Genomic DNA, 222543 nt, shown 5'->3' with positions numbered 1-222543 from the left:
TCGAGGCCTTGCCGGGGGCGTACAGCACCGCCGCGTCCTGGAAGTACTTCACCGCCTCGGGAGTGCACGGCATGTTGGCACCCTCGGCTACCAGCTGCACGCCGTTCTCGATGAGCCTGCGGGCGTCCTTGCCGTCGAGCTCGTTCTGCGTGGCGCACGGCAGCGCGACCTGGCAGGGCACCTCCCAGATCGTGCCGTCGGTGACCTGACGCGCTCCGCCACCGCGCTCCTGGACGTACTCGGAGAGCCGGCCCCGCCGGACCTCTTTGATCTCCTTGAGCAGTTCGAGATTCAGGCCGCGTTCGTCGACAAGGTAGCCGTCGCTGTCGGAACAGGCGATGACCTTCGCGCCCAGCTGCTGGGCCTTCTCGACGGCATAGATCGCGACGTTCCCCGCGCCGGACACCACGACCGTCTTGTCGGCCAGAGATTGCGCACGCATCGCGAGCATCTCCTGCGCGAAAAGTACGACGCCGTAACCGGTGGCCTCGGTACGCACCTGAGATCCGCCCCAGGGCAGCCCCTTACCGGTCAGCACGCCCGATTCGTAGCGATTGGTGATGCGCTTGTACTGCCCGAACAGATACCCGATCTCACGCTGACCCACGCCGATATCACCGGCGGGCACGTCCGTGTATTCGCCGATGTGCCGGTACAGCTCGGTCATGAAGGACTGACAGAAGCGCATGATCTCGGCGTCGGAACGCCCCTTGGGATCGAAATCGGATCCGCCCTTGCCGCCGCCGATCGGGAGGCCGGTGAGCGCGTTCTTGAACATCTGCTCGAAGCCGAGGAATTTGACGATCGACAGGTTCACGCTCGGATGAAAACGCAGACCGCCCTTGTACGGGCCCAGCGCGGAGTTGAACTCCACCCGATAGCCGCGGTTGATCTCGACAGCACCGTCGTCCCTGATCCATGGGACCCGAAAGATGATCTGCCGCTCGGGTTCGCAGATGCGTTCCAGGATCGACCAGCGGTCATAGTCCGGCGTCTTGCCGACCAACGGGGTAAGACTGGCCATCACCTCGTAGACAGCCTGCTGAAATTCCGCCTCCCCCGGGTTACGTGCGAGGACGGTCTGGAAACGCGGCTGGAAGACGGGGTGCAGAGCCTCAGGCATACCTAATAGAGTGCACCACAGCGCATTTGGCTAACCAAGCGGCATAAGACCGCGAGGCTAGGCCGCAGGTGCGGGCGCGGTGGCCAGTGCGTTGCCCTTGATCGTGTAGAAGAACGTGCCCTGTTCGGTCTGCGTCCTGATCAGGCCCGGTCCGGCAGCCTCGGGATGCCCGTCGACCACTCCGACACGCGACAACTTGGGGTTGGTGCCCACCGCGTGCCAGATCGCCCATTTTCCGTCCTTGACGCGCGCATCCACCTGAACCAGCAGATCGTCACGCCCGTCCTGGTCGATGTCGAGCAACTCGACATCGGCGTTGCCGAGGAAGCCCTTGAAGGGCTCGGAGATCGTCTGCACGACCTTCCCATCCGCAGCACGCACTGTGACGGTGGTGGTTGCCCCTTCGGGCTGAGGTGTGCTGCTCGTCTCGAAGCGCAGCCCCAGCTGATCAGTGGACTGCAGCACCCCGGGATCCGCGCTGGCCACACCGGGAAGCGCCACAAGCGCCAGCGCTGCGAGCGCCGCGACGCCGGTGGTGCGCAACCGCGCCTTGCTGATTTCTCGTCGACCCTGCGAGACCTGCATCGGTGTGTCCATTCGTCATATTTGCTCAGACATGATTTCTTCGACCCCTCTCGCTAACCAACCCTCCAGATCAGCGAGTTTGTCGAGCCACTGCCGGACTATCAGCAATGTGGCCTCACAAAGGTATACCAGCTGGACCGCCGCCGCTAACTCAGCCATTCGTTGCGAGATGCGCAACACTGCGCAGAGAACTCCAGCACAGGCCACAGCCCTGCAACGTTCCTGGCCTGCTGACACACACCAGGCGCTGAATCGATAGCAAAGTGTCCGACTACCCGGGCCGCATTCGACAGAGGCGTGAGCGCCGGTTCACCGGAACTCGCTGGCACAGCGGCGAAGGTTGCTGAGTCAGAATCGGACGAGCCGCCGAAGGTGTGCCGGGACACCACCGGTGACGGCGCGCGTGTCGACTCACGGGCGGGCGCGTTCAGCGATGAGACGCGCGAATTCCGGCTGCAGCCGTTGAGCTTCGCCCACGGTGATGTGTCCGCCGTCGCGCGCCACCCACCGAGAATCGATGTTGGTGCGACATACGCCATCCGGACAGACCACCGGCCCCAGGTCGATGGTGGACACCCCGACGAGCCCCTGGGCGGCACGCTGCTCGGCGGTCGCAGCCGTGTTCTGCTGGCGCTGAACTTCTGCCAGCGCCTCGGAGCGACCGCACCGGGTGGGCGACAGCCAGACCTCGTACCCCGGGCACTTGTACAGATCCCAGTTCACGAAATGCGGCAAGGTACGCACCACCACGACGGGGACACGCGCCCCGGACAGCTTCTGCAACACCGCGGCCATGCCCAGCTGCCACAACCGGCCCTTACCGGCGTCATCAGTGATCCATTCCTGCGTATCCGGAAGCCGGAACCGCACATGTTGATCGGCCAGGAAGTAGTCACTGGAGGCGGAAGCGATCACCACCAGGCCCGGGCGGACGTCTGCCAGCGCACTCGTCCAACGCTGTACGAAGTCGGTGCAGCCGGGCGGCGACGGATCCAGCACGAGCTCCACGAAAGGGCAGGCGGCGTTTGTCGCGAGAAGCATCGACCGGTTTTGCTGCGTCGCCGCCGGGACGAGTGCCTCGGCGAACTGTCCGGCATTGGAATCGCCGACGAGGACGACCGACCGCGAATCGACATCCGCGCCTTGGGGCCACAGACAGTCCAGACGGGTCTTTTCGGCATCCGGCATGTTGCCGACGCACCCTCTGCCGACATCCAGATGGGCTGCCCGCTGCGCGCGCGCGTCGCGAATCTCCGGTGTGGCTATCTGCGCGGCACCGAATGTCACAGCCGAAACGAAGACCGCCACGCCGACCGACGCCGCCGCGAGTCGCGGCGCGCGAAGATCGGCCAGTTTCCGTCCCGTCCGGATCGGGTCCTCGACATACCGTTTGGACAACCAGGCCGGAAGCAACGAGAGCACGCCCACGCAGGGCACCAGCCATCGGTGCTCGGCGCCGAGCAGATTGTTGGCGAAAACGATGAGCGGCCAGTGCCACAGGTACCAGCTGTAGGACAGATCCCCGATCCATTGCATCGGCGCCGACGACAGCCACCAGCCGACAGGCTGGTGCGACGGTACGGTCCCAGCGATGATCAGCAGGCCCGCGCCCAGCACCGGGACCAGCGCATTAACTCCCGGAAAGGGGTCTGCCGCGGATATCGCAACGGCGCCCCAGGTGACGCTGGCCGCGCCGAGCGCCGCTATCGGTACCGCGACTCGGGTATCCCATCGGCGTATCCGGCTCTCCCCCAAGGCGATCAGCGCACCAACCCCGAACTCCCATGCGCGCGTAGGCGAGCTGTAGAACGAGAAGGCCGCATTGTGCGCATGGAACGGGAGACCATCGCTGGCCGTCAGGTAGATCGCGAGCAGCAGCGATGCCACCGACAGCGCCAGAAGCAGTGAGAAGGTGACAACCAAGCGACTTGCCCGCCGACGGGCCGCCACGTAGGCGGCCAACGCCATCGTGGCCGGGAAGATGAGATAGAACTGCTCCTCGACCGCCAGCGACCAGGTGTGCAGGAACGGATTCATCGCCGCCGGCGCCGCGAAGTATCCGGAGGGCTCCAGGAAAAGCACCGCGTTCGAGACGAATAGGGCCGCGGCGGCGGCCGTTCGTGCCGCGACCTGCATTGACCCCAGCGGACTTTGGATGACTGCGGCGATCGGCAGCACCACGACGATCAACAGGGCGAGCGCGGGCAGCAGACGGCGTACCCGGCGCGCATAGAAGCGACGCAGATCGATGTGGCCCGTCCGGTCAGTCTCGCGCAGCAGCAGACGGGTGATCACAAATCCGGAGATGACGAAGAAGATATCGACGCCGATGAATCCACCGGGAACCGGCAGACCGCTGTGATAGGCGACCACCAGCAGAACGGCTACCGCCCGCAAACCTTGAATATCTCGCCGGCGGTCAACCACCGGCTGAGTCTAGATGACGAGCGTTCCCAGATCGGCCTGCAGCGGCGGCTACCGCCAGTACCCGCACTGATGGCTGTCGGCGAAGCCCGCCATCGGCTTGGGCGCCGGTGGCGCCAGACGCAGGAACGCACCTCCAGGCACATATTTGGGCCATTCCGGCTGACCGCTGCCGTTGGGATTCCCGGTCTTCACGAACTGTGCCCAGTAGGTGATCATCTGCGTAGACAGGGCCGCCGATTCCTGACTCAACGGTCTGGACAGATCGAACAGATAACCCAATTCCGAACCGTGCGAGGCGCCCAACGGCAACGGCGCGCCTTGATACTGCTGCTCTACCGGTGCGGCGGGGTCAGCGAATTCGTAGGCGTACACCGGCGCCTTCCTGACCAGGGCCTCGGCCATGTCGAGGGTCGGGCACGCGTAGCTGTTGTCGGTGTCGATCGCCGCCAGCGCGGCGAGCACGTTCCCGCCGTAGGCAGACAAGGGATATCGCCGTCCGAGTTCGGTGGCACGGTCCGCGTACTTGCTTTCCAGCGCACGTTGATACTCCTCGGCGCCGGGCACGGGCTTGTGCTGATACTGCTGGGCCTCGAACACCGTGGCCTCGTTGGCGTTACTGCCGATGAGGACGGGCACGGGAGACGACAGGCCGCTGGTGAACGCGTCCAGTGGCGGCGCCGGAAGCTCCGGTGTCCCGGTCACCGGGCTCACCGGCAGTCCGATGCCGGTGAACTGTGGCGAATCCCGCAGCGCATCAACCGATAACGCGCGCAAGCACGCGGCAAAACCGGGCCCGGCCGGGCAACCCACGTCGGCCGCATAGGCGGTGCTGTCACGGACGGCGGACGAGACGGGGGCCTGAGCCTGGCACGGTGCACTCTCCATGATGGCCGACCGGAACAGCCCGGAGGCCTTCGGCGCCACCATCAGATCGCATACCGATACGCCGCCCGCCGATTGGCCACCGATGGTTACCTGACCGGGATCACCACCGAACGCGGCGATGTTGTCACGCACCCAGCGCAGCGCCGCCTCCTGATCCAGCAATCCGTAGTTGCCGATCACCTCGGACAGGCCCGGCGCGGCCAGGAATCCCAGCGTCCCCAGCCGGTAATTGATGGTGACGACGGCAATCCCGCCCTGGGCGGCCAGTTTTCGCGCGTTGTAGCCGACACCGTTACCGGCGATGAAGGCACCGCCGTGAATCCACACCAGCACCGGCACCTTCCCCTGGGTGTGGCGCGGCATCGTGACGTTGAGGACCAGGCAGTCCTCGCTCTGGGTCAGATCGCTCTCGGCCCCAGGCTGCGGGCATTCGACGCCCGGGCCCGTCGCATCGCGGGTGTCCGACCACGGCTCGACGGGTTCTGGCTCGGTGAACCGTCGCGGGCCGACCGGCGGTGCCGCATACGGAATAGCGGTGAAGACACGCACCTCGTCGTCGATGTGGCCACGCACCGCGCCCGCACGGGTGTTGACGATCGTCGGGTCCGCGGCTGTGGTGGGACTGCATGCCACGACGGCTGCCAGGAGCATCAGCACAGCCAATAGCAACCGCGTCATGTCTCGCTTCTCGGGCACGGGCGCAAGCGTAATGGCCTGAAGGTCCGGACCGCCGGAGAGACGACAATAGGCCGGGACTCGATGAGTCCCGGCCTATTGATCAGTGGCTTACCAGCTGCTCTTGTGAATGCCTGGCAGCTCGCCGGCGTGTGCCATCTCCCGCAGGCAGATTCGGCACAGGCCGAACTTGCGGAACACGGCATGCGGACGGCCACACCGGTTGCACCGGGTGTACGCGCGCACGGCGAACTTGGGCTTCTTGGCGGCCTTGTTGACCAGAGCCTTCTTTGCCATATCAGTTCTCCTTGAAGGGGAAGCCGAGCTGGCGCAGCAGGGCCCGTCCCTCGTCGTCGTTGGTCGCCGAGGTGACGACGGTGATGTCCATGCCCCGCGGGCGGTCGATGGAGTCCACGTCGATCTCGTGGAACATCGACTGCTCGGTGAGACCGAAGGTGTAGTTGCCCTTGCCGTCGAACTGCTTGGGCGACAGACCGCGGAAGTCGCGGATACGCGGCAGTGCGATGGACACGAGACGGTCCAGGAACTCCCACATGCGGTCGCCGCGCAGCGTGACGCGGGCACCGATCGGCATGCCTTCACGCAGCTTGAACTGTGCGATGGACTTGCGAGCCTTGCGGATCTCCGGCTTCTGGCCGGTGATCGCGGCCAGGTCGGTGACGGCGCCGTTGATGAGCTTGGCGTCACGCGCAGCGTCGCCGACACCCATGTTGACGACAACCTTCACGACGCCCGGGATCTGCATCACGTTGGCGTACTTGAACTCGTCGTTCAGCGCGGTCTTGATCTCTTCGCGGTAGCGAGTCTTCAGACGGGGCTGTGCGTTTTCGGTAGTGGTCATCAGATGTCCTTCCCGTTGCGGCGGGAGATGCGGACCTTCTTGCCGGTCTCTTCGTCGATGCGGTAGCCGATACGAGTGGGCTTGCCGTCGGAGTCGATCACCATCACGTTCGACACGTGGATGGCGGCCTCCTGGGTAACAATCCCACCGGACTGCGCGCCACGCTCATTTGCCGACTGTGCGGTGTGCTTCTTGATGCGGTTCACGCCCTCGACGAGGACACGGTTGCGCTCCGGGTAGGCCGCGATGACCTTGCCCTTGGCGCCCTTGTCCTTGCCGGCGATGACGAGAACGGTGTCGCCCTTGTGCACCTTCATTTACAGCACCTCCGGGGCGAGCGAAACGATCTTCATGAACTTCTTGTCGCGAAGCTCGCGACCGACGGGCCCGAAGATGCGGGTACCACGCGGGTCATTGTCGGCCTTGATGATGACGGCGGCGTTCTCATCGAACTTGATGTAGCTGCCATCCGGGCGGCGACGCTCTTTGACGGTACGGACTACGACGGCCTTGACGACGTCACCACGCTTGACGGTGCCTCCGGGGATGGCGTCCTTGACGGTCGCCACAATGATGTCCCCGATCCCGGCATAGCGTCGCGACGAGCCACCGAGCACGCGGATGCACAAGATTTCCTTGGCACCGGTGTTGTCGGCGACCTTCAGCCGTGACTCCTGCTGAATCACTGGTCTCTCCTACGTGACCTGGAAGTGGATGTGTGCCGGATTCCGACCCGACACACGCGGTCATGTTGTCTTCAGGGCGCGCGCCATCCCCGGGTTTTCACCTGGTGGGAATGCCTACCTGCCCCGGGGCGCCAAGCACCCACAAGACAACCGCCCTAGTGTAGGTGAACCCGCAGGTCGGATACAAATCCGAGCCACCGCACCCGCTCCCCTCGCCGACTCCCTTCGCCGAAACCTTGGTTCTGGCGGATTCGTCTCGCACATTCTCGCCACAACCTCGGTCTCGACGGGGTGCTACCGATTGAAGGCCGAGCCCTGCTCGCGGTCCAGATAGGTATCGCCCTTGTTCTTCAGGAAGACCAGGTACACCACCAGCGATATCGCGATGCACACCGTGACGTAGGCGATGAACAGCGGCACCTGACCGTGCTCCTTGAGCGCCTGATAGATCAGTGGCGCGGTCCCGCCGAACACCGAATTCGCCAGCGCATAGCCGACCCCTACGCCGAGCGCGCGCACATGAGACGGAAAAAGCTCGGATTTCACCAGCGCATTGATCGAGGTGTATCCGGTCAGGATGACGTAAGCCCCGGCCACCAACAAAAACGATGCGATCGGCGACCGCGTCTGGGGCAGATACGTGATGAGGACATACGTGTAGACCACTCCCCCAAAGCCGAACCACAGCAGCAGCGGCTTGCGGCCCACCTTGTCGCTGATGAGTCCGCCGATGGGTTGTAGCAGCATGAGGAAGATCAGCCCCGCCAGATTGATCCAGGTGGCAGTCATGGCCTGGTCCTTATAGGCGGTCTTGACGATTGCCGGTGCGTTGACGCTGTACGTGTAGAACGCGAGAGTGCCGCCCATGGTGATGAGGAAGCACAGCAGCAGCGGTTTCCAGTACCGGGTGAGCAGCTCGCGCATCGACCCGGAGCTGGTGTCGGCACCGGCCTTGATGGCCGCGAGCTGCTCCTCGCTGAGCGATTCGTCCATGGTGCGCCGCAGCCAGTACACGACGATCGCGGCCACACCTCCTACGGCAAAGGCTATGCGCCAACCGAATTCGTGAACCTGATCCTTGTCGAAGACGGTCAGGATGATCAGCAGCGTGAACTGGGCAAGCACATGGCCGCCGACCAATGTCACGTACTGGAACGACGAGAAGAACCCGCGCCGTTCGCGGGTGGCCGCCTCGGACATGTAGGTGGCCGACGTGCCGTACTCGCCTCCCGTCGCGAAGCCCTGGACGAGCCTGCACAGGATCAGCACGATCGGTGCGGCCATTCCGATGCTGGTACGCGAAGGCACCAGGGCGATCACCATGGAGCACGCCGCCATCAGCGAGACGCTGATGGTCAGCGCGGCACGGCGGCCGTGCCGGTCGGCGAACCTGCCGAAGAACCACGACCCCAGGGGCCGTGTGATGAAGGTGACCGCGAAGATCGCGTACACGTAGACCGTCGAGTTCTCGTCGGTCTCATCGAAGAACTGCTTCTCGAAGTACATCGCGAAGACGGTGTAGACGTAGACGTCGTACCACTCGACGAGATTCCCGGAGGATCCTCTGACGGTGTTCCAGATGGCGCGGCGAGTGTCGGCCCGGCCCGATGGAGTTGGCGTGTGGGTACTCGAAACAGTCATGCAGGCTTACTGACCACCGGATGCCGGACCCGGCGGAGGGCCGTGGCGGGCGGGATCGGGCGCGGTGATGCTGCTGGTCGACGCCACCGCAGCCGGAGCGTCGGCTGCCGGACCATCGGTCGACGGCATCATCCACGCCGGCGCCTTGCGCGTCGGCGATGCCGCCACCGGCTTCGGCGTGGACGATGAGGGTTGCGGTGCCGATGTGGTGGGCGATGGCGTCGTGACAGCGGGCGAGGTCGTCGCGCTCAACGGATTGGCGCTCTTGGACGTCGACGCCGGGCCGCTCGTCGAACTGCCGCTGGGTGTCGTGGCGCTACTGCTGGCGGCCACCGCGTTGAGCCGGCCGATGACGAAATCGGCGGCCCGGTCGGCCGATCCGTCGGATTTGTACTGCATGTGCGGGCCGAGTCCGCCGCCTGCCGGATCACAGATCCCGTCACCGGGGTTGCAGATGTCGATGACCTTGCTGCGCAGATCGTCCCGGATCTCCAGGTCCAGATTCATGCCGGCAACCTGCCAATTTTTCGGATTCCCGATCAATACGATTGCGGGGACGCGCTTTTCGAGGTCGGCCGGGAGCGGGTTGTTGAAGGTGAGACCTGTTCCGTTCTTGCCGAACAGCACATCGACGACGGCTGCGCCCTGAGAGAAACCGCCAAGCACGAACTGAGTGTTCGGGCAGTTTCGCGCGACTTCCTGGACGTGGAAGCTCATGTCATTGGCGCCGTCGCCGGCACGGACCCAATCGAAACTGGCCGGGTAATTGACCGCATAGATGTCGACACTCTTGCCCGGGAGCCGCTCGACGATCTCGTCGGTGACGGCCTTGCCGACATCGCCGAGGCCCGGCGAATCGTTGGTCCCGCGCGCGAAGGACACATCCACATCCGGACAGCCCGCCGCTCTGGCGGTGGGAGAGCTCTCCGTTTGTGCGGTGAGCACCGCGGCGGCTGCCGCGGATACCGCGAATATCGAAACCCCGACCGATCCACGCTTGACGTATCGGTTCATTCGTCCAGCGTAGACAGGTCGGCCCACACATTTACAGAGGTTGGCACCATCCGAAATGACTCTTACCGGGCCCTTACTCACTCCTGATCCGCGCCCGGACGGCACGTGCGCGGATCACCCACTCAGCGGGCACCGCCGTCACCGGAAACTGAAACACGTTCTACTCTTATGTCGTGGACGTGACATACGAGGGCACCAAGAAGGAACTGGCCACCGATGAGGGTGTGCTGCGCTACCACGAGGCCGGGGAGGGCGAGCCGCTGATCCTGCTGCACGGCTCGGGGCCCGGCGTGACCGGGTGGCGCAATTACCGCGGGAACCTCGAGGTTTTCGCGAAGCATTTCCACACCTACGTCTTGGAGTTCCCCGGGTTCGGCGTCAGCGACGCCGTGCAGGGGCACCCGGTCCTGACGGCCGGCGCCTCGGTCATCCGGTTCATGGACGGCCTCGGCATCGAATCCGCCGCCATCGTCGGGAACTCGATGGGCGGGGTCGTCGGCATCAACCTGGCGATCAAGCACCCCGATCGCATCGCCAAACTCGTCACCATCGGCGGCGTAGGACCGAACATCTTCAGCCCGAGCCCCAGCGAGGGCCTGCGCCTGCTACAGGAGTTCACCGACAACCCCGATCGCAACAAGTTGGTCCGCTGGCTCAACTCGATGGTGTGGAATCCCGCCGTGGTCACCGAGGAACTCATCGAGGAGCGTTGGGAAGCGGCGATCAACCCGGACGCGCACAAAACCGCGCAGCTGATGTACGGCTCCAAAGCCTTTGCCATGCAACAGCAGTTCCTCGCGAACGCCGACATCGCGCCGTACTGGGCGATGATGCACAAGATCAAGTGCCCGACCCTGCTCACCTGGGGCCGCGACGACAGGGTCAGCCCGCCGGACATGGCGATCGTGCCGATGCGGCTCATCCCCAACGCCGAGCTGCACATCTTCCCCAACAGCGGCCACTGGGTGATGATCGAAGCCAAGCAGGCCTTCGAGCAGACGGTCGTGGACTTCCTGCGGCGCTAGTCGTCGAACGCATACCGCACGCAGACAAATCGCCGGATTCACCTGCGTGCGGTATGCACTCGGCGCAATGCACCCCAACGCAAAAGCGCGCCGCCCCTTTCGGGAACGGCGCGCTTTATGCGTATCTGCTTACTTGGCCTTCTCGAGAACCTCGACCAGGCGCCACCGCTTGGTGGCGGAGGTCGGACGGGTCTCCATCAGCGAGACGCGGTCGCCGACACCGGCGTCACCGTTCTCGTCGTGGGCCTTGACCTTCGACGTGGTGCGGATGATCTTGCCGTACAGCGAGTGCCGGTTACGGGACTCGAGCTCGACCACGATGGTCTTCTGCATCTTGTCCGACACGACGTAGCCGATGGCGGTCTTACGACGCCCACGCGGCTGCTCGGTGGCCGGGGTGTGCTTAGGCCCGGCGGCCTTCTTGGTCTCGCTCACTTGCTGTCCTCGCTATCGGGTCCTGCGGCCAATCCGAGCTCGCGCTCACGCATCACCGTGTAGATGCGCGCGATCTCCTGGCGCACCGCACGCAGCCGACGGTTGTTGGCGAGCTGACCGGTGGCCATCTGGAAGCGCAGGTTGAACAGCTCTTCCTTGGACTCACGCAGCTTGGTGATCAGCTCGTCTTCGGTGCTTTCCCGCAGTTCGCCAGCGGAAATTCCCACTGCCATCAGAACTGCTCCTCTCGTGTGATGATGCGCGCCTTGATCGGCAGCTTGTGGATCGCGCGCGTCAGGGCCTCGCGCGCGGTCTCCTCGTTCGGGTAGCTCAACTCGAACAGCACACGACCGGGCTTGACGTTCGCAACCCACCACTCCGGCGAACCCTTACCGGAACCCATGCGGGTTTCGGCGGGCTTCTTGGTCAGCGGGCGGTCCGGGAAGATGTTGATCCACACCTTGCCGCCACGCTTGATGTGCCGGTTGATGGCGATACGAGCGGACTCGATCTGCCGGTTCGTGATGTATGCGTGGCCCAGCGCCTGGATGCCGTAGTCACCGAAGGCAACAGTGGTACCGCCCGAGGCGGTGCCCTTCTTCTTCGGGTGATGCTGCTTGCGGTGCTTGACCTTACGGGGAATCAGCATGTTCAGCTCTCCGTGCTTGTCTCGGCCGGAGCATCTCCGGCCGGGGTTTCAGCGGCGGCACGGCCGGCCTCGGTGCTCGTCGCGGTGGTACCCGAGGCGCCGCTACGACGCGGACGGGCACCGGCCGGACGCTCACGGCGCGGACGGTCACCGGCAGGCGCGGCCACCGAGGCGGCGAGCTCGCGCTTGCCACCGACGATGTCGCCCTTGTAGATCCAGACCTTCACACCGATACGGCCGAAGGTCGTCTTGGCCTCGTACAGGCCATAGTCGATGTCGGCGCGCAGCGTGTGCAGTGGCACCCGGCCTTCGCGGTAGAACTCCGAGCGGCTCATCTCAGCACCGCCAAGACGACCGGAGCACTGCACCCGGATGCCCTTGACGTTCGGCTGACGCATGGCCGACTGGATGGCCTTGCGCATCGCGCGACGGAACGCCACACGATTCGAGAGCTGCTCGGCGACACCCTGGGCAACCAGCTGCGCCTCGGCCTCGGGGTTCTTCACCTCGAGGATGTTCAGCTGCACCTGCTTCTTGGTCAGCTTCTCCAGGTCGGCGCGGATGCGGTCGGCCTCGGTGCCACGACGGCCGATGACGATGCCGGGACGTGCGGTGTGGATGTCAACGCGAACCCGGTCACGGGTGCGCTCGATCTCCACCTTGGCAATGCCAGCGCGCTCCAGGCCAGTGGCCAGGAGGCGGCGGATCGCCACGTCTTCCTTCACGTAGTCCGCGTACTGCTTGTCGGCGTACCAGCGGGACTTCCAGTCGGTGGTGATACCGAGCCGGAAACCGTGCGGATTGATCTTCTGGCCCACTAGCGCGAGCCTCCCTTCGCCTCAGCGGTGGTCTTGTTGGCGGCAGCCTTCGAGCCCTCGGCCCGGCGGGCGCGAGCGGCGGCCTGTGAGGTTCCGCCCTTACCACCCTTCTCGGACTTGGGACGGCTCTCCACCACCACGGTGATGTGGCTGGTGCGCTTGCGGATCCGGAATGCACGACCCTGCGCGCGGGGACGGATGCGCTTAGCGGTCGGGCCCTCGTCGGCGAAGATCTCCGTCACCACAAGGGTGGAGGGATCCAGGCCGTCGTTGTTCTGCGCGTTGGCAGCAGCGCTGGCGATGACCTTGGAAACCGGCTCGCTGGCTGCCTGCGGCGCCCACCGCAGGATGTCGATGGCGTCGGTTACCGACTTGCCGCGCACCAGGTCGATGACCCGGCGTGCCTTGGTCGGCGAGACCCGCACGAACCGTGCAACGGCCTTGGCCGATGGGTATTCAGTCGTTGTAGTCATTAGCGCCGCTTGCTCTTTCGGTCGTCCTTGATGTGACCCTTGAAGGTCCGCGTCGGGGCGAACTCACCCAGCTTGTGACCGACCATTGCTTCGGTGACGAAGACGGGGACGTGCTTGCGCCCGTCGTGCACCGCGAAGGTGTGGCCGATGAAGTCGGGGATGATGGTCGACCGACGCGACCAGGTCTTGATGACCTGCTTGGTGTTCTTCTCGTTCTGTACGTCGACCTTCTTGAGCAGATGGTCGTCGATGAACGGGCCCTTCTTGAGGCTGCGTGGCATCGCTTACTCCTAGCGCTTCTTGCCGGTGCGCCGGCGACGGACGATGAGCTTGTCGCTCGCCTTGTTGGGCTTGCGGGTGCGGCCTTCGGGCTTGCCCCACGGGCTCACCGGGTGACGACCACCGGAGGTCTTACCTTCACCACCACCGTGCGGGTGGTCGACCGGGTTCATCACGACACCACGGACGGTGGGGCGCTTGCCCTTCCACCGCATACGGCCGGCCTTACCCCAGTTGATGTTGGCCTGCTCGGCGTTGCCGACCTCGCCGACGGTGGCGCGGCAGCGCACGTCGACACGGCGGATCTCACCGCTGGGCATACGCAGGGAGGCGTAAGCGCCTTCCTTGCCCAGCAGCTGGATTCCGGCACCGGCAGAGCGGGCCATCTTGGCTCCACCACCGGGACGCAGCTCCACGGCGTGCACGGTGGTACCCGTCGGGATGTTGCGCAGCGGCAGGTTGTTGCCGGGCTTGATGTCGGCGTTGGCGCCCGACTCCACCACGTCACCCTGCGACAGCCCGACCGGCGCGATGATGTAACGCTTCTCGCCGTCCAGGAAGTGCAGCAGCGCGATACGCGCGGTGCGGTTGGGGTCGTACTCGATGTGCGCGACCTTGGCGTTGACGCCGTCCTTGTCGTGGCGACGGAAATCAATCAACCGGTAGGCACGCTTGTGGCCGCCACCCTTGTGACGAGTGGTGATGCGGCCGTGGGCGTTACGGCCACCGGTGCCGTGCAGCGGGCGAACCAGCGACTTCTCGGGAGTCGAGCGAGTGATCTCCGAGAAATCGGCGACGCTCGAGCCGCGGCGACCGGGGGTCGTCGGCTTGTACTTGCGAATAGCCATGTCTTCTCTAGTCCTCTACTCCCCGACTACGCGGGGGCTCCAAACAGGTCGATCGGCTTGCTACCCGGTGCCAGGGTGACGATGGCGCGCTTGGTGCTCTTGCGCTGTCCGAAACCGGTGCGGGTGCGCTTGCGCTTGCCCTGCCGGTTGGCGGTGTTCACCGAGGAGACCTTGACGCTGAAGATCTGCTCGATGGCGATCTTGATCTGCGTCTTGTTCGAGTCCGGGTGGACGATGAAGGTGTACACGTTGTCTTCGATCAACGAGTACGACTTCTCCGAGATCACCGGGGCCAGGATGATGTCGCGGGGGTCAGCGATGGTTGCCATCAGGCCGACACCTCCTCTTTCTTCTTGGCGTTGATGAAGCCGTTGAGGGCCTCGACGCTGAACACCACGTCATCGGCCTTCAGCACGTCATAGGTATTGAGCTGGTCGTAGGCCAGCACATGCACGTTCGGCAGGTTCCGGACGCTCTTGACCGAAGTCAGATCGTCGCGGCCCAGCACCACCAGTACCTGCTTGCGGTCGCTGATCTCGGCCAGGAACGACTTGGCGCTCTTGGTCGAGGGCTCTTGTCCGGCAACCAGTTCGGTGATCGCGTGGATCCGGCCGTTGCGAGCCCGGTCAGACAGCGCACCGCGCAGGGCGGCGGCGATCATCTTCTTGGGCGTGCGCTGGCTGTAGTCACGCGGCTGCGGGCCGTGGACGATGCCACCACCGGTGAACTGCGGGGCACGGGTCGAACCCTGACGGGCACGGCCGGTTCCCTTCTGGCGGTACGGCTTCTTGCCACCACCGGACACCAGGCCACGCGTCTTGGTGGAGTGGGTGCCCTGACGGCCTGCGGCCAACTGAGCGGTCACCACCTGGTGCAGCAGCGCGATATTGGCTGGGGCGTCGAACAATTCGGCCGGCAGCTCGATGGAGCCGTCCGTCTTGCCGCCCGGAGCCTTGACTGCGATCTTCAAAAAATCCTCAGACACTACTTCTCACCTCGCTTGACAGCGGTGCGGACCACAACCAGGCCACCCTTACGTCCGGGGATGGCACCCTTGATCAGCAGTACGCCGTTCTCAGCATCAACCTTGTGCACCACCAGGTTCTGCGTGGTGACGCGATCGCTACCCATACGTCCGGACATCCGCGTGCCCTTGAAGACACGACCCGGGGTGGCGCAGCCACCGATCGAGCCGGGACGACGGTGCACGGCCTGCGCACCGTGGCTTGCGCCCTGACCACTGAAGCCGTGACGCTTCATGGTTCCGGCGAAGCCCTTACCCTTCGAGGTTCCGGTGACGTCCACGTACGCGCCGTCACTGAAGATCTCGGCGGTCAGCTCCTGGCCGACCTCGTACTCGGCGGCAGCGGCCTCGTCGTCCAGACGCAGCTCGGCCAGGTGGCGACGGGGGTTGATACCCGCGGCAGCGAACTGACCGGTGACCGGCTTGGTCACCTTGCGCGGGCTGATCTCACCGAACGCCAGCTGAACGGCGCTGTAGCCATCCTGCTCGGGGGTGCGGATGCGGGTCACCACATTGGGTCCGGCCTTGACGACGGTCACCGGGACAACCCGGTTGTTGTCGTCGAACACCTGTGTCATACCCAGCTTGGTGCCCAGAATTCCTTTTCTTGCCATGGTTTCTGGTTCTCCTACTGGATGTTCACGTCGACGCTGGCCGGCAGGTCGATGCGCATAAGCGCGTCAACCGTCTTCGGCGTCGGGTCGAGGATGTCGATGAGCCGCTTGTGGGTGCGCATCTCGAAGTGCTCGCGCGAATCCTTGTACTTGTGCGGCGACCGGATAACGCAATACACGTTCTTCTCGGTTGGCAGCGGCACAGGTCCAACGACACTCGCGCCGGTACGGGTCACCGTCTCAACAATCTTGCGCGCAGAGGCATCAATGGCCTCATGGTCGTAGGCCTTGAGCCTGATGCGGATCTTCTGTCCCGCCACGCTTCCTACCTCTACTATCACTGGTCCGGAGCGCGCCGAAGCGCACCACCCGATACCGCCGCTGTTTACCTGTCGTAGTTCACCGACCCCCGCGGTCGGGCGTGTCGCCCTCGCGCGCAGTCGTCCGCGTCGAAAATTCTCGTCGCTTGGACTGGGCCGACGCGCCCGTAAGGGCGCTTGTGGTTCGCCGTCCCCGTTCGCAGCGCACCATGGTCGACCCAAGGCACTGCAACCGGTTCACGGCAACCCGAACAGTATGCCTTATCCCGCGGCTGCGGCCAAATCCCTGGTTCACCCACCCGGCAGCGGCAACTGCGAGCCCCTGACCTGCGCATCCGGGGACCTCTGGAACGCTAGTACAAGATCCGTTGAGGAGGTCGTGACGTGCGCTGGTCAGAAGCCCACGGAGGGCGTTCATTTCTGCGGGCACTGCCCGTCCTCTCCGGCAGTGCCCCACCGTTCAACATCGACGGCGCCCCTGACGAACCGCTCCCCTTGTTCGCCGAATGGATCGAGCAGGCGGCGCAGGCAGGCGTTCCCGAACCGCACGCGATGACGATCTCGACGGTCGACGCGCAGGGTGCACCGCGCGCACGGGTGCTGATCGTGAAGGCCATCGACGAGAACGGCTGGCACTTCGCGGCGAGCTCGGCGAGTCAGAAGGGCCGCGATCTGTCATCGCATCCTGTCGCGGCGCTGACCTTTCACTGGCCGGCGGTGGTGCGGCAGGTGCGAGTGGTGGGCACGGTTGTCGACGACGGTGCGCAGGCGAGCGCTGCCGACTTCCTGAGCAGGCCCATGGGATCCCGCGCCATGGCCTTGACGCTGCGGCAGAGCCAGCCCCTGGCGGACGCCGCGGAAATCGACGCCGAGCTCGACAAGGCCCACCGGAAGTTGGCAGACGACCCGGAGCTGGCACCGGTTGAGTGGGTGTCGTACTCGGTACGGCCCACGCAGGTGGAGTTCTGGCAGGGCTCCCCCGACCGGAAACACCTGCGGCTGAGTTACCAGCGCACTGACGACGGATGGGAGCGCACCCGGCTCTGGCCGTGAATCGAGGAGGAGTCGGCGGCCGGGTTCGCAGTCATCTTACTTTCGAGTAAGGTACGTGCTGTGAGTGCATCTCCGACCTATAAGGCCTGGCAGCGTCTGCAGAACAAGCCCGGCGGCTCCGCCCTGTTCTCCGCCGCCATGATGGCCCGTGTCCCCTACTTCGCCTCCGTGGTGCCGCATGTGCACCGGATGGAGCCGGGCTACTGCGAGGTGACCGCCCCCAAGTGGTACTTCGTCTACAACCATCTCAAGACATTCCATGCGATCGCCGCATGCAACCTGGCCGAGGTCGCGATGGGCATGTTGATGGAGGCCACCACCCCGTCCTCACATCGGTGGATTCCCAAGGCGATGAATGTGCAGTACCTCAGTAAGGCGACCACCTCGCTACGAGCCGTCGCCACGTTGGAGGGCCTGGACTTCGCCTCGATCACCGAAGGCACCGATGTGGTGGTGCCGATCAGCATCACCGATCGTGACGGCAAGGAAGTGGTGAAGGCAGAGATCACCACCTGGGTGACCCCCGCCTAAACACCTTCGGCGGCCAAATTTTGCCGTTATAGACAAATCTATGGTGTGCCGCGCGCACACTCCGGCTATGGCCACCGCACTGTCTGAAATCGAGGAAGCCGGCCGAGTATTGGCCGATCCGACCGCCTATGCCGACGAGCCCCGCCTGCACGACGCGCTGACCCTGTTACGGCGTGAACAACCCGTGGCGAGAGTTGTCACCGACAACTATCGACCGTTCTGGGCGGTCACCAAGCACGACGACATCATGGACGTCGAGCGCGACAACACGCTCTGGATCAACGAACCGCGTCCGCTGCTGATGAACCTCGAGCAAGAGGCCGAGCTGGACAAGCAGGCGGCCATGGGGATCGAGCTCAAGACCCTGGTGCATATCGACGATCCCAAGCATCGAGTGTTGCGCGCCATCGGAGCCGACTGGTTCCGGCCAAAGGCCATGCGCGACATGAAACTCCGCACCGACGAACTGGCCACCCGCTACGTGAACAAATTGATGGATGCCGGCGGCACCTGCGATTTCGCACAGGACGTCGCGGTGCACTTCCCGCTGTACGTCATCATGTCTCTGCTCGGGATTCCCGAATCGGACTTCGACCGGATGCTCAAGCTCACCCAGGAGCTCTTCGGCGGCGATGACACCGAGTTCCAGCGCGGCGCCACTCCGGAGGAGCAGCTGCTGGCCCTGCTGGACTTCTTCGGATACTTCAGCGGTCTGACCGCGTCCCGCCGCGAGAACCCCACCGATGACCTGGCATCAACGATCGCCAACGCGAAGGTCGACGGTGAGCTGCTCAGCGACGTCGACACCGCCTCGTACTACACGATTATCGCCACCGCCGGGCACGACACCACCAGCGCCACCATCGCCGGTGGGCTCGAAGCCCTGCTGCAGCATCCGGACCAGCTGGCACGGCTGCGCGAGAATCCCGATCTCATGCCGCTGGCAGTCGACGAGATGATCCGATGGGTGACGCCGGTCAAGGAGTTCATGCGAACCGCGACGGCCGATACCGAGATTCGCGGCGTCCCCATTGCTGAGGGTGACTCGGTGCTGCTCTCTTACCCCTCGGGTAATCGCGATGAAGACACCTTCGGTAATCCGTTCACCTTCGATGTGAGTCGAGATCCCAACAAACACTTGGCGTTCGGATTCGGCGTGCACTTCTGCCTGGGTGCCGCGCTGGCGCGGATGGAGGTCAACAGTTTCTTCTCGGCACTACTGCCCCGGCTGGAATCCATCGAGATCGACGGGGATGTCGAGCGGATGTCCACCATATTCGTCGGGGGCATCAAGCACCTGCCCATCCGCTACAGCTTGCGGTAGCGGCCGGTGCTAACTGAGCCGGGCCGAACCGTCTGTCGCGACTTCGATTGACGCGCCTGCGATATCGGTATCCGCGATCTGCGCCGCCGCATCCCGGTCTTCGATCTTGGCGAAGGTACGCGCCCCCGCGGGCGTGCGGACGCTCACGAACGTCTGGAATGGAGATCCGTCTCGTCCGTAGTTGACTGTCCAGGCCTCGACGGTCGCCGCCCCCGAATACCCGTCGGCTGCCTCAGTTTTGGGCTCCTGATCGACCTCTGCCTGCACGTCCTCGTACCTGAACCCGGATGCGGGCGGCTCGGTTCCGTAGATTCCGAACGCGTGTTTGGTCAGGTATCCGCCGTTGGCCGTGATCAGCCCTTTCGCACCCGGGAGTTCACGAAGCCGCTCTGCCATGGTGGCGATGGAGTGGGTGACGTAGTTGCACCAGGGACCACCGGCGAACGTGAGCCCACCGGTGACCGTCAGCGGCCGCGCGGGATCATCGAGCGCCAGCCCCAACTCGGTGGCTGCAACCTGCACCGCCGAGGGGAAACACGAGTAGATGTCGATCAGGTCCACATCGTCTGTGCTCAGCCCGGCGATGTCGAACGCACGTCTTCCCGCGAGGCGGATGGCCGGAGACCGGTGCAGCTCATCGCGTTCACTGAGCGCGAAGGTGTCATTGGCCTGGCTGCCCGCGAGCGGAAATATCCAGCGGTCCTCCGGAATTCCGAGCCGCCGCGCTGTTTCTACCGAGGTCAGCAGCAGCACCGCACCCTGCTCGACCATGTTGTTGGAGTTCATCAGCTTGGTGTAGGGCGAGCTGATCCACCGATTGTCGGGACCCGGTGTAGCGATCTCCTCGGCGGTGTACGCGTCGTTGGACCAGGCGTGAGCGTTGTGTACGGCCACCGCGTTGAACCGCTGCCACAGCTGAGAGATGGCGGTCCGATGTTCCGCGACGGACACACCATTGGCAACCCGGATCGCCTGCTCGAACAGTGGGTACACGTGGCCGGGAGAGATGAGGCCGATGGTGGTCTCGGCGCCGCCCACCTGATCCATCCGGCCGCCGAGAATGGTTGGTTCGGCGATGGATTCGTCTTGAGTGGTCCACGACGGTTGCACTCCCGTGGCCATCATCTTGTTGCGTGAGCGCCACATCTCGGCCCCACCGATGAGAACCACATCGGCGTCCCCGGCCAGAATGTCGGCAGCCGCGTGGTTGACCAACAGCTGCGGCGAGTTGCCGCTGGGACCGGTGTAGAACGTCCGCTTGGGCGCCGCACCCAGACGTTCGCCGAGGAGCGCACCGGGGTCGCGGTACTTCCACGAGAAGATGTTCGCCACCGACACCGTGTCGACGGCCGTGAGCAGGTCCAGAGCCCCTGCGTCCTCGGCGGCCAGCCGGGCCGCTCGCTCCATGAGATCGATGGGCTCGGGGATCTCGGAGAACGGGCTGTCGGCGTCTGTGCGCTGGTTGACCTGTCCGGTACCGACGAGGACCGGCGTGCGAGGGTCGAGGGCCATCAGCCGATGGTAACCAACCACCCGGTTGGCCCCGGAGGGCCTCCCGCTACGTGGGCAATGCGGGACCGGCCCCCTCGATCTGGTTACCCGCGCCCGTCATGTCCTTGAGGTCAACGCCGGAACGGCCGATCTCACGCGCCCCCGCCACCAGAGCGGCGACGACCTGCGCCGCCTGGTCATAACCCAGCCCCTCCGGAGGATGAATATTGGATACACAATTACGTTGTGCATCAGTGCATCCCACCATGGGATTGTGCGTGAGGTAGATCCCGACGCTGTCGGCCACCGACAGCCCCGGACGTTCGCCGATGAGCACCAGCACCGTATCGACGCCCAGCGCGGCACCAATGTGATCCCCCAGCGCCACCCGCGCCTGCGTCGCGATGACGAGTGGCGCGATCGAGTACCCGCGAAGCCGCTGGTGCAGCGCCTGTAATAGCTGCACCCCGTGGTCGTCGAGGGCTCGCGGCGATAGACCGTCCGCGAGCACGATGCCGATATCGGCGTTGGAATCGGAGAGCACATCCAGTGCGCCGTCGGCGGGCGCCCGCCCCAGGTCGGGGCGGCGCAGGTACTCGGATCGATCGCCGGCCCGGCTGGTCACCAACAGCGGCGTACCCAACCCGAGTCCGTCGATGCGTCCTGCCAGGGCGCGCGCATCCAGGGGCGTGTGCACCGCGTCCCGGGCGGCCGCGTGCGCGGTCCCGAACTCCAGCACTCGAGTGGTCGGCAACGCATCACCGCTGCGCCCCAACCCGATTCGAGACTGCGTGGATCGACGCAGCGTGTCCCAGATATCGTGTGCGGCACCGTTGCTCGCGACATCGTTCATAACAGCGCTCGCAATGGCGAGTCGCTGACCGCGATTTCACGCAGCCCACCGTCACGCTCCAGCATCCCCATGCGCTCAAGCCATTCGTTGAACTCCGGCGCCGGCCGCAGGCCGAATGTACGGCGCGCGAACAGCGCATCGTGGAAGGACAGGCTCTGATACCCCAGCATGACGTCATCGGCTCCGGGCACGGCGATGACGAATGCAACCCCCGCGGCGGTGAGCACCGTCAGCAGCACATCCATGTCATCTGAATCGGCCTCGGCGTGATTGGTGTAGCAGACGTCCACCCCCATCGGAAGTCCCAGCAGCTTGCCGCAGAAGTGATCCTCCAGCCCGGCCCTGATGATCTGCTTGCCGTCGTAAAGATATTCCGGCCCAATGAATCCCACGACGGTATTAACCAACAGCGGCTCCACCTCGCGCGCGACCGCGTATGCCCTGGCCTCCAGTGTCTGCTGATCAACGGCAACGCCGCCCACCCCGATATGGGCTCCGGCAGAGAGCGCCGATCCCTGCCCCGTCTCCAGGTACATGACGTTGTTGCCCACGGTGCCGCGCCCCAACGACCGCCCGGCCTCGTTCGCCTCACGCAGCAGTGCAAGGTTGACCCCGAAGCTCTCGTTGGCGCCTTCGGTCCCGGCAATCGACTGGAATACCAAGTCCACCGGTAGATTTCGTTCGATGAGTTCCATCGTGGTGGTCACATGTGCCAGCACACACGATTGTGTGGGGATATCGAATCGCAATCGGATGTCGTCGATGAGGCGCAGTAGGTCGGCCGCGGCGTGCGGGGAGTCCGTCGCGGGGTTGATGCCGATGACGGCATCACCGCATCCCAGCAGCAGGCCGTCGAGGGTGGCGGCGGCGATACCCCGTGCGTCGTCGGTGGGATGGTTGGGCTGCAATCGAGTCGCCAAAGTGCCCGGTAGACCGATGGTGGTGCGGAAGGCGCTGTGGTTACGTACCGCAGCGCCGACTGCGATGAGGTCCTGATTACGCATCAGCTTGCTGACGGCTGCCACCATCTCAGGGGTCAGTCCAGCGGAAACATCTTTGAGCGACTGTGCCCCATGCGGTTTGGTGATCGTCTCCAGTAGCCAGTCGCGGAAATCGCCGACAGTGAGGTGTGAGATGACGGCAAAGGCCTCCGCATCATGGCTGTCGATGATGAGCCGGGTGACCTCGTCGGTGTCGTACGGGACGATCTCCTCGCAGAGGAACGTCGTCAGCGGCACCTCGGCAAGCGCCCAGCGTGCGGCGGCCCGCTCGGCATCCGACTGCGCCGCACAGCCCGCGAGCTCGTCGCCGGATCGGGGCGGCGAGGCCTTCGCGAGAACCTCGGCGAGCGATCCGAACTGGTAGGTGACCGGCCCTGCGGTGTGGCGAAAAGTGCTCATAATGTGCCTATTTCAATTCGTTCTCGGCTTCTGCAAGCGCCGCGAACTCTTCGTCCGGGGAGTTTGCGACCAAGTGGTGTCGGCTATAGAGCCCAAAGTACGCCATAAACAGGATGAACACCCCGAACGTGGCAAAAGCCGCGGTGGTATCGACGATGAAAGTCGCCACTACCGCCGCACACGCGATCACCAGTGCGAACCCGCTGGTGGCGATGCCGCCTGGGGTTCGGTACGGCCGCTGCATCTCGGGCTCGCGAACACGCAGCACAATGTGACTGACCATCATCAGCACATAGCTCAGCGCTGCACCGAAAACCGCCATGTTGAGCAACATCGCGCCTTTGCCACTGAGCGACAAGAGGAATCCGATGACTCCCGGCACGATCAATGCCAGCACGGGAGCCTTCCGGCTGTTGGTGACCGATAGCCGGGTCGGCAGATAACCGGCACGGGACAACGCAAAGGTCTGCCGACTGTAGGCGTACACGATCGAGAAGAAGCTGGCGATGAGGCCGGCCAGCCCGATGTAGTTGACCGCCTTAGCGACCGTGGTGGTTCCCAGCGCCTCGACCAAGGGATTACCCGACTGTCCCATCGCCTCGGCACCGCCCGCGCCGGGCACCAGGAACAGCACGACCGTCCCGGTGACAACAAGCACCAGCATCGCCATCACGATGCCGCGTGGGATGTTCTTCGCGGGATCTCGCGCTTCCTCGGCCGCAAGCGGCACGCCCTCGATCGCCAGGAACAACCAGATCGCGAACGGCACCGCCGCCCAGATTCCTAAATACCCATAGGGGAGTAATGCCGATGTGCCCGTTGCCGTTTCATCCACAGGAATGTTGGTCAGGTTTTTCGCGTCGAATCGGCCGACGGCGCCGATCGCAAAGGTGATCAGGCCTACGAGCGCGATCCCGGTGATGATGAACATCGTCCTGAGCGCCTCGCCCGCACCACTGAGATGAATCCCTATGAAGATCGTGTACACAGCCAGGTAGATCCACCATCCGTCCTTGAGCCCGAACAGATGCAGTGATTGGACGTAACTTCCGATGAACGTGGCGATGGCGGCCGGAGCTATCGCGTACTCAATGAGAATCGCCGTCCCGGTTGCGAATCCACCCCATGGGCCCAGGGCACGCCGGGCGAAGGTGTAACCACCACCCGCGGTGGGTAGCGCCGACGACATCTCTGCCATGCTGAGCACCATCGACAGATACATCGCGGCGATCACAACCGCCGCGATGGCCATGCCACCGAAACCTCCCTTGCTCAAGCCGGTGTTCCAGCCCGCGTAATCGCCGGAGATCACGTAGCTCACGCCGAGCCCGGCCAGTAGCACCCAGCCGGCGGTCCCCGACCTCAGCTGCCGCCGCGCGAGATAGTCGGCACCCTCGAGATGCGATTGGACACCCGCATGATCGTGCGCGGCCTCCGGATGTGGACTGACGGTGTCATCGGGAGTTGACATCGTCCAATTGTGCGACCGATGGCGTGTACATGTGCGGTAGACGCCAAGATTCGCACCCTCGTTACGACCACGCAACAAACTGGGCCGCCCGATGCCCGATCATCGCAATCGTGGCCGCCGGACCGCGGCTCGGAATGGTCGGCATGATTGACCCGTCGATGACGAAGAGCCCGTCGATTCCCCTGACACGACAGTACTTGTCGACGACCGCGTACTTGTCCTCGTCATTACCCATGGGTGCGGTCGCACACAGATGCTGCGACGTGGACCACCGCGGACCACCGAACCGCCGACCATACAGCTCGGACACCAGACGGACTCCGTCCCGCAAGCGATCCATATCTGCGGTCTCGCTGTCATACCTCAAGTCGATATACACCGGCGCTGCAGGATCGGCCGAACGTAATTCGACTCGACCCCGGCACCTCGGGGTCATCAACGCTACGCCGATCTGCCTGGCATCGGCGCCATTCACCTGCGCACCTGCCATGGCGGCGAATCCTGTTGTGTACGGGCGTATCTCGAGGCCCGTCTGACGGTCGGTGTGCAAGACGGTGTCCAGTACGGGATAGCCCGGCTGCCCACCATCGCCGGTGTCGAGCACCCACTCCGCGTGGTCCATCACGCGGGTCCCCACACCGGGTAGGTCGACAGTGGGCTCGACCCCGACGGCGCGCAGGTCATCGGCCGGTCCAAGCCCGGAGAGCAGTAGCAGCTTGGCGCTCTCAATCGCACCCGCGCTCAATATGATTCGATCAGCAGTCAGAGTCCGCACCGAGCTCCCCACCGCCACCTGCACGCCGGAGGCGCGCCCGCCACCACACAGCACCCGCAATACACGAGTACCTGAGTACACCGCGAGATTGGGGCGCCAGCCCGCTCCCTCCAGATACGCACGCGCCGGCCCGATCCGCATGCCGCTGTCGATGTTGAGTGGCACCAATCCCACCCCGACACCGGCCTTGCCGTTGAGGTCTGCCACCGCCGGATAGCCGGCTTTGACGGCGAGATCCGCCAGTTCTCTTCCAGCGGTACTCTGTTCGTGCCTGCGCCCGATCGGTATGGGTCCCGATGAGCCGTGTAGCGGATCATCCCGAAAGTCGCGATCGGTCTCCATCGCGCGGAAGTCATCACGCACATCCACCCAGGCCCACCCCGGCACCGACCATCCATCGAAATCCGCGGGCCGGCCCCGCACGAAGTAACCGCCGTTGATCGCGCCGGAGCCGCCCACCACCGATCCGCGCACCAACTCAGCCTGATCACCGGTGGATGTCAGCGTGGCCCAGTAATAGGTGGCTATCTGACTGTCCGGGCCGATCGGCAGACGGTACCCATCGCGCACACCGTCCTCATCGGCGGAGGACGCCGGCCCGGCCTCCACGAGCACCACACGAAACGACGGGTCTTCGGAAAGGCGGCTGGCCAGAATCGAACCCGCGCTGCCCGCGCCCACAATGAGCGCATCCGCGTGGATCGGCCTACTCAGGGCCGTAATTCCGGTCGAAGCGCACCCAGATCGCGCTCCTGCACGATCCCCGACCACAAGCCAATCCCATAGGCGATGTCGTCAAGACGCTTCAGCAATACGTACTCGAGCAGACCGATGCGATCATCGGGAGACGCCGAGTTGTCGTTGCGCTTCATCCAATCCACCACGCCGTCGACAATGGCGGCCACCACGAGCACTTGGCGACTGCGCCGCGACAGCGCGGCGGCCACCAACGCCAATGGCCAGTAATGGCGGCACAACGCGGACGCGATCTGCAACGCGGCACCGCCCACGCCCTGGGTGGCCACTCGAAGGACATCACGCGGTGGGGTGTCCACTCCCCGCAATGTCCGCGCGACACGCCCGGCCGCGAGCGCGGCCATGCCCGCAGCAGCCAGATAGCCCATCCCAGAACCCACCGCCGCCAGAATCCACACCAGCAGTGTCCATCGCGAGATGACCATCGGCGCCACCTTGTCGGGGTGGCGCGTCGACAGCGGCGCAGCGCTCATTCCGTAAAATGCTTTGCGCGCGAACCATTCTCGAAGTGTCAGTCGATGATCATGAGCCACATGGGACACCGGTTCGTACCGAAGCCGAGACCCCGCCTCGATCAGCCGCCAGCACAGATCCACGTCTTCACCGCATCGCAGCGATTCGTCAAACCCACCGATCTCGTCTATCGCGGCCCGGCGAACCACGATCGCCGCACTGGGGACATACGACACCGGGCCGTACGGAACGACGGGCGCCTCGCGAAGGCCAAGGTCCAACGAGGACCTGACCGCCTCATAGCGAGCAATCGCGTTGTCGCTCAAGACCAATCCCACAATCCGGGGGGCGACCAGAGCAACAGCCGGATCACTGAAATGCCCCAACAGTGCCTCCAGCCAGCCGCGCCTGGGCACCACATCCGAGTCAAGGAAGGCGACGAAATCCGTGGTCGCCAGCTTCAGCCCCGTATTGCGGGCCGCTGCCGGGCCCTGACTCTCGTCGTGACGTACCACCGTCACGTCACAGTGCATGCCCTCCAGATCGCACTCCAGGATCGGAATGGTGGAACCGTCGTCGATGACGATCACGCGCATCCCGCGCAACGCCCGTAGCAGCCGTCGAAGGCCAAATCCATTGTTAAGGCAAGGAATAACGACGGTCACGTCTCGATATCCGGGTCCACCCGTGGGCCGGGGATGAGCGACGGTCGCATCCAGCAGCGTCCGGGCAAGCTGCGCGCTGGTCGCGTCACGGACCTCGAGCCGTCCACCGGAAAGCAGGGTCCGCGCGGCCGGAGCCAATCGCAGCAGCCGGGTTGGGGAGCCACCCAGTAGCGCCGAGCCCTCGTCGAGAACGCGAACGCGCCGATCCACCTGTACCGCGAATCCGTCGGGTAACCGTCCGTGCGGTGCGGACACGCCCTGCGCCGGCTCGTCACTGGTGGTCATACCAGCCGCCCGTCCGCGTCGGGTGTCCAACGGCGCACCGCGTCGGCGCATTGTCGAGTCATCGTCGCGAGCATCCGTGCGCCTTCCTGGCTGCTGGCGGTGGTCGGATCTCCGAGCACACCGATGGCGCTCACCGCCGCTACTCCGCCCGCACGCATAGGCGCCATCAGTTCGCGCAGCGGTGCCGAATTTCCGGCGAGCACTTCCTCACGACGCACGTTCTCTGGTGAAATATGCAGCAGCAGAGACGTTTCCACATGTCCCGCATGAGCGTCGCCGCCTTCGACCGCACACGCCCACCATGCGATATCGCGCCCCTCGGAACGCAACAGTCGCACCGCGGAGACCGTCGCCTCGATATTCCCGCCGTGACCGTTTACGAAAACGATGCGCCGGCACCACTGTGTGGCCGACCGGGCGTACTCAACGAGGACCCGAGTCAGCGCCTCGGTCCCTATCGAGATCGTTCCAGCGAAGGATTGATGTTCTCCGCTGGATCCGTACGCGATGGCCGGAGCGAGGGCGGTCCGACCGTCACCCGTATCGGCGGCCAGCTCCCCCGCCGCAGCGGTAGCCACAGCATTGGCAATGCGGGTGTCGGTGTCCAGCGGCAAGTGCGGGCCGTGTTGTTCGGTTGAGCCGAGCGGAGTGAACAGCGTAATGGCCTCGTCTGCGAGCTCCGGAGAGATGGCGGTGCTCAAGACAGTCGGAACAGCCACCCGCCGATGGTAGGCCGAATTCACGTCAAATGCATCCAAAGTTGGCGCACACGATCGAGGTCTTTACATCCTTGCTGGCCGTCGGCTTATGCGCTAGGCGCTATTTCGTACCGATTGTCACGCCAGTCCCTGCCGCCACATCGACGACGCCGTCACCGCGTTCGATTCGCGCTGCGCTGAACTAGTGCCGCCCGAGGCCCCGGGCAAATCCCTCGGGGATCAAAAGATCATCTGGCGATAGTTCGTGCACAGATTTTTTGCCAAGTCCCATCAGCGCCGAGTCGATGCCCCCGCGCATGATGTCCAGGACGTTCTCGACACCGGTCTGACCGGCGGCCGCGAGGCCCCAGAGATACGCCCGCCCGATCATCACCGCGCGCGCACCAAGGGCCAACGCCTTGACGACGTCGCTGCCCCGCCGGATGCCACCATCGAGCAGCACCTCGACATCACCGCCGACAGCCGCTGCGATGCCGGGCAATGCGCGGATCGAGGCAGGCGTTCCGTCGAGATTGTTACCACCGTGATTTGACACCGAGATCGCTGAAACTCCGCAATCCACAGCACGTTTGGCGTCATCGATGCGCATCACACCCTTGAGCATGAACGGACCGTCCCACTGCTCACGCATCCATCGCACGTCATCCCAGGTGGGCGCCGGGGTTCCCATCCACTGCCCGTAGGCATCGAAGAACGGCGGCCCGGCCTCGCCACGGGCCGCCTGGTTCGGCACCCGCAGGTCCGGGATGTTCATGCCCTTGCCGAACGACCACAGCCAGCCGGGCTTGGTCACCACTTCCGGCGCCAGCCGGATCATCGACCGCAGGTTCATCTTCTCGGGTATGGACGGGCTCCCCCAGTCGCGACCGTGCGAGAAGCTCCAGTCCAGGGTGGCGATAAGCCCCACCGCTCCAGCATCTTTCGCACGCTGGATGCGCTGAGCCACATCGTCGCGTCCGCCCAGCCAGTAGATCTGAAAGTGCGTCTTCGGATTGGCAGCCACCACGTCCTCGATGGGCTTGCTCGCAAAGGATGACAGCCCCATGGCGGTTCCACGCGCGGCGGCCGCCCGCGCCACAGCCACCTCACCATCGGGATCCACCGCTTGAACGCCGGTCGGCGAGATCATCACCGGCAGTGAAATCTCTTGCCCCAACACTGTTGTCGACAGTTCACGGTCCGGCTGAATGCCGACGACGTGGGGCTCGAATCCAAGCTCCCCAAACGCCTCGACATTGTCGCTGACCGTCAGCCCCTTCTCACTGGCCGAGATCAGTGAGCTGTAGACGGACTTCGGCAGCCGCTTCTTGGCCCGCTGCTGGGCAATCGCGACCGTCTCGAACCATGTGTTGCGCGCCATCTACCGTCCTGCTCGTACGTTGGAAAGGGGGTTCTCGTCGCACGCGCGCGATGGGGGCCGGCGAGTCAGGGTCAGCGCAACTGGGCCCGAGGCCGGGCCGCGCTTACCCTTCGAATGCGAATGGTCTCCACTGGGTTTGGGCACGACGCGATCTGCGGCCAGGGCCGCCTCGCCGTAGCCCTGTACGCATTCCGGGTCGGGCCCATCCATGGGCAACCCGGTAAAGAACTTCGCCGCCATACAGCCGCCCCGGCAGCTGTCATAATGCCCACAGCTACCGCACGCACCCGCGGACTGTGGCTCGCGCAACTCGTTGAACAACTGTGAGTGCTTCCACACCTCATCAAATCCACCATCGGACACCACATTTCCGGCCATGAACCGATCGTGGATGGCAAATGGGCACGCGTAGACATCACCTACCGGATCGATCAGGCACACCACCCGGCCAGCACCGCACATGTTCAGGCCTGGCAAACCACCGGAGCCATCACCGTACGCCGACAGGTGGAAGAAGGAATCACCCGTGAGCACCCGCTCACCATTGAGCACCAGCCAGTCGTACAGCTGACGCTGCTGCGCAGGGGTGGGGTGCAGTTCGTCCCATACATCGGCACCGCGCCCGGAAGGCCGCAACCGTGTAATCCGCAGCGTTGCACCGTATTTTGCCGCCAGATCCGCGAACTCGTCGAGTTGGTCCACGTTGTGACGGGTGACCACCACCGAGATCTTGGCGTCCTTGAAGCCGGCGGCAGCCAGATTCTCCAGCGCGCGTACCGCCATGGCGAACGATCCCGCGCCGCGCACGGCGTCGTTCACCTCTGCGGTCGCGCCGTCCAGCGAGATCTGCACATCGACGTAATCGCTCGCGGCCAGCCGCGCCGCCACCTCCTCGGTGATGCGCACACCGTTGGTCGAGAACTTGACCCCCACATGGTGCTCGGTCGCATAGTCGACAAGCTCCCAAAAGTCTGAGCGCACAGTAGGTTCCCCGCCACCAATGTTCACGTAGAACACCTGCATGCCTTCAAGCTCGTCAATGATGCCCTTGCACTGCGCGGTGGACAGCTCGCGCGGATCACGCTTGCCCGACGATGACAGGCAGTGCACACAGGACAGGTTGCAGGCGTAAGTCAGTTCCCAGGTGAGGCAGATGGGAGCATCCAGTCCCTGTTCGAACTGATCCACCAGGCGGGGTACAGCGGGAGCGCTCATCAAGCGTCCTCTCGGGTCACGATCATCGTCGAATCCGCCAGCACAGCCAGTGCCCGCTGGTACGCAGCGGCCTGGCCGTCTTCGACACCGGCGGCGCGCCAAGCATTCTCAGCGCTGGTGTGGTCGGGAAGCGATTGCACGATCTGCAGCAGGGTGCGGTTCTTCAGGAAGGACAGCTTGCGGGTGCCGAAGTGGTAGAGCAGCGCCCCAAACGGCTCGGGGCGCAACGACACCTGGGGATGCAACTGCCAGGGCCGGGTCCAATCGAAACCGGCGGGCGCCTCGTCAATCATGGCGCTCATCGAGGTAGGGCGTCTCAGTAGACGCCGCACATCCCGTCGATCGACACCTCTTCGACCAGCGATTCCTGCACCAACTCGGTGTCGGTGGTCTGTCCGGCGACAGTGGTGGGCTCGGCCATCTGTTCACTCCCTTGTGAGTCTGGACTGTGGCAACGATCACGATAATAATGGCATCGAGTGCAGAAAGGGAAGAGGGTGGCAGGAAATGGCACAGTTCTCGGCATGAGTGCGCAGCCGGCGCGCGTGGGACGGCGCCCTTCGACAACCCGGGATGAGATCACGGCAGTTGCCATGGCACTGTTCGCGCAGCGCAACTTCGACGACGTGAGCGTCGACGACATCGCCGCAGCGGCCGGCATCGCCCGGCGTACGGTGTTTCGTTACTACAGCTCCAAGAACGCAATCGTGTGGGGAGACTTCGACTCCCACCTTGAGGTGATGCGCGCACTGCTGGAGAAGACACCGGACACGGTGGATATCAGCACTGCCCTGCGCCAGGCATTGCTGACATTCAACGACTTTCCGGCCGATGAGACCCCGCGCCACCGCATGCGGATGCGGCTGATCTTGGAAGTCCCTGCGTTACAGGCTTACTCGATGCTGATGTACACCGGCTGGCGCGACGTCATCGCGCAGTTCGTGGCCGCACGCACCGGCACCGATCCCGGCACCCTCTTACCGCAGACCGTTGCCTGGACCCTGCTCGGAGTGGCACTCGCCGCTTACGAACAATGGCTCGCCGACGAGTCCGCCACGCTCACCACACTGCTCGGCAAGGGCCTCGATGCCGCCGAAGTGGGCCTGCGCGGGCTGGGCTGAGCTCGCGGGCGGAAGGAACAGGCGCTACTCCAGCACGTCGGCGATGGGCGTTCCCGCGGCGATCTTGGCCCGCATCTTCATCACCGGGCCGGCCATCCCGCAGCCGACGACGCCGGTGAGCACACCGTCGCGCTCCAGATATGCCAGGAATTTCCGGCCGTCATCGGAAATGAGATGCACGGTATCCGCGTCGCCGAGATGTCCGAGCGACTGGATCTTCACGTCGTACTGATCGCTCCAAAAGTACGGCACGGCAGCAGCATTGGCCGCTGGTTCCTGACCGAGTAAGGCGGGTACGAGCGCGCGGACTTGATCGGCGACATTGCTCCAATGCTCCACCCGGCTAGGGCGGCCGTCAGCATCCGCCCACGCGGCGACATCGCCCAGCGCCCAGACATGCGGGGTGCCGGTACGGCCCACCGCATCGCACACCACGCCGTTGTTGACCTCGACACCCGACCCGTCCAACCAGTCCGTGGCGGGCCGGCTCCCGATACCCAGCACGACGAGATCGGAGTCCAGGCGCGTGCCGTCGGACAAGGTGACGGACTGAACCCGTCCGTCTCCCTCGACCGCGTCTACGCCTATTCCCACCCGAACGTCTACGCCCTCATTGCGATGCAGCCGGGCAACCAGGTCGCCGAGCTGCTGTCCGATCGCCGCCAGCAGCGGAGCGGGTTGCGGTTCGACGAGAACCACGTCAACTCCGTTGGCACGCAATGTGGACGCGACCTCACACCCGATAAATCCGGCCCCGACCACCACCGCTCGCCGCGCCTTCGCAGCGTCGCCTCGCAGCGCGAAGCTGTCATCGGCGGTACGCAGGACGTGGATGCCGTCCAGCTCGGGGAAGGCAGCGATACGCCGGGGAACGAGGCCGGTCGCGATGACGGCCTCTCCGTACTCCAGGGTGCTGCCATCATCCAGCGTGGCCGTCCGGGCAGCAGGGTCCAGCGCGACCACCTTGGCACCGAGTCGCAGTTCAATCTGCTTCTCGTCGTAAAACTCTCGCGGTTTGAGCACTACCGCATCGATTGTCTTCTCCGCGTCGCGCAGGACGTCCTTGGACAGCGGCGGACGGTCGTAGGGCAAGTGCGCCTCGCTGCTCACGATGGTGATCGGCCCGGAGAACTCGGCGCGGCGTAACTGTTCGGCGGTTCGTACCGCCCCCAGCCCGCCACCGATGATCAGTACCCCTCGATCCGCATCGCTCATGGGTTTCTTCTTACACGACTGGACACGGGCGATGTCAGGCCTATCGCCTCTGCCTCTTACCCCTGGACCTGCGCCCGGTCCACCAGGTTGGAAAGCACCACGATGCTCTCGGTGCGGTCGATGTCCCCACTGGCACGGATGCGTTCCAGCGCACGCTCGAGATGCTGGATATCGCGTGCCAGCACCCGCAACATCGCATCGGAGGTTCCGGTCACCGTCGCGGCACTGACGACCTCGGGAATGTCGATCCACGCCCGCCGCAAGGCTTCCGGCGTGATGGTGCCCTGGCAGTAGACCTGGACGTAGGCCTCGGTGTTCCAGCCGACGGCAGCACGGTCCACCACGGTGGTGAATCCCTTGATCACCCCCGTCGCAACCAGCCGGTCGACACGGCGCTTAACCGCCGGGGCCGACAGATTGACCTCCTCACCGATCTCGGCGAACGTCGCTCGAGCATTGCGCATCAACAGCGTCACGATCCGCTCATCGGTAGCATCGAGCTCGGCCATTCACGTTCCTCCTCCAGCGATCCGCCTAGTCTGCAATAGAATGCCAAATTTCCGTTCTGGACGCAATGAATCGCGGCCTCCTACGCAACGCATAGAGATTGATTGCGGCAATTGCCTCTCCTACGCTCAGCGCATGACCGTTGTGCACGAGGGTGGACACCCGGCCGGCTCCCCCATCCAGCAGCCAGACAGAACACCGACGACGCGTCACTACGTGATGGTGCCGCCGACGTACTACACCGTCGAATACGCGATCAACCCCTGGATGGACATATCCAATCCAGTCGATCCGACGTTGGCCGCCGCCCAGTGGGATACGTTGCGCGCCACCTACGAACGCCTGGGCCACACGGTGGACATCCTGCCTCCCGTAGCCGGCCTACCGGACATGGTCTACGCGGCCAACGGCGGAGTCGTGCTGCGGGGCAACGCCGTTGTCGCACGGTTTACCCACCCCGAACGCGCCGGCGAATCCGCCGCACATGCCGAATGGATGCGTGTGCACGGACTGCGCGCCATGCATACCCGGTACACCAATGAAGGTCAGGGCGACTTCCTGCTGGCGGGCGATGTCATGTTGGCCGGCACGGGTTTCCGTACCGACGTCCGGTCTCATGTGGAAGTGGCGCGAATGCTCGACATTCCCGTGGTAACACTGGAGCTCGTCGATCCGCGGTTCTATCACCTGGATACCGCGCTGGCCGTACTGGATCCGCAGACCGTGGCGTACTACCCGCAGGCGTTCAGTGAGGCCTCGCAAGCCCGGCTGCAGTTCATGTACCCCAACGCGATCATCGCCAGCTCGACCGACGCCTACGTGCTCGGGATGAACGCGGTGTCCGACGGTCGCCACGTCATGCTGCCCGCCACCGCGACCGGGTTCGCCGAACAACTCCGCACCGCCGGATTCGAACCGATCGGTATCGATCTCTCCGAGCTTCTCAAGGGCGGCGGTTCGGTGAAATGCTGCACGCTGGAGCTGCACTCGTGACCGTCACGGAGGCCCCCGGCATGTCACCCGACTCATACAAGAGCGCCGAATACATCGAGTTGGCCGAGCAGTACGGCGCACACAACTATGCGCCGCTACCGGTCGTCGCCCACTGCGCCGAGGGCGCGTGGATCGAAGACGTGGACGGCAAGCGCTATCTGGATTGTCTGGCCGCCTACTCGGCGGTGAACTTCGGCCACGGCAACCCCGAGATTCTCGCGGCCGCCCACGCTCAGCTCGACACGGTGACCCTGGTAAGCCGCGCATTTCATTCGGATCGTCTCGGCAGGTTCTGTCGCGACCTCGCCCGCCTCTGCGGTAAGGGCATGGTGCTGCCGATGAACACCGGGGCCGAGGCGGTGGAAAGTGGCATCAAGGTCGCCCGTAAATGGGGCACCGACGTCAAGGGAGTGCCCGCCGGACAGGCCAACATCGTGGTGGCTCACAACAACTTCCACGGCCGGACCATCAGCATCGTAAGTTTCTCCTCCGACGAGACAGCCCGCGGCGGATTTGGCCCGTTCACACCCGGCTTCCGCATGGTTCCGTTCGGCGACATCGCCGCACTGGCACGGGCGATCGACGACAACACCGTCGCTGTCCTGCTCGAACCGGTTCAGGGCGAGGCCGGCATCATCATTCCGCCCGACGACTACCTGCCGGCGGTCCGTGCAATGTGCACCGAGAACAATGTGCTGTTCATCGCCGACGAGATCCAGGCCGGGCTCGCGCGCACCGGCAAGATGTTCGCGTGTGACCACTGGAACGTGGTCCCGGACGTCTACCTACTGGGTAAGGCGCTGGGCGGTGGCGTGGTCCCGGTCTCTGCCGTGGTCGCCGACGTCGACGTGCTTGGCGTGCTGCATCCAGGCGAACACGGCTCCACCTTCGGTGGAAATCCGTTGGCCGCAGCCATCGGATCGACAGTCGTGGCAATCCTCGAGCGTGGCGAGTTCCAGCGGCGGGCGGCGGTTCACGGTGGGCATCTGCGACGACGCCTGGATGCTCTGATCGGCCACGGCGTCACCGAGGTGCGTTCACTGGGGCTGTGGGCCGGGGTCGACATCGATCCGAATCTGGCAACCGGAAGACAAATCAGTCTGCGCATGGCAGAGTGTGGCGTCTTAGTGAAGGACACGCATGGCGCGACTCTCCGGTTTGCACCACCCCTTGTCATCACCGAGGACGAAATCGATTGGGCAATAGACCAGTTCGCTGATGCGCTGGCCAAAAGCCGGTAGGTTTCGCCCGGCCCCAGGAGGCACAATGGCACCCTCGTCACCCAGCCTTGCCCAGCAGCTGCTGCGGCGCCGTCCCACGTCGGGGGCCCCCACTGCCCACGGCGCCGGCGGGCATCTGAGGCAATCGATGGGGACATTCCAACTCACCATGATCGGCGTCGGCGCCACGGTGGGCACCGGAATCTTCTTCATCTTGGCCGAATCCGTGCCCAAGGCAGGCCCCGCGGTGATGGCCTCGTTCCTGGTCGCTGGTCTCGCCGCAGGACTGGCAGCGCTCTGTTATGCCGAGTTGGCCTCCGCGGTACCGGTATCGGGTTCCTCGTTCTCCTACGCGTACACCACGCTGGGCGAGCTGGCAGCGATGGTGGTGGCCGCCTGTCTGCTGCTGGAGTACGGCGTATCAGCGGCCGCGGTCGCGGTGGGCTGGAGCCAGTACCTCGACAAGCTTCTGGTCAATGTCTTCGGATCGCATCTGCCGCACGCGATCAGCGCCGCCCCCTGGGACAACGTCGATCCGGGAGTGCCGCATGCCTGGCTCAACCTGCCGGCCGTGGTCCTGATTGTCATGTGCGCGATCCTGCTCATCCGTGGAACCAGCGAGTCCGCACTCGTGAACACGGTCATGGTGCTGCTCAAACTCGCCGTTCTGACGGTCTTCGCGATCATCGCGTTCACCGCGTTTCAGGCGGGTAACTTCTCCGACTTCGCGCCGTTCGGCGTCAGCGGCATCGGCGCCGCGGCCGGAACGATCTTCTTCACCTATGTCGGGTTGGACACGGTGTCCACCGCCGGCGAGGAAGTGAAGGACCCGCAACGCACGATGCCGCGCGCGCTCATCGCCGCACTCCTCATCGTCACCGCCTTCTACCTCGTGGTCGCCCTTGCCGCACTCGGCGCACAGCCGTGGCGGGAGTTCGAGGGACAGTCCGCTGGCCTGGCCCTGATTCTGGACAAGGTCACCGGAAGTACCTCTGCCAGTACATTCCTCGCGGTCGGCGCAGTCATTTCGATCTTCTCGATCACCCTGGTCTCGATGTACGGCCAGACCCGCATCCTGTTCGCCATCGGCCGCGACGGCCTGCTGCCCTCGGTCTTCGCACAGGTCAATCCCCGCACGTTGACACCGGTGAACAACACGATCATCGTCGCGATCGTCGTGGGCCTCATGGCCGCCTTCGTACCGCTGAACAGCCTCGCGAACATGGTGTCGATCGGCACCCTCACCGCGTTCATCGTGGTGTCGATCGGTGTCATCATCCTGCGGGTCCGAGAGCCTGAGCTGCCGCGCGCCTTCCGTGTTCCCGGCTACCCGGTCACTCCGGTTCTGTCCGTGATCGCCTGCGGCTACATCCTGTTCAGCCTGCCCTGGGTCACCTGGATCGCGTTCGGGTCCTGGGTTGCCGTAGTGCTGGTGTTCTATCTGGCGTGGGGACGGCACCACAGCGCCCTGAACGACGCACCCAACGACCCAGCCGAACTGCCCGAGAAGGAACCGGTATGACCGTCGTCGTCGGATATCTCTCGGGTAAGGGCGGCAAGGGCGCCCTGCACCTGGCTGTCGAATCTGCCCGCGTTCTGGAGACCTCGCTGACGGTCACCACTGTGGTACCGAAGCCGTGGACCACACTGTCGAAAGCCAAAATTGACGCCGAGTACGCGCAATGGGCTCAGAAGCTCTCTGACGATTCGAAGTCCGAGGCCGCCGCGTACCTCGAAAAGATCAGCGCCGGAATCGATGTCACATTCCACAACGTGGCTCACCGCTCGGTGTCCGGCGGGCTGCTGGAAGCGGTGGAGGCCTCTGACGCGGATGTACTCGTCGTGGGCTCCGCCTCGGAAGGAAGCCTCGGGCAAGTGGTGCTGGGCTCGACCGGGGACCGGCTGTTGCACTCCTCCCCCGTGCCCCTGGCCATCAGCCCCCGCGGTTACCGCGGTTCGAAGGCCGGCACGGTCAGCCGGGTCACCTGTGGATACCCGGGCACAGAGGATGCGGTTGACGTTGTACACCAAGCGGTTCGGCTGACACAACGTCTGCACGCGCCGCTTCGCGTGGTCACCTTCGCCGTACGCGGCCGCACCATGCTGACGGCCGGGGTGGGCCCCGAGGCCGAGGACGCGGTGCTCGCCAGCTGGGTCGCCCAGTCCGAAGAGGCGCTGGCCGGACTGCGTCAGGACGGAGTGATCGAATCCGAGGTCGAGCTCAAGGTCGTCACCGGCGACAGCTGGGACGACGCCTTGGACAACGCCGAGTGGCTCGACGGCGAGCTATTGGTACTCGGCAGCCGCCCCCACAGCACGGTTGCCCGCGTCTTCCTGGGGTCCCGCGCAACCAAGATCGTCAGGCACAGCCCGGTTCCCGTCGTGGTGATGCCGGGCTAGAGCTGTCTCAGTAGGTCAGGTGTCCCTTGTCGACGGGCACCTGAGCACCGGCCAACGTGCCGGAGGCGTCGCCCGCCAGCCACACCACCACATCGGAGATCTCATCGGGCTCGAGCATCTTGGTGGGCGACAACGGCATCGGCGCAATACTCGGCAGATAATTGGGATGTTCGGCCAGTAACTTCATCATGGCGTCGCCGGTGATCATCGGCGTGGTCACCCCGTACGGATGGATCGAGTTGACCCGGATGCCGTACTCGGCCAGTTCGATCGTCAACGACTTGGTGAGTCCGGTCAGGCCGAACTTCGAGGCGACATAGGCGCCGTTACCCGGAGTGCCCTTGAGCCCGGACACCGAGCTGACGATCACGATCGAACCGCCGTTTCCGGCCTTGATCATTGTCGGCACAACGGCTTTCACGGTCTTCCACGTGCCGGTGAGGTTGGTGTCGATGACGTCTTCCCACTGCTGGTCGGGCATCTCCCACAACCTGCCCCAGCTGAGCACTCCAGCATTGGCGATGAGGATGTCAATGTGCCCGAACTGGGCAACGGCCTCCTCGACCACACTCTGCAGTGCCGCACCGTTGCGGACATCGGCCTGCTCGGCGATGATCGTGCGCCCGGCAGCCTCCACGAGCCGCACCGTTTCCTTGAGATCTTCCGGTGTCGCAGCCTCGTACCCCGCATACTCCGACACGGGGGCACACACGTCGATCGCAACGATGTCCGCGCCCGCCTGGGCCAGCCGGACGGCGTGCTGCCGTCCCTGCCCACGAGCCGCACCGGTTACGAAGGCCACTTTTCCAGCCAAGGGCTGATCCGCCATGTCTGCTCCTTTGCACTTGAAGCCAGGCTAGCAGCAGCACTAGAACGTGTTCCAGATTCAGGACCGCTCAGCGGACAAATGAACACTGTCATCAGGAAGCGTGAACCACCGCAAGGCGATCGAGGTGCGCGCCATCATCCCCTGGGCCGCGCCATCGGCCTAGAGATCGCCGAGGATCTCCGCACGTTTGGTGTTGTATTCCGCTTCGGACACCAGTGATGCCAGCTTCAACCGATCGAGCTCGGCAAGCCGGTCGGATACGGAGCCACCGGGGCCAGGGTCGGCCGACGAGGCCCGCTCAGCTCCCTCCGTCTTGCGTAGAATGGCGTCAATCTGTTGGCGGACAACCGGATTAGAACGGATGTCCACCACTCCATCGGTGCCAATGCCGTTGGCCTTGAGAACCTTCATGATCTCGAAGAGTGGGCCGGCCTGGCCGGTCAGGTCATACTCGCGACCCTGCGACGAGCTGGTGAATTTGGCCGGTACCTGACCGCTGAGTAACGCGGTGCGCTGCCAATCGATCTGAAACTGCTCGGTGCCGGGCGCGACGAGCACAACGAGCTTGCCGCGCGAGAGGGCAGGCACCTGCAGCACCGACACCCGGGTCCTCGTCTCGGCGCGGAACGGGCTGATCCCGTCCCCGTGCACCTGAAGCGTCAGCTTGATGACCGGCTGATCGTTCACCCTCATGCCGGTCTCATTGGCCGCAATTACGTCGGCAAGCGCGAGAATACCGTTGGCCTCCAACAGCTTACGAGCCTCATCGGTTCGAGTGAAGACCAATGTCAGCACGAACGCCAACACCACGATCCCGATGGTGATACCGACGCCGCTGTACAGCATCCAACTCGTCGCGGGTTGGTCGATCACGTAATACATCACGATGAATATCGGCCCGACGATCCCGCAGATCAACGAGAAGGCCAGGATTTTCAGAAAGCGTCCGACCACGTTCATGGCGCTCATCATCCTCCACCTGCGCGGCATCTTGTGCGGGATCCAGCCAGCCTCTAATATTGGCAATACATGTTGTCAACGATGCCGACATTGCTGGATAGGAGGCATTCACCATGCCCAAGCTCACCGCCGTCGACAGCCCGTCGGCCCGCGATCCCCATCCGTACGACTACTACCACAGGCCGGGCATGGATCTACGCCCAATTCCCGAGGGCAAGAACGAGTTCGGCTGGATCTGGCGTCACTGCCGACACGTGCTGTTCGACAACTGGTTCGACGTCGAAGACGATGTCACCCCCACGCCACTGACTCGCCTGTTCGACGATCACATGTGGCAGGGCGACGAGCTGATGGATGCCGTGGTGGCCATGTTCGAACGGATGGGCTCGGCACGCGCACGCCCCCTGTTCGAGCAGGCCATCACCGATGGCATTGATTCCCTGGACGACCCGCCGGACGAACTGCGCGCCCTTCTGGAGGACGCATACCGAGTGCCCGAATGGTGGGACCCCGCCAAGGCGGAACGCGGACGACAACGGCTGTATCGGACCACCGTCCCCACCTTCCTCATCATGGCCACATTCGGTGTATTCGACACCGTCATGAACTCCGATGTTTCGACATCGACAGGCGCCACCGGAAGATTCCGCGACCAGGGTCCGCAACGACAGATCGAGACCGGCAGGTTCTTCGCCACCCTGTTCGATCGGGATGCCATGCGGCCCGGGTCACCACAGATGAAGCTGACCCTACGCGTGCGGCTTGTACATTCGTTGGCCCGCAAGGGTCTTCGATCCGCATGGGGTCCAGATAACTATGCGAGATTTGGTGCGCCGATTCCCAACTCGTCAATGTGCGGATTCATCGAGGCCGGGGCACTGGGTGGATTGGTGCTCGACCAACGATTCGGCCGACCGTGCACACTCAAGGAGATCGATGATGTGTGGCACTACATGTCTCGATGGGCGTTGTTATTCGGCGTGACAGAGACGTTGTGCCCCAAGTCTGGCATCGAGGCGATGCACAACCTCGACTACCTGCTGGCACGATCCGGCGAAGCATCGAAATGGCGAGTGGAACTTGTGGAAGTCCTGTCCTCGCTGACTACCGGCGGGTTCCAGAACCGAATAGGCGACCTGCTGTATTCGACCGTCATTGGCGGTCCTGGTTCGGTTCTCATGGGGCCGCAAGCGATGGACGAATTCCTACGCGACACCCAGTTCGAACGGATACCCCATCGACTCCCGGGCACGATCGTCAAAGCCGTCGCAACAGCCGGCGGACATACCGCCGCCATCCGCGATCGGGTACCAGGAATCAACTGGGTCCGCCGTGTCACGTACGGAAGGCTGATACCGAACCCCAGCCTTCTCATCAACCCGGTCTTCGACGTTCTCGAGAAGCTCCACAAGGTCAGCTCCACCTACACGATGCACGACACCAACACTTCCGGGCACGCCTTCGCCAGCTAGCCGCGATGTCCGCTCTTGTGAGCTCTCCCCGCGCGGCCTAATATTGACAATGCGCGTTGTCAATGATGTCGACGTCAACAACCAGGAGGCGCCCGGATGCCCGAACTCACCGTGGTCGACAAACCACTGTCTGGCGATCCGCACCCGTTCGACTACTACTTCCGGCCGGGCATGGATCTACGCCCAATCCCCGAGGGCAAGAACGAATTCGGGTGGATCTGGCGCCACTGCCGACACTATTTGTTCGATCCCTGGTTCGACGTCGAGGACGAGGTGACCCCCACCCCGGCGACCCGCCTGTTCGACGATCACATGTGGCAGGGCGACGAGCCGATGGACGCCGTCGCCGAGCTGTTTCACGAGCTCGGGTCCGCTCGGGCCCGAGCACTGTTCGAACAGGCCGTCGAGCATGGCGTCGACAGCCTGGATGATCCTCCCGAGGCGCTGCGTGCACTGTTCGCGGATGCCTACCGCGTGCCACCATGGTGGGATCCAGCCAAGGCGGAACGGGGCCGGCTGCGGGCGCGCCAGGTGACCACCGCAACCACCGCGGTCATGGCGACCTTCGCGGTATTCGACACCGTCATGAACTCCGATGTGTCGGCAGCCACCGGTGCCACCGGCCGGTTCCGTTATCAGAGCGCCCAACGGCTGGCAGAGACGAATCGGTTCTTCTCCATGATCTTCGACCGTGACGGGTTGGTACCCGGCTCCGAACAGATCAAGCTGACGATGCGCGTTCGTCTGGTGCACGCACTGGCGCGGCGGGGCCTGCGCAGCGCCTGGGGCGAGGACAACTTCGCCGAATACGGCGCTCCCATCTCCAACGCGTCCATGTGCGGATTCATCGAGGCAATGCTCGGAGCGCTCCTTGTCGACTACCGACTCGGAAGATCTTGCACGCTAAGGGAAATCGATGACGTATGGCATTACCTGCTGCGATGGGCGCTGATGTTCGGCGTCACCGAAGACCTGCTGCCACGCACCGGCATCGACGCCATGCGCAATCTGGATTACCTGCTGGCCCGTTCCGGAGATGCCTCGCGTTGGCGCGTCGAGCTGATCGAGGCGCTGGCCACCGGCATATCCGGAGCGCGGACCGGACCCGTCCGGCGCATCTTCGCTGAAGTGCTCGCGGGCCCCGGCAGCATGCTGATGGGACCGGCGGCCATGGACGAATTCTTCCAGGGCACAACCTTCGAAGGGATCAACCACCGCTTGTCGGGCTGGCTGTTCAGCACGGCGGCCACGGTCAATGCCAACGCATCCGCGGTTTTCGATCGGCTGCCCGGAATCGGCCTGATGCGCCGGCAGTTGGACGCGTTCAATCCCAATCCCAGTGCGGTGAACAACCTTTTCTCGGAGCTGATCGAGAAACGCGCCAAGGTGGCCTCGACGTACACGATGCACGACAACAACACGTCCGGGCACGCCTTCGCCCGCTGACTAATTCCGCCGAGCGGGAATCTCACGAGGTAAATCAGGCCAAACCCCTCGCCAGATTCCCACTCGCCGAACAGAATACGAAAACGGCGCCCACCCCGAAGGGTGAGCGCCGTTTTCTTGGCGTCTTTAGATCACTTGAGGATCTTGGTAACGCGACCCGCGCCGACGGTACGACCGCCCTCACGGATGGCGAAACGCAGACCCTCGTCCATAGCCACCGGCTGGATCAGCTTGACGGAGATGTCGGTGTTGTCACCGGGCATCACCATCTCGGTGCCCTCGGGCAGCGTCACAACACCGGTCACGTCAGTGGTACGGAAGTAGAACTGCGGACGGTAGTTGTTGAAGAACGGCGTGTGGCGGCCGCCCTCGTCCTTGGACAGGATGTAGACGCTGCCCTCGAACTCGGTGTGCGGGGTGGTGGTGCCGGGCTTGACCACAACCTGGCCACGCTCGACGTCCTCACGCTTCACACCACGGACCAGCAGACCGACGTTGTCGCCAGCCTGGCCCTGATCGAGCAGCTTGCGGAACATCTCAACACCGGTGACGGTCGTCTTGGTGGTGGTGTCCTTGATGCCGACGATCTCGACGTCCTCGTTCACGTTGATCACGCCACGCTCGACACGACCGGTCACCACGGTGCCACGACCGGTGATGGTGAACACGTCCTCGACGGGCATCAGGAACGGCTTGTCGGTCTCGCGGACCGGGTCCGGGATCGACTCGTCAACCGCGTCCATCAGATCGGCAACGGTCTTGCCCCACTCGGCGTCGCCCTCGAGCGCCTTCAGCGCCGAGACACGCACCACGGGAGCGTTGTCGCCGTCGAAGTCCTGGCTGCTCAGCAGCTCACGAACTTCCATCTCGACGAGCTCGAGGAGCTCCTCGTCGTCCACCATGTCGGACTTGTTCAGCGCGACCAGGATGTAGGGCACACCGACCTGACGAGCGAGCAGCACGTGCTCGCGAGTCTGCGGCATGGGGCCGTCCGTCGCGGCGACCACCAGGATCGCGCCGTCCATCTGGGCGGCACCGGTGATCATGTTCTTGATGTAGTCAGCGTGACCGGGGGCGTCAACGTGTGCGTAGTGACGCTTCTCGGTCTGGTACTCCACGTGCGAGATGTTGATCGTGATACCACGAGCCTTCTCTTCGGGAGCGTTGTCGATCTGGTCGAAGGCCGACGCCTCGTTCAAATCGGGGTACTTGTCATGCAGCACCTTGGTGATAGCTGCAGTGAGAGTGGTCTTGCCGTGGTCAACGTGACCGATGGTCCCGATGTTGACGTGCGGCTTCGTCCGCTCGAACTTCGCCTTCGCCACTTGTGTCCTCCTGGACTCTTGTTGTTGTTACTTACAGTGTTGCGCCAGGGGCGCGGTGCTCCGGCGGACTATTCGCCCGTTGCCTTCGCGATGATCTCCTTCGACACGTTCGCCGGAACTTCGGCGTACGAGTCAAACACCATGGAGTAGTTAGCCCGGCCCTGGGTCTTCGACCGAAGGTCGCCGACGTAGCCGAACATCTCCGACAGCGGAACCTGTGCCTTGACGACACGAGCACCGCTGCGCTCCTCCATAGCCTGGATCTGGCCACGGCGGGAGTTCAGGTCGCCGATCACATCACCCATGTAGTCCTCGGGGGTGGTGACCTCGACAGCCATGATCGGCTCGAGGATGACCGGCTGGGCCGACTGGGCGGCCTTCTTCAGAGCCTGCGAACCAGCGATCTTGAACGCCATTTCCGACGAGTCAACGTCGTGGTACGCACCGTCGAGCAGGGTGACCTTGATGTTCACCAGCGGGTAGCCGGCCAGGATGCCGTACTGCATGGCGTCCTGTGCACCGGCATCCACCGACGGGATGTACTCGCGCGGAACGCGTCCACCGGTGACCTTGTTCGAGAACTCGTAAGTGGCGCCGTCCTCGGCATCCACCAGCGGCTCGAGGCTGATGATCACCTTCGCGAACTGGCCCGATCCACCCGTCTGCTTCTTGTGGGTGAATTCGACGTTCTCGACCGTCTTGCGGATCGTCTCGCGGTAGGCCACCTGCGGCTTACCGACGTTGGCCTCGACCTTGAACTCGCGGCGCATGCGGTCCACCAGGATGTCCAAGTGGAGCTCGCCCATGCCACCGATGATCGTCTGACCGGTCTCCTGGTCCAGCTTGACCTTGAAGGTCGGATCCTCTTCGGCCAGCTTCTGGATCGCAGTGCCCAGCTTCTCCTGGTCGCTCTTGGTCTTCGGCTCGATGGCCACCTGGATAACCGGATCCGGGAAGGTCATCGACTCCAGCACGATCTGGTTGTTCGGATCGCACAGGGTGTCACCGGTGGTGGTGTCCTTGAGACCGATGACCGCGTAGATGTGGCCCGCGGCGGCGGACTCGACCGGGTTCTCCTTGTTGGAGTGCATCTGGAACAGCTTGCCCAGACGCTCCTTCTTGCCCTTGGTGGAGTTGACCACCTGAGCACCGGAGTCGACCTTGCCCGAGTACACACGGATGTAGATCAGCTTGCCGAAGAACGGGTGGGTGGCCACCTTGAACGCCAGCGCACTGAACGGCTCGGAGGTGTTGGGCTCACGCGTAATGAGCTCTTCTTCCTTGCCCGGGACATGACCGGTGGTGGCACCGACGTCCAGCGGCGACGGCAGGTAATCGATGACCGCGTCGAGCATGGGCTGTACGCCCTTGTTCTTGAACGCGCTGCCGCACAGCACCGGGTAGGCCTCGGACGTGATGGTCAGCTTGCGGATCGCAGCCTTGATCTCGTCGATGGTCAGCTCTTCGCCGCCCAGGTACTTCTCCAGCAGCTCTTCATCGGTCTCGGCAACGGCCTCGAGCAGCGCTGCGCGGTACTCGTCGGCCTTGTCCTTGAGCTCGGCGGGGATCTCTACGGTCTCGTAGCTCTCGCCCATCTTGGTCTCGCCACGCCACACCTTGGCGTTCATCTCGACCAGGTCGATGATGCCTTCGAAGTCGTTCTCGGCACCGATCGGCAGCTGGATGGGCAGCGCGCGCGCACCGAGACGATCCTCGATGGTCTTCACGGTGAAGTAGAAGTCGGCGCCCAGCTTGTCCATCTTGTTCACGAAACAGATGCGCGGAACGTCGTAGCGGTCGGCCTGACGCCACACCTGCTCGGACTGCGGCTCCACGCCTTCCTTGCCATCGAAGACCGCCACGGCTCCGTCCAAGACACGCAGGTTGCGCTCGACCTCGACAGTGAAGTCGACGTGTCCGGGGGTGTCGATGATGTTGAGCTGGTTTTCTTTCCAGTACGCGGTCGTCGCGGCGGACGTGATGGTGATGCCGCGCTCCTGCTCCTGCTCCATCCAGTCCATGGTGGCTGCGCCGTCGTGGACCTCACCGATCTTGTACGTGATACCGGTGTAGAAGAGGATGCGTTCGGTCGTGGTGGTCTTGCCGGCATCGATGTGGGCCATGATGCCGAAGTTGCGGACCTTGTTCAGGTCGGTCAGCACTTCCTGTGCCACAGAAGTTTCCGCTCTTTCGCTTCGAATTGGGGATGGACGAACTGGGCGGGCCTCGCCGTGAAGTGAGGCCCGTCAGATCACCAGCGGTAGTGCGCGAACGCCCGGTTGGCCTCGGCCATCTTGTGGACATCCTCGCGGCGCTTCACCGATGCGCCCAGGCCATTGCTGGCGTCCAGGATCTCATTGGCAAGCCGCTCGACCATGGTCTTCTCACGACGAGCGCGCGAGAAGCTCACCAGCCAGCGCAGGGCCAGGGTGGTGGAGCGATCGGGACGCACCTCGACCGGCACCTGGTAGGTGGCACCACCGACGCGGCGGCTGCGCACCTCGAGGGCGGGCTTCACGTTGTCCATGGCGCGCTTGAGGGTGACGACCGGATCGGTGCCGGTCTTGTCCCGGGCCTGCTCCAGGGCGCCGTAAACGATGCGCTCGGCGATGGACTTCTTGCCATCGAGCAGCACCTTGTTGACCAGCTGGGTAACCAGCTGCGAACTGTAAACCGGGTCGTTGACCAGGGGGCGCGACGGCGCGGGGCCCTTACGCGGCATTAGCTCTTCTCCTTCTTGGCGCCGTAGCGGCTGCGAGCCTGCTTGCGGTTCTTGACTCCCTGGGTGTCCAGCGAGCCGCGGATGATCTTGTAGCGCACACCGGGGAGGTCCTTCACACGACCACCACGCACGAGCACCATCGAGTGCTCCTGCAGGTTGTGGCCCTCACCCGGGATGTAAGCGGTGACCTCCACCGCGCTGGTCAGCCGCACACGGGCCACCTTCCGCAGCGCCGAGTTCGGCTTCTTCGGGGTGGTGGTGTAGACGCGGGTGCACACGCCACGGCGCTGCGGGCTGCCCTTAAGGGCCGCGGTCTTCACCTTGGCGATCTTGTCCCGGCGACCCTTACGGACCAGCTGGTTGATGGTTGGCATGTACCGGCTTTCTGTCTCTAGCTACTACTGGGCTCTAGCACTGCGAGCCCATATGAAGGCCCTGTTGTCCTGCGGTTTTCGCCCGTATCGGTATCCCGAGGCCGGGCGTGTCGCACGCACCGCGGCCGCGAAGAAAAACTCCTTCACCCTCTGGGCATGCGAATTGACCTGGCGCCCTATCTGACCCCCGCTGGGTAACCCAGTGGTGGCCATCGGCCAGGCACAGCGCCCTACCATACCAGGGCTGATCACGGTGAGACAAACTCGCCTACCAGCGACAAAGCGCAGGTCATCGACAACTCACCGACGCGCGGGCAACTTGCCTACTTGCGCTCGGCAAGACCCGACGCGAAGCGGTGCACCATCTCCGTAAACGCGATATCGGGATCCATCTCGATGCCCGCCATGAAGCCCGTCATCTCCAACATGACGAAGCCGTGCATCGCGGCCCACAGCTCGACACCCGCATGGAAAGCGGTGTCCTCGTTGAGTCCGTAGACGCCGATGGCTTCGGTCGCCGGCTTGGCCAGCTCGCGTGCGTCGATGGTCGGACGGTTCACGGCATCCAGGAACGGCATCCGGGTCAGCGCCGCATATCTACCGGGGTGGTGGTGTGCGTAACTGCGGTACGCGCCAGCCATCGCCAGGATCGCGTCCTCGCTGGTGCGCCCCGAGCTCACGGTGTGCAGCATGCCCACGATCTCGGCCAGCACCCGGTCACGCACCTCATGGCGCAGATCATCAAGGCTGTCCACGTGGTTATAGAGCGAGGGCCCCTTCGTGCCGAGCTCGACGGCCAACGCATTGATCGTCAACGCATCCCAGCCGGCCCGATCCAAGAAGGACAACGCGGCGTTGATGACCGTGTCGCGGTTGAGCCGTGTTGCCCGCGCAGGGTTTCTGCGGTGCGCGGTTGCGGGCTCGGTCGTCACGTGTGGTCCACCTTCTGGGGGTGAGTCGTTCTAGTGCAGTGCTCTTTGGTGCGGCCTTGTGGAGCAGATGGCCTGCTATGACCCTATCTCCCCCACCGTCACCTTTGCGTTTGTCAGCCCATCGAGTCTGTCGTGGCGCCCGGTGGCTTATTCTCATCGAGTGACCTGGACGCTGAAATGACACACGTTCTAGTTTCCGTGGGGCAGCGAGCACTCGTCGCCGCCCTGGTGACCGTCGGCATCGCCGCGTTGGCGAGCTCGCCGGCGGGCCGTTCGGACCTCGCAGACAACATTCGCCTGGTGAAGAACGGCGACACCCACATCACCCAGTACGGGCTCGTGACCACTATCGATTGCAGCGATTCGACCGTCTTTGTGAACGGGTCGCAGAACGTCATCACCGCTCTCGGCAGCTGCTACGCCATCTCGGTGCAGGGGTCCTCCAACACGATCATCGCCGACAACGTGGTCAACGACATCACTGTCTACGGCTTCAACCAGAAGGTCCTCTACAAGTCCGGTGAACCGGCGGTCATCGATCGCGGGCGCGAGCTGGGCATGATGAATTTCATCGACCGCATTCCCGGCTAACCCCCTGCCGTCATCCAAAACTCCGGATAATCGATGTCATGTCCCGCCATCATGTGGTCCTGGCCCTGGCCCTCGTCGCCCTCGGACTGACGGGCTGCGGTGCCATCAAACCGGGTTCGAGCAATCCGACGCCCGGCACCTGGACTCCCCCGTCCACCTCGGCCTCGTCCAGCCCCTCCACACCGACCTCTGCCAAGGTCGATATCGGGGATGAGACGGTGATCGGGTATTTCGGCCAAACCACGACCGCCGCGTGCGACGAGGGCAAGCGCCTGAACATCACGGGCGCCAACAACACCCTCACCATCACCGGCGCCTGCGACAAGGTCACCGTCTCGGGTTTCTCCAACACCGTCACGTTCGACGAGCTGAAAACCGAAGTGACGGTGACCGGCTACGGGAACAAGCTGACCTACAAGACGGGCGAACCCAAGGTCAACAACTACGGAAGCAACAACACCATTCAGAAGGCTTCCTAGCCGCTGCTCACAACACCGTCTGCACGATGTGTTCGACCAGTTGGCGAGCCGCAGTGCAACTATCGCCGCCCTTGCGGTACTGAACCCACCAGGTCAACGAACCGGTACCGGCCGGAACCGTCACCCCGCAGCCCCCGCCGGGGCCAGTGCTGGTGAACCCCTTGCGGCCGTTGATCGTAATGTCGGCGGTCTTCTGTCCCATCCCGTCGGCAGACGTGCGATCGCGGTCGACGTCACCGCCCTCGTAGTAGGCGTACAAGAGGTCGATGAGATTTCCCGCATCATCGGCTGCGACCCAATAGCACAGTGCCCCAAAGAAATTCTGGTAGACCTGGGCAGCCTTGACGGTCTCCACGATCGTCTTCTCGTCGAGCGGACCACACTGGCCGTTAGCGAATCCGTAGGGGTCCAGCTTGTCGTTCTCACCTCGCTCGTTGGAGTTCAGTGACTCTCCTGGAGCGACGGCGGAACCGTCGACAGTGCGCGCACACCCGGTGGGACCGACAAGGAGCAGCGCCGCTGCGGCAAGCGCGCCGACAATCCTTTTCATTGCTTGCCTACCTTGCTGAGCAGTGAGTCCATCAGGGTCTCGACGGCCTTGCACGGGTCGTTCTTGACGTCTCCCGATTGCAGGGACCAATGCAGGAAATCGGGCCCGGATCCCGCGGACAGCTCACACAACCCGACATTGCTCACGCGGTAACCGGGATAGGACTTGGTGGTCACCGATTCCACCGTGTGTCCGAGGTTTCGCGCGACGGACGCCTCCTTCTGTGCCGAGCTGCCCCGATACCAGTACAGCGACAAAGACGTATCTCCGGTTCCGGGGCCGGTGGACCACCGGCAGCCAAGCAGGCTGTCCACATCGCGCTTGAGTGCTGGATTACCCACCGCTGCAGTGACTTCCGCATCAGTCATGCCACCGCAGTCGCCGAGTTTGAAACCCTTACCGGGCCCGTTGTTCACCTCGGGAACCGTGGTCACCTGCACATCGGGAGATCCGCCACCGTCGTCGTCACCGCCGGAGGACCGCGGCGAGCAGCCAGCCAGCACCACGGCGGCAACAACCAGGGCCGATACCGGAACCATCCGCACACTCACGGTGTCCACAGTACGTCCGTATCCCGTGGGTCTCCCTGAAGTCTGAGTGTGTCGGCGCTACTACCGCCCCGGGCTCAGACAGCTCAGACCCCGGCTCCGTGGCGGCCGGCACCCGCGGCGAACCGGCCGGCTCCCTCCAGCGCCTCGGCCGCCACCCGCTCGATGCTGCCGAACTCGTTGTCCAATGCCGCATCCTCGGCCATCCCCCACTGCGCGATCGCCGAATCGCGGTCTGCTCGCACACATTGCTGGGGGAATGCCGCGATCTCCGCCGCCAACGCCTCGGCAGCGGCGCGGGCCTGCCCACGAGGCACCACGCGATTGGCCAGGCCGATGTCCAGAGCCTCTGGTGCGGCGACGGGACGCCCGGTGAGGATGAGGTCCATGGCACGCGAGTGCCCGATCAACCGCGGCAATCTGATCGTCCCGCCGTCGATGAGCGGCACGCCCCAGCGCCTGCAGAACACCCCTAGGACGGCGTCCTCCTCGACCACCCGAAGGTCACACCACAACGCAAGCTCGATACCACCGGCGACGGCATGCCCCGATATCGCAGCGATCACCGGCTTGGACAGCCGCAGCCGTGACGGGCCCATCGGACCGGGGCCGTGCGGGTGCAGTTCATTTCCACGGTCGGTGCCCATGGCCTTGAGATCTGCTCCGGCACAGAATGTTCCGCCATCACCCCAGAGCACCGCCACGGACGCCTCCGGGTCGGCGTCAAACTCGGCGAACGCCGCGAGCAGCGCCGCGGCGGTTGGGCCGTCAACGGCATTACGAGCGTGGGGGCGGTTGAGAATGACCGTGGTCACCGGTCCTGCCTTCTCTACGCGAACAGCATTCTCACTCACAGGGAGGCCTCCTCCATCTCGGCATTGTCGCGCAGTGTCACCAGTTCATCCTTGAACTCCCGATAACGGGAACGTATTTCGTCGGCCGGCCAGTCCGTCGGCAACAACTCATCCGGCAGCACCGGGTCGGCGAGCAGGTGCCGCACCATCGCCGCAGCCAGCACAAATCGCGCAGGAATTGCCTCGGCCTGATCCCACCACCGCAACAGGGACGTCGCATAGAGCGACCACCCGGGCAAATCCCAGAGCTGAGCGGACAATGCTTCGGGGGTCGCGGTCCGGGTCTGCAACACCCAGACGTGGTCGGTAACCGACGGCGGCAGCTCGATGTCCAGATTGTCCGGACGCAGCCACACTCCCTCGCGCAGCTCTCCGAAACGGCTTTGTCGCAACGTAGTTCGCAGGTCATTGCGGTCACGCGCATCGCGCCCCACGCTGGTGATAACCAGCTGTGTCCAGTCTCCGTCCCAGGAGCGCCGATGCGGATCGCAGGCCTCGTCCTGCCGCAGCTGACGGGCCTGTAGACGCTCGGCGAGCCGATATCCCGATTCGGTTCGCGCAAGATCTCCCGCAGAGACCATCCGGGTCAGCGCCACCCTTACCGTCGTATCACTGATACCGAATAAGGTTGTCAGTGAACGTATTTCGCGCACAGACAGCTCTGCGGGGTGTGCGCCCAGCAGCAGGCTCAGGATGACCGAACGCGCGGTCATCGGGTGATGCTCGACCGGGTTAGTCATCGCTACAGATCGGTGGGCCTGCGGCCGTAATCACCGAAGGGCTCATCACGATGCCGGACCGCTTGCCGGTAACCGTTCGTCATGGCATCGAACGTGAACGCGTGGGCCTCCGCGGTGTGCCGGGATATGCCGTCGAAGACGGTGCCCACCATGGCGCTATTGGCAATGCCCTGGTTGATGAGCACCGAGTTGCATGCGAGCTTGACCATCATCAACTGGTTCAACGGCATCGCGGCGATCCGCGCCACCAATCGCTCGGTGCGCTCGTCCAGATCATCGGGCTCCGGCGCCTCGACCGCCAAACCCCACTCGTATGCCTGCTTACCCGACAGACAATCTCCGGTCAGCATAAGGCGTTTCGCCCGCTGATCGCCGAGCTTGTGCGCCCACAGCCCGGTGGCCGGCACACCCCATACCCGGGTGGGCGGGTACCCGATCTTGGCATCGGCAGCGACGATCAACTGGTCGGCGTGCAAGGCGATGTCGGTACCACCGGCCACGCAATACCCATGCACCTTCACCACGGTCGGCTTGTTGGCGTGCAACAGCGAGGAGAAGCCGCGGGTGAACCGGCTCATCATCTGGTAGTCGAGCATGGGGTCCCAGTTGATGTTCGGCAGGTGGTTGCGCAGCTGCACCTCACCGTCTAGTGCGGTGCCTGAATACTGCGCCGTGCCTTCATCGTTCGCCTCAGCATAGGCACTGAGGTCGAAGCCCCCGCAGAATCCGTCTCCCCTGCCCGACACGAGGATGACGTGAACCTGCGGATCCAGGTCGGCACGCTCCACCAGTGCCGCCAGTTCCAGTGGGGTCTCGGCGATGATGGCGTTGCCCTGCTCGGGCCGGTTGAAGGTAATGCGCGCGACGCGGTCGGTGACCTCGTAGGTCATCGTCTTGAGTGTGTCCACCGGCTAGCTACCCGACTTGACGGTCGCCCGCTCCAGAATGGGCGAAAGGTCCAGTCCGGTGGGGAGCGTGCCGAACGCACCACCCCAGTCACCGGCAAGCCGGGTCGCCAGGAATGTCTGTGCGACCGCCGGATGACCATGGCGGACCAGCAGCGCCCCCTGCAGCGCGAGGCAGATGTCCTCGGCGACCTTGCGGGCACGGTAGGTGACCGAATCCAGATCACCGAGCTGCGAATGCAATCCGTTGATATGGCGGTCCAGCCGTTCGTCCTGCCCCTGGGCGAGCGCAAGCTCCTTGAACAGCACCTCGATGCACTCGGGCTTGGTGGCCATGGCGCGCAACGTGTCCAGGGCGCTGACGTTCCCCGAGCCTTCCCAGATTCCCATCAGCGGCGCTTCACGATAAAGACGCGGCAGTCCTGAATCCTCGACATACCCATTGCCACCCAAACATTCCATCGCCTCACCGGCATGTGGGGTCGCCCGCTTACACACCCAATACTTGCTGGCGGCCAAGCCGATACGGCGTAACAGGGACTCGGTCTCGTCACCGCGCGTGGCGCGGTCCGTGGCACCCGCCATCCGCATCGCGACCATGGTGGCGGCCTCCGCTTCGATGGCGAGGTCCGCGAGCACGTTGCGCATGAGTGGCTGATCGATGAGGTACTCACCGAAGGCCTTTCGATGCTGAGCATGGTGCATGGCCAGCGCCACACCGGCGCGCATGCTGGTGGCCGATCCCAGGGTGCAGTCCAGCCGCGTCATGTTCACCATCTCGATGATGGTCTTGACGCCCTTGCCTTCCTCACCGACGAGCCATGCCGTTGCGTCGTCGTACTCGACCTCCGAGGATGCGTTGGAATGGTTGCCGAGCTTGTCCTTCAAGCGCTGCAACCGCATCCGGTTACGGGTGCCATCCGGCAGTATCCGCGGCAGGAAGAAACATGACAGGCCGCCGGGCGCCTGGGCGAGCACCAGAAACACATCGCACATCGGCGCCGAGGTGAACCACTTGTGCCCCACCAACGTATAGCTGCCGTCGGCGTTCGACGTGGCCGTGGTGGTGCCTGCGCGCACATCCGAGCCGCCCTGCTTCTCGGTCATGGACATACCCGCGGTCAGCCCTGCCTTGGTGGCGGGTACCGAAAGCACAGGGTCGTAGACACGACTGGACAGCAGCGGCTCGTAGATGGCCGCCAGCTCGGGATTGGCACGCAGCGCCGGTATCACTGCGTAGGTCATCGAGATGGGACACATGTGGCCTGGATCGGCAGTCCATACGCCGGTCTTCGCGGCACGCACGACGTGAGCGCCCGGCCGGTCGTCTGCCCACGGTGCCCCATGCAGTCCGTGAGCGACTGCTTCCCGCATGAGCTCGTGATAGGCCGGGTCGAACTCGATGTCATCGACGCGATGACCCCAACGGTCGTGGGTGTGCAGCACCGGACGGTTCCGGTTGGCCAACTCGCCGGCGCGCTGCATGCGGTCGGTGCCGTTGAGCGCACCGACCTCGACAACCTCGTCGACACCCCACTGACCACCTTCGCGAATGAGGGCTTCCATCAGCACGGGACTGGTCGCGGCGTTGTAGTCGCGCAGGGCGGGGACCTGATTGGTGACGACATGCGTATCGGCCATGCGTCCAGTGTTACATTTCTACGACAACCGCACAAGATCTGTTCACATGCCGTTCCGTGTGCCTCTCGTGCGCTACAAAGAAAGGCGTGGAGAAGGTCGTCTTCGTGCTGCGCCAACCGCCCGACGCCGCCACCGATGAGTGGTCCGAGCAGCTACGCACGAACGTTGTGGACAAGATCCGGGCCACGGGCCCGCATAGCCTGACCATATGCGTGCATGACGCCGCAGTGCGTGCCGCGAGCCTGCGTCTGGTAACCCTGGACCCGCCCTTCGCCGCCGCCGTCAGCGTGTGGGTTCAGCAGTCATATGGTCCAGCGATACGCGAGATCGAGGCAATCCTCGCCGCAGCATCGGCCAATGCACACGGATATCTAGTGACGGAGTCGGTGCCGCTGCCAGCCCCCGCGCCCGAACCGGGATTGCGCTCAACGGGTTTCACCAACATCGCATTGCTGCGCAGGCCCGCCGACATGCCCTTCGACACCTGGCGTCAGCAGTGGCAGGGCGTGCATACCCACAACGCGCTCGAGCTGCAGTCGACCATCGGATATGAACAGAACCTGGTCGTACGCGCCGTGACGGCCGACGCACCCGCGATCTCAGCCATCGTCTTCGAGCAGTTCCCCGCGGCGGCCCTCACCGACCCACTGGCCTGGTACGGCGCCGCGGATCAACAGCAGCTGAGCCAACGCGCGATGGCCATGCTCGAGAGCGTCAAAGCCTTTGGAGCCCATACCAACATCGACACCGTGGCCACCAGTCGATACGACGTAATTCAACCGTTCTCGTGACACCTGTCGCCCCCCCGCCGACATCACACTCTTGACATACAACCAAATGGTTGTAGATTGGAATAGTGACCGACTCGGATGAGGACAGGGCGGACGCCATGTTCCATGCACTCTCCGACCGCACCCGACGCGACATCCTGCGGCGAGTGTTGGCCGGCGAGCACTCGGTCTCGACGCTTGCGGCGAACTACGACATGAGTTTCGCCGCAGTGCAAAAGCACGTCGCCGTGCTGGAGAAGTCCGGGCTGCTGACAAAAAGGCGCAACGGCCGCGAACAGCTGGCCAGCGGCGATGTGGAAGCGGTTCGCTCGGTCGGCACCATGCTCACCGAGCTTGAGCAGTTCTGGCGCGGCAGGATCGCCCGCATAGACGAACTCATCGCATACCCATCATCGACGCTCGAGACACCAGGTAAGGACTGAATCATGCCCGTCACCAACGTCACTCACGATATCGATACCCTGACCATCACCATCGACGCGGAGTTCGAAGCGCCGATCAGCCGGATCTGGCAGATCTATGCCGACCCGCGTCAACTCGAAAAGGTATGGGGTCCACCAAGCTATCCGGCCACGTTCGTCGACCATGACTTCACGCCCGGCGGCCGGGTGAATTACTACATGACCGGACCGGACGGCGCACGGTATGCGGGCTGGTGGGAGCTCACGACCATCGATGAACCGAACAGCTTCGCGTTCAGGGATGGCTTCTCCGACGAAGATCTGAATCCGGTTGACAACATGCCGGTCTCGACGAACCTCTACACGTTCGCCGAAAAGGACGGCCGCACACTGGCGACCTACGTCAGCACGTTTGAGACTGCCGAGGCACTGCAACAGGTACTGGACATGGGCGTCATCGAAGGTGCATCGTCGGCGATCAACCAGATCGACGACCTCATCGGTTCGTAAGCGCCATGGTGCACTACCGCGACCCCGGCACCATCACCTTCGAGGCGACGATCGAGCAGCCCGAGGGCCCCGGTGCCTACGTCGAGTTCCCGTTCTCCGCCGTCGACACCTTCGGAGTCAAGGCCAGGGTGCCGGTGCACGCCGTGTTCGACGGCTCGGTGACCTACACAGGATCGCTGGCACCGTATGGCGGCAGGCACCTGCTCGGGGTGCGCAAGGACATTCAGAAACAGCTGGGCAAGGGGCCCGGGGACGCAGTGCGCGTCGAGGTCAGACTCGATAACGACCGCGCTTAGGCGTCTTGTTTCTCACGCTGGGCCGGCTCACCGTGGTGTACGAAGTACCCGAGCACCACGATCGCGAACCACACCAGGCCCACCAGGATCGCGGTACGGCCATCCTCCGTGAAGAACAGCAGCACCACGACCAGCGCAAGGAAGGCCAGCGCCAAAATGTTCGTCACCGGCGCCCCCGGCAGCCGGTAATCCGAGGCAGGCAGCTCGCCGGCCGCGACCCGCTTCCGGTAAATCAAGTGGGACACCAGGATCGAGCCCCACACGAAAATGATGCCGATGGTCGATACCGACGTGATGTAGGCGAACGCCTTGTCCGGTGACAGCCAGTTGACGAATACGCCAATGCCCATGGCCAGCGCGGAGAAGCAGATGGCCAACATCGGGACGTGCCGTGAACTCAGCGACTGCAGACCCACTGGGGCATCGCCACGTTGCGCCAGGCTGCGCACCATCCGGCCCGTGGAGTAGATGCCCGAGTTGCACGAGGACAGGGCGGCCGTCAGCAAGATGAAGTTCACGATGTTCGCCGCCTGCGGAATGTTCAGGTACTCGAACACCGCGACGAAGGGGCTCTCGCCCTTGTGGTAGTTCCGCCAGCCCTGAATCGACAGGATGACGATCAGCGCACCCACGTAGAAGAGCCCGATGCGGAACGGCAGGGTGTTAATCGCCTTGCGCAGGGTGACTTTCGGGTTCTCGGCCTCCCCCGCCGTCACACCCACGAGCTCAACACCGACATAGGCGAACACCACGATCTGCAGGCTCAAGAGCGCCTGGCTGAATCCGGTCGGGAAGAACCCGCCGTCGTTCCACAGATTGGCGACGGCAGGGCCCGACTCCGGGCCGAGGCCCGCGATGGGAAGCAGCACACCGATGCCGATGATGATCATGCCGACGATCGCCGTCACCTTGATCATCGAGAACCAGAACTCGGCCTCGCCGAAGATCTTCACCGATATCAGGTTGGCCGCGAACAGGATCAGCAGAACAGCCAGGGCGGTGACCCACTGCGGAATGCCGGGCCACCACCGCTGGATGTAGACCCCGGCGACGGTAATCTCCGCCATACAGGTGGTGGCCCACACCGCCCAGTACGTCCAACCGTTGGCGAATCCGGCGAAACGCCCCATGAATTCTTCGGCGTACTCGGAGATGCTGCCCGACACCGGCCGATAGACCAGCAGTTCACCGAGTGCCCGCATGATCACGAAGATGGCCAGACCTGCCACCAGGTACGCCAAGATGAGCGCCGGACCGGCCTTCTCGATGGCACCGCCGGCGCCGTAGAACAGGCCGGTGCCGATCGCACCGCCGATTGCGATCATCTGCACCGTGCGTGCGGATAGGCCACGTGAGTAACCGGCGTCGGGCGTCTCGGATTCGGAATTGGCAACGGTCATCGGAACATCATTGCGTGAGCAGACACTTATTGCACGGGAAACCCGGACACACCGTCCACAACTCGCGTGGAATTGCGTGGACTGGCTAGGTATTTATGCGCTGAGCCGACTTCTCTTACGTACATAGGCTTCTGGCATGCTCAACCCACAGTTCATTGGGCGCGTGGCATTGCCGATATTCGCCGCGGTACTTCCGTTCGTGATCATCGCCGGACAGCTCGGTCTGGACGTTTGTCGCTGGTGGATCGTCTACAGCACCGCAACCATGGTGGCTGCCCTGATGGGCATCACCACGTTCAGCATGTGCAATTCGAACGGCCCGGGGCTCGCGGTCAGTCGGTCCTGGGCGTTCTTTTGGATAAGCCTGGCGGCACTCACCGCGGTGCAGGGCTTCTTCTACGCGGAGCTCCGCCATCGGTGCCCGGCAGCCGGGCCGATCATCGCGATCGACGCGTTCCTCGAATGGCTCATCGCACCTGTGGTTCTCGTTGTCGTGGCCGGGAGTGCCTTGCGGCGCGCGTGGATCGCCGCAAGGCGAAAGGGAAAGGCCCCCGGGGTGTAACCCCGGGGGCCTTTCTCCTGCTTGCGATCTAGCGGTAGTCGCTGTATCCGTAGTCGTCCAGCGGCACCGCAGCACCGGTGTTGGAGCCGAAGTCGGGGCTGTAGTACTGATCCTCGTAAGACGGGATCGTGTACGCGGCGGCCCGCGCCTCTTCGGTCGGTTGCACCGAGATGTTGCGGTAACGGTTGATACCGGTACCAGCCGGGATCAACTTACCGATGATGACGTTCTCCTTCAGACCATTCAGTCTGTCGCTGCGGCAGTTGATGGCCGCATCGGTCAGCACGCGAGTGGTCTCCTGGAAGGACGCCGCCGACAGCCACGAGTCGGTGGCCAGCGATGCCTTGGTGATACCCATCAGCACCGGACGGCCGGCCGCGGGCTCGTTGCCCTCGGCCACCACGCGACGGTTCGCGGTCTCGAACTCGCCACGCTCGGTGAGCGAGCCGGGCAGGAATTCCGTTGCGCCCGAGTCGATGATCGTCACGCGACGTAGCATCTGGCGCACGATGACCTCGATGTGCTTGTCGTGGATCGACACACCCTGGCTGCGGTACACCTCCTGGACCTCGTTGACCAGGTGCACCTGCACCTGACGCGGGCCCATGACACGGAGCACCTCGTGCGGATCGGCCGCACCCTCCATGAGCTGCTGTCCGACCTCGACGTGGTCGCCATCGGCCAGCGGACGCTCCGAACCGTCCTCGTGCTTGAAGACGCGCAGGCGCTGACGCTTGGAGAGCTTGTCGTAGACAACTTCCTCGCCACCGTCATCCGGGATGATGGTGATCTTGTAGAAGCGCTCGCCCTCTTCCAGGCGGACCCGTCCGGTGACATCGGCAATTGGCGCCTTGCCCTTGGGAACTCGCGCCTCGAACAGCTCGGTGACACGCGGCAGACCACCGGTGATGTCGTCACCGACGCCACCCTGGTGGAAGGTACGCATGGTCAGCTGGGTACCGGGCTCACCGATCGACTGTGCGGCCACGATGCCCGCCGCCTCACCGATGTCGACAAGCTTGCCGGTTGCCATCGAGCGGCCGTAGCACATCGCGCAAACCCCGGTACCGGTGGTGCAGGTGAGCACCGACCGCACCTTGACCGTGGTGACGCCTGCGGCGAGAAGCTTCTCGATCGCCGGGTCACCCAGGTCGTGTCCACGCTCCACCAGCACGTTGCCATCGGCATCCACCGCGTCAGCGGCGAGAGTCCGTGCGTACGCGGAGGTTTCGATGTGCGCGTCGCGGATCAGCGTGCCGTCGTCCTGCTTCTCGGCGATAGTCACGTTGATGCCACGCTCGGTACCGCAGTCGTGCTCGCGGACGATGACGTCCTGCGAGACGTCCACCAGACGACGGGTCAGGTAACCCGAGTCAGCGGTGCGAAGCGCGGTGTCCGCCAGACCCTTACGGGCGCCGTGCGTGTTGATGAAGTACTCCAGAACGGTCAGGCCCTCACGGAACGAGGACTTGATCGGCCGTGGGATGTACTCACCCTTCGGGTTGGTCACCAGACCCTTCATGCCCGCCAGGTTGCGCACCTGGGTCATGTTGCCGGTCGCGCCGGACTTGGGCAGCAAGGTGATCGGGTTGTCAGCCGGGTAGTGCTCCTCCAGCGCCTTACCGACCTCGTCGGTGGCTTCCTGCCAGATCTTGACCAGCGCGTCGCGACGCTCCTGGTTGTTCAAAGCACCACGCTGGTACTGCTTTTCGATCCGCTCCGCTTCCTTCTCGTAGCGGTCCAGGATCTCCGCCTTCTGCGGCGGCACCAGCACGTCGGCCATCGAGACCGTGACACCCGAACGCGTGGCCCAGTGGAAACCGGCGTCCTTGAGCTTGTCGACGGTCTGCGCAACCACGATCATCGGGAACCGCTCGGCGAGGTCGTTGATGATCGCCGACTGCACCTTCTTGTGCATCTGCTTGTTCACGAACGGGTACCCGTGGGGCAGCAGTTCGTTGAACAGCACGCGGCCCAGCGTGGTCTCGGCGACCCAGGCATCGCCTGGCTGCCAACCGTTTTCGAACAGCTCGGCCTCAACCTCGGCCGGCGGACGCTGCTGCGTCAGCCGCACCCGGATCGGTGCACGCACGCTCAGCGCGCCACGATCCAGGGCCATGATGGCCTCGGCGGGCGAGCTGTAAACACCCGTCTCCGGCTGGTCCTTGGCGGCCGGAGCATGCGCACCGGTGTCGCCGGGGACCTCGGTGGTCAGGAAGTACAGACCGGTCACCATGTCCAGACGCGGCATGGCCAGCGGGCGGCCCGACGCGGGCGACAGGATGTTGTTCGAGGACAGCATCAGGATGCGAGCCTCGGCCTGCGCCTCCGCCGACAGCGGCAGGTGCACGGCCATCTGGTCACCGTCGAAGTCGGCGTTGAACGCCTCACACACCAGCGGGTGCAGCTGAATTGCCTTGCCTTCCACCAGCTGCGGCTCGAAGGCCTGGATACCCAGGCGGTGCAGCGTTGGTGCACGGTTCAGCAGCACCGGGTGCTCGGCGATGACCTCTTCGAGGACATCCCACACCTGAGCGCGCTGACGCTCCACCATGCGCTTGGCGCTCTTGATGTTCTGCGCGTGGTTCAGGTCGACCAGACGCTTCATCACGAACGGCTTGAACAGCTCCAGAGCCATCAGCTTGGGCAGACCGCACTGGTGCAGCTTGAGCTGCGGGCCGACCACGATGACCGAACGGCCCGAGTAGTCAACGCGCTTACCGAGCAGGTTCTGACGGAACCGACCCTGCTTACCCTTGAGCAGATCCGACAGCGACTTCAGCGGACGGTTACCCGGTCCGGTGACCGGACGTCCACGACGGCCATTGTCGAACAGCGCATCCACGGACTCCTGCAGCATCCGCTTCTCGTTGTTGACGATGATCTCGGGCGCACCCAGATCGATCAGTCGCTTGAGGCGGTTGTTGCGGTTGATCACGCGGCGGTACAGGTCGTTCAGGTCAGAGGTCGCGAAACGGCCACCGTCGAGCTGAACCATCGGACGCAACTCCGGCGGGATCACCGGTACCGCGTCGAGCACCATGCCACCGGGGCTGTTGGTGGAGTTCTGGAACGCAGCCACCACCTTCAGGCGCTTGAGGGCACGAAGCTTCTTCTGCCCCTTGCCACTGCGGATGGTCTCGCGCAGGTTCTCGGCCTCGGCATCGAGATCGAAGGTCTGAATGAGCTTCTGCACGGCCTCGGCACCCATGGCACCGGTGAAGTACTCGCCGTAACGGTCCACCAGCTCGCGGTAGAGCACCTCGTCCACGATCAGCTGCTTGGGAGCCAGCTTGGTGAAGGTGGTCCAGATCTCGTCGAGCCGGTCCAGCTCACGCTGGGACCGATCGCGCAGCTGACGCATCTCGCGCTCGCCACCGTCACGCACCTTGCGGCGCACATCGGACTTGGCACCCTCGGCCTCGAGCTCGGCCAGGTCGGCCTCGAGCTTCTGGGCGCGGGCCTCCAGGTCGGCGTCGCGCTGATCGGCGACAGCCTTCTTCTCGACCTCCATCTCGGCCTCAAGCGTCGAGAGCTCGTTGTGACGCAGCTCGTCGTCGACGGCGGTGATGACGTAAGCGGCGAAGTAGATGATCTTTTCCAGATCCTTCGGCGCCAGGTCGAGCAGGTATCCGAGACGCGACGGAACACCCTTGAAGTACCAGATGTGCGTGACCGGGGCGGCCAGCTCGATGTGGCCCATCCGCTCACGGCGCACCTTGGCGCGAGTCACCTCGACGCCGCAGCGCTCACAGATGATGCCCTTGAAGCGCACGCGCTTGTACTTGCCGCAGTAGCACTCCCAGTCGCGAGTAGGTCCGAAGATCTTCTCGCAGAACAGGCCGTCCTTCTCGGGCTTGAGCGTGCGGTAGTTGATGGTCTCCGGCTTCTTGACTTCGCCGAAGGACCAGTTACGGATGTCATCCGCCGACGCGAGGCCGATACGGAGTTCATCGAAGAAGTTGACGTCCAGCACGTAAACTCCCTTTCCCCTTGCGGGATAGAAATCGGTTAGGCGAAGTCCTCAATGGACGCAGATTCGTTGCGGGACAAGTTGATTCCCAGGTTCGCGGCAGCGCGCTCCAGGTCCTCGTCGTCGCCGTCGCGCATTTCGATGGCGGCGCCGTCCTTGGACAGCACCTCCACGTTCAGGCACAGCGACTGGAGTTCCTTGAGCAGAACCTTGAACGACTCCGGGATACCCGGCTCGGGGATGTTCTCGCCCTTGACGATCGCCTCGTAGACCTTCACACGACCGACGGTGTCGTCGGACTTGATGGTCAACAGCTCCTGCAGCGTGTATGCCGCACCGTAGGCCTGCATGGCCCAGCACTCCATCTCACCGAATCGCTGACCACCGAACTGCGCCTTACCACCGAGCGGCTGCTGGGTGATCATCGAGTACGGCCCGGTCGAACGCGCGTGAATCTTGTCGTCGACCAAGTGGTGCAGCTTCAGGATGTACATGTAGCCGACGGTCACCGGGTACGGGAACGGCTCACCGCTACGGCCGTCGAACAGCCGTGCCTTGCCGTCACCGTCCACCATGACCTCGCCGTCCCGGTTGGGCAGCGTCGAGGACAGCAGTCCGGTCAGCTCCTCCTCGCGGGCGCCGTCGAACACCGGGGTGGCCGTGCGGGTGTCGGCCGGGGCCGACTGCAGATCCTCGGGGAGGTTCTGCGCCCACTCGGGGTTGCCCTCGATGTTCCAGCCGGTCTTGGCCACCCACCCCAGGTGGGTCTCCAGGATCTGGCCGATGTTCATACGACGCGGCACACCGTGGGTGTTCAGGATGATGTCCACCGGGGTGCCATCGGGCAGGAACGGCATGTCCTCGACGGGCAGGATCTTGCCGATGACGCCCTTGTTGCCGTGGCGTCCGGCCAGCTTGTCGCCGTCGGAGATCTTGCGCTTCTGCGCGACGTACACGCGAACGAGCTCGTTCACGCCGGCGGGCAGGTCGTCGTCGTCATCACGCGAGAAGACGCGGATGCCGATGACCTTGCCGGACTCACCGTGCGGCACCTTCAGGGAGGTGTCGCGAACCTCGCGGGCCTTCTCACCGAAGATGGCACGCAGCAGGCGCTCCTCGGGGGTCAGCTCGGTTTCACCCTTCGGGGTGACCTTGCCGACGAGGATGTCGCCGTCGCGGACCTCGGCGCCGATGCGGACGATGCCGCGCTCGTCGAGATCTGCCAGCACCTCATCGGAGACGTTCGGGATGTCCCGGGTGATCTCCTCAGCGCCCAGCTTGGTGTCGCGCGCATCGATTTCGTGCTCTTCGATGTGAATCGAGGTGAGCACGTCCTCTTCCACCAGACGGTTGGACAGGATGATGGCGTCCTCGTAGTTGTGGCCTTCCCACGGCATGACAGCCACGAGCAGGTTCTTACCGAGGGCCATTTCGCCATTCTCGGTGCAAGGACCGTCGGCGATGACCTGACCGACCTCGACCCGCTGGCCTTCGTCCACGATGGGCTTCTGGTTGGCGCAGGTGCCGTGGTTGGAACGGGCGAACTTGCGCAACCGGTAGCTCTGGCGGGTGCCGTCGTCGGCCATCACGGTGACGTAGTCGGCGGACACCTCTTCGATGACACCGGCCTTCTCCGCAACGACGACGTCGCCGGCGTCGATGGCGGCACGCAGCTCCATACCGGTACCGACCAGCGGGGCCTCGCTGCGCACCAGCGGAACCGCCTGGCGCTGCATGTTGGCACCCATGAGGGCACGGTTGGCGTCGTCGTGCTCGAGGAACGGGATCATGGCGGTCGCGACCGACACCATCTGGCGCGGCGAGACGTCCATGTAGTCCACCTCGGTCGCCGAGACGAACTCGACCTCGCCACCCTTACGGCGGACCAGGATCTTGTCCTCGGTGAAGCGGCCGTCGGCATCCACAGGCGAGTTGGCCTGTGCCACGACGTGGCGGTCCTCTTCGTCGGCGGTCAGGTAGTGGATCTCGTCGGTGACGACACCCTCGGACACCTTGCGGTACGGCGTCTCGATGAAGCCGAACGGGTTGACCCGCGCGTACACCGAAAGCGAACCGATCAGGCCGATGTTCGGGCCTTCCGGGGTCTCGATCGGGCACATGCGGCCGTAGTGCGAGGGGTGCACGTCGCGGACCTCAAGGCCAGCGCGGTCACGGGTCAGACCACCGGGGCCCAGAGCCGACAGACGACGCTTGTGGGTCAGACCCGAAAGCGGGTTGTTCTGGTCCATGAACTGCGACAGCTGGCTGGTTCCGAAGAACTCCTTGATCGCCGCCACGACGGGACGGATGTTGATCAGGGTCTGCGGGGTGATCGCCTCGACGTCCTGAGTGGTCATGCGCTCACGCACGACGCGCTCCATACGCGACAGGCCGACCCGGATCTGGTTCTGGATCAGCTCGCCGACGGTACGCAGACGACGGTTACCGAAGTGGTCGATGTCGTCGACCTCGACCGGGACCTCGAGGCCGCCGGGGGCGGTCATCGTGGTCTGGCCCTCGTGCAGGCGCACCAGGTACTCGATGGTGGCGACGACGTCTTCCTCGGTGAGCGTGGTGGCAGTCACCAGAGCCGGGTTGGCACCGCCAAGACCCAGCTTCTTGTTCACCTTGTACCGGCCCACGCGGGCCAGGTCGTAACGCTTCTCCTTGAAGAACAGGTTCTCCAGCAGCGCCTGCGCGGACTCCTTGGTCGGCGGCTCGCCCGGGCGCAGCTTGCGGTAGATGTCCAGCAGGGCCTCGTCGGGACCGGCGATGTTGTCCTTCTCCAGGGTCCCCATCATGATCTCGGAGAACCCGAAACGCTCGACGATCTGCTCGTTGGTCCAGCCGAGTGCCTTCAGCAGCACGGTGACGGGCTGACGACGCTTGCGATCGATGCGCACACCCACGGTGTCGCGCTTGTCGACATCGAACTCGAGCCATGCACCACGGCCGGGGATGACCTTGACGCTGTGCAGGGTCTTCTCGGTCGACTTGTCGATGTTCTCGTCGAAGTAGACGCCGGGCGAACGGACGAGCTGCGACACGACCACGCGCTCGGTGCCGTTGATGATGAAGGTGCCCATGTCGGTCATCATCGGGAAGTCACCCATGAAGACCGTCTGGCTCTTGATCTCGCCGGTGTTGTTGTTGATGAACTCGGCCGTGACGAACAGCGGAGCCGCGTACGTCATGTCCTTGTCTTTGCACTCGTCGACGGGTGCCTTGACCTCGTCGAAGCGCGGGTCGCTGAAGGACAGCGACATCGAGCCCGAGAAGTCCTCGATCGGCGAAAGCTCCGTGAGGATCTCCTCAAGGCCGCCGGTCGGGTTCACCTCACCGCGAGCAGTCGCAACCTCACGCCAGCGGGGTGAGCCAACCAGCCATTCAAAGGACTCCGTCTGCACATCCAGCAGGCCGGGAACCGCGAGCGGTTCACGCAGCTTGGCGAAGGAAAGTCGGCTGGGCGCCCCAGGTACGGAGTTAGTAGTTGCGTTATCGGTCTTAGTCTGGCGAGAGACTGCCAAGATCGGTCCTCCAGTGTTGCCGCGCATCTGCGATGTTTTGCGCAAGCAACGACCAAACACACACCCGATCGATCACAACACGAATGAACACCGTCGTGGCGAGGGAAGGTGGGCAGGAGGCAGCCAGCGCAACGTCTAACAATAGCGTACTATCGCGCAGCCTTCAACTGCCCGGTCAATTACGCGGATCAGTGCTGGCTGGCGGCCTCACTGCATTCGCATACGTCCGTGCTGCCAAACAGAGTGACTCGTCGCACGCCGCCCGTCAAGAGATAGCGCCAGTATTTTCGGCGTTTCTTTCTCCGCAACGCCGAGCGCATACCGGGCGCAGGCAAATGACCGTGATGACCTGCATGCGGTATGCCCTCGGCAACGACGTCGGTGTCACGCGGGCGGCCTGCCTCGCACCACCATGATGTGGCCGTCACGGTCTCCCCGCTCAACGGCGCACTCACTCGATCAACCCGGCCATTGGCCGGGTTGCTACTACCCGCGTACGGGCGGGATCTGGCCCGTGGGAGCGTCGTCGTCGCTCGTGTCGATGGCCTGGGTGGACGGCTCGGCGTGCGGCGGCGCCAGCGTGGCGGTGGTGACACCGGTGGGCTCGTCGCCGAAGTCGTGCACACGGAACTGGTGGGTGCCGGCGAAGCTGTCCTGGATCGCGGCCTGCGCGTTGGGCGGCAGCTGGTGCATGATCTCGCGCACCCGGGCCTGGCGACGCCCGACCGCGGCCCGCTCGGGCATACCCGGGGTGGCCTGGATCTGAGGCGGCACGCCTTCGATCTCCTCGACACCACCGTCATGGTGTCCGGCGTCGAGGTGCGCCTGCTCCTCGGCCATGGTGGCTTCGTCCTTTTCCTCGGACATACCGATCGGACCGATACGGCGGCCGTTCAGGAACTGCTTGATCACCGGCTCATCGCTGGTCAACAGCACCTCACGGGGGCCGAACATGACGAGCTGACGGCGGTACAGCATGCCCATGTTGTCCGGCACCGTGCGGGCGATGTTGATGTTGTGCGTCACGATCAGGATGGTGGCGTCGATCTGCGCATTGATATCGATAAGCAGCTGGCTCAGGTAGGCGGTACGCACCGGGTCCAGACCGGAGTCCGGCTCATCACAGAGGATGATCTGCGGGTCCAGCACCAGCGAGCGGGCTAGGCCGGCACGCTTGCGCATACCGCCGGAGATCTCGCCGGGGAACTTGGTCTCGTGGCCGGTAAGACCCACCACGTCAAGCTTCTGCATGACGATCTCGCGGATCTCGGATTCCTTCTTCTTGGTGTGCTCACGCAAGGGGAAGGCGGTGTTGTCGTACAGGTTCATCGAGCCGAACAGCGCGCCGTCCTGGAACATCACGCCGAACAGCTTGCGGATCTCGTAGAGCTCCTTGGAGGAGCACTCCATGATGTTGGTGCCGTCGATGTAGATGGCGCCCTGCTCGGGGCGCAGCAGACCGATCAGCGACTTCAGGAAGACCGACTTACCGGTACCGGAAGGCCCCAGCAGCACGCTGACCTCACCCGGCGGCAGGGACAAGGTGACGTTCTCCCAGATTCGTTGTGAACCAAAGGACTTGGTCAAACCCTCAACGGAGACTTCTGCACCCACCAGGCGATCCTTCCGCAACACGCACACTTCACCACCAACCCGGCCAGGCTGTGGTTCGGATCACTTTAGCGTATGCCCAGGAGCTGCATCGCGTTTGTGTCCATACGAGTCCGTCGACTGGCTAACTGTGATAACCAGCCACTACGCGTTTAGTAGGCGCTGCGCCTGGATCACGCGCGAGTCCGTCCTCGAGGCCTTGCCGACTACTTGTCCGCGGACTCCCTGTCCGCCACGCCATGGCGCCGACGCTCCACGATGAGCAGCGCCCCGGCCAGCAGGGCGATGAGCACGACGATCAGACCGACGATATCGGCGAAGACGCTTGGATGGGTGAGGCCGTATCCGGTCAGCAGATCGATCTCCGCACGCTGCCGAACGAACTCACCGAGAACGGCCCCCAACGCGGATGCCGTGACGGCCAAGCCTCCGACCACGGTCAGTTGCACCGGCGAGACCCCGTGGAAGACCGCGTAGAAGAGGTAGACGGCCAGCGTCGCGATACCGGCTCCCGACAGCAGCAGGCCCAGCACCAATCCTCCCTCGGTGGTCGCGGACCGCAGTTCGATCACGATCGCCACCACTCCGGCCACCAGCAGCGCCACGCCCAGGGCCGCGACGAGGGTGCGCTTGCCCGTATCGATGAGATATCCGGCAGCCGGTGCCAAGACCAGTCCGGAGGCAAAGAGTGCGAACGCCGGCGTATCCGAAGGCGCCTGCTCACGATCGAGCGACCACCACATCGCCGCGTGGTCGAAGTCGGCGAACCGCACCAGGAACGTGAGCACGGTGATCGCCAGCAGTGCTGCCAGCACCACCGGCCGGGTGAGCACCTCGGCCGCGATCAAGGCCGCCGAGCCGCGGCGGCGGGTCTGCGCGAAGAGCGCACCGAAGGCTGCCAACGCGATGATCGCGAGGATTACCGCGCGCACCGGCGACGCCTCGTCGATCAGCAGCCAGGCCAGCGCGGACACCCCGACCAGCCACAGCAGGGCGCCGACGAGGTCGAAGGTGTCGAAGGTACCGACGAACTCACGGTGCGGCTGGGTGAGCACCACGATCAGCACCACGACGGTTGCCGCAAGAATTCCGTAGGTGATCGGGCGCCAGTTCTGCGGTGAGTTGATGTCCAGGATCTCGCCCGCCAGCATCGCCACCGGGTACATCGCCACCCAGAAGCCCAGAGACAGACCCCGGCCCTTTCTGGGGGTGGAATGCAGGACGATCAGCATGGACGCCACCATGGTCAGACCCGCACCCAGCGCCGAAACCAGCATCACCCAGGCAAGTAGCGTCGCCGACCCCGGTATCAACGATCCGGCTGTCGACAGCCCAAGGATCACCAGGCCCGCGGCCAGGAAGGTCGTCGGGCGAATGTGATTGCCCAGTCGGGCGAACACAAGCAATGTCACCACTGCCACGACGTCACCCGCGACAGTCGCCCACTCGATGGTGCCGAGGGCATCGTCACCCCGGTCTACTCCCCACACCGCCGCCAGACCGTGGTCCAGCATGGTCAGCCGCGCTACGAGTAGTGCGGCGCAAGCGATAAAGACGTGCCGAACGGCCAGATTCATGTCACCTTCATTCTCTCGTCCCCATCACTCTATGAGCCCCAGCCACATTCGTCCTGCGATAGCCGTTATCGCAAGGGCTACCTACGGGCTGGCGGTGCCGGTTCTGCGCTTGCCGCGCGCCCATCGAATCGCCCGGAAGGTCAACCAGCCGAGCGCGACCATGAGCACCAGCACCACGACAAACGCGAGAATCGGCAGTGCCAGGGCAAGGATGGTCAAGACCAGCGAGGTGCCGTCCTCGGCGGTCGAGACCAGTGGATTCCCCACGCCCGCAGTGGTGCCGGTGACGAAGGGGCGTGCAACTGTCCGGCTGGCGTGGACGCTGCCGGCGGTGATGGCCCCGAGTATCGCGGCCACTGCGGGTGGCAGGTGTGAGGAAAGACTTGTCTCGGCGGTGAACAAAATGGCCCCCGACGCCGGCGCGATGAACGTGCCGACCGCATGCAGGACCGAGTCCAGGGCCGGAATCTTGTCGCCTATGAGATCGAGCACAAAGATCACCGCGAGGACGATGAGCGCCGGGGTGGAGGACAGCCAGCCGTATGACGGGCCGAGTTCGATCCACCCGAGCCTGTCGGCGGCGCCGACCGCGAGCAGCGGCAGCCAGGCATTCAGCCCGGCAGCACCCGAGAGCCCGAATGCCCCGAGGATGGCACTGATGGCCGAGGTGATCTCCATGTCACGAGTGTGACGCCGTCACGCGGTTTCAGGTGCGATTTCCCGGCGCCGTCACGCTCGTGTGTCGAGTTCGACAACCAGTGGTGTCCCACCCTCGAACCAGGCGCGATGCAATTCGACAATCTTGCGGCGCGATGGCAGCCCCTTGCGGTGGAACACATTCTCGAGGTAGTCGAAGGGGTGTACGACACCACAGAATCGCTCGTGAGCCGCCTCGTACACCGGATCGCCGGGCGCTATCACCCGAGCGGCTCCGGTGTACGTCCCGTCGGTGAGCCGCAGACTCACCGACGGGTTGACCTGAATGTTCTTGACCCACAGGGTGTGCCGGCCGGTAATCGCAGCCAAGTAGGCCCTGTTCCCGTCGCGCACCGCTTTGACATAGGTAACGCGTGGGCTCCCTGACTTTCGCCCGATCGTGGTCAGTACGCCCACGCCGCGCGGTACTCGGATCGCGAACCATGGCCGGTGCAAGGCATGTAGCGCGTCGGCGAACCGACGGCGCTCAGCCAGCGGCGCCTTGGTCGTGTCCAGCCCCGGCCTTCGCTCGAAGACGTACCGCCCGTCCGTGTAGCGCAACGACTCCGGCAGCGGACCGTCCATGATCTCAGCGGGGAGCCCAATTGCCGTGGAAGCCTGCCGGAACACGCTGCGGCAGGTCCACCGTCGCCGCGAGTTCCAGCGTCTGTGCGTCCAGGACCACGAACTTGCCCTGCGACGTCCCGGCGCTCAGACCAAACCCGACGAGCACACCGTCGTCCTCAGCGGTTCCCGACGGATTCGGCACAAACGACATCTCACCTAACGCAAGAGAATCAAGGGTGGTCCGGATGTCGGCACCCGTCTGGTAATCGAACTTGACCAGGCTGCCGTCTACCTTGCCGTCGGACTCGAATGCCCCCGCGATGCAGGGCAGGTACCCGTAGCGGTGCTTCTTTCCGGTCAGCTCCTCGTTGATGCGGGGGAACTCGAGGTGGCGATCATCTCGGCGTTCCATGGTGACGGTGCCCTTGGTCAAGTTGATGACCCAACGGTCCAGCAGCCCACGCGCATCACTGGGGCCGAGTACATCGGCGGAGAACATGGAGTCGTAGCGGACCAAATCGATCACCACAACTTCCTGACCGTCACGCATCTCGGAGTACCCGTTGAGCGGGTGGAAGACATAGCACGGCTCGATCTCGAACCAACGCACGTCCGCATTGCCGCCCTCACGCGGCATCACACCAATTCTGGCCGGGTACTTGGGATTCCACGAGTAGGGAATGGAGGGAGACTTACCGGACAGTTGACTTGCCCTGGCTGCGATCGGACCCGGGATCTTGATCTTGCCGATCAGGGATTGCATGACCAGCTGGGCGGGCTTACGCAGAATCGGCGGCATCGGTACCGACTTGGTGATCATCGCGGTATCGAGGGTGACCGGCAGGTCGTAGAAGACGACGTACTTCTCGGTGAGCGTGAAGTCGTGCATCATCGGGGAACCCTGGACCTTGACGTCGACCGTACGGCGGGCCCGTCCCGAGGTATCGATAACCGAGTATTGAACGGTGTTGCCGCGAGCGAAAGAGTATGACACTGCATGCATTTCGCCGGTGTCAGGATCGATTTTCGGGTGCGCGGTGTAGCCACCATGCAGAGTCCCCTGGAAGTCACAGGGCCCCACCGTGTCGAGCTCGTCGTTGAGCTCGTAGTTGGCGATACCACCCTCCACCAACGCCAGCGTGCGGCCCGCATGACTGAGCGCATTGGTGTTGGGCCCGATCAACGATGTACCGGCCGAGCTGCCGGTAGCGATCGCCGGCTCACCGAGGGCCTTGCGTACCGCCGCGGTACGCACCCAGCGGTTGCGATACCACTGCGCCTTCCCATCCCGGAGCGACAGGCCGTGCACCATCGCATCGCCGCTGAACAGGTGATAGGTCGCGGGGTCCACCTCGGCGGCGGGGTTGGGGCCGTTGCGCAGGTAGCGCCCGTCCAGATAGTCCGGAATGGTCCCTTCGACCAACAGGTCGGTACTGGTCACTTCCTGCTGAACCGGTTCCCAGACTCCGGTCAGATAGACACTCTCGGTGGCGGTGGGCTGGACTGTGGCGGTCATCGTGTCCTCCAGGGCTGACTGGCTGGCATAACATCGTTATTACGCCGTTATGGTGAACCTACTCCCGTTGTGCGAACATGGCAAGACAATGAGCTCATCTATTCCGCGTAACAGTCAGGGAAACGACCGGGCCGTCGCCCGTAACCCCCGGGTCGATCTCGTCGCAGCGGCCGTACGGCTTCTGAACGAACAGGGGCCCGATGCACTGCAGACCCGGAAGATCGCCGCGGCCGCCGGCACCTCCACCATGGCGGTCTACACCTACTTCGGCGGCATGCGCGAGCTCATCGCGGAGGTGGCCGAGGAAGGGCTGCGTCAGTTCTCCGGCGCGCAGGCTGACGTACCCCAGACCGACGATCCCATCGCCGATTTCATGGTGACGGGCATGGTCTACCGCCAGTTCGCCATCGACCACCCCCACATGTACCGGCTGATGTTCGGTGTCACCAGCGCGCACGGCATCAACGCGCCCAGCCGGAACATGTTCAACACTGTGCACCTGACACCGCAGCACGCCAGCGCGACGCAGCTCTATCGCAGCGTGCAACGTTCGATGGCCGCAGGCCGGATCGACGGCTCCCCCGACGATGCTGCGAAGGTCGCCGCGACCGCCGCCAAGTTCTGGACCGTCATGCACGGGTTCGTCATGCTGGAGCTGGCCGGGTTCTGGGGCGAGAACGGTGAAGCCGTTGGCCCCGTGCTGGGCTCCATGACCACGGATCTGCTTGTCGCGCTGGGCGACTCCCCCGAACAGGTGAATAGCTCGGCCACCACCGCCGCCACCCGGATTGCCGCACTGATCTAGAGGGGCGCCCAGGACACCTCATCCGGTTCCCTCTCGGGCGTCGGGATTGCGGGCGGCGCCGGAAACGACGCCGCGGTGTCCCGCAGCGCGGCCACGGTGCGGACGGCCCTTGCCGCTGGAGCGCGCATATCCCAGGCCAGACGTGCCAGCAGTTGCCTGCGCCGGTCGTCATCGGTGCGCGCCGTCGTTCGCGGTGCGGGTGCGGGCGCCTCCGGCGCACGTCGACGCCGGACACGAACCACCATCAGGAGCAGCAACAGAGCGCCCAGGGCGATCAGCAGGTAGACAGCCACACCCCGAGTGTGCGGGCTGAAAACGAAACCGGCCCCCGGAAGTCCGAAGACTCCCAGGGGCCGGGATCCGAAACGTACTGCGAACTACTTGACGGTGATCGTCGCGCCGGCGGCCTCGAGCTTGGCCTTGGCGTCCTCGGCGGCCTCCTTGGCAACCTTCTCGAGCAGCGGCTTGGGGGCGCTGTCGACCAGGTCCTTGGCTTCCTTCAGGCCCAGGCCGGAGACGATCTCGCGCACAACCTTGATGACGCCGATCTTCTTGTCGCCGGCGCTCTCCAGGATGACGTCGAACTCGCTCTGCTCTTCGGCAGCCTCGGCGGCCGGGGCAGCGCCACCGACGGCGGCGACGGCGACCGGAGCGGCAGCGGTGACCTCGAAGACCTCTTCGAAGGTCTTGACGAACTCGGACAGCTCAAGCAGCGTCAGCTCCTTGAAAGCATCGATCAGTTCCTCGGTGCTCAGCTTTGCCATGATGTTGGTTCCTTCCTTGATTTACAACAGGTTTGGTTGGTACTGGCGTATCGAAGGGGCGCTTTACGCGGCCTCTTCGCTGGCCTTCTTTTCCTGCAGGGCGGCGGCCAGGCGTGCAACCTGGGACGCCGGGGCGTTGAACAGACCGGCGGCCTTGGCCAGGTTGCCCTTCATTGCGCCGGCCAGCTTGGCCAGCAGCACCTCGCGCGATTCCAGATCGGCGATGCGCTCAACCTCGGCAACTGACAAGGCGCGGCCATCCATGTAGCCGCCCTTGATGATCAGGGCCTTGTTGTCTTTCGCGAAGGTCTTGATGGCCTTCGCAGCGTCCACGGGCTCGCCCTTGATGAACGCGATTGCCGTTGGGCCGGTGAACAGTTCGTCCAGGCCCTCCACGCCAGCTTCCGAAGCCGCACGCTTGACCAGCGTGTTCTTGGCGACGGAGTAGGTGGCGGAAGCTCCGAGAGAGCGACGCAGGGTGGCCAGAGCGGACACCGACAGGCCGCGGTACTCGGTGATCACGGTCGCAGTCGAATCCTTGAACTGCTCGGTGATCTCGGCAACGGCGGTGACCTTTTCAGTCTTGGCCATGTATTGCCTCCTCATCTCGTTTCGGTCGCTGCACCTAAGACAAGACGGTCCAAGATCGAGAAGGCGTCTGGAAATGACGAACGCCCCGACGCAGACAGGTCGGGGCGTGAAAATCCGCGGACTTTTGGTCCGCGGGTTTAACCTCGTCCTCCTGCGTGGGCCGCCAGGACGAGTCCTGGACCTTCAACCTCATAAGAGGTGACCGACGGTCTTCGGTGGAGCCGGGCCAGATTACCGCAGATGAGGGCGATCATCCAAAACGGCGTGGTATCCAGGAATGGTGCCGCTGTCCTCCGAAGTCCTCACCCGAACAGGCGTCGCACGTAACGGCGATATCGAGCTCTTCTACGAAGACCTGGGGAACCCCGCCGATCCGGCGGTGATCCTGGTGATGGGAGTCGCGGCGCAGCTCCCGATGTGGCCGGACGGATTCTGCCGGCAGCTCCTCGACCGCGGCTATCGGGTCATCCGTTTCGACAATCGCGACTGCGGGCTGTCGACGAAACTCGATGGCCACAAAGCGCCGGGATCGGTTCAGCGCCGGGTCGTGCGCTATGCCTTCGGCCTGGGCAGCGAGGTGCCATACACCCTGATCGACATGGCCGAGGACGTCCGCACCCTCGTCGACCACCTTGAACTGGACACGGTGCATATCGCGGGCGCGTCGATGGGCGGCATGATCGTGCAGGTCTTCGCGGGCACTTACCCCGAGCGCGTCAATTCCGTCGGCATCATCTATTCGGCGACCGGCCGACCGTTCTCCCGACTGCCGTCCTGGGAACTGATCAAAACGGCCATGACCGCCCCCGGTAAGAACGCAACCGCCGAGGAATGGCTCGAGTTCGAGGTGAACAACGGCATCGTCTACAACGGGCCCGACAACCTGCCCTCCCGCGAGGAGCTGCGGCAGCGCATTCTCGCCCACAGAGCCCGCAGTGACTACAAGGTGGGCACCGTGCGTCAATTCGACGCCATTTTGGGTACCGGCAGCCTGCTGCGGTTCACACGGGCCATCACCGCTCCGACGGTGGTCATCCATGGCCGAAACGACCCACTGGTGCCGTATCAGAACGGCCGGGTAGTGGCCAAGAACATCAGGAACTCACGATTCGCCCTCATCGAAGGCATGGGCCACGATCTGCCTGAGCCGGTGTGGGAGCCAGTGACCTCAGAGTTGTTGGCAACTTTTGACCGGGGCGCCTCCCGCTCGCGGGGGACCGCGTGCAGGACTGACTAGGGCTGCACGGCCATGATGCGGCACACTTGCATTTCATGACTGCCCAAGAACGTTCCGGCCGGAGCGTAGGTGAAGGCCGTGGACGTCAGGTTGCGCCGCTCGGGCGCGTGGCGTTGCTCTCCGAGGCCGCGCGGCTGGGCACGACCGGCTGGCAGGTCGCCCGTACCGCGGGGCGAGTACTGGGCAAGATCGCCAAAAAGGGCAGCCTCGAGCAGAAGCTCATCGCCGAGCTTCCGCAGACCTTCTCCGACCTCGGCCCCACGTACGTCAAGCTCGGCCAGATCATCGCGTCCAGCCCGGGCGCGTTCGGCGAGCCGCTCTCTCGTGAATTCCGCGGGCTGCTGGACCGCGTGCCACCCGCCGATTCCGTCCAGGTCCGTGAACTCATCATCTCCGAGCTCGGAGATGAACCCGAAAAGCTCTTCGCCAGCTTTGACACCGAACCGTTCGCATCCGCGTCGATCGCCCAGGTGCATTACGCGACACTGCATTCCGGTGAGGACGTGGTGGTCAAGATCCAGCGCCCGGGAATCCGGCGCCGGGTGGCCGCCGACCTGCAGATCATGAAACGCGGCGCGGCCCTGCTGGAACTGGGCAAGGTGGGCCGGATGCTCTCGGCCCGCGATGTGGTGGACGACTTCTCCGGAAACCTGTCCGAGGAGCTGGACTTCCTCGCCGAGGGCCAGGCCATGCAGACCTGGGTGGAGCACCTGCACACCTCGTCGCTCGGCAAGAACATCCGGGTGCCGGATGTGCACTGGCATTACACAACCTCCAGAGTGCTCACCATGGAGCGGGTGCACGGCATCCGCATCGACGACGCCCCGGCCATTCGGAAGGCGGGATTCGACGGCACCGAACTGGTGAAGTCGCTGTTGTTCTCGGTGTTCGAATCCGGACTGCGTCAGGGCTTGTTCCATGGCGACCTGCATGCGGGAAATCTTCTGGTGGACGACGAGGGCCGGATCGTGTTCCTGGACTTCGGCATCGTCGGCTTCATCGACCCGCGGACCCGCTGGCTGTTGCGCGAGCTGATTCACGCGCTGCTGGTCAAGAAGGATCATCGCGCCGCGGGCAAGATCGTGGTGCTGTTGGGCGCCGTCGGCAATCCCGGCGACGCCGACAAGGGCACCCGGGACATCCAGGCCTTCACCACCCCGCTCACGATGAAATCCCTTGGCGACATGTCATATTCGGAGATCGGCAAGCAACTGTCGGCACTCGCCGAGCAGTACGACGTGAAGCTTCCCCGTGAGTTGGTGCTCATCGGCAAGCAATTCCTGTACGTCGAGCGGTACATGAAGCTGCTGGCGCCGCGCTGGCAGATGATGGAAGACCCGGAGCTCAAGGGCTACTTCGGCAACTTCATTGTCGATATCAGCCGTGAGCACAACCGCGAGGGAGATATCTGAGATGACAGCCAGCACCGCCAAGGTCGGCGATATCGAACTGTGTTTCGAGGAGTTCGGCAATCCGGCCGACCCCGCGGTACTGCTCATCATGGGCATCGGCGCGCAGATGGTCTTCTGGCGTACCGAATTCTGCCAGCAGCTCGCCGGCCAGGGTTACCGTGTCATTCGCTTCGACAATCGCGACTGCGGTCTGTCCACCAAGCTAGACGGGGTACGTGCCGGGGGCGGTGCACTCATTCCGACCATGGCGAAATTCCTTGCCGGCGTGAAGATCACCGATACCGCCTACACCCTGGTGGATATGGCGGCGGACGCCGCCGGTCTGCTCGATCATCTCGGCATCGAACAGGCACACATCGTGGGCGCCTCGATGGGCGGCATGATCGCCCAGGTTTTCGCCGCCGAGCATCCTGACCGGACGCAGACGGTCACCATCATCATGTCGAGCAACAACCAGCCCTTCCTGCCCCCGCCCGGGCCACGCCAGCTGATGGCGTTGCTGAAACCCCCGCCGGCCGGCGCCACCCGCGAGGAGATCATCGCCAACAGCGTGCAGGTGGGCCGGACCATCGGCAGCCCGAAATACCGCCAGTCGCAAGCGAAGTCATATCTGCACGCTGCCGAGTACTACGATCGCAGCTACTACCCCAAGGGGTTCGCCCGGCAGTTCGCCGCGATCATGGGAACCGGCAACCTGGCACCTTTCGACAACCGAATCACCTCCCCCGCACTGGTTTTGCACGGCAGGGCCGACAAGCTGATGCGTCCGTCGGGCGCGCGTGCCATCGCCCGGGCCATTCCCGGCGCACGTTTGGCGCTGATCGACGGAATGGGCCACGATCTGCCCGAACCACTGTGGGGCCGCGTCATCGCCAAGCTCACCGAGAACTTCGCCCGATCGGAACCGGCGCAGGACGAGACGGAATCTGAGGCGGCGGGTCGCTAATTAGCACCCGTAGGGAACGATCTCGCCCAGATCAAACCCCTTGCTAAATATGCCCATTTCCCTTGTACCTGCAACAATCTTGCTCTAGCCTCGGCACGGGACATCAGCCAGCACCAACGTCCACCAATCGCTCGCGCGCCGCTCGGGGCATCGCGCCATCCTCATGGGAGGTCGCCCTATGTCCAAATTGACCCCAAAATTCTCCGATGTACAAGCGCATTACGACCTGTCCGACGGCTTCTTCGCACTGTTTCTCGACCCCAGCCGAACCTACAGCTGCGCATACTTCGAGCCCGAGACCCTGACGCTCGAGCAGGCACAGCAGGCCAAGATCGACCTCGCACTGGGAAAGCTGGGCTTGGAGCCCGGGATGACCCTGCTGGACGTGGGCTGCGGTTGGGGTTCCACCCTGAGGCGCGCTCTCGAACACTACGACGTCAACGTCATCGGCCTCACCCTCAGCAAGAATCAATTTACGCATGTCACCAACCTTCTCGACTCCGTCGAGAGTTCGCGTACCCATGAGGTGCGACTGGCCGGGTGGGAGGAGTTCGATGGCACCGTAGACCGGATAGTCAGCATTGGGGCCTTCGAGCATTTCGGCCACGAGCGGTACGACAGCTTCTTCTCGATGGCGCACCGGATACTGCCGGATGACGGAAAGATGTTGCTGCACACCATCGTCAGCTATCACCCCGAGGAACTGAAGCGCATGGGCATTCCACTCCTGATGTCCCGGGTCCGATTCATGCACTTCATGATGACCGAGATATTCCCCGGTGGCCGTTTACCTTCCGTACCGATGGTGGATCAGCACGCCGCGCTGGCGGACTTCCACATAACGCGCCACCAGTGCCTCCAACCGCACTATGCGCGCACCCTGGACTGCTGGGCCGAGAACCTCGTAGCACATAAGGACGAAGCGATTTCCCTTCAATCCCAAGAGGTTTACGATCGATACATCAAATACCTGACGGGCTGTGCCGATGCCTTCCGGGAAGGCTGGATCGACGTCGTTCAGTTCACCTGCGAGAAGTAGGAGTCGACGAGACCCTGGACCGCGCCGGCCGCCAGTTCCTTGTCGGCGGGCACGAGCCCGATACGGGTACGACGATCAAGAATGTCGTCGGTGTCGAGCGCGCCCTCATGGGTGAGCGCGAACTCGACCTGCTCGCGGGTGATGCCGACACCGCTAACCAACTGGGCACCAACGGATCCCGGCCAGTCATCGACCACCGCCAGGTTCTGTGTCACACACTCCGAAGCCGCAAGCGGCCGGTGCTCCAGGCCCGCGTCCAACGCGTCCTGAGCCATCTTGCGATAGGTGGTCAGCTTGCCGCCCACCACGCTGACCACGCCCGAATCCGATACCCGGACCGCGTGCTTACGGGACAGGTCGGCGGTCGCGGAATCATCCCCGTCAAGCAGGGGCCGCAGCCCCGCAAAACGTCCCACCACATCGGATTCGGACAGCGAGGTCTGCAGCACCGTGTTCACGGTGTCGAGGAGGAACTGCTCTTCGGACGCAGAGGGTTCCGCCACATCCGGTATCGGTCCGGGTGCCGGTTCATCGGTGAGACCGAGATACACCCGATCGTGGATGGCCGGCAGCGCGAACACGAAACGATTGATCGTGCCGGGCACCGGAACGGTCAGGGCCGCGGTAAGTCCGCCGAAGCTGGCAGCCCGGAAGACCAGGTGCGTACCACGGCTGGGACGCAGCTTGATGTCATGATCGACTTGGCCGGCCCACACCCCGGCGGCGTTGATAACCAAACCAGCCTCCACCCGGACGGTATTGCCGGTCAGCTCGTCGCGAAGCAACGCACCGTCTCCGGTGACCTCCTCGGCGGAGACACGGGTGAGGATCCGGGCGCCCAATCCGGCCGCTGTGCGCGCGATCGACACCACCAGCCGCGCATCGTCGACGAGCTGGCCGTCGAAGGCCATCAGGCCACCGCGAAGCCCATTGCGCCGCACCGTTGGGGCACGGCGGATCACTTCACCCGCATCGATGGCGCGTGAGCGCGGCAGCACATCAGCCGAGGTGTGAGCGAGTTTGCGTAGCCCGTCCCCCGCCACGAATCCCACCCGCACCAGCGTCCGGCTGAACATGCTCACCGCAGGGTGCAACGGAACAACCTGCGCGAGAGGGTGAATGAGATGCGGGGCGGTACGCGTCATGAGGATGTGCCGCTCAATCGCACTCTCCCGGGCGATGCCCACCTGGCCCGAAGCGAGGTAGCGCAATCCGCCGTGTACCAGCTTTGAACTGAATCTGCTTGTCCCGAAAGCCAAGTCATGCTTTTCGACCAGGGTGACCCGCAGTCCTCGGCTCGCCGCGTCGAGCGCCACCCCGACGCCGGTAATGCCGCCGCCGATGACGAGGACATCAGTCGGAGCGCCACCGGTCAGCGCCGCAAGATCTGCGCCGCGGCGCATGCTGTTGAGCTGGGTTGTCATGAATTCTCCTAAGGGGCAGATCAAGCCGTGAGATATCCGTCGATGGCAGTGGCCAATTCGTGCACCAGCTCGTCCGGCGACATGATGTCGGTGACGATGCGCGCCGACTGGAGAACCGACTGTCCGATCAGCAGCACCATCGCCGCCATCTGCTCCGGGGCCCCGCCACGAATCGATCCGTCGCCCTGCCCCTCGGCGATGAGCATCGCTGTCCAGCCGATGAGCGCACGCTGACTGGTCCCCAATCGCCGCACGATGTAGGTCAGTAGAAGTTCGGGGTCTGATCGCAAGATCGCCGCGAAAATCGAATGCTCGCGCACCTGGGTGACCAGCCCTGTCACCGATTGGACCAGGCGATCACGTGCGTGCCCCTGTCCGGTCGCGGGAAGGATTGACGCCATTTCCCGCGTCAGCAGATCGGCGACCAGGGAGCGCACATCGGGCCAGCGCCGATACACCGACGGACGGCTGACACCGGCGCGTTTGGCGACCTCGACCAGCGTGGTGCGGCGCACTCCGAACTCGGTGACGCATGACAACGCCGCGTCCAGGATGCGTTCGGTGACGGCATCCGCCGGAATCTCCGCGACCCCGGCGATATCAGTGGTCTCGACCGTCATGTCACCTCACCCTCTCCCAGAAATCTGCGTTACAACTTGCCATCGTATGTAATACTGTAACGCATGATGGAGTGGGACGCCTGGGGCGTGGCGGAAAAACGACAGACTCTCTCACCTCAGGTGAAGGCGCTCTTGGCGTCGGCGCTGGGCATTCCCGAACGAGATCCGGTCAGCCGCGATGAATCGACCGTCGCGTTGTCCCCCAGCTCGCTCACCGAAGAACAGTTGGCCGCCCTGTCCGGACTGCTTGGCGCGGAGCATGTCCGGACCGATCACGGTGCCCGGCTACGGCACGCGGGCGGCAAAAGCACCCCGGACCTGTTACGCCGACGCTCCACCGACGTCCAGGAAGCACCCGACGCCATCGTCTACCCGGCGTCGCATGAGGAGGTCTCCACTCTCCTCTCACTGTGTGACGAGCGGGCCATCGCGGTCGTACCGTTCGGCGGCGGCACCAGCGTGGTCGGCGGGCTGGACCCCGAGCGCGGCGGATTCACCGCAGTCATCGCAGTGGATCTGCGAAGGATGTCCGGCCTGGTCTCCCTCGACGAGGAATCCGGAACCGCCGTGCTGCTGCCGGGAACAACAGGCCCCGAAGCCGAGGAACTCCTTGGCGCCAAGGGCTTCTCACTAGGGCACTTCCCCCAGAGCTTCCGTTTCGCGAGTATCGGCGGTTTTGCCGCCACCCGCTCCTCCGGGCAGGCCTCCAGCGGATACGGGCGCTTCGACGCGATGGTGGATGCGGTCCGGATCGCCACCCCGCGCGGAGATCTGGAGCTGGGCAGAGCGCCCGCGTCGGCAGCCGGACCCGACCTACGGCAGCTCTTCCTGGGATCGGAAGGAGCCCTCGGCATCATCACCGAGGTGACGGTGCGCGTGCACCGGCTCCCCGAGGAAACCTGGTACCAGGGCTGGTCCTTCCCCTCCTTCGATGCCGGGGCCCAGGCGCTGCGCACACTGGTTCAGTCCGATGCCGCACCCACCGTGCTGCGGCTGTCCGATGAAGCCGAAAGCGGACTCAATCTCGCACTGGCCAAAGACATCGGCGGGAAGAACCCTGCCGCCGGAGTGCTGGCGATCACCACGGTCGAGGGCACCCCGGGGCATGTCGCGGCCCGCTCGGCCGAAGTGGCGGCCGTTCTCAGCGCCGCCGGTGGCACCGCCCTCGGCGACGAGCCCGGCAAGGCCTGGGATCACGGCCGTTTCGATGCACCGTACCTGCGCGATGCCCTCATCGACGCCGGCGCGGTGGTGGAGACGTTGGAGACCGCGACCTCATGGCGCAACCTCGCCACCCTGCGTACGGCGGTCACCACTGCACTCTCTGAAACACTTGGCGCCCAAGGCACCCCGCCATTGGTGTTGTGCCATATCTCGCACACCTATCGCACCGGTGCCTCGCTCTACTTCACCGTGGTGTGCGCGGCCGCCGAGGATCCGATGACCCAATGGGGCAAGGCGAAGAAGGCTGCGGGTGACGCCATCGTCGCCGCGGGTGGCACCATCACCCACCATCACGCGGTAGGGCGCGATCATCAGCCGTGGCTTGTCGATGAGGTCGGCGAGCTCGGCATCGAGATACTGCAGGCGGTGAAGCGAACCGTCGATCCGCGGGGAATTCTCAACCCCGGCAAGCTAATTCCTGTCAGCGAGTAGTGCCGATGACCCACCTCACCGTCCTGACGAATCCGGCAGCCGGTCACGGCGCAGCGCAGGCAGCCGAGGCTGCCATCGCGCATCTGCGAGCGCGTGGGCTGACGGTGACGCATCACGCCGCGTCATCGGCATCGGAATCGCACGCACTGGCCCAGGAAGCCGCCCGCACGGGCGCCCGCGGGATCGTCGCCGCGGGCGGAGACGGTCTGGTGAGCATCGCGCTGCAGGCGGTCGCGTCCACCCCGGTAGCGCTGGGCGTCATCCCCATCGGTACCGGAAATGATTGCGCCCGCATGCTGGACATCCCGCTCGGCGACCCGGTTGCCGCCGCCGATGTGATCGCGTCCGGAAACACCCGGGTGATCGACTGCGGGCGCGTGCAATACAACGGACACACAACTTGGTTTGCCACCGTGGTGGCATCGGGATTCGACTCGTTGGTCAATGATCGGGCCAACCGGATGAGCTGGCCCCGTGGCCGGCGCCGGTATGACATCGCCATGGCGTTGGAAGCGGCGAAGCTGCGGCCGCTACCTTTCCGCATCGAATTGGATGATCAGGTGATCGAGACCGATGTCACCCTGGTCGCGGTCGGAAACGGAACCTCGTATGGCGGCGGAATGCGCATCTGCCCCAATGCCATTCTGGACGACGGGTTGCTGGATGTGACCGTGGTGGCCGCAGGCGGACGGCTGCGCCTGCTGCGGCTCTCCCCCACGGTCTACAAGGGCACCCATGTCGATCTGCCCGAGGTCAGCACCTTCCGGTCGCGGCGTGTCCGGCTGTCCGCCGCCGATATCACCGCCTATGCCGACGGCGATCCGGTGGCGCCCCTGCCGATCGATATCGATGTCGTTCCCGGAGCCCTGACCGTCTTCGCCTGACCGTTGCGCCGGATCCGGAAACTTTTTTCCCGCGAGGTGTCTGAACGGTGATGCGCGGTTCGTCAGACAGGTAGAGAGTGGATCGCAGAGTTCCGCTCACTGATACCGACGGAGGGCTCCACCATGCATTACCTCGCGCTACTCATAGGTCCCCAGCAGGAACGCACCCCCGACGAGGCTGCGCAGGAACTGACGGATTACTTGAACTTCCAGGCCAAGGCAGCGTCAGTCATCCGCGCTGGCGACGCGCTGTATCCCGAAACCGACAGCGTCCGGATCACCGGCGGACCCGATGCCCCCGTCATCACCGACGGTCCGTTCGCCGAGGGCGCCGAGGTCGCGAACGGCTACTACGTATTGGAGGCGGACAATCTCGATGATGCCCTTGCCTTGGCCCGGGACATCCCGGAGGCCAAGCGCGGCGCGGTCGAAGTGTGGCCACTGGTCCACTGCTCCCAGGAATTCGGAGGACAGGGGTCCACAAGCTGGCTCGCACTGCTGTTGGAGCCCGGAGAACACGCACATGTACCGGGCAGCCCCGAATGGGAGGCCGTGGCGGCCAAGCACGGGGCGTTCGGTGAGAAGGCAAGTGGGCACATCAAGATCGCGGGACCGCTGCATCCCCCGTCCACGGCCACCACGGTCCGGGTCCGCGACGGAGAGACTGTGCTCACCGACGGCCCGTACGTCGAGGGAAGTGAAATCGCGAACGGTTTCTACGTGCTCACCACCGATGACCGCGACCAAGCCATCCAGCTGGCCTCGCAGCTGCCGGCATCGGCGGTGCAGTTGCGGCAGCTCACCGGCGTCTCGGGTTTCTAACACCGGATGACCAACCTGGACGGCGTCTTTCGGCGGGAGTGGGGGCCAACGGTCGCCGCCATCGCACGGTGGTCGGGAGACCTCACCGTCGCCGAGGACGCCGTTCAGGAAGCGTGCACTGATGCTGTGCGCACCTGGCCACGCGACGGAATACCCGACAATCCGGGCGGGTGGTTGCTCACAGCCGCACGGAATAGGGCGCGCGACCGGTTGCGGCGCGAGACGCTGCGTCCGGGAAAGGAATTGGCCGCCGTGGTCGACGACATCACCGCCCGTACCGACGTCTCCGATCCCCAGTATGTGCACGATGATGAGCTGCGGATGATGTTCACCTGTGCCCATCCCGCGCTCGAGCGAGTCTCCCAGTTGGCCCTCACGCTGCGGCTGGTATCGGGGCTGACGGTCGCCGAGATCGCCCGGGCACTCCTGCACAGCGAGGCCGCGATTGGTCAGCGAATCACCCGCGCCAAGGCCAAGATTCGCACGGCGAACATTCCCCTGCGGGTGCCGCCTGCCGAGCTCCTGCCCGAACGCACCCCGCATGTACTCAGCTGCATCTATTCGGTCTTCACCGAGGGCTACTGGTCCACGGGCGGGCCGTCGGCGATTCGCGACGAGCTCTGCGACGAGGGGGTACGGCTGGCCGGTGAGCTGAGCAAGCTCATGCCGCAGGAACGAGAGGCCAATGCACTGGCCGCACTCGTACTGCTTCATGATTCACGACGACTGGTACGCATGGATCGTGACGGCGCGCTGGTGCCCCTGGACGAACAAGACCGGACCCGATGGGATAACGAGCGCATCGCCCGTGGATTGAGCCAGTTACGGCAGGCCGCCGGCTCGACCGGCCCCTATCTACCGCAGGCGGTGATCGCCGCCCTGCACGCCACCGCGCCCTCCTGGGAGGAAACCGACTGGCACACCATCTGTCAGGCCTACGACCGGCTCGCCCAGATGACGGGCTCACCAGTGGTGCTGGTGAACCGGGCGTTGGCCATCGGTCTGCGCGATACCCCCGACGCGGGACTGGCCGCGCTGGAGAAGGTGGCCCACGATCCGCGATTGGCGCGATCGAATCTGGCGGCCACCGTCCGCGCCGACCTACTTCGGCGCGCCGGACGAAACTCCGACGCCGCACAGTGGTACCGAACAGCATTGTCCACCAATGGTTCCGATCCAGGACGTGCATTCCTGCGCCGGCGGATAGCCGAGTGCGAAGGCTAGCGCCAACGGCTAGACGGCATCGAGAACACTCTCTAACCACAGGCCGATATCGCGGTGGACGCGATCTTTCTCCGGCTCGTTGAGGATCTCGTGACGTCCACCCGCGTAGAACCGGCACTCCAGCCGCCGGTGACCTTCGGCCAGGTAGCGACTGATGAGACCTTGAATGGTTTCGGTACGGCCGCCGACCGGATCTTCGCTTCCCGCGATGACAAGGATGGGCAGCTCGGACGGCACGCGGGATTCGTTCGCCAGTTCCCATAATGAGTGGAACCCCTTGATCACCGAATACGTCATCGCATTGGAGAAAGGCTTGCCACACAGGGGATCCGATTGAAAGATACGGACCTCTTCGGGGTCACAGGTCTGCCACTCCGACCCGGTGGGAGTGACACCTTCGACCACGAACGGCGCATTGAACCCCGCCAGGAGTGAGCCGAAGAACTCGCTGGGCGCCATCGCGTCCGGACCGGTCGCTACGGCCTCGAGCTGGACAATGGCCTGCTGGTAGGCCTCTTCGGTGAGGCCCGGCACCGCACCCAGCGTCCCGCACAGGACCGCCCCTGCGAGGAGGTTCCCGTGGTTCTGGATGTGCGACTGCGTCAATGCCGATCCCATGCTGTGCCCGAAGGCGATCAGCGGCAGGCCGGGGCTATCGGCACGTGCGATATCAGCGAGTTGCTTGATGTCGGCCGTCATATCGTCCCAGGCCGTGACTCCCAGCTGCCCCAGCCCGTCAAGACCGGCGGTCTGTCCATGCCCACGCAGGTCGAGGGCGTACACCACGCACCCGTGCGCGGCCAGGAATCGGGCCAGACGGTCGTAGCGCGCACTGTATTCGGCGATTCCGTGTGTGATCTGCACGGCTGCGCGCGTTTCGATCCCGCACGGCGGATGCCACGTCCGATACCAGATGGCCTTCTGGTCCACCTCGGATGTGAACGTGGAAAACTCCGGCCCACCATCGTATTTCGCGTTAACCCCGGACGAATTCTCAGTCATGCCAATCCTTATCTCAGTCGATTTCTCCGGCGTACTTGCGGACATAGATGGCGTACAGAAAGTGCCTTCGGCCATCTCCGATGGCCAAGATCGCAATCTCCACCGCTCAGCGCCCCCAAGCCCGTTCGACGATATTTCGGGAACTGATCGGCACCCGCGATCAGCCATACCGACGGGAGTTTCCAACCGCCCAAAATACAGTGAATCATCGTTCCCTGATTCCGGATGCATACACGTTTACATATCCCAGGAAGGTGCGACACCTACACACGGACAAATTATGGACTTGAATTTGCGGTCCGCACGGAACTCCACAGATACAACAATGCTGCCGAGCAACCCAACGAAGCAGTAGGCAAGCCCTGGGAGCGCCGCCTTCGTAGGGTGTTTACCCTAGTAAAGCCTAGATTTAGAACCTCTCAAAGAAGTAGAACAGCAAGTTGGTGCGCACCGCAGGCAAGCCCCTCGACAGTATTGCTAATTTCGACATACTGTATTGCGCACAGCGAGGCAGCGCCCCTGATAGGTATTCATTCCGGCACCGCCCGATATGCTTCAGCCGTGAGTCCCCAGAGCTTGGACGTATACGATCTTCGGTGTTTCGTCGCGGTGGCATCAACACTGAATTTCACACAAGCTGCGCGGGATCTACATATATCCGCTCCGCCCCTTAGCCGACGGATCCGCGACATGGAGCGGCTATTGGGCGCAAAACTGTTCCTCCGCGATACCCGCCGCGTCGCACTGACCGTGGAAGGCGCCCGGCTACTTCCCGCCGCGCGGAGCATACTTGCGCGACTCGACGAGTTGCCGTCCATCGTGTCCCCGGAACCCGCCATACCCACACGGTCCATCGCCTACGGCGTTCCACCCTGGCTGCACCCCGACCTACGTACGGCCCTGGCAGACCTGGAAGAGGTACACGCAGCCCGCCTCACGTTGAAGAAATGGCCACGCGGCAGCACCGAGATCATTTCCGCGCTGCAGCAGGGAGACATTGCGTTCGGACTGGCCCGCCCCCCATTTGATTCGGTTGGATTGGCCAGGGCCGTCGTGCATGAAGAACGTTTAGGCGCAGTACTTTCCAAGAAAAGGTACGGATCCAGGTCGTCGATATCGGTGTCCGAACTTGCCAATCTGAACTATGTGACCGCCCGGCGCGACACCGATACCGAGTATCGCCACCAAGTAGACAGTGCGCTGGAATCTGCGGGTGTGCCCAGGCGGGAGAACGTTGACGCCGGCGACTATTTGGGTGCCGCTGATGTGATCAGCGTCGGCGATGGTTTCGCAATCGCACCGCTTGCCCCGGTCAGTGGCGCGCGGACGTACAACCTCGCCGAGAACGTCTGCGTACCGATCAACGATCTCGAGCTCACTCTGGTCACCTGCTTGGTTTGGCAGGCAAATCTCGCTGAGCGAGACCAAGAAGTCCGCGACGTCATCGACACCGCCATCGCACTACTACGCAGATCCGCTGACGCCCACCAGCAAGCTGGCTAGCCGAAGAAACTCCATCCTGCCGCCCGGTCGCCTTCAACGTCACGACCGCAGCTCTTGCGCAAGCCGATATAGCACTCGTCATTTATGCCATATTCGGCATTCCTCCCCGGCGCATCTGCCGCGTGAAGCGAACTTGATAGCTGCGTAACCCGAGAGGACATTGACAGTTCCGGTCGGCTCCACTGCCACTGCCCTGCAAATTCTGACTGAATACGAAATGGCGCACCGGGCGGTGCAGATTTTTAACGACCGACCCTACGGCTGACTGAACTCGCACAGGATCGAACGGTAGAGCGCCAATTCACATTCTCCTGCTTAGGTCAGGATGGAGAAGCTGCGGCATTCCGCGGGAGAGCCCCTCGTAAGGTGTCCCGTCCCGGGATGTCGCGTTGCGAGCTAATCGAACAGAGACAGCCGAACTAGATGAGCAACGTTCCAGGACGGTTTAACGCGGCGGGTATCGCGCGAATCGATAACCGTTCCTGCAGTGTACTTTTCATGTCACCAATTTCGTCCACCCAACGATGACAGAGCCACGCAAAGCGCCTCGAAAGCCTGCGCGAAGCTCAGCGCATCGGCAACCGCAACAAAGTATCTGAGGCCACACACATCCGGGTGACCATGACTCAAACCGGCAGGAAATACGAGCGTTGAAAACGGTTGAGCAAGCTAAACAATCCATTCTTCTTGTTTGCGGAATGCAGCGTTACCAGATTAGCAACACTGTCGGAGAGAATGCCTTCGTGGAGCGTGATAGCTTCAGCATCCGGACCGGTTAGCTAATTAATTCGCGACAGAGCATAGGAGAGTCGATAGGCCGCGCTCTCCATCTATCTTTAGTTTCACCACGCGTCCAATTCACCTGGGTAGTGACGCCACCGATGCAAGCGCGAGAAACCATTCCGCCCATCACAGGGACATTCAGTTCAGGACATATAAGAAGGGGTAGGGAAATGACCGATACAGCAACTGATCTAGAGGATTCACCGATTAGGCGTTTTGCTCAGAACGCCTGGCTCTATGTTCTGGGCCTCGGTATTGCCGCGATTGCCACAGGCGCCGTTGTCTTGGCTTGGCCTGGACAAACCCTTCTTGTGCTCGGAGTCTTCTTCGGGATCTACCTACTGCTCAGCGGCCTCGTAGAGATCGTTCTCGCGTTCGCGCCGCACCTGCGGGGCTGGACCCGCTTCGTCAATGTCATCACCGGCATACTTTCCATCGTTCTCGGTGTGATCTGCCTGCGCGACCAGCTGGAATCCGTTCTGCTCCTGGCCGTTTGGATCGGCGCGGGCTGGATCATCACCGGCATCGGCCGCGTCGTTGCCGGCTTGGCCACCAGAGCACCCGGCAGCGGCTGGTCGGTCCTGCTCGGGGCGATACTCACCCTTGGCGGCATCGTCCTGATCGTTTATCCCGCCGATTCCATCGCAACATTGGCCCTGGTCTCCGGGATTTGGCTCATCGCCATCGGCGTTGCGCAAGTGATCGATGCCATTCAGCTCAAGCGCCGCACCGGACAGGTTAAGGACTTCATCCAAAGCCGGCTTGAGAACTAGCGGACCCGAGCACGTCTACGAGCTACCAGGAGAGTGTAGGAGCAATGACATCTGTACCTATCCAGCGCGATTTGACAACTCCCCCAGACATTTCCGCAGACTTCAACAAGCTGCTCGCGGGGCTGCAACTGGACATCGCCGACACCGGCGGAGAGGTGACCTTCACCGGCCAGGATCCCATCCTGCCCAGCAACCACCGGCTGGGCGCCATCATGGCGATGGGCATGATGGCGCCGGCTGTCGCCACACAGATCCTGTACCGCCTGCGAGGTGGACCGGAGCAGGACCTGTCGGTGGATCTGCGGCGCGCGGTAGCGCACATCAACCCCACCTACAACTTCGCCCCCACTGTGGGCGGGTATGCGATGCTTCCCGCCGCGGCGACGGCGAACCCATTCGGTTTCAGCATCTATCCGACCAAGGATGACCGCTGGTACCTGCCCACTGCTGTCTACCCCAAGGCGCTCCTGCAATGGCTCGGTCTCCTGAAATCCGGGTTTGACGCGAAGTCTGTCGGTCAGGCCATCGGTCAATGGAACGCCCAGGACCTGGAAGATGCGGCCGGGGCCCAGGGCATGATCGGCGCGATGTGTCGTACCCCCGAGGAGTGGTACGCACATCCGCAGGGTCAATACCTGGCCCAGACGCCGATGATCGAAATCGTCAAGATCGGCGATTCGGATCCCGAGCTGCCTGCGCTGACAAATCCCAACCGTCCGTTGTCGGGTATCAAGGCCGCCGCCATGACGCACGTCATTGCCGGACCGGTGGTCGGGCGTGTACTTGCCGAGCAGGGTGCTCAAGTTCTCGACTTGTCCAACCCCGCTGTGGAATACGAGGCTCTGGTCGAGGATTGCCATCTGGGCGCCCGGTCGACATGGTCCGATCTGAACCAGCAGAAGTATCGAGATCAGGCCCTGCAGTTGATCAAGGGGGCAGATGTCTTTGTCGAGAACTATCGGGGGCGCAAAATCGCGAACTTTGGGTTCTCGCCGGAGGCAGTCGCCGAGGCCCGGCCGGGCATCATCTATACCTCCGTCCGCGGCTTCGGCTGGGAGGGCTCGTGGATCGATCGCGGTGGTTTCGACATGGATGCCAACTGCGTTACTGGCTACACGACGCTGGAAGGGTCTCCGGAGAAGCCGGTGCTGCCACCCACCGTGATCCTGAACGACTACCTGGCCGGGTACCTCACCAGTGCGGGAGTTCTTGCAGCACTGATACTCCGGGCAAAGCACGGCGGCAGCTACCACGTGCGGACATCATTGTCGCGGTTCTCCATGTGGTACTCCGAGCTTGGCGTCTTCAACCCGGACTATGTCGCAGAGTCCCTGAAGAAGCCTGAGCACCAACCCATCCCGCCCGACGGGCTGGAATTGAGGTCCGCGTTCGGGCGGCATGTGCGTCTCGAGCCCGGTATCACCTATTCGAAGACACCCGGGCATTGGGAAGGTCTCGGCGGCTACCCGGTGGTCGGCCCGCAGGGCTCCTCCGATCCCGTCTGGGTCTAGTTCTCGACTAATTAACGAAAACCGCCACAAGTAAGGAAAAATATGACACTGAAGAATCGCTTCAACGGCCTCGTCGACCGCGCCAAGCAGGGGCAGGAACACCTTGACGCCGCGCAGGACAAGGCCAAAGCCGACCTGCAACAGGACGTCGACGCTGCCAAGGCCAAAGCCAAGGCCCACCATGAGAACGTCGAGGCGAAGGTGGGCGCCGCCGAGGACAAGGCCAGCTCTGCCTGGTCCGACCTGAAAGACAGCTGGAACACCCACGTTTCGAAGGTCAAGAGCGACTTCAGCGCCAAGGAAGCGAAGCTCGACGCCAAACTTGCCTCGCAAGAAGCCGACCTCGCCGAGTCCGATGCCTCGTATGCGATCGACGTCGCCCTGTCGGCGATCGAGGAAGCCGAAGACGCCGTTGTGTACGCGATTTACGCCCGCAAGTACTCCGACGACCTGAGCTAGTCGCTACTAGTCCGGATTCTACGACCGCCCGGTGACTGCTCCGTTGGCAGTCACCGGGCGTCCCCGAAGAAGAGGCCCTCAATATGGCGAAACGAGTGACCATCACTCTCGTCGATGATCTCGACGGTGTGGCGCATGCTGACGAAACCATCGAGTTCGAACTCGACAGCGTGTCCTACGCAATCGACTTGTCTTCCAGGAACGCTGAACGACTGCGTCACGAACTGTCGATGTGGATCGACCGGGCTCGAAGGGTTCGTTCGGAGGCAGCACTGCGCGGTCGGCAGCCTAGCCCGCCCCGGCGCACCACGACGGATCGTCTTCGCGGTAAAGCGATCCGCGAATGGGCACAACGGAATGGTCATCAGATCGCGGCCCACGGTCGGATCTCCGCAGAAATTATCGAGGCGTACCAGCGGAACACGAATCTGACGGGGCAGATCAAGTTACCGCTGAGGTGAAACCCGATGCGATAGAGAAGGACGTCCTCGGTCAACGAAAGTCGAGTGGACCCTTTAATCCATGTCAGCGATACGGTGGATGTCAACGACTACCACGCCGTAAATACGTTCATAATCAATAGCGCAATAAAGACTGTTCTTATACGGACTCGCATGACGAGCCTGCTTGCATTCTGCACTAACCTAAATCAATCAGAGACCCACACGGGTTCTCCTGCAGTCGGCGCTCGATCAGACCCGCTGCGGGCGACCGACTACTTCTCTTCACCGCGTACATCGCACTGTCTGCCTTCACCAGCAAGTCCGCGACGATCGTCATCAACGGCATCGGCTCAGCACCGTCGAAACGCGAAAATGCCTCGGACGCAACACCAACACTGGCATCCACCGTAACGCCACCGGCGCCAAGCGCCTTCTCAATCGTCCGCTGACAGTCGAGCGCAATGCTGGAACCGACGACGGAGACGACGCCGAACTCGTCGCCTCCGAGCCGGACCAACCACGTGTCGGGCCCGGCCAATGCCTGCAGCTTCAGCGCGGTTTGCCGCAGCACCTCGTCACCAGCATGATGACCTTGATTATCGTTGATCGACTTGAATCCGTTGAGATCAATTACGGCGACCACGACATGGGTATCCGCATTCCCGCCGACCCAGTCTTGACAGGCCTGCTGCAGACCACGCCGGTTGAGCAGACCGGTCAGCTCGTCGTGACGTGCCAGATAGTCCTTGTCTTTGGCGTCCTCGGCGAACAAGGACATGCCCGCGTAAATAGCCCAGGCAGCAACAGCATTCACCAACACAACAGTGGCCACCGTGGTGATGAGTGCCGGCACGCTGGAATCTCCGCGGATGACGGCCCCTCCTACGGTCAAGGCCGTTGCCAGTGCCGTCACCGCCGCCTGCGCAGCCATCGCCACGCGACCATGGAATGCAAAGGAGTACGTATTGGCCGCCACCAGCCATACCAACTTGAGGAAAGCAATACCGGTCTGGGTCACGACACACACGCCAGCAGTGATGGCCACATCGCAGTACACGATGTATGCGATCGACTCGACGTAAGCGACGGGTCTTCTGCTGGCATACCGCAGGCCCCAGGCGAACGCCGGTATCGAAATTGCCAAACAGAGCACCGGTATCGTGGACATGCGCGCGAAGGCCAGCGTTATCGCCGCGGCACCGATACCCGGGGCGCACACCGCAGTCAGCAGCCAGATGGGGCGCAGCAATCGAACCCCTTCCAGCACTTGAATATTGCCCGCGTAGATTCCTTCTGCATCGGCGCGGAATCTTCCCCACCTGGCTAGGCTTATCCCTGTCATGGGAATCGACACCTTTTCGCTAGAGGCCCCGAGACCTGATTCTCGCAAACACATCCGATTGACCCAGCAACATCGTAACCCCACCCCAGTGGCTGCGCACCACAAGGTGTTCGATCCATCTGCGCACTCACCGCTGAGTAGCTGCTCCAGCTGGTGAATAGAGCCTCGTTGGCCGCCACCGCGAGCAGCAAGAGCTCAAAGAATCACATTGATAGCGATAAACCACGGCAACGACTTTGCGCAAATAGCGTTGCCGAACGATACGTCTGCCCTGCGAACCGTCATGCAGCCGAAATACGCGGTATACGACCGTTTTCAATTAGGAATTTCTGTATTGCCGTCTCAGTAATTATCTCAAATTCATACAACCGTGCACGTTCATATAGGGTTGGCTAGTGGATTTGCGAGGTCTTGAGATGTACGACCTACGTTGTTTCGTAGCCGTAGCGACCAGACTGAACTTCACCCGGGCCGCGGGCGATCTTCGTACGTCTACCCCTCCGTTGAGCAGAAGGATCCGCGACATGGAGCGAGTGCTCAAAACGCAGCTGTTTGTCCGCGATACGCGCCGAGTCGCACTCACCGCGGCAGGCGCCAACCTACTCCCCGTCGCGCAGAAACTACTGGATCAATTCGAGAAGCTGCCCGAGGTAGTAGCGAATAATCACCAGCCACGTCAAAGCATTATCTGCGGTATTCCTCCGTGGCTCCATCCCGAGTTGGGCATGAGGCTGACACGCCTGGATGAAATCTATGCCGACCGCCTGACGGTGGTTGACCGGCGCTGCCGAAGCGACGAGACCATCGCCTCGATACTGCGGCAGGACCTGACCTTCGGCTTTACGAGGCCTTTTACCGGCAACCTTGCATTGGACAGCGTGGTAGTGCACCAAGAAAAGATAGGGGCGGTGCTCTGCAAGTCCAGGTACGGCTCACGCACCTCGATCTCGCTTCAGGAACTCCTAAGGCTCGACTACGTGACAGACCGACGTGACAGCGACACCGAATACCGACATCAACTCGACAACGTACTGGAATCCGCAGGGATACTCAGGCGGGCACAGGTTGCTCCCGGCGATCACGCAGCAGGTGCCGCTGCCATCCGAGCCGGCACTGCCTTCGCCACGGCACCACTTTCAACTGCGGGAAGCCCCGGGTGCAACTCCACGGAAAACGTGTGCCTTCCGATCGAGGATCTCACGTTCACGCTGGCGACGTGCCTCGTGTGGAGCAAAGACCTGGCAGAAAACAATCAAACCGCGAGAGACGTTATCGACACAGCAATCGCGTTGTGCCGAGCGCCTCGAGCCTTGCCCCGCCTCGTCAACTAGCCAAGCTCACTCGTGATTCCCTAGGGCAGCGGAGCCGACCACACCAAGCGGGTACCGCCGGTGTCCATCGCCGAGACGCTGAACGTGCCACCCGATTCCGCGGCCCGATTGGCAAGCCCGCTCAGGCCGCTGCGGGCAACCACCTCCGGGATCCCGATGCCGTCATCCACCACCTGCACAACCAACTCATCGTCCACCGAAACCGTCACCGACAACTCCTTAGCGCGCGCATGCCGGACCACATTGCTCACCGCCTCACGCACCACCGCCTCGGCATCTCCCGAGGTACTCGCGGGCACGACGTCCAGGGGCCCACTCATGCGCACCGATACGCGCAGGCCGGAATCGGCCGTGAGCTCGTTGATGGTGGAACGCAATGTGGCACGCAAGGATTCGTCATTGGTGTGCAGATCGAAGATCGCGGTCCGGATCTCCTGAATCACCTCGTGCAGCTGGTCGATATGGTCGGCCAGACGAGCCGCTACCGCCGGATCCGCAGATCGCCGATGCGTGCTCTGCATCGCCAGTCCGACGGCGAACAACCTCTGAATGACGTGGTCGTGCAGGTCACGGGCAATACGATCGCGGTCGGCCAGCACGTCGAGTTCGTGTTTGGCCAGACGGACCTCGGCTTGTTCCAGCGCCAGCGCAGCCTGCCCTGCGAAGGAGGCCGCCATGTCGAGCTGCTCCTCGTCAAAGGCTACCGAGCTGACAGTGCGCAGCAGAATCAACACACCCGCCGTCGACTCCCCGCCACCGAGGGGCAGGACCAGCGCCGGCCCGAATGCCAGATCGGTGCCCTCGGCGAGGTCAACCGCGAGCCGGCCTACATTCCGTGGCTCGTGATCGACGAAGGTGCTCCCCGACGTGGAACCGTCGATAGGGATCACCTTCTCGCACAGCACCTCTGCACCCTCCCCGATACACACCGACACCACCAGCTCGACGACGTCGTCGCTCGCGCCGACTGGGAGTGCGATGAACGCGAAGTCTGCCTCGGCGAGCAGAGCGGCATTGGCGGCCACCAGATGCAGCGCCTTGCCCGGTTCCGCACCGCCGAGCAGCTCGGCGGTGATGTGGGCGGTGGCACGCTGCCATTGCTCACGGCGACGCGCGTGCTGATAGAGGCGGGCGTTCTCGATGGCGATCCCCGCCGCCCCGGCGAGCGCGCGCACCACCACCTCGTCATCCTCGGTGAACTCTTGGCCGTCGAGCTTCTCGGTGAGGTAGAGCCGACCGAATATCTCACCGCGCACCTGCACGGGCACACCCAGAAAGGTCCTCATGGGCGGATGGTTCGCCGGGAACCCGACCGAGGCCGGGTGCGCCGCGATATCCCGCAGGCGCAGCGGCTTGGCCTCGTCGATCACCACGCCAAGCACACCGTGACCGGTGGGCAGCGGTCCGATCAGCTCGCGGGTGGCCTCGTCGATGCCCTCGTAGACGAACTCGGCAAGTTTCTCGTCTGATCCCACCACGCCGAGGGCACCGTACCGAGCACTGACGAGCTCCGATGCCGCGCAGACGATTTCCCGCAGGGTCGCGTCCAGCTCCAGTCCCGAGCTGACGGCCATGACGGCGTCGAGGAGGGCATCCATGCGCCCCCGCGTACCATCGACTATCTGCTCGATTCGCCCTTGCACTTCAGCGAGCAATTCACGCAGCTGCAAATGGGCAAGCTCGGCCGTCACCCGATTGGGTTGCGCACCAACATCCTCGACCACAGTTCAACTCTCGCACACCTTGCTCTCCGGTGAACACGAACCCTTCAGCCGTGCAGGCCCTGGTTGTCACGTGCGAGCTTGGTGGCCAGCACGGCAACCTGCGTGCGGCGTTCAAGGTCCAGTTTGGTGAGCAGACGTGATACGTAATTCTTGACCGTCTTCTCCGCCAAGAACATTCGTTCCGCGATCTGACGGTTCGTGAGCCCCTCCCCGATCAGTTCCAACAACGTACGCTCCTGCGCGGTCAGCCCGGCCAACGGAGACGGGTTGTCCGCCGCCGCCCGCAGCTTGTTCATCAACGCGGCGGCGGCCCGGTTGTCCAGCAGCGAGCGCCCCGCGCCCACGGTGCGGACCGCGGAGATCAACTCCATCCCCTTGATGTCCTTGATGACGTAGCCGCCGGCGCCCGCCATGATCGCGTCGAGCATGGCGTGTTCGTCAGTGAATGAGGTCAGCATCAGACAGTTGAGATTCGGTAGCTTGGAACGCAACTCGCGACACAGCTCGACGCCGTTGCCGTCGGGAAGGCGAATGTCCAGCACCGCGATGTCTGGTTGAAGTGCCGGGATGCGTGCCATCGCCTCGGCCACCGAAGACGCCTGCCCGATTACCGAGAAGTCCTCTTCCTCTTCGAGCAGGTCAGCCAGACCGCGGCGTACCACCTCATGGTCGTCGACCAGGAACACCGTGATCATGTCCGTTTCCCTTCCACCCGCTGCACCCAGTGTGGCACCGGCGACGGAATCCAGCAGCGGCATCATCGCAGTCCACCCACGCAGAGATCGCCGATGTTCTTGTCGCTGCGCGATATCGCGTCCAGCAGATGACGGGCCGACACCAGCGTCCCGACGCTCACGCTGTCCTGAAGTGGGATAGAGCGCACCGACATGGCATTCCTTCCCGTCGTACCCGTTGTTTCACGGTAGGACGCCAAGGATCTGGGCCGCTACGGTCTTTGGTCCCTACTCACGACAAAACCCCCATTTCCTCCCTCGGCACGAAGGGGAAACGGGGGTTTTGTGCAGCTAATGCGCGTTGGAGGCTACTGGACCTCGAGGAAGTTCCGGGTCACGCTCGGATCGACCTGGATACCGGGGCCCGTCGTGGTGGTGACCACAACCTTCTTCAGGTAGCGGCCCTTGGCCGACGACGGCTTGGCACGCAGGATCTCATCCAGTACGGCACCGTAGTTCTCCGCCAGCTTCTCGGCATCGAACGAGGCCTTGCCGATGATCAGGTGAAGGTTGGAGTGCTTGTCGACGCGGAAGTTGATCTTTCCGCCCTTGATGTCGGTGACTGCCTTGGCCACGTCCGGGGTCACGGTGCCGGTCTTGGGGTTCGGCATCAAACCGCGCGGGCCCAGGACACGAGCGATGCGGCCGACCTTGGCCATCTGGTCCGGGGTGGCGATGGCGGCGTCGAAATCCACCCAGCCGCCCTGAATCCGCTCGATCAGGTCGTCGCTACCGACAACGTCGGCGCCGGCGGCGGCAGCCGCTTCGGCCTTGTCGCCCACCGCGAAGACGATGACTCGAGCGGTCTTACCGGTACCGTGCGGAAGGTTCACGGTGCCGCGGACCATCTGGTCAGCCTTGCGGGGGTCGACACCGAGGCGCATCGCGACCTCAACAGTGGCGTCGTACTTCTTGGACGAAGTCTCCTTGGCCAGCTTTGCGGCTTCCAGAGGGCTGTACAGCTTCTCGCGGTCCACCTTCTCGGCGGCCTCGCGATATGCCTTGCTGTTCTTGCTCATTGGTATCCAATCAATTGTTGGTCGTGGTCGTGCAGGCCGAAGCGGGCCTTACCACTGGGTGTTCGGTATTACTCGATGCCAGCGCGAACGGCTACACCGTGTTATTCGACGGTGATGCCCATCGAGCGCGCGGTGCCGGCAATGATCTTGGCGGCGGCGTCGATGTCGTTGGCGTTGAGGTCTTCCTTCTTCGTCTCGGCGATCTCGCGCACCTGATCCCACGTCACCTTGGCGACCTTGGTCTTGTGCGGCTCACCGGAACCCTTGGGCACACCGGCGGCCTTCAACAGCAGCTTGGCGGCGGGAGGGGTCTTAAGTGCGAAGGTGAAGCTGCGATCCTCGTAGACACTGATCTCCACGGGGATGACGTTTCCGCGCTGCGAATCCGTCGCGGCGTTGTACGCCTTGCAGAACTCCATGATGTTGACGCCGTGCTGACCGAGCGCGGGACCGACCGGAGGCGCGGGGTTGGCTTCGCCGGCCTTGATCTGCAGCTTGATCAGCCCGACGACCTTTTTCTTCGGGGCCATTGGGGTCTTCCTACTTTCCTTCCGTACCCGCACGTTTTCGTACGGGCTCTGCGAACCGGCATGCGGTCCGAAGTCTTTTTAGAGCTTCTCCACCTGGGTGAAGTTGAGCTCGACCGGGGTCTCGCGGCCGAAGATGGACACCAGCACCTTGAGGCGCTGCTGTTCGGCGTTGACCTCGCTGATGCTGGCGGGCAGCGTCGCGAACGGACCGTCGGTGACGGTGACCGACTCGCCGACCTCGAAGTCGACCTCGATGACCGGACGCTCCAGGCCACCGGTCTCGGCGGCAGCGGCTGCGGTCTCGGTCGCCGAGCCCTTGGCTGGCTTCTTGGCGGGAGTCTGCGGCAGCAGGAACTTCACCACGTCATCGAGGGCCAGCGGCGACGGACGCGAGGTGGCGCCGACAAAACCGGTGACGCCCGGGGTGTTGCGCACAGCACCCCAAGATTCGTCGTTCAGTTCCATCCGGACCAGGATGTAGCCGGGCAGCACCTTGCGGTTGACCTGCTTACGCTGGCCGTTCTTGATCTCGGTGACCTCTTCGGTGGGCACCTCGATCTGGAAGATGTAGTCGCCGACGTCCAGGTTCTGCACACGGGTCTGCAGGTTCGCTTTGACCTTGTTCTCGTAACCGGCGTACGAGTGAACGACGTACCACTCGCCCGGCTCGCGGCGCAGCTGAGCCTTCAACGTGACGGCCGGGTCGGCGTCCTCATCGGCCTCAGCCTCGGCAACCGGCGCATCCGAAGGCGACTCGGTCGGCTCCTCGGCCGTTTCCTCGGCCTCGGTGCTCTCGTCGACCACGTCGACCGATACGGCGGTATCAGCGGTGTCTTCTGGCTCGCTCGCAGCGTCGCCATCGAAGGTCGTCACCGTTTGTCCTCTCTCGTCTCTCTACTACCCGAACACCAGCATGACCAGCCGGGCCAGGCCCAGGTCGATCACACCGATCAGGGTGACCATGAACACCAGGAAGACCAGCACCACCGAGGTGTAGCTGACCATCTGCTTGCGGTTCGGCCAGATGACCTTGCGCAGCTCGGCCACAACCTGCTTGAGGAACACCCAAAGCTGGACGAGCGGATTGCGCGAAGGTCCCGTCTTGTCCTTCTTGGCGGCCGGTTTCCGACTGTTCTTCGCGGCCTTCTTCTTGACCTCACCGGTCTCGGAGCCACCGGATTCGGTGAGCTCCGTAGCCGCGGTCGAGACGTCAGCACGGCGGGTCCGCTTACCCGTCGGGCGAAGCGGCTTGGTCGAGGTGACGGCCCGGTCGCTGTCGACTCCGGACTCGTCTAGCTCGTCGCTCATGCCCTTCCGTACCTCTCTGTTTCCCTAGTGCTTACTCCAGGGTGTTGCAGGGGTGACAGGACTTGAACCTGCAACCTGCGGTTTTGGAGACCGCTGCTCTGCCAGTTGAGCTACACCCCTATGGCTGGCATGCCAACCTGGTGGCCGGGGCCCTCACACAACACACGCGCCTCCCGAGTACCCGACAGGCGCGTTGTGGTGGGAAAACCCCGAATCTCGAGTGTACCCCGAGGCCATCCCCAGACTGAAATTGCCCACCGATCTGCGTGCAGACGGGCGGGGCCCTTTCTCAGAGGAGCTTGATATCGGCCATCCGGTCCGAGTCACGGCCCATCAGGGTGGTGAAGGCCTCCATGACGAGCTCGCCATTCTGATCGCGCACGATGTTGCGGGTGGTCACGATGTCCACGCCGAAGGCCTCCTTGTGGGAGTCCACCTGGAAGTCGCACGACAACTCATCGCCCTCGGTGATGGGCTTGTGATACACGAACTTCTGCTCGGAATGCACGATCTGCATGGTGTCCATGCCGACGTCATAGGTGCGGAAGAATTCCTTCTGCACCAGCAGCGCCATCACCGCCGGGAAGGCCAGGGGCGCGATGAGGCCGTCATGTCCGAGCTCGGCCGCCGCGCTCGGGTCGAGGCTGGCCGGATCCACAGCCTTGACCGACTGTGCGAACTCGCGGATCTTCTCCCGCCCCACCACGTAGGTCCTGGAGTACTTATGCGTCATTCCGACGATATCGAGTTGGAGCGCCATGACTACGCCAGCGTCGCAGTCGCGATAGCGCGCCCGAAGATCTTCTTGCCGTTGGTGGTGGCGGTCAGCGCGATGGTGACCGACTTGGTGTCCTCGTCGACCGACTTCACCCGACCGTTGAAGACGATCTCCGCGCCCACACCGTCATTGGGAACGGTGACGAAGCTGGTGAAACGCACGTTGTACTCGGTCACCGCCGCCGGGTCGCCGATCCACTCGGTGACGTAACCGCCACCCAGGCCCATGGTCAGCATGCCGTGCGCGATGGCGCCGTCCTCGAGTCCCACCAGCTTGGCGGTCTCGTCGTCCCAGTGGATGGGGTTGAGGTCGCCGGAAACACCGGCGTAGTTCACAAGATCCTGCCGGGTCAGCGGAATCATCTTCTCCGGCAGCTGATCTCCCACGCTGACCGAACTGAATTCACGCAATGCCATCAGTTGAACCCGCCTTCTTCTCCGTCTTCTGCAGTGCGCCCGGCAAGAGTCGTGATCAGCTCCTGCACTAGCTCACCCTTGTCATTGGTGATGAGGCTCTTGGTGACGATGATGTCGGCACCGAACGAGCGCCGGATCGAGTCGAGGTACACATCGCAAGACAGCTTGTCTCCGGCAGTGATCGGGCGCAGGATTCTGAGCTCCTGGTCGACCTGGACGATCTTCTCGTCCTTGATCCCGATGTTCGCATGCTCGAAGAAGGCCGCCTGAGCGGTGTATCCGAAGATGCAGAGGAAGGTCGGCGTAGCGACCAACGAGCCATAGCCAAGATCCGCGGCGGCGGACTCTTCGTGATGAGCGGGGTGGTCGCTCTTCACCGCGTCGGCGTGCTCGCGAATCTTCTCCCGCTCGACCACATAGTGATCGGGGTATCGGTAGTGAGTTCCGACAAGATCTTGCGATAAAGCCACGGGGCGGAACCTACCTACTGATGTTGATCGATACCAAGTAAGGCTTGCCTATTCGTGTCGCGTTTCAGCGACACGAGAACCACCGGCTAGCGCGACTCTTTGTGAGGCTGGTGCGATCCGCAGTTCGGGCAGAACTTCTTCAGTTCCAGCCGGTCAGGGTCGTTACGCCGGTTCTTCTTGGTGATGTAGTTACGGTGCTTGCACGTCTCACATGCCAAGGTGACCTTGGGCCGGACGTCTGTGCTGGAGGCCACTGCAGTTGCCCTCTTTCGTTCGTTGTCTCTATGTTCGGGTGGTAGCGGTGGGGAGGCTCGATCTCCCGACCTCACGATTATGAGTCGTGCGCTCTAACCAGCTGAGCTACACCGCCCCGCAGACAGAGCCGGCGTTTCCGCCTGCCGTCTACCGAGCCCCCTAACGGAATCGAACCGTTGACCTTTTCCTTACCATGGAAACGCTCTACCGACTGAGCTAAGGGGGCATAAAGCCCTCACGAGGGTACCCGTTGACGTCGGCGGAACCAAAACGGCTCTACCGGGGCACAGACCCGTCTACTTTCGGTCGCGCATCACCCGTGTGAGAGACACCAATGCGGGTACCCGGGGGCCATGAGTGAACCAGGCCTGATCATCGCCGGCAGTGGCCCGGCAGGCGTCGCGGCAGCAGAGTCATTCCGCGAGCACAACACGAGCGCACCGGTGCAGATGCTCACCGCAGACCCCGACTCCCCCTATGAACGTCCGCCGCTAAGCAAGCAGTATCTGCGGAGACAGACAGATGACGTCATCCTGCATCCCCCGTCTTGGTACGACGAGCGCGCGATCGAACTCATCAGCAGTACAGCGATAGACCGCATCGACGTCGATGACCGTGCTGTGTACGCGGGCGAGCAGCGCTATGACTTCCGCAGCCTCATCCTTGCGTCCGGCGCGGCACCCTCCCCCTTGTCCGTACCGGGTGGGCACCACGCTCTGCTGTTGCGCTCATTGACCGACGCCACCGTGCTGCGGGACGCAGCGGACACCGCCGACGCCGCGGTCGTTGTCGGCGCCGGGTTCATCGGCTGCGAAGCCGCGGCATCCCTGTCGCTACGCGGTGTGTCGGTGACTTTGGTTGCACCCGAATCCCTTCCTCAAGAAGCGCGACTTGGCAGAGAGGCCGGCGAGCGCCTGCGCGACCTGGTGACCGCGGCAGGGGTGCATTACATCGGCGGGGTGGAGGTCGAGGAAATCACCGGGAAGGGTGTAAGGCTCAACACTGGTGTCACCGTCGCTGGCGATCTCACTCTGGCCGCCACGGGTGTCACACCACAAAGCCGCCTCGCCACTAAAGCCGGTATACGGGTGGAGGATTCGCGAATCGTCGTCGGCGCCGATATGCGCACGTCCGCGAGCGGGGTCTACGCCGCCGGAGATGTCGCCCGTGCATGGAACGCCGTCGCCGGGCGATATCTGACGGTGGAACACTGGCAGGACGCGATCGACCAGGGCTCGGTCGCGGGAGCCTCCGCTGCGGGCCATGAGGCTATATGGGATGCCGTACCAGGGTTTTGGACCACCATTGGCGAGGCCACGGTGAAGTACCACGCCTGGGGCGACGGCTACGAAGATAGCCGGATGATCACTAGCACCGAGGGATTCACCGTTTGGTACGAAGCCAACACCGCGACGGTCGGGGTGCTTACCTATAACGCTGACGATGATTACGAACTCGGCAGACAACTCATCGCCGAGGGTAGGCCCGCACCCACGGCCGCCCGGTGATTTCACCGTGCGCGGCTCAATGGTTGCGCAGCTTGCCAATCAGTTCGCTCTTGACCAGCCGCGAATAGCCCGACAATCCAAGTTCCTTGGCGCGCTTGCGAAGCTCGACCACGGTCCAGTTATCGTAGGAACCCGACTTACCGCCCTTGCGCCCTACCGCGGAGCTTCCCCGGGCAGCGGCCGCATTGGAGATCCTTGCCGACTTTTCCTTGGAATCACCTTGTTTCCGTAGTTCCTTGTACATTTTCTCGTTCTTGATCGACGAGTTCGGCACAACATTCACCTCCGTAGTAGAACCATGTCCGGTAGGCGATTCCCCCTCACCAGAAGTCCTAAACCTGCGCCCGGGAACGTAAACCAGTCAGCGGCCCGTCCCCCGCACTGGGGACGAGCCGCTGTCGATCGGTAGCTACCGCTGGGCTTCTTCGCGCGCCTCATTGGCGTCCGCGGCTTTACGCGCGGCTTCGGCCTCCGCTTCCTTCTTCGCGGCCTCACGCTGGGAATCAGCCTTGTCCTGCTGCGCCTGGCCTTCACGCTTAAGGTCGTCGCGGCCCGTTACCGCACCGGCGACTTCCTTGATCTTGCCCTTTGCGCCCTCAACGACGCCCTCGATACCTTCTTCGGGACCACTCTTGTCAGACATACATTTCCTTTCCTCTTGTCACCACGTAGGCACGCGGCAGTCGGTACTCACCACCGCTACTTGCGGGCTTCCCATATCCAGTGCCCTTAAACCGCAAGGGAAGTAACCTTCACCACATGCGGGCCATACGGGCCGCGCCCGTCACTTGACCGGCGCCTTCTTCTTGGCCTGAGCCGCAGCCTTCTTCTCGGTGCTCGCGTCTCCACCGGCTAGCTGACCGCCGGAGTTCTCCAGGTGCGCCCGCACGAACCACTGAAACTTCTCGAGTTCGCCGGCGTGGCCAATCAGCAGGTCCTGCGACACGAGGTCCAGATCGTCGAGTGTCTTGATCGCGGTGCGGGTATCTGCGATCACGCCGTCGTACACCAAGTTCAGCGCCGCCAAATGAGCCTGCACCGTGTCGCGGCCGACCGAATAGTCGTCCCAGGTACGGTCTTTCAGAATGGCGCCGGGCGTTCCTTGCGGGGACCGGCCCAACGCGGCGATACGCTCGGCGACTTCATCGGCGTAGCCGCGCACCAGCTCGACCTGCGGATCCAGCATCTCGTGCACCCCGATGAAGTTGGGGCCCACTACATTCCAGTGCACATGTTTCAGCGTGAGATGCAGATCGTTATAGGTGCTGAGCTGCGTTTGCAGCAGATCGGCGATCTTCCTACCCTGCGCATCGGAAAGCCCAGGGATAGTGAACGTGGTCATAATCAGCTCCTTCGCTATGTGGCGTCAGGACAGGACTACCCACCGGATGCCAGAACCAAACAGGCCCCTCTCCCGATCTTTCTCGCCGAGAACCGCGATCCCGCCCGACAGCATCAAGGCAACTACGAGCCCGCTCCGGGTACCCCGGTCGCGGCCGCGACCGACGGCCCCTGGCCAACTACGAACACGTCGATGGCGACATCGTCGTCACGGTAACCGGCGCTCTGATGCAGCCCGGCCGTTGCACCGATCAGCCGATTCGCCTCATCGCCCGTCAACGGATACTCGGCCACCGCATGTCGCCAATGCGCGGCCAGGACCGTCGTTCCTTCCGGCATCTGCCCTAGCTCACGGTCCAGCACGTCACGCAACAGGGCAGCATCGAGGTAGTAGGCAACCTCTGACAGCACCACTAGATCGAAATCTTCTGCAGGCCAAATTGAATCCAGCGACTGCCGATGAAAGCTCACCCGATCCGAGAGCCCACACCGAGCGATCCGCGCATGCGCGGATTCGAGCGCCGAATCCACTAGGTCAATCGCGGTGACCCGTTCGCAACGTGCCGCCAACTGCTCGGTGAGCACCCCCACGGAGCATCCGGGTTCGAAGACATGGCGATAGCGCAGCCGGGGCAGCATCGCCATGGTGATCGCGTACTTCCTCTGTTCATACCAACGCTGTGCGAGCTGCCACGGGTCGTCGGATATGGCGTACATCTCGTCGAAGAAGTTGTCCGGTAGCCGCCCCATCAGCGGAACACCGCCTCACCAAGGGTGAGGAGCCGATCGACGACGCGCGAGGGCAGTATCGCCTCCGCATCCGGCCACCGAGGGTACAGCTGTGTCTGGAACACATTGGTAGCCTGCCGCTTTAAGCCGCATGCTGCGCGGTCACCAGGTGTCGTGCACATTCTGTGCCATGGCACCGCGTTGTCATCCGGCACGGCCCAATGCCACATCCAGACCGGGTACTCCAGCAGTAGAGCACCGGTGCGGCGGGCGGCGGCAGCAGACGCGCGCCCGACGGCCTCGTGGTCCGGATGACCATCGCCACGCCACGTAGCAGCGCACCAGGCCCCAGGCGGCGCGGCATCGAGAATCTCGGCGAGGAGGCCGACCATTTCCTCTTCCCTCTCGGAAATCGCACCATCGGCCAGACCGAGCCTCACCGGCGGATCAAGACCAAGAATATTTGTAGCGCAGAGTAATTCGGCATGGCGATCCCGTTCCAGCCAACGGCGTTCCGTGGGCGACAGATCCGGATACGCGCCGCCGCCATCGCTCACCGACACCACGACAACGTCGACTCCCCGTGCGCGCAACATGGCTGCCGTGCAGCCGAATCCCAAGGTCTCGTCGTCGGGGTGCGGCGCGACCAGGACCAGGAACGGGCATTCGTCCAGGTCCAGGATCGGAAACTCTCGCGGCCACGCGAGCCACTCCGCAAGGGACGTACCGCCGGCCGAAATCGGCCGTTCGGCAAGCCGCTCGCAGTTACCGGCGTTGGCGACAGTCATCTGGCCGCCGCCCTGCCCAGGGCCGCGAGATCCCGCTCGGCATGGCTCTGCCGGACGTACATGGTGAGATCGGCAACGTGCTGGGCATGTCTGGCATCGAGCGCCAATGGCCCGGGCCCCAATGCCCGGCCGGTGCGCACGATCGCCTGGTCCACAGCATGCTCCACAACAGCCCTGACGCGGCGGGCGATGAGTTCGGTACGTTCGCTATGAGGTTCGGCGTCGACGTAGGCGGCGGCCGTCATAAGAATGGCCTCTGCCGCGGCGAGCGCGGCATCCACCGCACCGAGGTGAGCTTGTGCGTGGGGATCATCAGAAGACCCGCGATGCCCCTCAGCCACGGCCCGGTAGAGGGGTGCGGCCACACCGCGTGCCCCGCCGAGCCAGCAGGCCGCCACACCCATGGCGCCGTGCCAGAAGCCCGGCCGGTCCAGATACCGGCCAGGTCTTCCCACGGGTATGCCTATTGCGCCACTCAATTGCACTGAACGCGTGTCGCTTTCGCGCATTCCCGCGTTCTGCCAAATCTGCGGCAGCACGGTCGCCTCCGGCTGGCCCATGTCAACGGCATAGAGTCCCCGCGCGTTGTCCTCTCGCCGGGCGGTGATGAGAGCGTGGGTGCACGAACCAGCACCCGAACACCAAGCCTTCGTTCCATCGAGCACGCAGTCACCGTCCCGCTGTGCGACGGTGACCATCGTGTTCGGCGCCTCGGCCGCCCACACGCCCCACAGCTGTTCCGGGCCGGGAACAGGGCCGTCTAGTTCACACAGGATCGCCATGGCATCGCAGTGCGCTTCGGCAAGCCGTCCCGCGGTCACGTCGTGTTGAGTCAGCGCGGCTAGCTTCCACCATCGCGCGGCGGTGTGTCCGGCTCCCGGCATCGGGAGTGCCAGCTCACCGGCGTGCAGCCACCGGCGCACGAGATCGGCCGTCATCCCGCGCCCTCACGGCGTGAGAAGGACCGCAGATACGCCGCGAATCCCTCGGGGGCTCTTCCGGCGCGGCGGGCTGACGTCTCGACCGATAGCGCCTCATCGCGGTGTATCCGGTAGTTCCTCAGTTCGAATCTCCGGACAAGATCGACATCCTCCCCGCTGCCGATCGCGGCGAATCCGCCTTCTTTCCAATACTTGTCGGCGCGAAAACCCATGTTCGCACCGTGTACATGGCCGTGGCCGTCCGGCTTGCGCTTCGCGCGGTACGCATTCAGATAGCGGCGCACCACACCTGCCGGTGTCTGCCGCCAGTTCTCGACGCGAACAACGCCGAGCACCATGTCCGCGCCCGAATCCGTCTGGCGCACCAGCCAATCGGCGTCAACCCGGCTGTCTGCATCGGTGGTGGCGTACCACACCCGATGCTGCGCCGAAGCCGCTACTGCGCACACCGTCCGCGCATACGAGAAGCCTGCCGCTCTGGCCGCCCCAACATTACGGGCCTGGACCTCGATGAAATGCACATCGGATCCGTACTTGCCCGCCAAACGTATGCTTTGGTCATCGCAGTCGTCCAGAACGACGACCGTCAGGGTCGGCGCCGGGAAGCACGCCGCTGCAGTGACCACGGCGCTCAGGCAGCTTGGCAGATTGTCGACTTCATTGTGCGCGGGCACCACCACGACCGCCCGCTCGTATGCCGCAGCGCGGCGCGGCCGTTCGCCCCGACCCGAACGATTCAGTGGAACGGTCACCGACACAGCCGGTCCTGAAATGCGATGGTCGACATTACTTCTCCTCATAGGCTGGATCGACAAGACCAGCCCCGGGCCTCACCCCTCCGACCGTCTCCACGGCGGGGTACCCGTTCTGACGCGGTTCATGCATGCAGGCGCTATCCGGCTGCCGGCACAGCGAAATCCCCAGTCCATGCATGAAAAGGCGCAAACCGGGTACACGAATGTGATGCCCAACGAAAGGAACACGACGATGTCCGCTGTTCTTCAGGATCGGACGATCGCGATACTGGCCGCCGACGGAGTCGAACGTGTCGAGCTGGAGGAGCCACGTAACTCGGTCGTGGCTGCCGGTGGCACCGTAATAGTGCTCTCGATCAGATCAGGTGAGATTGCCGCGCGTGAACACGATCTGTCGCCGGCCGGGACGCTGCACGTCGACCGCGAGGTCGGCACGGCATCCGTGGACGACTACGACGCGCTGGTGCTTCCCGGGGGCACCGTCAATCCCGACAAACTGCGCGCCGATGCGGATGCGGTGGATTTCGTGCGTGCGTTTGTGCGATCCGGCAAGCCCGTGGCCGCGATCTGCCATGGGCCGTGGACCCTTGCCGAGGCAGGTGTATTGCAAGGAAGAACGGTCACGTCGTACCGCAGTATCCGCACGGACCTGCGCAATGCCGGGGCCCATGTCCTCGATGAGGAGCTGGTCATCGACCACAACCTCATCACCAGTCGCTCCCCGGAGGACCTGCCGGCGTTCTGTCGGGCCATCGTGGACAACGTCGCTGCCGCCAGCGCCAGACGATGACCGAGATCAGTGACGGCTCGCATGCGCTACCGGGGGTGACATGGCACGGGGGCGTACAACGCCTGCCGGCACAGTTCCTCGGCCTCGGCGGTCGACCGTTCCAGCGGTAACCGTGTATCGATCACGTGCGCCTCGCCCCACCCGTTGTCCACACCGACGAACTCAGAACTCAACGCCGCCGCGATATCACCGCTGGCGTCCGACACTCCGTCGTGACGGGCGGCCACCCGATGTTGGGCTGTGACCAGCGGCGCCATGCACAAGAACTCCACCATCGGCGCTCCGGCTTCGTATGCGAGCTGATGCGCCCGCAACCGATGGCGCGGATTGCGCCAGGTCGCGTCGAGGATGACGGTGTGTCCTCCGGCCAGGCATACCCGCGCTCTGCGAAGCACAGCGTCGTACACGGCGGCCACGTTCTCCGGGGAGTACAGCCCCGCGTCGAGCACCCCCTTTCCGCCGGATATCACGCCCAGACGATGCAACTGATGGCGCACCTCATCGGTGGAGATGATCTGAGCACCAACATCTTCCGATATCCGGCGCGCCAAGGTGCTCTTACCTGTGCCTGGTCCGCCGCCTACCAGCACAAGCCGAACCGTTGCCGCACTCAGGTGGCTCAGCGCCATCGACACATGTTTGGTGGCCCGGGCCAGGGCCGCGCGCTGCCCCTGGGCGAACCGGGTGCAATCCACCTTGGCCCGGACCAAAGATCGATAGGCGATGTAGAAGTGCCGCAACGGCTCCGGTGCGGGATCGGCGGATAGTTCCACGTAGCGATTCATGAAGTACTCGCCCAGGTCCCGCCGCCCCAGGAATTCCAGATCCATGGCCAGGAATGCGGCATCGTCGAGGCTGTCCGCGTGCCGCAGCCGGTCGTCGAATTCCAGACAATCGAGCATCACCGGACCATCGGGCAGGCAGAAGACGTCGCTGGCCATCAGATCACCGTGCCCGTCGATGATCCTGTGGTCGGCGATGCGCTGTGCGAACAGCACCGCCCGCCCGGAGATGAACTGTGTCGCAAGTGTCCGGACCATGCGCACGTCGTCCGCGGCGAGCACCGTTCCGACGTACTTCTCCAACGAGGTCAGCGTGTCCTCCCAACGGTCGACGACAGCGTCAAGCGCTCCGGCCTCGTCGATCGACGGGCTGCGATCGGCACGCTTGTGGAATGCCGCCAGCACCTCCGCGACCGCATCCAGATGCGACTTGGTGACCCGGCCCGCCTTGGCCATCGCCGACAATCGCGCGGCATCGGGGTAGCGCCGCATCACCACGACCGGTTCGCCCGGCCCGCCCTCGGGATCGGTGAGGTGCGAGACACCGATGTAGCTGTCACTTGAGATGCGGCTGTTGAGCGCCACCTCACGGGCACAAGCCCTTTCGCGAAGCTCCAGGGTGCTGAAGTCGAGGAGGTTGGTGACCACGGGTTTTTTGAGTTTGTATGCCCGCCCTCCAGCCAAAATTACGATACCCGTGTGTGTTTCACGGATCTCTGCACCGACGTACGTGGGGCTGGCGGTCGATCGCATTGCGCGCATGACTTCATCGTCGCCGGGTGCGGGACGCGGATATCCGGCCATGTGCCCCTGATCTGTGGGTCGGAAGTCACCAGTTCTGCCCCACCAGGGCCCTCTCCGCGTTTCCCGGGCCACATACCCGGGGACTTCGGGTCCGTGGCCGGTGACCAAATGCCCTGTCCGCGCCCAGATGTGTCACCGAGAGTCGATATCACCACCAGTGAGCGGAGCCCGACATGCCCAAGACGATGGTTCACATCGACGTAGTCCAGACTGCGATCCAACTTGCGTGCCGTGCACCGTCTTTGCACAACACTCAGCCATGGCGCTGGATCGTCGACCCGGGCTCCGGGGCCGGTGATTTGCACCTATACCTGGACCGCTCGCGCTGCGTGAACAGAACTGACGACAGGGGCCGCGAAGCGATCATCAGCTGCGGTGCAGCTCTGGACCATTTCCGGGTAGCGATGGCCTCGGCGGGCTGGATGGCACGGGTGGAACGGATCCCCGACCCCGACAACCCCGACCATCTCGCGGCCATCACGTTCTTGCCCAGATCCGTCGTGGTGGTGGGCGATCGTCGACGTGCGGATGCGATCCTGCAGCGCCGCACCGATCGCCTTCCGTTCGAGTCGCCGCCGAACTGGTCGCAGTTCGCCCGGATGTTGAACTCGGTGATCTCCGATCGGGCGGTGATCCTGGATGTGATCGACGATGCGATGCGGCCGAGACTGGCCGAGGCGTCGGCACTCAGCGATGCCCTGCGTATCTACGATTCGGCCTACCAAAACGAACTCGATTGGTGGACAGCATCGTTCACGCTGAGAGAAGGTATTCCGCGCAGTGCGCTGGTGTCGGCTGGCGAGAGCGATCATGTCGACATCGGCCGCACCTTCCCGGTCGTCTCAGAACGGACCACACGGCCCGGCCTGCAGGAAGATCGGGCCAAGGTCCTGGCGCTGTCCACCGCCAGGGACACCCCAAAACACCTGCTGCGCTGCGGCGAGCTGCTGTCCGAGGTGCTGCTGGAAGCGACCCTGGCCGGGATGGCGACCTGCACCATCACGCACATGCTGGAACTGACCGCCAGTCGCGAGGTCGTCGGCGCCACCATCGGGCGAGCGCACCCGCAGGCATTGATCCGGGTTGGCCTTGCTCCGACCTTCGGTCGCGTCCCGCCCCCGACGCCCCGGCGATCGCTTGCCGATGTGTTCGAGATCCGCGGCTAGGGCACTGCCATGAGCGAGATCCCCACCTCCCAGTCCGCGGTGATCGTCGGCATCGATGGTTCACGATCCGCGGTTCGGGCCGCGTTATGGGCGGTCGATGAGGCACTGCACCGTGACGTACCGCTGCGTCTGGTCCACGTGGCTCCCCAGCCGGAGTTCCCGGAGTTCGACAACGAGCCAAGCACCGCCGGGATGGCGCTACGGCATGCCGTCCGCGAGATCGGGTCGACGCGAAAGCCAGTGAAGGTTCACGCCGATATCCGGCACGGACGGGTAGCGGACGTGCTGCTGGACGCCTCACGCAACGCCCTCATGTTGTGCGTGGGCGCGATCGGCATCAGCGGTTCCGACACCAGGAAAGTCGGATCGACTGCAGCGGAAGTTCTCCGGTCGGTGCGCTGCCCGGTCGCGGTGATCCGTGATGGCCAGGTACCGGCCGGTGCGGAGCCCTCAGTGGTGGTGGAGGTCGACGAGACCCACGAGTCGGTGGCCTCGTTGGAACTCGCGGCGCACGAGGCACGGCTGCGCCGCGCACCGATGCGCGTCCTGCTGCGCCATCGCCCGATGCCTCTCTTCGGGCATCGGGTCGCCACCTTGGCACGCGACGACCGTCAGGTGGCGGCCGTCCTGCTGGAGCGACGCCTGGCGCCGATACGGGCACGGCACTCCGACCTGGACATCCGCGTACTCGATCCGGTGGGCGGCACGCTGGATTACCTGGAACGCCACGGGCATTCCGTACAGCTGGTGGTTCTCGGAGCCGGCGATGCGGCACACGTGCAGGAGTTGGTCGGCCCCAATGGATGCGGCGTGCTGGGTCGCACGCACTGTTCGGTGCTCGTTGCCGCGCGTCAGCGGCTGCTGTAGACAGCACCATCGGGTGATGCCCACCACGCGTGATGCCTTCGTATGGGGTACCTCGCTACTCGCGTCATCGGGACCGTGTCGGATCAGGATCGTTGTGTACCGCTTTTACACAACGAAACCGAGCCACACATCCCGTGCCGGGAGGAGTCGAAATGATTACGCGAACTGCCCCGTACAGCGTCTCGCCGGACGTCAGCCTGCTCATCCTGGTTGAGGCCGGCCCCGCACACGACCTTCGTGAGCATCCGGGTGCAATCAATTCGGCCACACCGATTTTCGAGGCCATTCGGGTGGCCGGGCACACGGTTGCACCCCTCCACGCCAATGCCGCGGGTGTACCGCCCGAGCTGCGGTCCATCTTCGTGGTCACCGCGCCTGCCTGCCCCGAGTTCGAGCGGCTCGCCGAACATCTGCGGGCCCTTCCCGGTGTTGCCGCGACCTATCTGGAATGTGACGACGCCCGCCCGGGGCCTGCCACCGTCAGTGCCATCCCGGTATCGATCGGTGCCCAGCGCCGGGCACTGATCCGCCGTGTCACCCACCGCGGCGTCGGTGCACTGGGCGCACGCCGGCTCGCCGGCTAGTAGACACCCAGTGGGGGCGGTGCGCTCTCGCACCGCCCCCACTGGCTTAGGTGACCCGCTACTGGATACCCGCATTGGGCGGGGCGATATGCGTCCGCCCCTCGGGTTCCACCACCATTACTCCGGGGATATCCACCAGCGCAGCGGCATTCGCGATATCACCGGATACCACACCGATCTCGCGGTGCACCTGCATACCGGCCATGCCAGCGGCCCGCAACGCGGCCACCGTGCCGTCGAAATCACGCTCTTCGATCGTCACGGTGACCCGCTGCGCCGTCACTGTGGGGCCTGTACTAGCCCGGCACCCACATCCACGGCCGGAACGTTGAGCGGTACCGCGTGCTGCAACAGCACCGCCCAGAGCTGCCGGCCGGTGAGCCCCGTGGCCTCGCACCAGAGCGCCGCGATACCGGACACATGGGGCGTGGCCATGCTGGTTCCGCTGATCGAGTTGTAGCGCTTCGGCATCGGCCACGAGGAGTACACATCGACACCCGGTCCAGCAAGGTCGATGCGGCCGGCCGCCTTCGTCTTGGTGCTCGAACGCGCCGAGAACCAGCCCGGGTTCAAGGACGAATCCACCGCGGCGATGGCCATGATCGACCGGCTGTTCGCGGGCACGCCGACGAAGCCGTAGTTTCCGATCCTGCGGTTGGCGTTGTTCCCCGCCGCGGCGATGATCAACGAACCGCGGTCCAGCGCACGCTGACCCACCGTCTCATAGGCGAGGGACGTCTTATCGACGTTGGCGCCCAACGACATCGAGATGACGGCGCAGTTGTTGGCCACCGCCCAGTTGATGCCCGCGAGAATACCGCCGTCGGCCCCCGACCCGGCGTTACTCAGCACCTTGCCCGCGAAGATCTCGGCCTCGGTCGCCGCTCCATAACGACGACTCCCCCGCGGAGAGCGCGGTCCACACGAGGTACCGATGCAGTGTGTGCCGTGTCCATGTCCATCGTCGGCGCTCTCGCCGTCGATGAACGACTGCATGGTCACGTGACGCTTCTTGAAGTCCGGATGTGCGGCGTCGAAGCCCGTGTCCAGCACCGCCACCCGAACCCCGCGGCCGGTCTTTGAACTCGTGTCTGTTCTCGTGGCCTGCAGACCCCACGTCGACGAGTCATTATCGGCATAGGCAGCGGCGAGTTCTTCGACGGTCGCGGTGTCGGCCTGCAACCGCGCGAAGAGGTCGGAGACACCATGCTGGTAGCCGCTGAGGTATTCGGCGGAGGTGACCGTGAGTGCGTGATGGATCAACTCCGGTTCCACGGACAACACCGTGCCGCCAGCCGACGCCGCGGCCTGAAGCGCCATGGTCTGCTCCGGGTCGGAATCCACGACGGCGAGACCGAGCTCGTCGAACACCGTGGCATCGGCGTCGACGACGGCGCTGATATCCATCGCTTGATTCTCAAAATCGCTGCTGTGTGCGATGTTCGAGATCCCCGCAATACCTGCAAGCGTGGTGACGTTGTTTCCGCGCGCCGTTGCCGGTGCGAAGACAACCACTTGTCTTCCTGTGTAGATCTGCGAGTCGGTGTTAGTCATTTCCAGGTCCGTCCTTTCCTGACGTACGTGATGAGAAGCCGTAGACGCCCAACGGGAGATAGACGCACTAGCTCGGCTACCAGCAATGGTCGGCAGCGTCGCGCGATTTCGAACGAGTGATCCACTACCTGCATTTGGGCGCGGTCGGTGCCGCCCCGGCGAGGCCGCAGCGCGTCATCTCATCCCCCGCCAGGAACGAGGTAGCCCGCTACTCGTGCGGGTACCGGCCCGCGAGCCCTACCGTTTCAGCAGACCCATCACCCAAGGGAGCCGATCATGACAACGCTTGAACGACAAGCAATCCGGCAGCCGTCACCGACACCCACGACCAAGGTTGCGGCCAGTGGCACCGCCGGCGCCATCTCGGTCGTGCTGGTCTTCGTCCTCGGCAAGTTCAATGTCGAGATACCCGGAGACGTCGGCTCGGCCATCACCGTCCTCTTCTCCGTCGCATCCGGGTACTTGGTGCACGAACGCACCGTTCTGCAGCCACCGGATTCGGAGAACGCCGCGGACGAATGAACCACCGCTGGCAGTGGGCACCCGCCTATTCCTGCGGGCTCGTCAGGTCGCTCCACACGATCTTGGCAAGCTGATCACGGTCTGCGACATCGAGTTTGATGCACGCCCGGTAGATGTGGCCCTCGATGGTCCGCACCGACAGCGTGAGGCGCTCGGCGATCTCGCGGTTGCACAATCCCTCCCCGATGAGCGCCGCGATCTCACGTTCACGTGCGGTGACCGGCAGCGGGCGCGCGGCGGCCCGGATCGCGGGCGTAGCGGCACCACCGCATTGACCTGCGATCCGCAGTGCACGCGCAGCGGATTCGGCGCTCTTGCTCCGGTCTCCATCGCGACCGCGTACCGCCACCGCCTGTGCTGCGGCGTCCGCGGCCGAAAGCAGCAGGCCCGCGTTCTCGAACTCACCACTCACCACATCCAGCGCCGAGGCATCCGAGGCACCGACCGCGACCGCATGCCGCGCATACAGCTGCACCAGCGGACCATGCACGCGCGGGACGAGCGACCCGAGGCGGCGACCCACGGTCCGGTCACCGAACCGCGCCGCATGGTGCAGGGCCTCGGCCTCCACCGCGTATTGGCCCGCGGTGTGTGCGGCGTCCGCCGCGCGCCGGGCGATATCGACCGCCGACCGGTCTGCACCGCGCGCGGCGGCAAGCCAGGATTTCGCGATCAGCAGCTGGGGGTCGTGCAATGCGACGAACTGTCCTGAGTGTTCTCCGGATTCGGTCAGCACACGCTCGGCGTCTTCCACCTTTCCGAGTGCGGCGTAGGCGCGGGCCAGCAATAGCCGTGCGGGCAGCTGCCAGGGCAGTGGCTTCTCGGCATTGAGCGCGGCCAGCGCCTGTTCGATCGACGATATCGCCGTCGGGAAGGCGCCGCGGTGCACGGCAACCAGACCGGCCATGATGCGCGCTATCGCCCACGCCAGAAACTGTCCGGCCGAGGAGAATTCGGTGTATTCCGTAACCCGGCGGTCGGCCAGCCGGAGCTGCCCCGTGTAGACAAGTGCCAGCACATCGCAGTAACGCACCATCACCGCGATCATGCCGTCGGTGGATCTTTTCTGCGCACGGCACCTCGCGGCGATCGGCTCGAACTCGTCGCCGCGGCCAGCGACGGGCAGCGCGAGCCCGATACCGAACGCCGCGAATTCCACCGCCTGCCGGGGAGCCTCCGGATCTGACAGCACCAGCGTCGCCGCCGCCAGCCCCTCGTCGAACTGGTTCTCGTGCACGGCCAACGCCGCCCCCGTCGCGTCGACGACCAGTTTCAGGGCGGGATGCTGCACCCGTTCACGCAGCAGCGCCATCAGCTCGTGTGCACGCCGCACATCGCCCATCGACCAGAACGCGATGGACACCAGCGGAAGGCCCCACAGGACCAGCGAGAGTTCATCGAGCTGGTCCGGATCGAACTCAGCGAGCACCTGCTCGGCTTCCTCGGGCCGGCCCTGCCACAGCAGAGCGCGCGAGAGCACCTCGGCCGCGCGCAGCCCTCCGTCACGTTCCACCGCACAGCGCGCCAGATGCTCACCCACCGGCAGGTTGGACAGATACACCGCGTCCTTCGCGGCGGAGACCAGGAGGGCCGGGTCGGTGGCCTCGTCGCTGCCGACCGACAACTGCGCGAGCCGGATGCGCTTGGCAGCCGAGTCGATGTCCCGCTCCCGGAGTGCCCGCACCAGCTGACCGCGCAGACGCCGGGCCGATGCGGTGCCCACTCTGCGCCGGATCACCTCGCCCAGCATCGGATGGCTGAACCGCACATTCATCCGCCGGCCATCGGCTTCGACACGGACGAAGCCGCTGAGCTCGGCACCGTCCAGAGCATCGCCACCGGCGATCTCGCACAATGTGTCGAGATTGAGCGGTTCACACAAGGACAGCAGTTTCAGCACGTTGAGTACGTCGCCATCCAACTGTTCGAGGCGATCTCCGAGCAGTGCGGCCAGCCCCGACGGGACAACCGTGTTACCGCGCAGTTGCCACACGCCGTTGACGGCGGTGAGGGATCCGGCCTCGACGGCCCCTTCCACCAGATGTCGCAGGAACAGCGGATTTCCACCGGATGACTCCCACATCACGTCGGCGCTCAGCCCTTCGAGGGCTCCGCCGAGCACCGATTCCACGAGGGCGACACTCTGCTGCTTGGTGAACGCCTCGAGTTCGAACCGGCGCAGGTAGTCGTCCTTCCACAATGCGGTGACCGCATCGGGAACGGGCTCGCCGCTACGCACGGTGGCCACCAGCCGGCCCGCATGGCCGACCGCGATCTGATGCAGCAGAGTCGCCGACAGATCATCCAGCAGATGAGCATCGTCGATCCCGATGATCGGATTTGGCGTCGCGACAATGGATTCCCGCGCCGCAGCAATGAGCGCAGCCGGGTCACGCGATCCGGTTGTCTGTATCCAGTGAGCGAACACGCCCAGCGGAATGTTCCGCGACGACTCGGTGCACGCCACCCAGCGAACCTGGCATTCCAGCGAGTCGGTGACCGTGCGCGCGAGGGTGGTCTTGCCCACTCCCGCCGAGCCGACCAGCACCACACCGCACGACAGGCTGTCCGACAGCGTCGCGCGGACAGCCTCGAATTCGTTTGGGCGGTCGAGCAACTGCCAGCTCCCCGACATGGAGAAAGAGTTTAGATCGCGACGGCGGTTTGCGTGGGCCAGTCCGGGGGCCGGTTTCTCCGGCGCGGCTGGTTTGGTGATCGCACGTGTCATCGCAACCATCTCAGTCCGGTAGATCCTGAACCCCGGCCGGCTCCATCCGCGACACACCGTTCTTCTCATGCCGAAAGTTGCTGGAGGCCTCGTAAACCCGAAGTTTCAACCTGTTGATCGACCCCAATGGCCGATGCGCGGCCAGGGCGCGCCATGAATTGAAGGACAGTACGTCGTCGCCGAACACCCGCCTCTTGTCACCATATGAATCTTGCACGGGGAAGACGATTTTGGCGATTCCCCGATGCGGGGAGTCCCCTTCCGGCCACGCGACGGTGGCATCTTCCAGGGGCATGGTCTTCTCGTCGGTGCACAGTTGCGCCCTCAGTTCGTACTCAGCACTGTTGTGCCGGAAGAACTCTGATACCAGGTGGCGGAACTCGTCGTCGGCGATGTCGTCCGGCAGAAGTACCCCTTCGAGGTCCCGCACGGACTTCGACAGTGGTACGTAACTGAGCTTGGCCACATACTCTCCGTACCGCAGCGGCGCCGAGGAATAGAACGTGTCACCGAGGATGTGGGTGTTGGGACGAACGAACACGGCCACCGATTCCGGCAGTGAGAGTCCCACGCGTGGAAGCAGTTTCGCCACCCCGCCGAGAAAGTTGCTACCCAGCCTCAGCGCGGTGTCCGGCAGCCGTGCCAGCAACCAGGCCGTGGGCATCCCCCGCCGTAGATATGCTTTCGCGTCGGCGAAGAGGAACTCGCGGTGGGTGACCAGCACGAAATCCTGGGTGGTGGCCTCGTCATCAGGGAGCGTCCGCGGGCCCGCCACACCCAGGACCTTGATGCCCAGACCCCGCACGCCCCGGATCCGGTCGCTGCGCAGCAGGCCAGACGTGGTGGACAACCTGGAGATGATCGGATAACTACCGGGCGTTGCGAACATGCCCTGGCGTAGGTGCGGTGGCAGGTCCGGATAGACCGTCAGCTCCCCGCGCAAGATGCCGTGGCTCTTCGCATGCGCATCACGAACGGCATGCCGATACTTCCGGAAGGCCCGCTGGTTGTTCGTGTGCAGCACCTTGACGATCTTGTCGATGGCTTCCTCCTCGCCGGGAGGTGCCGCGTCCATGTTCTCGTTGTACCGAAGGTAGGTACGCGTCGCTTCGATCGATTCATCGGTGGCGCCCATCGCGGTCCAGTCCTCCCGTATTAGTGGTCCGGGACGGTCGATATCCATCGGACACGGTGACGTTCTCAGTGTCGTGAATGCCGGAAGTGCCGCGCATGAGTACACGACTACTCAATCCTGCGCTGCGGCCAGCGCCCATGTGCGTGAATTGACGAGGTATTCCCGGTGCGATCGGAAATTCGATTTCGTGGGTATCGAGTAGCGCAATACTCACGTTCTGACGCGTCAGAATTTGTCAGCATTACGGTATGGCGAAAAAGAGTGGACCAGCCACATCAGCCACCACATTGGCCTCGTGGCTCGCAACACGAATTGATCGGTCGGTCGGGTGGTCGCGCCTGCCCACGGTATTCGGCATCGCAGTGCTCATCGGGCTCCGTAACGCGCTGCGCGCCGACAATCTGTTCGATACGGGGCGGGCGCCGGGTGGATCACCGCCGCCGGAGGACGCCGCCTGCCGCAGTGCCCGGACGTTGGACGGCACCTACAACAACCTCGAACATCCGCTGATGGGGTCGGTGGGCAGCCGGTTCGGGCGTAACGCGCCCCTTGCCCAGACCTTCCCCGAGTCCTCCGAACAACTCCTGGACCCAAACCCGCGGCTGATCAGCCGCAGGCTGCTGACCCGCGACGAGTTCATTCCGGCGACGACGCTGAACGTGCTGGCCGCGGCATGGATCCAATTCGAGGTCCACGACTGGTTCAGCCATAACACCGTCGAAGCCGAGCCATGGACGGTTCCGCTCGACGGGAACGATCCGTGGCCACAACGGCCGATGCAGATACGCCGCACCGCACCCGACCCATGCCCCGATGCGTCCGGCCCCCCGACGTTCGTCACGCAGGACACCCATTGGTGGGACGGATCGCAGGTCTACGGTGGCACCCGCGCCATCGCCGATGCACTGCGTACCGGGACCGGGGGCACGCTACGGCTGGATGGACAAGGCCTGCCGCCTGCTGATGTCGAGGCGCTGGCCAGCACATCAGAGACGGCCGTGAACTTCTGGGTCGGCCTGGCCATCCTGCATTCGCTGTTCATGCGGGAACACAACGCGATCTGCGAGCATCTGGCTGCCTGTCATCCGGAAATGTCCGACCAGGAGCTGTACGACAAGGCCCGCCTAGTCAACACAGCGCTGATGGCGAAAATCCACACGATCGACTGGACTCCCGCCATAATCGGGCACCCCACCACGGTATTCGCGATGAACTCCAACTGGTCCGGCATTCTGGGCGAGCGCCTAGGCAACCTATTTCGGCGCCAGCCGCATAACGCTCTGCTGCGCGGTATACCCGGCTCCCCCACAAGTCTGCATAACGTGCCATATTCGCTGACCGAAGAATTTGTCGCGGTGTACCGCATGCACCCGCTAATTCCCGATCGTTTCGTGCTGCGGTCGGCCTCCGATGATTCCGTGATCGCCGAACACGAATTACCGGATCTGGCCGTACAACATGTGCGAACCCGCTTCAGCGAGACGCCGATAGAGAACATCATTTATTCGTTCGGCCGTGCCAATCCGGGTGCGCTGACTCTGCATAACTTCCCGCGTCATCTGCAACGTCTGGAGCGGCCGGACGGATCCATTTTGGACCTCGCCGCCATCGACGTTCTTCGGGTCCGTGAACGGGGCGTGCCCCGTTACAACGAGTTCCGGCGGATGCTGCGTCTGCGGCCAGTGTCTTCGTTCAGCGAGCTCACCGACGACCCCGTGGTGGCCAAGGAGCTCGCGGCCATATACGGCGATATCGAGCGAGTGGATCTGATGGTCGGGCTGTACGCGGAGCCCAAACCGAAGGGATTTGGGTTCAGCGACACCGCTTTTCGAATTTTCGTGCTGATGGCGTCCCGCCGGCTGGAGAGCGACAGATTTTTCACAACCGACTTCCGGCCCCAGATCTACACGCCGGAAGGCATCGCGTGGGTCAGGGACAACTCGATGCGTTCGGTGCTGCTCCGGCACTTCCCGTCCCTGCATGCCGCCCTGGACGGTATCGCGAATCCTTTCGCACCGTGGACGCCCGCGTGGGCCAGCGGATCGACCGAGTAGGCGAATACTCATGACCGACAAGGACGTTTGGGTTCACAATCGTCAGATGAGTTCCACCGGATTCATGCCCTTCGGTGTGCGATGACCAGCCCCGTCCCACGTGGGCCCAAACGGCCATCGGTCATCAGCCCGATGGTCCTGGCCGATCCGCAGACGGCACTGCCGGCCGAGGCCAACGCCTTGGTCACCGACGATGACGATCGCAGGATGGTGCTGATCGAGCTTCTCGTCGGGGCGGGTGTCGACCCCGACGATGTGCGCGACCAATTCCTGCACATGTTCCATCGGGTACTGCGCGACGAGCCGCCCACACCAACGCCCGTCGGCCGCCACTATGTACGGTGCATGCTCACCCCCGACGAAATCCAGCGCCTGGTCCGCGGTGGCGCCAAGTCCCCTACCGCCAAAAGCGCACAACAAGCGCTGCAGCTGATCCGGCGGGTGTGGCCGGATCTGGTGGTGGAGGCGCATCTGGACCGCTCACTCACCACGATCAAGGCCGATGCGGCGATCCGTACCTATGGCTCCGGCGGGACCGGAGTCGTTTGGGCCGTGCTGGATTCGGGAATCGATGCCGAGCATCCCCATTTCGCCGCTAACGGCACCCTCACCGCGGATTCCGTGATGCCGCTGCACAAAGATTTCACGCTTTCCCCGGAGGCCTCGAAGGGGCCGCTCGTCGACGTCTACGGACACGGCACCCATGTGGCCGGAATCATCGCAGGCGAATCCCCCACCGACCCGAAACTCATCCGGATCGCATCCACTCAACCGACCGCCGAGGGGCTGCCGGAATGGGTTCCGCGAGTGCTGGCGCAGGGGTCGCGGCTGTCCGGGGTGGCGCCGCACGCCAACCTGGTGAGCCTGAAGGTCCTCGACGACGACGGCAAGACCCTGTCCAGTGTGCTCATCGACGCCCTCAACTATGTGCGCGAGATCAACAGCTACGGCAACGATCTACAGATCCACGGCGTGAATCTGTCGCTGGGATGCGGATGGATGCCGAGGGATTACGCGGCGGGCCAAAGCCCGCTGTGCCGGGAGCTCGATCTGCTCACCGGATCAGGGGTGGTCTGCGTCGTCAGTGCCGGAAACCTCGGAGCCGGCACCGCGGCGGCCGGTGTGGGCGCCGCGATCTTGGGCACGACGGCCGATGTCTACGGCCAGCTTTCCACCATCACCGATCCCGGCAATGCTGCCACCGCCATCACTGTCGGCTCGGTCCACCGGTACCGGCCACATACCAGCGGTGTCACCTTCGACTCCTCCAAGGGGCCGACCCTCGATGGCCGACGCAAACCCGACCTGGTGGCCCCTGGTGAGCGGATCACCTCTGCGGCAACCGGTCTCATGGCCAAGGGCATTGACCTGTTGAAGGACGACGGCACCGAGGGGGCCGCAAACTACATCGAAGACAGCGGGACCTCGATGGCCGCCGCACATGTGTCGGGTGCGATCGCCGCATTTTTGTCGGCTCGCACGGAGTTCGTGGGTAAACCACAAGAGGTCAAGGACATCTTCCTGAAGTCGGCCGTCGACTTGGGGCGCCACGAGTTCTTTCAGGGCGCGGGGCTTGTCGACCTGATGCGTGCACTATCCAACACCTAGAGACGAGCGAGTACATCATGACCACCATCAAAGGATTGCCATACTACGAACCGGATTTCAATGCCGATGGCTCACTCAACGACGCCACCGGTGACGGCGATGGCGGTCTGCCGGCCGCAGTCGCCGCCGGTGGTATCACCGATCTGTTCCTGATGTCACACGGATGGAACAACAGTGTGGCCTCCGCGCGCCAGCTCTACACCGCGATGTTCTCGTTGATCGCCGATCAGCTCGGCGGCGATACAGACGGTGTGGCCGTCGCGGGAATCAACTGGCCGTCGGTGCTGCTGCCCGACGACAGCCCCGATAGCGCGCCGCCCGTACCTTCCACGGGCGCGGAGCTGGCCGCGGCGCTCACGCCACGCTTTCCCGGCCAGGCCGCGCAACTGAAAAAGATGGGCGAGCTGCTCGACGAGAAACCGCAGCAGTCCGCCAAGCTCATCGAGTTCCACACCTTGGCCGCCGGACTGGTCACCACCCCCGCCCAGTCGCAGGAGGACAGCGGCGAGTCCGACATCGTGAAGGGCGATCCGCTCGCGGTGTTCGGGCAAGCCTCTGCCATGGCACCGAAATCGACGAGTGCCGCACAGGGACTTGGCAATCCCTTCGCCGCGCTGTGGTCGGGGGCTCGCGAGATCCTGCGCACGATGAGCTATTACGAGATGAAGAACCGGGCCGGAGTTATCGGCCAGCGCGGCCTCGGTCCGCTGCTGGCCTCACTGTCAGGCCCCGACGGCCCGCCCCGTATTCACCTCATCGGACACAGTTTCGGGGCGCGACTGGTCTCCTACGCGCTGGCAGGGCTTCCGACAACCGGCACGAGCCCCGTCAAGTCGCTCACCCTGATCCAGGGCGCCTTCTCCCACTTCACCTTCAACCGCAAGCTGCTCTTCGATCCGGGACGAGGACCCGGCGGCCTGGCCGGGCTCGAAGAGCGTGTGGACGGGCCGCTGCTGTCGACATACACCGCCGCCGATCGCGCGGTCGGCTGGTGGTACCCGGCGGCCAGCATGCTCGCGCGGCAGGACAGCCAAGCCGGACAAGACCCCTGGTTCCGCTGGGGGGCAATGGGTCACGACGGATACCAGCAGGATCCGGCCGCGACGACACTCGAACTTGCCGTGGCCGGAAAGCCGTACGACTTCCAGCGCGGGCATTTCTACCGGCTTGACGCCAACAAGGTCATCGACGACGCCAGCCAATCCCAGTTCAGCGGTGCGCACAGCGATATCAAGCACCCCGAGGTGGCGTGGGCTATCGTCTCCGCCGCCCGCGCCACCCAGAACTGAACACGAAAACTGCTCCCGCAGTGTGAGATCGAGTACCGCACTACGCATGAATCAATCTCCGGTACCGAACAGGATGAATACGTCCTAGCTCGAACTCACACCCTATGCAGGGAGACAAAAATGGCCACCGCAGTCAAGTCAACGAATCACAAGCCGTCCGAGACCGGGTACGAAATTTCAGGGGCCGCCGGTGCGGCCGCTGTTACCGAACACGAATTACCGTCGGCACAAGCGAGCAACGCCGACACCGAAACCACCAACGCCGCAACACAAGCACACGGTGAATCCACAGTCAGTGAACTGGGTTCCGTCGACGGGCTGAGCACCGACGAGTCGGAACTCGCACCACTGGACGCCATTCTGGGTAGTTACCCCGAGTTGGCCAACAGCGCCGAGGTCATCATCGGTACCGATGATCGCGTTCGGGTCGGCAACACCACCACGTTCCCCTGGCGCGCAATCTGCCACCTGATCATCACCTCCGCCAACAACCGCACCTATGTCGGAACGGGCTGGCTGATCGCTCCCCGCACCGTGATGACGGCCGGGCACTGCGTCTACATGCATGCCGATGGCGGCTGGGTGCGCTCGATCCAGGTGATCCCCGGGCGCAATGCCGGTGTCCGACCGTTCGGCACGCACGTGGGTACCGCCTTCCGCAGCGTCACCGGCTGGACCCAGAACCAGAATCGCCACAACGACTATGGCGCAATCATCCTGCCAGCGTCGTCACGTCCGGGCGATCAGACGGGATACTTCGGTTTCGCCACTCGCAATGACGATTTCCTGAAGGCCGCCGCGCTGAACCTGTCCGGGTATCCCGGCGAGAAGAACGGCGAGCAGTGGTTCATGGCGCAACGCACCAAGTCGGTCTCCGACCGCGTCATCACCTATGACATCGACACCACGGGCGGTCAGAGCGGTTCACCGGTGTGGGTGTTGCAGAACGGCAACCGTTACGGCGTCGGCATTCACACCAATGGCGCCAACTCGGGCAACTCCGCCACCCGGATCAACAGCGCCGTCTTCAACAACATGTCGACGTGGAAGAGTGGCGGTATGTGACAAGGCTTTTCAGGTAATCGGAGAATCCGGACACAGGAGGATACGTGGTCGGCATCTCGTTTCGAGACTCCGCCGGGCGCCCGATGGCCGGTGCTGTGATCAGCATCGACTCGGCGCCCGGCGAGGTCCACGACATTGCCATGGTGGCCGACGATTGGGGCGAGGTGGTCATCTCCGCACCGGTGGCCGGTGACTATCGATTTCTTGTGTCGCACACCGGGAAGACCTTTCATGCCACGGCCCATATCGCCGAGGGACAAGATCAGCTCACGGTGACCGCCGGCTAGACCGTCCCAGCGCCGATCAGTACGCCGTCCCGCCTGATGTCTCGCGCGTGGCCGGGTAACAACCGTGCAGGCCGCTGATGAGACGATGCGCCTCGTCAAGTTCCTTGCGCATGGCACGCAAGCGCCGATGATGCCGGGGGGCAGCAAGATTCGCGTGGCGGTCAATCTGCCGCTCGGCCTTGTCGATCTGTTGCGACACGTAGTTCACATGCTCATACAGCGACCGCAGCAGGACCCGAGCCTGCGCCACCGCCGCGTCTTCAGCCATGCGGGCATGGTCGCACCAATTCCCCCACTGTTCGCGCCGGCGCGGGGCAGATCGGGAAATGAACCACAACAGATGTAGTGCCTCCCTGGCGAACCGCCCACCAAACTATTGACTTCGTAATAGTTTCGATATTACTTTCGTAATAGTTTCGTAGGTGTGGAGAGGAGGCACTGTCATGGCACGTTTCTTCCGTCATGGCGAGCTGCCCCTCGTGCTCCTTGCGCTCCTGGCGCAGCGGCCCATGCACGGCTATGAACTGATGTCCGAACTATCACGGCTCTTCGGCGCCGGCGGCTACCAACCATCGCCCGGCACCGTGTATCCCGCAGTCGAAGCACTGGCCGCCGAAGGCCTCCTGACCGGCCAGACACGCGAGGGCCGGACGGTCTACCGCGCGTCAGCCGAGGGCGAGCGGGCACTGACCAGCAGAGCCGACGTGCTGGCAGGCGTGGAGCTGCGCACCGGCGCACGGTTCGGCCGCGGCGACTCATTCGAGAAGATCCTCGCCCGGTTCTCCGCGCGGATCATGCCGTCGGCAGGCCGGGTGGATCCCACCGCGGTGGAGAAGATCCTCGATCAGGCCGCCCTGGAGATTACTGGCCTTGCCCGAGTTGACGATCGCAGGAGAGGAGCCAAGCAGTGAGCGATGACGCCTTTGAACGTGCAGTGGAACGTGCCGAACGCCGGGCCGACGAGGAACAGCGACGGCTCGATCGAAAACGCCGGGCATGGATCGGGCAGATGAATCGAACTGCCTTCCGGATCCACGCCAGCACCTACGCCGCTGTGCAGGTCCTGCTCGTGGCGATCTGGGCGCTTACCTGGCAGTTCGACCATGGCACGGCATACCCGTGGTTCATCTATCCCCTCTTGGGCTGGGGAATCGCCCTCATCGCCCACTACATCGTCGCCAGCTCCATCTGGCGTCATCATCCCGACACCGACCCAGAGCCCTGGCCTGCCGAGGGCGTCAATCGAGCCACCCGTGAAACACCCACCCAGGAGCCGCTATGAACACCCCTGTTGACGAAGCCGCCCGGCCCATCAAGACAAGGCGTATCACGTTCCGGTATCCGACCGGTTCATTGAATCGCCACTACGTGCAGGGCGATCTGGTGATGAGCCACATCATCGCGATGCTGTCGGCAGTGTTCCCGGAGGGAGAGGACTACTTCATCCGGTCCGTCAAACACTTCTCTGACCAGATCACCGACCCCGTGCTGAAGAAACAGGTGGCCGGGTTCATCGGTCAGGAGGTGACACACGGGCGCGAGCACCGCGAGCTCAACGAGCGGCTGCAGCAGATGGGTTACCCGACGGACATCGTCGACCGGATGACCAAACGAGGGATGAGTCTCTATACGCGGTACCTGCCGCCTCGATTCAACCTTGCCATGACGGCGGCCCTGGAGCATTACACCGCGACGCTCGCCGAGACCCTGCTGACCGATCAGCGCGCGCAAGATCTGCTGGGCGAGGGCGAGGTCCGCTCGATGCTCCTCTGGCACGCGCTGGAGGAGTCCGAACATCGCGCCGTGGCCTTCGACGTCTATCGAACGGTCGGGGGCAGCGAGCGCATGCGCGCGTGGGCGATGCGGCTGATCACGACGGTGTTCCTGTGCGGGACGCTCCTGGACACCCTGATGTCGCTGCTTCTCGACCGGGCGGCGTACAACCCCGTCAGGTTGTTCAGAAGCATTGCCGAACTGCGGCATTCACCCTTCGTAACCCGGGACGTGCTCGCCCGCGTCAGGGCCTACAACCGGCCTGGTTTCCATCCGGATGAGTTCGACAACACCGACCTGGTTGAACGCTGGAACACCGAACTCTTCGGCGAGCAGGGGCAGCTGGCCGGCCATCTGCGCTGAGCCGATACGCCGGGCGCAATCTGCGCATCCCCCTGAAAAAACCTCAGGCCCCCTCGAAAGGGGGCCTGAGTGCTGTGGCGGGTGCAGGATTCGAACCTGCGTAGGCGTAAGCCGACGGATTTACAGTCCGCTCCCATTGGCCGCTCGGGCAACCCGCCTTATCAGACGATGCAGGATACAACGATAGGGTCGTGCCAACGCAAACCGACTGGATACGGAACATACGAAGACCAGAAAGAGGAGCAGTCATGGCGGATTCATCATTCGACATCGTGAGCAAGATCGACCGCCAGGAGGTCGACAATGCGCTCAATCAGGCGGCCAAGGAGCTGACCACACGATTCGACTTCCGTGGGACCGACACCACTATCGCCTGGAAAGGTGACGAGACCATCGAGCTGATCAGCTCCACCGAGGAGCGCCTGAAGGCGGCCGTGGACGTCTTCAAGGAAAAGCTGATCCGCCGGGACATCAGCATGAAGGCATTCGACGCGGGCGACCCGCAGCCCAGCGGCAAGACCTACCGGCTCACCGGGACCCTCAAGCAGGGCATCGACACCGAGAACGCCAAGAAGATCAACAAGATCATCCGCGACGAGGGCCCCAAGGGTGTCAAGTCGCAGGTGCAGGGCGAAGAGATCCGGGTGTCGAGCAAGAAGCGTGATGACCTGCAGGCCGTCCAGGCACTGCTGAAGGGCTCGGACCTGGATATTGCCTTGCAGTTCGTGAACTACCGGTAGCAGGATCGGTCGATGATCCCCGCTGTCTCGCCATCACACCTGATCGGCTTCGCGCTCGTCGCTTACGCCCTCATCGTGATTCCGGGGCCGAGCGTGCTGTTTTCCGTCGGCCGTTCGCTCAGCCTGGGCCGCCGCGCGGGCCTGCTGAGCGTGCTGGGCAATACGGCAGGCACCGCGGTGTTCGTGGCGCCTGCGACGGCCGGACTGGGCGCCCTGCTGACCGCCTCCTCCTGGGCGCTGACGGCGGTGAAGCTGGTTGGCGCGGCCTATCTGATCTACCTTGGCGTACAGGCGATTCGGAACCGCAAGTCGCTCAACGAGGCATTGAACGCAGACCGGCCCGCGGCGGGACAACGACACGTCTTCCGGCAGGGCTTCATCGTCGGCCTGACCAACCCGAAGACGGCGTTGTTCTTCGCCGCGGTGCTGCCGCAGTTCGCCGATCCTGCCGCGGGCTCGGTGCCGACCCAGATCTTCCTCTTCGGCATCGTGTTCATCGCGATAGCTCTTGTCTCGGACAGCCTGTGGGCACTGCTGGCCAGCACCGCGCGCAATTGGTTCGCCCGTTCACCCAAGCGCCTGGAGACAATGGGCGGTGCGGGCGGCTTCATGATTGTCGGCCTGGGGGCCGGGGTGGCGATCTCAGGTACCCACGCCTAGCGAGCCTGCGCGCAGGCGGTCAGCAGCGCTGCCAGCAGTGCACGATCGGGCCGGTACGGGGTGTTGAAACCCAACCGGTGCACCAGATCGCCGTAGCGCTCCCGCAATTGGCGCGCGCCCTGCGCGGGATCGGTCACGGTGATCGCCGCGGTATCGACGAACTCGTCGTCGATCAGATTGGTCATCGCATCCCATTCGCCCTGTTTGGACAGCTCTTTGAGTTTCGGGCCAACCTCTGAGCGCCCGTGCAGTTCCAGGATCGGCCAGTAGGCGGGCGTGGACCCATAGAAGGCGAGTTGCTTGCGCACCGCCGCCCGCGCACTCGCCAGCTCGGTGTCGTCGCGCCCGATGATGATCATCGGCGAGTGGTGGATCTGAATGTCGGCGAGTGTCTTTCCGGACTTCTGCGCGCCACGTGCCAGCGTCGGCACGGTGATCTGCGCGAGGTAGCCGGGTGTACAGAACGGGTGGGACAAGAATCCGTCGGCCACCTCGCCCGCAACCTCGGTCATCCCGCTACCGACACCGGCCAGCCAGATAGGTGGCGGGCCAAAGGCGCTCACCTCGGCGGGATCAGGCATGAACATTGGCGTCATGAGGGTGTGCTGATAGAACTCGCCGCGATAGTCCAGACGCCCACCTTCCTGCCACGACTGCCAGATGGCGCGCACCGCCAGCACCATGTCACGCATCCGCGCCGCAGGACTGCTCCACGGCATGCCGAACCTACGGGTGATGTGCGGTTTGATCTGCGTGCCGAGCCCGAGGATGAATCGCCCGCCCGAGTAGGCCTGCAGATCCCAGCCAATGTTGGCCAACAGCATCGGATTTCGCGCGAAGGCGACCGCGATGGAGGTCCCCAGTGTGACATCCCTGGTGTGCTCGGCGGCCAGCAGCAGCGGCAGAAACGGGTCGTGCGCGCCCTCGAATGTCCAGATACCCGCGTAGCCGGCCCCCTCGGCTTCGGCGGCATCGGCGGCCATGGTGGTCAGCCCGGTCGTGAGCGTCACATCGATCAACACCGCACTCATATTGCCGAAGTCCATATTCGTGGCGCATCGGGCCCATACCCTGGCGGGCATGGCAGCACTTCGTGAACCACAAGTCGTCGTCCTCGGGGGCGGATCCTGGGGCACCACGGTGGCCTCGATTGTGGCGCGCCGCAGCCCCACCCTGCAGTGGGCCCGCTCGCCGGAAACCGTCGCGGATATCAATGAACGGCACCGCAATTCACGATATTTGAGCGACGAGGTCGAGCTGACCGAGAGCCTGCGCGCCACCTCGGATCTGCACGAGGCCATCGAGCAGGCCGACGTTGTGATCATGGGCGTTCCCTCACACAGCTTCCGCGAGGTACTGACCGAGATCGGGCAGTCCTTACGCCCATGGGTGCCGATCGTGTCGCTGGTCAAGGGCCTCGAGCAGGGCTCGCGGATGCGGATGTCGCAGATCATCGAGGAAGTGCTGCCAGGACACCCGGCGGGCATCCTGGCCGGGCCCAATATCGCCAAGGAGGTGGCGCGCGGGTACGCGGCCGCTGGTGTGGTCGCGATGCCCGATCAGCATCAGGCAGCGCGTCTGGGCGAGCTGTTCCGCACTTCGCGGTTCCGCGTGTACAGCACCAACGATGTGGTGGGTGTGGAGATGGCGGGTGCACTCAAGAACGTCTTCGCCATCGCCAGCGGCATGGGTTATGCGATCGGCATCGGTGAGAACACCCGCGCCATGGTGATCGCGCGGGCACTGCGGGAAATGACCAAACTCGGTGTGGCCATGGGCGGTAACCCGGAGACCTTTCCCGGCCTGGCGGGCCTGGGCGACCTCATCGTCACCTGCACGAGTGCCAGCAGCCGCAACCGGCACGTGGGCGAGGAGATCGGCAAGGGCAAGACCATCGACGAAATCATCGAATCGATGAATCAGGTGGCCGAGGGCGTGAAGGCGTCCTCCGTGGTGATGACCCTTGCCGACGAGTACGGCATCCAGATGCCGATCGCGCGTGAGGTCGACGGGGTGATCAACCACGGCTCCACGGTGGAGCAGGCCTACCGCGGACTCATGGCGGCCACACCCGGCCACGAGGTGCACGGCACCGGGTTCTGATCAGGCGGGCAGGTACTCGGGCTTCACCACATCGCGCAGCTCGGATAGCGCCACCCTGCTCTGCATCGGCCCCTCGGCGTACGCGGCCACGCGGTATGGCTCAAAGGAGAACAGCAGCGCGTCGCCGTCCAGCGAAAGTTCTGTGAAATTACCTGGCTCCGGAACTGTTCCGGTATCGACGAATTCGGTTCCCACACCGCCGAGCTGCGCGCGCAGATCGGCGCGGACCAGCGCGGCGATCTTGGGCAGAGCCGTCGCCAGGTCGATCACCAGTGACCCGATGGTGATGGGCTGTTTGGTGACGCGGTCGAAGGCCAGGGTGCGAAAGGCGAATCCCGGGTGATAGCCGCCGAGTGACTCACTGATCGAGAACCGCACGCTGTCGGAGGGATGCACACCCTTGCCCTGATACGCCTCGAAGCTGACCTGCAGCGCCCATGGCTTGCCTTCGGGCGGGGCTCCCGCACGCTCGACGGACTTGCGGAAATTAGCGCGGATATCCGCCACCAGCTCGTCGGTCGCCTTCTGGAGCTCGGGGAAGGACGAATCCCATTGGACGGGGATGAGCAGGTGCTGGGTGGCCAGCGGGGTGACCTCGTCGATGACGCAGCCCTGGGCGGCGTCCCAGCGACCGCCGTGTTTGGGGCAGGCCGGTTCGCCGGCGGGGTCAACGGTCGCGGTGGGGGTTGCCGCGGCGGAGGCCGACGCACTGGTGGATTCCTGCGCGGGGGCGTCCGTGGGTGCTTCTCCCCTATCGCAGCCGACAAGGACGATGCCGCACAGGACGGCGATCAGCAGGTTCCCAAGACGCATGCGACCAATCTAACCAGCGGCTAGGTGGTGTAGCTGCCGCCCGGACCCACCACGAAGCCGTTCTGCCAGCGGTTGTTGACACAGGTCAAGGTGCCGCCACCGTCCAGGCCGCAGCTGACCTCGCGGTAGCTCAGGCGATGCCCCGGCGCCAGGGGCTTGAAGACATCGCCGCCGAGGCCGTAGATCGGCCGGTCGGTGCTGGCGAAACCGGGGGCGTTACTGCCGCTGACGAGGTTCGCTCCATTGGGCGCCCCGGGCAGCGGGCCGCTGCAGCCATAGCTGGCATCGGCGCGCTTGATCATGCAGGAGATCCCACCGGGAATGGTGAAGCCGTATGCCGTGTCCGCCAAGACGCTGTACTCCAGCGGTGACACCGGAGTGAGGCCGTTGACGTTCGGAAGCCCGGACGGGTCAAGAGGATTCGGGGTGTCTGGGTCGGCGGACGCCACGCCCGCCAGCATCAAGGCGGCAATCGCGCTGGTCACGGCGCCAAGGATCGGCAGGGTACGCATCCCGTGACCATATCCAAGATCGCGCACAATCTCGCGTCTACTGGTCAAAGACGATATCGACGCTGTCGGTGACCGGAACGGCCTGACAGGCCAGCGTCAGCCCCATCGCCAGGTCGGCATCGACCAGGGTGTCGTTGCGAAGCATCCGTACCTCGCCGCGGCGCACCGTGCAGGCACACGCGCTGCAGGCACCCTCGCGGCATGAGTACGGAGCATCGAGGCCCTGGGCGAGCAGCACGTCGAGCAGCGGGGTGTTCCTGGGCCACTCGACGGTGACCTGTGTGCCGTCGAGTTCCACCGTCGCCTCCGCGGTGTCCCCGCCACCCTGCGGGACCACGATGTCGGCGAACGGGTCGCCGGTCAGCGACTGGTAGAGCTCGATGTGAATGTGGCTGGCCGGCATCCCGACGGCCGACAACGCGGCGCGCGCCCCGTCCATGAACGGCGCCGGGCCACAGATGTAGGTGCCGTACCGGGTGTAGGCCTTGAACAACTCGGCCATGGCGTCACGGGTCGGCAATCCCCGCTCGGATTCGAGCCAGTGCACAACCCGCAGCCGGTCCGGGAACTCCACCATGATGTCGTCGATCTCGGCACCGAATATGACGCTCTGCTCATCCCTGTTCGCGTAGAACAAGTAGACCGTTCCGGCACCACCCAGCAGCACCGACTTGGCGATGGACAGCATGGGAGTGATGCCACTACCGGCCGCGATCAGCAAGAAGTCGCCGTCCAGCGACCGCGGCACGAAAACCCCGGACGGGGTGAGCACGGTGATGTGATCACCCACGACGACGTTGTCGCACAGCCAGTTCGACGCGTAACCGCCGTCCGTGCGTTTGATGGTGACGACGAGGTCGTCATCGAGATGCGGTGAGCTGGACAGCGAGTAGCAGCGGGCCACCGATCCCGTTTGTTCACTGGGGATTTTCAGCGTGAGGAATTGCCCCGGTCGATACCGGAAGGCATCGACGAGGGCATCGGGCACTTCGAACACCAGGGAAACCGCATCCCCTGTCTCCCTGATGATCTCGACGACCTCCAGTGAATGTACGTGGGGATTGCCAGTCACCTTGGGGGCATCCGGTGTGACGGTGTCTGTCATCGACGGCGCCTAGAGCTCGATACCGAAACGGGCCGCGATCTTCTTGCCCGGCCCGTACTTGCCGAGTCCGTAGAACGGCGCCATCAGATCCCCGTAACGCGGTCCGATGATGCGCGGTATGGCGTCGAACACCCGGGCATCAGGACCGATCAACACGCGGGGCCGATTCTTCTCGACACCCCGCAGAATGATCCGCGCCGCCGAGTCCGGCCGGGTGATCGCCGCGAGCTGGAAGCCCTTTCGGACGGTTTCGCGGTCGACTCCCTCCGGGATACCGCGCGCACTTGAGGCGATGTTGGTCTTGATCCCGCCGGGGTGCACACAGGTGACTCCGACGGGGTACTTGGCTGCCCGGATCTCCTGACGCAGCGCCTCGGTGAAGCCACGAACGGCGAATTTCGCTGCGTTATAGGCACTCTGAGACGGGATGCCCATGAATCCAAACACCGACGACACATTGACGATGTGGCCATCGCCTGATTCGATGAGATGCGGCAGAAAGGCCTTGGTGCCGTGCGCGACTCCCCAGAAGTTGATGTTCATCAACCAGTCGAAGTCGTCCCATTCCATGTCTTTGACGTCGGCGGACAGTGCGACACCGGCATTGTTGAACACCAGGTTGACCTGACCGAACTCGTTCTTGACGTCTGCGGCATGGGCGTACACGGCCGCCCGGTCGGCGACGTCGAGTTCAAAGGGGATGGCGGTCGCGCCCGCCTTCTCGCAACGCCCGGCGGTATCGGCCACGCCCGCGGTGTCGATATCCGAGAGCGCCAACCGCGCACCGCGCTGGGCCAGATTCAAGGCCAGGCTGCGGCCGATACCCGAACCGGCACCGGTGATGACGGCGACCTTGTTGTCGAAGTTCTTCATCGTTCCTCGCTTCTGTTGGGCGGAAGTGGCGGCCTAGCGTGCGGACAGGCTCGGCGAGGTCTGCCGGGGACCATCCGCGAGGGGAATGGTCTTGCGCACAGCCGGGCGTACCGCACCTTCGAATTCATACTCGGTGGGATCGACTTTTCTTGTCTGCGACCAGTATTCGAACGTGAATCCGGACCACAACGTCCGGTTCTTGCCGTGCTCGTCCAAATACCAGCTCTGGCAACCTCCGTTGTTCCAGACCGAGCCCTGCAGCTTGCGCTGAACCTCGGCGTTGAACCGGTCCTGGGCTTCGCGAGTAGGCACAATCGCCTGGGCGTAGGCCTCATCAACGTGTTTGATGGCCTCGGTGACGTAATGGATCTGCGACTCGATCATGAACACGATCGAGTTGTGGCCCAGCCCGGTATTGGGGCCCAGGAGGAAGAACAGGTTGGGCATGCCGGCGATCGTGATGCCGCGATGAGCGGTGACACCCTCTGCCGACCAACGGTCGCCGAGATCCTCGCCGTTCTGGCCCTTCAGATCTAGGTACTTGTACGAGTCGGTGACGTGGAAGCCGGTGCCGAAAATGATGGCGTCGACCTTGCGCTCGATTCCGTCGCTGGTGACCACACCGTCCGCGGTCACCCGCGTGATGGACTCGGTAACCAATTCCGTCTTCGGGTTCTCGATAGCCTTGTAGTACGTGGCCGAACCCAACAGGCGTTTGCACCCCGCCCGGTAATCCGGTGTCACCTTCCGGCGCACGTCCGGATCCGAGATCTGGCTCTTGATGTACGCACGGCCCAGCAGCTCAACACCTTTCAGCAAGGCCGGGCGCCGATTCATCGCGTATGCGCCGGCCTCGGCGCCGAAGTACATGCCGCTGCGGAACAACGCCCGCAGCCCCGGGATGCTCGCGAACGCCCGCTTGGCTGCCGGCCCGAATTCGACATTGCTGCGCGGCAATACCCACGGCGGCGTGCGCTGGAAGAGTTTCAGCTCGCCTACCTTGCCGACGATCTCGGGGACGAACTGAATGGCGCTGGCACCCGTGCCGATGACGGCGACCTTCTTGCCGGTGAGGTCGAAGTCGTGGTTCCACTGCGCGGAATGAAAGACCGGCCCCTCGAAACGGTCGAGGCCATCGATCTCCGGGATGCTCGGAATGTGCAGGGCGCCAACCCCCGAGATGAGGAACTGGCAGATGTACTCCTGCCCACTCTCGGTGAACACATGCCAGCGGTACTCACTCTCATCCCAGTACCCGCGAGTGACACGTGTGTTGAAGGTGACATGCCGGTACAAGCCGTACTTGGCGGCGACTTCCTTGAGATAGTCGAAGATCTCGGGTTGCCTGGAAAAGAGTTGATCCCAGTTCGACCGCGGCTCGAACGAGAACGAGTAGAGGTGCGTCGGCACATCGCATGCCGCACCGGGATAGGTGTTGTCGCGCCAGGTGCCACCCATTTCGCCGGCCTTTTCAAGGATGCGGAACGGCACTCCCATCTTCTGCAGCGCGATCGCGGCACCGATGCCCGAGAAACCGGTGCCGACTATCAGCGCCCGGACCCGGATGGGATCGGCGGAGCCGCTGTCGATCACAGTGTCGGGCTGCTGCTCTTCGGACGGTGTGTCGGTGACAGTCATGTGGCGCAATCGCTTTCTGTTTTCGAAGGTGGACCCTTGGCACGGCAGAACTGGCTCATTGCCACCGGCAACGAGCCAGTTCTGCTCTCGCGCTTATCGCGACTTGATCTCGGCCAGGATGTCGTCTGGCATCGCCCGCGACATCCGCAACAGTCGCCCGGTGAATTTGCCGTCCAGGAAACCGATCTCGTGCATGAAGCGCATCAGCGGCTCCGAGACCCATGTCGCGTTCTCGCGGTAGTTCGGTGACGTCAAGAAGGCGTACAGGCCGCGCAGCGGATGAATCCCCACCGACCGGTATGCCTTCGGGTTGAAGAGCACCGGGTAGATACCGATTACCGCAAGGGCGAAAACCCCGCGGTGGAATGCGTTGGACACCGGGCCTCGTTCGGCGATCTGACGCACCAATTCCTCACGCGCATAGGTGATATGCCGCGCCTCTTCGAGCACATGGATCTTCATCAGCTGGCGCGCATGCGGCTGCACCGTCTCATCCATCATCGATTCGCGCTGCGCGCGGTCCAACACCTCTTCGACCAGCAGCAGCCCGCCCAGGCCCGAGGGGCCTAGCGGCGCCAGTCCCAGAAGCCGGATGACGCGCGTCGCGAACTTGGGATAGGTGTAAGGCTCGACGCCGAGCTTGTTCACGAGACGACCGAACATAGTGGAGTGCCGCGCTTCCTCGCTGACCTCGGTCAGCGCGTAACGGCCGTGATCGGTCGCTCCCCCGTTCTGCTCGACAACCTGCCGCCACAGCATGGCGCTGAGACCGGTCTCGACATAGATGCCGAAGCTGAGTACCGAGCCGAGCTCATGACGCGTCAGTTCGATGCGCTGTTCCTGGGTCAGCTTGTCCCACAGTTTGGTGCCATACAGCGACGTCCGCTGCGGAGTGGTCCAGTACAACCCAGGAACCACGGGGGCGTCCCAGTCGATGTCGACTTCACCGTCGTAGGCACGTTCCGCGGCCGAACGCAGCAGTCGTTGCGCCGTCTTCTGCCGGTCGCCCACGGACTTGCCCCGCACCGACGAGGCGCCGGCCTCGTGAAGAGCCGTTGGTTGGTCGATGGTCGTCATTGATCCCGCCCTCCAATTTTATACATTACTTTCAGTACCCGTTACTTTGAGTCTTAACGTTGCACCCTGGTTTGTCAATCCCCGAATGGGGTCATAAAAGGCCGCGACCTCCGAGAATCGACCGCGCGGCGCTGGTCGTGAACATTCCTGCGTCCTGGGCGATGTCGAGGTATCGCCGCAACAACACCTGATTGCGGTGGCGACTGTTCTCGCTCCGCGCCGCCGCCCTGCGGCCGGCCCGCTCGGTCAGGCCCACGCTGCGGTACACCTGCGGACGCACGATCAGCGAGGTCGCCAAGACCGTCAACAGCGCAACCGAGATATCAGCCGGGGCAGCGGGCAGATACCGCCGGGCATCCACCGCGCGGTACAGCTCGTCCTCGGCGAACTCCAGCTGACGGCGGCCGACCAGAACACAGATCTTCGCGACCTGCCGAACCACAGGCTGCGCCTGCTCGTCGGCCTCGAGCTCACTCATCAGCTGATGAATCAGCCTGTGCAGCAAGAGAATGAATCCACGGCCGAGAGGACCATGCGGAATGAGCGGCACGAAGAACCGCTGCAGACGCTGCACGGCCATCGGCGCGGGCGCAAGCTCCAACCCCGTCTTGTTGATCAGCCGGCCGACCATGGTCGCGTTGCGGCTGATATCGCGAACGCTGGCCAACAGAAAGCGGGTGTAGTCATCGGCGAGCGTGTTGCCCTCGATGACATCCCGAAACATCAGTGACGCCAGCGCACCCTGCGCGTCCACGACGAAACTCAGCAGACTGACCAGCTCCTGGCGGGCCAGTTCGTCACGCTGCTCCACCGACAGCGCACCCCACTCGGGGGTGCCGTAGAGCGACACCCGATGGGGCGCCAGCCAATGCATCCCGGAGCTCAGCGGCGCATCCCAGTCGATGTCCAGTTCGGGGTCGTAGCTGAGCTCTGTGGCTTCGAAGAGCAATCGGCGCGCCGTCTTGAGCCGATCACCCACCCGGCGACGACGCGTAGGAACGCCACCGTCCACCGTGGTGGCCTGACTGAATTCGTAGTCGGTGTAGTTGATGTCTTTGTAACTACTGGACGTCACGTCGCTGCCCTCTGATCACCCAAGGTTTAGTACCCGTATTAAATAGTATCGGGTACTCTTTGTTACGCATATGTCAGCGAGCTTGCCGGGGCGGTATCCCGGTTGTCAAGAGGAGAGTCATGACCCTTCCCCGACAGGACGACACCAACAGCGTCTTCAGCCATAGCCCGCATGATGATTCGGACTACATCGGCGAGGCGACGGTGACCGTTCGCGGTGTCGAGGTACCGGTCCAGCTGGAGCTCAAGGGGTACAGCGAGCCGATCGACGGCATTTACCGATGGATCGGACGCATCAGGCCGAACGAACAACTGACCGCGATCGTGGGTGACGAGGCACGCGTGCATGCCACGATCCGCACCACCCATAGCGCGCGGGATGCCTTCATCGGCGACCCCGACCCGTGGAATCGGTATCGGGTGATCGGGAAGAGCACTCCGCCCTTCCACGTCGCTACCGATCTCTCAGAAGTCGAACCGGAATAAGGGTTTTCGCCCCTACTGCCGTCGAGCGCGAATCAGCGCCACGAGTTCGCGCTCAACCTCGCGCAGTGGCTGCACCGAGCGCGCCGCCCGCGCTTGCAACAGCGCCCCCTCGATCGCGCTGACAATCAGCGACGCCACGCCGTCCGCGCCGTCGACCAGGCCCGAGTCCCGCAATGAACCCTCCAGCTGGGTCCGCATCCCCAGGAAGGCGTCGTGGGCCGCGGCCCGGATCTGCTCCTCCCCCGGACCCGCGAGCGCGGCCGCCGCATGAGGGCATCCGGTGTCGAAGTCGTGGGTCTGCAGCTGGTTTGTCCACCACTTGATGAATTTGGCGAGGACGTACTCGGTATCGCCACGCTCCCTTAGCGCGCCAAGGAACGCGTTGGCCTGCGCCGAGGCCTCCCTTTCGGCCTCGGCGATGAGCTCACCCTTGCCCTCCGGGAAGTGCTGATAAATGGAGTTCCGGGCCGTGCCGCTGCGTTTAAGCAGATCAGCGAGGCCGGTGCCATGCACCCCGCGTTCGCGCATCATCGCGATCGCGCTATCGATCAGCCGCTGCCGTGGACCCGGTGTCACCTCAGCCTCCTCATCCAAATGGACCGATCGGTCCATGCCCTGCTACCGTCGATATGGACCAATCAGTCTACGCGGAAGGTGCGGTATGACCATCGAAATCGAGAACCTGTCCGGACTCGAACTGCTGAAGAGCATGGGAGGAACGCCAGAGGCGACGCCACCCATTTCCCGGCTACTCGGGATGCAGCTGGAAGAAATCAGCTTCGGTTCCGTCGCATTCAGCGTGGTCACCCGGCCCGAGTTCGCCAATCCCCTCGGCACCCTGCACGGCGGGATCTGCGCGACGCTGCTCGACTCCGTCATGGGTTGCGCCGTGCACTCCACGCTGGAGGCTGGAATCGGTTACGGGACACTCGAACTCAAGGTCAACTATGTCCGTACCGTCGCCACCGACGGCGAGAAGCTGATCGCGACGGGTACGGTCTTGCACCCAGGGCGCAGGGTCGCGACCGCCGAGGGCAAGGTTGTCGACTCCCAGGGCCGGCTGGTGGCACACGGGACCACCACGGTGATGGTGTATCGCTGATGAGTGCCACCGAGGACTTTCTGCGGGCCTCGTCGGCCGTCGGAAAACTCGTCGCCGCAATACTCCCGGAGCAGTGGGACGAGCCGACGCCGTGCGCCGAGTGGACTCTGCGCCAGCTGGTCAACCATCTGATCGACGTGAACTACTCGCTGTCCGAGCGCCTCGGCGGGCCCGGTGGCGGCGCCGACGATGATCCCGCCGCGGCGTATCAGCAGTCGGTCTTGGCATTGAGCGAGACGCTGACACGCCCCGGGGTGCTCGAGCAGACCTATCCCGGCCCATTCGCCCACACGACCGGAGACAACCAGCTTCGGATCCGGATGGCCGACCTGTTGACCCACGGCTGGGACCTGGCACAGTCCACCGGCGTTCCCGCGGACCTGCCCGCCGACCTCGTCGAGAATGCGCTGGGCCTGGTTGAGCAGCGTGCCGGAGCATTCGCACGGTCGGGGAAGTTCGGTACCCCACAGCCCGTCGCCCCGGGTGCGCCCGTACTCGATCGGCTGGCCGCGCAGACCGGACGCACGGTCCGGTTGCCGTCAAGCCGTTAGAAGCGGGCCATATCCTCAAGGCGCGCAATACGATCGGCCATCGGAGGATGTGTCGAGAACAGCGATGCCACCCGGTCGCCGGCCCGGAACGGGTTGGCGATCATCAGATGCGACTGGCTGGCCAGCTGCGGCTCCGGCGGCAACGGTGCGGCCTGCACCCCGCCGGAGATCTTGCGCAGGGCAGAGGCCAGGGCCAGCGGATCTCCGGTCAGTTCGGCGCCCGACTGGTCGGCCTGATACTCACGTGAACGGGACACCGCCATTTTCACCACCGTGGCAGCCACCGGCCCCAGCATCGAAACCAGGAAAAGGGCAAAGGGATTCGGGCGATCGTCGCCGCCACCACCGAAGAAGTTCATGAACATCGCCATATTGGCCAGCCCCGAGATGACGGCCGCAAGCGCACCCGCCACACTCGAGATCAGGATGTCGCGGTTGTAGACATGCGAGAGTTCGTGGCCCAGCACGGCGCGCAACTCACGCTCGGAGAGCAGATCGATGATGCCCGTTGTGCAGCAGACCGCCGCATTACGCGGATTGCGGCCCGTCGCAAAGGCATTGGGCGCATTGGTGTCACTGATGTACAGCCTGGGCATCGGCTGGCGTGCCACGGTCGCCAGCTCCCGCACGATCCGGTACATCGCGGGCTGCTGCAATTCAGTCACCGGCTGGGCGTGCATGGCACGCAACGCCAAGGTGTCGCTCTTGAAGTACACGTACGCATTCATGCCCACGGCAAACAGAACGGCCAGCAGCAGGATGCTCTTGCTGTGGAACAGCGAGCCGATGAACACGATCATCGCCGACATGCCGCCCAGCAGGAGCACTGTCTTCAGTCCGTTGGCGTGGCTCGGTCCTGCCGTCGACATGAGCTTCCCTTCCGTCTACTCGGTTCACCCAAGCTAACGAAGCAGGGCGCGCTCGGGTTCCGCGCGCTCAGCCGTGACGACGGACGGTGTATTCGATGAGCACGCCCAACGCGTCGCGGGCGGCACCCGCGGGCAGCTCGACCAGCTCGGCCTTGGCGCGATCGGCGTAGTCCAGTACCACCGACTTCGCCTGAACCAGCCCGTTCGATCCCCGCAGTAGCGTCAACGCCTCTTCCACTTCGGCATCGTCGGTGATCGGCGCGGCCAGCAGGACACGCAGCCGATCGGCCTCCGGCCCGGTATCGCGCAGGGCGTACAGCATCGGCAGCGTGTGCACCCCCTCGCGCAGGTCGGTGCCGGGTGTCTTACCGGACTCGTCGGTGAGGCTCTCGATGTCGATGATGTCGTCGGAGATCTGGAACGCGGTCCCGACGATGGCACCCAGCCGGCTCAGCCGCTCGATCTGCTCGTCATCGCACCGGGAGGTCATGCCGCCGAAACGCCCGGTCGCCGCGATCAGCGACCCGGTCTTCTCGTGGATCACCTTGAGGTAGTGCTCGGTCTCGTCACCGCCCTGCGGCACCCCGGCGGTCTCCCGCATCTGGCCCGTCACCAGTTCGGCGAAGGTCTCCGCGACGATCCGCACCGCGGTGGGCCCCAGCCGGGACACCAGCCGCGAGGCCGTGGCCAGCAGATAATCCCCGGCGAGGATCGCGACGTTGTTACCCCAGCGAGCATTGGCGCTGGGCACGCCACGACGCTTCTGCGCCTCGTCCATGACGTCGTCGTGGTACAGCGTGGCCAGGTGAATGAGCTCGCACACCGCGCCGGCGAGGATCACCTCGTCGTTGTCCGGATCGGGTCCGGTCTGGGCGGCGAGCACCGTGAACAACGGACGGAAGCGCTTACCGCCTGCATGGAAAAGGTGCAGCACCGACTCCGTCAACAGCGGGTCCGACTGCCCAAGCTCGGTCACGATGAGGGTTTCGATAGCGGCCAAATGGTCGCGCACCTTCGCGGCGAATACGGGATCACCGAGGTCAACTCCGGCCACCGTGGTCGAGTTACTCACCGGTCCAACATACTGTGAAGGTGCAGACGTCAGCGGACCTGGTCGTCGTCGGTGCCGGACCAGCCGGATCGGCGGCCGCGGCGTGGGCGGCACGCTCCGGGCGTGAGGTGGTCCTGGTCGATTCGGCGGTGTTCCCCCGAGACAAGACCTGCGGTGACGGGCTGACCCCGCGCGCCGTCGAACAGCTGGAGCTGCTGGGGCTGAAACCATGGCTCGACGAGCACATCCGGTACCAGGGTCTGCGGCTGCATGGATTTGGCGGCGACATCGAAGTGCCCTGGCCTGGGCCATCTTTCGGCGGCACCGGCAGCGCGGTGCGCCGCACCGAATTGGACGACAAGATCCGGCAGGTGGCGGTGGATTCCGGGGCCAAGATGGCCGAATCCACCAAGGCGGTTGACGTCGAACGCGACTCGGCGGGCCGGGTCACCTCGGTACGGGTGCTCGACGACAGCGGCCCCGGCGAGATCGCCTGCAAGGCCGTCATCGTCGCCGACGGTGTGCGCTCCCCTCTGGGAAAGGCCCTCGGGCGCGAGTGGCACAAGGACACCGTGTATGCCGTCGCCGGTCGCGCGTACATCGAGTCGGCACGCGGCGACGAGGAATGGATGACCTCGCATCTGGAGCTGCGTTCACCCGAGGGCCAGGTGCTCCCCGGGTACGGCTGGATCTTCCCGCTGGGCGGCGGGCAGATCAACATCGGCGTCGGCGCACTCGCCACCTCCAAGCGCCCCGCTGATGCCGCGCTGCGTCCGCTCATCGAGTACTACACCGAGCTGCGGCGCGAAGACTTCGGGCTCAGTGGCCGCCTGCACTCCATCGCCTCGGCACTGCTGCCGATGGGCGGTGCGGTGTCCGGCGTCGCGGGCCCCAACTGGATGCTCATCGGCGACGCCGCCGCGTGCGTCAACCCACTCAACGGCGAGGGCATCGATTACGGTCTGGAGACCGGTCATCTGGCCGCCGAGGTGCTCGACGCCCACGACTACGCACAGCTGTGGCCCGAGCTGCTCCGCGACCGGTATGGCCGGTCGTTCTCGATCGCGCGACGGCTCGCGGCGCTGCTGACCCTGCCGCGCTTCCTGCCCATCATGGGTCCGGTCGGCATGCGCTCTCAGGTGCTGATGCGGGTCGCGGTGCGGCTCATGGGAAATCTGGTGACCGACGAAGACCACGACGCGGTGGCGCGCGCCTGGCGAGTGGCCGGTGGCGGCTCACGCCGCATCGATTCACGCCCGCCGTTCAGCTGATGGGAGCCTGTGGTCAGAGCGTGGCCACATGCAGGGCGACAATGCCGCCGGTGAGGTTGCGCCACCGCACATTCGACCATCCGGCCGAGATGATCTGCTGCGCCAGCGCCTCCTGATCAGGCCATGCCCGGATCGATTCGGCCAGATACACGTACGCGTCCGGATTACTGCTGACGGCGCGCGCCACCGAGGGCAGCGTCTTCATCAGGTACTCCATGTACAGCGTGCGGAAAGGCCGGTTGACCGGAGTCGAGAATTCACACACCGCAAGGCGGCCACCAGGTTTGGTGACGCGCGCCATCTCCCGCAGTCCCTCGACGTGATCGACGACGTTGCGCAGACCGAAGCTGATGGTGACCGCGTCGAACGAGTGATCCGCGAACGGCAGCCGGGTCGCATCTCCGGCCACCTTGGGCACAGTGCGATGCGCACCGGCCTTGAGCATGCCGACCGAGAAATCCGCCGCCACACACCAGGCGCCGGACTGGGTGAGCTCTGCCGTCGAGACCGCGGTGCCCGCGGCGATGTCGAGCACCTTGTCCCCTGGCTTCAGTTTCAGCGATTCGCGGGTGGCACGGCGCCAGGCGCGGTCACGGCCGAAGGACAGCACGGTATTGGTGATGTCATATCGCTTGGCCACCGCATCGAACATGGACGCGACCTCGTGCGGGTCCTTTTCCAGGGTGGCGCGGTTCATACCGTGACGGTACAGCGCACTAAGCCGTCATGATGCCGCGGCCCAGCGTGGTACCCGCCGCGGCGGCGTAGTGCTCAAGCAACTCGTCGCAGATGGCGGGCCAGGTGCGTGACAGCACCCCCCGGCGGGCGGCCGCCGAGAATCGGCTGCGGGTCGCCGGCTGCACCAGATGATCGACGGCCATTCCCAGCCGCGCCTCGAAATCGGCCACCGGCAGCAGCATTCCGTTGCGTCCCGGGATCACCAGATCACGTGGTCCACCGGCATCCGGAGCGATGGCCGGGACCCCGCTGGCCAGCGCCTCCTGCACCGCCTGACAGAACGTTTCGTGCTCGCCCGGGTGAATGAAGACATCGAGGCTGGCGTATGCCCGCGACAGCGCCGACCCAGTCAGCTCTCCGGTGAAAATTGCTGTGGGCATCAGCTTTTCGAGTGCGTCTCGCTCCACGCCCCCGCCCACGATGACGAGCTGCAGGTCATCGCGCTGTGCCAGCACCGCCAGGCGTTCCACATGTTTCTCGGGAGCCAGACGCCCGACAAACCCGATGATCGGCTTGCCCTCGGGCGACCAGGAGTGGCGCAGATCCTCATCACGCGCCGAGGGCGCGAAGCGTTCGATGTCGACACCGCGTGACCACCGAAACACTCGCGGTATTCCGTGCGCGGCAAGATCTTCCATCGCAGAAGAAGACGGGGCCAAGGTGCGATCGGCACGGCCGTGCAGATGCTTGGTCCAGCGCCAGGCGGCACGAGCGGCGAAACCGGCGCCATAGCTGTCGGCGAAACCCGCCACATCGGTCTGGTAGACCGCGACGGTGGGGATGTCCAGATGCTGGGCGGCACGCAACCCGCCGTATCCCAGGACGAAGGGTGAGGCCAGGTGCACCACGTCGGGCGCGAAATCACGAAGGATCCGCACCATGCGTGGCTGCGGCACGCCCAGCGGCAGGGTGCTCACCTTCGGAAACATGACGGCCGGCACCCGGTGCACGGGCACTCTGTCGTATTCGGTACCAGCGGGGGCCTGTCCACGGGGAGTGTCCGGTGCGATGACGACGGCCTCATGCCCGGTGCGGCGGAGGTGCTCCAGCACCCGCAGCACCGAGTTGGAAACTCCGTTGACGTTCGGCAAAAACGACTCGGCGACGATCGCGATGCGCACGTAGACAGCATGTCAGCGTCACCTGGCAGTTAGGTTGCCCCCAGGCATACGTCACGCAAACTTAAGCGTGAATGGGCGCCGCACTTCGCCGCTGTATCCATGCAAGCCCCAGCAGCACCGTTCCAGCGACCGCCCACACCACGACGATGATGGACCCGGCCGGAACTATCGACAATGAGGCGTTACGCCCTTGTACGCGAACCAAATCCGGGTCGGATTTGTCGTATTCGACATATATGCGCATGCCCGGGCTGAGCTCGGACGGGTAGAGAACGCCCAATTCCGGCCGGTACGTGACTCGTTCGGGCGTGACGAACTCGATGGTGGATCGCCGCGGCCCGGCGCTGAGCACCTCGGCCAGCGCGACACCCATATCTCGTTCGATGGCCTTGTCGTTTCGCCAGGCGCCCGCGACCAGTAGCAGTGACTGCAGGGTCATCAGTCCCGCCAATATCAGCACCCCGATCCTGACCCTCCTGATGACACGGGAGCGTCGGTTCACAGGGCAGCCCTGATGGCGGCGTGCAGTTCACGCAGAGTGGAGCGGTCGGCCTTGACCTCCAGAACCCTGATGCCCCCGGCGGGTTCGTCCAGTGCGGGGCCGAGCTCCTCCACGGAGATGGATTGCGAATCCACATGGTAGGCCCGGCACAGGGCCGCGATGTCGACATCGTGCGGGGTTCCGAAGATGCGGGAGGACACGTCACCGAATCTCGGATCGCCCTGTTCCAGCAGTTCGAAGATGCCGCCGCCGTTGTCATTTGAGACCACGATGGTCAAGTTCTCGGGGCGCGGCTCGGTCGGGCCTATCAGCAGCCCCGAGCTGTCGTGCACGAAGGTGAGATCACCGATCAGGGCCACGGTACGACCCCCCTTATGCGCCAACGCCGCACCGATCGCGGTGGACACCGTGCCATCGATACCGGCGACCCCACGATTGGAACGCACCCGAACATCTCGGGCACCCCACGGGACCAGCGCGGCATCGCGTACCGGGTTGGAGGCGCCGAGCACCAGCTGGTCGCCGTCGCGCAATGACCCACATACCTTGGCCGCCACATGCAAACCGGTGGTCAGCGGATGAGTACCCAGCTGTACGCGCACCGCGTCGAGCGCCTTCTGGTGCGCGTGCGCGCACCGTTGCAACCACGCGGCATCCGGATTTCCGGACGTGACTGCCCGGGTTCCGGTGGCCTGGGAGTTGCCGGACACGTCGGGCCAGCGCGGGCCGGTGGTCAACGCGTATACCGGAATTCTATTGTCCGCCAACAATGATGACACCTGACGGTGCAGGGTCGGCCGTCCCAGCATGATCACCTGCTGCGGATGCAACAGGGTCAGCGCCAGTGGATGCACAGGGTTGTCGGGTTGGGGCGCAGTAGGTTCGGCCACCGTGGGCAACAGCGACAGGTTGGGGTGTGCGGCCGCGCCATGCCCCGCGATCACTACGGTATCGGGGGTCAGGTCGATCTCGACGGGTTCGTCGAACGTCACGTCCGGGGTGTAGGTCCACGGCATCCCGCCGGGGCGGCCCGCGGGTATCGCGCCCCCGTCGCGATCGGGCACAAGCGGTTCGCGCAACGGAATGTCGAACTGCACCGGGCCGGCATTGGCAGTGCGGGATCCTTTGGCAGCAGCCAACACTCGACAGGTCGCCGAACGCCAGTGCGGGTTCTGCGCCTCAAGCTTCTCCGAGCCCTCCTCGGCCAGACCGATGCTGATCGCGGCGCGAACCTGGGTGCCGAAGTAGCCGAGCTGCTCCATTGTCTGATTGGCACCGGTGCCAAGCAGTTCGTAGGGGCGGTTGGCGGACAGCACGATCAGCGGAATGCGGGCGTAATTCGCCTCAACCACCGCGGGCCCCAGATTGGCTACTGCCGTGCCGGACGTCATCGCCACCGGCACCGGAGCGCCGCTGGCCGCCGCCAGACCGACCGCCAGGAAGCCTGCGGTGCGCTCGTCGATGCGCACATGCAGACGCAACCGGCCGGCCTTGTCCGCATCGTGCAATGCGAAGGCCAGGGGTGCGTTGCGCGACCCCGGACACAGCACGACATCGCGGACGCCGCCGCGGATCAGCTCGTCGACGACGGCATGGGCCTGTGCGGTCGACGGGTTCATGCCATCAGGGTGTCATACCGCCTGTGAGGCGCTCGCAAAGAACTCCAGGATCACGCGGTTGACCTCGTCGGGGCGTTCGATGAAGCCCAGGTGCCCGGCGTCGGCAATCTCGACGTAGGTACCGCCGGGGATGGCGTCGGCCACCTCCCGGCCGAGGTATGGCGGCAGGGTCATATCGTCACTGAACCCGATGACCAGCGACGGGACCGTGATGCCTGAGTACGCACCGGGCCGGTCGGGGCCGGGAATGGCACTGCGCTGGTAATCGATGCCACCCGAGGTCGGCTCCGGCCACAGCGTGAACATGTCGATCCAGTCCTTGATCGCGGCATCGTTGTTGAGGGTCTTCGGCGAGAAGTTCAACAGCAGACGCATGGCCGCCTGGTATGCCGCCGGCACCTGCACACCGGATGCGGACAGTTCGAGCTCGGCCTTGCGGAAGAACGATCGGGTGGAGTCCTCGCGACCCCGCGTTCCCATGAACACCGCTGCGGTCACCAGATCCGGACGGGTGAGGGCGAGCTCCTGGGCGATGAGCGCGCCCATGGAGAACCCGACCAACCGGGCCGGGGCCGCGCCGAGGCTCTCGATGAGCGCCGCGGCATCGGCCACCATGTCCTGCAGGGTGAAGCCGTCGGCGCACTCGGTGGTCGGCGGTATCCCCCGGTTGTTGAAGGTGATGGTGCGATAACCCGCGGCGCGGAACGCCGGTACCTGGTGCAGGTGCCAGCTGCGCCCCGCACCACCGCGCCCGGAGATGAAGACGACGGGGTCACCGGAGGCGCCGAGCGCCAGGGGCCCACGATCGTCGTAACTGATCTGGATGCCGTTGATGTTCGCGAGAGGCACGTTGAGAGAACCTACCGGTTCAGCAGCGGGTAGCAGTCGGCCACACGGCGCCGCCACCAGTCGCGGCGGTCGGTGGGAGCGGCGAGTGTCGCGAGCCGGGCTGGGTCGGGTGTGAACGACGACACCGGCAGGTAGCCGTCCTCGGGCGTCGGCGCCTGCGCCACATCCTCGACAAAGAATCCCCCGGTCCCCAATCCGCAGGCATGCTCGAGCACCGGCAGTGCGGCGGCCGCACGCAAACCGATACCGATACCGACCGCGCTGTCCAGGGCGCTGGAGATCACCGCAGGCATGCCGATCCGCGAGGCGATATCCAGCAGCGCGGCCACCCCGCCGAGTGGGGCCACCTTGAGCACCGCGATATCGGCCGCGCAAGCCCGCACAACACGCATCGGATCGCTCGCACGCCTGATGCTCTCGTCGGCCGCGATCGGCACATCCGGGAGCCGCCGGCGTACCTCCGCCAGTTCCTCGACCGTGGCGCAGGGTTGTTCGGCGTACTCCAGAGCTCCGGTACGCGTCAATGCCCTCAGTGCCTCAACGGCCTGCTCGACAGTCCATCCCGCGTTGGCGTCCACCCGTACGGTGGAAATCTGTGCGCGAACCGCCTCGACGCGCGCGATGTCCTCATCCAGGGCCTGCCCGGGCTCGGCCACCTTGACCTTGGCGGTGCGGGCGCCAGGAAAACGAGCCAGCACGTCGGGCACCTCCGCAGCGGCCACCGCGGGCACGGTGGCGTTGACCGGAATTCGGGTGCGCCGAGGCTCCGGGAGCTCGGTGTAAGCGGCCTCGATCGCCGAGGCCAACCAGGCCGAGGCCTCAGGCGGCTGGTACTCGGGAAAGGCACCAAACTCACCCCAGCCCGCAGGGCCGTCGATCAACGCCACCTCACGGGTGGTGATGCCGCGGAATCGGACCCGCATGGGCAGGGCGACGACGTGCAGCCGGTCCAGCACATCGTCTAACGCGGGCAGCTCCACAACTGCGATCGTCGCATGCAATTCAGAACGTCCAGCGAGAAGCCCTGGCTGGGTCGCGAAAGTGACTTTGGCTTCTAGAGCCACGCCATAGCCGGGTGCAAATCTGCCCACATCGGTGGATAGGCAAAGGAGAACAGATGCTGACGGTTCACGGTCTCGCGGGATTTCAATCGGGCTGCCGGTGCGCGGGCTGTTCCACGGCCGAGTCGGAGCGACTGCAGCGAATCGGTGACTCAGAACGCGAACGCTGGGAGCTGATCAACCAACGGGCCACCCGGCGAACCCAGCGCTACTTCGCCGACGCCGGGAATCATCCGTTGAACTGGCAGAAGCCCTGGACCACCGAGGAGATCGACAAGGCCCTGGACGCGTCGACCACCGCGGCACAAGTCGCGGCTCACCTGGGGCGCTCGATCGGGGCCGTCCATGCGGCACGGCGGCGGTTCGGCCCGCGCGCCAGTTGAGGCCACCAACTGGTCAACTTTCGGTTGACAGTGCGGTATCGTCAACTTAAAGTTGACGCATGGCCGAGTTTTCCCTCTCTCTCGACAACTTGATCGAGTCGGTGCGCGGGATGCATCCCGACGGCACCGCCTTGGACCGCCTGTCCGATGCGATGTTGCTAGCCGGACGGCTCTCCGATCATGCCGATGCCCTGATCGGACATTTCGTAGACCAGGCCCGACGCTCTGGCGCCTCCTGGAGCGAAATCGGGTCCAGCATGGGCGTCTCCAAGCAGGCGGCGCAGAAGCGCTTCGTGCCATCGGTACGGATGTTCTCCCGCTTCACCGACCGGGCCCGGCGATCGGTCGTGGCAGCAGCAGGATTCGCACTCACCGATGGCACACCGATCACCGTCGACCACCTTCTGGCCGGAACCGTGAGTGATCCGAAAGGACTCGCCGCACTTATCGTTTCGCAGTCCGGGATAAGCACCGAAGCCCTAGGGATTCCCGCGCGGGCGCTACCCGACTACGAGACCGTCGCCCCGAAACTGCCCACCGCGGAATTCGACGGTGATGCACAGGAGGCACTGGAAGCCACATTGCACACCGCACTTCGGCTGGGCCACAACTACATCGGTACCGAGCACCTGCTGCTGGCAATCCTGTCCGGCCACACGGAAATCTCCCGAAAGCTCTCCGATCTGGGCCTCAACGCACTGGTGGCCGAAGAGCAGGTGAACCGCCTGCTCGGCGACATTTTGGACGGTAGAACCCCCTAGTCAGCGCGACCCCAGGGGGCGTACCCTAATGTCATGCCAGTTGACATCAAGCCCGTTCCCAAATGGCTCAGATACTTCAACAAGGTCGTCATCGGCGGGCACAAGATAGGCCTCAAATTGCCGATGGTGGTCCTCACCGTGCCGGGCGCCAAGTCGGGCAAGCCGCGGCCGACTCCCATCACACCGTTCACACTCGACGACCACCGCTATGCCGTCGGCGGAGTTCCCGGATCGTCATGGATTACCAACGCACGCAAGGCCAAAGAGGGCACCCTGACCCAAGGCCGCCGCACCCAGCGGGTCCGGATCGTCGAGCTGTCGCCCGAAGATTCCCGACCGGTGCTGCGCGCGTTTCCGGTCGAGGTACCCACCGGAGTCGGCTTCATCAGAAACGCCGGACTGGTCAAAGAGGGCACCCCCGATGAGTTCGAAGCTCTCGCCGGGATTGCCGCCGTCTTCCGGTTTGATCCGCTGGAAGGCTAGGCGCCCGACTGCCACACGTAGTGATCACCGGAATCCAATCCCGGGTGAAGGATCCGAGATTGGTTGCCGCCATTGCGCTTCGCCTCATACATCGCACGATCGGCGCAGGCCGTCAGTACATCGATGGCCTCTCGTGATGCCGCCGACGCCACACTGGAAACCGGCTGCGCCGCCACCCCCACACTCGCGGTCACCGCGATGCCTGCCGGCTTGGACGCCGTCACCGCTTCCCGGAGCCGGGTGGCGAAATCGACGACGGCATGCGCAGGGCAGATTGTCACTACGATGAACTCCTCACCGCCCGAGCGGCCCACCGTGTTTCCCCGCATCGATTCGCCCACGAACGCGTTGGCCAGGTCGACAAGCACCCGGTCACCCCTGCCGTGGCCGTACTGATCGTTGATCGACTTGAAGCGATCGATATCGACGATGGCGGCGGCGACCACTCGGTCGCCTTCCAACCCGTGCGCACGCATCAACCCGCCGTGCAGACGCTGCCACTCGCCGTAGATGCCGCGCCGGTTGAGCAGCCCGGTGAGCGGATCACGCTGTGCCGCCAGCGCATCCAAGCGCACGACCGCGATCCCGAATTGGATGACCATGGGTATCAACACCACGACCACCAGCATGCTGGTCACCTTCACGACCGCGGTCATCGCCGCACCCACCGTGCCCTCGGCAAGCAGACGCAGCGACAGCGCGAAGATCACCGGGCCGCACCACGCCACGTGCGCCAGCAGCAGCCGGTTACCCAGGAAGAAGCTGACGTACGCGCCGACCGGCGTGAACAGCACCGTTCCCACCAAACCTGCCAGTGGGTCGGAATCCTGCCAGCAGGCCACCGCGATTCCGACGTCGGCGAAGGCGACAAACGCGACCGCTTCACGCAGAGAAGGCCACGGCCCTACCACCCAGCGCACCGCCCAACCCAGCGCGCCGAGAGCGCACACCACGACGATGGCGCGACCCACCGTGCTTCGGGGCCCGGTGTCGCTGAACTGCACCGCCACGCAGATCGCCGCGAAAATCAACGCATACCCGCCGATGAGGTTGCGAACGGTCCGATCGAGCTTGCGTTCCCGCAGGAAGGCCCGCAACCAGCCCGTCGGGACCGGCTCGGTCCACCACTGGAGCAGAAAACTCATCCAGGCAGTGGCACGGACGTACGAGACAATTCTGTTCAGCGGCATCTAAATTCCCGGGTTGGCGGTCGGCGCGTTGCGCCTCGGGACCATCCGCACGGTCGGCAGTGGCGGAGCAGGCAAACGAGGCACCGCACCCTCATATCCCTGCACCTGCCCGAAGCGCTCGGACTCGGCCTGCCACTCCTCGCGAAACCCCGCGATCTCGTCGTGATCACGGCCGACGAAGTTCCACCACATCACGATCTGCTCACCGAACGGCCTGCCGCCCAACAGGATCGCCCGCGCTACCGCATCGGTCGGGTTGAGCACGGTGAGCTGATCGACGCCAGTACCGACGTATCCAAGCTCGCCCCGCGACAACCTGGTTCCGGACAACTCCACCGCCTCGGTGTCCACCAGCAGCCCGTGCTCAAAACCGGGATCGACGTCGAATCGCACCAGGCTGCGCGGTTGCAATGTCAGCTCGGCACCAAGTAACGGCGTGGCAGTGCGCACCGGCGATACCTGCCCCGCCAGGGTCCCCAAAAACACACGCAGACTAACGCCGCCCACGGCGACCGCATCGGGCGCGTAATGCTGAAAATCCCGTGCCGCGTCCCGGGATTCATCAGGCAACGCGACCCATAGCTGTACGCCGTGCAGCGTGGTGGTGTGGGCCGTCGACACCTCCGAGTGGCAGATGCCGTGCCCACCCGTCATCAGGTTGAGCTCCCCTGGCCGCACCATCGCGTGCACTCCGTTGCTATCGCGATGCTCGATCTCTCCGGCGAACAGCCAGCTGACCGTCTGCAGTCCGGTATGCGGATGGGGCGCCACATCCATGCCGCCGGACTGCGCGATGTCATCGGGTCCGTAGTGGTCGGCGAAGCACCAGGCGCCGATCAGCGATCTCCCGGCCTGAGGCAGGGTCCGCAGCACCGTCATCGCACGTGGCCCCCCGAGAGGAACCTCTCGGGGAGTGAGTATTTCGACCACCGGACGGCCACGTCCATCCCGCGGGCACGGCCCACCCTCGCAGCGGGTCTCCGTCGGGGCTGTCTCGGTATTGCTCATGTCCTCATCATCGGCCGAACTCACGGTGCGTGCGGCATAGTTGGTCACCATGGACGGATCCGAATCCACCACGACGGTCGCCGACGCACCCGATAACCACCGATTCGAGATAACGGCAGACGACGAACGCGCGGGCTTCACCGAATACCTGGATACCGCACTGAGCGGCACGAAGGTGCGGATTTTCTATCACACGGAGATCGACGAGAAGTTCGGCGGCCGCGGCCTCGCCGGGACACTCGTTGAGTCGGCCCTGATATCCACACGGTCCACCGGGCGCAGGATCGTCCCGGTGTGCCCGTACGTCCGGAAATTCGTCGGCAAGCACCATGAGTTCGACGACATCGTCGACCCGGTGACACCGGACGCACTTGCCGCGGTCGAGGCCCGCCAGGGATGACCGCGAAGCGTGTCTACATCGACAAGCAGACTCCGTCCGTCTACCAGGGGCTGACCAAAACCGCCGCCGAACTCCGCGCCCAGGCCACCGAGGCCGGGCTCTCGCGAACAACGCTGGAATTGGTCAATATTCGCGTATCCCAACTCAATCGCTGCCTGTTCTGTCTCGATCTGCACACACGGGTCGCATTCGAGGAAGGCGAGTCAGCTCAGCGGATCGCAGTACTGCCGGTGTGGCAGGAGGCCGGGTTGTTCACCGATGTCGAGCGCGCGGCCCTGACGATCGCCGAAGCCGTGACGGAGGTCACCGCCGGCCACCTCACCGATGAGCAGTACGCCGCCGCGCGGGAGCATCTCTCCGACGATCAGGTATCAGTGCTGGTCTGGTCGGCCATCATGATCAACACGTTCAATCGGATCTCGATTCTGAGCCGCCACCCGATCAAGCGGCGCTGATCCCCGGCACTTGGCGCGGGAATACAACCGAGCCACCATGAGTTAGATTTCTTACGCCAGGCTAATGATCTGGCCATTGACATATCTCACGGGGAAGGTATTCGACGATGCCTCAGGTGCGTGCCACACGTTTCCGCAAGTCAGCGCGCGCGATAGTGGTCGCCGCGACGCTGGCTACCGCTCTGTCCGGGTGCACTGTCTACAAGACGCTCACCAAGCCCTCGGAGACTCCCCCGCCGCCGCCCGCGACCTCACAGATCAGCGACCAAGACCAGATACGTCAAGTCACCGCCCAGCTCGGCAAGGCCCTCGGCAGCCTCGATCTGGACGCCGGTAATGCCCTGACCTGCCCGCGCTACCAGGTGTCCAGCCGCACCGCAGACGAGAAGCTCGTGCCCTCGATCAACTCGTGGCAGGGCGCCGAGGAAGCCTTGATGTACGGCGACACCTCCACCTTGTCCAGCAGTGTGGCACAACGATTCCCGAGTGCAGGAAGCAGCGAGCGCGCCACCCTGGTCAAGGCGATCGTCGGACGCGACCAGTTCGCTTATGCCGCGACCGTGCTGCAGGTGATCCGCGAGAACACCACCGTCGAGAAATTCGCGATCGACAACATCAAGATCATCGGCGACAGCGCCACCGGAGACATCACCGCGACCTACAGCTTTGGCGGTGCCGCTACCCAAACCCAGACCAAGCCGAACCAGTTCCGCAAGGAAGGTGGCAAGTGGGCCTGGTGCCAGCAGCCGCCGCCGGGCCTGTTTACCCAGTGGACGACATCCACGTCGGCACAGTCGTCGGCGTAGTCGTTCACGGGTAGCGTCGACCGGCCGCACACCGGGCGGCCTCTAGAGTCGGAGCCATGACCCAAGACGACGGGCAGACCGCCAATCCCTTTGACCCGACTCGCTGGCAGCCGGTGGCGGGATTCGAGGATCTGACCGACATCACCTATCACCGGCACGTCAGCCAAGGGACCGTCCGGATCGCGTTCGACCGGCCCGAGGTGCGCAATGCCTTCCGGCCGCACACCGTCGATGAGCTCTACCGAACCCTGGACCACGCCCGGATGACCTCCGATGTCGGGGCGGTGCTGCTCACCGGGAACGGCCCCAGCCCCAAGGACGGCGGCTGGGCATTCTGCTCCGGCGGCGATCAGCGCATCCGGGGCCGCACCGGCTACCAGTACGCCGGGGGCGAGACCGCCGAGACTGTGGACCCGGGCCGGGCGGGCCGCCTGCACATCCTGGAGGTGCAGCGCCTCATCCGCTTTATGCCAAAGGTGGTGATCGCCTTGGTGAATGGATGGGCCGCCGGTGGTGGACACAGCCTGCACGTGGTGTGCGACCTGACCTTGGCCAGCCGCGAACACGCGCGCTTCAAGCAGACCGACGCCGATGTGGGCAGCTTCGACGGTGGCTACGGTAGCGCCTACCTGGCCAAGATGGTCGGGCAGAAATTCGCCCGTGAGATCTTCTTCCTGGGCCGCCCCTACACGGCCGAACAGATGCATCACATGGGCGCCGTCAACGAGGTCGTCGACCACGAACACCTGGAGACGGTCGCGCTGGAGTGGACCGCCGCCATCAACGAGAAGTCGCCCCAGGCACAACGAATGCTCAAGTACGCCTTCAACCTCACCGATGACGGGCTGGTCGGGCAGCAGCTGTTCGCCGGTGAGGCAACACGATTGGCCTACATGACCGATGAGGCCGTCGAGGGCCGTGACTCATTCCTGGAGAAGCGCAAGCCGGACTGGTCGCCCTACCCCTGGCACTACTAAGACCCGCGGGCCCAGCTCAGCACGGGTTGGGCCTGCAGCGACCGCCCGACGACGGCGCCGCGACCGTGACTGTCGTCGTGGACGTGACCGTTGTGGGTACGGTGACGGTCGTCGTATTGGTGACGGTAGTCGGCACCGTTTCTGTAGTTGTCTCGGTGGTGGTCGTTGTCGCCGTCTCGGTGGTGGTAGATGTCGCCGTCACGGTTGCCGTCGAGTGGGAGGTCACCGTCTCCGTCACCGTCCTGGTCGAGGTACCGGTTTCCGTTGCGGTGACAGTCACCGGCGCCGCCGCTGGTGTGGTGGAGACCGAATTGACTACCGGCGTAGGCGCATCACTCCCCCCGCCCGCCGACTGGGCGAGCGCGACGCGGGCACCCACCGCGCCGGTACCGATCACGATCGCCACCACCCCGGCCACCAGGTACCACGTCAGGATCTGGCCTCGCAGCTGTCCGATTCCGGTCGCCACCGATCGGGGAACGTCGACATGTACCGCTCGCCGATCACGCGCGACGGAACGCAGCAGCCCGCGAACGGCCGGATCGTTCATCGGTCCGCCCCCCGCGCGTAGGCGATCGGTGCGAGCACGCCGTCGGCAACCCGGAGTTCTGCTTGCACCTGCGAGGGCGTCAACCCGAGCATGTCCGAGAGATCATCGATGCCGACGTCGGCGAAGGCACTGAGTACCGCGGCCACCCGCTGAACCTGCGTCAACTGGGACAACGGGTTTGGCCCGGCGGCGGGACGCCCGGTCAGCGTGAGCCGCGAATGCGCCATCAGCGCGTGCACAAACCAGCACAACGTGAAGATCTGGATCGACTGATGCACCGGCCCGCGCCACTTGAGGGTCGCTTGGGCGATCGCCGTTTCCATCAATCGCTTGCCGACCTCCGGGTCGTCGCACAGCAGGCTCGCGCACTCTTCGAAGATCGGTTTTTGGATCTCAAATGTCCGCGCCAGCTCTTCTTCCCGCTGGGTGAGGTCGGCAGTTATCCGCAACCCGGACGGCAGACCGAATTCCACCTGTTTGATCGCGGGGAACAGCGCCAGCGTCAACGCCAGTAATCCCACAAACCCCAGCACACCCAGCAGCAGAGGACTGCGAACAAATGGCCCAGCGGCTAGCGCGGCAATCGCGACAGCGACGGGCAGCATGATGCGCGGCTGGAACAGATCCGTCCACCGCCGAGGCTCGGTCTTACACATCGCGAATACCCCTCTATACGAACTGCGTGGGGCAATCGTCGCCGCACCGTCGCGGGGAGAGCGCGAGTAACCGACTACTCGATTCTCCGGGCGGTTACCGCCCCGCGCGCTCCATCCAGAAGTCGAGTTCGAGGTCCTCTTCGGCGCATTGGCGATACTTCGAGAAGTCGGTGACGCCGGCCTCGGTGAGCACCTCGTCGTCGATGAAGCTGTTTCCGGTCACCTCGCGGCTGGGCTTGATCAGGATCTCGTACGCGGCGTCGGCCATGATCTCGGCCGAGCGGCAGCGCGCCACCAGCTCTGCGCCGAGGATGTTGCGGATGGCGGCGGTATCGATCGTGGTGCGGGGCCACAGCGAGTTCGACGCGATGCCGTACTCACGCAGTTCATGCGCCAGCCCGATGGCCACCAGGCTCATGGAGAATTTCGAGATCGTGTACGCGGTAGTGGTCTGATCGAACCACTTGGGTTCCAGCGTGATCGGCGGCGACAGGGTCAGGATGTGCGGATTGTCCGCCTCCTTGAGCGCGCCGATCGCCGACTTCGACAGCGAGAAGGCGCCCCGCGCGTTGATGTCCTGCATCAGGTCATAGGCCTTCATCGAAATCGATTCCGAGGGAGCCAGATTCAAGGCACTGGCATTGTTGACCACAATGTCGATCCCACCGAACCGCTCGACCGTCTGGGCCACGGCCGAGGCGACCACCTCGTCGTCACGGACGTCGCCGAGGATCGCCAGCGCCTGACCTCCGGCCGCCTCGATCTCTTCGGCGGCGGTGTAGATGGTGCCGGGAAGTTTCGGATGCGGCTCGGCCGTCTTCGCCATGATCGCGACATTCGCACCGTCACGCGCGGCCCGCAGTGCGATCGCCAGCCCAATGCCGCGGCTGCCTCCCGACATGATGATGGTCTTACCTGCCAGCGATCCCATAGCCACGTCCTTGTCGTCATAGGGGATGAGTGAGGCCAGCGTAGGACACCGCCGGTAAGGCATACCTTCGAGACCTAAGTCACCCAGGCCCGGCATTTCGCACTCATCGCAAGGGGCATACAGTTCTTACTCGTGAGTAAGAACTCGGTGAGCAAGCGACTCAACACCGCCTTTGCGCGCGCCCTGATGCAGCCTTTCCCCAGCCCATCGCTCATTCGGGCGAAGTTCGACGCAAACTACGGCGTCTCGGTCAAGGACAAGCGCGTTCTCATCACCGGCGCGTCCTCGGGTATCGGCGAGGAGGCCGCATACCAATTCGGCAAGCTCGGCGCCAAGGTCATCGTGGTGGCGCGGCGTGAAGACCTGCTGAACGAGGTCGCCGCGCGCATCACCGCCGCCGGCGGTACCGCGGATGCCATCGCATGCGACCTGTCCGACCTGGACGCCATCGACAAGCTGGTGCAGACCGTGAACGAGCGCCACGGCGGCATCGACATCCTGGTCAACAACGCCGGTCGCTCCATCCGGCGCAAGACCTACGAGTCTCTGGATCGCTGGCATGACGCCGAGCGGACCATGCAGCTCAACTACTTCTCGCCCCTGCGGCTGATCCGCGGGTTCGCACCCGGCATGGTCGAACGTCGCAGCGGCCACATCATCAACGTCGCGACCTGGGGAGTGCTCACGGACGTGGTGCCGCAGTTCGCGGTGTACAACGCCTCCAAAGCCGCACTCTCGACGGTGAGCCGCATCGTGGATGCCGAGTACGGCAAGTACAACGTGCACACCAGCACGCTCTACTTCCCCTTGGTGCGTACCCCGATGATCGCGCCGACCGAGGCATACACCAATGCGGCGGCGCTGACCTCCGCCGAAGCCGCCGAGTGGATGGTGCTGGCGGCCCGTACCCGGCCGGTGCGTATCGCCCCGCGAATTTCGGTGATGTCGGCCGCCACCAACGCAGTGGCGCCCAGCCTGGTGACAAAGGTGGCAATGTCGGGGCGCGAAACCCTTTAATATCCCGGCGCCCGTGATACACACGGGTATGGAGATATTGTCCAGCCGAATTTTGTTGCGGCCTAAGGACTATGACGCGACGCTGGCGTTCTATCGGGACACCCTGGGCCTCGCCGTCGCACGCGACTACGGAGCCGGCATGGTGTTTTTCGCCGGACAGTCCCTCATCGAGATCGCCGGGCACGGCCGCGCCGACGGCCCCCTCACCGCATTTCCGGGTGCCCTCTGGCTCCAGGTACGCGACGTGTATGCGACGCAGACCGACCTGGAGAGCCGCGGTGCCTCGATAAGCCGTGCCGCACAGCAGGAGCCGTGGGGTTTGCATGAAATGCATGTGGCGGCACCTGACGGCGTCACGCTGATCTTCGTGCAGATCCCACCGGACCACCCACTACGCAAAGACACCCGGCGGTAGTTCCGCCGGGTGTCTTTGGTTGGTCTCGTTACTTCTTGACGAACGGGAAGAAGTCGATGCCCGTGTGGTGGATGATCGTCGTCCGGGTGATCCACAACAGCGCGAGCACGACAACCGCTCCCACCAAAGTGAAGAGAGCCAGCCCCAGGAACTTCACGGCCGGGTTGGGTGCGGTGACCGTGCCGTCGTCATTGGCGCCGCCGGCACCCGAGGAGTAAGCGACGAGGCCCGCCGCGAACAAAGCGGGCAGACCCGCACCGAGGACCAACCCAACAACGAGCACCTTGCCGATGGCTTCCAAGTAGTTCATGGAGGATTCCTTCTTTTCGCTGGGGTTGGGTTAGACCGAGGCCGTGTCGTTGGCGGAGTCCTTCTTCGAGGCATCCTTGCTCTCGCCGGACGCTTCGGTCTTGGCCTCGCGGACATCGGCGGGCACCACCGAGTTGGTGGAGTCATCCCAATCGGCGTTGACGTTGCTCGAGTCGACCTTCTCCTGCTGAGCGCGCCACCACATGTAACCGGAGAGTCCGACCAGCAGGGCGAAGATGATCAGGTCGCCGACCATCGGCGTGGTGAGATCGCCGACGCCCTTGGAGAGCCAGTAGGACAGCGCGCCGACGATACCGGCGGCGGGCAAGGTGACCAGCCAGGCCAGCACCATGCGGCCGGCCACGGCCCAGCGCACCTCGGCGCCGGGCTTGCCGACGCCACTACCCAGGATGGAACCGGTGGCCACGTGTGTGGTGGACAGGGCCATACCGGCGGCGCTGGAGCTCAGGATGATCGCGGCCGAGGACGCTTCGGCTGCCAGACCCTGAGGCGATTCGATCTCGACGAGGCCCTTGCCCAGGGTCCGGATGACACGCCATCCACCGAGGTAGGTACCGAGGCCGATCGCGATGGCGCAGCTGGCGATGATCCAGAACGGCAGGCCGGTCTCCTTCACGTTTCCGCTCAGGTGGCCGGTGGTGATGAGCGCCAGGGCGATGACACCCATGGTCTTCTGTGCGTCGTTGGTTCCGTGCGAGAGCGCAACCAGGGAGGCGGTGGCGATCTGGCCCCAGCGGAAGCCCTCTTCACGACGCTTCTTCACCACGTTGCGGGTGATGCGGTAGACCAGCCAGGTACCGGCGGCCGCGACCAGGCCAGCGATGAGGGGGGCGGCGAACGCGGGGATGATGACCTTCTGCAGGATGCCGTCCCACTTCACGCCCGAGAGGCCGATGGCGGCGAGGGCGGCACCGATAAGGCCGCCGAAGAGTGCGTGCGACGAGCTGGACGGAATACCGAAGAGCCAGGTCAGCAGGTTCCACAGGATGCCGCCGATGAGGCCCGCGAAGATGATCGTCAGGCCCATGGACGGGGTGATGTTGGGCAGCAGATGACCTGTCTTGCTGTCTTGCACCTTGATAACCGAGGTGGTCACCGTGACGGCGACCTCGACAGAGAGGAAGGCGCCGACAAGGTTCAGGACGCCAGCAAGCAGAACCGCGGTCTTGGGCTTGAGTGCGCCCGTTGCGATGGACGTCGCCATGGCGTTACCGGTGTCATGAAACCCGTTGGTGAAGTCGAAGGCCAGTGCCGTTGCGATCAACAGCACCAGAATGATCATGGTTGCGTCCATGGCGCTAATTCTGGGGTAAAGGCCTTGACTTTGACCAGCTGATGGACGACCAAGTTTGGGCGCTGACCGGCCAGTTTGATATTTCCCGCAAGGAGTTCACATTCCGTTAACCTTCCGGGTGCTGACTGTTCGAACTGCGCGCGGGCTTCCTGGCTGAATGCGGCTAGTTTTGCCTGGCGACAACACCAACCAACAGCACTACGATCCGTACCAAGTCGATACGAATGGGACGGCCGCCCGTCCCTACAGGAGTTTGAGGCCGTGAACGCATTTCTGAGCAAGATCGTCACCTGGCTTCGGGCGGGATACCCCGAAGGTGTCCCGCCGCCCGACTATGTCCCGCTGTTGGCACTGCTTGGCCGCAGGTTGAGTAATGACGAGGTCAAGACCGTGGCCCGCGAACTGATGGCCCGCGGCGACTTCGACAACATCGATATCGCCGTGCTCATCACCCAGGTCACCGATGAGCTGCCCACCAGCGACGACATCGAGCGCGTCCGTGAGCGACTGGCGAAAAAGGGCTGGCCCCTGGATGATCCGCGCGAGCCCGCGGACCATCGTGACGAACCGGGCTCCGGTCAGGCCACCGACCACCCGGCGTGACCCGGCTACTGCGCGCCCTGCCCGTACCCAGCGGGCAGACCATGCTCGGCCTGCTCCCCCGCCTGGCGGAACTGCTGGACGGTCGCGGCGACGCGGTGCTGCCCGTACCTGCCGATGACGCCGATCAGGCACATTTCCTCGCCTCCGAACTCGCCGCCGACGAACCGATCGCCGAGGATGTGGCAGTGGTGGTGTCAACCTCCGGCACCACCGGAAAACCCAAGGGCGCCATGCTCACCGGAGACGCGCTGACCGCCAGTGGCGCCGCAACACACGCCCGCCTGGGCGGGACCGGCCAATGGCTACTGGCGCTGCCACCCCATCACATCGCCGGAATGCAGGTGTTGCTGCGCAGCATCCAGGCCGGAACCGAACCCGTGGTCCTCGACGTCTCGACGGGCTTTTCGCTACCCGACTTCGTGCGCGCCGCCGCCGAGATGACCGGAACCCGTCGATACATCTCCCTGGTGGCAATACAGCTGGCCAAGGCATTGGAAGACCCCGCCGCATCCGAGGTGCTCGCATCCTTTGACGCGGTCCTGCTGGGCGGTGGCCCGCTACCCGCGCCCGTCGCCATCCGGGCGGCGCAGGCACGTGTCCCGGTGATCCGGACCTACGGCATGAGCGAAACCTGCGGCGGATGCGTGTACGACGGGGTGGCCCTTCGCGGAGTCCAGGTGCGCATCGGGACGGAGGGCCAGATCAGCCTCGGCGGTGCCACCGTGGCGTTGGGCTATCGAAATATCACGAGCCACAAGGCATTTGCGGAGCCCGGATGGTTCCACACCGATGACTTCGGCGAGCTCCACGATGGCCGACTGCGGGTACTGGGCCGTCTGGATGAGGCCATCAGCACCGGCGGGCTCACCGTGGTTCCGCAGGTGGTGGAGGCAGCCCTGGCCACTCATCCGCTGGTCGCCGAATGCGCGGTGTTCGGTGTACCCGATGATCGGCTCGGCCAGCACGTCGCCGTGGCGGTCGTGCCGTCACCGGCGGGCACTCCGACGCTGGAGGATCTGCGGGCGCATGTCGCCGCCGCTCTCGAAGACACCGCCGCCCCGCGCGAACTGCATCTCCTCGACGAACTGCCCCGGCGCGGGATCGGGAAACTCGACCGCCGTGCCCTGATCAAACGCTTCTCTTGACCTCAAGCTCACTTGAGTTCATAGCGTTGTCCTATGACACGTGAGGAGTTTGTGCCAGGCTCCGCGCCTCTGGTTCGGCACAGCGATCGCGAGATCCTGAGCACCGCACCCGGAAACGTGACCGGATTGGTGATGGATTCCGACGCCACCGGTGGGGCGGTCAGCGTCCTGAACATCTACCTGCCCAAGGGCGCGGACGGCGCGGCCCCGCACTTCCACACCCGCTCCACCGAGCTGTTCTATCTGGTGTCAGGGCGGCTGGAAATCCTGGCGGGCGATCGCATCGAGGTTCTGGAACAGGGTGACACGCTGTTGGTTCCGCAGCTGATGCCGCACGCGTTCGGCGCTACCGCAGACAGCGATGCCAGCATCTTCACGGTCCTCTCCCCCGGGGTCCAGCGCTTCGACTATTTCCGGCTGCTGGACCGAATCGTGCACGGCCAGGCCGATATCAGCGAGCTGCGGGCATCACAGCAGGCCTACGACAACCACTTTGTGAAAAGTGCGGTGTGGTCTGCGGGACGCGGCCTCTCGGCGCTGGACGCCCCCTAGTCACGCGGCCTCGGCGACTGCCTTGATCCGATTCAAGGTCTCCCGCATGCCGTTGCGATTCGTGCGGCCCCGCGCCCAACCCAACAGTGCCCAGTAGATCCGCACCGGCAAGGAGGGAGTCAGTTCGAAGGATTCGGTGACGTCGGTACCGTCACCGGCCGACTCGAACTGATACCGCCAGGTGTTCACCGTCTTACCGTTCGGCAAGAGCACCGCGAAACCAAACGAACGATCGCGGTCACACTCGACGATGCGGCACACCGTCCAATAGACGGGCCCCTTCTGGTTGCGCTTCACATGGCCACGGAAACGCACCCCGACCGCAGGGGCACTGGCTCCGTCGAGCCACTCGGCCTCAAATGTCTCGGGACTGAACCTGCCGGTGTTAGTAATGTCGCTGACCAGGCCCCAGATCTTGTCCGCAGGAGCCGCCATGTGCACGGTGACCGAATCACGCATGGCGTTACGGTACCTGCGATGAATCCGGGTGCCGGGCCGGGTCTGTATGAGCATGACCCTTACCCCTCATTTCGACCAGCGGTTCAGCGAGCCCGGCGCGGCCGCACCCGCGTGGAGCGACGTGTCGGCGCTGCTTGCCGCCGCCGAGCTGTACTGGATCACCACCGTGCGCGCCGACGGCAGCCCCCATATGACTCCGCTCGTGGGCCTGTGGCGGGACGAATCGTTCGTGTTCTGCACGGGTCCCACCGAACAGAAGGCCCGTAATCTCGACGCGAACCGCGCCGTGGCCATCGCGACCGGTGTCAACACGTGGAATGACGGGCACGACGTTGTGGTCGAGGGGGCGGCCGAACGCGTCACCGATGCCGCCGCACTGCAGAGTCTCGCGGACGCCTATCTCGAAAAGTACGGCGAGGATTGGAAATTCACGCCGAGCGAGGGAGGCTTCGGCGAGGGCGACCAGTTCGCGGTCGTATATACGGTGACGCCGTCTAAGGTGCTGTCCTTCACCAAGAACCCACACGGACAAACGCGTTATGCCCGCTAGGGAAGCTCGATCGGCAGTTTGACACCGTCATGCGCACGGCAGTGCCCACAGGTGTCGACGGATTCGGTCGCGGTGACGGCAGCGCGCACCAACTCCTTAAACCCGCCGATGTTGCGTTCGAACTCGGCGAACACGTCTACCGCGCGCACCCCTTGCCCATGTTCAATTCCGGCGTCCAGATCGGTGACCAAGGCGATTGCGGCATAGCAGATTTCGAGTTCTCGAGCCAGCACCGCCTCCGGGTATCCCGTCATGTTGACCAGGGTGAAACCCTGCGAGGCGTACCAGCGGCTTTCGGCTCGAGTCGAGAACCGCGGCCCCTGCACCACCACCATCGTGCCGCCGTCCACAGCCTCGGGTTGCAGCGATACAGCGCGCAACCCCGGGCAGTACGGGTCGGCGAATTCCACGTGGATACCGCCGCTGTCGAAGAAGGTCTGCTCGCGCCCGCTGGTGCGATCGACCAGCTGATCGGGTACCACGATGGCGCCAGGGCCCAGATCAGGGGTGAGACTGCCCACCGCGCACGGCGCAAAAACCCGGCGCACACCGAGAGCGCGCAGCGCCCACATATTGGCGCGGTAGGGCACGGTATGTGGCGAGAACTCGTGGCGACTGCCGTGCCGTGGCAGAAACGCCACCTCACGCTCTCCCACCAGTCCGACCGTGATGGGCGCGCTGGGCTGACCGTACGGCGTCGTCGGGGTGACGGTCCGCACCGGTTTGTCGAAGAACGAATAGAAACCGCTTCCACCTATCACCGCGAGCATGCCGTCATTGTCGTGCAACACCCCGGCCAGCGGCCAATTGGGTGCGTGGCATACCCCTCAAACAATTGGTCGCCAAAATGCCTGCAACAGTTCCCGACAAATCTGGGCAATAATTTTGTCAACGACGCCAAGCAATAGAATGAATGTTGCTGTCGCACAATGATGTAGAGAATGTCACCGTTCCCGGCGGCGACACGGCGTAGATGAGAATTGCTGATAGAAAATCAGGTTTTTCGGTGGATTATGCCGTTCTGCCAGACTCGCTCCGGCGACCTTGACGCATCCCCTATCACGCCTACCGTGGAGGAGTGAATTCGATTGGGCATCAACTACATCGAAGACAATTCCTGATAATGACCGCGTCGGCCGCGGGAGCCCTCACGCTCGCATCATGCGCCGATGAACCCCGGGGAGAAGCGCCTCAGGAAGAGGAGAAGACCAGCGTGTATGCATTGCCGAATCTCGACTGGGATTACTCGGCCCTGGAGCCGCACATCTCCGGCGAAATCAACCAACTGCACCACGACAAACATCACGCCGCCTACGTCAAGGGCGCCAACGACGCCGTGGAGCAGCTTGCCGAAGCCCGCCAGAAGGCCGACAACGCCGCAATCGTGCTGCTGGAAAAGAATCTCGCCTTCAATCTCGGCGGCCACGTGAACCACTCGATCTGGTGGAAGAACCTCTCTCCGAATGGCGGTGACAAACCACAGGGTGACCTAGCAGCCGCCATCGATCAGCAGTTCGGCAGCTTCGACAAGTTCCGCGACCAGTTCTCCGCAGCGGCCAATGGCGTTCAGGGGTCAGGCTGGGCATGGCTCGGATACGACACCCTCGGCAAGAAACTCCTGACGTTCCAGATGTACGACCAACAAGCCAACGTGCCGTTCGGCACGATTCCCCTTCTCGGCTTGGACGTCTTCGAGCATGCCTACTACCTGCAGTACAAGAACGTGAAGACCGACTACATCAAGGCCTTCTGGAACGTGGTGAACTGGGCAGACGTCCAGGCTCGTTTCTCGGCGGCGCTATCGAAGACGGCAGGACTCATCTTCCCGTAGCGGGTAATGGGGCGCGGCCATGGCAGGATCGGCCGCATGGCCAGCATCGCGCAGTGGATCGAAGGTTCCCGTCCCCGTACCTGGCCCAATGCGCTGGCACCGGTCATCGCGGGCACAGGCGCCGCCGCGGCGGCCGGTAGCCCGGTCTGGTGGAAAGCGCTGCTGGCCCTGGCCGTATCGGTAAGCATGATCATCGGCGTCAACTTCGCCAATGACTACTCGGACGGAATTCGCGGAACCGATGACGACCGGGTGGGACCACTACGGCTGGTCGGCTCCCGGCTGGCATCGCCGTCGGCAGTCAAGGCCGTCGCCATCGCATTCCTGGCCCTGGGCGCCGCCGCGGGATTGGCGCTTTCCATCACCACCGCCTGGTGGCTGGTAGCGGTCGGCGCAGCGTGCGTCGCCGGTGCCTGGTTCTACACCGGAGGTTCGAAGCCTTACGGATACAGCGGGTTTGGCGAAATCGCCGTCTTCATATTCTTCGGCCTGGTGGCCGTGCTGGGCACCGAATACGTACAGACCTTGACGGTCAGCCCCACCGGCCTGGCACTGGCGGTGGCAATCGGCAGCTTCTCCAGCGCCGTATTGGTGGCCAACAATCTGCGCGATATCCCCACCGACCGCGAATCTGGCAAGATCACGCTGGCCGTCCGGTTGGGCGATGCGCGCACTCGAATCCTGTTCCCGGCACTGCTCGCGGTTCCGGTTCTGGTCAGCATCGGCCTGGGCATTGGCCACCCGTGGCACCTGCTGGGGCTCGTGATGCTGCCCCTCATGGTCAAGGCCGCCCGCCCAGTTGTCACCAAAGCGCAAGGACCGGAGTTGATCCCGACATTGCGCGACACCGGCCTTGCCATGCTTGGCTGGGCGATTCTCACCGCCTCGGCCCTGACCTGGCTGAGCTAGCCCTCGCGGACCGTGACGTCTTAGGAGAAGTTCTTACAGACGACGCCCGTGTTTTGGCAGGTCACACCGGTATGGTCCGGAGCGCTTACCCATCCGCCGCCCTGGGTGAGGCCCGGGGGTAGATCTGAGCGATTCGGGTTACCGGTGGCATCGCAGAACACCCAGCTGTTTTGGCACGCATGTCCCTGACCGTGCGGAAGGGTTCCCCAGCCGGTGTTTCCATCCCTGCCGGGCTGCTGATTGGTAAACGACCAGCGTGAGCCATCGCCCACACCTGGTCCGGGTATTGGCGTCACCGGGTCTGCGGGGCCGGCGAGTGTTTGTCCCACCGCCGGCTCGCGCAGGACGCTGACGCCCGGCGCCCCGAGCCCCAATAGCGGGAGGGCTAACAAAGCCGTACAACAAAGAACGTTTCTGGTCTTGGTAAGTGCATACATCGTGACTCCGTAGGTCCGCATATTCAGGTGCGGCCCCCGGGAAACCACTAACAACGAAAAACGTTAGGCGCCGCTTGTATGTCATCCACAGTACACCTGCCGTTCACTTTGACTCAATCTGAAGTTAAAGTGTCGCCAAACCCTTACCCCGGTAGGGGTATGCACCTCGCAATGTGGTTACAACCGTCCACTACCTGGGCATAAGACACCGCAAGATAACGGCGGCGCGGCGGGTTCACTGATATCCGTAGATCCCAGCGAGGGACCGCGGCCAACGCCCCATTGACCATGAGACGTCTCAGTGATAGGGGCCGAGTTACCCGCGTCATGGCCGACCGGTACGCGCCACGCACATCACAAACTGAACGCTCCCACAGCGGTCCAGCTTCATGTGTCCGCAAACGCGATGCCCGGCGCCCCGGGGTCAATCCCCTCGTGCCGCTAGGCGGCCCGATCGAGCAGTCCGACCACTGCCTGCCGCAGCTCATCGGCGGGCACCCGCTCGGTGATCACGGCCAGAGTCACCGGGTCACCACCCCGCAGAATGCCCAGCACCATGTGCTCACATCCGATCCAATTGTCTTTGTGCGCAATGGCTTCCCGCAAGGCGAGCTCGAGGCATTTCTTGGCTGAGGAGTTGAACGGGATCATCCCAAATGGGCGCCACCCGCGGGCACGCCCCTTGCGACGCCCTGATTTCTCAAATGCCTTGTCGAAGGCTTGCGGGCCGAAGACTTTCGACACACTGTCACGCACCTGCGACAAATCGATGCCAATGGCCCTGAGTGCCTGGGCGTCCTCGTCGTCCAGCGGCGGCTCCTGCGATCCGGCGCGCAGCCGATCACGCACGGCGTCGGCGGTCAGCCCATACCCACCCAGCAGGTCCAGAAGAGGTCCGCCAGCACTGTCCAGCACACCGACCAGGACATGCTCGGCCCCGATGCGCGATTCGTCCATCTCGCGGGCCTCCTCTTGCGACAGCACCACGGCGACCTTGGCCGATTTCTGGAACTTCTCGAACATGGCTGCTCACTTCCTCGCGCGGTTGTATTTCTGATGCACTGCCTGGCGGCTTACTTCGAGAGCCTCGGCGATCGCCTGCCAGCTCCAGCCCTGGTTGCGTGCATTGGTGACGTGGATTGCTTCGAGCCGTTCACACAAGCGCCGCAACGCCTGTACGGCCCTCAGGCCGACGGCCGGATCAGTGCTACTGACGGCGTCGTCCAGATCGGCCGAGGGAATATCACCCATGGTTGTCAATATAGATTGACAACCATGGTGCGTCAAGGAAAGTTGACAGACGGCCTACCAGCCGACGGGCAACTCGAACAGACCCCCGGTCAGCAGGTCGGACCGCATCGTCAGTTCCGAGACTTCCTTACGCAGATACAGCCCGGGCAGCCGCTCGACCAGCTGCCCGAGCACCGTGGTGAGCTGCAACCGGGCCAGCGGCGCACCCACGCAATAACGCGCGCCGTACCCGAACGTGACGTGAGCCGCGGTGTGCCGGGTGACATCCAACCGGTCCGGGCCGCCGAATACGGCCCGATCGTGATTGGCCGCACCGACATCCAGCAAGAGGAGGTCTCCGGCAGCGATATGCACCCCATCGAGGTCGAGATCTTGACGCGCGTATCGCGGTATCTCACCGCCGCCCGTACGCGAGGCACGCAACGTCTCTTCCACCGCGTTGGGAATCAGGTCCGGTTGTGCCACAAGCAAAGCCCACTGTTCGGGATTGGCCAGCAACAGCAGTGCGGCCAGACCGAGCTGGACAACGGTGGTCTCGTGTCCACCGAGAAGCAACGCCATCGATTGCGAGGCGATCTCGTGGTCGGCGACACCGTCCACAGCACAGAGACGAGAGATCACGTCATCGCCGGGGTCCTCGCGCTTACGGCCAACCAGTTGTAACCCGTACACGAAAAGCTGGCCCATCCCCCACTCAGACAGGCTCCGATCGCGGGTATTCGATGCGGCCGTGGTCCATTCACGAAACTCGGCCCTGTCCGCGTAGGGCACACCGAGCAGTTCGCACAACACCATCATCGGCAACGGCTGGGCGATGGCGGTGTACAAATCGGCGGGCGGGCCCTGCTCGATCATCGTGTCCAGCAGTTCGGTGGACAATTCGGACACACGACTTTCCAACGCCCGCATCTGCTTTGGCGTGAAATGCGGTTGCATGAGCCGTCGCCCCCGCGCGTGGTCGTCACGTTCGGTCTCATAGTTGCCGATCGGTCCACCGAAGAACGCCGATTTACCGGACCGGGCAGCGGTTTCGGGCTCGGGGTGTGACCGGCCCACCCGATCGTCATCGAACAGCTGCCGCACTGCCGCATGTCCGGTGACGAGCCAAGCGGGGTCTCCGACGGCGGTGGTCACCCGATGCACGTTCCCGGCACACTGCAGCTCCCGCTGCAGGGGAGCCGGCGTGAACAATCCCTCACGCGCGAAGGGCAGCTGCGGCGGTTCCATGAAATTACTGACCCCCAGGATCAAAAAATAGAACCTCTAGTCAATTACCTCAGGCATCATAAGCGACCCGCCATGACCAGGTTCTCAAAACTCGGAAAACCATCGAAATTTGCCAACGATTTCTTCTTCATGCATATCCGCTCTTAAAAGAGGCTCTAAGAGTGATGCATACATCGCCAGTATGCGAGAGGGATCGATGACTCCGCCGCGGACGAGGCCGGGACATATCAGGGTTATCGATTGCCCGGACAGAAATTAGGACACGTTCTAATGTGAGAACTTGTTCGAGAAACAGGCCTTTGATCGCTCATCCGGTCAAACACCTTGGGGGTGGAAATTGACACAAGCGGCCAGCGTTCCGTGCGCCGAGTCGGCCACGACCTACGTCAGTCCTCCGGGCCTGCGCGTGGCCCGGATGTTGTCCAGGCTGCCCAGGTTGGGAGACACCGTTGGGTTGATGTTGGATCCCACCTTCTACCTGTTCGAGAAATATCTGCGACATGGCCCGGTCTTCACGGTCAAAACGCCCTATCAGACGTACACGGTGCTGGCCGGAGCCGACGCCGCCACCTTCATGAGCAGTAAGGAAGGGCGCGAGTGCCTGACGGTCGGCAGCTCATGGCGTTTCGTCGAGGAGCAGTTCGGCGGCAGAGACTCATTGGTCGCCGTGGACGGACCCCAGCACAAACAGTGGCGCACGCTGCTGCAGCGCGGTTATTCGCGCGAGGCCATCGCGGGCCGATACGCGGAGGCCGTAGACGTGATCGACGATGCCGTCGACAAGCATTGGAAGCCGGGGCAGTCGGTACCGGTCCTCCCGGCAATGCAGAAGCTATCCATCGCACAGGTCGGCACGTTCGTAGGCGGCGTCCGGCCGACCGACAACGACATCGAAGATATCGCGCTCGTAACCCGCGACATCCTGAAGATCGCGCCAGTGCAACATATTCCGAAGTTCATGCTGCGCCTGCCGCGCTACGTCAACGCACGGTCACGCATGGTCAGCGTGGCACAGTCGGCCATTGCCCTGGCGCGAGGTACTCAAGCGGGCGAAGGACCGTCCAGCTCCGCCCTACTGGACGACATCCTCGAATCCTGTGCCGACGATCCCGAAGCAACCAATCAGCGCAATATGCTGTTCCACTCGGTCTTGCCCTACTTCGCGGGAGTTGAAACAACCTCGGCAACAGCAACATACGCGCTCTACCTGATCCTCAAACACCCGACGGTCTTGGCCAGGATCCAGCGCGAAGTGGACGCCATGTTTACCGCAGGCGACATCACCCACGACGGCTTGTTCCACGCGACCCCAGTACTGCACGGTGCCGTGATGGAGGCGATGCGGCTACACCCCATAGCCTCCTTCATCATTCGCGTGGCAGCACAGGATTTCGAGTTCCACGGGCACCGCATCAGACGCGGGGAAGGGGTGTTTGTCGGCACCACCGTCCCGCACTTCCTCAGTGAGTTCTACCCCGACCCGATGAGATTCGACGTCGACCGCTATGGCGACTCGGTGGGACCCAACCGCACACCCGGTGCATATTCCCCCTTCGGACGCGGGCCGCACATGTGTGTGGGCAAGGGGCTGGCCGAATCGTTGATGCAGCTGATGCTTGCGCGCATCATCCACCGCCGCACTTTGGAACCCAGTTCTCCGTCTTACCGGCTCTCCAACCGGATATCGTCGAGCTCTCCGTCCCCTAAGTTCGCTGTCCGCGTGGTTAGTTCACGCTGACGATGCGGTCGTTCAATCTGAAGACACGAGGCTGGCGTTGCGACTTGCGCTCGACGTCGGCATGGTACGGAGACAGCTGCAAGATGCGGGCCCAGATCACGTCGCGGTCGGCCCCTTGTAAAGGTTCGGCCATGCAGGCCCGCTCGCTACCACCGATGTTCACTCGGCATGCGGGCCGTTTCATCAGCCAGGACGACCAGAGTGGATGTTTCGGTCGTGACCAGTTGGTACCAACCACATACACCGCCCCGTCGATCATCAAGTACTGCAGGGGCACAACGACTTCCTCTCCGCGGCCATTGGTGACCAACAAGGTCAACGACGGAATCCGCGAGACGGCGGTGATGGTCCACCGGCCACCCGCGAGCCGGTACAGCACCCGGTCCGCGATGACGGAAGCCCGCCGGATCGGCGCCGCCAGATTGTGGTGCCCCACTGACAGCACAGCCTTGCGGATCACCCCCACAAGCCCGCCCCGCTCCTGCCATGCCTCCGCCGATGTGTCGATGTCAACCTCCCCGGTCCAGGTACCCGCACAATGCCATGACGATAGCGCTCGACGATGGCGCGGCAAGCTAAATCTGATCGATGACCCTGATCTGAAACCAACGATCACAAATCCCGAGAACGTTGTGACCGAAGCGAATTCCGCTCCCGACCGATAGGAAGAACCGAGATGGAACAGCTCACCGGATACGATGCAAGCTTCCTCTACCTTGAGACACCCACGCACTATCACCAGGGTTACGGTGTCGTCATTCTCGACACATCAACCATGGCGGACGGTTACAGCTTTGAAGCGGTACGGGACTGGCTGAGTTCGCGAGTCGCCGAGATTCCCACCTATACCGAGAAAGCCCACGACCCCTGGTACAACCTCGGTCATCCCTTTTGGGTTGCCGACAGCTCGTTCGACCTGGATCGCCATGTGCACCGTGTCGTGCTCCCGTCGCCCGGCACCGATGCGCAGCTCGCCCAGCGCTGCTCCGAAATCGCCTCACTCCCCCTCGATCAGCGGTACCCGTTGTGGGAAATCTGGGTGCTGGAGGGCATGAGCAATGGGAACGTGGCGATTCTGATCAAGCGCCACAACGCGAGTCTCGACGGCGTTCGAGGCAACTCGCAGCTGGGCCAGCTGTGCGGCAATGAAGCCACCGAGTTGGCGGTAGTCCGCGATGCCGGGCCGATCGAGCCTCTCGCCCTCATGGTCGGTGGCTTACGCACCCTGGGCGCTAAGCCGGTCAAGATCGCCAAGATGCTTGCCGAGAACATCAGGTCACGCCGCCAGGGGGATGCCCCGGAGCTTCCGCCCGGAGTCCCCGAGCCCATGTCGGCTCCACGCACTTCGTTCAACACCACGCTGACCTCCAATCGCAACCTGGCATGGATAAGCCTTCCGATCGCCGACGTGCTGCAGGTGAAAAGAAGGCTGGACGTGAAGCTGAACGACGTCATGCTCGCGCTGACCGCGACCGTGATACGCAAGTACCTCATCGAACGCGATGAACTCCCGGACCAACCGCTGCGCGCCTTCGTCCCGGTGTCGGTTCACGATAAGCCCGGCCAGCACGGCCGAAACCGCACCACTGGTCTGCTGACCAGCCTGCAGACCCGCACCGACGACCCTGTGCAGCGAGCGCGAGAGATCGCCTCCATCACCGACGCTGCCAAGGTGCATGCCGAGGCGCTGGGCCCTGGAAGGATCCACGACTGGTTCGACTTCAGCGCACGGTACTGGGGTCTGTTGTTCCGCGCCTATTCCCGCCTGCGGATGGCTGATCGGCACAAGGTGATGCAGAACCTCGTGCTGTCGAATATTGGTGGGCGCCACACAGATCTGTATTTCGCCGGAGCGAAAGTGTCCGGTTTCTATCCCTTCGGGGCACCCTTCGACGGCGGCGCGCTCTTCGTCACGGTTGCCTCTCACGACGACCGGCTCAACGTGGGCCTGATCGCGTGCCCCGAGATAATCCCTGCGCTCGCCGACATCGCCGCAGGGTACAAAGAAGCGCTCTCCGAATTGTCGGAGGCCCTGGATACCGCCGAGGCCGTGTCCAAATGAGCGGCCAGGGAGGGGCAGAGACCGCGCTGAATGCCGATAGGTACCGCGCCGCGACCCAGGACACAATCGGCACACTGATCGAACTCAACAGATCCAAACGCCCCAACATTCTCGTCGCGGGGTTGGCGATCACAGCAGAGAGCGCGCAGGCCGGATATCTCATCAGTGAATTACTCTCTACTGGAACGGATTACGTCACCTATTTCGGAAACTCGCTGGAAGAGGCATTGTCGGGGGCCATTCGATTGATCCGCCACACCAGCAAGGTGACCGGCGATCGACACAGCGAGAGCTGGATTCTGGTTGCGGACCGCGACGAAAGGCTGCGGCGGTACTTCGATCCCCTCGGTGAAGGCGCGGGCGAGGGGATGACACGCCACGTGAGATTCGTGTCCTCCCCCGCAGAGGCGCTGGCGGAGCTTCCGACACGGGCATGGTCAGGACTGGTGGTCCTCGATCCCGATGGCGAGACCGCCGATCTACTGTCGACAGCGCAGCACCACAACATGATCCGGGTGGTAGCGGAGAGCCGTCCCCTGGGTGTCGCCGATGCCAGCAGACCCGCCGACGGTGACGTCTTCGTCTTCGGCGAGAACCTCACCGATTTCCAGGCCCCGTTCGGCTCCTATTCGATGTCGCAACAAGCGTATCGCGTCTGGAACAACCCACTGGACGCCATGGCGCAGACATCGACGTTCGCCGCAAACGCCACTGCCTTGACCCTCGTGATCGAAACTCTGCGCCGCCATGGGTATGTCAGCGATCTGCAGGAAACGGTTCTCGCCGACATCCATACATCACGGCGGGTACGTAACGACCATTTCCGCCAGTTCTCGAATCCTTCCGCAGCCAATCTGATGGAGGCCTTCGGTCTCGATTTCGACTTATCGGAAGCCGATGGTGCGCGGATCCTATTGCGGGACGGGACAACACTGCTTGACTGCGCACTGGGTAACGGCGCCAACCTACGCGGGCATAATCCCGCGGATCTCACGCAGCTACTCGCGGACCACGATGAGCACGCGGACTACACCACGCTGTTGTCCGACTTATTGTGTGAGGTAAGCGGTTTCGACGAAGTACTGCCAGCGGTCAGTGGCGCCACGAGCGTGGAAGCCGCCCTGTCTCTGGCACGGCTCGCACGTCCCGACAAACCGCGCATCATTACTTTCCGAGGCAATTTCTCCGGCAAGACCATCTCTACCCTCAATGTCAGTCGCTACGGACCGCAGCGTTCTGCCAGCATCGACGGTGCGTTCGAACCGTACTACCCGGACGTGGTGTTCATCGATCCCTTCGGTGCCCAGGCGGCCCAAGAACTCGCACAGGCCCTGGAGCATCCGGATGTGGGTCTGGTGTGGTGTGAACTGATCCAAGGGATGTCCTGCCGCGCGATACCTCCCGAGTTGCTGCACATAATTACCGATGCCAGGCAACGTCGCGGCTTTCTGGTCGGCATCGACGAGGTGCTCACCGGCGTGTGGCGCAGCGCCGAGACATTCCTGCTTCAACAAACCTGGATGCCCGGCGTCGTGGACATCGTCACCATTGCCAAGCCCCTGTCGGACATGATGTTTCCCATGGCGGCTGCGCTGGCGACGTCGACAGTGGTCGACGCTGCGCGCGAAACAAATGCCCGTGCCGTATCCGATCTACAGGGCCGGTACCGAAACAACCTCGGCGCGCACATTGCCTGGCACGCTCTGCGCAGTGTCGACACCCCGGAGTTGCACACCCAGCGCCGAGCCGAACGCGCCACCCTTGTCGAGGGCCTACGCCGTCTGGCAGCCGGGTCGCCGCTGTACCAGTCGGTGGAGGGCTACGGCACGCATCTACGCCTCATCGTAGATCCGCGGTACTTCCCGTTCCAGGAGAACGGCCTGATGGGGGAATTACTGGGCCAGGCCATGGAAGACCTGATTCTGCGGCGCTGCAAGGTGATCCTGGGACGCGGCCGCTTCTTCCCTCCACTGTTCCCTCCTTCAGGGACGATGGCCGAGGCCGTCGAGCGGCTGGAACGCGGATTCGACGGCGTCACTCCGCTCACGGTGTACGCGACCCTGGTGCGCTGTCTCGCGGGTCTCACCACCTTCATGGTGAAAAGACAGCTCCAGCGGCTGGTAGCCGGCTCGACCCCGGCTCGGGGCGCCAGGATGGGCCGGGCCACGTGAGCGGCTCAGTCGGATGGCGGGTGGCCGGCCTCAAACCACCATGGGGCCACCAAACCGGCAGTGATGCCGGCGATTTCATTGGTCTCGTGATACAGCGCCCGTGCGGCCTCTGTCGAACTCGCGGTGGGCCATGGCAGATAGCGGTCAATCTTCGCGTAAGCGAGACCGGGCACGGTGTCACCGCCCGTCAGGAATTCATGCAACCAATCGGCAGAACGCTCGGGCGTGCTGAAGCCCTCCGAATTCTCGAATCTGGTGAGTATCGAGCGGAACAGCCAGCGGGACAGGCCATTCATATTCCTGGTGATGCCGGTGGCCGGCATGATCCCCGGATCGTAGGAGAGCACCGCGTAGTCGTCCGGGACTCGCTCGGAGTAGGCGCGGCACAGTTCCACCGTTCCCCTCTTACTGGTCACATACGCCTGTGGCCCGCCAAGCGCACCGGGCAAACATGCCTGGGCCAGCGGAAGGCCGGAGGGCTCGGGGAGCCCGGTCCACCAGCGCCGACGATCGTGAGCGCCGGAACCCACAAACACAACTCGCGCCTCGGCGTCCAGGGATGGCGACAACAACGCCAGGAGCAGATGCGGCGCTATCAGATTGGTGACCATGGTGCTGTCAAGACCACCGTATGCAGATCCCGGCCGACGTCCCGGATGAATCCCGGCGTTGAGCACCACCGAACCGATCGGCCCGAGGTCTCCGGCGCGCACCGCATTGTTGAGCTCAGCCGCGGCCTCCCGAACACTCTCCAGCACCGCCAGATCGCACACCACGTAGTGCACGTCATCCGTCCCGAAACGACCGATCAACTCGGCTCGGCGTCTTTCATTGCGGCACAACATAACCAGCCGATACGAGCCGGAGACAGAGAGGAGCTGCGCAAGTGCTGACCCAAGCCCGGACGTGGCACCCGTCAGGATCAGCGATCTATTGCCGGTTCGCCGCATAGTTCAGGAATATACGGCCATAATCATCTCGAATCAGGCAGGGAGACCCAAGTGAGCTTCGAACACGAGCAAGCTGTCGACGTCCTCGTCGTGGGTGCCGGTATCGCCGGAATCAGTGCGGCATGGCATTTCGCCAACCATTGCCCATCATTGAACGTCGCAGTGCTGGAGAGCCGTTCGGAGATAGGTGGCACGTGGAGCCTGTTCCGTTACCCGGGCGTGCGCTGCGACTCGGACATGTACACACTCAGTTTCTCCTTCGCGCCGTGGACCGGGCGGGAGGCGATCGTGGACGGTGGCACCATCCTGCGGTATCTGAAAGACGTAGTCGCCAAGGAGAATCTCGAGCCGCTCATCCGATTCAATCACGGCGTACGCGAGGCCCGATGGTCGTCGGAGACCGCCAAGTGGACGCTGGCAGTCGACACTCCAGACGGTCCACGAACTATGACTTGTTCGTTTCTGATGGTGTGCACCGGCTATTACCGCTACGACGGCGGATACCTGCCGGAGTTTCCCGGCATCGAAGACTTCCACGGCCCTGTAGTGCATCCCCAGGAGTGGCCCGAAGATCTCGCCCTCAAAGACAAAAGGGTCGCCCTCATCGGCAGCGGTGCGACCGCGATGACCCTCGCACCGCGACTGGCCGAGGAAGCCCGACATGTCAGCGTGGTGCAACGCTCCCCGAGCTATGTCGTGAGCCGACCGCAGCGTGATCGCTTCGCCAACCTGCTCTTGCGCTGCCTCCCCGACAGTCTGGCGTTACAGATCATCCGCGCCAAGAACATCTCCCTGATGACACTCTCCCTCTATCTCGCCCGCCGGGTTCCAGAACGCATGGGCGAGGCCATCATCGATCGTGCCAAACGCGAACTCCCGCCAGGCTATGACAGCGATACCCATTTCCGGCCGCGTTACAAGATCTGGGACAACCGGTTGTGCCTGATCCTCGACGGCAACCTGTTCGAATCGATCGGACGCGGGGACCTCAGCATGGTGACCGGGGAGATCGAAAGGTTCACCGAGGCCGGACTCGTCCTCACCTCCGGTGAGCAGGTGTCTGCTGATGTCGTGGTGGCGGCCACCGGATTCCATATGCGGCTGTTCGGCGGTATCGAGTTCTACCGCGACGACGAGCCCATCGACTTCAGCAGCACGGTCTGCTACAAGGGGATGATGCTCGACGGTGTACCGAATTTCGCCTTCACCGTCGGATATCAGGCCGCGAGCTACACGCTCAAGGCGGACATCGTGTCACGGTATGTCAGCAGGCTGCTCGACTATCTCCACTCCCACCGGATTTCCTCGGTGACACCGCATCTCGACGACGATTCGGTGTCACTAGAGCCGTTCACGGGATACCGCCCGGGTTATGTGGAACGCGTGCTGTCCGACCTGCCACGCCAGGGCTCGCGGCCGCCCTGGCGGCTGAGCATGAACTACTACCGGGACATGTGGATGGCGCGCGCGCAACCGGTCCAGGATGACAACCTCCGGTTCTCGCAAAGCGTTGCGCAATAGGATAATTGGACCAGGCAATGACGACAACGGCGTTCCGAGTCACACGTCCGTGGCCGATCCGCATGCTCAATCACGCCGGACGACCGCTAGCCAGGATCGGGGCGGCCCCGCGGCTGGACACGCAGCACCTGCGGGCCGCGGCAAGCCGCGCCGCCGGATTGCCGTGGATACCCGACGACTATCTCGACACCGCACTGGATGTTCTCGTTGCTTCGCTGCGCGACGAGGCGGAGCTCAGTTTTCTGGGCCGAAAAATGGTGCAAGTGCGACTCGTCGGGATGCTCAGCACGCGTCTGCGCTTGCGGGAACTGATCAGGAAACGTCCCGAGATAGCGGAGCTGCGGGTTGAGCCGCCGATAGTCATCGTCGGCCTGCAGCGGACCGGGACCACCCTGCTGCACAGGCTGCTCGCTGCCGACCCGGCAGCAGGATCGATGAGATCATGGGAGGGCGCCCAGCCGCTCCCCCACCCAGACGAGCCCACCGGCGCCGCTCATCTGCGAATAGCCAAGGCCGCCAAGGACGAGGCTTCATTGCGGTATCTGGCACCGCAGTTTTTCGCCATCCATTCGGTAGAGGCGGAGGCCCCCGAGGAGGATGTGCTGCTGCTCGATTTCGCGCTGCACAGCCAGATGCCGGAGGTGATGTTCCATGTCCCGTCGTACGCGAGCTGGCTTGCCGCACAGAACATGCAACCCGCATACGAGCTGCATCGACTGCTTCTGCAGGTGCTCCAGTGGCAGCAACCCCGGGGCCGATGGGTACTCAAAACTCCCGCGCACCTTGAACATCTAGACGTACTACTGCGGGTCTACCCGGATGCGGTGGTGGTCTGGACACACCGGGATCCGGCACAGACCACCGCTTCGTCGTCAAGCATGCTGGCGCACTACCAGGCGTTGTTCAGCGACCACGTGGACCATCACCGGCTCTCCCGGTACTGGCTCGGCAAGAACGCGCAGATCATCGACCGCGCGATCACCGTTCGCGGCAATCATCCTGAATCGTTTGTCGACATCAATTACCCTGAGCTACTGAATGATCCGATGAGTTCCGTGCAGCGTATCCATGACGCTGCCGGGCGCCCGCTCTCTGATGCGGCGGTCGCGGCCATGCAGACGTCGTTGCGCACGAACAGACAGCACAAGCACGGTGAGCACCGATACAGTCTCGAACAATTCGGACTGACGACAGAAGAAGTGGACGACGCATACCAACGGTACGTAGAGCACTTCTCGATCGAGCGCGAAAGTGGTGGCGTGCGTGAGCGCCTATGATTTCGACGGCGTGGTGACACAACCTTTCACCGATGCGATCGCCGAAGCCGAGCGGCTGGTCACCACCGCGCCTCATATCGAATCGGAATCGGACCTCCTTGAAGGTCTCGACTACCTCGCCGGGAGTATCGCCGCCTCTGTGCACCTGGTCTTCAACTTCAGTGCAGAGCATCCGATGTTGCTCAGCGGCACAGGGCCATTCACCAAAATGGGGCTCGATAATCCGGACTTTCTGTACTTCGCCACGCAGGTCGACGGACGCCATGACTACGTGCTCAGCGGTACTCGTGGCAGCACTGTCGACCTCAACTTCCAGTTGCTCGACAGTGACTACACCGACACCGAAGTGCCGGGCAGCGTCACCGCCTTCGACGATCGCGACCTGGTAATCGCCGAGGACGGCAGCTATCGCGTGAGCATCGGTGCGACGCCAATCGCGGACTGCCACAAACACATCCCCATCGCGGCGCGCCCGGCGCAGCTGATCGTCCGAGAGGCGTACAACGACTGGTCCGAAAGACGGGGGACGGTGGTGATCAGCCGTGCCGACACCATCGGCTCGGGAGCGGTGCCCCTCACCAAGGACTTCATTGCCGGCAGATACATGGGTGCCGGGCTGCACCTGGTGAACCGGGTAAAGACGTGGCTGCAGTTTCCCCAGTGGTTCTACATGAACAACCCCGCCAATGTCTTCGAACCACCGCGTATCACTCCGGGAGGGCTAGCCACCCAGTTCTCGTCGGTGGGCTACTTCGAACTCGAACCTCACCAGGCTCTCGTCGTGACCGTGCCGAAATCCGAAGCGCCGTACCAAGGTTTCCAGGTGGGCAGCATGTGGTACGTGTCGCTGGACTACACCAATCATCAGACGTCCCTGAACGCGGAGCAATCGCATGTGGACCCCGACGGCATGATCCGGCTAGTGATCAGCGACCAGAACCCCGGTGTCTCCAACTGGATCGAGACCGTGGGACACCGGCGCGGGTTCCTGAAGTTCCGCTGGCAGCGGACGGACCGTCCCATCCTCGACGAGGACGGCCCCCGCGCCGAAGTGGTGGATCTTGACCGCCTCCCGGCTACCTTGCCGTTCTACGCAGATGGCGCAATATCGGCGCAGCAGTGGCGCAACCGCATCGCCGCACGACAGACGGCGGTGGCGACGCGGATGTTGGGGTAATGCGCCACGGTGGCTGCCCGGTGTCTTTAGGAGGAGTCCTTCGGCTTTTCGCCACGCAGCCGCGCCTGCAGATCCGCACGGTCGGCCCGGCGCCGCTCGTCGACCACGGCGATGCTGGCAGTCACCCGGCGACGCAGTGGCGCGAATACCGCCATGCCCAGCGGCAGCGCGATGATCAGCGCGAACAGGATCGCGATGGCCAGGGGGAAGTCCTCGTACCCGATGAGCCGGGCCACCCAGAAGATGACGAGCGTCAGGATGACCGCGAGCCCCAACCGCGCCAGGGTGTACACCGCGATATCGATAGCGAGCCGGCTCCCCGGCGACCGTTCAGCCACGTCACCACCCTATCGCTGCGCCGTACACCGACCTTGGCCGCGCGTATATTCGGAGGTAGTTGTTCAGGAGGCTCTTGTGTATTACGTGCTCATCGCGGTCGTACTCGGCGCGCTGGTCTACGCCGGATGGCGGATCAGCCAATCGGTGCCCGCCCGTCCGCAGACCCGCGTGACCGGCCCCGACGACGACCCGGACTTCCTTTGGCGCATCAGCAAGGACGGCCCGTCCGAACACTGACGCTGCGCGGCCTGTCGCCGCACGACTCCAGGGACTAGCCCTGGAACGTCTGCTGCTGGCGCTGTGTGCCGGTGAACCCTTGCGCCACGACGGCGGCCAGCTCGATGAGCGAACGACGCGTCGCGGGCCGCAACCGGTCCAGGCTGATCTCGGCACCCTCTTCCAGGTGCGGATCGAACGGCACCAACCGCACGGCACGGCACCGCCGCGAGAAGTGATCAACGACCTTCTGCATATCGACCTTGCCCGAACGCGGACGCACCGCGTTGATCACCGCAACGGAGCGGCGCACCAGCTCGCGATGCCCATGCGCATCTAGCCAGTCCAGGGTGGCCGAGGCGCTACGGGCACCGTCGACCGAGCCGGAGCTGATAACCACGAGAGTGTCGGCCTGTTCCAGCACCGAAGACATCGCGGAGTGCATGAGTCCGGTGCCGCAGTCCGTGAGCACCACGCTGTAGAAGCGCTCAAGAATCTCCAGTGTGCGTGCGTAGTCCTCGGCGCTGAACGCCTCGGAGACCGCCGGGTCACTTTCGGATGCGAGCACCTCCAGGCGGCTCGGCCCCTGCGAGGTGTAACTGCGGACATCGCTGTAGCGCTGGATGGAATTAGCGTCCCGCAGCAGGTGACGCACCGTCGCCGGCGTCTCCAGCGGCACCTTCTGGCTCAGCGTGCCGCGGTCCGGGTTCGCGTCGACGGCGATGACGCGGTCACCGCGAATAGAGGCGAAGGTCGCGCCGAGAGTCGCGGTGACGGTGGTCTTACCCACGCCTCCCTTAAGGCTCAGCAGCGCGATCTTGTAGCAGCCCTGCAGCGGCTGGTTCACCTGGGCGACGAGGTCGTTTTCCTCGGTCTTCTTGGTGCCCTCGCCGAGGTTGATCGTCCCGAACGACGCCCGGTAGACGGTCTTGCGCCAGCCCGCCGACGGCGCCGGTTTATGCGGGCGCAGCAGTGCCGAGGTGGACAAGTCGCGCGAGGAAGGCGGTAACTCGGGCCGAATCTGGCCTCCGATGCCGGTCTGCTGGCCGCCCACCGGGGTGTAGTAGCGAGAACCACCGAGGGGAGGCTGCTGAGCTTGCTGAGGAATACCCGAGGCAGGGGTGTCACTGGCCCAGCGATCCGCCGTGAAGGGCGTCGACTGCGCGGGTGACTCACCCGAATCGCTGAATCGGTTGTCGGCCCGGAAGCCGCCCGACGACCCGGCCGCACCGATCGCGGTGGGATCGGGGTTCTCCTGTCCACCGGACGGCGTGAAGTCCAGTGGCGCGAAGGAACCGCCGAGAGTGTTGAGCGATGGCACCGAGGGATCGTGGCCGAGACCCGCAATGTCCTGCTGTGGCGCGAACGGATCCTGGTACGGGACCGCTTGGAACTGTTGCGTCATCTCATGCGGCTGCTGTGGCGAGCTCTGGCCGTACATCACCGGCTGCGCGGGCTCCTGTGCTGCCCAAGGCGGGGCCGTCGGTCCACCCTGCGCCTCGTCGGCGTAAGGCGACGGTCCATCCGGCGCGCGGTGCGCGGGATAGTCAGACATCGATCCCCCAATGCATTGGTTGGATGTGCAGCTCGGACACGGTGAGCCCGGAGCAACTGTTCAGAAGGACTCAGCATCGCACCCTATCGCAGGTGTGATGAACCGATCTGGCGGAACAGTTCCCGCGGACCCCCCTAGCTCACCCCAGCGTACGAGTGAAGACCGACAGTGACCAGGTTGACGAAGAAGAGGTTGAACACCATGGCCACGAATCCGGCCACGTTGATCCAGGCTGCCTTCCTGTCCCGCCACCCGGCAGTGGACCGTGCGTGCAGGTAGGCGGCATAGATGACCCACGCGATGAAGGACACGGTCTCCTTGGGGTCCCAGGCCCAGAACCGCCCCCACGCCTCCTCGGCCCAGATGGCGCCGAAAATCACGCCGAACCCGAAGATGGGGAATCCGAAAATAGTCGTCCGATACGCCAGCCGGTCCAGCGACTGGGCATCGGGGAGCCGCTGCACCAGGGTGTTGTCCGGGAAGTACATCTTGACCAGGAACAGGATGCTCGCCACCCCGGCCACCAGGAACACCCCCGACCCGAGACTGACCACCGACACGTGGATGGGCAGCCAATAGGACTGCAGTGCGGGCATCACCGGCGCGGCGTAGGTGTAGAGGTACCGGCCGGACACCGTCAGCAGAATCAGCACCGGAATCAGCACGAAGACCCACAGCGCGCGGTCGTAGCGTTTACGGAGCACCACAGCTGCGGTGACCAGGCCGCACGCACACGTCAGATTGATGAACTCGTACATGTTGCCCCACGGCACCCGGGTGGTGGCCACACCGCGCAGCACGATGCAGACCAGCAGCAACCCAATGCCCAGGTACACCAGCGCCTGTCCGGCGCCGCCGACCCTCTCGCCCAGGGGCCGCTTGCCCTTCGGCACCACCAGGCCCGGCTGATTCTCGTCGGCGGACACCACCTCGCCGCCGGAGCTGACGAGCTCGCGTTGCGCGGTCTTGTTGCTCTGCCGGTAGGCCAGCTCGATGGCCAGCAGCACCAGCGCACCGACCATCACCACGATCGCCGAGGTGAAGGCGTAGTCGGAGAACCTGGCCAGATCTACGTCGATATTGGTCGAATTCATTCGGCATCCTCATCCTTGTGGCCGTTCCCGGCCCTGGCGACAGGCAGATCCTCAAGGCAGCGGTCGCACAACCGCTCGAATTCGTCGCCCCAGCCGGAGCTGTCGGTGCGTGCCAGCCCTCCCAGCTCGACATTTACCGTACCTGCGGTGGCGCCCGGGGTCAGCCGCGCCCAGACTCGACGGCGCTTGATGACGAGCGAGACCACCAGCCCCGCCATCATGGTCAGCGCGAAGACCAGAACCCACAGTTGGGCAGGGTCGCGCGACACCTGCAGGTTCACGAAGTTGACGGCGCCGTCGAACTTGACGATGGTGCCGTCGTTGAGCTTGACCGACTGTCCCGGCAGCAGATTCGCGCGTGCCACCTGATTGAGACGTTTCTGTTCGATCATGCGGGGGTCGAGCTCGAAGATCGACTGTGCGCGACCCGAGTCCAGCCCGGTGTCTCCGCGGTAGATGTTGATGGCCACGGCGGGCTTACGCATCTCGGGGAAGCTCGACGAGAGCAGGGTGCCGTGCAGTTGTTCTGTGGGCGCGAACAGGCCCTGGATGGCGATCTGATTCTTGCGACGCACGTTGGGGTCCGGGTAGGTGCCTGCCGGCGGATCGATGCGCACGGCCCCGGACGACAGCAGGGTGGTGGGGTCGTCCGGTCGCCACTGGATGGTCTCGCTGCGCTTGCGCCCGTCCGGGAAGGTCACCGTGAACGTGGGGGCGTATCCGTATCCGAGCAGGTACACGCGGTTGCCGTTGACACGCAGCGGATGGTTCATGGCCAGCCGCTCCGGCCGCCACACATTGTTCTGGAGATCGTCCCCGGCCTGGTACTCAATGTGCGATTCGAACGAATGCGCCTGCCCGGAAGCAAGATATGTGGCCTTGAAGTCTTTGACCTTGACGCATATGGGGTCCAGGTTGGTGCCGTCAACGGTGTTGCCCGCCCGGAACGAGTCGAACGCCGCCGGGGATGACGAGCAGAATCCCGGACCGTTGTTGGCGATGACAATGACGTTGCCCTCGTATCCGAAGAGCTTGCCGACCGCGAACGCGACCAGCAGGCCGACGAGAGAAAGGTGAAAGACCAAGTTCCCGAACTCGCGCAGATAGCCCTTCTCTGCCGAAATCTCGGTGATCCCGTCCTTTTCCCGGGTGACTCTGCGCCAGCCCCGGAGCCGGCCCTCGATGGTCGACGCGACATCGGACAGGTCGGCCCGCACCAGCCTTTCCTGATGCTTGGGCAGCCGCCCCAGGTTCCGGGGCACGGGAACCGGCTGCGCGCGAAGGGCCTTCGCGTGCTCGACGGTGCGGGGAATGATGCATCCCACCAACGAGACGAACAGCAGCACGTAGATCGCCGTGAACCAGAAGCTGGAGAACACGTCGAAGGCCTGCACCCGGTCCAGCCACGGGCCGATGGTGGAATGCTCTGCCAGGTATTCGTCGACCTTCGCCTGGTTCAGCGCGCGTTGCGGCAGCATCGCACCGGGTATCGCGCCGAGCGCGAGCAGCACCAACAGCGCCAGCGCCGTACCCATCGAGGTCAGGCCGCGCCAGGTGTTGCGCGCATAGGCAAGAAGACGCTTCGCGATCATCACTAGATGGGCAACCTCGCGTCGGAAACGAATGAATCACGAACCCAGGCAACGAAATCTGCCCACACACCGGTCACCAGCGCGACCCCGACCGCCAGCAGCGCGATACCGCCGATGATCTGGATGGTCCGGGTGTGCCGTCGCAGCCAGTCCATGCCGCGTACCGCACGAGCCGAACCAAAGGCCAGCAGCAGGAACGGGATTCCCAGCCCCAGGCAGTAGGCGATCACCAGCGTGATCCCGCGAGCCACGTCCGCGCCCTCGGTGGCCGAGGCCACCGCAACCACACCGGTGAGAGTCGGCCCCAGGCATGGCGTCCACCCGAGGGCGAACACCGCACCAAGCAATGGCGCTCCGGCCACGGTGGAGATGCGGCGCGGTGTGAACCGGAAATCACGCTGCAGCGCAGGCACCAGACCGATGAACACCAGACCCATCGCGATGGTGATCACTCCCCCGATGCGTTGCAGCAGCATCTGATTGGTAATCAGCGTGGTGGTCATACCCATCACGGCGACCGTCCCGAGCAGGAACACCGCGGTGAATCCGGCGACGAACAGCAATGCCGAACCCGTGACGCGCAACCGATGAGACCGAGTACCGGTTCCGCTCTCCGGTCTGTCGTCGGCGCCCACCACGGCAGCCAGGTAGGACAGATACCCAGGCACGAGCGGGATCACGCACGGCGAGGCGAACGACACCAGACCCGCCAGCGCGCAGGCACCCAGCGCCAGCAGCAGGGGTCCGCTGGTAGCCGCATCCTGGAACGCGGAGCCGGCGTCGGCGAGGATCACTTCGTGGCTCCCGCGGGTTCTTTCGCAATCCGCTCCACCGCAGGCTGTAGGTCCTGGGTCAACAACTCACGCAGGAACACCGCCGCCACCCGGTGCTGACGGTCCAGGATCAGGGTCGCGGGAATAGCTCCGGTGGGGAACTTCCTGCCGAACGCGATGAGTGTGCGCATCGACGGGTCATAAATGGACGGGTACGGCACCTTGCGGTCGGTCACGAAATCCTGCGCCTTGGTGATCTCGTTGTCCCGGACGTTGATCCCCAGGAACTCGACGCCCTGTGCGTGTGTGGCCCTGTACACGTCTTCTAACGCGGAGAACTCCGAGCGGCAAGGGCCACACCATTGCCCCCACACGTTGATGACAACGACCTTGTTGGCGAAATCCTTGAGCGACAGCGTCTTTGTGGGGTCCAGCAGGTTCTGCCCCTCGATGGATCCCGGTGCCTGACGCGCTTCGGGCGGATCGTAGAAAATATCGGTCTTGCCGCCCGGTGAGACGAATTGAAACTGCCCACCGCGCGCCACCGCATCATCACCGGTAGAGCACCCGGTGATGAGCAGAACCAGCGCGGCCAGCGCCACGACCACACGTCGCACGAGCTACCCCGCCGGTTCCGAATACACGACATCGACCAATGCATCGCCGTCGAACACCAGCGAGGTGAGTGAGGCGACGTTGCACTGACGCTTACGAGGGTCGTGCCACAGTCGCTTACCGAGCAGATGCTGGCGGGCGGTCCACACCGGCAGCTGATGACTCACGCAGACCACCTCGGCGCCCGCGGCGCGACTGCGCGCGCGGTCGATCGCCGCCGACATCCGGAACGCGATGTCGGCGTACGGCTCTCCCCAGGACGGGGTGAACGGGTCGCGCAGCTTCCACCAGTTCCGGGGGTCCCGCAAAGCGCCGTCACCCACCGACACCTTCATACCCTCAAAGGAGTTGCCCGCCTCGATGAGATCGTCGTCGGTCACGATGGCGAGTCCGTGCGCCTCGGCGATGGGTGTGGCAGTCTGCTGAGCACGCAGCAGCGGTGAGGCAATCACCGCCGCAATCTTGTTGCCCCGCAGCGACTCTGCCACCTTCGCGGCTTGTCCCTGACCCTTGTCCGACAACCGGAAGTTAGGCAGCCGGCCGTACAGGATGCCCTCCGGATTGTGTACCTCGCCATGGCGCATCAAATGAACAGTGGTGCGGCTCATCGAAATTCCTTACCTCTCCTCGACAGAGGCCGCGGCACGGGCAGCGGCGGGCAAAGCGTCGGCAATACGGTCGAACGCCTCGTCATCGAGGGCGGTGGAAACGAACCAGGTCTCGAACGCGCTCGGCGGCGCGTACACATCGCGACTCAGCAGTGCATGGAAAAATGCAGGATAGCGCCAGGTGTCGGTGGCTTTGGCGCTCTCGAAGTCATGCACCGGCTCGGCGCCGAAGAAGAGGCTGAACATGTTCCCGGCGCGACCGATCTGGTGCGCCACCCCCTCGGCATCCAGAGCCGCGGTGATCAGAGCGATGAGCGCATCGGCGTTGCGATCAAGCGTTTCATAGGCTTTCACATCTGCCGCGCGCAAAGAGGCCAGCCCTGCGGCCACAGCGATCGGATTGCCGGACAACGTGCCCGCCTGATACACCGGCCCCAACGGGGCCAGGCGCTCCATGATGTCGGCGCGGCCACCGAACGCAGCGGCGGGCATGCCACCGCTCATCACCTTGCCGAACGTCACCAGGTCTCCGGCGACCTGGTCGATGCCGAACCAGCCCGAACGGCTGACGCGGAAACCTGTCATGACCTCGTCCATGATGAGCAGCGCGCCGTGGTTTTCGGTGATGCGTCGCAGTCCGGTGTTGAAATCCGGCGCGGGCGCGACGGTGCCCATGTTGCCGGCGGCCGCCTCGGTGATGACAGCGGCGATCTGATCGCCCTGTTCGGCGAAGGTGCGAGCCACGGCACCGATGTCGTTGTAGGGCAACACGATGGTGTCGGCCGCGGAGGCGCCGGTGACACCGGGCGAGGAGGGCAGACCCAGAGTGGCCACACCAGAACCGGCATCGGCCAGCAGGGCGTCCACATGCCCGTGGTAACAACCGGCGAACTTGACGATCTTGGACCGTCCGGTGAATCCGCGAGCCAGGCGCACCGCACTCATGGTGGCCTCGGTTCCGGAGTTGACCAGACGCACCTTTTCCACCGGCTGCACGCGATCGATGAGTTCGCGCGCGAGCTCGATCTCCCCCTCGACGGGTGCGCCGTAGGAAAGCCCGTCCCTGGCGGCCCGTTGCACGGCCTCCACCACAGCGGGGTGCGCGTGGCCGAGGATCAGCGGACCCCAGGAGCAGACGAGGTCCACGTACCGGTTGTCGTCGACATCGGTGAGCCAGCATCCGGCGCCGGATTTGATGAACCGCGGGAGCCCGCCGACCGCCGCGAAGGCACGCACCGGCGAGTTCACTCCACCTGGGATGACGGCCGAGGCGTCGGCGAACAGACGTGCGGAGTTGGCTGTCTCGTCAGGCACGGCATCCAGTGTCTCAGCTGGCGCCAAATCGTCCACTACAGGGTGTAGTGGATCAGGCAGGTCTGAGCGCAAAAGTGGGGTGATCGGCGTCGTCGGGCAGCTGGGCGAAGTAGCCGTCCACGACCTTCCCCGCCTTGGGCTTATAGGCGGCGATGATAGGCGCACGGTCTGCGACCGGGACCTCGGTGGCCGCGTATGCCGTGGTGGTGCCCCTGACGGTGAGTGTCACCTGCGGGTTAGCCCTGACGTTTTTCACCCATTGACTCTCGCCACGGGTGGACACCAGGTACTTGACCCCATCGACATCCACGGTGGTGACCGGGATCTGCTGCGGCTCGCCGCTGACCCGCTTGGTGATCGTGAGCGTCTCGCCGATATTGGCGGCCATCGCCACCCGGTTGAAGACCTTGCGCACGAACCAAGGGGGCTTGAGGTATGCCATGGATCACAGTTTGATGGTGGTATGCAGATACCGCAATCGGTCGCGCGCTTCAACAAATACGTCACCAACCCCGTCCAGCGGCTGTGGGCGGGCTGGGCCCCGAGCTTCGCCATCATCGAGCACAAGGGCCGCAAGTCGGGCAAGGAGTTCCGCACGCCCGTCACCGCCTTCAAGACTCCCGACGGCGTGGCCATTCTGCTGACCTATGGCCCGGATCGGGATTGGCTGAAGAACCTCAATGCGGCCGGCGGCGGCAGGATCGTGCGCCGCGGGAAGACCCACGACGTCGTCAATCCGCGGGTGGTCAGCCGGGACGAGGCGGCGGCACTGGTCAAGAGCCGCGCATTCGGGAAGCTCCCGTTCGATCAGGCCGTGCTGCTGACCTACGCGTAGATCTCCCCTGCGCGGGTAGACCTGCGTCTACCAGATCTTCACGAGCTTGTCCGGCGGATTCACCATGGGATCACCTGCCAGGCAACCGAAATCGGCAGCGAACGGTGCAACGTTGGGCACCACGCCGTTGATGCGCAATGCCGGCGGTGAATGCGGATCGGCAGCGAGTTGGGTGATCGCGGCCTCGGGACGCTGCTTGTCTCGCCAGATCCGCGCGTAGTTCAGGAAGAACCGCTGCGTGTCGTTGAACCCGACGATGCCGTTGATCTTGTCGCCGCCGCCCTTTTTGGCCAGCTCCGCGACCAGCGCGTCATAGGCGGTGTTGACACCGCCGAGGTCCGCGATGTTCTCCCCCAACGTGAGCTTCCCGTCCACATGCAGGTCGGGGCGCCCCGGAATCGGTGCGTAGGCATTGAACTGCTCCACCAGCCGGTTGGCGCGCTTCTCGAACTCCTCGCGGTCGTTCGGCGTCCACCAATTGACCCGGTTGCCCTCACCATCGAATTGGCTACCCTCGTCGTCGAATGCGTGGGTGAACTCGTGCCCGATCACCGCACCGATACCGCCGTAGTTGAACGCCGGATCGCCCTTGGGGTCGTAGAAGGGCGCCTGCAAGATCGCGGCGGGAATGGTGATGCTGTTCTCGGTGGGGTCGTACTGCGCGTTGACCGTCTGCGGTGTCATTCCCCACAGCGACCGATCGGTTGGGTGACCGATCTTGGCCATGTCGAAGTCGTGGTTGAACTTCAACGCCGCAGCCCGGTCGGTATAGAAGTTGTCGCCGGTCAGCTTGAGCTTCGAAAAGTCCCGATCCTTGTCGGGGAATCCCACCTTGAGGATCAGCTTGTCCCACTTACCTTTTGCGGCCAGCTTGGTCTGCGGGCTCATCCAGTCGACGGCCTCGATCCGCTTACGCAACGCCTCCTTGACATTGCCCACCATCTCGGTGGCCGAGCGCTTCGCACGGTCGCTGAACATGCGATCGACGTACAACTGCCCCAGCGCCGGCCCCAGCAGTGTGTTGACTGCCTCTAGCCCCTGCTCCCAGCGCTGTTTTTGCGCGGTGGTGCCGGTGAGCGCCGATTTATACTTGAAAGCGTTGTCGCGAAACGCCTTTGATAAGGCGCCGGCAGATCTGTGCACCGCATGAAATGTCAGATATGACTTCCAGGTGTCCAGATCGGTGGTGGACAGTAGCCGATCAAACGTCGTGAAGAACTCGGTCTCGGCCAGGGAGAAGGCCCTGGCCTCCGGGGCGCCGTGTGCCTTCAGGTAAGCGCCCCATTCGAAGTGCGGTGTCACCGCATCGGCCTGGGCCACGGTTACCAACTTGTACTGGTTAGCCGGATCACGTTGCTGCACAGGGCTCAACGTCGCGGCGGCCAGCGCCGATTCGAGCGCGGCCACCTGTTCGGCCCGGGCCTTGGCGGCCACCTGGTCCGCGCCGATCAACCCGAACGTCGACGCGATATACGTGCGGTAGGCATCGAAGATCGGTGCGTACTTCGGATCGGTGTAGTAATCCTTGGCCGGCATACCCAGCGCGTCGGCCCGCGCATAGCCGATCTGTTCGGTGGCGTTGGCATAGTCGGCACCGGCGGTGAAATCGAAAACCAGATGTTGTCCGGTGGCGCTGTCGGCAGCCAGGAAGGCCGCGAGTTCTTCAGGCGATGCGATCTGATCGATCGCGGCGAGCGTCGGCCGGATGGGGTCATATCCCGCCGCGTCGAGCTTCGCGTCGTCGGTGGCGGCACGGTACAGAAGCCCGACCTGATAGTTGACCGACTCATGATCGGCGGTACCCAGTCCCGAGACCGCACCCTCGACGATCTCGCGCTGAACCTTGCGGGACTCGTCGGCCAGCATGTCGAAACTGCCATAACTGGACTTGTCCGCGGGGATGGTCGCGTCTTCGGCCCACTTCGCGTTCACAAACCCGTTGAGATCAGTGCACGCGGCAAAACGCATGCTCAGCTGCGCGTTGTCGAATGTCGGAATCGGGGCGTTCGATGCCACCGGGGTGGTGCGCTGGTCCTGGGTACACCCGGAAATGGACAGCACCAGCACTAACGCCGCCACACCGGCGGATCGACTCAAAGGCATGCCCACCATTTTGCCCATCTAAGCCGCTACGTCGAGCCTCACACTGTGGCGGGTTTCACGGAGAGGGGGAATTGGTTCGACTGGCTAACGGTCGTACGCTGGCACGAGTGCCGGTGCAGGAGATGCTTCTCGTCGCGCTCGCCGCGTTCGGCGCCGGTGCGATCAACGTGGTCGCCGGGTCCGGCACCCTCATCACCTTCCCCACTCTCATCGCGTTCGGCTACCCGCCCGTGGTGGCGACGATGTCGAATGCCATCGGACTGACTGTCGGCAGCATGACGGGCGTGTGGGGGTACCGCCGCGAGCTGAGCGGACAATGGCCCCGGCTCAAATGGCAGATACCGGCGGTACTGATCGGCGCGCTCATCGGGTCGTTCCTGCTGCTGCATCTCCCCGAGAAAACGTTCGTCACCATCGTGCCCGTGCTGCTGATCCTGGCGCTGGTGCTGGTGGTGGTCGGCCCCCGTATTCAGGCCTGGGCGCGTCGGCGTTCCGAGGCACAGGGCCTGAGCGCCGATCATGTCCCTCCGGGCCGCATGGCCGCACTCACCGGAGGGAACTTCCTCGTCGGGATCTACGGCGGGTACTTCACCGCAGCCCAAGGCATCATGCAGATCGCGGTGATGGGCGCACTGCTACCCGAATCCATGCAGCGGATGAACGCGGCCAAGAACGTGCTGGCGATGATCACCAATATCGTTGCCGCTCTTGCATACACGATCGTCGCCTTCGACCGGGTGAGCTGGACGGCGGCCGGGATCATCGCGGCGGGCTCGTTCGCGGGCGGACTCGCCGGTGCGCGCTGGGGACGCAAACTCTCCCCCGGTGCGTTGCGGGTGGTCATCGTGGCGGTGGGGCTGATCGGCTTGTGGCGCCTACTCTTCTGACCCTGCCGCGGTCGACGAACTAGACGGTCTCGATGAAGACGCCTGCCGGCGTGTAGCGGACGTTCTTACTGGCCCGCGGACTTCCCACCACTACCTGGATCTTGGGTTCCGGCTCATTGGCGAAGAACTTCTCGATGGTCAGCACGCTTACCGTGCCGTCCTGCACCCCAGAATCTTTCACCGCCGAACTGAGCACACTCGTCAGGACCGCCGGAGTGACGATGTCGCTCTTGAACGAGCTCTCGTCAACGACACCCGGTTCGTTGCGGCTGACATCAACAGGCCTGACCTTCACGGACGACCCGTCGTAGCGGTACTCGTCGACGTTCTCCCGCTTCTTGGGGTCGATAGCCTGCACCGCCACCGAGGTGTATCCGCTGATCGTGAACATCAGATAGTCGGCCGGGCTCGCGCCGATCTTGTCGTTGATGGCGGTTAGGGCCTTGGTCAGCTCATCGGTGTTCCAGCGTTCGACGGTGTCCTTACTCGGCGCTCCGGCAGCCTGCGAGGCAACGGAATCGAGTGCGTCGGTTGCCTGCCGACGAATGTCGGAACATCCCGCCACCGTCAGACCCAATGCGACACCCAGCGCGATCACACGCGTAACCACCCGACGACTCCTCCTGTTGGCCCTTCACAGCATTCGGTAAGGAACCTAGCGGAAGGTTCGCAGCCGAAGGCTGTTCAGTACCACGAAGACAGATGACATCGCCATCGCCGCGCCCGCGATCATCGGGTTGAGCAAACCCAGGGCGGCCAACGGAATGGCGGCGGTGTTGTAGGCGAAGGCCCAGAACAGATTCGCCTTGATGGTGCCGAGCGTCTTGCGCGAAAGCCGCAGCGCCGTCGGCACCGTGGTCAGGTCACCGCGTACCAGGGTCACATCGCTGGCCTCGATCGCAGCGTCGGTACCGGTGCCCATGGCCATACCGATATCGGCCGTGGCCAGCGCGGCGGAGTCGTTGACCCCGTCGCCCACCATCGCAACCTTCTTGCCCTCGGCCTGCAGACGCTTGACGACATCCGCCTTCTCGGTGGGCTTAACCCCCGCGACGACATCGCTTGCGGCGATACCGACTTCCTCGGCGACGCGTGCGGCCACCTCCGCGTTGTCGCCCGTCAGCAGCACCGGAGTAATGCCCATGGCCTTAAGTTCGTCGATGGCCTGCCGGCTCGACGGCTTCACCGTGTCCGCCACCTCGATCTCACCCCGGCGCAGGCCACCCCAGATGATCGCCGCGGTGGTGTTCTGACCCGCGATGGCCTCGATCGAAACCACTTGACCGTCAACGACGCCGGTTACCCCGATGCCGGGCTCGTTACGGAATCCGGTCACCGGGGACAGCGACATCCCACGCGTCCGCGCCGCTTCCACGATGGCCCTGGCGACTGGATGCTCGGAGGCCGACTCCACCGAGGCGGCGATACGCAGGATCTCGTCGGCGTCGGAGACACCTGACCCGATGTTGCGGCGCACGGCCACAACGCTCATCACGCCGGTGGTCACGGTGCCTGTCTTGTCGAGTACAACGGTGTCGATGCTCTTGACGTTCTCCAGCACCTCCGGACCCTTGATCAGCACACCCAGCTGCGCCCCACGCCCAGTACCCACCAGAATCGCTGTGGGCGTGGCCAATCCGAGCGCGCACGGGCACGCGATGATCAGCACCGCGACGGCTGCGGTGAACGCCGACGACAGCGGGTAGCCCTGAGCCACCCAGCCGACGAACGTCAACGCCGCGATTACGAGTACAACGGGCACGAATACCGACGACACCCGATCAGCGAGCCGCTGCACCTGCGCCTTACCGGTTTGCGCCTCCGTCACCAGCTGCGCCATGCGGGCCAGCTGTGTATCGGCGCCCACCTTGTCGGCGCGTACGACAATCCGCCCGTGCGTGTTGACGTAGCCGCCGACCACCAGGTCTCCCGCGCCGACCTCCACAGGTGCGGACTCACCCGTCATGGTGGCGGTATCCAGGGCCGAGTGACCGTCGACCACTACGCCGTCGGTCGCGACGCGCTCCCCCGGCCTCACGACGAATTCGTCGCCCACCGCCAATTGCTCGACGGGGATGCGCGTCTCGTGCCCGCCACGCAACACCGCGACATCCTTGGCACCCAGGGATAGCAGCGCCCGCAGCGCCGAACCTGCCGAGCGCTTGGCGCGCGACTCGGCGAACCTGCCCGCGAGTAGGAACACGGTGACCGCCGCAACGACCTCGAAGTAGACGTGGACATCCCCGTGGGTGTGCCCGGCGCTCGCGAACAACACCCACAGCGACCACACGTACGCCGCGATGGTGCCCAGTGACACCAGGGTGTCCATGGTCGAGGCGCCGTGGCGTGCGTTGACGAACGCGGCACGGTGGAACGGGTAGCCGCCCCACAGCAAGATCGGTGTGGTCAGCGCCGCGACCACAATCTCCCAGCCGGAGAAATGCCAGGGCATCACCATCGAGATGGCGACCACCGGGATGGCCAACAGCAGTGAGCCGAGCAGACGCGTCTTGAGCTGATTGTCGGGCACGTCGTGGTTCATGTGATCGTGCGGATCGGCGCCGTCGTGCTCGTGGCCGCTCTGCCCAGCGCCGCTACGTGAGCCGCCGACCACCTGGGCCTTGTAGCCCACCGACTCGACAGCCTTGACCAAGTCCTCATCGGAGATCGAACCGTCGTGCTCGACCCGGGCGCTCTCCAGCGCCAGATTCACGCGCGCGGTCACACCCTCGAGCTTGTTGAGCCCCTTCTCCACACGGGACGCGCATGAGGCACACGTCATGCCATGCAGCCGCAGATCGGTGGTCTCCATGCCCGTGTCCGTGAACTCCATGCCTAAATCATACCCCTAGGGGGTACCAAACGATAGGGTGACCTGCGCTACAAGTCGCGCCGCGCCACCACGATCTGCAGTGGCATCGGCAGCTGAACTCTGGCGCGGAGTTCGACAGCTATGGACGGATCCGCGTGTGCAGCCAGGCTACGCAACGCGTTCGGGCCATAGGCGCGCAGCTGGCTGATCGCACCGTCGTGCAGGACCGGGCGCACCCAACCCACAGCCGCCGCGAAGAGATATGACGGCGCCAGCAGTGGAGCCGGCAGGCGCAGCAAGTCGATGATCAAGAGCGTGCGTCCCACCCGAGTGCCCTCGGCGAAGACCTTGGCGGCAAGCGACGGCGGCAGATGATGAAACGACAGCGCGAACACCACCAGATCGAACGCACCGTCTGGGGCATCAATAGCTGTCGCATCCATGGCGCGCACGGTCACCCGAGAGTCCGAACCCAGATCCGACGCCGCGATACCCGCGACCGAGGAGGGCTCGATATCCGTCACCGTGATCGAGGCGTCAGGACGTAACTTCAGCAGTTCACGAGAGAGGCCGCCATGGGCGGCGCCGAGCTCGAGCACGCGCGGACTGTCGATGCCGGCCAGGAATCCGGCCGCCTGCTCCGCATTCCACCTGTGCAGCCCCTTCTTCTCACCGAGGAGATCAAGTGCCTCCACGACGGCGCGTTTCTTCGCCGGGACATCGTCGCGGTCCAGGTACTCCAGCCGGTCCGTCTGCAGCTTGCGGTCCCACAAGCGTGCACCGAATCCAGCACGCGGCATCAGGTCGATATCTGCGGTTGGCGTCATGACACCAGGCTATCCCGATATCAGGAGGCCTGATATTAGAATTAGCTGTGAATCGCCCGATCCGCGTCACGACGACGGGCCCGCACACCCCTCGACACCGCAGAAACCAGGAAAACCCCAGCCACCGCGGTGAGCACTAGCGCCCGCGCCACGCACGCGCCGTCCAGGGCGGTGAAGTACAGCGTCGGCTCGCCCTTGGCGATGGGCGCGACCTCGGTTGGTATGCGCGCGGCCACCGCCGCCCACACCGCGAGCACCATCGCCACCGCCGCGATGGCCAGATCCAGCACTACGCGCTTCCCGAACTTCACCACTGCTCACTCTCGATATCGATTTCCGGATCGTCACCCAGATCCATGCCCGCCGGTGGCGCCGGCACCAACGTGGTGAGCGCGCTGCGCAGCTCCTCATGCTTCTTGGCCCACGCCTGCGCGCGACGCCCCCCGGTCAGGCGCAATCCGACAGGTTTGCGCCCCTTGGGCACACCCGTCAGCTCGCCCAGCGGACGCGATTCCTCCCATACGTGACGGTCGGCGTCGGGATATAGCCACTTGATCTGGCTGACCGCCAGCGTCTCGCCACCCTGACGAAGTTCGGTGGGTGTCAGCTCCACCGTGGCGTGCACTCGCGCGGCGTAAATCTGCAGCGCGATAAAGAAGGCCACGATGGCCGCCGTGATCAACGGCATGACCGGACTGAAGCCCCCCTTGCCCCACACCTGCAGGCCGAACATGATCAACCCGGCGAGGGGACCGAGCAGCAGCCACCGCCACCGGCCACCGGGCTCATAGAACAAACGCGGTTCAGCGTCGGCCACGTCAGCCATGTTCACCCCCTTCGAACCAGTTCTGTGCGGTCGGCCTGATGATCAGCACATTGGCCACTATCAGCGATAGGGCGGCGATGAGCAGCAGCGGGCCCACCGAACCGGTGCTTGCCATCGCAATGGCACCGAGCACCGAGACCACCGAGAGCGTGATCAGTGCCCGCCGATAGCGCACATCACCCCGCCTGGTCCGCCCGGCCAGAAATGCGATGCCGGCCGCCAGCAGGATGCACAACACACCCCACGCCCGGAAGTACGTGACGAGATTTCGTACGTCAGCGTCGGTCAGCTCCGGCTTCGCGGCCGCCCGCACCGCGTCATAGCGCTGAGTCACTCCGGCCAGACCGTTCAGGAACAGGGCCGCCGACGACACCACCCAGAACCAGAACGCCACATCGACGATGCGTGGGCGCGGCTGTTCGGGTGTCATTCAGGCAGCGTATCGGGGGTGTTTAGCGCTGCCTTGTCAGGTACGCGGTTGAGTCCTCACGATGCAGCAGAAACAGGCCGCCACAGATCAACACGGACGCGGTGATGCCCGAGAGCGCCTGCACAATCGCCGGCACCCCTTCCAGGTCGATCAACCGGGTAGCGGTGAACACCACCGATCCCACCGCACCTCCGGTGAGGAAGGTGCGGGCCAGCCGATATCCCGCGCGCATGAGGAAGATCCCGGTGACCACGAGAGACCCCACTACAACGACGATGAACCCGTTGAAGGCATACACCGTCCAGAGCGGGGCGGCCTTACGCACCTCCGGGTCTTGCTGCCATTGACCGACGTTCGCGGCCATGTAACTCACGATCATCAACGGCAGCGCGGCCAGCCACAGCCAGCAGCCGGTGTCGATGTCGTCGGGTCGCGGCTTGGCCGGACCGCCCGGGGGTTGTCCAGCCAATCCGCCGGGTTGGTGCGGATCGGGATACGTCACGCGACCACGGTAGTGGAGAAGCGGGAAGCAGTGGCCGCGGCAACCTGGTCACCTACAGATGTAGTGGCTGAAATCCCCGGGAGGGGCAGTTGCGGCCCCGCTGCCAGCTACTATTGCGCGCTATGGGGACGCCGACGACTGCCGGCGCAGGGGGCGCGCTGATGGACAAGTGGCGCGGGTGGGTCACGCCGAAACGCTTCTGGTGGGGGCTACTTGTCGTCGTACTTGCCGTCTCGAGCCTTTTCGGTGGTTTGCGAACCGCCAGCACGAAAGACAGGTACACCGAACTCGCTGCCGGTCAGACCTACAACGCCGGCCAGTTCGATGTCACAGTCCAGAACGCTCGCATCGAGCTGCTGGGATACGGAACGAAGTTGGATATCCGTTCTGCCGGAGCGGGATACGTCCTGCTCGTCGTGGAGGCGACGATCAAGAACACGTCTGCCGAGACTGCGGCGCCGCCAAAGGCGCAGGATGCGTCCGATCCTGAACTGGTGCAGGCCGGCATAAAGCCCGACAAGCTCTTCAACGCCGAGTACACCAGACGACTGGACTACACGCCGGCAAGCGCCCTAACCATTCAACCCGGAATGACCGACCGAATTGTTTTCGTCTGGAGTGCCACTCGCAGCTCACTCACCATCGGCCAACCGATTGTGGTCCAGATCAACGGCTTTGAGCGCGCGTACACGGCGGGTTTAAGTGAGCGATGGCAGTGGAATCCCGCATCGCGGCACGGTGTCTACCACCTGACGTTGGAAGACAGCGCATGACGTGGCGCCGCGTCCTGAACTGGGGCGTCTTCGCGGTGCTGGTCGTCTGCGCGATCCTGGTCAGGAACCATCAGATCGACAAGGTGGAGCTGCAAGAACCCATCGACGTGCGCGGAGCCGAAGGGCAACGGCTGATCGGCCGTAACATCGCGGCGACCCTCACCGGAATCACGATCACCGATTCGGTGATCGGTGACTATGGCGATGACCACCCCGAAATCTATGCAGCACATAAGGGTTGGGTGCTGGCCATCTTCAGCATCGACGCCCAGTCCACGGTTTCCGATGACAAGACAAACACCGATCTCGTCATCGCCGAGAACACCTACGGCACGCGCTACATGGGTATCGTCCCCGAACTGCAGCTGACCCCGGGCATTCCCAACCAAGGCTATGCGGGAACGTTCGAAATCCCCGCGTCGGCACTGCAGTCGCGCGCGTCATTCCGGGTGACCGGCTCAGGCAACCCCAGCCGTGACTCTCGCCTGGTATTCGACGTCACGCTGGCCAACGCACAGCGTGTTCCGGCGCTGATCGTGAAGAAGCGCATATGAACCGGATGCTCCGGCGAAACGTCCTCGCGCTGCTGGTGATAGCGCTCCTGACTCCTGCATACCTCTTCTGGGTCATCCAGGCCCGCTACGACGAGTACGCCAAGGTCCAGCATCCGGACCCAGATATCGTTGTTGCCCACCACCAATCGGCCACGTTGCACGGCGTCATCTGGTCGGTCAAAGGCATCCTCCGAGAGAACAAGTCGCGCAGCTATTCCGACCGAAACAAGCCGTTACCGCAGGGCACCGAAATCCTCCGGGTCGGGTTCGAACGCACGGTCGTTCCCGGCCAGCAGCCACCAAGTCCCCAGGCATGCACACCGACGCTGATATCGGGTACGACGCGATGGAGCAGACAGACCAACGGGTACAGCGTCACGATCGACGGGACCACCACAGAACTCGACAGCGTGACGGTAGGCCCCGAGGGAACCAACGGCACGTGTCAGGAAGACGGGGTCTTCCAAAGCGGATTCCTGGTTCCCAAGGGCACCCGTCCCGACGCGATCGACGTCCACATTCTCTGGGGAAAGTCAGACAGCCAGACTGTCCGGTTTCAGCTCGTCGGCTGACGCTGAGACTCACCTGTCACGCTTCGTGTTCCCCGTACGAACAACGCATAGACCGCGGTGATGAGGCAGATCTGCAGCACCGCGGCGACAGTGTCCGGCACGATACTCAAAGCATCCTTCATGCCCAGCCACCAATCCGCTTCATGCGGACCCATCAGCACCGAAATCGCACGTGCCAGCCAACCAGGTTTACCCGGAGCTTCACTTGCGTTGCCAAACAGCCAGCCCAGACAGTTGAAGGCCAACACATAGGTGGCGATGGGTACGGCGCCGGTCTTGAAGATCACGTACACCGCATCACGCACCGCCTCGGCCTGTACACGAAACGGCCACGCAAGTATCGCGAAACTGGACCTGCCGGAAACACGCTCGACCATATCGGCCCCGGGTCGTCCGCTCAGCAGCTCCCGACGCGCCTGTTCCCAGTTCGCTTTCGGGACAAGGGCATACACCACACCGGCGATCGTCAGCCAACCCAGCGGAACCACCATCACACCGACTACCTGCCCGATGCCCCATCCGAGCGCATCCCAGACCGCACTGCCGAACGGCACGTGCGCCGCCAAGTCGTGTCCGGTTTCCTTGGCCCACTGGATGACTCGCCGCGACTCGACCCAGTGCTTCAGATTCAGATCGGTCAGCCAGTTCCCTATCAACAGGTAGATCCAGGCGGCCTCGAGATAGAACTCGATCGCGATCACCCAGCTGGGCAGCCGATCGCGGGTCCGGCGCAGGACCGAGCGGACCAGGAAGATGCCGCCCGCGATGGCCAGCGTCAGGTAGGTCTTTTCGATGATGGGGGCGGGCGTGCGGAACACGGAGTTGTCGAACGCGACCACCATGAATCCGGCCCAGTCGTTCACCAAGTATCGCCATGCAGAGTAGAAGGCGATGAACGGCAGCACTGCGCCGGTCAGCGCGCCCGCGGTGGCACGGAAGCCGCTTCCTCCGGATTGTGGAAGCTGCACGGGCGTATCGGCGATCGCGGGGCGCATGAGCAGCAACATCCCGATCAGAGCAGCCAGTTGTGACAGCATCCCGAATGGCAGGATTACGGCGGCCAGATACGGTCGCCCGGGCACCGCATGCGCGGCCCACCAGAAGATGAGGTCATGGGCGAATCGTCCGCTGAGATACACCGCGACGAGCTGAGGCAGTACTGTCCACGCGCGCGCACCTACGGCTCTCAGCACCCCCAGCATGAGGCGATCCTAAGCGCTACACGGCGCAGCAGGCTCGCGCCCGGGCAAACCCGGCACTACACCTTTAGTCGGCGAGCCAGCCTGCGACGTCCGCGGCCCAGTAGGTGAGCACGATGTCGGCCCCTGCGCGCCGGATCGAGGTCAGCGTCTCCAATGCCATGGCCTTTAAGTCGATCCAATTGTTCTGAGCCGCAGCGCAGATCATCGAATACTCACCCGAGACCTGGTATGCCGCAACCGGCACCGGCGATACGTCGGCCACTTGCCGGAGCACGTCGAGATAGGCCATTGCCGGTTTCACCATGAGGATGTCGGCACCCTCCTCGACATCAAGCTCGGCCTCGCGTAGGGCTTCCCGGCCGTTCGCCACGTCCTGCTGGTAGGTGCGCCGGTCTCCCTGCAGTGACGAGCCCACCGCCTCACGGAACGGCCCATAGAACGCCGAAGCGTACTTGGCGGCATACGCCAAAATGATGACGTCGGTGTGGCCGGCGGCGTCCAGTCCATCGCGAATGGCGGCCACCTGACCGTCCATCATGCCGCTCGGACCCACCACATGCGCACCCGAATTGGCCTGCGCTACCGCCATATCCGCGTACTGCTTGAGTGTCACGTCATTGTCCACCCGGCCCGCGGCATCCAACACCCCGCAGTGGCCGTGATCGGTGAACTCGTCGAGGCAGGTATCGGCCATCAGCACCGTGGAGTTGCCGAGGTCGGCGGCCAGGGTCGACAGTGCCCGGTTGAGGATGCCCTGCGGATCCAGCCCGGCGCTACCGGTGGCGTCCTTGTCCTTCTCCTTGGGAACCCCGAACAACATGAGTCCGCCGACACCGGCCTTCACCGCGTCCTCGGCGGCCCGGCGCAAGGATTCGATGCTGTGCTGCACCACGCCCGGCATGGACGCGATGGGGCGCGACTCGGTAACGCCATCTGCCACGAACATCGGCAGCACCAACTGCCGCGGTGCCAGCGTCGTCTCTGCCACCAGCCGACGGATCGCCGGGGTGGACCTCAGCCGACGCGGACGCTGGTAAGGAAACGACACCGCAATGGCCTCCGCTATCTGTCCGCTGCTTCTCCCGCTATCTCGCTACTAGCGCCGACGGCTCTTCTTACGCGGCGGCGGCAGCGCGCCCTCGGTGCGCAACCGCGCGGCATGCTCGGCGAGAGCCTCGACCAGCGGGCCGACGGCGGCGGTCTCCGGCTGCACGTCCACACGCAGCCCGAATTCGATTGCGGTCTCCGCGGTTTTCGGTCCGATGCAGGCCACGATGGTGCGCGCATGCGGCTTCCCGGCGATACCCACCAGATTGCGAACCGTCGAGCTCGAGGTGAAGCACACGGCGTCGAATCCACCGGTCTTAATCATCTCGCGGGTCTGCGCCGCGGGCGGCGCCGCACGCACGGTGCGGTACGCAGTCACGTCGTCGATTTCCCAGCCGCGCTCCCGCAGCCCCTCGGCGAGGGTTTCGGTGGCGATGTCGGCGCGAGGCAACAGCACCCGGTTCACCGGGTCGAAAACGTCATCATAGGGCGGGAACTCGTCGAGCAGACCGAGTGAGGACTGTTCGCCCGCCGGCACCAGCTCGGGGTTGATGCCGAACGCGCGCACCTTGTCGGCGGTGGCCTGACCCACGCACGCGATCTTCACACCGGAGAACGCGCGGGCGTCCAAGCCGAATTCGGCGAACTTCTCCCACACCGCACGCACCGCATTGGTGGAGGTGAACACCACCCACTGGTAGCGACCGTCGACCAAGCCCTTGACGGCCCTTTCCATCTGGGCCGGGCTGCGGGGGGGCTCGACGGCGATGGTGGGCACCTCGACCGGCAGAGCGCCATAGCCGACCAGCTTATCGCTCATCTCGCCGGCCTGATCCTTGGTGCGCGGAACCAGCACGGTCCAGCCGTACAGTGCGCGGCTCTCCCACCAGTTCAGCTTCGAGCGACCACCGACCACGCGGCCGATCGTCAGCACCAGGGCGCCGGTCATCGGTCCGTTCGGATCGTTGGCGTCCACCGGGACACCGTCGATCAGTGAGGCCAGCGTGGTCTCCACGGTCCGCTGTGCGCAAGTGGTGCCCTGCGCGGTGACCGCGACCAGAGTCTGGTCGGACAAACCGTGCTCGATGAGCGCCTTGGCGGCATCGGGCACATGCGTGGGGGTGGCGTGCAGGATCAGCGGACCCGGAGCAGCGGCCAGCGCCGCCCAGTCCACATCACCGCGCACATCGGCGACGGTGTGCGCGGAGCCCGGAGGCAGACCGGCGTAGGCGGGCACCGCAGTGCTCGACGACAGCCCGGGCAGAATCTCGAAGGCGACCTGGGTACGGGTGACCGCGGTGACCTCGGCCAGCACCGAATCGATCGAGAGCGGATCGCCGGCGACCAGCCGCACGACGTCCACGCCGTTCTTGGCCTCAGCAACCAGGGTCTTGGCGACATCGGCGGGATCACCCAGCGCCGGACGGATGTCGATGGTCAGCGGCGGCTCGACAACGGCCTCGACGTCACTCGACGTGGGCGCGTCATCGTTGCCGGTCGCGGGCTTGGCGGGCGCGGGTTCAGGAAGCTCGACCGCGGACCCGACGAGATCGAGCACCGCTTGCGGCACATCGGGGTCGGTGAACGCGACCGTGGCGCCGGTGAGTACCGCGCGCGCCCGGACGGTCAACAGACCGGGGTCGCCCGGCCCGGAGCCAACGAACAGGATGCGCCCTGGCTTCTTGCGCCCTCGGGTCACTACTGCCTCCCATATCGGCGGTTTGCGCCGCCTATTCAGCTGTCATCAGTGCTCGCGCACCGAGATCGAGCAGCTCCCTCGCGACCGCGAGCCCAAGCTCTGCGGCCCGATCGGGGGTGCCAATCCCGGAGGCCCGAATCACGTCAGATCCGTCCAGCGCCGCCGCACATCCGCGCAACGACAGTTCGTCGAAGACGCGGCCATCCTCATCAATCGACTCGACCACCTCGGCGATCGCGCCAACCGGTGCGGTACAGCCCGCCTCCAGCTCGGCAAGCAGAGCCCTTTCGGCAGTCACCGCGGCGCGCGTGTCGGCGTGATCGAGTTCCGCCAGTACAGCCACCAGATCGGTGACCTCACTGCGGCACTCCACCGCCAGCGCTCCCTGAGCCGGCGCGGGCAACACCTGCACCGGTTCCAGTGTCTCGGTGATGCGGTCCAGACGTCCGATACGGGCCAAACCCGCCCGGGCGACTACCACAGCATCAAGATCACCATTGGAGACCCTGCTCAACCTGGTATCCAGGTTGCCTCTTAGGGGGCGAATTTCCAAACCGAGACCCAGTGCTCTAAGCTGCGCGGCCCGCCGCGGGGACGAGGTACCGATCACCGAACCCGTCGGCAACTCCCCCAGCACCAGTCCGTCCCGGGCCACGAGGGCATCCCGGTAGTCCTCACGAGGGGGAATGGCGGCGATGACGAAGCGTGGGTCAGCCGCCGTTGGCAAATCTTTGTAGGAATGCACGGCAACATCGACGACGTTATCGGCGATGGCCTCGCGCAGAGCGGCCGTGAAGACCCCCACACCGATTTGCTCGACGGGTGCCGACGACTGGTCTCCTGCCGTCGTCACGATTACCAGCTCTGCCTCGTGTCCTTTGGCGCGCAGCGCATCCCGGATAACCCCGGCTTGAGTCGTCGCTAACAGACTGCCGCGGGTACCAATTCGGATCATCGGCTCTCTTCGTGTAATTCCTTTGTGGCAAGCGGCAATTCGCCGGCCGTGGCCACCGCCTCGACGGTGTGCGGATCAAGCTCGAACAGCTCGCGCAACGCCTCGGCATAACTGTCGCCACCGGGTGCCGACGCCAGCTGCTTCACGCGCACCGTGGGGGCGTGCAACAGCTTGTCGACGACTCGGCGAACTGTCTTGGCGACCTCGTCGCGCTCGGCCCCCGCCAGGCTCGGCAGCCGGCCATCGAGCCGCAGCAGTTCGGCCTCCACCACCTCAGCGGCCCGTTGGCGCAACGCGGTAACCGTCGGGGTGACCTCGGCCATCCGCTCACCGGTCAGATATCGGGCCACCTCGTCGTTGACGATCTGACGAGCAGCGCCCGCATCATCGGCTGCCGCGCGCGCGGTGGGCTCACGCTGGATGCGCTCCATGTCCACCACGACGACGCCGGGTAGCCCGGCCACCGTCGGATCGACGTCGCGCGGCATGCCCAGATCGCAGAACACGAGTTCACGGCCACCGCCCAGGGCGCGGTGAACATCGGCCAGTGAAATCACCGGCCGGACGGCTCCGGTACAGGAAACCACCACATCGGCTTGTGCCAGCGCCTGGTCAAGATGGTCCAGCGTGATCGCCTGCGCGTTCACGCCCGCCTCGCGCGCCGTCGCGGCGAGCCGTTGCGCACGCTCGGCACTGCGGTTCACCACCCAGAGGTTGTCGATCCCGGCGCGAATCAGCTGCGCGGTCGCCAGTGAGCCCATCGAACCGGCCCCGACCACGGCGGCGGTGCGTCCGGGCAGACCGTCGAGCTTGCCGTCCGCCAGATTCAGGGCCACCGACACCACCGAGGCACCGGCCGCGTCGATACCGGTCTCCGAATGCACCCGCTTGCCCACACGCAGCGCGCTTTGAGACAGCTCATGCAATACCCGGCCCACCGCTTGATGCGTTTCGGCGGTGGCATACGCATTGCGCACCTGACCCAACACCTGCTGCTCGCCGATCACCATGGAATCCAGGCCGCTGGCCACCGCGAACAGGTGCTCGACGGCAGCCTCGCTGTACCGGACGTAGGCGTATTTGGTGAGCTCGTTCATGCCCATGCCAGCGTGACGGGCGATTGCCTCACCGATGACGGTCAGGCCGCCGTGGAAGGCCTCAACCACGGCATATACCTCGACCCGGTTGCAGGTCGAGAGCACCATGACCTCTGTGACCAGGGGCGATTGCAGTATGTGTTCGATGATCTTGGGCTGATCGGCCTCGCCAATCGCCAGCTTCTCCAGCACCGGCACAGGCGCGCTACGGTGCGAGGCTCCGAACAGCAGGACACTCACCGCAGGTCACTCCGCTGACATCTCACTGTCCAGCTCCCTTGCTTTTGGTGAGGCTCGAACTTCATGCACGGTAGCCCGAAAATGGCCACTGGGCAAAATCCAAACAGCCTGTTATCGGTCACGTTTCAGGTCCGCCCGGAGCCGAGGCTCGTCTACTTCCCAATAGCTGTGCTCCTGACCGTCCAGCAGCACCACCGGAAGCCGGTCACCGAACTCCGCTCGCAACGACGAATCTGTGATCGCGGCCTCATCCACATCGGTGACGGTGAGTGAGACCCCGAACTCGTCGGCCAGGGCCACCAATTCACGCTGCGCACGTTCGCAGGCAGAGCACCCCACGCGTGTCAGCAGCGTTAGTGACGTCATATGTCAATTCTGCCACCGGGTCCCCCGAGTTCCCGCCACCCTCAGTAGGGTTAAACGGCATTCGGAAACGGCGGACAGGAAGGGCGGTTAAGCCGGTCATGACCAGCCCCCAGATCAACGGCGACCCCCCTACCGAAGGCCCCGCGGAGGAACAGCTGCTGGCCGAGGCGTTCGCCGAAGACGTCGCGCGCGCCGCCTCCTTCGCCGAGGCAGACGCCGCGGCGGCCATCGAGCAGCCCACGGGTCCGCCGCCTGCCGATCTGACCGCCGCCGCGTTCTTCGACGTCGACAACACCCTGGTGCATGGCTCCTCACTGGTGCACTTCGGCCGCGGCCTGGCGCAGCGCGACTATTTCCAGTACTCGGACATGCTTCAGTTCGTCTGGGCGCAGGCGAAGTTCCGGCTGACCGGCCGGGAGAACTCCGACGATGTCGCGGCGGGCCGGCAGAAGGCGCTCTCTTTCATCGAGGGCCGCAGTGTCGACGAGCTCGTCACACTCAGCGAGGAGATCTACGACGAGACGCTCGCCGACAAGATCTGGCCCGGCACCAGGGCGCTGACTCAGATGCACCTCGACGCCGGCCAACAGGTGTGGCTCGTCACGGCCACTCCCAAGGAGCTGGCCGAGACCATCGCCCGGCGGCTGGGCCTCACCGGGGCGCTGGGCACCGTCGCAGAATCGGTGGACGGGGTGTTCACCGGCCGGCTGGTCGGCGACATCCTGCACGGGCCGGGCAAGGCGCGGGCCGTGCGCAACCTGGCCATCCGCAACGGGTTGAATCTCAAGCGCTGCACCGCCTACAGCGACAGCATCAACGATGTGCCGATGCTCTCCTTGGTGGGAACCGCGGTGGCCATCAATCCCGATGCGGAGCTACGGGACGTGGCACGGCGCCGAGGGTGGGAGGTCCGCGACTTCCGTACCGCGCGCAAGGCGGCCCGAATTGGCGTGCCCTCGGCGGTGCTGCTCGGCGCCGCGGGTGGAGCCCTCGCGGCCGCACTGGCCCGTCGTGAGAAGTAATGATCGGCATTACCGCTGCTGATAGGCTCAGCGCCGCTTGAACTGTCTAGATTCGTACCTGACCTGCAGCGAAATGGGTTAATGCATGGCCATCCGCCAAGACATCGTCGGAACGCACTACCGCTACCCCGATTACTTCGAGGTCGGCCGCGAGAAGATGCGTGAATTCGCCGCGGCCATCAAGGACGAGTGCGAGGTGAACTCGGGCGTCGTGGCTCCCATCACCTTCCTGGCGGTCGCGGGCCGGCGGGTGCAGCACAAGATCTTCACCGAGATGGATCTGCCCATCAATGTGGCACGCGTGTTGCACCGCGACCAGAAGCTCAAGTTCCACCGCCCCATCAAGGCAGGCGACCGGCTCTACTTCGATAGCTACCTGGACAGTGTGCTGGAGTCGCACGGCATGGTGACGGCCGAAGTACGGGCCGAGGTGACCGATGCCAACGGTGAACCCGTCGCGACGAGCATCGTGACCATGATCGGTGAGGCCGAGGGCCACGAAACCGACGCGGCTTCGATGGCCGCGAACATCGCCTCACATCGCAAGGCTTAGCGGCCTCGACGGTCCTGCCGATAGGTGCTCGGGGTCGTCCCGAACCAGCGCTTACAGCTTCGGGTGAACACGCTCTGCTCGGCGTAGCCGAGCTGCCTGCTCAGATGATCGAGACTCAGATCGGTATCGGACAGCAGTCGCTCGGCAGCTTCCCGACGGGTTTGGTCGACGAGCTCGGCAAAGGTCGTGCCCTCGGCTCCGAGTCGACGTTGCAGCGCCTTCGGGTGCACTCCGAGGTGTAAGGCGATGTCCCCCAAACCAATCGCTCCGGTCGGGAGCAGCTGCCGAATAAGGACACGGGCCAGCTGACTGGAATCTGGTTTGCGGTTGGCCTGAGTGCCCGTCAAGTAGTCGACGGCAGTCTGGTGGGCGAGATGATCCTTGGGCAACGACTTCTGCATGTCGGTGGCCCGCAGGGTGAAACCGCCGACAGGCTCACAGAAGAACGGTGAACAGCCGAAATAGCGCTGATACCCCGCGGCCGCGGTGAGTGCCTGGTGCGGTAGATGAACGGAAACAGGCCGGTAGCTCCCACCCAGGAAGTGATGCAGCACCCGCAGTGTGACACCCAGCGACAGTTCGACTGCCTGCGCCTGCGGAGGGGCGGGGGTCAAGAGATACTCGAACTCGAACCGGCACAGCGACGGATCCCGATGCGCTGTGACCCGAGCGCCTATCGCCGGACAGTATGCGCCCATGAACTTTTCGAGAATCGCGAAGGCATCGGCAACTGTGGCCGCCGTGCGCGCCGCCAAACCCACCGGCCCCAGGATCTCGATGCCCTGCCGCCGGGCCAGTCGCCGACCGAAGTCCGGCGCGTTAAGGGCCGCCGCGGTTTCCTCCAGTGCGCGAGCGCCGTTGCGCAGGGAGATGAACCGCTCGTACGATCCGGCGTCTGCCGGTGAAACCCGCGCTCTGGCAAGCAGTTCACTGCCGTCCCCGCCGAGTTCGGCCACCAGCTGGTGATAGTTGGTGAGCGCCGAACCACGGATCACCGACATGTCTCAAACTGTCAAATATTTGTCTTCCAATGTCAAGACAAGCAGGTGGGATGTGCTGCACGATCAACGTTCGGCGAACAAGATCGTCACCACAGGAGAGGGTGAGTCCGTGAAGGTTTGGTGTATGCAGTGGACCAAATTATTGGTCGTGATGAGCACCGTCGCATTGGCGGCGGGACTTACCAGCTGCTCGAAAGAGTCTGGTTCCCAGAAGCTTTCCACCGACGAGGCCAAGTCCATCGCCATGGACGCGTATGTATTTGGCTATGCCCTTGTCACCATGGAGATGACCCGCCGCGTGATGACCAACGTGGAGAAGGTCGAATCTCCCCGCGCCCCAATGGGACAGCTCATGCGGATGCGCGAGTATCCCAACGCGGCCTTTCGCGATGTCACCGCGCCCAATGCCGACACCCTGTACACGAACGCGTTCCTCGACGTTGGCAAGGAACCGTGGATCGTGAGCCTGCCCGATGCCCACGATCGCTATTACCTGCTTCCCATGCTTGACGGGTACACCAATGTCTTCGAGGTGCCCGGCAAACGCACGACAGGGACCGGCCCCCAGACTTATGCCATCACCGGACCTGGCTGGAAAGGCGAACTGCCCCAAGGAATCAAGGAATACAAGTCGCCGACGTCGATCGTGTGGCTACTGGGTCGCATCTACTGCACTGGAACCCCGGAGGATTACGCCGCCGTCCACAAAATGCAGGACGAAATCTCGTTGGTGCCGTTGAGTTCGTACGGCAAGCAATACACCCCGCCCGCTGGCACCGTAGATCCGAGCATCGACATGAAAACGCCCGTCCGTGACCAGGTCAACAATCTGAGCACCAAGGCATACTTCGACATGCTGGCCGCCCTGATGAAGGACAATCCGCCCACCGAGGCCGACAAGCCGATCGTGGAGAAGATGGCCAAGATCGGCATCGAGGCCGGAAAGCCCTTCGACATCGACAAATTCGGTGCCGACACCGTCAGCGCCCTGCAATCGGTGCCCAAGGAAGCATTCGGCAAGATCATGGCGCACTTCAAGGACGCAGGCGAGAACATCAACGGGTGGGTGTTCACCACCAAGACCGGCGTATATGGCACCGAGTACCTGCAGCGCGCAACGGTCGCCGCAATCGGGCTGGGCGCAAACCGGCCCGAGGACGCCGTCTACCCCACCTCGGAGGTCGACAACACCGGGAAACCGTATGACGGGTCACGTCAGTACGTGCTGCACTTCGACAAGGATCAGCTACCACCTGCCGAGGGATTCTGGTCACTGACGATGTATGACGCGGGAATGTTCTTCGTCGACAACCCACTGAACCGGTACACACTGAGTCAGCGCAACAACTTCGCGACCAACCCCGACGGATCGGTGGATCTGTATCTGCAACACGACAATCCCGGACCAGGAAAGGAGTCGAACTGGCTCCCCGCACCCGAGAGAAAGTTCAACCTCATGCTCCGCCTGTACTGGCCGAAGGAAACGCCGCCGTCGATCATTGACGGCACCTGGAAACCACCCGCCGTGCAACAAGTCCCGTAAGGAGATGTCCATGAAGCTCGTTGCCACAAGCCTATTTACAGCCCTGAGTGCCGCAGCACTCTTCACCGCGGCGGCCGCGAATGCCGAACCCGAGCGTCCGCCGAACTGTACGGCGGCCGACCTCGCTGGAGTCTCGGCGGGCGTCGCCGCCTCCACCTCGAGTTATCTGTTCACCCACCCGGAGGTCAACGACTTCTTCACGAGCCTTGCGGGCAAGCCGCACAGCGAGATGCAAAGCGCGGTGAAGGCCTACTTCAGCACCAACCCCGAAGCCGAGAACGATCTGCGCTCCATCCGCCAGCCCGTCGTCGACTTCCGCGAGCGCTGCCAGCTGCCGCAGGAGCGGCAGCCGTGAGGCCCGGTGTAGCCGCGGCAACAGTCGCGGTGGCCTTCGCGGGGCTGCTGCCCATTGCGCTGCCCACGGCCAACGCCGATGTCTGCGTGGGCGGCGGGCGCCGAGTCTCGGTGAGCGGCTGCATGAACGTCGCCGACACCGTGCAGCGATACGCACCTCCGCCTGAGGACTACGCACCCTTGCCGGACGATCCTCCGCCCCCTCCCCCCGCACCGAACGTTCACGCGTGCGTGGGCTACAACGGCCGCTGGGTAAGCGCGAGCGGCTGCAACCCCTGACGGTGCGCGGCTAGCCGTCTTTTCCTAAGCCGGCGATGTAGTCGACAAGAGCCGGATGCAGTCGATGCCGCCGGAAATCGGCGGCCGGGTCGGGCCGCCAGAAGATCGGCAGTTCGTTATCTTCGGCTGCGCGATGACACTTCAGCAGCAAGTCGTCGTTCAGTGGTTCGGCAGCCCGTCTGCGCAGCGCCGATTTGAGCTCGTCGGGAAGTGCCTCCCACACCGCTTCCGGCTTCAGATCGACGCTCACTGCGCCAGGCCGCTGTTGCCCATATCGGCCAAACTCAGCTGAGTGCCCGGGGCTGCCGGCGAGTCACGGAGGATGATCGCCGACGGCTCGGCGCCCTCGGGAATGTCGAACGCGATGGACGCCACGATGCTGTCGCCGGGATCGATGTCCGCACCGAGCACAGGCTGAGAGGCGTTCTGGTCCGCATCCACGGTTTGATCACCGGCGACAAGTTGCTGAATAGCCGGCTCGAACCGCTGGCGATCGGTGCCGTCGTTGATCACGCGCACTCCGACCAGAACGTGGCCGCCCTGCGCATTCTCGGGCAGCCCAGGATCGCCCGCGACCAGATACGCCGTGACGTCGGTCACCGCGATGGCTAACTGGCCGGAACGCCCCTGATGCCCGAGGCCGGCCGCTTCGGGCGTCACCGAAGCAACTTCACTGACTGGCATCGATCGAGGGATGCTGATGTTTCTACCGTCGTCGAGACCCAACAGTGTGGCAACCACAATGAAGGTCGCAATAACGCCGCCGAACAGCATCGGCGCTGCAGGAAAATCGCCACCCCGGGAGAAGTGGGCAATGCCACCCTGACCCTCCAGCGAAGGTTGAGTCACAATACTAATCCTCAATTCGGGGTAGCGGTACAACAGCTGAGCGCCCCCGCGATTGACTAAAGGCTAACATCAATAGAGCCTATCGGCACGTCGGTACATTCGTTACCGACCAGGGCCAGTCGTTTGCGAGGAAAGGCCGCCAACACGGGGCTTCGCACCGATGTGGCTTTGCTGATTTGAGCGCAGCCCAGCAGGCTCCCCGGCACGACGTGCGATGACGGCAGCAAGTGAGCAGCCAGGGCACCGCACAGACGGGCTAGTTAGCGGTTGGATCTCCGTGGGCACCCCGGACCGCAGGCGGCAATGACGCGGCCGCCCCCACTCGGCGCCGAATCCTCGTCAGCTGTATTGGGCTGCGAGCTTGCCGATCACCGCGGTGAACTCGTCCATGGTGGTGTCGAGAATGTCCCCCACAGACTCGACCGCACCGATGCGCCCGGCCACCTGCCCGCCAAGTGGCACGAAGGTGTCCATATCGCCCCCGAAGTAGAGGTCCACCGGATTCCCGGTCTCCATGAGCGACACCAGATCCCGTCGTTCCATCTCTTCGGTGCGCTCGCTGCGCAAGGCGCGCAGACCTGGCTTGGTCAGCCTGTTCAGTAGCACGGTGTCGGTCTCGCGCGCAGCGACCACCGCCGCCTTCCAGTTGCCGTGGATGGGTGACTCGGCGGCCGACATCATCCGGGTACCCATCTGCACACCCTCGGCGCCGAGCGCGAAAGCCGCCGCCATGGATGCACCGTCACAGATACCGCCGGCGGCGATGATCGGAACGTCCACCTGCGAGCGCACCAGTGGCAGCAACACCATGGTCGACGCACCCTTGGGATCCTTGAAACCGCCGCCTTCGACGCCTTCCACCACCAGGCCGTCCACTCCCGCGTCGACAGCCTTGAGGGCGGCCGCGAGCGTCGGGACGACATGAAAGACGGTAAGGCCGTTGTCCTTGAGGATCCGGGTGTACTTGTTGGGGTCGCCCGCGCTGGTGGTCACGAACGTCACGCCCTGATCGACCACAAACTGCGCGATGGAGGGGTCTCGCACGAAAGCCTGTGCGATGTTCACCCCGAATGGTTTGTCGGTGAGCTCACGCATGAGGCGAATCTCGCCCTTGATGGCATCGAGCTCGCCCGAGCTTGTTTCGATGATGCCGAGCCCGCCGGCTTCGCAGACCGCGCTGGCCAGCCGGGATCGCGCGATCCAGCCCATCGGAGCCTGCACGATCGGCCGCTCGATACCCAGCAGTTCGGTTACCCGGTTGGTGATCACGCATCGAACTTACGCCGCCCGCACTGTGCCCCGCGGCGAGGATCTGCGATACGAAACCGCCAGTACACGGCGTATCGGCGTAGAGGGAAGACCTAGCCGAAGAACATGTTGCGACGACCCGCGAGCAGCCGGTACAGCGTCTGCTGGATGGTCTCGCGGACCTGGTCGGTGACCTCGAATGTCACCATCGGATCGTCGGCCGCCGTCTCGTCAAACCCGTCCGTGGGGATCGGTGTACCGAACTCGATATGCCACTTGGACGGCAGCGGCACCAACCCCACGGGACCTGCCGCCGGGAACAGCGGCGTCACCGGGAAGTAGGGCAGACCGAACAGCCGGGCGATCACCTTCAGGTCGGCGATCATCGGGTAGATCTCCTCGGACCCGACGATCGAGCACGGGATGATCGGCGCTCCGGTACGAATGGCTGCCGCGACGAATCCTCCACGGCCGAATCTCTGCAGCTTGTAGCGATCCTTGAACGGCTTACCCAGTCCCTTGTATCCCTCGGGGAACACGGCGGTCAGCTCGCCCGCGGACAGTAGCCGGTGCGCGTCGGCAGTGCACGCCAGCGTATGACCCGCCTTTCGCGCCAACTGTCCCAGGAACGGTGCATCGAACACCATGTCGGCGGCCAGGTTGCGCAGGGTGCGGTTGCCGGGGCACCGGTCATGCACGGCCACCGAGAGCATCAGCCCGTCGAGCGGCAGCACACCCGCATGGTTAGCCACAACCAACGCCCCACCGGTCGCGGGAATGTTCTCGACCCCGGTCACGTCCACCCTGAACCATCGGTTGAACAGTGGCCTGAGCAAAGGAAGTAGCAGCGATTCGTTGAGGTGCTCGTCGAATCCGAAATCGTCGACGCTGTAGTCGCCGCCGACTCGGCGGCGAATGAACTCAGCGACGGCGGCGATGTTGGCCGCGAGGGCAGTCAGCGACTCTTCATCGCCCAGAGGGGCGTTGCCCTGTGCCGCGCGAATCTCGTTGAGGTCGTGGATGACTGCGGCGGTATCCGCGGAATCTCCAGTCGGCGCATCGTTGGCCAACGATGACGGATGCCGCCGGCCGGCATCGGCCCGCGCCTCGGCCCGGCGAGCGCGTGCAGCATGGCGTTCTGAATTAACCTGCAGTTGAATGACTTTCGCCTTTGTGTCGCCTGCCATGCTTCTCACCTCCGCCCTATGTCTACGAACTGATCTTCTGCGCGAGAGCCACCGCGCGATCTCCCAATGAGCGTACCCACTCCGGCTCGATTACTGGAGTGATCCCGCGTCCCCGAACGTAGTCACCAAAGGCCCCAACGGTCGTCCACTTGGGCTGATACCCGAGTTCGACCTTCATACGGGTGTTGTCGATCGCGCGCCCATAGGCCAGCCAGTCACGCTGTTCGGAACTCAGCTCGGTGTACCGGGTGCCCTTGGTGAACGACGCAATTCCCGCCACCGCAAACGACGGCACCGGGATGCCGAGTTGCCCGGAACGGCGGACCGCCTGCGACATCATCATCATGCCGTCGGCCGCGATGTTGAAGGTGCCCGCCTTACCTGCCATGGTGGCGCGCTCAAGCGCGCCCAGCGCATCCTGCTCATGCAGCAGCTGCAGGCGGGCGTCGCGCCCAAACACGGTGGGCACTAGCGGGCCCGCCAGATAGCGCGCCAACGCGGTGTCCATACCGGGGCCGATCAAGTTGGCCAACCGCAGGATCGTCACCGCCACATCGGGGCGCCGCCGGGCCAGACCGCGGGCATAGCTCTCGATATCAATGCTGTCCCGTGCGAAGCCGTCGGACGGTGGACGGCGCGCACCCATCTCCTCGGTGAACATCACCGGATCCCGGGGGCCGGCTCCATAGACCTGTGCGGTGGACTTGACGACAACGCGCTGCACAGTGGGCGCCTTCTGGCACGCCGCGAACAGCTGCATCGCACCCATCACGTTCAATTCCTTGAGCGCGGCGCGCCCACCCGAACGCGGCGAGAACGAGGCCGAGGCGGTGTGCACCACCGTGTCGACCTCGCCGTTGCGGATGACCTTCGCGATGAACGGGTTGCGGATATCGGCCCGCACGAACTCTGCCCGCCCCATCCTGCGCAGCAGGTCCTTGCTTGGGGCGACAGCATCTACCGCGATGACACGGTTGATCATCGGGTTCTGCACCAGACGCGCAGCCAGATAACCCCCGAGGAATCGGCTGGCTCCGGTGACCAGCACCACCCGCGGGTAGTGCAGATTGGTCTCACCGGTGCTCACGGACGAAGCCTATCCATCACGGCACCAGTGGGCATCCCGAGCGGATGCCCACTAACGCAAGGTTTACTTACCGAGTTTTCTGCGCTGAACCCGAGTGCGGCGAAGCAGCTTGCGGTGCTTCTTCTTGGACATACGCTTACGCCGCTTCTTGATAACTGAACCCATGAACTCCTGCTAACTACTTTGAAATCGTCTTTACCGTGGACGCGTGCACAGCGGCTTTTTCCCAGCCGTACACAAGGCGCCCTAACCCAAAAAGGCTTACGCCAGGGTGCCGCATGACTCTACCTGCTGCGGCCTCAGGTCAGGAAACCGGCAGAACCGGCAGCCCCCCGGGGGGCATCTCCCGCTTCGAGGCGCCTTATCCGGCGTCGAAGTAGGAGGCCTGCAGCAGATCGTTGACCGCCTTGGCGTGCACACGGAACGACCGGCCGACCCGCACCGCGGGCAGCTCGCCGTTGTGCACCAGCCGGTAGACGGTCATCTTGCTCACGCGCATCAGCGCGGCGACCTCGGCGACCGTAAGGAACTGAGCCTTCCCGGATTGGCCAGCGGCCGCCGCGTCCCGGCCCGGCTTGGCGCCGGCCCCGTCGCGCGCGGATGGCCCGTTGATTGACGTCATCGCATACCCATTTCCCTAGGCACGTGTCGTGCCGCCAATCTTCCCCATCGGCGGTACGGACACGCACGTGCTAGAAGGAGAATAGCGGGACCAGTGGGGTTACTGATACCCGTGTGGGCTAATTGATCAAGATTTGGTTAAATTACTCTGATGTGATTCCGAGCTGCTCGGAGCGTGTTTTTGCGGCTTCGACGGCGGCATAGACGCTTGCCCGCAAACCTCCACGTTCCAGTTCGCGCAGCGCAGCGGCGGTAGTACCACCCGGCGAGGTAATCGTTGCGCGGAGCTCGGCAGCGGTCGTATCGACCTCCGTTCGGGTCTGCAGTCCGGGGGCCCGATTTTCGTCCGTCTCAGCCCGTTCGAGCAGCATCGCGGCGGATCCGGCCATGGTCTGGATGACCAGATCGGTGGCGACGGGCCGCGTGAGACCCGAGGCAACCCCCGCATCGACCAGCGCCTCGACGAGCAGGAAGAAGTAGGCCGGGCCCGATCCGGACAGCGCGGTAACGGTGTCCATCTGCGATTCGGCCACCTTGATGACGCTGCCCACCGACTCCAGCAGCTCGGCGACGGCACTGAGCTGCTCGTCGGTCGCGAATCGGCCCTTGGCGACAGCGCTGACCCCGGCGCCGACAAGCATCGGGGCATTGGGCATCACCCGCACCACCGGAGCCCCGGCGGCCAGCTTGGATTCGAAGAAGCTCGCGGACACTCCCGCGGCCACCGAGACCAGCACCTGCTCGGTCTCCCGGTCGCTACCTTCGGCGTCCAGTTTCGCCAGCGCCGCGGCGATCTCGCTGGTCGCGCTCTCGACATCGGACGGTTTGACCGCCACCACAATGAAATCGGCACCTTCGACGGCATCCGCCACCTCGCTGACGCGGATGGAATACGCCTCTGCCAGAGCCTTTGCGCGGGCGGGGACCTTCTCGGACACGACGATGTCCTTGGCCTGCCGTCCGGCCCTCAGCAGCCCGGAGATAAGTGCTTCGCCGATATTGCCGCCACCGATGATTGCGATTCTGGACATGGCGACCAGCATGGCAGACCCATTAGCGCACCCGGAAACGGCTTTCTGAGCTCCAGAGCAAGGTGCCGCAGCGGTATGTAGGCAGCGATATGCACATTCGCGCCGATTTGTGACTATTCGCAGATCTGTGCGCAGATGGTGGCGCACAGTGGGATAACCGGACTACAAGTTACATATGTCACAACCGCAGCGTCGCGCGCAGACCTCCCCTGTTTTCGCGCCGGAATCCTGGGGCACCGGTCTACCGGACGGGGTACAGGGCTGGGCACAACCCGAGTTCGACCGGGTGGTCCGCAAGTTCGCGTCGATGTATGTCGGCCGTACCGGGGGCGGCGCGCTCTGCGCCTACGTCGATGGCGAGCCCGTGCTCGACATCTGGGCCGGTGAGGCGCGTCCCGGTATGCCGTGGACCCGCGACACCGCACCGATCGTGTACTCGGCCTCAAAGGGGGTGACCGCTACCGTTATCCATCGCCTGGCCGACCGAGGGCTGCTGGCCTATGACGCCCCGGTCGCCCGCTACTGGCCGGAATTCGCCGCCAACGGCAAGGAATCGGTCACGGTGCGAGATGTCCTGGCCCACAAGTCGGGGCTGGCCGCGCTGGCCCCGATTGCCGCCACCCCGGAGGAACTTCTCGACCACGAACTGATGGAGCAGCGACTCGCCGCCGCGCCTGTCGGGCGCTATTACGGGAAAGCCGCGTATCACGCGATGAGTTACGGCTGGCTCCTGGCCGGCCTCGGGCGTGCGATCACCGGTAAGGACATGCGCACGCTCTATCGCACCGAACTCGCGGAGGTCCTCGGCGTGGACGGCATTCATCTGGGGCGCCCGCCCGCCGATTCACCGACAATTCCCGCAGGGATCTATGCGCAGCTCGACAAGGCCGTGAAGACGCCATTTCTTTCTCGTGGCCTGTCCATCGGGGCACGCGTGGTGGACGCTCTGCCGGGCGCGCGGGGGGCCACCGGAGCGATCCACGTGCCCGGAGCCGAACGGATCGTGGCCGACGACGGGCGTGCGACCGCCCCGCTGTACGACACCCAGATGGGCGCGGGCAACGCCATCTGTACCGCCCCGGCCCTGGCCAAGCTCTACGGCGCGCTGAGCAATCGGGGAAGCGTGGACGGACGGCAGCTGCTGTCCGCGGAGAAGACCGCCGAACTGGCCGGCGGACGCGGCATCAGGCTCAATGTCGCTCTTACCCGCGATATCTGGGAGCTCGGCTATCACTGCATCCCCGCGCCGGGATTGGCGGGAGGTTTCGGGCATATGGGGGCCGGCGGCTCCACCGGATGGGCGGACCCGAACCGCCACATAGCTGTTGGGCTGGCACACAACCATTTGATACTTCCCAACCCGCTCCACAATGTGGCGTTCCCCCGGTTGTGGGCGGCGACAGTGCGGAGTGCGCGCTAGGCCGTGGCCGCAAGCGCCTCCCGATCCTCGGCGGCGAACGTGTCTTCCAGTTGCAGCGGCGAATAGTCGAGGTCGATCTCGCCGAGCGGACGGCCGCGCGCGCTGCTGATGGTCCCAAACCGGCGCATCCCCTTGTCGGCGGAGTACTGCATGAACTCGTCAAGCACGAGCCCGAACGGGGTGTCGGCGCCGTATAGTCCGAAGCCTTCCTCGGTGAGACGCAACGCGATCGGGATGAGTTCGTTCATGCGCGCCTCGAAGACCGACCAGTTGGCGTCGTCGGCGGCCACGTGACGCCGGCAGGTGAAGGTGCCCCAGGCCATGTGCCGGCGCTCGTCGTCACCGATCCGGCGGATCAGCTCCTGCATACCGGGCAAGATGCCTCGGTCAACGCAAATCTTGTGCCATGCAAAGTATCCCGTGAGTGCCAGCATGCCCTCGACCACGTGGTTATAGGTCACCGAGGCGCGCACCTGTGCCGCCGGCGACGGGTCGCTGGCCAGCGTGCCCAAGGCATCCGGCAGCTCATCGAAGAAGATCTCGCGGTAGGCCGGAAGGTCGTCGAGGTACCCGTGCAGGTCGTCGCCGACGCCGACTGCATCAAGCCAGAGCCTGAAGACTTGTGTGTGCTTTGCCTCTTCAAAGGCGAACTGCGTCAAGTACATCTCGTCACCGAGTCGCCCCTCGGCGCGCATGGCCGTCATGAACGGCTGGATGTCCTGGGTCACCGACTCCTCGCCGGCGATGAACTGCGCGCAGAGCCGGGTCGCATAGTCACGTTCCCGATCGGTGAGCGCGTCCCAGTCCGCCCGGTCGCGCGAGAAGTCGATATCGGCCGGATCCCAAAATTTCGCATTGCCGCCGACGAACAGCTTGAGCGGCAAGGAATCCCAGTTAAGCCCTCCCTTGCGTAGCGATCCGTAATGTGTCCGCGTCATGAGGGCCTCCTAGTGTCGACGTTGACCTAGTGACCATCTTGAATGTGAGGCAGCTCACAATCAAGGGGCTAGCCCACTGCAGCCTGGTCAAGAATCACGCGGGTGGCCAATTCCGCACTCTGCGCTGCCCCACCGATGGTCGAGGGGAAGTCGGTCGCGGTCCAGTCACCCGCCAGCGCCAGCCCGCGCACACTGGTGCGCTGCGGCGGACGGGCGCCCGCCGTTCCCGGACGCTCGCTGTAGGTAGCACGCGGCATCCGCACCACCTTGGCGTGCACTAGTTCGGCGTCTCGCGCGGCCGGATAGTAGTTGCGCAGGAAGCGCATACACGTCTCGATGATCTCGCCGCTCGACGACAGCGAGTTCAGTTCGTACGCGGCGCTGACCGTGATCTCGTACGAATACAACCCACGTTCGCTACCGTCGTATCCCACCATCTTCTGCCGATCGAAGACCTGCTCGACCACGCCCTCACCACCCACGAGAGCATCGAGGATAGTCGTCAGCCCGAGCGACTTGTTGAGGTACAAGTAGACGCTCACCAGCGGGGCGGGAACGAGCTTGGCTGCCGCACTGTACAACTGCTCGTGGCCAGGGACAGCATCGAGCAACCCCTCCACGGCCCACGGCGGGACCGCACAGATCACCGCGTCGGCCGGTATGAACTCACCATCGGTCAGCGATACACCAGAAACAGCATTGCCGTGCAACACGATTGATTTCACTCCTGCGCGGCCCCGCACCTCGCAACCGTGATTGGCGAGCACCTTCTCGGCGCCGGTGACGAACAGCGAGGTGAAGTCGACCGTGGAGTACAGCAATGTTCCGTTGCGGGCCGCCCCGCGCCCCCGCCGGGCCATGGTGACCAGAAGATTCCGGAAAGCGCTGGCGGAGATCAGATCCGGCTTCTCGTTGTGCGCACCGATGATCAAGAAATCAATCCAGGTGTCACGCGCGACCTTGGGCATCCCGATGCGGTCGAGCCACTCTCGCGCGGTAACGGCGTCCAGATCACCGGGTGGGCGAACGCAATCCCTGACGATCCGCAGATAAGCGCGCCATACCCGAAGCCGGTCCCCGATGCTCGCCGCGGGCAGCCACGCGAATGTACGGAACAGTGAGGTGTCGTCCACCTCTCCCCCGGGCAGCAGACGTCGCGCATAGGTTCCGGACTCAGCGGCCAAAAGATCTCGCGCCCCGATGGTTTCGAGGTAACGCAACAGCTCTTCCATCGAGCCGGACATGACGTGGACACCGTTATCGGCGACGTCGTCGACCTGGGGTATCTCGATGGAATGGGTGCGCCCACCGAGGGTGGCCCGACGTTCCAGCAGGGTCACCCGGAACCCGGCCTCAGCCATCCACACCGCCGAGGCGAGCCCCGCCACCCCGGCGCCGATCACCACGCAGTGTTGGGAAGTGTCAATCACGCGCGGCACCCAGTCCATGCGTGATGTAGTCGGCGAAGTAACGGCGCACCGCCGCCGGATCGGACAGATCGATCACGATGGGTGGCAGCACCTCGATGCTCATCAGGGTTCTGATGATCCACTCGGCGGCCTCCTCCGGGACGATGCGACCGGGAATCTCCTTACGCTCCTGCGCTTCCCGTATGCGGGGTGTCCAGAACGCGACCGAGCGCGCCATCAGGTCCTCGCCGCGCTCATCCAGGATGAGGTCCAGCAGATCGGTGGTGTGCAGGGCGAGATGATCCGTCCATCGGCGGTGCTCGCAGATTCCCGAGGCGGCGGCCGCGACCTGATCGACCAGCGTGGTCTCCGCACCCACAGCCGCTGCGAAGAAGTCGATGAAAGCGTCTGCGAGATAACCGAATGCGGTGTCGATGGCAGCCTGCTTGCCGCCGAACCAGTTGTACAGGGTGCTCCGCGACACCCCGGCCTGCTCCGCTGCGGCGGACAGATTGAACCGCTGCATGCCCGATCGCACCAACGTCATGGCGACTGCGGCCACGATGGGCTCGGGGATGTCCTCGCGGGGACTATCGGACGCCGCCACCTTCATGTTGGACACAATATGAAAAAGTGTCCAACACGTCAATGGTCGTTTCGCGGGCCGGCCCGCGGCGGTTACGCCGGTACGCAGATGATGACCGGGATATCCCGGTCGGTGTTCTTCTGATATCCCGCATAGCCGGGGTTGGCCTTGACGATCGCCGGCCACAGTGCGGCCTTCTCTTCGGGCGAGGCGGTGTGCGCTGTGAACGGACGCGCGACGTCGTCCACCGCGATCTCGACGGCCGGGTTGGCCACCAGGTTCTTGTACCAGGCCGGGTTTTCGGACCCTCCACCGTAGGAGGCCACCAGCACCACCTTGCCGGGTTCGTAGATCGGCGCGGTCAGCAGCGTGCCGCGGCGCTGCCCCGTCTTACTGCCGATGGTGTACAGCTCCACCGGCTGCATTCCCAGCACCTTCTTGGGATACCGGCCGCCGGTCAGCGCGAGAACCGCCCGGTGCCCGTTCTCCAGGAACCAGGCGCCGATCCGGATGGCCCAATCAGGTTGTGTGCCCACAGAAATACTCCTTATGCCGGTTCACAGATGACCACTGGGATATCGCGCGTGGTGCTGCGCTGATATCCCGCGTACGGGTTGCCGAATCCTCGGGTGATCTCAGGCCATAACTCGGCCTTCTCCTGCGCCGAGGCGGTGCGTGCGATGTACGGCTTCGTCTGTCCGCGCACGGTGATCTCGACGTTCGGATTGGCGACGAGGTTCAAGTACCAGGCCGGATTGTGCGAGGCCCCGCCTAGCGAGGCGATTACGACGATCCGTTCCGGCGTGAAGATGGGCGAACTCAACAGGGAGGAGCGGCGCTCACCGGACTTGCGCCCGATGGTGTGCAACTCCAGTGTGGGCATGAAACCGAGCTTGTGCGGCCAGCGACCGCCGGTGAGTTTCAGCAGGGCGCGGTGCCCATTCTCCAGCACCCAGGCGCCTCCCTCGGCGGCCCAGTCAGGCGTCTTCTGCTTGTCACCCATGCCTGATACTCCTTTGACGAGATCC

238 protein-coding genes, 4 tRNA genes and 5 pseudogenes (1 of these 247 cut by a window edge) are annotated in these 222543 nt (G+C 64.2%); 87 read left to right on the top strand and 160 right to left on the bottom strand.

Annotated features, from left to right (window positions below; translation table 11 throughout):
- The 10 genes from gdhA to AOT83_RS14295 all read right to left on the bottom strand — a co-directional run.
- Nucleotides 1-1123: the 5' portion of an NADP-specific glutamate dehydrogenase gene (gene gdhA, locus AOT83_RS14340; RefSeq protein ID WP_030096710.1), read on the bottom strand. It extends 230 nt beyond the left edge of the window; only the first 1123 of its 1353 coding nucleotides appear in the window; the start codon lies at nt 1121-1123; its stop codon lies off the left edge, out of view.
- A gap of 57 nt (nt 1124-1180) precedes the next feature.
- Nucleotides 1181-1708, bottom strand: a complete 528-nt coding sequence (locus AOT83_RS14335) for a hypothetical protein (RefSeq protein WP_044105301.1) — start codon at nt 1706-1708, stop codon at nt 1181-1183.
- Between the two features lie 411 nt (nt 1709-2119).
- Nucleotides 2120-4135, bottom strand: coding sequence for an acyltransferase family protein (locus AOT83_RS14330; RefSeq protein ID WP_057964774.1), 2016 nt, complete (start codon nt 4133-4135; stop codon nt 2120-2122).
- Between the two features lie 48 nt (nt 4136-4183).
- Nucleotides 4184-5698, bottom strand: a complete 1515-nt coding sequence (locus AOT83_RS14325) for a carboxylesterase family protein (protein ID WP_030096707.1) — start codon at nt 5696-5698, stop codon at nt 4184-4186.
- A 108-nt stretch (nt 5699-5806) separates the two neighbouring features.
- Nucleotides 5807-5992: a type Z 30S ribosomal protein S14 gene (locus tag AOT83_RS14320; RefSeq protein ID WP_005055692.1), complete on the bottom strand. Its 186-nt coding sequence runs from the start codon at nt 5990-5992 to the stop codon at nt 5807-5809.
- Nucleotide 5993: 1 nt separating this feature from the next.
- Entirely contained in the window at nt 5994-6557 is a 564-nt protein-coding gene (rplE, locus tag AOT83_RS14315) for a 50S ribosomal protein L5 (RefSeq protein WP_030096706.1), read from the bottom strand.
- Nucleotides 6557-6874, bottom strand: a complete 318-nt coding sequence (rplX, locus tag AOT83_RS14310) for a 50S ribosomal protein L24 (RefSeq protein WP_030096705.1) — start codon at nt 6872-6874, stop codon at nt 6557-6559. The genes rplE and rplX overlap by 1 nt, the downstream gene beginning before the upstream one ends.
- Complete coding sequence (rplN, locus tag AOT83_RS14305) at nt 6875-7243, bottom strand: 50S ribosomal protein L14 (RefSeq protein ID WP_005055680.1); 369 nt, start codon at nt 7241-7243, stop codon at nt 6875-6877. It abuts the gene before it with no gap.
- Nucleotides 7244-7537: 294 nt separating this feature from the next.
- A complete protein-coding gene (locus tag AOT83_RS14300) occupies nt 7538-8884 on the bottom strand; it encodes an MFS transporter (RefSeq protein ID WP_057964775.1) in 1347 nt (448 codons plus the stop codon).
- A 6-nt stretch (nt 8885-8890) separates the two neighbouring features.
- Entirely contained in the window at nt 8891-9898 is a 1008-nt protein-coding gene (locus AOT83_RS14295) for a cutinase family protein (RefSeq protein WP_057964776.1), read from the bottom strand.
- 173 nt (nt 9899-10071) lie between these two features.
- Between AOT83_RS14295 and AOT83_RS14290 the strand changes: the two genes are divergently transcribed.
- Nucleotides 10072-10923: an alpha/beta fold hydrolase gene (locus tag AOT83_RS14290; RefSeq protein WP_057964777.1), complete on the top strand. Its 852-nt coding sequence runs from the start codon at nt 10072-10074 to the stop codon at nt 10921-10923.
- Nucleotides 10924-11052: 129 nt separating this feature from the next.
- Here the strand turns inward: AOT83_RS14290 and rpsQ are convergent, their stop codons facing one another.
- The 11 genes from rpsQ to rpsJ are packed head-to-tail and all read right to left on the bottom strand — an operon-like array spanning nt 11053 to nt 16383.
- Nucleotides 11053-11358, bottom strand: a complete 306-nt coding sequence (gene rpsQ, locus AOT83_RS14285; protein WP_030096701.1) for a 30S ribosomal protein S17 — start codon at nt 11356-11358, stop codon at nt 11053-11055.
- Complete coding sequence (gene rpmC / locus AOT83_RS14280) at nt 11355-11591, bottom strand: 50S ribosomal protein L29 (protein WP_030096700.1); 237 nt, start codon at nt 11589-11591, stop codon at nt 11355-11357. Before rpmC ends, rpsQ begins: the two co-directional genes overlap by 4 nt.
- Entirely contained in the window at nt 11591-12007 is a 417-nt protein-coding gene (rplP, locus tag AOT83_RS14275; RefSeq protein WP_030096699.1) for a 50S ribosomal protein L16, read from the bottom strand. Before rplP ends, rpmC begins: the two co-directional genes overlap by 1 nt.
- Nucleotides 12008-12009: 2 nt before the next feature.
- On the bottom strand, nt 12010-12825 hold the full coding sequence (gene rpsC / locus AOT83_RS14270; protein WP_030096698.1) for a 30S ribosomal protein S3: 816 nt from the start codon (nt 12823-12825) through the stop codon (nt 12010-12012).
- On the bottom strand, nt 12825-13298 hold the full coding sequence (gene rplV / locus AOT83_RS14265; protein WP_030096697.1) for a 50S ribosomal protein L22: 474 nt from the start codon (nt 13296-13298) through the stop codon (nt 12825-12827). The genes rpsC and rplV overlap by 1 nt, the downstream gene beginning before the upstream one ends.
- Nucleotides 13298-13579: a 30S ribosomal protein S19 gene (gene rpsS / locus AOT83_RS14260; RefSeq protein ID WP_030096696.1), complete on the bottom strand. Its 282-nt coding sequence runs from the start codon at nt 13577-13579 to the stop codon at nt 13298-13300. Before rpsS ends, rplV begins: the two co-directional genes overlap by 1 nt.
- Before the next feature lie 9 nt (nt 13580-13588).
- Nucleotides 13589-14425 (bottom strand): 50S ribosomal protein L2, encoded by an 837-nt coding sequence (gene rplB, locus AOT83_RS14255; protein WP_030096695.1) that lies wholly within the window; start codon nt 14423-14425, stop codon nt 13589-13591.
- 26 nt (nt 14426-14451) lie between these two features.
- Nucleotides 14452-14754 (bottom strand): 50S ribosomal protein L23, encoded by a 303-nt coding sequence (gene rplW / locus AOT83_RS14250; protein ID WP_005055645.1) that lies wholly within the window; start codon nt 14752-14754, stop codon nt 14452-14454.
- Complete coding sequence (rplD, locus tag AOT83_RS14245; RefSeq protein WP_030096694.1) at nt 14754-15395, bottom strand: 50S ribosomal protein L4; 642 nt, start codon at nt 15393-15395, stop codon at nt 14754-14756. The genes rplW and rplD overlap by 1 nt, the downstream gene beginning before the upstream one ends.
- A gap of 14 nt (nt 15396-15409) precedes the next feature.
- Nucleotides 15410-16063, bottom strand: coding sequence for a 50S ribosomal protein L3 (rplC, locus tag AOT83_RS14240; RefSeq protein WP_030096693.1), 654 nt, complete (start codon nt 16061-16063; stop codon nt 15410-15412).
- A 14-nt stretch (nt 16064-16077) separates the two neighbouring features.
- Nucleotides 16078-16383, bottom strand: coding sequence for a 30S ribosomal protein S10 (gene rpsJ, locus AOT83_RS14235; RefSeq protein WP_003883485.1), 306 nt, complete (start codon nt 16381-16383; stop codon nt 16078-16080).
- A 384-nt stretch (nt 16384-16767) separates the two neighbouring features.
- On the opposite strand from rpsJ, the gene AOT83_RS14230 reads away from it, so the two are divergent.
- The 3 genes from AOT83_RS14230 to AOT83_RS14220 all read left to right on the top strand — a co-directional run bounded on the left by AOT83_RS14230 (nt 16768) and on the right by AOT83_RS14220 (nt 19291).
- A complete protein-coding gene (locus AOT83_RS14230; RefSeq protein ID WP_057964778.1) occupies nt 16768-17436 on the top strand; it encodes a pyridoxal 5'-phosphate synthase in 669 nt (222 codons plus the stop codon).
- A gap of 60 nt (nt 17437-17496) precedes the next feature.
- Nucleotides 17497-17967, top strand: a complete 471-nt coding sequence (locus AOT83_RS14225) for a hotdog fold domain-containing protein (RefSeq protein ID WP_057964779.1) — start codon at nt 17497-17499, stop codon at nt 17965-17967.
- Between the two features lie 67 nt (nt 17968-18034).
- Nucleotides 18035-19291, top strand: a complete 1257-nt coding sequence (locus AOT83_RS14220; RefSeq protein ID WP_030096690.1) for a cytochrome P450 — start codon at nt 18035-18037, stop codon at nt 19289-19291.
- Nucleotides 19292-19300: 9 nt separating this feature from the next.
- On the opposite strand, the gene AOT83_RS14215 is transcribed toward AOT83_RS14220, so the two are convergent.
- The 11 genes from AOT83_RS14215 to mftA form a co-directional block, all read right to left on the bottom strand.
- Nucleotides 19301-20803 carry an acetyl-CoA acetyltransferase gene (locus AOT83_RS14215; protein ID WP_057964780.1) on the bottom strand — a complete coding sequence of 501 codons (1503 nt, stop codon included), beginning with the start codon at nt 20801-20803 and terminating at the stop codon, nt 19301-19303.
- Between the two features lie 46 nt (nt 20804-20849).
- Nucleotides 20850-21635 (bottom strand): ethanolamine ammonia-lyase subunit EutC, encoded by a 786-nt coding sequence (gene eutC / locus AOT83_RS14210; protein ID WP_057964781.1) that lies wholly within the window; start codon nt 21633-21635, stop codon nt 20850-20852.
- Nucleotides 21632-23035, bottom strand: coding sequence for an ethanolamine ammonia-lyase subunit EutB (locus AOT83_RS14205; protein ID WP_057964782.1), 1404 nt, complete (start codon nt 23033-23035; stop codon nt 21632-21634). The genes eutC and AOT83_RS14205 overlap by 4 nt, the downstream gene beginning before the upstream one ends.
- Nucleotides 23036-23042: 7 nt before the next feature.
- Nucleotides 23043-24506: an ethanolamine permease gene (eat, locus tag AOT83_RS14200; RefSeq protein ID WP_057964783.1), complete on the bottom strand. Its 1464-nt coding sequence runs from the start codon at nt 24504-24506 to the stop codon at nt 23043-23045.
- A gap of 61 nt (nt 24507-24567) precedes the next feature.
- Nucleotides 24568-25965, bottom strand: a complete 1398-nt coding sequence (gene mftG / locus AOT83_RS14195; RefSeq protein ID WP_267888686.1) for a mycofactocin system GMC family oxidoreductase MftG — start codon at nt 25963-25965, stop codon at nt 24568-24570.
- 26 nt (nt 25966-25991) lie between these two features.
- Entirely contained in the window at nt 25992-27440 is a 1449-nt protein-coding gene (gene mftF / locus AOT83_RS14190) for a mycofactocin biosynthesis glycosyltransferase MftF (protein ID WP_078284383.1), read from the bottom strand.
- A complete protein-coding gene (mftE, locus tag AOT83_RS14185) occupies nt 27437-28183 on the bottom strand; it encodes a mycofactocin biosynthesis peptidyl-dipeptidase MftE (RefSeq protein WP_057964784.1) in 747 nt (248 codons plus the stop codon). The genes mftF and mftE overlap by 4 nt, the downstream gene beginning before the upstream one ends.
- A 157-nt stretch (nt 28184-28340) precedes the next feature.
- Entirely contained in the window at nt 28341-29519 is a 1179-nt protein-coding gene (gene mftD, locus AOT83_RS14180) for a pre-mycofactocin synthase MftD (RefSeq protein ID WP_057964785.1), read from the bottom strand.
- Nucleotides 29520-30734, bottom strand: coding sequence for a mycofactocin radical SAM maturase (gene mftC, locus AOT83_RS14175; protein ID WP_057964786.1), 1215 nt, complete (start codon nt 30732-30734; stop codon nt 29520-29522).
- On the bottom strand, nt 30734-31036 hold the full coding sequence (gene mftB / locus AOT83_RS14170) for a mycofactocin biosynthesis chaperone MftB (RefSeq protein ID WP_030096680.1): 303 nt from the start codon (nt 31034-31036) through the stop codon (nt 30734-30736). Before mftB ends, mftC begins: the two co-directional genes overlap by 1 nt.
- A gap of 14 nt (nt 31037-31050) precedes the next feature.
- Nucleotides 31051-31155, bottom strand: coding sequence for a mycofactocin precursor MftA (gene mftA / locus AOT83_RS14165; protein WP_030096679.1), 105 nt, complete (start codon nt 31153-31155; stop codon nt 31051-31053).
- A 103-nt stretch (nt 31156-31258) separates the two neighbouring features.
- Between mftA and mftR the strand changes: the two genes are divergently transcribed.
- Nucleotides 31259-31855, top strand: coding sequence for a mycofactocin system transcriptional regulator (gene mftR, locus AOT83_RS14160; RefSeq protein WP_030096678.1), 597 nt, complete (start codon nt 31259-31261; stop codon nt 31853-31855).
- 24 nt (nt 31856-31879) lie between these two features.
- Here the strand turns inward: mftR and AOT83_RS14155 are convergent, their stop codons facing one another.
- Both AOT83_RS14155 and AOT83_RS14150 read right to left on the bottom strand, forming a co-directional pair.
- Nucleotides 31880-33070: an FAD-dependent oxidoreductase gene (locus AOT83_RS14155; protein WP_057964787.1), complete on the bottom strand. Its 1191-nt coding sequence runs from the start codon at nt 33068-33070 to the stop codon at nt 31880-31882.
- 56 nt (nt 33071-33126) lie between these two features.
- On the bottom strand, nt 33127-33579 hold the full coding sequence (locus AOT83_RS14150; protein ID WP_030096676.1) for an Lrp/AsnC family transcriptional regulator: 453 nt from the start codon (nt 33577-33579) through the stop codon (nt 33127-33129).
- A 133-nt stretch (nt 33580-33712) separates the two neighbouring features.
- Here AOT83_RS14150 and ddaH point away from each other — a divergent pair, with 133 nt between their 5' ends.
- The 4 genes from ddaH to AOT83_RS14130 are packed head-to-tail and all read left to right on the top strand — an operon-like array spanning nt 33713 to nt 38190.
- A complete protein-coding gene (gene ddaH, locus AOT83_RS14145) occupies nt 33713-34570 on the top strand; it encodes a dimethylargininase (RefSeq protein ID WP_109365428.1) in 858 nt (285 codons plus the stop codon).
- A 20-nt stretch (nt 34571-34590) separates the two neighbouring features.
- On the top strand, nt 34591-35811 hold the full coding sequence (gene rocD / locus AOT83_RS14140; protein WP_057964913.1) for an ornithine--oxo-acid transaminase: 1221 nt from the start codon (nt 34591-34593) through the stop codon (nt 35809-35811).
- 25 nt (nt 35812-35836) lie between these two features.
- On the top strand, nt 35837-37312 hold the full coding sequence (locus tag AOT83_RS14135) for an amino acid permease (RefSeq protein ID WP_030096673.1): 1476 nt from the start codon (nt 35837-35839) through the stop codon (nt 37310-37312).
- Complete coding sequence (locus tag AOT83_RS14130) at nt 37309-38190, top strand: universal stress protein (protein WP_030096672.1); 882 nt, start codon at nt 37309-37311, stop codon at nt 38188-38190. Before AOT83_RS14135 ends, AOT83_RS14130 begins: the two co-directional genes overlap by 4 nt.
- Before the next feature lie 7 nt (nt 38191-38197).
- On the opposite strand, the gene AOT83_RS14125 is transcribed toward AOT83_RS14130, so the two are convergent.
- Together AOT83_RS14125 and AOT83_RS14120 are read right to left on the bottom strand one after the other, a co-directional pair.
- Nucleotides 38198-39019, bottom strand: a complete 822-nt coding sequence (locus tag AOT83_RS14125; RefSeq protein ID WP_030096671.1) for a mycofactocin-coupled SDR family oxidoreductase — start codon at nt 39017-39019, stop codon at nt 38198-38200.
- Between the two features lie 159 nt (nt 39020-39178).
- Nucleotides 39179-39979, bottom strand: coding sequence for an SHOCT domain-containing protein (locus AOT83_RS14120; RefSeq protein ID WP_070915400.1), 801 nt, complete (start codon nt 39977-39979; stop codon nt 39179-39181).
- 113 nt (nt 39980-40092) lie between these two features.
- Between AOT83_RS14120 and AOT83_RS14115 the strand changes: the two genes are divergently transcribed.
- Together AOT83_RS14115 and AOT83_RS14110 are read left to right on the top strand one after the other, a co-directional pair.
- On the top strand, nt 40093-41451 hold the full coding sequence (locus AOT83_RS14115) for an oxygenase MpaB family protein (protein ID WP_030096669.1): 1359 nt from the start codon (nt 40093-40095) through the stop codon (nt 41449-41451).
- A 96-nt stretch (nt 41452-41547) separates the two neighbouring features.
- Complete coding sequence (locus AOT83_RS14110) at nt 41548-42897, top strand: oxygenase MpaB family protein (protein WP_030096668.1); 1350 nt, start codon at nt 41548-41550, stop codon at nt 42895-42897.
- Nucleotides 42898-43028: 131 nt separating this feature from the next.
- Here AOT83_RS14110 and tuf read toward each other — a convergent pair whose 3' ends face one another.
- The 5 genes from tuf to AOT83_RS14085 form a co-directional block, all read right to left on the bottom strand.
- Nucleotides 43029-44222, bottom strand: coding sequence for an elongation factor Tu (gene tuf, locus AOT83_RS14105; protein WP_030096667.1), 1194 nt, complete (start codon nt 44220-44222; stop codon nt 43029-43031).
- 68 nt (nt 44223-44290) lie between these two features.
- Nucleotides 44291-46396 (bottom strand): elongation factor G, encoded by a 2106-nt coding sequence (gene fusA / locus AOT83_RS14100; RefSeq protein ID WP_030096666.1) that lies wholly within the window; start codon nt 46394-46396, stop codon nt 44291-44293.
- 77 nt (nt 46397-46473) lie between these two features.
- Nucleotides 46474-46944, bottom strand: coding sequence for a 30S ribosomal protein S7 (rpsG, locus tag AOT83_RS14095; protein ID WP_030096665.1), 471 nt, complete (start codon nt 46942-46944; stop codon nt 46474-46476).
- Nucleotides 46944-47318, bottom strand: coding sequence for a 30S ribosomal protein S12 (rpsL, locus tag AOT83_RS14090; RefSeq protein WP_003929602.1), 375 nt, complete (start codon nt 47316-47318; stop codon nt 46944-46946). The genes rpsG and rpsL overlap by 1 nt, the downstream gene beginning before the upstream one ends.
- A gap of 323 nt (nt 47319-47641) precedes the next feature.
- Nucleotides 47642-48250 (bottom strand): TetR/AcrR family transcriptional regulator, encoded by a 609-nt coding sequence (locus AOT83_RS14085; protein ID WP_030096664.1) that lies wholly within the window; start codon nt 48248-48250, stop codon nt 47642-47644.
- A 177-nt stretch (nt 48251-48427) separates the two neighbouring features.
- Between AOT83_RS14085 and AOT83_RS14080 the strand changes: the two genes are divergently transcribed.
- Together AOT83_RS14080 and AOT83_RS14075 are read left to right on the top strand one after the other, a co-directional pair.
- The gene (locus AOT83_RS14080) at nt 48428-48841 is read left to right on the top strand and encodes a DUF3060 domain-containing protein (RefSeq protein WP_057964789.1); all 414 of its coding nucleotides are present in this window, start codon (nt 48428-48430) and stop codon (nt 48839-48841) included.
- A gap of 38 nt (nt 48842-48879) precedes the next feature.
- On the top strand, nt 48880-49320 hold the full coding sequence (locus AOT83_RS14075) for a DUF3060 domain-containing protein (RefSeq protein ID WP_057964790.1): 441 nt from the start codon (nt 48880-48882) through the stop codon (nt 49318-49320).
- 7 nt (nt 49321-49327) lie between these two features.
- On the opposite strand, the gene AOT83_RS14070 is transcribed toward AOT83_RS14075, so the two are convergent.
- The 6 genes from AOT83_RS14070 to AOT83_RS14045 all read right to left on the bottom strand — a co-directional run bounded on the left by AOT83_RS14070 (nt 49328) and on the right by AOT83_RS14045 (nt 54558).
- Nucleotides 49328-49870 carry a DUF3558 domain-containing protein gene (locus AOT83_RS14070; RefSeq protein WP_030096661.1) on the bottom strand — a complete coding sequence of 181 codons (543 nt, stop codon included), beginning with the start codon at nt 49868-49870 and terminating at the stop codon, nt 49328-49330.
- Nucleotides 49867-50430 (bottom strand): DUF3558 family protein, encoded by a 564-nt coding sequence (locus AOT83_RS14065; protein ID WP_030096660.1) that lies wholly within the window; start codon nt 50428-50430, stop codon nt 49867-49869. The genes AOT83_RS14070 and AOT83_RS14065 overlap by 4 nt, the downstream gene beginning before the upstream one ends.
- A 74-nt stretch (nt 50431-50504) precedes the next feature.
- The gene (locus tag AOT83_RS14060) at nt 50505-51272 is read right to left on the bottom strand and encodes a crotonase/enoyl-CoA hydratase family protein (protein ID WP_030096659.1); all 768 of its coding nucleotides are present in this window, start codon (nt 51270-51272) and stop codon (nt 50505-50507) included.
- Nucleotides 51269-52012 (bottom strand): PaaX family transcriptional regulator C-terminal domain-containing protein, encoded by a 744-nt coding sequence (locus tag AOT83_RS14055; protein WP_030096658.1) that lies wholly within the window; start codon nt 52010-52012, stop codon nt 51269-51271. Before AOT83_RS14055 ends, AOT83_RS14060 begins: the two co-directional genes overlap by 4 nt.
- Before the next feature lie 2 nt (nt 52013-52014).
- Complete coding sequence (locus AOT83_RS14050) at nt 52015-52902, bottom strand: crotonase/enoyl-CoA hydratase family protein (protein ID WP_044105293.1); 888 nt, start codon at nt 52900-52902, stop codon at nt 52015-52017.
- Nucleotides 52903-52923: 21 nt separating this feature from the next.
- A complete protein-coding gene (locus AOT83_RS14045) occupies nt 52924-54558 on the bottom strand; it encodes an acyl-CoA dehydrogenase family protein (protein ID WP_057964791.1) in 1635 nt (544 codons plus the stop codon).
- Nucleotides 54559-54644: 86 nt separating this feature from the next.
- On the opposite strand from AOT83_RS14045, the gene AOT83_RS14040 reads away from it, so the two are divergent.
- The 4 genes from AOT83_RS14040 (at nt 54645) to AOT83_RS14025 (ending at nt 56556) form a co-directional block, all read left to right on the top strand.
- The gene (locus tag AOT83_RS14040; protein WP_057964792.1) at nt 54645-55349 is read left to right on the top strand and encodes a hypothetical protein; all 705 of its coding nucleotides are present in this window, start codon (nt 54645-54647) and stop codon (nt 55347-55349) included.
- 65 nt (nt 55350-55414) lie between these two features.
- On the top strand, nt 55415-55771 hold the full coding sequence (locus AOT83_RS14035) for a metalloregulator ArsR/SmtB family transcription factor (RefSeq protein WP_057964793.1): 357 nt from the start codon (nt 55415-55417) through the stop codon (nt 55769-55771).
- Between the two features lie 3 nt (nt 55772-55774).
- Entirely contained in the window at nt 55775-56260 is a 486-nt protein-coding gene (locus AOT83_RS14030) for an SRPBCC domain-containing protein (RefSeq protein ID WP_030096653.1), read from the top strand.
- A 5-nt stretch (nt 56261-56265) separates the two neighbouring features.
- Nucleotides 56266-56556 (top strand): DUF1905 domain-containing protein, encoded by a 291-nt coding sequence (locus AOT83_RS14025; protein ID WP_030096652.1) that lies wholly within the window; start codon nt 56266-56268, stop codon nt 56554-56556.
- On the opposite strand, the gene AOT83_RS14020 is transcribed toward AOT83_RS14025, so the two are convergent.
- On the bottom strand, nt 56553-57956 hold the full coding sequence (locus tag AOT83_RS14020) for an amino acid permease (protein WP_030096651.1): 1404 nt from the start codon (nt 57954-57956) through the stop codon (nt 56553-56555). The two genes, AOT83_RS14025 and AOT83_RS14020, sit on opposite strands and share 4 nt — an antisense overlap.
- Nucleotides 57957-58092: 136 nt before the next feature.
- Between AOT83_RS14020 and AOT83_RS14015 the strand changes: the two genes are divergently transcribed.
- On the top strand, nt 58093-58518 hold the full coding sequence (locus tag AOT83_RS14015) for a hypothetical protein (RefSeq protein WP_044105130.1): 426 nt from the start codon (nt 58093-58095) through the stop codon (nt 58516-58518).
- Between the two features lie 28 nt (nt 58519-58546).
- On the opposite strand, the gene AOT83_RS14010 is transcribed toward AOT83_RS14015, so the two are convergent.
- The 7 genes from AOT83_RS14010 to AOT83_RS13980 form a co-directional block, all read right to left on the bottom strand.
- Nucleotides 58547-62494, bottom strand: a complete 3948-nt coding sequence (locus AOT83_RS14010) for a DNA-directed RNA polymerase subunit beta' (RefSeq protein ID WP_030096649.1) — start codon at nt 62492-62494, stop codon at nt 58547-58549.
- 35 nt (nt 62495-62529) lie between these two features.
- Entirely contained in the window at nt 62530-66045 is a 3516-nt protein-coding gene (locus AOT83_RS14005) for a DNA-directed RNA polymerase subunit beta (RefSeq protein WP_109394871.1), read from the bottom strand.
- A gap of 459 nt (nt 66046-66504) precedes the next feature.
- The gene (locus AOT83_RS14000; RefSeq protein WP_057964915.1) at nt 66505-67632 is read right to left on the bottom strand and encodes an ATP-binding cassette domain-containing protein; all 1128 of its coding nucleotides are present in this window, start codon (nt 67630-67632) and stop codon (nt 66505-66507) included.
- Nucleotides 67633-67835: 203 nt separating this feature from the next.
- Nucleotides 67836-69206: an MFS transporter gene (locus AOT83_RS13995; protein ID WP_057964794.1), complete on the bottom strand. Its 1371-nt coding sequence runs from the start codon at nt 69204-69206 to the stop codon at nt 67836-67838.
- An 81-nt stretch (nt 69207-69287) separates the two neighbouring features.
- On the bottom strand, nt 69288-69884 hold the full coding sequence (locus AOT83_RS13990; RefSeq protein WP_030096645.1) for a DUF4126 domain-containing protein: 597 nt from the start codon (nt 69882-69884) through the stop codon (nt 69288-69290).
- Nucleotides 69885-69935: 51 nt separating this feature from the next.
- Nucleotides 69936-70487, bottom strand: coding sequence for a nitroreductase family deazaflavin-dependent oxidoreductase (locus AOT83_RS13985; protein WP_057964795.1), 552 nt, complete (start codon nt 70485-70487; stop codon nt 69936-69938).
- Nucleotides 70488-70491: 4 nt separating this feature from the next.
- Nucleotides 70492-71985, bottom strand: a complete 1494-nt coding sequence (locus AOT83_RS13980; protein WP_057964796.1) for a carotenoid oxygenase family protein — start codon at nt 71983-71985, stop codon at nt 70492-70494.
- A 49-nt stretch (nt 71986-72034) separates the two neighbouring features.
- On the opposite strand from AOT83_RS13980, the gene AOT83_RS13975 reads away from it, so the two are divergent.
- Nucleotides 72035-72790, top strand: coding sequence for a TetR/AcrR family transcriptional regulator (locus AOT83_RS13975; protein ID WP_081343783.1), 756 nt, complete (start codon nt 72035-72037; stop codon nt 72788-72790).
- On the opposite strand, the gene AOT83_RS13970 is transcribed toward AOT83_RS13975, so the two are convergent.
- The 3 genes from AOT83_RS13970 to rplJ form a co-directional block, all read right to left on the bottom strand.
- Nucleotides 72787-73083 (bottom strand): hypothetical protein, encoded by a 297-nt coding sequence (locus AOT83_RS13970; protein ID WP_057964798.1) that lies wholly within the window; start codon nt 73081-73083, stop codon nt 72787-72789. The genes AOT83_RS13975 and AOT83_RS13970 overlap by 4 nt on opposite strands.
- A gap of 84 nt (nt 73084-73167) precedes the next feature.
- On the bottom strand, nt 73168-73554 hold the full coding sequence (rplL, locus tag AOT83_RS13965; RefSeq protein ID WP_057964799.1) for a 50S ribosomal protein L7/L12: 387 nt from the start codon (nt 73552-73554) through the stop codon (nt 73168-73170).
- 63 nt (nt 73555-73617) lie between these two features.
- Nucleotides 73618-74145: a 50S ribosomal protein L10 gene (gene rplJ / locus AOT83_RS13960; RefSeq protein WP_030096639.1), complete on the bottom strand. Its 528-nt coding sequence runs from the start codon at nt 74143-74145 to the stop codon at nt 73618-73620.
- Between the two features lie 277 nt (nt 74146-74422).
- On the opposite strand from rplJ, the gene AOT83_RS13955 reads away from it, so the two are divergent.
- From AOT83_RS13955 to AOT83_RS13940, 4 genes are all read left to right on the top strand, one after another.
- Nucleotides 74423-75382, top strand: a complete 960-nt coding sequence (locus AOT83_RS13955; RefSeq protein ID WP_057964800.1) for an alpha/beta hydrolase — start codon at nt 74423-74425, stop codon at nt 75380-75382.
- Nucleotides 75383-75489: 107 nt separating this feature from the next.
- Complete coding sequence (locus AOT83_RS13950; RefSeq protein ID WP_075908064.1) at nt 75490-76794, top strand: AarF/ABC1/UbiB kinase family protein; 1305 nt, start codon at nt 75490-75492, stop codon at nt 76792-76794.
- A gap of 1 nt (nt 76795) precedes the next feature.
- Nucleotides 76796-77740 carry an alpha/beta hydrolase gene (locus tag AOT83_RS13945; protein ID WP_030096636.1) on the top strand — a complete coding sequence of 315 codons (945 nt, stop codon included), beginning with the start codon at nt 76796-76798 and terminating at the stop codon, nt 77738-77740.
- A gap of 178 nt (nt 77741-77918) precedes the next feature.
- Nucleotides 77919-78779 carry a cyclopropane mycolic acid synthase family methyltransferase gene (locus tag AOT83_RS13940; RefSeq protein ID WP_057964802.1) on the top strand — a complete coding sequence of 287 codons (861 nt, stop codon included), beginning with the start codon at nt 77919-77921 and terminating at the stop codon, nt 78777-78779.
- Here AOT83_RS13940 and AOT83_RS13935 read toward each other — a convergent pair.
- On the bottom strand, nt 78758-80203 hold the full coding sequence (locus AOT83_RS13935) for a glycerol-3-phosphate dehydrogenase/oxidase (protein WP_057964803.1): 1446 nt from the start codon (nt 80201-80203) through the stop codon (nt 78758-78760). The two genes, AOT83_RS13940 and AOT83_RS13935, sit on opposite strands and share 22 nt — an antisense overlap.
- Nucleotides 80204-80223: 20 nt before the next feature.
- Nucleotides 80224-80823, bottom strand: coding sequence for a TetR/AcrR family transcriptional regulator (locus AOT83_RS13930; RefSeq protein WP_057964804.1), 600 nt, complete (start codon nt 80821-80823; stop codon nt 80224-80226).
- Between the two features lie 63 nt (nt 80824-80886).
- On the opposite strand from AOT83_RS13930, the gene AOT83_RS13925 reads away from it, so the two are divergent.
- The 4 genes from AOT83_RS13925 to AOT83_RS13910 all read left to right on the top strand — a co-directional run bounded on the left by AOT83_RS13925 (nt 80887) and on the right by AOT83_RS13910 (nt 85409).
- Complete coding sequence (locus tag AOT83_RS13925) at nt 80887-82479, top strand: FAD-binding oxidoreductase (RefSeq protein ID WP_057964805.1); 1593 nt, start codon at nt 80887-80889, stop codon at nt 82477-82479.
- Nucleotides 82480-82484: 5 nt separating this feature from the next.
- Entirely contained in the window at nt 82485-83363 is an 879-nt protein-coding gene (locus AOT83_RS13920) for a diacylglycerol kinase (protein ID WP_057964916.1), read from the top strand.
- Nucleotides 83364-83486: 123 nt separating this feature from the next.
- Nucleotides 83487-84185, top strand: coding sequence for a YciI family protein (locus AOT83_RS13915; protein WP_030096630.1), 699 nt, complete (start codon nt 83487-83489; stop codon nt 84183-84185).
- 6 nt (nt 84186-84191) lie between these two features.
- Nucleotides 84192-85409: a sigma-70 family RNA polymerase sigma factor gene (locus AOT83_RS13910; protein ID WP_030096629.1), complete on the top strand. Its 1218-nt coding sequence runs from the start codon at nt 84192-84194 to the stop codon at nt 85407-85409.
- Between the two features lie 9 nt (nt 85410-85418).
- Here the strand turns inward: AOT83_RS13910 and AOT83_RS13905 are convergent, their stop codons facing one another.
- Nucleotides 85419-86411, bottom strand: coding sequence for an alpha/beta fold hydrolase (locus tag AOT83_RS13905; RefSeq protein WP_057964806.1), 993 nt, complete (start codon nt 86409-86411; stop codon nt 85419-85421).
- Nucleotides 86412-86636: 225 nt separating this feature from the next.
- On the opposite strand from AOT83_RS13905, the gene AOT83_RS26875 reads away from it, so the two are divergent.
- The 5 genes from AOT83_RS26875 to AOT83_RS13880 all read left to right on the top strand — a co-directional run bounded on the left by AOT83_RS26875 (nt 86637) and on the right by AOT83_RS13880 (nt 91901).
- The gene (locus tag AOT83_RS26875) at nt 86637-87914 is read left to right on the top strand and encodes a LysR family transcriptional regulator (RefSeq protein WP_081343781.1); all 1278 of its coding nucleotides are present in this window, start codon (nt 86637-86639) and stop codon (nt 87912-87914) included.
- 953 nt (nt 87915-88867) lie between these two features.
- Nucleotides 88868-89470 carry an HdeD family acid-resistance protein gene (locus AOT83_RS13895; RefSeq protein WP_070943197.1) on the top strand — a complete coding sequence of 201 codons (603 nt, stop codon included), beginning with the start codon at nt 88868-88870 and terminating at the stop codon, nt 89468-89470.
- Nucleotides 89471-89514: 44 nt separating this feature from the next.
- Complete coding sequence (locus tag AOT83_RS13890; protein WP_057964808.1) at nt 89515-90981, top strand: CoA transferase; 1467 nt, start codon at nt 89515-89517, stop codon at nt 90979-90981.
- A 42-nt stretch (nt 90982-91023) separates the two neighbouring features.
- On the top strand, nt 91024-91440 hold the full coding sequence (locus AOT83_RS13885) for a hypothetical protein (protein WP_030096624.1): 417 nt from the start codon (nt 91024-91026) through the stop codon (nt 91438-91440).
- A gap of 83 nt (nt 91441-91523) precedes the next feature.
- Complete coding sequence (locus tag AOT83_RS13880) at nt 91524-91901, top strand: Lsr2 family protein (RefSeq protein WP_030096623.1); 378 nt, start codon at nt 91524-91526, stop codon at nt 91899-91901.
- A gap of 178 nt (nt 91902-92079) precedes the next feature.
- Here the strand turns inward: AOT83_RS13880 and AOT83_RS13875 are convergent, their stop codons facing one another.
- Complete coding sequence (locus AOT83_RS13875) at nt 92080-93225, bottom strand: GGDEF domain-containing protein (protein ID WP_078313556.1); 1146 nt, start codon at nt 93223-93225, stop codon at nt 92080-92082.
- Between the two features lie 416 nt (nt 93226-93641).
- Here AOT83_RS13875 and AOT83_RS13870 point away from each other — a divergent pair, with 416 nt between their 5' ends.
- The gene (locus AOT83_RS13870) at nt 93642-94556 is read left to right on the top strand and encodes a LysR family transcriptional regulator (RefSeq protein WP_057964809.1); all 915 of its coding nucleotides are present in this window, start codon (nt 93642-93644) and stop codon (nt 94554-94556) included.
- A gap of 20 nt (nt 94557-94576) precedes the next feature.
- On the opposite strand, the gene AOT83_RS13865 is transcribed toward AOT83_RS13870, so the two are convergent.
- The 14 genes from AOT83_RS13865 to AOT83_RS13805 all read right to left on the bottom strand — a co-directional run bounded on the left by AOT83_RS13865 (nt 94577) and on the right by AOT83_RS13805 (nt 102016).
- Nucleotides 94577-96280 carry a GAF domain-containing protein gene (locus tag AOT83_RS13865; RefSeq protein WP_030096620.1) on the bottom strand — a complete coding sequence of 568 codons (1704 nt, stop codon included), beginning with the start codon at nt 96278-96280 and terminating at the stop codon, nt 94577-94579.
- A gap of 44 nt (nt 96281-96324) precedes the next feature.
- Nucleotides 96325-96975, bottom strand: a complete 651-nt coding sequence (locus AOT83_RS13860; RefSeq protein WP_030096619.1) for a response regulator transcription factor — start codon at nt 96973-96975, stop codon at nt 96325-96327.
- 62 nt (nt 96976-97037) lie between these two features.
- On the bottom strand, nt 97038-97169 hold the full coding sequence (locus tag AOT83_RS28350) for a hypothetical protein (protein ID WP_267888685.1): 132 nt from the start codon (nt 97167-97169) through the stop codon (nt 97038-97040).
- A 153-nt stretch (nt 97170-97322) separates the two neighbouring features.
- Nucleotides 97323-98033: a 50S ribosomal protein L1 gene (gene rplA, locus AOT83_RS13855; protein ID WP_030096618.1), complete on the bottom strand. Its 711-nt coding sequence runs from the start codon at nt 98031-98033 to the stop codon at nt 97323-97325.
- A gap of 101 nt (nt 98034-98134) precedes the next feature.
- Nucleotides 98135-98563: a 50S ribosomal protein L11 gene (rplK, locus tag AOT83_RS13850; protein WP_030096617.1), complete on the bottom strand. Its 429-nt coding sequence runs from the start codon at nt 98561-98563 to the stop codon at nt 98135-98137.
- A 78-nt stretch (nt 98564-98641) separates the two neighbouring features.
- Nucleotides 98642-99436, bottom strand: a complete 795-nt coding sequence (gene nusG, locus AOT83_RS13845; protein WP_030096616.1) for a transcription termination/antitermination protein NusG — start codon at nt 99434-99436, stop codon at nt 98642-98644.
- Nucleotides 99437-99460: 24 nt separating this feature from the next.
- Nucleotides 99461-99871 (bottom strand): preprotein translocase subunit SecE, encoded by a 411-nt coding sequence (gene secE, locus AOT83_RS13840; RefSeq protein ID WP_046254710.1) that lies wholly within the window; start codon nt 99869-99871, stop codon nt 99461-99463.
- Nucleotides 99872-99918: 47 nt separating this feature from the next.
- Nucleotides 99919-99991: transfer RNA gene (locus AOT83_RS13835), tRNA-Trp, on the bottom strand.
- A gap of 169 nt (nt 99992-100160) precedes the next feature.
- Nucleotides 100161-100631: a MaoC family dehydratase N-terminal domain-containing protein gene (locus AOT83_RS13830; RefSeq protein WP_030096614.1), complete on the bottom strand. Its 471-nt coding sequence runs from the start codon at nt 100629-100631 to the stop codon at nt 100161-100163.
- 2 nt (nt 100632-100633) lie between these two features.
- On the bottom strand, nt 100634-101065 hold the full coding sequence (gene hadB, locus AOT83_RS13825; protein WP_030096613.1) for a (3R)-hydroxyacyl-ACP dehydratase subunit HadB: 432 nt from the start codon (nt 101063-101065) through the stop codon (nt 100634-100636).
- Complete coding sequence (gene hadA / locus AOT83_RS13820; protein WP_030096612.1) at nt 101065-101535, bottom strand: (3R)-hydroxyacyl-ACP dehydratase subunit HadA; 471 nt, start codon at nt 101533-101535, stop codon at nt 101065-101067. The genes hadB and hadA overlap by 1 nt, the downstream gene beginning before the upstream one ends.
- A gap of 86 nt (nt 101536-101621) precedes the next feature.
- Entirely contained in the window at nt 101622-101789 is a 168-nt protein-coding gene (gene rpmG / locus AOT83_RS13815; RefSeq protein ID WP_030096611.1) for a 50S ribosomal protein L33, read from the bottom strand.
- Nucleotides 101790-101828: 39 nt separating this feature from the next.
- Nucleotides 101829-101905: transfer RNA gene (locus AOT83_RS13810), tRNA-Met, on the bottom strand.
- Between the two features lie 38 nt (nt 101906-101943).
- A tRNA-Thr gene (locus AOT83_RS13805) sits at nt 101944-102016 on the bottom strand.
- Nucleotides 102017-102143: 127 nt separating this feature from the next.
- On the opposite strand from AOT83_RS13805, the gene AOT83_RS13800 reads away from it, so the two are divergent.
- Nucleotides 102144-103298: an NAD(P)/FAD-dependent oxidoreductase gene (locus tag AOT83_RS13800; RefSeq protein ID WP_057964810.1), complete on the top strand. Its 1155-nt coding sequence runs from the start codon at nt 102144-102146 to the stop codon at nt 103296-103298.
- 16 nt (nt 103299-103314) lie between these two features.
- Here AOT83_RS13800 and AOT83_RS13795 read toward each other — a convergent pair whose 3' ends face one another.
- The 7 genes from AOT83_RS13795 to AOT83_RS13765 all read right to left on the bottom strand — a co-directional run bounded on the left by AOT83_RS13795 (nt 103315) and on the right by AOT83_RS13765 (nt 107774).
- The gene (locus tag AOT83_RS13795; protein WP_057964918.1) at nt 103315-103572 is read right to left on the bottom strand and encodes a Rho termination factor N-terminal domain-containing protein; all 258 of its coding nucleotides are present in this window, start codon (nt 103570-103572) and stop codon (nt 103315-103317) included.
- 135 nt (nt 103573-103707) lie between these two features.
- Nucleotides 103708-103941, bottom strand: coding sequence for a CsbD family protein (locus AOT83_RS13790; RefSeq protein WP_030096608.1), 234 nt, complete (start codon nt 103939-103941; stop codon nt 103708-103710).
- 141 nt (nt 103942-104082) lie between these two features.
- Nucleotides 104083-104640 (bottom strand): DNA starvation/stationary phase protection protein, encoded by a 558-nt coding sequence (locus AOT83_RS13785; RefSeq protein WP_057964811.1) that lies wholly within the window; start codon nt 104638-104640, stop codon nt 104083-104085.
- A gap of 122 nt (nt 104641-104762) precedes the next feature.
- The gene (locus AOT83_RS13780) at nt 104763-105389 is read right to left on the bottom strand and encodes an SAM-dependent methyltransferase (RefSeq protein ID WP_057964812.1); all 627 of its coding nucleotides are present in this window, start codon (nt 105387-105389) and stop codon (nt 104763-104765) included.
- On the bottom strand, nt 105389-106156 hold the full coding sequence (locus AOT83_RS13775) for a PIG-L family deacetylase (RefSeq protein WP_057964813.1): 768 nt from the start codon (nt 106154-106156) through the stop codon (nt 105389-105391). The genes AOT83_RS13780 and AOT83_RS13775 overlap by 1 nt, the downstream gene beginning before the upstream one ends.
- A complete protein-coding gene (locus AOT83_RS13770; RefSeq protein WP_057964814.1) occupies nt 106153-107094 on the bottom strand; it encodes an acyl-CoA dehydrogenase family protein in 942 nt (313 codons plus the stop codon). Before AOT83_RS13770 ends, AOT83_RS13775 begins: the two co-directional genes overlap by 4 nt.
- Nucleotides 107091-107774, bottom strand: a complete 684-nt coding sequence (locus AOT83_RS13765; protein WP_232783381.1) for a glycosyltransferase family 2 protein — start codon at nt 107772-107774, stop codon at nt 107091-107093. Before AOT83_RS13765 ends, AOT83_RS13770 begins: the two co-directional genes overlap by 4 nt.
- Nucleotides 107775-108084: 310 nt before the next feature.
- Between AOT83_RS13765 and AOT83_RS13760 the strand changes: the two genes are divergently transcribed.
- On the top strand, nt 108085-108642 hold the full coding sequence (locus AOT83_RS13760; RefSeq protein ID WP_057964920.1) for a type 1 glutamine amidotransferase domain-containing protein: 558 nt from the start codon (nt 108085-108087) through the stop codon (nt 108640-108642).
- A 26-nt stretch (nt 108643-108668) separates the two neighbouring features.
- On the opposite strand, the gene AOT83_RS13755 is transcribed toward AOT83_RS13760, so the two are convergent.
- A complete protein-coding gene (locus AOT83_RS13755; protein WP_057964815.1) occupies nt 108669-110228 on the bottom strand; it encodes a bifunctional aminoglycoside phosphotransferase/ATP-binding protein in 1560 nt (519 codons plus the stop codon).
- A 173-nt stretch (nt 110229-110401) separates the two neighbouring features.
- Between AOT83_RS13755 and AOT83_RS13750 the strand changes: the two genes are divergently transcribed.
- The 3 genes and pseudogenes from AOT83_RS13750 to AOT83_RS13740 all read left to right on the top strand — a co-directional run.
- Nucleotides 110402-111394 (top strand): NAD(P)H nitroreductase, encoded by a 993-nt coding sequence (locus AOT83_RS13750; protein WP_030096601.1) that lies wholly within the window; start codon nt 110402-110404, stop codon nt 111392-111394.
- Nucleotides 111395-111403: 9 nt separating this feature from the next.
- On the top strand, nt 111404-112261 hold the full coding sequence (locus AOT83_RS13745; RefSeq protein ID WP_030096600.1) for a universal stress protein: 858 nt from the start codon (nt 111404-111406) through the stop codon (nt 112259-112261).
- 152 nt (nt 112262-112413) lie between these two features.
- Nucleotides 112414-112707, top strand: a pseudogene (locus tag AOT83_RS13740) (hypothetical protein); the annotation flags it as partial.
- Between the two features lie 196 nt (nt 112708-112903).
- Here AOT83_RS13740 and AOT83_RS13735 read toward each other — a convergent pair.
- Both AOT83_RS13735 and AOT83_RS13730 read right to left on the bottom strand, forming a co-directional pair.
- The gene (locus AOT83_RS13735) at nt 112904-113128 is read right to left on the bottom strand and encodes a hypothetical protein (protein ID WP_044105109.1); all 225 of its coding nucleotides are present in this window, start codon (nt 113126-113128) and stop codon (nt 112904-112906) included.
- The gene (locus tag AOT83_RS13730; RefSeq protein ID WP_030096598.1) at nt 113125-114399 is read right to left on the bottom strand and encodes a S8 family serine peptidase; all 1275 of its coding nucleotides are present in this window, start codon (nt 114397-114399) and stop codon (nt 113125-113127) included. The genes AOT83_RS13735 and AOT83_RS13730 overlap by 4 nt, the downstream gene beginning before the upstream one ends.
- A gap of 276 nt (nt 114400-114675) precedes the next feature.
- Here AOT83_RS13730 and AOT83_RS13725 point away from each other — a divergent pair.
- A pseudogene (locus tag AOT83_RS13725) lies at nt 114676-114873 on the top strand (hypothetical protein); the annotation flags it as partial.
- Between the two features lie 73 nt (nt 114874-114946).
- On the opposite strand, the gene AOT83_RS13720 reads toward AOT83_RS13725, so the two are convergent.
- Together AOT83_RS13720 and AOT83_RS13715 are read right to left on the bottom strand one after the other, a co-directional pair.
- A complete protein-coding gene (locus AOT83_RS13720; RefSeq protein WP_057964921.1) occupies nt 114947-117556 on the bottom strand; it encodes a LuxR family transcriptional regulator in 2610 nt (869 codons plus the stop codon).
- A 103-nt stretch (nt 117557-117659) separates the two neighbouring features.
- Nucleotides 117660-118784, bottom strand: a complete 1125-nt coding sequence (locus AOT83_RS13715; protein WP_057964922.1) for a catalase family protein — start codon at nt 118782-118784, stop codon at nt 117660-117662.
- 248 nt (nt 118785-119032) lie between these two features.
- Here AOT83_RS13715 and AOT83_RS13710 point away from each other — a divergent pair, with 248 nt between their 5' ends.
- The 5 genes from AOT83_RS13710 to AOT83_RS13690 all read left to right on the top strand — a co-directional run bounded on the left by AOT83_RS13710 (nt 119033) and on the right by AOT83_RS13690 (nt 125087).
- A complete protein-coding gene (locus AOT83_RS13710; protein WP_057964816.1) occupies nt 119033-120838 on the top strand; it encodes a peroxidase family protein in 1806 nt (601 codons plus the stop codon).
- Nucleotides 120839-120919: 81 nt separating this feature from the next.
- On the top strand, nt 120920-122446 hold the full coding sequence (locus tag AOT83_RS13705; RefSeq protein WP_057964817.1) for a S8 family peptidase: 1527 nt from the start codon (nt 120920-120922) through the stop codon (nt 122444-122446).
- 17 nt (nt 122447-122463) lie between these two features.
- Complete coding sequence (locus tag AOT83_RS13700; protein ID WP_030096593.1) at nt 122464-123735, top strand: hypothetical protein; 1272 nt, start codon at nt 122464-122466, stop codon at nt 123733-123735.
- A 120-nt stretch (nt 123736-123855) separates the two neighbouring features.
- The gene (locus tag AOT83_RS13695; protein WP_057964818.1) at nt 123856-124800 is read left to right on the top strand and encodes a serine protease; all 945 of its coding nucleotides are present in this window, start codon (nt 123856-123858) and stop codon (nt 124798-124800) included.
- 44 nt (nt 124801-124844) lie between these two features.
- On the top strand, nt 124845-125087 hold the full coding sequence (locus AOT83_RS13690; RefSeq protein WP_057964819.1) for a hypothetical protein: 243 nt from the start codon (nt 124845-124847) through the stop codon (nt 125085-125087).
- A gap of 16 nt (nt 125088-125103) precedes the next feature.
- Here AOT83_RS13690 and AOT83_RS13685 read toward each other — a convergent pair whose 3' ends face one another.
- Nucleotides 125104-125355: a hypothetical protein gene (locus AOT83_RS13685; RefSeq protein ID WP_199340635.1), complete on the bottom strand. Its 252-nt coding sequence runs from the start codon at nt 125353-125355 to the stop codon at nt 125104-125106.
- Between the two features lie 175 nt (nt 125356-125530).
- On the opposite strand from AOT83_RS13685, the gene AOT83_RS13680 reads away from it, so the two are divergent.
- Genes AOT83_RS13680 through AOT83_RS13670 form a run of 3 tightly spaced genes read left to right on the top strand, consistent with a single transcriptional unit; the run spans nt 125531 to nt 127223 of the window.
- The gene (locus AOT83_RS13680) at nt 125531-125998 is read left to right on the top strand and encodes a PadR family transcriptional regulator (protein WP_030096589.1); all 468 of its coding nucleotides are present in this window, start codon (nt 125531-125533) and stop codon (nt 125996-125998) included.
- On the top strand, nt 125995-126369 hold the full coding sequence (locus AOT83_RS13675) for a 2TM domain-containing protein (protein ID WP_057964820.1): 375 nt from the start codon (nt 125995-125997) through the stop codon (nt 126367-126369). Before AOT83_RS13680 ends, AOT83_RS13675 begins: the two co-directional genes overlap by 4 nt.
- On the top strand, nt 126366-127223 hold the full coding sequence (locus AOT83_RS13670) for a metal-dependent hydrolase (protein ID WP_057964821.1): 858 nt from the start codon (nt 126366-126368) through the stop codon (nt 127221-127223). The genes AOT83_RS13675 and AOT83_RS13670 overlap by 4 nt, the downstream gene beginning before the upstream one ends.
- A gap of 75 nt (nt 127224-127298) precedes the next feature.
- On the opposite strand, the gene AOT83_RS13665 is transcribed toward AOT83_RS13670, so the two are convergent.
- A tRNA-Tyr gene (locus tag AOT83_RS13665) sits at nt 127299-127381 on the bottom strand.
- Between the two features lie 90 nt (nt 127382-127471).
- Here AOT83_RS13665 and AOT83_RS13660 point away from each other — a divergent pair.
- Nucleotides 127472-127963, top strand: a complete 492-nt coding sequence (locus AOT83_RS13660; RefSeq protein WP_030096586.1) for a YajQ family cyclic di-GMP-binding protein — start codon at nt 127472-127474, stop codon at nt 127961-127963.
- Between the two features lie 12 nt (nt 127964-127975).
- Complete coding sequence (locus AOT83_RS13655) at nt 127976-128623, top strand: LysE family translocator (RefSeq protein WP_030096585.1); 648 nt, start codon at nt 127976-127978, stop codon at nt 128621-128623.
- Here AOT83_RS13655 and AOT83_RS13650 read toward each other — a convergent pair.
- A complete protein-coding gene (locus AOT83_RS13650) occupies nt 128620-129669 on the bottom strand; it encodes a TIGR03617 family F420-dependent LLM class oxidoreductase (protein ID WP_030096584.1) in 1050 nt (349 codons plus the stop codon). The genes AOT83_RS13655 and AOT83_RS13650 overlap by 4 nt on opposite strands.
- Before the next feature lie 34 nt (nt 129670-129703).
- Here AOT83_RS13650 and AOT83_RS13645 point away from each other — a divergent pair, with 34 nt between their 5' ends.
- Nucleotides 129704-130726, top strand: coding sequence for an NAD(P)H-dependent glycerol-3-phosphate dehydrogenase (locus tag AOT83_RS13645; RefSeq protein ID WP_030096583.1), 1023 nt, complete (start codon nt 129704-129706; stop codon nt 130724-130726).
- Here AOT83_RS13645 and AOT83_RS13640 read toward each other — a convergent pair whose 3' ends face one another.
- The 7 genes from AOT83_RS13640 to AOT83_RS13610 all read right to left on the bottom strand — a co-directional run bounded on the left by AOT83_RS13640 (nt 130727) and on the right by AOT83_RS13610 (nt 137819).
- Nucleotides 130727-131539 (bottom strand): RsiV family protein, encoded by an 813-nt coding sequence (locus AOT83_RS13640; RefSeq protein ID WP_030096582.1) that lies wholly within the window; start codon nt 131537-131539, stop codon nt 130727-130729.
- Nucleotides 131540-131559: 20 nt separating this feature from the next.
- The gene (locus tag AOT83_RS13635) at nt 131560-132051 is read right to left on the bottom strand and encodes a hypothetical protein (RefSeq protein WP_046254735.1); all 492 of its coding nucleotides are present in this window, start codon (nt 132049-132051) and stop codon (nt 131560-131562) included.
- 37 nt (nt 132052-132088) lie between these two features.
- Complete coding sequence (locus tag AOT83_RS13630; protein WP_030096580.1) at nt 132089-133156, bottom strand: ferredoxin--NADP reductase; 1068 nt, start codon at nt 133154-133156, stop codon at nt 132089-132091.
- Nucleotides 133157-133165: 9 nt separating this feature from the next.
- Nucleotides 133166-134029, bottom strand: coding sequence for an SDR family NAD(P)-dependent oxidoreductase (locus tag AOT83_RS13625; RefSeq protein WP_030096579.1), 864 nt, complete (start codon nt 134027-134029; stop codon nt 133166-133168).
- A gap of 33 nt (nt 134030-134062) precedes the next feature.
- Complete coding sequence (locus AOT83_RS13620; RefSeq protein WP_057964822.1) at nt 134063-135667, bottom strand: NAD(P)/FAD-dependent oxidoreductase; 1605 nt, start codon at nt 135665-135667, stop codon at nt 134063-134065.
- A 93-nt stretch (nt 135668-135760) separates the two neighbouring features.
- Complete coding sequence (locus AOT83_RS13615) at nt 135761-136744, bottom strand: diiron oxygenase (RefSeq protein ID WP_030096577.1); 984 nt, start codon at nt 136742-136744, stop codon at nt 135761-135763.
- Nucleotides 136745-136835: 91 nt separating this feature from the next.
- A complete protein-coding gene (locus tag AOT83_RS13610; RefSeq protein ID WP_057964823.1) occupies nt 136836-137819 on the bottom strand; it encodes a diiron oxygenase in 984 nt (327 codons plus the stop codon).
- Nucleotides 137820-137938: 119 nt separating this feature from the next.
- Here AOT83_RS13610 and AOT83_RS13605 point away from each other — a divergent pair, with 119 nt between their 5' ends.
- The gene (locus tag AOT83_RS13605; protein ID WP_030096575.1) at nt 137939-138304 is read left to right on the top strand and encodes a DUF4873 domain-containing protein; all 366 of its coding nucleotides are present in this window, start codon (nt 137939-137941) and stop codon (nt 138302-138304) included.
- A 12-nt stretch (nt 138305-138316) separates the two neighbouring features.
- Here AOT83_RS13605 and AOT83_RS13600 read toward each other — a convergent pair whose 3' ends face one another.
- Nucleotides 138317-138916, bottom strand: a complete 600-nt coding sequence (locus AOT83_RS13600) for a TetR/AcrR family transcriptional regulator (RefSeq protein WP_057964824.1) — start codon at nt 138914-138916, stop codon at nt 138317-138319.
- 49 nt (nt 138917-138965) lie between these two features.
- On the opposite strand from AOT83_RS13600, the gene AOT83_RS13595 reads away from it, so the two are divergent.
- Nucleotides 138966-139406, top strand: coding sequence for a PaaI family thioesterase (locus AOT83_RS13595; protein ID WP_057964825.1), 441 nt, complete (start codon nt 138966-138968; stop codon nt 139404-139406).
- Entirely contained in the window at nt 139406-139957 is a 552-nt protein-coding gene (locus AOT83_RS13590) for a TIGR03086 family metal-binding protein (protein WP_057964826.1), read from the top strand. The genes AOT83_RS13595 and AOT83_RS13590 overlap by 1 nt, the downstream gene beginning before the upstream one ends.
- Here AOT83_RS13590 and htpX read toward each other — a convergent pair.
- Both htpX and AOT83_RS13580 read right to left on the bottom strand, forming a co-directional pair.
- On the bottom strand, nt 139954-140826 hold the full coding sequence (htpX, locus tag AOT83_RS13585; RefSeq protein ID WP_030096571.1) for a zinc metalloprotease HtpX: 873 nt from the start codon (nt 140824-140826) through the stop codon (nt 139954-139956). The two genes, AOT83_RS13590 and htpX, sit on opposite strands and share 4 nt — an antisense overlap.
- 67 nt (nt 140827-140893) lie before the next feature.
- On the bottom strand, nt 140894-141898 hold the full coding sequence (locus AOT83_RS13580) for a polyprenyl synthetase family protein (RefSeq protein ID WP_308290107.1): 1005 nt from the start codon (nt 141896-141898) through the stop codon (nt 140894-140896).
- A 20-nt stretch (nt 141899-141918) separates the two neighbouring features.
- Here AOT83_RS13580 and menJ point away from each other — a divergent pair, with 20 nt between their 5' ends.
- Nucleotides 141919-143148 (top strand): menaquinone reductase, encoded by a 1230-nt coding sequence (gene menJ, locus AOT83_RS13575; RefSeq protein ID WP_057964923.1) that lies wholly within the window; start codon nt 141919-141921, stop codon nt 143146-143148.
- A gap of 13 nt (nt 143149-143161) precedes the next feature.
- On the opposite strand, the gene AOT83_RS13570 is transcribed toward menJ, so the two are convergent.
- The 6 genes and pseudogenes from AOT83_RS13570 to AOT83_RS13545 all read right to left on the bottom strand — a co-directional run bounded on the left by AOT83_RS13570 (nt 143162) and on the right by AOT83_RS13545 (nt 148957).
- Nucleotides 143162-143845 carry a demethylmenaquinone methyltransferase gene (locus AOT83_RS13570; RefSeq protein ID WP_030096568.1) on the bottom strand — a complete coding sequence of 228 codons (684 nt, stop codon included), beginning with the start codon at nt 143843-143845 and terminating at the stop codon, nt 143162-143164.
- Between the two features lie 19 nt (nt 143846-143864).
- Nucleotides 143865-145007: a glycosyltransferase family 1 protein gene (locus AOT83_RS13565; RefSeq protein WP_057964827.1), complete on the bottom strand. Its 1143-nt coding sequence runs from the start codon at nt 145005-145007 to the stop codon at nt 143865-143867.
- A 61-nt stretch (nt 145008-145068) separates the two neighbouring features.
- A pseudogene (locus AOT83_RS13560) lies at nt 145069-145494 on the bottom strand (DUF3592 domain-containing protein); the annotation flags it as partial.
- Nucleotides 145495-145505: 11 nt separating this feature from the next.
- Complete coding sequence (gene menD, locus AOT83_RS13555) at nt 145506-147128, bottom strand: 2-succinyl-5-enolpyruvyl-6-hydroxy-3-cyclohexene-1-carboxylic-acid synthase (RefSeq protein ID WP_057964828.1); 1623 nt, start codon at nt 147126-147128, stop codon at nt 145506-145508.
- 12 nt (nt 147129-147140) lie between these two features.
- Nucleotides 147141-147977, bottom strand: a complete 837-nt coding sequence (locus AOT83_RS13550; protein WP_057964829.1) for an alpha/beta hydrolase — start codon at nt 147975-147977, stop codon at nt 147141-147143.
- Between the two features lie 11 nt (nt 147978-147988).
- Nucleotides 147989-148957, bottom strand: coding sequence for an o-succinylbenzoate synthase (locus AOT83_RS13545; protein WP_078344420.1), 969 nt, complete (start codon nt 148955-148957; stop codon nt 147989-147991).
- Between the two features lie 137 nt (nt 148958-149094).
- Here AOT83_RS13545 and AOT83_RS13540 point away from each other — a divergent pair, with 137 nt between their 5' ends.
- Genes AOT83_RS13540 through AOT83_RS13530 form a run of 3 tightly spaced genes read left to right on the top strand, consistent with a single transcriptional unit; the run spans nt 149095 to nt 150665 of the window.
- Nucleotides 149095-149421 carry a hypothetical protein gene (locus AOT83_RS13540; protein WP_030096562.1) on the top strand — a complete coding sequence of 109 codons (327 nt, stop codon included), beginning with the start codon at nt 149095-149097 and terminating at the stop codon, nt 149419-149421.
- Between the two features lie 59 nt (nt 149422-149480).
- On the top strand, nt 149481-150182 hold the full coding sequence (locus AOT83_RS13535; RefSeq protein WP_057964830.1) for a Clp protease N-terminal domain-containing protein: 702 nt from the start codon (nt 149481-149483) through the stop codon (nt 150180-150182).
- Between the two features lie 33 nt (nt 150183-150215).
- Nucleotides 150216-150665, top strand: a complete 450-nt coding sequence (locus tag AOT83_RS13530; protein ID WP_057964831.1) for a nitroreductase/quinone reductase family protein — start codon at nt 150216-150218, stop codon at nt 150663-150665.
- Here AOT83_RS13530 and AOT83_RS13525 read toward each other — a convergent pair.
- Both AOT83_RS13525 and AOT83_RS13520 read right to left on the bottom strand, forming a co-directional pair.
- Entirely contained in the window at nt 150662-151855 is a 1194-nt protein-coding gene (locus AOT83_RS13525) for a GGDEF domain-containing protein (RefSeq protein ID WP_057964832.1), read from the bottom strand. The two genes, AOT83_RS13530 and AOT83_RS13525, sit on opposite strands and share 4 nt — an antisense overlap.
- Nucleotides 151856-152863 carry a pirin family protein gene (locus AOT83_RS13520; protein ID WP_057964925.1) on the bottom strand — a complete coding sequence of 336 codons (1008 nt, stop codon included), beginning with the start codon at nt 152861-152863 and terminating at the stop codon, nt 151856-151858.
- Nucleotides 152864-152912: 49 nt separating this feature from the next.
- Between AOT83_RS13520 and AOT83_RS13515 the strand changes: the two genes are divergently transcribed.
- From AOT83_RS13515 to AOT83_RS13500, 4 genes are all read left to right on the top strand, one after another.
- Nucleotides 152913-153263: a GNAT family N-acetyltransferase gene (locus tag AOT83_RS13515; protein ID WP_030096557.1), complete on the top strand. Its 351-nt coding sequence runs from the start codon at nt 152913-152915 to the stop codon at nt 153261-153263.
- Nucleotides 153260-153718 (top strand): carboxymuconolactone decarboxylase family protein, encoded by a 459-nt coding sequence (locus AOT83_RS13510; protein WP_057964833.1) that lies wholly within the window; start codon nt 153260-153262, stop codon nt 153716-153718. The genes AOT83_RS13515 and AOT83_RS13510 overlap by 4 nt, the downstream gene beginning before the upstream one ends.
- 155 nt (nt 153719-153873) lie before the next feature.
- Nucleotides 153874-154524, top strand: coding sequence for a hypothetical protein (locus AOT83_RS13505; protein ID WP_030096555.1), 651 nt, complete (start codon nt 153874-153876; stop codon nt 154522-154524).
- A 56-nt stretch (nt 154525-154580) separates the two neighbouring features.
- On the top strand, nt 154581-155501 hold the full coding sequence (locus AOT83_RS13500) for a 1,4-dihydroxy-2-naphthoyl-CoA synthase (RefSeq protein ID WP_030096554.1): 921 nt from the start codon (nt 154581-154583) through the stop codon (nt 155499-155501).
- 16 nt (nt 155502-155517) lie between these two features.
- Here the strand turns inward: AOT83_RS13500 and AOT83_RS27630 are convergent, their stop codons facing one another.
- From AOT83_RS27630 to AOT83_RS13485, 3 genes are all read right to left on the bottom strand, one after another.
- Complete coding sequence (locus AOT83_RS27630) at nt 155518-156051, bottom strand: hypothetical protein (protein ID WP_057964834.1); 534 nt, start codon at nt 156049-156051, stop codon at nt 155518-155520.
- The gene (locus AOT83_RS13490) at nt 156048-156707 is read right to left on the bottom strand and encodes a hypothetical protein (protein ID WP_057964835.1); all 660 of its coding nucleotides are present in this window, start codon (nt 156705-156707) and stop codon (nt 156048-156050) included. The genes AOT83_RS27630 and AOT83_RS13490 overlap by 4 nt, the downstream gene beginning before the upstream one ends.
- A gap of 94 nt (nt 156708-156801) precedes the next feature.
- A complete protein-coding gene (locus AOT83_RS13485) occupies nt 156802-157638 on the bottom strand; it encodes an NAD(P)-dependent oxidoreductase (protein WP_046254758.1) in 837 nt (278 codons plus the stop codon).
- A gap of 132 nt (nt 157639-157770) precedes the next feature.
- Here AOT83_RS13485 and AOT83_RS13480 point away from each other — a divergent pair, with 132 nt between their 5' ends.
- Nucleotides 157771-158655, top strand: a complete 885-nt coding sequence (locus AOT83_RS13480; RefSeq protein WP_030096550.1) for an SDR family oxidoreductase — start codon at nt 157771-157773, stop codon at nt 158653-158655.
- Nucleotides 158656-158683: 28 nt separating this feature from the next.
- Nucleotides 158684-159070, top strand: coding sequence for a VOC family protein (locus AOT83_RS13475; RefSeq protein WP_057964836.1), 387 nt, complete (start codon nt 158684-158686; stop codon nt 159068-159070).
- Between the two features lie 28 nt (nt 159071-159098).
- Here the strand turns inward: AOT83_RS13475 and AOT83_RS13470 are convergent, their stop codons facing one another.
- The 3 genes and pseudogenes from AOT83_RS13470 to AOT83_RS28180 form a co-directional block, all read right to left on the bottom strand.
- Nucleotides 159099-159380, bottom strand: coding sequence for a hypothetical protein (locus AOT83_RS13470; protein ID WP_030096548.1), 282 nt, complete (start codon nt 159378-159380; stop codon nt 159099-159101).
- Between the two features lie 30 nt (nt 159381-159410).
- Complete coding sequence (locus tag AOT83_RS13465) at nt 159411-160694, bottom strand: inorganic phosphate transporter (RefSeq protein WP_030096547.1); 1284 nt, start codon at nt 160692-160694, stop codon at nt 159411-159413.
- Nucleotides 160679-160893 (bottom strand): annotated as a pseudogene (locus AOT83_RS28180) (hypothetical protein). The gene AOT83_RS13465 and the pseudogene AOT83_RS28180 overlap by 16 nt, the downstream one beginning before the upstream one ends.
- Before the next feature lie 62 nt (nt 160894-160955).
- On the opposite strand from AOT83_RS28180, the gene AOT83_RS13460 reads away from it, so the two are divergent.
- From AOT83_RS13460 to AOT83_RS13450, 3 genes are read left to right on the top strand one after another with little or no spacing between them, the layout of a single operon-like run.
- Nucleotides 160956-161297, top strand: a complete 342-nt coding sequence (locus AOT83_RS13460; protein WP_030096546.1) for a DUF3349 domain-containing protein — start codon at nt 160956-160958, stop codon at nt 161295-161297.
- Nucleotides 161294-162442 (top strand): o-succinylbenzoate--CoA ligase, encoded by a 1149-nt coding sequence (gene menE / locus AOT83_RS13455; RefSeq protein WP_075908018.1) that lies wholly within the window; start codon nt 161294-161296, stop codon nt 162440-162442. Before AOT83_RS13460 ends, menE begins: the two co-directional genes overlap by 4 nt.
- 33 nt (nt 162443-162475) lie before the next feature.
- Nucleotides 162476-162994: a cupin domain-containing protein gene (locus tag AOT83_RS13450; protein WP_057964837.1), complete on the top strand. Its 519-nt coding sequence runs from the start codon at nt 162476-162478 to the stop codon at nt 162992-162994.
- Here AOT83_RS13450 and AOT83_RS13445 read toward each other — a convergent pair whose 3' ends face one another.
- Nucleotides 162995-163453: an SRPBCC family protein gene (locus AOT83_RS13445; RefSeq protein ID WP_057964927.1), complete on the bottom strand. Its 459-nt coding sequence runs from the start codon at nt 163451-163453 to the stop codon at nt 162995-162997.
- Between the two features lie 52 nt (nt 163454-163505).
- On the opposite strand from AOT83_RS13445, the gene AOT83_RS13440 reads away from it, so the two are divergent.
- Nucleotides 163506-164003 (top strand): pyridoxamine 5'-phosphate oxidase family protein, encoded by a 498-nt coding sequence (locus AOT83_RS13440; protein WP_057964838.1) that lies wholly within the window; start codon nt 163506-163508, stop codon nt 164001-164003.
- On the opposite strand, the gene AOT83_RS13435 is transcribed toward AOT83_RS13440, so the two are convergent.
- Complete coding sequence (locus AOT83_RS13435; RefSeq protein ID WP_057964928.1) at nt 164000-164773, bottom strand: S-methyl-5'-thioadenosine phosphorylase; 774 nt, start codon at nt 164771-164773, stop codon at nt 164000-164002. The genes AOT83_RS13440 and AOT83_RS13435 overlap by 4 nt on opposite strands.
- Nucleotides 164774-165216: 443 nt before the next feature.
- Here AOT83_RS13435 and AOT83_RS13430 point away from each other — a divergent pair, with 443 nt between their 5' ends.
- Together AOT83_RS13430 and AOT83_RS13425 are read left to right on the top strand one after the other, a co-directional pair.
- Nucleotides 165217-165834: a superoxide dismutase gene (locus tag AOT83_RS13430; RefSeq protein ID WP_057964929.1), complete on the top strand. Its 618-nt coding sequence runs from the start codon at nt 165217-165219 to the stop codon at nt 165832-165834.
- A gap of 36 nt (nt 165835-165870) precedes the next feature.
- Complete coding sequence (locus AOT83_RS13425; RefSeq protein ID WP_057964930.1) at nt 165871-166743, top strand: 1,4-dihydroxy-2-naphthoate polyprenyltransferase; 873 nt, start codon at nt 165871-165873, stop codon at nt 166741-166743.
- 20 nt (nt 166744-166763) lie between these two features.
- Here AOT83_RS13425 and AOT83_RS28430 read toward each other — a convergent pair.
- The 4 genes and pseudogenes from AOT83_RS28430 to AOT83_RS13410 all read right to left on the bottom strand — a co-directional run.
- Nucleotides 166764-167003: pseudogene (locus AOT83_RS28430) on the bottom strand (hypothetical protein); the annotation flags it as partial.
- Between the two features lie 618 nt (nt 167004-167621).
- The gene (locus AOT83_RS13420) at nt 167622-168203 is read right to left on the bottom strand and encodes a Clp protease N-terminal domain-containing protein (RefSeq protein WP_030096539.1); all 582 of its coding nucleotides are present in this window, start codon (nt 168201-168203) and stop codon (nt 167622-167624) included.
- A 6-nt stretch (nt 168204-168209) separates the two neighbouring features.
- A complete protein-coding gene (locus AOT83_RS13415) occupies nt 168210-168431 on the bottom strand; it encodes a sigma factor-like helix-turn-helix DNA-binding protein (protein ID WP_030096538.1) in 222 nt (73 codons plus the stop codon).
- Nucleotides 168432-168485: 54 nt separating this feature from the next.
- Entirely contained in the window at nt 168486-169658 is a 1173-nt protein-coding gene (locus tag AOT83_RS13410; RefSeq protein ID WP_030096537.1) for a cytochrome P450, read from the bottom strand.
- 415 nt (nt 169659-170073) lie between these two features.
- On the opposite strand from AOT83_RS13410, the gene AOT83_RS13405 reads away from it, so the two are divergent.
- Nucleotides 170074-171396 (top strand): cytochrome P450, encoded by a 1323-nt coding sequence (locus AOT83_RS13405; RefSeq protein WP_109394864.1) that lies wholly within the window; start codon nt 170074-170076, stop codon nt 171394-171396.
- On the opposite strand, the gene AOT83_RS13400 is transcribed toward AOT83_RS13405, so the two are convergent.
- Nucleotides 171383-171856, bottom strand: coding sequence for a nitroreductase family deazaflavin-dependent oxidoreductase (locus tag AOT83_RS13400; RefSeq protein ID WP_057964932.1), 474 nt, complete (start codon nt 171854-171856; stop codon nt 171383-171385). The two genes, AOT83_RS13405 and AOT83_RS13400, sit on opposite strands and share 14 nt — an antisense overlap.
- Nucleotides 171857-172072: 216 nt before the next feature.
- Here AOT83_RS13400 and AOT83_RS13395 point away from each other — a divergent pair, with 216 nt between their 5' ends.
- Together AOT83_RS13395 and AOT83_RS13390 are read left to right on the top strand one after the other, a co-directional pair.
- Entirely contained in the window at nt 172073-173458 is a 1386-nt protein-coding gene (locus AOT83_RS13395; protein ID WP_057964839.1) for a wax ester/triacylglycerol synthase family O-acyltransferase, read from the top strand.
- Nucleotides 173455-175629 carry an aminotransferase class III-fold pyridoxal phosphate-dependent enzyme gene (locus AOT83_RS13390; RefSeq protein ID WP_057964840.1) on the top strand — a complete coding sequence of 725 codons (2175 nt, stop codon included), beginning with the start codon at nt 173455-173457 and terminating at the stop codon, nt 175627-175629. Before AOT83_RS13395 ends, AOT83_RS13390 begins: the two co-directional genes overlap by 4 nt.
- 5 nt (nt 175630-175634) lie before the next feature.
- Here the strand turns inward: AOT83_RS13390 and AOT83_RS13385 are convergent, their stop codons facing one another.
- Nucleotides 175635-176579 (bottom strand): SDR family NAD(P)-dependent oxidoreductase, encoded by a 945-nt coding sequence (locus AOT83_RS13385; RefSeq protein ID WP_057964841.1) that lies wholly within the window; start codon nt 176577-176579, stop codon nt 175635-175637.
- A 51-nt stretch (nt 176580-176630) separates the two neighbouring features.
- Here AOT83_RS13385 and AOT83_RS13380 point away from each other — a divergent pair, with 51 nt between their 5' ends.
- Genes AOT83_RS13380 through AOT83_RS13370 form a run of 3 tightly spaced genes read left to right on the top strand, consistent with a single transcriptional unit; the run spans nt 176631 to nt 180554 of the window.
- Complete coding sequence (locus AOT83_RS13380) at nt 176631-178100, top strand: NAD(P)/FAD-dependent oxidoreductase (RefSeq protein WP_057964842.1); 1470 nt, start codon at nt 176631-176633, stop codon at nt 178098-178100.
- 17 nt (nt 178101-178117) lie between these two features.
- Entirely contained in the window at nt 178118-179377 is a 1260-nt protein-coding gene (locus tag AOT83_RS13375; RefSeq protein ID WP_057964843.1) for a sulfotransferase, read from the top strand.
- Between the two features lie 13 nt (nt 179378-179390).
- On the top strand, nt 179391-180554 hold the full coding sequence (locus AOT83_RS13370; RefSeq protein WP_081343778.1) for a hypothetical protein: 1164 nt from the start codon (nt 179391-179393) through the stop codon (nt 180552-180554).
- 26 nt (nt 180555-180580) lie between these two features.
- Here AOT83_RS13370 and AOT83_RS13365 read toward each other — a convergent pair whose 3' ends face one another.
- Complete coding sequence (locus AOT83_RS13365) at nt 180581-180892, bottom strand: DUF4229 domain-containing protein (protein WP_030096528.1); 312 nt, start codon at nt 180890-180892, stop codon at nt 180581-180583.
- Between the two features lie 76 nt (nt 180893-180968).
- On the opposite strand from AOT83_RS13365, the gene AOT83_RS27380 reads away from it, so the two are divergent.
- Nucleotides 180969-181130 carry a hypothetical protein gene (locus AOT83_RS27380; RefSeq protein WP_109394862.1) on the top strand — a complete coding sequence of 54 codons (162 nt, stop codon included), beginning with the start codon at nt 180969-180971 and terminating at the stop codon, nt 181128-181130.
- A 34-nt stretch (nt 181131-181164) separates the two neighbouring features.
- Here the strand turns inward: AOT83_RS27380 and AOT83_RS13360 are convergent, their stop codons facing one another.
- The 8 genes from AOT83_RS13360 to AOT83_RS13325 form a co-directional block, all read right to left on the bottom strand.
- Nucleotides 181165-182550: a MinD/ParA family protein gene (locus AOT83_RS13360; protein WP_057964934.1), complete on the bottom strand. Its 1386-nt coding sequence runs from the start codon at nt 182548-182550 to the stop codon at nt 181165-181167.
- 248 nt (nt 182551-182798) lie between these two features.
- The gene (gene ccsB, locus AOT83_RS13355; RefSeq protein ID WP_030096526.1) at nt 182799-183758 is read right to left on the bottom strand and encodes a c-type cytochrome biogenesis protein CcsB; all 960 of its coding nucleotides are present in this window, start codon (nt 183756-183758) and stop codon (nt 182799-182801) included.
- On the bottom strand, nt 183755-185353 hold the full coding sequence (locus AOT83_RS13350) for a cytochrome c biogenesis protein ResB (RefSeq protein ID WP_109394858.1): 1599 nt from the start codon (nt 185351-185353) through the stop codon (nt 183755-183757). The genes ccsB and AOT83_RS13350 overlap by 4 nt, the downstream gene beginning before the upstream one ends.
- Entirely contained in the window at nt 185353-186144 is a 792-nt protein-coding gene (locus AOT83_RS13345) for a cytochrome c biogenesis CcdA family protein (protein ID WP_057964845.1), read from the bottom strand. The genes AOT83_RS13350 and AOT83_RS13345 overlap by 1 nt, the downstream gene beginning before the upstream one ends.
- Entirely contained in the window at nt 186141-186740 is a 600-nt protein-coding gene (locus tag AOT83_RS13340; RefSeq protein ID WP_057964846.1) for a TlpA disulfide reductase family protein, read from the bottom strand. The genes AOT83_RS13345 and AOT83_RS13340 overlap by 4 nt, the downstream gene beginning before the upstream one ends.
- 3 nt (nt 186741-186743) lie before the next feature.
- Nucleotides 186744-187346 carry a histidine phosphatase family protein gene (locus AOT83_RS13335; RefSeq protein WP_057964847.1) on the bottom strand — a complete coding sequence of 201 codons (603 nt, stop codon included), beginning with the start codon at nt 187344-187346 and terminating at the stop codon, nt 186744-186746.
- Nucleotides 187347-187355: 9 nt separating this feature from the next.
- Nucleotides 187356-188660 (bottom strand): glutamate-1-semialdehyde 2,1-aminomutase, encoded by a 1305-nt coding sequence (hemL, locus tag AOT83_RS13330; RefSeq protein ID WP_057964935.1) that lies wholly within the window; start codon nt 188658-188660, stop codon nt 187356-187358.
- 52 nt (nt 188661-188712) lie between these two features.
- On the bottom strand, nt 188713-189102 hold the full coding sequence (locus tag AOT83_RS13325) for a nitroreductase family deazaflavin-dependent oxidoreductase (RefSeq protein ID WP_057964848.1): 390 nt from the start codon (nt 189100-189102) through the stop codon (nt 188713-188715).
- A 21-nt stretch (nt 189103-189123) separates the two neighbouring features.
- Here AOT83_RS13325 and AOT83_RS13320 point away from each other — a divergent pair, with 21 nt between their 5' ends.
- Nucleotides 189124-189495 carry a nitroreductase family deazaflavin-dependent oxidoreductase gene (locus tag AOT83_RS13320; RefSeq protein ID WP_057964849.1) on the top strand — a complete coding sequence of 124 codons (372 nt, stop codon included), beginning with the start codon at nt 189124-189126 and terminating at the stop codon, nt 189493-189495.
- A gap of 27 nt (nt 189496-189522) precedes the next feature.
- On the opposite strand, the gene AOT83_RS13315 is transcribed toward AOT83_RS13320, so the two are convergent.
- Nucleotides 189523-191607: a M13 family metallopeptidase gene (locus AOT83_RS13315; protein WP_057964850.1), complete on the bottom strand. Its 2085-nt coding sequence runs from the start codon at nt 191605-191607 to the stop codon at nt 189523-189525.
- Nucleotides 191608-191705: 98 nt separating this feature from the next.
- On the opposite strand from AOT83_RS13315, the gene AOT83_RS13310 reads away from it, so the two are divergent.
- Complete coding sequence (locus AOT83_RS13310; RefSeq protein ID WP_109394852.1) at nt 191706-192485, top strand: sulfite exporter TauE/SafE family protein; 780 nt, start codon at nt 191706-191708, stop codon at nt 192483-192485.
- Nucleotides 192486-192504: 19 nt separating this feature from the next.
- Here the strand turns inward: AOT83_RS13310 and AOT83_RS13305 are convergent, their stop codons facing one another.
- From AOT83_RS13305 to AOT83_RS13275, 7 genes are read right to left on the bottom strand one after another with little or no spacing between them, the layout of a single operon-like run.
- Nucleotides 192505-193095, bottom strand: coding sequence for a hypothetical protein (locus AOT83_RS13305; RefSeq protein WP_057964851.1), 591 nt, complete (start codon nt 193093-193095; stop codon nt 192505-192507).
- 45 nt (nt 193096-193140) lie between these two features.
- On the bottom strand, nt 193141-195318 hold the full coding sequence (locus AOT83_RS13300) for a heavy metal translocating P-type ATPase (protein ID WP_057964852.1): 2178 nt from the start codon (nt 195316-195318) through the stop codon (nt 193141-193143).
- A 47-nt stretch (nt 195319-195365) separates the two neighbouring features.
- Nucleotides 195366-196124, bottom strand: a complete 759-nt coding sequence (locus AOT83_RS13295; RefSeq protein ID WP_057964853.1) for a class I SAM-dependent methyltransferase — start codon at nt 196122-196124, stop codon at nt 195366-195368.
- Nucleotides 196125-196165: 41 nt separating this feature from the next.
- Complete coding sequence (locus tag AOT83_RS13290; RefSeq protein WP_057964937.1) at nt 196166-196411, bottom strand: hypothetical protein; 246 nt, start codon at nt 196409-196411, stop codon at nt 196166-196168.
- Nucleotides 196412-196431: 20 nt separating this feature from the next.
- Nucleotides 196432-196950, bottom strand: coding sequence for a hypothetical protein (locus AOT83_RS13285; protein ID WP_057964854.1), 519 nt, complete (start codon nt 196948-196950; stop codon nt 196432-196434).
- On the bottom strand, nt 196943-197380 hold the full coding sequence (locus AOT83_RS13280; protein WP_057964855.1) for a hypothetical protein: 438 nt from the start codon (nt 197378-197380) through the stop codon (nt 196943-196945). Before AOT83_RS13280 ends, AOT83_RS13285 begins: the two co-directional genes overlap by 8 nt.
- A 22-nt stretch (nt 197381-197402) precedes the next feature.
- Nucleotides 197403-197882 (bottom strand): hypothetical protein, encoded by a 480-nt coding sequence (locus AOT83_RS13275; RefSeq protein WP_030096511.1) that lies wholly within the window; start codon nt 197880-197882, stop codon nt 197403-197405.
- Nucleotides 197883-198004: 122 nt separating this feature from the next.
- Here AOT83_RS13275 and AOT83_RS13270 point away from each other — a divergent pair, with 122 nt between their 5' ends.
- From AOT83_RS13270 to AOT83_RS13260, 3 genes are read left to right on the top strand one after another with little or no spacing between them, the layout of a single operon-like run.
- Nucleotides 198005-198655, top strand: a complete 651-nt coding sequence (locus tag AOT83_RS13270) for a hypothetical protein (RefSeq protein WP_131726960.1) — start codon at nt 198005-198007, stop codon at nt 198653-198655.
- Nucleotides 198652-199209 carry a hypothetical protein gene (locus tag AOT83_RS13265; protein ID WP_057964857.1) on the top strand — a complete coding sequence of 186 codons (558 nt, stop codon included), beginning with the start codon at nt 198652-198654 and terminating at the stop codon, nt 199207-199209. The genes AOT83_RS13270 and AOT83_RS13265 overlap by 4 nt, the downstream gene beginning before the upstream one ends.
- Nucleotides 199206-199781 carry a hypothetical protein gene (locus AOT83_RS13260; protein WP_057964858.1) on the top strand — a complete coding sequence of 192 codons (576 nt, stop codon included), beginning with the start codon at nt 199206-199208 and terminating at the stop codon, nt 199779-199781. Before AOT83_RS13265 ends, AOT83_RS13260 begins: the two co-directional genes overlap by 4 nt.
- Here AOT83_RS13260 and AOT83_RS13255 read toward each other — a convergent pair.
- The 6 genes from AOT83_RS13255 to AOT83_RS13230 form a co-directional block, all read right to left on the bottom strand.
- On the bottom strand, nt 199766-200983 hold the full coding sequence (locus AOT83_RS13255) for a hypothetical protein (RefSeq protein WP_057964859.1): 1218 nt from the start codon (nt 200981-200983) through the stop codon (nt 199766-199768). The genes AOT83_RS13260 and AOT83_RS13255 overlap by 16 nt on opposite strands.
- A 64-nt stretch (nt 200984-201047) precedes the next feature.
- On the bottom strand, nt 201048-202031 hold the full coding sequence (hemB, locus tag AOT83_RS13250) for a porphobilinogen synthase (protein ID WP_057964860.1): 984 nt from the start codon (nt 202029-202031) through the stop codon (nt 201048-201050).
- 48 nt (nt 202032-202079) lie between these two features.
- The gene (locus AOT83_RS13245) at nt 202080-203729 is read right to left on the bottom strand and encodes a bifunctional uroporphyrinogen-III C-methyltransferase/uroporphyrinogen-III synthase (protein ID WP_057964861.1); all 1650 of its coding nucleotides are present in this window, start codon (nt 203727-203729) and stop codon (nt 202080-202082) included.
- Nucleotides 203730-203760: 31 nt separating this feature from the next.
- On the bottom strand, nt 203761-204684 hold the full coding sequence (gene hemC / locus AOT83_RS13240; protein ID WP_057964862.1) for a hydroxymethylbilane synthase: 924 nt from the start codon (nt 204682-204684) through the stop codon (nt 203761-203763).
- Nucleotides 204681-206021 (bottom strand): glutamyl-tRNA reductase, encoded by a 1341-nt coding sequence (locus tag AOT83_RS13235; RefSeq protein ID WP_057964863.1) that lies wholly within the window; start codon nt 206019-206021, stop codon nt 204681-204683. Before AOT83_RS13235 ends, hemC begins: the two co-directional genes overlap by 4 nt.
- A 111-nt stretch (nt 206022-206132) precedes the next feature.
- Complete coding sequence (locus tag AOT83_RS13230) at nt 206133-206387, bottom strand: glutaredoxin family protein (protein ID WP_057964864.1); 255 nt, start codon at nt 206385-206387, stop codon at nt 206133-206135.
- A gap of 98 nt (nt 206388-206485) precedes the next feature.
- On the opposite strand from AOT83_RS13230, the gene AOT83_RS13225 reads away from it, so the two are divergent.
- Nucleotides 206486-207409, top strand: a complete 924-nt coding sequence (locus AOT83_RS13225; RefSeq protein ID WP_057964865.1) for an HAD-IB family hydrolase — start codon at nt 206486-206488, stop codon at nt 207407-207409.
- An 85-nt stretch (nt 207410-207494) separates the two neighbouring features.
- The gene (locus AOT83_RS13220) at nt 207495-207962 is read left to right on the top strand and encodes a MaoC family dehydratase N-terminal domain-containing protein (protein WP_057964866.1); all 468 of its coding nucleotides are present in this window, start codon (nt 207495-207497) and stop codon (nt 207960-207962) included.
- Here the strand turns inward: AOT83_RS13220 and AOT83_RS13215 are convergent.
- Nucleotides 207959-208963 carry an AraC family transcriptional regulator gene (locus AOT83_RS13215; RefSeq protein WP_057964867.1) on the bottom strand — a complete coding sequence of 335 codons (1005 nt, stop codon included), beginning with the start codon at nt 208961-208963 and terminating at the stop codon, nt 207959-207961. The two genes, AOT83_RS13220 and AOT83_RS13215, sit on opposite strands and share 4 nt — an antisense overlap.
- A 109-nt stretch (nt 208964-209072) precedes the next feature.
- On the opposite strand from AOT83_RS13215, the gene AOT83_RS13210 reads away from it, so the two are divergent.
- Genes AOT83_RS13210 through AOT83_RS26860 form a run of 3 tightly spaced genes read left to right on the top strand, consistent with a single transcriptional unit; the run spans nt 209073 to nt 211139 of the window.
- Nucleotides 209073-210506, top strand: coding sequence for a DUF1254 domain-containing protein (locus AOT83_RS13210; RefSeq protein WP_057964938.1), 1434 nt, complete (start codon nt 209073-209075; stop codon nt 210504-210506).
- Between the two features lie 10 nt (nt 210507-210516).
- The gene (locus AOT83_RS13205; RefSeq protein ID WP_057964939.1) at nt 210517-210861 is read left to right on the top strand and encodes a heme-binding protein; all 345 of its coding nucleotides are present in this window, start codon (nt 210517-210519) and stop codon (nt 210859-210861) included.
- Entirely contained in the window at nt 210858-211139 is a 282-nt protein-coding gene (locus tag AOT83_RS26860; protein ID WP_057967837.1) for a hypothetical protein, read from the top strand. Before AOT83_RS13205 ends, AOT83_RS26860 begins: the two co-directional genes overlap by 4 nt.
- Nucleotides 211140-211149: 10 nt before the next feature.
- On the opposite strand, the gene AOT83_RS13200 is transcribed toward AOT83_RS26860, so the two are convergent.
- The 8 genes from AOT83_RS13200 to proC form a co-directional block, all read right to left on the bottom strand.
- A complete protein-coding gene (locus tag AOT83_RS13200) occupies nt 211150-211389 on the bottom strand; it encodes a hypothetical protein (protein WP_227465435.1) in 240 nt (79 codons plus the stop codon).
- Nucleotides 211386-211988: a DUF4352 domain-containing protein gene (locus AOT83_RS13195; protein ID WP_057979803.1), complete on the bottom strand. Its 603-nt coding sequence runs from the start codon at nt 211986-211988 to the stop codon at nt 211386-211388. The genes AOT83_RS13200 and AOT83_RS13195 overlap by 4 nt, the downstream gene beginning before the upstream one ends.
- A 339-nt stretch (nt 211989-212327) precedes the next feature.
- Nucleotides 212328-213257: a nitronate monooxygenase gene (locus AOT83_RS13190; RefSeq protein ID WP_057964869.1), complete on the bottom strand. Its 930-nt coding sequence runs from the start codon at nt 213255-213257 to the stop codon at nt 212328-212330.
- A 92-nt stretch (nt 213258-213349) separates the two neighbouring features.
- On the bottom strand, nt 213350-214423 hold the full coding sequence (locus tag AOT83_RS13185) for a lysophospholipid acyltransferase family protein (RefSeq protein ID WP_057964870.1): 1074 nt from the start codon (nt 214421-214423) through the stop codon (nt 213350-213352).
- A 22-nt stretch (nt 214424-214445) separates the two neighbouring features.
- The gene (locus tag AOT83_RS13180; protein WP_030096488.1) at nt 214446-215510 is read right to left on the bottom strand and encodes an SDR family oxidoreductase; all 1065 of its coding nucleotides are present in this window, start codon (nt 215508-215510) and stop codon (nt 214446-214448) included.
- Between the two features lie 63 nt (nt 215511-215573).
- The gene (locus tag AOT83_RS26855; RefSeq protein WP_003402602.1) at nt 215574-215675 is read right to left on the bottom strand and encodes an AURKAIP1/COX24 domain-containing protein; all 102 of its coding nucleotides are present in this window, start codon (nt 215673-215675) and stop codon (nt 215574-215576) included.
- Nucleotides 215676-215871: 196 nt separating this feature from the next.
- Nucleotides 215872-216132 carry a helix-turn-helix domain-containing protein gene (locus AOT83_RS13175; RefSeq protein ID WP_030096487.1) on the bottom strand — a complete coding sequence of 87 codons (261 nt, stop codon included), beginning with the start codon at nt 216130-216132 and terminating at the stop codon, nt 215872-215874.
- Nucleotides 216133-216274: 142 nt separating this feature from the next.
- On the bottom strand, nt 216275-217162 hold the full coding sequence (proC, locus tag AOT83_RS13170) for a pyrroline-5-carboxylate reductase (RefSeq protein WP_191985241.1): 888 nt from the start codon (nt 217160-217162) through the stop codon (nt 216275-216277).
- Between the two features lie 175 nt (nt 217163-217337).
- Here proC and AOT83_RS13165 point away from each other — a divergent pair, with 175 nt between their 5' ends.
- Complete coding sequence (locus AOT83_RS13165) at nt 217338-218582, top strand: serine hydrolase domain-containing protein (protein ID WP_057964871.1); 1245 nt, start codon at nt 217338-217340, stop codon at nt 218580-218582.
- On the opposite strand, the gene AOT83_RS13160 is transcribed toward AOT83_RS13165, so the two are convergent.
- The 5 genes from AOT83_RS13160 to AOT83_RS13140 form a co-directional block, all read right to left on the bottom strand.
- Entirely contained in the window at nt 218579-219520 is a 942-nt protein-coding gene (locus AOT83_RS13160) for a R2-like ligand-binding oxidase (protein ID WP_057964872.1), read from the bottom strand. The genes AOT83_RS13165 and AOT83_RS13160 overlap by 4 nt on opposite strands.
- A 68-nt stretch (nt 219521-219588) precedes the next feature.
- Nucleotides 219589-220950, bottom strand: a complete 1362-nt coding sequence (locus AOT83_RS13155) for an FAD-dependent oxidoreductase (protein WP_232783289.1) — start codon at nt 220948-220950, stop codon at nt 219589-219591.
- Nucleotides 220943-221542 carry a TetR/AcrR family transcriptional regulator gene (locus AOT83_RS13150; protein WP_057964874.1) on the bottom strand — a complete coding sequence of 200 codons (600 nt, stop codon included), beginning with the start codon at nt 221540-221542 and terminating at the stop codon, nt 220943-220945. The genes AOT83_RS13155 and AOT83_RS13150 overlap by 8 nt, the downstream gene beginning before the upstream one ends.
- 65 nt (nt 221543-221607) lie before the next feature.
- A complete protein-coding gene (locus AOT83_RS13145; RefSeq protein ID WP_030096480.1) occupies nt 221608-222051 on the bottom strand; it encodes a nitroreductase/quinone reductase family protein in 444 nt (147 codons plus the stop codon).
- Between the two features lie 11 nt (nt 222052-222062).
- Nucleotides 222063-222518 carry a nitroreductase/quinone reductase family protein gene (locus AOT83_RS13140; protein WP_046254792.1) on the bottom strand — a complete coding sequence of 152 codons (456 nt, stop codon included), beginning with the start codon at nt 222516-222518 and terminating at the stop codon, nt 222063-222065.
- Between the last annotated feature and the right edge of the window lie 25 nt (nt 222519-222543).

The organism is Mycobacteroides sp. H001 (assembly GCF_001440005.1).
GTDB lineage: Bacteria > Actinomycetota > Actinomycetes > Mycobacteriales > Mycobacteriaceae > Mycobacterium > Mycobacterium gwanakae.
The sequence above is the reverse complement of the archived record's forward strand: the minus strand, read 5'-3'. Positions and strand labels throughout refer to the sequence as shown.

Excerpts from the sequence above, each read along its gene's own strand:
- AOT83_RS14335 (WP_044105301.1), bottom strand. The coding sequence starts at position 1,708 with ATGCAGGTCTCGCAGGGTCGACGAGAAATCAGCAAGGCGCGGTTGCGC.
- AOT83_RS14325 (WP_030096707.1), bottom strand. The coding sequence starts at position 5,698 with ATGACGCGGTTGCTATTGGCTGTGCTGATGCTCCTGGCAGCCGTCGTG.
- AOT83_RS14320 (WP_005055692.1), bottom strand. The coding sequence starts at position 5,992 with ATGGCAAAGAAGGCTCTGGTCAACAAGGCCGCCAAGAAGCCCAAGTTC.
- rplE (WP_030096706.1), bottom strand. The coding sequence starts at position 6,557 with ATGACCACTACCGAAAACGCACAGCCCCGTCTGAAGACTCGCTACCGC.
- rplX (WP_030096705.1), bottom strand. The coding sequence starts at position 6,874 with ATGAAGGTGCACAAGGGCGACACCGTTCTCGTCATCGCCGGCAAGGAC.
- AOT83_RS14300 (WP_057964775.1), bottom strand. The coding sequence starts at position 8,884 with ATGACTGTTTCGAGTACCCACACGCCAACTCCATCGGGCCGGGCCGAC.
- AOT83_RS14295 (WP_057964776.1), bottom strand. The coding sequence starts at position 9,898 with ATGAACCGATACGTCAAGCGTGGATCGGTCGGGGTTTCGATATTCGCG.
- rpmC (WP_030096700.1), bottom strand. The coding sequence starts at position 11,591 with ATGGCAGTGGGAATTTCCGCTGGCGAACTGCGGGAAAGCACCGAAGAC.
- rplP (WP_030096699.1), bottom strand. The coding sequence starts at position 12,007 with ATGCTGATTCCCCGTAAGGTCAAGCACCGCAAGCAGCATCACCCGAAG.
- rplV (WP_030096697.1), bottom strand. The coding sequence starts at position 13,298 with ATGACTACAACGACTGAATACCCATCGGCCAAGGCCGTTGCACGGTTC.
- rpsS (WP_030096696.1), bottom strand. The coding sequence starts at position 13,579 with ATGCCACGCAGCCTCAAGAAGGGCCCGTTCATCGACGACCATCTGCTC.
- rplB (WP_030096695.1), bottom strand. The coding sequence starts at position 14,425 with ATGGCTATTCGCAAGTACAAGCCGACGACCCCCGGTCGCCGCGGCTCG.
- rplW (WP_005055645.1), bottom strand. The coding sequence starts at position 14,754 with ATGGCAACCATCGCTGACCCCCGCGACATCATCCTGGCCCCGGTGATC.
- rplC (WP_030096693.1), bottom strand. The coding sequence starts at position 16,063 with ATGGCAAGAAAAGGAATTCTGGGCACCAAGCTGGGTATGACACAGGTG.
- AOT83_RS14220 (WP_030096690.1), top strand. The coding sequence starts at position 18,035 with ATGGCCACCGCACTGTCTGAAATCGAGGAAGCCGGCCGAGTATTGGCC.
- AOT83_RS14215 (WP_057964780.1), bottom strand. The coding sequence starts at position 20,803 with ATGGCCCTCGACCCTCGCACGCCGGTCCTCGTCGGTACCGGACAGGTC.
- eutC (WP_057964781.1), bottom strand. The coding sequence starts at position 21,635 with ATGAACGATGTCGCGAGCAACGGTGCCGCACACGATATCTGGGACACG.
- AOT83_RS14205 (WP_057964782.1), bottom strand. The coding sequence starts at position 23,035 with ATGAGCACTTTTCGCCACACCGCAGGGCCGGTCACCTACCAGTTCGGA.
- eat (WP_057964783.1), bottom strand. The coding sequence starts at position 24,506 with ATGTCAACTCCCGATGACACCGTCAGTCCACATCCGGAGGCCGCGCAC.
- mftF (WP_078284383.1), bottom strand. The coding sequence starts at position 27,440 with ATGACCACCAGTGACGAGCCGGCGCAGGGCGTGTCCGCACCGCACGGA.
- mftD (WP_057964785.1), bottom strand. The coding sequence starts at position 29,519 with ATGGCGCGCAACACATGGTTCGAGACGGTCGCGATTGCCCAGCAGCGG.
- mftC (WP_057964786.1), bottom strand. The coding sequence starts at position 30,734 with ATGAGCGCTCCCGCTGTACCCCGCCTGGTGGATCAGTTCGAACAGGGA.
- mftB (WP_030096680.1), bottom strand. The coding sequence starts at position 31,036 with ATGAGCGCCATGATTGACGAGGCGCCCGCCGGTTTCGATTGGACCCGG.
- mftA (WP_030096679.1), bottom strand. The coding sequence starts at position 31,155 with ATGGCCGAGCCCACCACTGTCGCCGGACAGACCACCGACACCGAGTTG.
- mftR (WP_030096678.1), top strand. The coding sequence starts at position 31,259 with ATGAGTGCGCAGCCGGCGCGCGTGGGACGGCGCCCTTCGACAACCCGG.
- AOT83_RS14155 (WP_057964787.1), bottom strand. The coding sequence starts at position 33,070 with ATGAGCGATGCGGATCGAGGGGTACTGATCATCGGTGGCGGGCTGGGG.
- AOT83_RS14150 (WP_030096676.1), bottom strand. The coding sequence starts at position 33,579 with ATGGCCGAGCTCGATGCTACCGATGAGCGGATCGTGACGCTGTTGATG.
- ddaH (WP_109365428.1), top strand. The coding sequence starts at position 33,713 with ATGACCGTTGTGCACGAGGGTGGACACCCGGCCGGCTCCCCCATCCAG.
- rocD (WP_057964913.1), top strand. The coding sequence starts at position 34,591 with ATGTCACCCGACTCATACAAGAGCGCCGAATACATCGAGTTGGCCGAG.
- AOT83_RS14135 (WP_030096673.1), top strand. The coding sequence starts at position 35,837 with ATGGCACCCTCGTCACCCAGCCTTGCCCAGCAGCTGCTGCGGCGCCGT.
- AOT83_RS14130 (WP_030096672.1), top strand. The coding sequence starts at position 37,309 with ATGACCGTCGTCGTCGGATATCTCTCGGGTAAGGGCGGCAAGGGCGCC.
- AOT83_RS14125 (WP_030096671.1), bottom strand. The coding sequence starts at position 39,019 with ATGGCGGATCAGCCCTTGGCTGGAAAAGTGGCCTTCGTAACCGGTGCG.
- AOT83_RS14120 (WP_070915400.1), bottom strand. The coding sequence starts at position 39,979 with ATGAACGTGGTCGGACGCTTTCTGAAAATCCTGGCCTTCTCGTTGATC.
- AOT83_RS14115 (WP_030096669.1), top strand. The coding sequence starts at position 40,093 with ATGCCCAAGCTCACCGCCGTCGACAGCCCGTCGGCCCGCGATCCCCAT.
- AOT83_RS14110 (WP_030096668.1), top strand. The coding sequence starts at position 41,548 with ATGCCCGAACTCACCGTGGTCGACAAACCACTGTCTGGCGATCCGCAC.
- rpsG (WP_030096665.1), bottom strand. The coding sequence starts at position 46,944 with ATGCCGCGTAAGGGCCCCGCGCCGTCGCGCCCCCTGGTCAACGACCCG.
- rpsL (WP_003929602.1), bottom strand. The coding sequence starts at position 47,318 with ATGCCAACCATCAACCAGCTGGTCCGTAAGGGTCGCCGGGACAAGATC.
- AOT83_RS14080 (WP_057964789.1), top strand. The coding sequence starts at position 48,428 with ATGACACACGTTCTAGTTTCCGTGGGGCAGCGAGCACTCGTCGCCGCC.
- AOT83_RS14075 (WP_057964790.1), top strand. The coding sequence starts at position 48,880 with ATGTCCCGCCATCATGTGGTCCTGGCCCTGGCCCTCGTCGCCCTCGGA.
- AOT83_RS14070 (WP_030096661.1), bottom strand. The coding sequence starts at position 49,870 with ATGAAAAGGATTGTCGGCGCGCTTGCCGCAGCGGCGCTGCTCCTTGTC.
- AOT83_RS14055 (WP_030096658.1), bottom strand. The coding sequence starts at position 52,012 with ATGACTAACCCGGTCGAGCATCACCCGATGACCGCGCGTTCGGTCATC.
- AOT83_RS14050 (WP_044105293.1), bottom strand. The coding sequence starts at position 52,902 with ATGACCTACGAGGTCACCGACCGCGTCGCGCGCATTACCTTCAACCGG.
- AOT83_RS14045 (WP_057964791.1), bottom strand. The coding sequence starts at position 54,558 with ATGGCCGATACGCATGTCGTCACCAATCAGGTCCCCGCCCTGCGCGAC.
- AOT83_RS14030 (WP_030096653.1), top strand. The coding sequence starts at position 55,775 with ATGCCCGTCACCAACGTCACTCACGATATCGATACCCTGACCATCACC.
- AOT83_RS14025 (WP_030096652.1), top strand. The coding sequence starts at position 56,266 with ATGGTGCACTACCGCGACCCCGGCACCATCACCTTCGAGGCGACGATC.
- AOT83_RS14020 (WP_030096651.1), bottom strand. The coding sequence starts at position 57,956 with ATGACCGTTGCCAATTCCGAATCCGAGACGCCCGACGCCGGTTACTCA.
- AOT83_RS14015 (WP_044105130.1), top strand. The coding sequence starts at position 58,093 with ATGCTCAACCCACAGTTCATTGGGCGCGTGGCATTGCCGATATTCGCC.
- AOT83_RS14005 (WP_109394871.1), bottom strand. The coding sequence starts at position 66,045 with ATGCGCGGCAACACTGGAGGACCGATCTTGGCAGTCTCTCGCCAGACT.
- AOT83_RS13995 (WP_057964794.1), bottom strand. The coding sequence starts at position 69,206 with ATGAATCTGGCCGTTCGGCACGTCTTTATCGCTTGCGCCGCACTACTC.
- AOT83_RS13990 (WP_030096645.1), bottom strand. The coding sequence starts at position 69,884 with ATGGAGATCACCTCGGCCATCAGTGCCATCCTCGGGGCATTCGGGCTC.
- AOT83_RS13985 (WP_057964795.1), bottom strand. The coding sequence starts at position 70,487 with ATGGACGGTCCGCTGCCGGAGTCGTTGCGCTACACGGACGGGCGGTAC.
- AOT83_RS13980 (WP_057964796.1), bottom strand. The coding sequence starts at position 71,985 with ATGACCGCCACAGTCCAGCCCACCGCCACCGAGAGTGTCTATCTGACC.
- AOT83_RS13975 (WP_081343783.1), top strand. The coding sequence starts at position 72,035 with ATGGTGAACCTACTCCCGTTGTGCGAACATGGCAAGACAATGAGCTCA.
- rplL (WP_057964799.1), bottom strand. The coding sequence starts at position 73,554 with ATGGCAAAGCTGAGCACCGAGGAACTGATCGATGCTTTCAAGGAGCTG.
- rplJ (WP_030096639.1), bottom strand. The coding sequence starts at position 74,145 with ATGGCCAAGACTGAAAAGGTCACCGCCGTTGCCGAGATCACCGAGCAG.
- AOT83_RS13955 (WP_057964800.1), top strand. The coding sequence starts at position 74,423 with ATGGTGCCGCTGTCCTCCGAAGTCCTCACCCGAACAGGCGTCGCACGT.
- AOT83_RS13945 (WP_030096636.1), top strand. The coding sequence starts at position 76,796 with ATGACAGCCAGCACCGCCAAGGTCGGCGATATCGAACTGTGTTTCGAG.
- AOT83_RS13940 (WP_057964802.1), top strand. The coding sequence starts at position 77,919 with ATGTCCAAATTGACCCCAAAATTCTCCGATGTACAAGCGCATTACGAC.
- AOT83_RS13935 (WP_057964803.1), bottom strand. The coding sequence starts at position 80,203 with ATGACAACCCAGCTCAACAGCATGCGCCGCGGCGCAGATCTTGCGGCG.
- AOT83_RS13930 (WP_057964804.1), bottom strand. The coding sequence starts at position 80,823 with ATGACGGTCGAGACCACTGATATCGCCGGGGTCGCGGAGATTCCGGCG.
- AOT83_RS13925 (WP_057964805.1), top strand. The coding sequence starts at position 80,887 with ATGATGGAGTGGGACGCCTGGGGCGTGGCGGAAAAACGACAGACTCTC.
- AOT83_RS13920 (WP_057964916.1), top strand. The coding sequence starts at position 82,485 with ATGACCCACCTCACCGTCCTGACGAATCCGGCAGCCGGTCACGGCGCA.
- AOT83_RS13915 (WP_030096630.1), top strand. The coding sequence starts at position 83,487 with ATGCATTACCTCGCGCTACTCATAGGTCCCCAGCAGGAACGCACCCCC.
- AOT83_RS13910 (WP_030096629.1), top strand. The coding sequence starts at position 84,192 with ATGACCAACCTGGACGGCGTCTTTCGGCGGGAGTGGGGGCCAACGGTC.
- AOT83_RS13905 (WP_057964806.1), bottom strand. The coding sequence starts at position 86,411 with ATGACTGAGAATTCGTCCGGGGTTAACGCGAAATACGATGGTGGGCCG.
- AOT83_RS26875 (WP_081343781.1), top strand. The coding sequence starts at position 86,637 with ATGCATACACGTTTACATATCCCAGGAAGGTGCGACACCTACACACGG.
- AOT83_RS13895 (WP_070943197.1), top strand. The coding sequence starts at position 88,868 with ATGACCGATACAGCAACTGATCTAGAGGATTCACCGATTAGGCGTTTT.
- AOT83_RS13890 (WP_057964808.1), top strand. The coding sequence starts at position 89,515 with ATGACATCTGTACCTATCCAGCGCGATTTGACAACTCCCCCAGACATT.
- AOT83_RS13885 (WP_030096624.1), top strand. The coding sequence starts at position 91,024 with ATGACACTGAAGAATCGCTTCAACGGCCTCGTCGACCGCGCCAAGCAG.
- AOT83_RS13880 (WP_030096623.1), top strand. The coding sequence starts at position 91,524 with ATGGCGAAACGAGTGACCATCACTCTCGTCGATGATCTCGACGGTGTG.
- AOT83_RS13875 (WP_078313556.1), bottom strand. The coding sequence starts at position 93,225 with ATGACAGGGATAAGCCTAGCCAGGTGGGGAAGATTCCGCGCCGATGCA.
- AOT83_RS13870 (WP_057964809.1), top strand. The coding sequence starts at position 93,642 with ATGTACGACCTACGTTGTTTCGTAGCCGTAGCGACCAGACTGAACTTC.
- AOT83_RS13860 (WP_030096619.1), bottom strand. The coding sequence starts at position 96,975 with ATGATCACGGTGTTCCTGGTCGACGACCATGAGGTGGTACGCCGCGGT.
- AOT83_RS28350 (WP_267888685.1), bottom strand. The coding sequence starts at position 97,169 with ATGTCGGTGCGCTCTATCCCACTTCAGGACAGCGTGAGCGTCGGGACG.
- rplA (WP_030096618.1), bottom strand. The coding sequence starts at position 98,033 with ATGAGCAAGAACAGCAAGGCATATCGCGAGGCCGCCGAGAAGGTGGAC.
- rplK (WP_030096617.1), bottom strand. The coding sequence starts at position 98,563 with ATGGCCCCGAAGAAAAAGGTCGTCGGGCTGATCAAGCTGCAGATCAAG.
- secE (WP_046254710.1), bottom strand. The coding sequence starts at position 99,871 with ATGAGCGACGAGCTAGACGAGTCCGGAGTCGACAGCGACCGGGCCGTC.
- AOT83_RS13830 (WP_030096614.1), bottom strand. The coding sequence starts at position 100,631 with ATGGCGCTCCAACTCGATATCGTCGGAATGACGCATAAGTACTCCAGG.
- hadB (WP_030096613.1), bottom strand. The coding sequence starts at position 101,065 with ATGGCATTGCGTGAATTCAGTTCGGTCAGCGTGGGAGATCAGCTGCCG.
- AOT83_RS13800 (WP_057964810.1), top strand. The coding sequence starts at position 102,144 with ATGAGTGAACCAGGCCTGATCATCGCCGGCAGTGGCCCGGCAGGCGTC.
- AOT83_RS13790 (WP_030096608.1), bottom strand. The coding sequence starts at position 103,941 with ATGTCTGACAAGAGTGGTCCCGAAGAAGGTATCGAGGGCGTCGTTGAG.
- AOT83_RS13785 (WP_057964811.1), bottom strand. The coding sequence starts at position 104,640 with ATGACCACGTTCACTATCCCTGGGCTTTCCGATGCGCAGGGTAGGAAG.
- AOT83_RS13780 (WP_057964812.1), bottom strand. The coding sequence starts at position 105,389 with ATGGGGCGGCTACCGGACAACTTCTTCGACGAGATGTACGCCATATCC.
- AOT83_RS13775 (WP_057964813.1), bottom strand. The coding sequence starts at position 106,156 with ATGACTGTCGCCAACGCCGGTAACTGCGAGCGGCTTGCCGAACGGCCG.
- AOT83_RS13770 (WP_057964814.1), bottom strand. The coding sequence starts at position 107,094 with ATGACGGCCGATCTCGTGCGCCGGTGGCTGCACGCCGGTGAGCTGGCA.
- AOT83_RS13760 (WP_057964920.1), top strand. The coding sequence starts at position 108,085 with ATGTCCGCTGTTCTTCAGGATCGGACGATCGCGATACTGGCCGCCGAC.
- AOT83_RS13755 (WP_057964815.1), bottom strand. The coding sequence starts at position 110,228 with ATGGCCGGATATCCGCGTCCCGCACCCGGCGACGATGAAGTCATGCGC.
- AOT83_RS13750 (WP_030096601.1), top strand. The coding sequence starts at position 110,402 with ATGCCCAAGACGATGGTTCACATCGACGTAGTCCAGACTGCGATCCAA.
- AOT83_RS13745 (WP_030096600.1), top strand. The coding sequence starts at position 111,404 with ATGAGCGAGATCCCCACCTCCCAGTCCGCGGTGATCGTCGGCATCGAT.
- AOT83_RS13730 (WP_030096598.1), bottom strand. The coding sequence starts at position 114,399 with ATGACTAACACCGACTCGCAGATCTACACAGGAAGACAAGTGGTTGTC.
- AOT83_RS13720 (WP_057964921.1), bottom strand. The coding sequence starts at position 117,556 with ATGTCGGGGAGCTGGCAGTTGCTCGACCGCCCAAACGAATTCGAGGCT.
- AOT83_RS13715 (WP_057964922.1), bottom strand. The coding sequence starts at position 118,784 with ATGGGCGCCACCGATGAATCGATCGAAGCGACGCGTACCTACCTTCGG.
- AOT83_RS13710 (WP_057964816.1), top strand. The coding sequence starts at position 119,033 with ATGGCGAAAAAGAGTGGACCAGCCACATCAGCCACCACATTGGCCTCG.
- AOT83_RS13705 (WP_057964817.1), top strand. The coding sequence starts at position 120,920 with ATGACCAGCCCCGTCCCACGTGGGCCCAAACGGCCATCGGTCATCAGC.
- AOT83_RS13700 (WP_030096593.1), top strand. The coding sequence starts at position 122,464 with ATGACCACCATCAAAGGATTGCCATACTACGAACCGGATTTCAATGCC.
- AOT83_RS13695 (WP_057964818.1), top strand. The coding sequence starts at position 123,856 with ATGGCCACCGCAGTCAAGTCAACGAATCACAAGCCGTCCGAGACCGGG.
- AOT83_RS13685 (WP_199340635.1), bottom strand. The coding sequence starts at position 125,355 with ATGGCTGAAGACGCGGCGGTGGCGCAGGCTCGGGTCCTGCTGCGGTCG.
- AOT83_RS13680 (WP_030096589.1), top strand. The coding sequence starts at position 125,531 with ATGGCACGTTTCTTCCGTCATGGCGAGCTGCCCCTCGTGCTCCTTGCG.
- AOT83_RS13670 (WP_057964821.1), top strand. The coding sequence starts at position 126,366 with ATGAACACCCCTGTTGACGAAGCCGCCCGGCCCATCAAGACAAGGCGT.
- AOT83_RS13660 (WP_030096586.1), top strand. The coding sequence starts at position 127,472 with ATGGCGGATTCATCATTCGACATCGTGAGCAAGATCGACCGCCAGGAG.
- AOT83_RS13655 (WP_030096585.1), top strand. The coding sequence starts at position 127,976 with ATGATCCCCGCTGTCTCGCCATCACACCTGATCGGCTTCGCGCTCGTC.
- AOT83_RS13650 (WP_030096584.1), bottom strand. The coding sequence starts at position 129,669 with ATGGACTTCGGCAATATGAGTGCGGTGTTGATCGATGTGACGCTCACG.
- AOT83_RS13645 (WP_030096583.1), top strand. The coding sequence starts at position 129,704 with ATGGCAGCACTTCGTGAACCACAAGTCGTCGTCCTCGGGGGCGGATCC.
- AOT83_RS13640 (WP_030096582.1), bottom strand. The coding sequence starts at position 131,539 with ATGCGTCTTGGGAACCTGCTGATCGCCGTCCTGTGCGGCATCGTCCTT.
- AOT83_RS13635 (WP_046254735.1), bottom strand. The coding sequence starts at position 132,051 with ATGCGTACCCTGCCGATCCTTGGCGCCGTGACCAGCGCGATTGCCGCC.
- AOT83_RS13630 (WP_030096580.1), bottom strand. The coding sequence starts at position 133,156 with ATGACAGACACCGTCACACCGGATGCCCCCAAGGTGACTGGCAATCCC.
- AOT83_RS13625 (WP_030096579.1), bottom strand. The coding sequence starts at position 134,029 with ATGAAGAACTTCGACAACAAGGTCGCCGTCATCACCGGTGCCGGTTCG.
- AOT83_RS13620 (WP_057964822.1), bottom strand. The coding sequence starts at position 135,667 with ATGACTGTCACCGACACACCGTCCGAAGAGCAGCAGCCCGACACTGTG.
- AOT83_RS13615 (WP_030096577.1), bottom strand. The coding sequence starts at position 136,744 with ATGACGACCATCGACCAACCAACGGCTCTTCACGAGGCCGGCGCCTCG.
- AOT83_RS13605 (WP_030096575.1), top strand. The coding sequence starts at position 137,939 with ATGACCCTTCCCCGACAGGACGACACCAACAGCGTCTTCAGCCATAGC.
- AOT83_RS13600 (WP_057964824.1), bottom strand. The coding sequence starts at position 138,916 with ATGGACCGATCGGTCCATTTGGATGAGGAGGCTGAGGTGACACCGGGT.
- AOT83_RS13595 (WP_057964825.1), top strand. The coding sequence starts at position 138,966 with ATGACCATCGAAATCGAGAACCTGTCCGGACTCGAACTGCTGAAGAGC.
- AOT83_RS13590 (WP_057964826.1), top strand. The coding sequence starts at position 139,406 with ATGAGTGCCACCGAGGACTTTCTGCGGGCCTCGTCGGCCGTCGGAAAA.
- htpX (WP_030096571.1), bottom strand. The coding sequence starts at position 140,826 with ATGTCGACGGCAGGACCGAGCCACGCCAACGGACTGAAGACAGTGCTC.
- AOT83_RS13570 (WP_030096568.1), bottom strand. The coding sequence starts at position 143,845 with ATGAACCGCGCCACCCTGGAAAAGGACCCGCACGAGGTCGCGTCCATG.
- menD (WP_057964828.1), bottom strand. The coding sequence starts at position 147,128 with ATGAACCCGTCGACCGCACAGGCCCATGCCGTCGTCGACGAGCTGATC.
- AOT83_RS13540 (WP_030096562.1), top strand. The coding sequence starts at position 149,095 with ATGCTGACGGTTCACGGTCTCGCGGGATTTCAATCGGGCTGCCGGTGC.
- AOT83_RS13535 (WP_057964830.1), top strand. The coding sequence starts at position 149,481 with ATGGCCGAGTTTTCCCTCTCTCTCGACAACTTGATCGAGTCGGTGCGC.
- AOT83_RS13530 (WP_057964831.1), top strand. The coding sequence starts at position 150,216 with ATGCCAGTTGACATCAAGCCCGTTCCCAAATGGCTCAGATACTTCAAC.
- AOT83_RS13525 (WP_057964832.1), bottom strand. The coding sequence starts at position 151,855 with ATGCCGCTGAACAGAATTGTCTCGTACGTCCGTGCCACTGCCTGGATG.
- AOT83_RS13520 (WP_057964925.1), bottom strand. The coding sequence starts at position 152,863 with ATGAGCAATACCGAGACAGCCCCGACGGAGACCCGCTGCGAGGGTGGG.
- AOT83_RS13515 (WP_030096557.1), top strand. The coding sequence starts at position 152,913 with ATGGACGGATCCGAATCCACCACGACGGTCGCCGACGCACCCGATAAC.
- AOT83_RS13510 (WP_057964833.1), top strand. The coding sequence starts at position 153,260 with ATGACCGCGAAGCGTGTCTACATCGACAAGCAGACTCCGTCCGTCTAC.
- AOT83_RS13500 (WP_030096554.1), top strand. The coding sequence starts at position 154,581 with ATGACCCAAGACGACGGGCAGACCGCCAATCCCTTTGACCCGACTCGC.
- AOT83_RS27630 (WP_057964834.1), bottom strand. The coding sequence starts at position 156,051 with ATGAACGATCCGGCCGTTCGCGGGCTGCTGCGTTCCGTCGCGCGTGAT.
- AOT83_RS13490 (WP_057964835.1), bottom strand. The coding sequence starts at position 156,707 with ATGTGTAAGACCGAGCCTCGGCGGTGGACGGATCTGTTCCAGCCGCGC.
- AOT83_RS13485 (WP_046254758.1), bottom strand. The coding sequence starts at position 157,638 with ATGGGATCGCTGGCAGGTAAGACCATCATCATGTCGGGAGGCAGCCGC.
- AOT83_RS13475 (WP_057964836.1), top strand. The coding sequence starts at position 158,684 with ATGGAGATATTGTCCAGCCGAATTTTGTTGCGGCCTAAGGACTATGAC.
- AOT83_RS13470 (WP_030096548.1), bottom strand. The coding sequence starts at position 159,380 with ATGAACTACTTGGAAGCCATCGGCAAGGTGCTCGTTGTTGGGTTGGTC.
- AOT83_RS13465 (WP_030096547.1), bottom strand. The coding sequence starts at position 160,694 with ATGGACGCAACCATGATCATTCTGGTGCTGTTGATCGCAACGGCACTG.
- AOT83_RS13450 (WP_057964837.1), top strand. The coding sequence starts at position 162,476 with ATGACACGTGAGGAGTTTGTGCCAGGCTCCGCGCCTCTGGTTCGGCAC.
- AOT83_RS13445 (WP_057964927.1), bottom strand. The coding sequence starts at position 163,453 with ATGCGTGATTCGGTCACCGTGCACATGGCGGCTCCTGCGGACAAGATC.
- AOT83_RS13440 (WP_057964838.1), top strand. The coding sequence starts at position 163,506 with ATGACCCTTACCCCTCATTTCGACCAGCGGTTCAGCGAGCCCGGCGCG.
- AOT83_RS13435 (WP_057964928.1), bottom strand. The coding sequence starts at position 164,773 with ATGCTCGCGGTGATAGGTGGAAGCGGTTTCTATTCGTTCTTCGACAAA.
- AOT83_RS13425 (WP_057964930.1), top strand. The coding sequence starts at position 165,871 with ATGGCCAGCATCGCGCAGTGGATCGAAGGTTCCCGTCCCCGTACCTGG.
- AOT83_RS13420 (WP_030096539.1), bottom strand. The coding sequence starts at position 168,203 with ATGTTCGAGAAGTTCCAGAAATCGGCCAAGGTCGCCGTGGTGCTGTCG.
- AOT83_RS13415 (WP_030096538.1), bottom strand. The coding sequence starts at position 168,431 with ATGGGTGATATTCCCTCGGCCGATCTGGACGACGCCGTCAGTAGCACT.
- AOT83_RS13410 (WP_030096537.1), bottom strand. The coding sequence starts at position 169,658 with ATGGAACCGCCGCAGCTGCCCTTCGCGCGTGAGGGATTGTTCACGCCG.
- AOT83_RS13405 (WP_109394864.1), top strand. The coding sequence starts at position 170,074 with ATGTTGTCCAGGCTGCCCAGGTTGGGAGACACCGTTGGGTTGATGTTG.
- AOT83_RS13395 (WP_057964839.1), top strand. The coding sequence starts at position 172,073 with ATGGAACAGCTCACCGGATACGATGCAAGCTTCCTCTACCTTGAGACA.
- AOT83_RS13390 (WP_057964840.1), top strand. The coding sequence starts at position 173,455 with ATGAGCGGCCAGGGAGGGGCAGAGACCGCGCTGAATGCCGATAGGTAC.
- AOT83_RS13385 (WP_057964841.1), bottom strand. The coding sequence starts at position 176,579 with ATGCGGCGAACCGGCAATAGATCGCTGATCCTGACGGGTGCCACGTCC.
- AOT83_RS13375 (WP_057964843.1), top strand. The coding sequence starts at position 178,118 with ATGACGACAACGGCGTTCCGAGTCACACGTCCGTGGCCGATCCGCATG.
- AOT83_RS13360 (WP_057964934.1), bottom strand. The coding sequence starts at position 182,550 with ATGTACGGCCAGAGCTCGCCACAGCAGCCGCATGAGATGACGCAACAG.
- ccsB (WP_030096526.1), bottom strand. The coding sequence starts at position 183,758 with ATGAATTCGACCAATATCGACGTAGATCTGGCCAGGTTCTCCGACTAC.
- AOT83_RS13335 (WP_057964847.1), bottom strand. The coding sequence starts at position 187,346 with ATGAGCCGCACCACTGTTCATTTGATGCGCCATGGCGAGGTACACAAT.
- AOT83_RS13325 (WP_057964848.1), bottom strand. The coding sequence starts at position 189,102 with ATGGCATACCTCAAGCCCCCTTGGTTCGTGCGCAAGGTCTTCAACCGG.
- AOT83_RS13320 (WP_057964849.1), top strand. The coding sequence starts at position 189,124 with ATGCAGATACCGCAATCGGTCGCGCGCTTCAACAAATACGTCACCAAC.
- AOT83_RS13315 (WP_057964850.1), bottom strand. The coding sequence starts at position 191,607 with ATGGTGGGCATGCCTTTGAGTCGATCCGCCGGTGTGGCGGCGTTAGTG.
- AOT83_RS13300 (WP_057964852.1), bottom strand. The coding sequence starts at position 195,318 with ATGGAGTTCACGGACACGGGCATGGAGACCACCGATCTGCGGCTGCAT.
- AOT83_RS13295 (WP_057964853.1), bottom strand. The coding sequence starts at position 196,124 with ATGACGCCAACCGCAGATATCGACCTGATGCCGCGTGCTGGATTCGGT.
- AOT83_RS13285 (WP_057964854.1), bottom strand. The coding sequence starts at position 196,950 with ATGGCTGACGTGGCCGACGCTGAACCGCGTTTGTTCTATGAGCCCGGT.
- AOT83_RS13280 (WP_057964855.1), bottom strand. The coding sequence starts at position 197,380 with ATGACACCCGAACAGCCGCGCCCACGCATCGTCGATGTGGCGTTCTGG.
- AOT83_RS13270 (WP_131726960.1), top strand. The coding sequence starts at position 198,005 with ATGGGGACGCCGACGACTGCCGGCGCAGGGGGCGCGCTGATGGACAAG.
- AOT83_RS13265 (WP_057964857.1), top strand. The coding sequence starts at position 198,652 with ATGACGTGGCGCCGCGTCCTGAACTGGGGCGTCTTCGCGGTGCTGGTC.
- AOT83_RS13260 (WP_057964858.1), top strand. The coding sequence starts at position 199,206 with ATGAACCGGATGCTCCGGCGAAACGTCCTCGCGCTGCTGGTGATAGCG.
- AOT83_RS13255 (WP_057964859.1), bottom strand. The coding sequence starts at position 200,983 with ATGCTGGGGGTGCTGAGAGCCGTAGGTGCGCGCGCGTGGACAGTACTG.
- hemC (WP_057964862.1), bottom strand. The coding sequence starts at position 204,684 with ATGATCCGAATTGGTACCCGCGGCAGTCTGTTAGCGACGACTCAAGCC.
- AOT83_RS13230 (WP_057964864.1), bottom strand. The coding sequence starts at position 206,387 with ATGACGTCACTAACGCTGCTGACACGCGTGGGGTGCTCTGCCTGCGAA.
- AOT83_RS13225 (WP_057964865.1), top strand. The coding sequence starts at position 206,486 with ATGACCAGCCCCCAGATCAACGGCGACCCCCCTACCGAAGGCCCCGCG.
- AOT83_RS13220 (WP_057964866.1), top strand. The coding sequence starts at position 207,495 with ATGGCCATCCGCCAAGACATCGTCGGAACGCACTACCGCTACCCCGAT.
- AOT83_RS13215 (WP_057964867.1), bottom strand. The coding sequence starts at position 208,963 with ATGTCGGTGATCCGTGGTTCGGCGCTCACCAACTATCACCAGCTGGTG.
- AOT83_RS13205 (WP_057964939.1), top strand. The coding sequence starts at position 210,517 with ATGAAGCTCGTTGCCACAAGCCTATTTACAGCCCTGAGTGCCGCAGCA.
- AOT83_RS13185 (WP_057964870.1), bottom strand. The coding sequence starts at position 214,423 with ATGGCAGGCGACACAAAGGCGAAAGTCATTCAACTGCAGGTTAATTCA.
- AOT83_RS26855 (WP_003402602.1), bottom strand. The coding sequence starts at position 215,675 with ATGGGTTCAGTTATCAAGAAGCGGCGTAAGCGTATGTCCAAGAAGAAG.
- AOT83_RS13175 (WP_030096487.1), bottom strand. The coding sequence starts at position 216,132 with ATGACGTCAATCAACGGGCCATCCGCGCGCGACGGGGCCGGCGCCAAG.
- proC (WP_191985241.1), bottom strand. The coding sequence starts at position 217,162 with ATGTCCAGAATCGCAATCATCGGTGGCGGCAATATCGGCGAAGCACTT.
- AOT83_RS13165 (WP_057964871.1), top strand. The coding sequence starts at position 217,338 with ATGTCACAACCGCAGCGTCGCGCGCAGACCTCCCCTGTTTTCGCGCCG.
- AOT83_RS13160 (WP_057964872.1), bottom strand. The coding sequence starts at position 219,520 with ATGACGCGGACACATTACGGATCGCTACGCAAGGGAGGGCTTAACTGG.
- AOT83_RS13150 (WP_057964874.1), bottom strand. The coding sequence starts at position 221,542 with ATGAAGGTGGCGGCGTCCGATAGTCCCCGCGAGGACATCCCCGAGCCC.
- AOT83_RS13140 (WP_046254792.1), bottom strand. The coding sequence starts at position 222,518 with ATGGGTGACAAGCAGAAGACGCCTGACTGGGCCGCCGAGGGAGGCGCC.